The following is a 227,939-nucleotide window of genomic DNA, read 5'->3' on the forward strand; positions in this document are numbered from 1 at the left end:
ATCCACATCGAGCTCACCGGCGAGGACGTCACCGAATGCGTCGGCGGCGCCCAGGAGATCCGCGACGACCAGCTCTCCGACCGCTACGAGACCGCGTGCGACCCGCGCCTCAACACGCAGCAGTCGCTCGAACTCGCCTTCCTCGTCGCGGAGATGTTGCGCCACTAAGAAAACGCCATAGAGTGAGCGCATGAGCGCACACGATCTCTTCCTCCTCGGCGGAGTGTTCCCCGGCATCGCGCCGGCGGCGGCACTCCGCCGAGTCGTCTCCTATGCGCGGCAAGCCGAAACCTCCGGCCTCGACGGCGTCTGGACCGCCGAGCACCACTTCATCGAATACGGCGCCAGCCCCTCCGCGACCCTCATGGCCGCCCACCTCCTCGCCGCCACCGAGCGGATCCAGATCGGCACCGCCGTCGCCGTCCTCTCCAACCGCCACCCAGTGGCGCTGGGGGAGGAGGCCGCGACCTTGGAGGCGCTGGCCCCCGGCCGCTTCCGCCTCGGCGTCGGCCGCGGCGGCCCCTGGATCGACCTCGATGTGTTCGGCTCCGGCCTCGACCGTTACGAACGCGGCTTCGACGAGAGCTTGACGCTCCTGACGCGCTGGCTTTCCGGCGACGCCGAAGTCGCCCACACCGGCGAGTTCTTCGACGTCCTGCCCGTACGCGTCATGCCCCCGGGCGCCGGACGGCCCGTATGGGTCGCCGCCACCGGCGAAGGCACCGCCCGCCTCGCCGGACGCCTCGGCCTGCCCCTCCTGCTCGGCATGCACGCCCCCGACGAAGACCACGTCGCGCTCCTCGCCGCCTGGCGGCAGGAGGCCGAGACCGCAGGGTTCGATCCTGAAGCGGCCGAACACGTCTCAACGCACCTCGCGCAGGTCGCCGACGACCACGCGACGGTCGACCGGCTGCGGGCCTCCCTGACCGAGCTGCTCACCCGCGGCGTCGGCCAGTACGTCAGCCTCAAACCCGGCCGCGGCGCACGCGACCACGCCGCCTACGTCGACTGGATGATCGAACGCCACGCCGTCGGCCCCGCCGACCACGTCGCCGAACGCCTCGCCGCCTCTGCGGAGGCCACGGGCGTGCGCCGTCAGCTCCTCATGGTCGAAGGCATCGGCGACCCCGAGGCCGTGGGCGACAACATCGCCGCCCTTGGCGCGGCCTTCAGTAAGGCCGGTACTGCCCTGCCGGAGGGCTCTGCGGCGGCAGCCCCTTGAGCGGGTCGCGGCCCTTCTGCCGGAACCACTGGTTCGCCGAACCGGTGAACAGGCAGATCAGTGTCACGAGCGGCAGCGCCAGACTGAGCAGTGTCCAGATCAACCGCGTCCCGTCCGCGGGCGCGCCCGCCTGACTGCTCGCCTCGAAGCCCGTGTAGATCCCGATGAAGCCGGACACGAACGCCAGGAGCATGACCACGATCGTCGTCACCTGCGCCCACCGCCGCCCCGCGCCGATCTTCACGGCGAGGATCCCGAACAGGATCACCAGTGCGATGGTCGCGGCGATGACGAGCGTGACCACCAGCGCCAGGTCCTCGAAGCCCTGCGAGAGGTCTTCTTCGAACTCGAAATCGCTGAAGTTCACCGCCTCCGACCAGAACAACGCGGTCAGCCCGCCACCCGCACCGCAGCAGATCAGGAATGAGAACTGCAGCCACAACATCACCTGCGCGGTGGTCACCGTGCCCGGCTTGCTGCGCAAGAGCTCGGGAGGCAGGGGATTAGCGGGCGGAGTGGCGGGCGGCGTGTACATGGGCGATCCTCCGGGTGGGCGGCCCCCAAGTTTATGGCTGGGAGGCCACCGCCCTGACCGTCGAGCCGTCGCTGTCGTGGCCGACGCCTCCGCGCCACCGCCTCGCCGCCGGGGTCTGCAAGCCGATGACGGTCATCGCCTGCGCCGCGAGGCACGGTATGGCGGTGCCGAAGGTGTAGGCGGTCCAGAGGAGATCAAAGCCCTCGATCGCCGCGAGATACACGCAGAAGCCGGTCGCCCAAAGCGCGGCGCTGGCCGACAAGACGGTCGCGGTGGTGGCGGCCCATCGCCGTCGTTCCTCGATGCGGCGGGTGATCCAAACATTGAAGAGAATCACGTAGGCGAGCGACGGAACGAACACGAGCCAAACGAGGACCAGGTGTAGGGCTTCGGGGAGCAGGACGGCGATGGCCCAGAACGTATAGAACCCGAAGGTGGGGATCGTGAGCAGCGCAGGCGCGAAACCGCAGCAGACGAACGTGAAGGGCTGCAGCCAAATGCCGACCTGGGCGACAGCGACAGCTCTCGGTTTCGGGCCGGGATCGGTCGTGGCCCGTTGTCCCAAACGGTTGGCATTCACGGCGCGGGCTTCTTCACTGCTCATCGCGCTCACCGAACCAGCGGCGGCCTTCCGGGCCGAAGGCGCACCGCGGAACGACCGTCTGGATGATGAGCGACGGTGCGGCGGTGAGGAGGACGACCCAGATAAGAGCCGGCCATATCAAGGCGACGAAGACGACCGTAATGGCAGTGAAGGTGGCCAGCACGACCATGGCGATGACGACCGTGATCCGCGCCCGGCGGTCCGCCCGGCCGGCCCAGCGGGTGGTGAAGTAGGCGTGGGTGAAGATCGCAGCGAAACCGACGGCCCAGGCCAGCGGAGCCCCGTACTCGGCGACATCGTCCCAACCGAATAGCATGGCAATCCCCGAGATCGCTGCGGCAAGCGGAACCCCGAACGAGCAGTTCCCGCCGAGCATCACCAGCGCGACCTGCCAACCGGTGAGAACCCTTACGCGGGCAATGACCTTCGGCCAGCTGGGAGTGGGCACAGGCCGAACCAGGATCGGCATTTCGGCAGCGGGCGCGTCCGTCGGCGGTTGAGGTTCGGGGTCCGGGGCAGGGGGCTTGGGGTCCATGGGGGTCCGTTCGCGGGATTTAATTGAACGTGTTCAAGGTTGAACATGTTCAATTTAACTCGTGTCGGTCCTGAGTGGGAAGAGTTTAGGTCTGTGAGCTGCGTCCACCTCCTTGCGGGCAAGCAAGAACGGCCCCGCGCATGCGCGGGGCCGTTGTGTCGGTGCGGGGGTCAGTCGTTGAGAGCGTAGTGGAGGGCTTCGAAGACCGTCTCGTCCTGGTACTGGAAGCCGTGGGCTTGCAGGGCTCCCGGTTTGATCCTGGCGCCCCGGAGGATTTCGGTGGCGGCCTCTCCCGCGACGAGCTTGACCGCCCAGCCCGGGATGATCCACGGGGTCGGGCGGTGGACGACGGCCCCCAGCGCCTTGGTGAACTCGCGGTTCGTGGCCGGGGTCGGGCCGACCATGTTCACGGGGCCGCGCATCGAGTCGTCCTCAATCGCGGTGACGGCGGCGTTCACCCAGTCGCGCAACGAGATCCAGGGCAGGTACTGGCGTCCGCTGCCGAAACGGCCGCCCAGGAAGCACCTCCAGACCGGGACGAACCTGTCCAGCAAGACGCTGTCGGGGCCGAGCACATGGCCCGTCCGCAGCCGGACCACCCGTGCGCCCGCTTCCTCGGCCGGGGCGGTCGCCGACTCCCACTTCAGGGAGAGCCGTCCGAGGAAGTCCGCAGCTGCCGGGGTCGACTCGTCCACCTCGACGTCGGCGCGGTCGCCGTACCAGCCGGCGGCCGAGGCGTTGACCATGACCGGGACCTCGGCCGCCGCAACGGCTTCGGCGAGCACCTTGGTGGGGATGACGCGGCTCGTCTCGATGCGCTTCTTGTAGGCGGCGTTCCAGCGCTGGCCGCCGACGTTCACGCCGCAGAGGTTCACGACCGCGTCGACGCCGTCGAGGATCTGCGGGTCGAGGGGGCCTTTGTAGGGGTCCCAGAGGATCTCGTTCTCCTCGTCGGGGCGGTGGCGCACGAGCCGGACGAGGTCGTGCCCCTCGCCGACGCTTTCGAGGGCCTGCATCAGGGGCTTGCCGAGATAGCCGCTCGACCCGGCGATGACGATCCGCATACCGACAGCCTATGGCCTCGGCTCTCGGTACCAGTCTTGAACCTGGGTACGGAGGTTCGGGGCCTTGAGTTCGGCGTTCTGCTGGATCGCCGCGAGAGACTGGGCGGCGAGGGCCCGCCGCCATTCGAGTTCGGCGCCGCGCATGGCGGTGTCGATCGCGCACGGCGCGCGGAACACCGAGGCGGGCTCGTCGCCCCAGACGCCCTGCTGGCGGATCTCGGCGCACTGGAACGCCTCGGCGGGTCCTTCGATGGCGGACAGGACGTCCATGAGGGTGATGTCCTTGAGCCCCTTGGCAAGGCGGAAGCCGCCCTTCTTGCCTGCGGAGGACGTGAGGATGCCGGCCTTGACGAGCGGCTGCAGCTGCTTGTTGAGGTAGGCGGGCGGCAGGCCGTACCCGGCGGCGAGCCGGGCGGTGGAGACGGGCCCGTCCTCGCCCATCCAGTCCAGGAGGAGGCAGCAGTGCGCGGCCCATTCGACGCCTTCGCTGATCTTCATAACCTCGATCTTAGCTGTCCTGATTTAACGAGGGCGTCAATGCCTGTGTCCCGGTTGCGGATCTTTATCTAGACATGTAATATCTAGATATGAGTTCCGGCGAGGGCCGGAACGCCTACCGGAGGAGATCCCATGAGCACCGTCCCCGCACCCGTCGTCGCCCGCGCCGCCACTGCAGAGCGGCTCGCCCACGCCCAGCAGTCCGTCATGACCCTGCTCGCCGACTCCTCGCAGACCGGCGGGGCGCTCTCGGTCCACCGCTCGACCTTCCCCGACGGCGGCGACGGCGCGCCCTCGCACTTCCACACCGGCACCAGCGAATCGCTGTTCGTCATCTCCGGGAAGCTGCAGGTCCTCACCGGCGACGAGGTCATCGTCCTGGACGCGGGCGACTTCGTGACCATCCCGCCGGGCCTGCCGCACGCCTTCGGCGCGGTCGCCGGGCACGACGCCGACGTGCTCGCCGTCTTCACCCCCGCCGCCGACCGCTTCGACTACTACCGCCTGCTCGAGCGCGTCAACCTGGGGGAAGCGGACCCGAAGGAGATCCCGGCCTCGGGGGAGCAGTACGACAACCACTACGTGGCGAGCGAGGCCTGGCAGCGGGCCCGCGCATAGCGCGAACGGCCGCAACCTGAAGTGGTTGCGGCCGTTGGCGTCTGCGGTCTAGAGCCCCAGCCTGCCGAGGTTCAGGCGGCCGAAGCGGTTGCGCCAGGGCACGTCCGCCCGGATGCCCGCCATGACCGAGCGCTGCAGCGTGTTGTCCTGCGGCAGCTCCTCGACCGGGGTGGCCTCGGGGCGCCCGAACACGAAGCGCCACAGGTCGGAGCGGTTGCCCGCCGGGTCGCCCGGGCCCTGCAGGTCGAACAGCGCGCCGAAGCCGGGGATGTTCGACCGCTCCGGCAGCCAGTCGCGCAGCTGCGGGTCGAGCAGCCACGACTCGCACATGAACTCCATGTCCTCCGGGCCGTCGTACCGGTCGGGGAACACCGCCGGGAAGTACTCGAGGGCCCATTCGACCGAGTCGCGCACCGCGTCGAGCGTGAGCGGCCCGCCCTCGCCGCGGATGTGCATGCCCACGAACGGTTTCGGGTCGGGCCCCTCGATGCAGAACTGGAGCCGCCCGAGCTGATACAGCGCGCCGCGCACGTGGCCGGTGAACCAGTAGGCCGCATCGAGGCCCGCGCGCCCGTAGATGCGGCGGTTGAAGCGGAGCTTCTCGCCGATGTCGGCGAGGACCTTGCGCGAGAGCTCCTCGTCGATGCCGCGCTCGCGGTGGAACGCGAGCATGTCGGGGACGGCCGCGAGCAGCGGGTACAGGCCCAGCAGCGGGTGCGCCTCCGGCGGTTTGGGCCAGGTCAGCCATTTGCGCCCGCCCATGTCGGCGGCGATCGACTGGTAGAGCCGGTCGGCGGCCACGCGCGCGTCGGGGTCGAGCGCGCCGAGGGCCTTCGCGGCCTCGTCGGCGTCCTCGGTCTCGGCGCCGCACCAGTCGAGGAGGAGTTCGCGGACGTCGGCGGCGTCGGGTTCGGGGTACGCCTTCACGGCGCCGGGCTGCGGCAGGTCCTGAGTCATCGAATCTCCCGAAGAATAGTTCCGGCCCTCAAGCCGTGGAGGAATCCGAGTTGTACCAGAGAGCAGCTGCTTACACAAATGGGGATGTCCTGTAAGATCGTCGAGATGAGGACGGCGTACAGGTGTCGGGCCTATCCCAACTCCGAGCAGCAGGCCTTGCTGGCCCGCACGTTCGGGTGCGTGCGCCTGGTCTGGAACAAGACCCTGGGAGAACGGCACCGCGTCTGGCACGCTGACGGCAAGCGAACCACCTACCGTGAGACCGACGCGCAGCTGACTGATTGGAAGAAGACCGAGGACCTGGCTTTCCTGAACGAAGTCTCTTCGGTTCCGCTTCAGCAGACCCTCCGGCACCAGCACGCCGCCTTCCAGAACTTCTTCGCGGGGCGTGCCAAGTACCCGCGCTTCAAGAGCCGGTCTGCCCGCCAGAATGCGCACTTCACACGCTCTGCGTTTCGCATGAACAACGGTGAGCTGCACTTGGCTAAGACAGTTGCGCCGATGGTGCTGGTGTGGTCTTTTGACGACGTTGACCTCGCGTCGCTCAACCCGACGATGGTGGTCGTCTCCCGTGAGCCGGACGGTCGTTGGTATGTGACCTTCGCCGTCGACATCGAAGAGCCCGACGCTGAGCCGATCACCGGTGACGAGATTGGCATCGACCTTGGCATCAAGGATTTCGCCGTCACTTCCGACGGTCTGCGCATACCCAACCCTCGTCACCTTGAGCGGAAGGCTCGCAATCTTGCCCGCTATCAGCGGCGCATGGCCCGCTGCCAGAAGGGCTCGGCAAACCGACGAAAGGCGAAGGTCAAAGTAGCCAGGGCTCATCGGAAGATCCGCAACGCCCGTGCCGACTTCCTTCACAAGACCACCACTCGGATCATCCGCGAAAACGACCTGGTCGTCGTCGAAGACCTCGCGATCGAGCACCTGGTGAAGAACCGAAGCCTTTCGAAAGCGATCAGCGACGTTGCTTGGGGCGAGTTCCGGCGGATGCTCGAGTACAAAGCCGAGCGCGCAGGACGCACTCTCGCCGTGATCGACCGGTGGTACCCGTCCTCGAAGACCTGCTCGCAATGCGGGCACCTGCTCGACTGGCTCGACTTGTCCACCCGGACATGGCGATGTCCGAGCTGCCGCACCCGGCACGACCGGGATGTTAACGCGGCCAAGAACATTCTTGCGGCTGGTCGAGTCGCAGCCGGGAGAGATTCCGGCGAGGCCTGTGGAGCTGATGTCAGACGGCAAGGGTTCTCCCTTCCGCGATCGGCGATGAAACAGGAACCACCCCGGGCGCGAGCCTAGGGAACTCCCTCCCTTCGGGGAGGGAGGGAAGTCAACGGCCTATGTCACCACGCCCGGCCCCCCGGCGGCAACATCGGGTCGGTCACCCTAGTCTGGGTTCCGTGCGACGGTTGCTGACGCCTCCCTGGATCGTCCTCCACTTCTTCGCAGTGGTGTTGACGGTCGCCTTCGGGCTGCTCGGATGGTGGCAGCTCTCCCGCGCCCAGGGCGGCAACGCCATCAGCTGGGGTTACGCCTTCGAGTGGCCGCTGTTCGCGCTCTTCACCGTCGCCCTCTGGATCCGGCAGATGCGCCTGGAACTGCGCAAGGACCGCCCCGAGGAGCCGCGCCGGGGCAAGCCCGAGCCGCCGCCCATGACCTCGCCGTTCGAGCCGGGGATCATCGCGGCTCGCCGCGATGACCATGAGCTCGGCCTCAAGGCCCGACAGTCTGCAACCGATGTACAGGGGAGCCACGCATGAACGCCGCTCTGAAACGCTTCCGGATCGTCGCCTGGATCGTCGGCACGTTCCTGATCCTGCTCATGTTCGTCGCGATGCCGCTCAAGTACTTCGGCGGCAACGACACGATGGTCTCGGTCATCAGCCCGATCCACGGCCTGTGCTACATGGTCTACCTGGTCCTCGCCTTCCACCTCGCCCAGCAGGCGGGCTGGCGGTTCTGGCCGCAGACCGTGGGCCTCATGCTCGGCGGCACCGTCCCGGTCGCGTCGTTCTTCGTGGAGCGCTGGGCGCACCGCAAGATCCTCGCCGAGCACCCGCAGGCCGCCGACCCGAAGGTCCGCACCGAAGAGACCGTCTGATCAGACGAGAAAAGCCCGGCGAACACTCGGTTCGCCGGGCTTTCGTCTCTCCTAGGAGAGGTACGAGCCTTCCTTGACGGTCTCCCAGTCGAGGCTCCAGGTGGTGAAGCCGTCGCCCTGGGGCACGTCCTTGCCTGTGTTGCGAACGATCACCGGGTCGCCCCAGCGCACGAAGTTGTAGATCCACTCGCCCATCTCGTTGGAGACGTTGAGGCAGCCGTGGGAGCCGTTGGAGACGCCGAGCCGGTCGGCGGCCCAGGGCGCGCCGTGGATGAACTGGCCCGAGAAGGTCAGTCGCATCGCCCACTTGACGTCGGTCTCGTAGTCGTACAGGTCGGAGACGAACGTCGACTCCTCCTCGCGGCTCATGATGATCATGGTGCCGGAGAACGAACGGGCGTCGTTGCCGTCGATCTCCCTGGCGCCCAGGGAGATCGGAATGGTCTGCACGACCGACCCGTCGCGGTAGGCCTTCATCTGCTTCGTGTTGTCGTCCGCTTCGAGGTAGCGGGACTCCGAGTCGATGTTGAAGCTGGTCTCGGCGTCGAACTCGCCGTAGGCGCCGTCGCCGATGTCGAGGCCGCCGATGCCCAGTCGCACGGAGACGGTGGTGTTCGGCTGCCAGTACTCCTTCGGCCGGTACTCCAGGGCCCGCGGGGTGATCCAGTACCAGGAGCCCTCCTGCGCCGGCTCGGAGGTGACGAAGAGGCGCCGCTCGACCGAGGCCCGCAGGTCCTCGGGGACCTCGTGGCCGTTGAAGCGGAACGCGAGGATCGCGCCCATGCCGACCGTGGAGCCCTCGCCGGGCAGGTAGTTCTCGATGCCGATCCGGTTCCCCGGGGACGCGATCGTGGTGAACGTCGAGGTCGCGGTGGCGGTGAGGCCCGCCGCGTCGTCGGCGGTGACCGTGGCGGTGTAGGCGGTCTCCCAGGAGAGCGGGCTGGCGGGGACCCAGGTGGTCCCGTCGGGGTGCATCGCGCCCTCGACCTCGGCGCCCGCGGCGTCAGTGAGCTTGAACTCCTTGAACTCGCCGGACTCGACGGTCCAGGAGATCTCGGTGGCGGCGGTCGCGGCGGTGTCGCCGTCGGCGGGCGTGATCTGCACCTTTGCGGCACTCTGCGGCGCTTCGGAGGTCGCGTCGTCGCCGCCCCCGTCTTCGCCGATGGTGCCCGATTCCTTCGTGCAGGCCGCGGCGGCGATGCCCACCACGGCGAGGCCTCCCGCGGCGAGGGCGCCGCGGCGGGAGAGGGAGGACGGTCCGAAGCTCATGGAACCACGTTACACAGGCACGTCGACACGTCGTCTACTTCGCACTTGTGACCTTTTCGGCCACAGGTCAAGGCAACCGAAACCGGAATCGGCGGATGCTCAGGACCGGATGCTCAGATGCACGTGGTTCGTGTGGTCGGAGTTCGGCTCGCCGCCGGCGCCGGAGTAGGACTTCCAGCCCGTGCCCGGCAGCCAGATCTGGCGGTACCAGATGACGTACTGCACGCCGAGCGCGTCGGCGTTCTCCACGAACCAGGCCGCGAGGTTCTGGCCGTAGTCGTAGTCGTCGCCCCCGGCGTCGCCGCCGAAGCCGTCGGGCTGGGCCGCGAAGTCGCAGGCCCGGCCCAGGCCGTGCTCGCCGAAGGACGACTCGCGGAAGCACTTCACATACCGGGTGAACCCGACGATCTGCGCCTGTTCCAGGGCGTGGAGGGTGCGGGGGCTGAGGCAGCCCCCGGTGGTCGGGTCGTCCTCCGAGCAGCCGTAGCTGTCGCCTTCGAAGGGCTCGGCGGCGGGCGCGTCCGACGCTGAGGGTCCGACCGCGTCGTCGCCTCCGGAGGCCGCGAGCTCGCGGGCGGCCTCGTCGCGGGCGGCCTCCATCTCCTCGGTGGTGTTCTCCTGCTCCTCGATGTTGTCGGCGAGGGTCTGGCGGGTCGCCTCGATCTCCTGGAGCCGGGCGACGAGCTCGTTGAACCGGTCGGCGCGCGACTCGCCCAGGAACTGGAGCTGCTCCATGGCGGCGATGGCGGCCTGCGGGTCGCCCGAGGACAGGAGCGCGGCCGTGGACTGGAAGTCCGAGGTCGTCGACGCGACGAACGCGTACTCGTCGAGCTCGGCCCGGAGCGCGATGGACTCGGCTTCGGAGTCTTCGAGCTCCTGCTCGAGGTCGGCCTGCTGCTGCTGGAGCGAGTCGAGTTCGTCCTGCGCTTCGAGGTAGGCCGTGATGGCCTCGCTGAGCGTGTCTGAGACGTTCCCCTCCTCCTCCTGCGCGGAGGACTGCGAGGCGGGCGCGACCAGGAACACCACGCCTGCGAGCACCACGATGGGGAGGGAGAGGACGCGCTTGGCGCCGCTGAGGAGCGGTCGCGGGCCGCGCACGCGCGCGGGGGAGGAAGTACCGGCGTTCAAGGCGTGAGGGTCCTTCGGTTGCTCGGAGCCGAGTGGACGGGATGGTCGGCGTACAGCCTAGAACGGGAGGATTCCTCGGGCGCATCGGGTCATTCCGGATGACCGCTGGTAGCCGAGGCGCTACGGGCTTCGCGGCGGGCTATGGCGTGGCTAACTCGCGGGCCGTTCGCAGGCGTTCCTCCTGCTAGGATTGTTCAAATCTGAACCAGCCGTCCGGGCCGGTGTTGAGACCGAGGAAGGAGGGCCCGACATGGGCGCGGGAGACTTCGAGAGCCGCTGGCTCGCCCCCGACGTGAACGCGGTGTGGACCCGCTTCCTCCACGTCACGCACCGCCTCGAGCACCACATCGACCGGCGGCTCCAGGAGCAGCACGACATCACGCACACCCAGTACGAGATCCTGGTGCGCCTGGCCGACAGCGACGAGCGCGCCATGCGCATGAGCGACCTCGCCGAACGCATCGTCACCGCCAAGAGCGCGGTCACCTACCAGGTCAACAAGCTCTCCGAGATGGGCCTGGTCGACCGCCACAAGTGCGACCGCGACAACCGCGGCGTCTGGGTCAAGCTCACCGACGCGGGCGTCGAGCGCCTGGAGGGCGCCGCGCCGTGCATCCTCTCGCTGGTCCGCGAGCTCTTCCTCGACACCCTCAACTGCGACCAGGCCGCCGAGCTCGACAAGCTCCTCGGCACCTGGTCCGACAACCTCGACGAGCACGACCGCAACCCGATCGGCCACCCCGACCACCGGGCCCCCGACCCCGCGTAACCGCTTTCGGTGCGCCCCGCCGGTGTAAGGCTCGCAGACGGTGCGTACCGGTGTAGGGTCAGGCCGTGCCGAGCTTTCCGCGTCCTGAGACGACCGTCCCCTACCGCCTCGACGGCCTGTCCGACCTCCTCCCCGCCGCCGCGGGACTCGGCTTCGCCGTCACCGGGGTGAGCCTCGCCGCCGACGCCGTCGAGCCCGGCGACCTCTTCGCGGCCCTGCCCGGCGCCAACCGCCACGGCGCGGAGTTCTGCGCCCAGGCCGCCGAGCGCGGCGCGGTGGCCGTCCTCACCGACGAACACGGCGCCTCCCTGGTCGGCGGCCTGCTGCCCGTCCTCGTCGCCGAGGACCCGCGCACGCTCACCGGCGAGGTCGCCGCCCGCGTCTGGGGCCGCCCCTCCGAGCGCCTGAACCTCCTGGGCATCACCGGCACCAACGGCAAGACCTCCACTGCTTATCTAGTGGAGGCCGGGCTCGCGCACGCCGGGCGCACCACGGGCATCATCGGCACGGTCGAGACACGCATCGCGGGCGAGCGCATCGAGTCCGCCCGCACCACCCCCGAGGCCCCCGAACTGCAGGCGCTCCTCGCCGTCGCCCTCGAGAAGGGCGTCACCGACGTGGTCATGGAGGTCTCCAGCCACGCGCTCGTCCTCGGCCGCGTCGAAGGCTGCCGCTTCCGCGCCGCCGGGTTCACCATGTTCGGCACCGACCACCTCGACTTCCACTCCGACCTCGACGACTACTTCGAGGCGAAGGCCCGCCTCTTCGACGGCCGCGCGCAGGTGGCGATCCTCAACGCCGACGACAAGCGCGTCGCGACCCTCACCGAGCGGGGCACCCTCCAGTTCTCGCTGACCGATTCGGGCGCCGACTACGTCGCCTCCGACATCGCCACCGACGGCTTCACGCAGTCCTTCCACCTCAAGACCCCGAGCGGGGCCGGTGAAGGCCTGGTCAACATGCCCGGCCGCCACAACGTCGCCAACGCCGCGCTCGCGGTGGCCCTCCTCGAAGCGGCGGGCGTCGACACCCCGACCGCCCTCGCGGGCGTCGCCTCCTGCACCGGCGTGCCCGGCCGCATGGAGCTCGTCTCCGGCGACAACCCGGTGCGCGGCGTCGTCGACTACGCCCACAAGCCCGAGGCAATCACCGCCGTCCTCGAGGCGCTCCGCGACTCCACCCCCGGCAGGGTCATCGCGATCCTCGGCGCCGGAGGCGACCGCGACCGCTCCAAGCGCCCCCTCATGGGCGCGGCCGCCGCGCGCGCCGCCGACCTGGTCGTCGTCACCGACGACAACCCCCGCACCGAGGACCCCGCGCGCATCCGCGACGAGGTGGCGGCCGCCGTTCAGGGCGTGCCCTGCCGTAACATCCCCGGTCGGGACACCGCAGTCCGGGAGGCCGCCGCACTGGCCGCGCCCGGCGACACCATCGCCCTCCTCGGCAAGGGCCACGAGACCGCCACCGAGACCGCGACGGGATTCGTCGAGAGCGACGACCGGGTACTCCTGGCGAACGCGCTACGCGATGCGGCCAACGGTGAAACCGTCGCACCGCGTTGAAGCGTGATAGTCCCGTAAAGCGAACGCACTCACAACAGGAGGAGACCGCCGCGTGATCCCCATGAGCCTGGCCCAGGTCGCCGCCGTCACGGACGGCAAGCTCAGCGAGACGGCCGACCCTGAAGCGGTCGTCACCGGAGGCGTCGAGTTCGACTCCCGCAAGGCCGGGCCCGGCGGACTGTTCCTGGCGATCCCCGGCGACAAGGTCGACGGCCACGACTTCGCGGCCAAGGCCCACGGGCAGGGCGCGGTCGCGACCATCGCCACCCGCCCGATCGACTCGCCCGCGATCTACGTGGACGACGCCGTCGGCGCGCTCACCAAGCTCGCCAGGCACATCGCGGCGGAGTCGAACGCGACGGTCATCGGCGTCACCGGCTCCAACGGCAAGACCTCCACAAAGGACATCATCGGCCAGCTCTGCGCCGACCTCGGCCCCACGGTCGCCACCGAAGGCAACTTCAACAACGAACTGGGCCACCCGTACACGGTCTGCCGCGTCCGCCCCGAGACCGAGTACCTGGTCCTCGAACTGGCCGCGCGCGGCCTCGGGCACATCACCCAGCTGTGCGAGATCGCCCCGCCCCGGATCGGCGTCGTCCTCAACGTCGGCATCTCCCACCTCGACGGCTTCGGCTCGATCGAGACCACCGCCAAGGCCAAGAGCGAACTGCCGCACTTCCTCGACGACCACTACCGCGACCGCGCGGACACCGGGCACGTCGTCCTCAACGCCGACGACCCCCGGGTCAAGGCGATGTCGAACGGGCTCGACAGCGTCGACGTGCGGTACTTCGGCATCGACGACGCGGACGCCGACGTCACCGCCGCCGACATCGACCCGCGCGACGGCCGCCACGCCTTCACACTGGTCACCCCCGCCGGACGCGCCCGCGTCGAACTCGAACTGTGGGGCGACCACCACGTCTACAACGCGCTCGCGGCCGCCGGGGTCCTCTGGAGGCTCGGCCAGACCACCGAGAAGATCGCCGAGGGCCTGTCCCGCGCCGGTCGCCTCTCCGAGCGCCGCATGGACGTCTTCACCCGACCCGACGGCACCACCGTCATCGACGACTCGTACAACGCCAACCCGGCCTCGATGGGCGCGGCCGTCCGCGCCCTCGGGCAGCTCCCCACCGAGGGCCGCCGCATCGCGGTCCTCGGACTCATGGCCGACCTCGAAGAGCAGAGCGAGGACTGCCACCGCCGTCTCGGCGAGCAGGCCCGCGAAGCCGGCCTCGACGAGGTCATCGCCGTGGGCGACGGCACGGAACCCATCGTGGACGGTGCCGAAGGCGTCACCGCCACCCACGTACCCGATCAAGCCGCAGCCATCGCGCTGCTGCGCAGCCGGCTGCGCCCCGGCGACGCCGTCCTGGTGAAAGGCTCCCGATACCGGACCTGGGACGTCGCCGACCACCTGCGCGCCAAGGAGGACTAGAACCAGTGAGAGCCGTAATCGTCGCCGCGTTCGTGGCGTTCGCGCTCACCATGGCGCTGACACCGCTCGCGGCGAAGCTCTTCCGCCGCCTCAAGGCCGGACAGCCCATCCGCACCGACGGCCCCCAGACCCACCTCGCCAAGGCCGGCACCCCCACCATGGGCGGCGTCGTCTTCATCCTCACCACCGTCCTCGCCTACGTCTCCGGCCACCTCGTCCTCATGGCCCTGCCCGAGTCCGTCGACGGCGTCACCTTCAACCGCCCCACCGGTTTCACCGCCACCGGCATCGTCCTCATCGGACTCTTCGTGGCGTGCGGCTTCGTCGGCTTCATCGACGACTGGCTCAAGATCCGCCGCAAGCACTCCGGCGGCATCTCCGGCCGCGCCAAGGTCTTCGGCCTCACCATCGCCGCCATCGTCTTCGGCTTCATGGCCGTCTACTACACCGGCTCGATCGACTCCCGGGACATCTCCGAGACCGTCGCCACCCCCTTCATCTCCTTCACCGGCAAGGACGTCGACTTCCTCAACGTGACCAAGATCGGGATGGTCGTCGTGATCGTCCTCCTGGTCAACGCCACCGCCAACGGCGTCAACCTCACCGACGGCCTCGACGGCCTCGCCACCGGCGCGTCCATGATGGCCTTCCTCGCCTTCATGATCATCGGCTTCTGGCAGTACCGGCACTGGTGCGGCGGCGCCCAGCCCGCCGACAACCTCTGCTACGACGTGCGCGACCCCCTCGAGATCGCCCTCATCGCCGGGGCCGGCGCCGGCGCGATGTTCGGCTTCCTGTGGTGGAACACCTCGCCCGCGCAGATCTTCATGGGCGACTCCGGCTCGCTCAGCCTCGGCGCGCTCATCGCCGGACTCGCCTTCGCCTCCAAGACGATCCTGCTCCTGCCGATCATCGGCGCCCTGTTCGTCATCACCACCGCCAGCGTCATGATCCAGGTGACCAGCTTCAAGCTCACCGGCCGAAGAGTGTTCCGCATGTCGCCGATCCAGCACCACTTCGAGCTCGCCGGATGGTCCGAAGTGACCATCGTCGTCCGGTTCTGGATCATCGCGGGCATCGGCGTCGCCATCGCCCTCGGCTTCTTCTTCGCCGACTTCCTGCGGATCGCGGGGTAGCGCATGTCCGATCCCGAACCGCCGCAGACCGACAGCGCGCACCGCTCCGAACCCGTGCCGGCGCGGATCGGTGCGAACGTGCTCGTCGCCGGGGCCCGAGTCGCCGGGGCCGCCTGCGCCGACGTCCTCCTCGACCGGGGCGCGAACGTCGTCGTCTACGACCGCAGCGACTCCGAGCGGATGCGGGCGCTCGCCGCCCGCGGCGCGCGCTGCGTCGTCGCCGACACGTTCGACCCCGCGCTCCTCGAAGGCGTCGACCAGGTGGTGCTCTCGCCGGGCTTCCCGCCCCACCACCCGATCGCCGAGGCCGCCGCCGCACGCGGCATCGAGACCTTCTCCGAACCCGAACTCGCCTGGCGGCTCAGGGAACCCGGGGCCGCCCGCTGGCTCGCCGTCACCGGCACCAACGGCAAGACCACCACGACGACCATGCTCGCCGCGATGCTCGAGACCGCAGGCCTGCGCACCGCCGCGCTCGGCAACATCGGCGTCCCGCTCGTGCACGCCGCCAACGGCCCCTTCGACGTCATCGCCGTCGAGCTCTCCAGCTACCAGCTCCACTGGTCCGCCGAGCTCGCGCCGACCGCCGGGGCCGTCCTCAACCTCGCCCCCGACCACCTCGACTGGCACGGCAGCTTCGACGCCTACGCCGAGGCGAAGTCCGCCGTCTGGCGCGGCGGCCAAGCGGTCGTCAACCTCGACGACCCGTCCGTGGTCGCCCTCGCCAAGCACACCGATGCCGAGGTCACCGGGTTCACCCTCAACCACCCCGAACGCGGCCAGTTCGGCGTGGCCCTGGGCTTCCTCGTCGACTACACCGGCCCCGAGCCGGTCCAGATCTGCTCGGTCGACGACGTGCACCCGGCCGGGTGGCACAACGTCGCCAACGCCCTCGCGGCCGCCGCGCTCGCCCGCCAGGTCGGCGTCACCCACGCCGACATCGGCGACGCCCTGCGCAAGTACACGCCCGAGCCGCACCGCAACGTCACCCTCGTCGAGCACGGCGGCGTCACCTGGGTCGACGACTCCAAGGCCACCAACCCGCACGCCGCCGCCGCCGCGCTCGCCTCCTACGACTCCATCGTGTGGGTCGCGGGCGGCCAGCTCAAAGGCGTCGACGTCGACGGCCTCGTCGCCCAGTACGCCCCCAAGATGCGCGGGGCCGTCCTCATCGGACAGGACCGCGCGCTCATCGCCGAAGCGCTGGCGCGACACGCCCCGGGCCTCCCCGTGGTCGTGCTCGACGGCCGGGACGATGCGGTGATGACCGAAGTCGCCTCGCACGCCGCCGCGATGGCCGAGCCGGGGGACACGGTGCTCCTGTCCCCGGCCGGGGCCTCGTACGACATGTTCACCTCCTACGCGCACCGCGGCGACGCGTTCGCCGCGGCCGCCCGGGCCCTGATCGAGGGTGAGGCCGGGTGAGGAGCGGGTTCACCGAGTTGCTGCGCGGCCTGCTCGACCGGCCGCTCGCCTCGTACTACCTGCTGCTCTCCTCTTCAGCGCTGCTGCTCACCATCGGGCTCGTGATGGTCTTCTCGGCCACCATGGTCGAGTCCTACGAGGCCACGGGGAACGCGTTCGCCGTGATCCTCCAGCAGGTCGTGTGGGCCGTCGTCGGCCTCGTCTGCTTCTGGGTCGCCCAGCGCCTCCCCTCGCGCACCTACCGCGCGGTCTCCCGGCCGCTCCTGGTCGTGGCGATCCTGCTCGGCCTCGTCCTGGTCGTCATGTCGATCCGCCAGAAGCAGCAGGAGGCCGCGGGCGGCGAGTCCACCGGCGGCCTCGCCACCGACCAGCTGTGGATCGACCTGGGGCCCTTCCAGTTCCAGCCCGCAGAGATCGCCAAGTTCGCGCTGCTGCTGTGGGCCGCGGACTCGCTGGTGCGGCTCGGCCCGCGCATCGCGTCGTGGCGCGAGCTGGCGATCCCGATGTTCCCGATCGCGGGGCTCCTGCTCATCATCATCGGCTACGCCGACCTCGGCACGATGCTCATCATCCTGGCGATGTTCCTGGGCCTCTTGTGGGCTTCGGGCGTGCCGCTGCGCATCCTCGGCGTGCTCGTCGCGATCGGCCTGCTCGGCTCGGCCGTCCTCATCGCGTTCGAGGGCTACCGGATGCAGCGCATCATCTCGTTCTCGCGGCCCGAGGACTTCGCCGACACCTGGGGCTACCAGGCCATCCAGGGCTACTACGCGATCGCGGACGGCGGCTGGTTCGGCGTCGGCCTCGGCGAGAGCCGCCAGAAGTGGGACTGGCTCCCCAACGGCCACAACGACTTCATCTTCGCGCTCATCGCGGAGGAGCTGGGCGTCATCGGCTGCCTGGTGATCCTCGCGCTGTTCGCCGTGCTCGTCTACACGGGCTTCCGGATCGCGCGCCGCTCGGACGACCCGTTCCGGGCGCTCGTCGCCGCGGGTGTCACGATCTGGATCGCGGGCCAGGCCTTCATCAACATCGGCGGCGTCCTCGGCCTCATCCCCATGACCGGGGTGCCGCTGCCGTTCATCTCCGACGGCGGCACGGCCCTGGTCGTGATCCTCGCGGCGGTCGGGATGCTCGCCGGGTTCGCACGTGCCGAACCCGACGCCGCCACGGCGCTGCGGGCCCGCAACCCCTCGCGTCTCGTACGCTTGCTGTGGGCCCCCCTGCCGCCCGCACCCCGCTCGGAGTCCGACCCCGAGCCCACCAAGAAGAAGAAAACTACGACCAGAAAGACATGACGTTGCCTCAGCTTCGATCGGTCGTCCTCGCCGGCGGCGGCACCGGCGGCCACATCTACCCGCTCCTGGCCTACGCCGACTGCCTGCGCCGGCACGACCCGCACATCCGCGTCACCTGCCTCGGCACCGAGAAGGGCCTGGAGAACGACCTCATCCCCAAAGCGGGCTACGACCTGCGCAACGTCCCGGCCCACCAGCTGCCGCGCAAGATCAACCTCGACCTGCTGCTCACCGCGCCGAGGATGCTCAAGGCCATGAAGGCCACCCGCGACATCATGGACGAGGTCCAGGCCGACGTCGTGGTCGGCTTCGGCGGCTACGTCGCCGTCCCCGCCTACCTCGCCGCGTGGCGCCGCAAGACCCCCATGGTCATCTTCGAGTTCAACGACCCGCCCGGGGTCGCCAACAAGATGGCGCTCAAGTTCAGCGACAACCTCGCGCTCGGCTTCCCGCACCTGCCGCAGGCCTCGCCGATCCTCGCCGACGGCACGATCACCGGCGTCCCGCTGCGGCCCGAGATCGCCCACCTCGACCGCACCGCGATGCGCGCCCAGGCCTGCCAGTACTTCGGGCTCGACCCGCGCCGCCCCGTCCTGTTCGTGTACGGCGGCTCGCAGGGCGCGGCCTCCATCAACAACGCCGTCTCCGGTGCGGCCCAAGCGCTCACGCACCGCGGCGTCCAGGTCCTCCACATCACCGGCGCGCGCCGCGAGGAGCCGATCCACATCCCCGAGGGCCTGCCCGTCCCGTACCGGACGCTCCCGTACCTCGACCGCATGGACCTCGGCTACGCCGCCGCCGACATGGTGCTCGCCCGCGGCGGCTCGATGACCGTCGCGGAGGTCTCCGCGCTCGGCGTCCCCACCGTCTTCGTCCCCATGCCCTGGGGCAACAAGGAGCAGTACCGCAACGCGGGCCCCGTCGTGGACGCGGGCGGCGCGATGTTCTGCGACGACGAGAACCTCAACCCCTCCTGGATCGAGGCGAACCTCATCCCGGTCATCACCGACCCGCACCGGGTCGCCGCGATGTCCCGGGCCTCGGCCGCGTTCGGCAGCCGCACCGGCGACGAGGCGCTGCGCAACTACACATTGAAAGTCCTGGAGCAGGCATGAGCGACGACCCCAACGACCTGACGAGCCCCATCGACGAGGGCGTCACCGCCGAGGACCTGGGCCGGGTCCTGTTCATCGGCGTCGGCGGCGTCGGCATGAACGGCCTCACCCGCCTCTACGCGACGCGCGGCCTGCCGGTCTCCGGCTCGGAGTGGAAGGACTGGCCGAGCCTGCCCGAGCTCGAACGCCTCGGAGTCACGATCTACCGCGAGCACCTGACCTCCAACCTCGACGGGATCGACACCGTCGTCCGCTCGACCGCGCACAACGACGAGCACCTCGAGGTCGCCGAGGCCCGCAAGCGCGGCATCCGCGTCTACCACCGCTCCGAGGCCCTGGCCGCCGCCATGACCGGCCGCCGCTCGATCGTCGTCACCGGCACCCACGGCAAGACCACGACGACCGCGATCATCACGCAGATGCTCGCGCACGCCGGGCTCGACCCGTCCTATGTGAACGGCGGCGAGAACATCGGCGCCCACACCGGCGCCCACGGGAACGGCGAGTACTTCGTCGCCGAAGCCGACGAGTCCGACCGCTCGTTCCTGCGCTTCCGCCCCGAGATCGGCATCGTCACCAACATCGACGTCGACCACCTGAACACCTACGGCGACATGGACTCGCTCACCGAGGCCTTCGAGCGCTTCTGCCGCAACACCGACAAGGACGGCCTGCTCGTCCTGTGCGCCGACAACCCCGGCACGCTCGCGCTCGCGAAGAAGTTCCGCGGCGAGGGCCGCACGGTCGCCACGTACGGCTACAGCGACGGCGCCGACATCCAGCTCGGCGAGGTCGAGTCCGGCAAGGACGGCGTCGACTACACGGTCCTGTACCAGAACCAGGTGCTCGGCCGCTTCCACCTGCCCATGCCCGGCAGGCACATCGCGCTCAACTCGGCGGCCGCGATCGCCGTCGGACTCTACGTGGGCCTCGAACCGGAGCAGGTCGCCGCGGGGATAGCCGCGTTCGGCGGCGTCAAGCGCCGCTTCGAGAAGCGCGGCGAGAAGGACGGCTACGCGGTCTTCGACGAGTACGCGTACCACCCGACCGCGATGACCGAGGCCATCAAGACCCTCAAAGAGGTCGCCGCGCCCGGCAAGCTCGTCGTGGTCTTCCAGCCCTACCGCGTCTACCGCACCATCGCCATGCGCGACGACATCGCCGAGGCGCTCTCCTTGGCGGACAAGGCCGTCGTGATGGAGATCTTCGGCCCCGGCGAGGACATCCCCGAAGGCGAAGGCGGCCAGGCGCTCCTGGACGCCGTCGCCCTTCCCGAGGGGGACAAGGTCTTCGTGCCCGAATGGGACGACGTGCCGGCCGCCGTGAAGGCCCTCGCGGGCGAAGGCGACGTCGTCGTCACCATGGGCGCCCCGCCCGTCCAGCTCATGCCGGACGACCTCCTGCGCTAGCGCAAAACGAAAGGGCCGCACCCGAAAGGGTGCGGCCCCGACCAGCGTGCCCTAGTCCCAGGCGGCGCCGTTGCGCCAGTAGCCCATGAACGCGCCGCACTCCTTGGGGAGGCCGAGCTCCTTGCGGACGGTGAAGCGGAGGGTCTTGACGACGCCGGTCTCGGCGGCGATCCACACGTAGGCGTCGCTCTGCGCGACCTCCTGCGGGGCCTCCCAGATCATCTCGTCGTCGTTCTCGTCGAACTGACCGCTCTTGGCGAAGTCCATCGCGCGGGCCGCTTCGGTGACGGCCGGGACGAGCCGGTCGCCCCAGACCGCGCCGCCGCGGGGGAGCCACACGACCTCGACGTCCTCGGGGGCGTCGAGGTCGAGCACGTCGGCCTCCTCGGGGACTTCGATGAACGCCTTGCCGCGCGCGGTGATCGGGAGGTCTTCGAGGATCGCGGCGATCGCGGGGGCCGCGGTCTCGTCCCCGGCGATGAGGATCTCGGCGCCCTCGGGGGCGTGGAAGTCGACGCCGCCGTGCGGGCCGTCCCAGCGCGCGTCGGGGCCGAGCAGCAGGATCTCGTCGCCGACTGCCGCGTCGCGCAGCCACCGCAGGGCCGGGCCGCACTCGTCCTCGCTGTGCGCCTCGTGGACGACCATGTCGACGTCGACCTCGCCGAGGGCGTGGCGCACCGCGCGCACGGTGTAGGTGCGGACGCCGCACTGCTCCTCTTCGGGGAGGGCGCGCAGCTCGGAGTACCAGCGCTCGCTCGTGGGCATCTTCTCGAAGCCGCACGCGGCGGCCGGGAAGATGAGTTTGAACCGCTGGTCGTAGCCGTTGTCGGCGAAGTGCGCGAGCGTCTCGCCCGCGAACGTGACGCGGATGAACGAGGGGCTGAGCCGTTGCAGCGCCTGCACTCTCACAGGGAACAGCTCGAACGGCCGGACGGTGGGCTCGGTCTGTTCCTCGGTCTGCGTCGCCACGCGGCACTCCTCTTCTCGGCTAAGGTTTGCCTAACCTTATCCGAAGGGCCGGGCGAGCCGCCACCGCCGAACGGCCGGGACGTGGAATCATCGACCCATGCGCGGCCCTGAGCACACATCCGAAGCCGGCCCCTGGCGGCTCGTCCACGTGGTGCGCCGCAAGCTCCCCAACCGGCGCTTGAGATGGATCTCCGTCAGCGTGCTCGCCGTCCTGCTGCTCGCCTTCGTGATCGTCTGGACCACACCGCTGTTCGAAGTGAAGCGGATCGAGGTCACCGGCACCGCCGTGCTCACCCCCGAGGAGGTCGCCGCGCTCGGCCGCGACGCCGTCGGCGACTCGGTGCTCGGCGCCGACCTCGACGGCATCGCCGACGCCGTCGCTGCTCTCGCCCCCGTCAAATCCGTCGAGGTCACCCGCGCCTGGCCGGACGCCGTGAGCGTCGCCGTCACCGAACGCGAGCCATATATGGCCGTTCCGGTGGGTGACGAGACTTTTCTCATGGTGGATTCCGAAGGTGTGGTATTCGACGAGACCGACACTGCTCCCGGAACAATTTGGAGGGTCGAGCTCGACGACCCGGGACCGGACGACCTCGCCACCGTCGAGACCCTCGCAGTGCTGCAGGCACTCCCGCGCCACCTCGCCGACGAGGTCGAACACGTGGCAGCGCCGTCGCCTGCGGGCATCACCCTGTATCTCGAAGATGGACGGACGCTCCGGTGGGGCGACGGTTCGGAAAGCGAGCAGAAAGCCGAGGTCGCCGATCGATTGTTGGCCGGGGGGTACGAACATGTCGATGTCAGCGCACCAGATGCCCCCACTGTGAGTTAGCGTTAAGGGGGGAGCGGGTGTGCGCGCACATCCGTTTGCCGTACCCAGGGCCGAAGGGGAAGGAAGGCAGCAGCGATGACACCACCGCACAACTACCTCGCCGTCATCAAAGTCGTTGGAGTCGGAGGCGGCGGCGTCAATGCTGTCAACCGGATGATCGAGGCGGGCCTCAAGGGCGTCGAGTTCATCGCCATCAACACCGATGCGCAGGCGCTCTTGATGAGTGACGCCGACGTCAAGCTCGACGTCGGCCGCGAACTGACCCGCGGCCTCGGCGCGGGCGCCAACCCCGAAGTCGGGGCGAAGGCCTGCGAGGACCACCGCGACGAGATCGAGGAAGTCCTCAAGGGAGCGGACATGGTGTTCGTGACCTGCGGCGAGGGCGGCGGCACCGGCACCGGCGGCGCGCCCGTCATCGCCAACATCGCCCGCAAGCTCGGCGCGCTCACCATCGGCGTCGTCACCCGGCCCTTCGCCTTCGAAGGCAAGCGCCGCCAGACCCAGGCCGTCTCGGGGATAGACGATCTGCGCAACGAGTGCGACACGCTCATCGTCATCCCCAACGACCGGCTGCTCCACCTCGGCGACCGCTCCATCTCCATGATGGACGCGTTCCGCCTCGCCGACCAGGTGCTGCTCTCCGGTGTCCAGGGCATCACCGACCTCATCACCACGCCCGGCCTCATCAACCTCGACTTCGCCGACGTCAAGAGCGTCATGAGCGGAGCCGGATCCGCGCTCATGGGCATCGGCTCGGCCCGCGGCGAGAACCGCGCCGTCGAGGCCGCCCGCGCCGCGATCGAGTCGCCGCTGCTGGAGCAGAGCATGGAAGGCGCCCGCGGCGTCCTCCTCTCCATCGCGGGCGGATCCGACCTCGGCCTGTTCGAGATCAACGACGCCGCCGAGCTCGTCTCCGACTGCGCCCACACCGACGCCAACATCATCTTCGGCGCGGTCATCGACGACGCCCTCGGCGAAGAGGCCCGCGTGACCGTCATCGCCGCGGGGTTCGACGTCGAGGACGAGGCCGAATTCGAACTGGCCCAACCGAGCCGCATCTCCGCCCTGCCCGAGCAGAAGCCCGAGCCGGTGCGCGAGACCAAGCCCGAGCCCGAGCGCGAGTCGAGCAACGGCAAGGTCCTGTTCGACGACGTCGACGTCCCCGCCTTCCTCAAAGACGGCTTCTAGCGGCGACGGACCGTCGGGACGAAGCGTCTCGGCGGCCGTCGCGCGCCGGAGCAATGAAACCCGACTGCTAGGACCTTCGCTCTTGACCACCCAGTCACGCCGAGACCGGTTGCGGGACAACCTCGACCGGACGCGCGAGACCATCGCGGCCGCCTGCGCCGACGCGGGCCGCACCCCCGGCTCGGTCCGCCTCATCGCCGTCACCAAGACCTTCCCCGCCGCGGACGCCGCCCTCCTCGTCGGTCTCGGCCAGACCGACCTCGGCGAGAACCGCGACCAGGAGGCCGCTCCCAAAGCCGCCGAACTCGCCGCCGCGGGCCTGGAACCGGTGTGGCACTTCGTAGGCCAGCTCCAACGCAACAAGGCCAAGTCCGTCGCCGCGTACGCCCGCTGGGTCCACTCCGTCGACCGCGCCCCCCTCGCGAACGCCCTCTCCAATGCCGCCGCCGCCCACGGCCGCAACCTGAACGCACTCATTCAGGTGAGCCTCGACGGCGACACCTCCCGCGGCGGCGCGCCCGTCCCCGGACTCGAAGCCCTCGCCGAGGCCGTCAGCGCCGCCCCCGCGCTCACCCTCAAAGGCGTCATGGCCGTGGCCCCCCTCGGCTGGGACCCCGCCGAAGCCTTTGCCCTGCTTGCCGAGTGCTCCAAGACAATCCAGCGCGTGGACCCCGCCGCGACCGAGGTCTCCGCCGGCATGAGCGGCGACTACCGGGAGGCGATCCGAGCAGGGGCCACAATGGTCAGACTGGGCAGAAACGTGCTCGGCGAACGTGAACCGATGGCGTAAGGTGTGGGGCAGCAGTGGCACGATGCCGTACGACGACGATTGACTAGTCGGGCAAAAACACATCCGTGTAAGGAGTCGGCGCTAGGATGAGACCGCGTACCTGACTCAACAGGGGCGGCCCGAGGAGGGAGCACGATCGATGGGCGCGATGCGGAAGGCAGGCATCTGGCTCGGCCTCATCGAGGACGAGGACGATCGCGGCTACAACAGCGGCTACGAAGAGACCGACGAGTTCGCCGAGGAGCAGCAGCAGGCGGCGGCCCCCCAGCGCGTGCGGGGCGCGCAGCGCACCACCGGCCGGGTCGGCCGGGCCGCGTCCGACGAGCGCCCCGTCCGCCAGCTCAACCGCGGCTCCGGCTCGGTGACCCCGCTCTCCCGCGAGACCGGCCGCGACACCGGCGCCCGGGAGTTCAGCCCCCGGGAGACCCTGACGCGCGACAACCTCGCGCTGGCCGAGCCCGCCACGGTGCGGCCGGTCCCCGCCGAGGACGACGCGCACGCGAACTACCGGATCACGACGCTGCACCCGACCACGTACAACGAGGCGCGGACGATCGGCGAGCGGTACCGCGACGGCACCCCCGTCATCATGAACCTCTCCGAGATGGAGGAGGCCGACGCCAAGCGCCTGGTCGACTTCGCGGCGGGGCTCATCTTCGGCACCCGGGGCTCGTTCGAGCGGGTGACGAACCGCGTGTTCTTGCTCTCGCCTCCTCATGTTCAGGTGACGGCGGAGGACAAGGCCAAGATCGCCGAGGGCGGGTTCTTCAACCAGACCTGATCCGAGGGATACACTGCGAACCGTGAACCTGGCACTGCAGCTGATCTATCTGGCGCTCTTCGCGTTCTACCTCTTCCTCCTGGCCCGTCTGGTGTGCAGCGTCGTGGTGCAGTTCTCCCGCCGCTGGGAGCCCGGACCGAAGTCCGCGGCCCTGCTGGAGACGGTCTACAGCGTGACGGACCCTCCCCTGAAGGGGTTGAGGAAGGTGATTCCGCCTCTCAGGCTTGGTACTGTATCGATTGATCTGGCGTTCCTCGCGCTGCTGTTGATCACGTGGATCCTGATGGACTTCGTCGTCGGGCGAAACATCTCCTAGCAGCGCTTGGCGGGGGTGCGAGACACGGTTATCGTGTCGAGTGGCCTTGTGCGCCAGGCGAACAGCTGAGAAGGAGTTTCGAATGCCGCTGACCCCAGCCGACGTTCACAACGTCACGTTCAAGAAACCCATGCTCGGGAAGCGCGGATACGACGAGGACGAGGTCGACGGTTTCCTCGATGAGGTCGAGCGGGAGCTCGCACGCCTCAGCGATGAGAACGGCGAACTTCGCGCACAGCTCGAGAGTCTCCGCGCCGGTGCTCCCCCCGGGGCAGCCGACCACGCCGAGATGGCCGCCGCGCTCGACCGAGTGCAGCGGGAGAAGCACGCCATGGAGCAGCAGCTCCAGGAGCTCGACGCCGAGCTGCACGGTATGCACCAGGAGATGGTGGCCGCGCAGCAGCAGGCGCAGCAGCTCCAGCAGGAACTGGCCCAGCGCGGCCCGCAGCAGGAGGCCTCGGCCCCCGCGGGCGGCGGCGAGCAGGAGGCCCTGCGCCTGCTGATGGTCGCCCAGCGCACCGCCGACGAGCACCTGGAGGACTCCCGCCGGGAGGCCGACACCGTGCTCGGCGAGGCGCAGCGCGAGGCCCAGTCGATGGTCTCCGAGGCGCAGCGCGAGGCGCAGACGATGGTCTCGCAGGCGCAGCGCGAGTCGAAGGCGATGATGGCCGAGGCCCAGCGCGAGTCGAAGGCCCTCCTGACCGACGCCCAGCGCGAGTCCGAGACCATGGTCTCCGAGTCCCGCGCCGCCGCCGAGGACCTGGTGGGACAGGCCCGCGACAAGGCCGAGCGCATGGAGATGGAAGCCGAGCAGGAACGCCAGAAGGTCATCGGCCAGCTGGAGGACTCCCGTTCGTCGCTGCTGAAGAACATCGAGGAGCTGAAGACGTTCGAGCGCGAGTACCGCACTCGTCTGAAGCTGTACCTCGAGAGCCAGCTGCGCGACCTCAACGGCCAGCAGGGCCGCACCGAGGACGAGGGCTTCGAGGAGGCCCCGCAGCAGACGCCCCCGAGCGAGCGCACCGGTGCCAGGTCCGCGTTCGTGATGCAGGGCGGGCGCGGGTAACCCTTCCCGCTCCTCCCCGGGACACCCTCCTCCGGTACGGCTCACCAGGCGCGCAGATTCGTCGCGCCGGGCCATAACCTGAACGGGGATCGCCTCGTTAGTCATGGTTGAGCGGGTGAGGGCGCGGTTGCACCGCCGCCCTCACCGCCGCACCATGCTTCAACGATGCCGCGGTCCCCGCCGGGGGCCGCGTTGGACCGCGCGAGGGCCCCGCTACCTTGCGCAGGGGAGGAATCGACGTGATCGTCAGCAGCCTGCTGATCCTCGTCACCGCGGCGGTCTTGCTGGTTATTGGCATGATCACCGGGAACAACCAGTTGCTGGTCTCGTCCATCGCGGCGAGCCTGGCCGCAGGCATAGCCCTGTACGTCGGGATCCGCGGCCGCGCCGCCCGGCGACCCCGCGTCGCCTCGCGCCGCGCCGACCTCGACCGGTCGCCGCGCAGGCGCCGCGACGACGACGACACCCAGCAGTTCCGCCGGATCGGGGCGGACGACACCCCGACCACGGAGATGCCGCTCCTCGAAGGCAAGGTCTTCGAGCCCACGGACTACGCGGTGGACCGGGACCCCGAACTGCGGTTCGAGGACGTCCCGCCGCGCCAGCCCCCGAACCGCCACCGCGCCCCGGAGTCCACGGCCGACGAGCCGACCGAGCAGCGGATGACGAGCGTCGAGTCGGCGGCCCTCATGCGCCTGGACACGGAGGTCGCGGTCGTCGACGGCCGCCCCCGATTCCACCACTCGGCGTGCGCGCACCTGACGGGGCGCGACCACGAGCCGCTGGCCGTCTCGGAGGCGCTCGAGCTCGGTTTCACGCCGTGCGCGATGTGCGAGCCGGTCTCGCGACTGCTGCTGGTCCCCACGGCGGGCCGCTGACAGGCGGCCTCCTCCCGGCAAAGGATTGCCTCTTCACACACGGCTTCCGACTCCCGCGCGTGGTGACGCGCAGTCCGGACACAAGTTCTCGAAGTAATTGACCTACTTGCAGGACTTGCGTATCCTGTGTGCTCAACTGCGCGGCAGGACCCCGCCTCGGCGGGGCCTGGCGCGCAGTGTCCTCGTTTCGACGAGGCCGTCACGAGTACGCGATTTCGGGAGCCGCTATGCCGAACACCCGATGCGGGCCGCAGCCGCGGCGCCGCCGTGCTCTGACGCGACCGGAACCCGAGCCGACATACCCCTCCAGAGGCGCGTCATGACTCCAGCGAAGAAGACCCAGAAGCAGGCCGCGAAGAAGACGGTGAAGAAGGCCGCCGTGAAGAAGACGGCGGTGAAGAAGGCCGCCGCGAAACCGCCGGCGGCGAGCGCGGCGAAGCCGGCCGCCAAGAAGGCCGCCGCGAAGAAGGCCGCACCGCCCGCTCCGGCAGCGGCGGCGGTGGAGACCGCCGAGGAGGCCGAGGCGCAGCAGCTGCGGACCGAGAGCGAGCAGGCCGAGCTGCGTGCGGCCCTCAAGGAGCGGCTGGACGAGCTGGTGGAGGAGCAGCGGCGCTACAGCGACTCGATCGCGGTCGCCCAGCGCGAGCGGTTGAGCGACACCGCCGGGGACGACCAGGTCGACTCCGGTTCGAAGACCGTCGAGCACGAGCACGAGGTGGCCGTGGCCGATTCGCTGTCGGAGCGGATCCGGCAGGTCAGCCACGCGCTCGAGCGGCTCGACGAGGGCTCCTACGGCTTCTGTGAGAAGTGCGGTAAACCGATCCCGGCGGCGCGGCTGGCCGCGTTCCCGTCGGCTACCCTCGACGTCGGTTGCAAACAGCTGGAGGAGCGACGCTGAGCGAGGACACGCAGCCCGAGGCCGGGAACGGCTCGGGGCCCGACGAGAAGACCCCCACCCCTGAGAAGCCCCGGCGCCGTCCCGGGCTGATGGTCGCGGCGCTGCTGATCGCGGCGTTCGCGATCGGCCTGGACCAGTGGACGAAGAACCTGGCCGAGGCCAACCTGGACCCGGCCGATCCGGTGCGGATCCTGGGCGGTCTCGTCTACCTGGACCTGACCTGGAACTCGGGGGCGGCGTTCAGCCTCGGCACCGACTACACGTGGATCTTCACGACCATCGCCTCGGCGGTGGTGGTGTTCCTCATCGTGCTGTCGACGCGGATCGTGTACCCGGTGTGGGCGATCGCGATCGGGCTGGTCATGGGCGGCGCGGCGGGCAACCTCCTCGACCGGTACTTCCGGGACCCGGGCTTCCCGAACGGGCACGTCGTGGACTTCATCAGCGTGTTCAAGCCGGACGCGCAGGCGTTCCCGATCTTCAACATCGCCGACTCGGCGCTGTGCTGCGGCGTGGTGCTCATCGTGCTGCTCGAGCTGACCGGGCGCGGGTTCTCTCCCGAGTCCCGCAAGACCGAGCAGCAGAAGGAGGCGGCGGCTTGAGCGGTGTCGCTGCGCGCCAGACCCGTTCCATGCCGGTTCCCGAGGGCTTCGAGGGCGAGCGGATCGACCAGGTCGTCTCGCGCCTCCTCGGCCTGTCCAGGACCGTCGCGGCCGAGCTCGTGACGGCCGGGGACGTGACCGTTGACGGCGCTCCGTGCCAGACGAAGTCCGAGCGGGTGAGCGCCGGGGCGTGGCTCGAGGTCGTGCTCCCGCCGCCGCCGGAGGACCTGCTGGTCCGCTCGGTCGAGCCGGTCGAGGGTCTCGACATCGTGTTCGACGACGACGACATCGTGGTGGTCATGAAGCCGGTCGGGGTCGCGGCGCACCCGAGCCCGGGCTGGACCGGCCCCACGGTCACCGGCGGTCTCGCGGCCGCCGGGTACCGGATCTCCAGCCACGGTCCCGACGAGCGGCAGGGGATCGTGCACCGCCTCGACGTGGGCACGTCCGGCCTGATGGTGGTCGCCAAGAGCGAGGCCGCGTACTCCGAGCTCAAGCGCGCCTTCAAGGAGCGCCGGGTCTCGAAGCGGTACCGCGCTGTGGCCCAAGGGCATCCGGACCCGCTGTCGGGGACGATCGACGCGCCGATCGGGCGGCACCCGAGGCACGACTACCGCTGGGCGGTCGTCGCGGACGGCAAGCCGAGCGTCACGCACTACGACACGATCGAGGTCTTCCCCGGGGCGTCCCTCATGGACATCGGGTTGGAGACCGGTCGGACGCACCAGATCCGGGTGCACTTCTCGGCGCTGGGGCATCCGCTCGTGGGCGACGCGACGTACGGCGCGGACCCGACGATGGCGGAGCGGCTGGGCCTGACCCGGCAGTGGCTGCACGCGTACCGCCTGGAGTTCGCGCACCCGACGACGGGACGCACGGTCACCTTCACGAGTGAATACCCGGACGACCTGGAATTGGCACTGGCGCGGTTGCGGGACGACTCCTAGGGAGCCATTAGACTGGGCTTCTGAGACACTGTGCTCAGGAACGTCTCCGCCCGCGGCACCGTCGCTCCGGGCGTAACGCACGCCTCACCCCCGGGCCCGGCGGCCCGCGATTCGCAACGGGCCTTGAGGGATCGTCGTGATCTAATAGTCGCGGGTGGTAATGGTTTCCGGTCGGGGCGGCGACGCTCCAGTCGGCTTGCGAGCAGCTGCGAGTCCGCGGCTTGGTCCGCCCGAGAGGAGGTTGTGGGTGAACACGCCCGAAGCTTGGAACAACGACCGGTCAGACGGCTCCCGTTGGCAGAAGCTCCTGGGTCGCGGTCGCGGTCGCGCCGGTGGCGCGCAGCAGACCCCGACGCCCCCGCCGCGCGAGTCCTATCCGCCGTCGCCGCCGGTGGGGCCCCCGCCGGGGCAGCCGCACTACTCGGTGCCCACCGCGGGCCGCCGTCCTCCTCCCGTCGCCACGCAGACGCCGCCGAGCGCCGCGCAGCTGGCCCGCCCGCCCCAGCAGGGCCTCCCGCCGCAGCCGCGCCGCCAGCAGGCCGTCGAGCCGAGCCCGGTCGCGCTGCAGCGCCTGCGCCGCGACCTGGGCCGCAGCCGCGTCATCGCGTTCATCAACCCCAAAGGCGGCGTGCACAAGACGACCGCGACCGTCCTCTCCGCGGCCGCGATGGGCACGGCCCGCAACGGCGGCGTGATCGCCTGGGACGACAACGAACTGCGCGGCACCCTGGGCCTGCGGGCCGGGTCGGCGCGGCACGGCCGCACGATCCGCCACCTCGTGGAGCACCTCGACCAGGTCGAGGCCGCCGGGGTGCACCTGCCCGAACACCTGGACGAGTTCCTGCGGCACTCCTCGGACGGCTCGTTCGACGTGCTCGCGGGCGACGAGGACCCGAAGCTCCAGCGCCGCCTCGACCCGACCACGGTGCTGCGGGTGCTCGACATCCTCACGCGCACGCACGGGATCGTCTGCATCGACACGGGCAACAACGTCGAGTCCCCGAACTGGCGCACTGTGGTCTCCTCGGTCGACCGGCTCGTGGTCACGACGGTGCCGCGCGAGGACGCCGCGTTCTCGGCGGACTGGATGCTCGACCACCTCGAGGAGGGCGGCTACGGGCACCTCGTGAAGAACGCGGTCACGCTCCTGTCGATGCCGACCCCGAACCCGGGCCCGCTGCTGAACGACCTGCAGCGGCACTTCTCGCAGCGCACGCGCGCGTGCGCGGTGGTCCCGTACGACCCGTCGCTCGAGCCGGGCGCGAAGATCGAGTTCTCGGCGCTGCGGCCCGAGACGCGCGCGGCCTGGTTCGAGGCGGCCGCGACCATTGTCGACGGTTTGTGACCGAGGCGTTCCGCAGCGTCCGCCCCGCACATCCCTGACGGGTGCGGGCGGTGCTGTGGCAGGATTCCAGGCGTGACTGACGACGCCGAACGCACCGTGAACCTCCGTCCGGACGCCAGTGCGAGCGGCGAGGGCGCGCTCGTCGCCCCGAACCGGGCCGAGGAGACCCTGGTCGGCGCCCCCGGGGCGGCGCACGTCTACGGCAAGCCCGCCCGTTCGCAGCGGACCGTCGGCCGCGACCTCGCCTCGGCCGGGTTCCTCGCGGTCGTCCTCACCGTGCTCGGCCTCCCGGCCGCGATGCTGTGGCAGATCGTGTCCCCGCGCGTGGAGTTCGTGGTCCTCGACGGCGGCTGGGCCTCCGTCGAGTCCTACCCGAGCGGCTATGTCGAGGGCGACCTGGTGTTCGCCGCGATCGGGCTGGGCCTCGGGATCTTCGCGGCGGTCCTGGCGTGGACGGCGATGCGCGGCAGCCGCGGCCCGATCCAGCTCCTCGGCCTGGTCATCGGCTCGGTCGGCTGCCAGGTCGTGGCGTGGAAGATCGGCGCGAAGGAGTGGCAGCACTTCTGGGACTCGGTCGAGAACGCCCCCGCCGGGGCCCACATGTGGCGGCCGCCGTCGGTGCTGTTCACCGAGCTGGACCCCGCCGCGGCGTGGGCGGCGCTGAAGGTCGGCAACTTCACAACGGCCCTGGACGCGCTCCAGCTCGGGGCCCTGGCGGTCATGGCCCTCGCCGCTACCTTCACTTACACCGTCTGCGCGGGCTGGTCACGTCGGCCCAGCCTTCGAACGGACGCTCCCGAATAGCGGTATGCCTTTTGACCTGGAAAGCCGGGCAACTACGCTTGGACCGTGCTCAGACGCATCGACCTTTCAGGAGAAGTACCCGGTTACTCGGCCCGCGCCCTGCGCGAGCTGATGCCGCGCGCCGCCTTCGACGTCAACGAAGCCCTGCGCTCGGTCCAGCCGCTGATCGACGACATCAGGCATCGCGGGACCGCCGCGGTCGTGGAGATCGTCGAGCGCTTCGACCATGTGCGTCTCGAGCAGCTGCGGGTCCCCGACGCCGCGATCAAGACCGCCGTCGAGGAGCTCGACCCGGAGCTGCGCCGCGCCTACCAGACCTCGATCGACCGGGTGCGCGCCGCGCACGAGGCCCAGCGCCTCCCCGAGGTCGTCACCGAGGTTGCGCCGGGCGGCACCGTCACCGAGCGGTACCTGCCCGTGGGCCGCGTCGGCCTGTACGCGCCCGGCGGCCTCGCCGTGCTCGCCTCCTCCGTGATCATGAACGCCGTCCCGGCCCAGATCGCCGGGGTCGGCTCGATCGCGCTCGCGTCCCCCGCCCAGAAGAACAACAACGGCCTGCCCGACCAGGGCATCCTCGCCGTCGCCGGGATGCTCGGCATCGAGGAGGTGTACGCCGTGGGCGGCCCGGCCGCGATCGGCATGTTCGCGTACGGCACCGATGAGTGCGCGCCCGTGGACATGATCACGGGCCCGGGGAACATCTACGTCACCGCCGCGAAGCGCGCCGTGCGCGGCCTCGTCGGCATCGACGCCGAGGCCGGGACCACCGAGATCGCCGTGATCGCGGACGCGACCGCCGACCCGGCGCACGTCGCCGTCGACCTCATCAGCCAGGCCGAGCACGACCCGGCCGCCGCCTCGGTGCTCATCACCGACTCGGCCGATCTTGCGGACGCCGTCGACGCCGAGCTCGAGCGCCGCGTCCCCGAGACCCGCCACTCCGGGCGCATCATGACCGCGCTCAAGGGGGAGCAGTCGGGGACGATCCTCGTCGCCGACGTCGACGAGGCCGTGGCCGTCGCCGACGCCTACGCCGCCGAGCACCTGGAGATCCAGACCGCGGACGCCCGCGAGGTGGCGCTGCGCATCCGCAACGCCGGGGCGATCTTCGTCGGCGCGTACTCGCCGGTGTCCCTCGGCGACTACTGCGCCGGGTCGAACCACGTGCTGCCCACGGGCGGGTGCGCCCGCCACTCGGCCGGGCTCAACGTGCACACGTTCCTGCGCGGGGTCCACATCATCGACTACACGCGCGAAGCGCTCGAAGCCGTCGCCGACGACGTCGTGAACTTCGCGAACTCCGAGGACCTGCCCTCGCACGGTGAAGCGGTGTCAGTGAGGTTCGAGCGTTGAGCGAGATCGAGAACCTGCTCCGCGAGGACCTGCGCGGGCAGTCGCCGTACGGCGCGCCGCAGCTCGAAGTCCCGGTGCAGTTGAACACCAACGAGAACGCGTTCGCCATCCCCGAGGACGTGGCCGCCGTGGTGGCCGAGTTCATCGGGCGCGAACTGCGCGGCCTCAACCGCTACCCCGACCGCGACGCCTTCGCGCTCCGCACCGACCTCGCGGCCTACCTGGGCCACGGCCTCACCGCCGACCACGTGTGGGCCGCCAACGGCTCCAACGAGATCCTGCAGCAGCTGCTCCAGGCCTTCGGCGGACCGGGCCGCACCGTGCTCGGCTTCATGCCCTCGTACTCGATGCACCCGCTGCTCGCCCGCGGCACCGGCACCGCCTTCACCGACGCCGGACGCGAAGCCGACTACACGATCAGCCCGCAGTACGTGCGCGACGCGATCGCGAAGCACGACCCGGACCTGGTCTTCCTCGTCTCGCCGAACAACCCGACCGGGACCGCGCTCGAACCCGACGTCATCGACGCCGCCTACGAAGCGGCCCGCGGCATCGTCGTCATCGACGAGGCCTACGCCGAGTTCGCCCGCGACCCGCGCTCGACCGCGCTGGGCCGCTTGGAAGGACGCAAGCGACTCGTCGTCACCCGGACCCTCAGCAAGGCGTTCGCGTTCGCCGGGGCCCGCGTCGGCTACCTCGCCGCCGACCCCGAACTCGTCGAGAAGCTGCTGCTGGTGCGCCTGCCGTACCACCTGTCGAGCATCACCCAGGCCGCCGCGCGCGGCGCGCTCGCGTGCGCCGCCCAGCTCCAGGCCGAAGTGGACGAACTCAAGCACCAGCGCGACCGCATCGTGAAGAACCTGCGCGCCAAGGGACTCCCCGTCGCCGACTCCGACGCGAACTTCGTGCTCGTCGGCGGCCTCCGCGACGCCGCGGCCGTCTGGAAGCTGATCCTCGACCAAGGCGTGCTCATCCGCGACGTCGGCCTCCCCGGCCGCCTCCGGATCACCGCCGGGACCGAGGACGAGACCACCGCGCTGCTCGACGCCTTCGAAACGGCGATCGAGCAGCGACCCGAAATGTTCGACCTGCAGGAGCAACAACCGTGAGCCGCACCGCGCACATCGTCCGCACCACCGGCGAGACCAGCGTCGACGTCTACGTCGACCTCGACGGCACCGAGAAGACCGTCGACATCTCGACCGGCGTCGGCTTCTACGACCACATGCTCCACCAGCTCGGCAAGCACGGCGGCTTCGACCTCAAGATCGCCGTCAAGGGCGACCTCCACATCGACTCCCACCACACCATGGAGGACACCGCGATCGCCCTCGGCCAGGCCTTCGCCGAGGCCCTCGGCGACAAGGCCGGCGTGGTCCGCTTCGCCGACGCCTCCGTCCCGCTCGACGAGGTGCTCGCGCGCGCCGTCGTCGACCTCTCGGGCCGCCCGTACATGGTCCACGAGGAGCCGCTCGACATCGCCCCGATGATCAACACCGACTACCCCACCTCGATGACCCGCCACATCCTCGAGTCCTTCGCCTACCACGCCCGGATCTGCCTGCACGTCACCGTGCTCCGCGCCTCCAACCCCGGCCAGAAGCCCGACGCGCACCACGTCATCGAGGCCCAGTTCAAGGCCCTCGCGCGGGCCCTGAAGTACGCCACCCGCATCGACGGCACCGACATCCCCTCCACCAAGGGCGTCCTGTGAGCTACGCGGGGCCGCTCCTGCTCATGGCGCTCGCCGGGATCCTCCTCGGCGGGGCGTGGAGCCTGCGCAAGAACGCGAAGTTCGCCGCCGCGATCGTCGTCGGGGTGCTCGCGCTGGCCGCGTTCGGCGGCGGCCTGTACCTGATCTACGGCTAGGGGAGTACTCATGGCGAAACCCAGTGTGGCCCTGTTCGACTACGGCTCAGGCAATCTCAGGTCCGCGTTCCGCGCCCTGGAGCGCGCCGGGGCCGACGTCGAGCTCACCAGCGACCTCGACAAGGCCCGCCGCGCCGCCGGGCTCTTCGTGCCCGGCGTGGGCGCCTACGCCGCCTGCATGGAGGGCATCCTCAAGCACGGCGTCGACACCGTCATCCGCGAACGCGTCGCCGCCGGGGCTCCGGTCCTCGGCGTGTGCGTCGGCGAGCAGGTGATGTTCGAGGAAGGCGTCGAGCACGGCGTCGAGACCCGCGGCGTCGGCGTCCTCGAAGGCCGCGTCGAACTCCTCGACGCGCCCCGCATCCCGCACATGGGCTGGAACACCGTGGAAGCGGCCGAGGGCATGCGCCTGTTCGCCGGGATCGGCCCGGAGGAGCGCTTCTACTTCGTGCACTCCTACGCGGCGAAGACCGTGCCGCCGGGGGCGCTGGCGGCGATCGCGGTGCACGGCGAGCCGTTCGTGGCCGCCGTCGAGCGCGGCAGCCTGGCCGCGACCCAGTTCCACCCCGAGAAGTCCGGCGACGCCGGGTACGCGCTGCTGTCCAACTGGATCAAGGACCTTGCTTTCTGAAAGGCAAATGATGACCGAACTTCAGCTTCTTCCCGCCGTCGACGTGACCGGCGGCAAGGCCGTCCAGCTCGTCCAGGGCGTCGCCGGTTCCGGCAAGGCCTACGGCGACCCGATCGAGGCCGCCCTCGAATGGCAGCGCCAGGGCTCGGAGTGGCTGCACCTGGTCGACCTCGACGCGGCCTTCGGGCGCGGCACGAACCACGCGCTGCTCGCCGAGGTCGTCTCCAAAGTGGACATGAAGGTGGAGATCTCGGGCGGCATCCGCGACGACGAGACCCTCAAGCGCGCCTTGGACTCCGGGGCCCGCCGCGTCAACATCGGCACCGCCGCCCTCGAGAACCCGGAGTGGTGCGACCGCATCTGCGGCGAGTACGGCGACCGCGTCGCCATCGGCCTCGACGTCAAGGGCGGCCGCCTGGCCGCGCGCGGCTGGACCCGCGAGGGCGGCGAGCTCTTCGAGACCCTGGAGCGCCTCGAGCGCGCCGGGTGCGAGCGGTACGTCGTCACCGACGTGAACAGCGACGGGATGCTCTCGGGCCCGAACCTGGACCTGCTGCGCTCGGTCTGCGAGGCCACCGACAAGCCGGTGATCGCCTCCGGCGGCGTCTCCTCGCTCGACGACCTGCGCGCCCTGGCGGGCCTCACCGGCATCGGCGTCGAGGGCGCCATCGTGGGAACGGCGCTGTACGAGCGTAACTTCACGGTCGCTGAGGCGTTGAACCTGTTGAAGGGACTGTAACCACCGAGGAGGCGCGCATGGCATTGGTCGAACGGGTACCTGAGACCGGGCCGTGGGCGCAGCTCTACGGCTACTCGCGCGCGGTCGCGGTGGGGCCGTTGGTGGTCACGAGCGCCTGCACCGCCGACGTCGAGGCCCGCCCGCACCTGCGCGGCGACGCCGCCGGGCAGGCCCGCGAGGCCTTCCGGACCGCCCTGGACGCGATGGTCCACGCCGGCGCGGGCGTCTCCGACGTCGTGCGCTCCCGCCTCTACGTGACCGACCCGGCCCACGCCGACCCGGTGGGCCGGGTCCACGGCGAGTTCTTCGGCGTCGTCAAGCCCACGGCCACCGTGGTGATCGTGACGGGCCTGTTCCACCCCGGCCAGATCGTGGCCGTCGAACTCGAGGCCTTCCGGGCCTGGCGGGACATCGACTGAGCGCCGCGGGGCGCGCTCGGCGCGCCGACGGTGTCGTACCCCTCCGGGATGATGGAATTCGGGGGGTCCCCGGGTGCCCGATTTGCGAAGACACGCCTGAAGACGTGACATCACGTAGCGGTTCTCCGATGCTGTGCGCCTGAACGATCGTTCAGTAGTATGGGAACCGAGTCGCACCCTGACTCGCCCGTACTCGCCAAAAGTGAGGTGTCACCGTGGACGCTGAGTCGATCGCCGAAGGCCGGGAGCGCTGGGCCAAGCGCTACGCGTCGGCCGCCAAGCGCGAAGCCGACTTCACCACCCTCTCGGGGCTGGAGACCGAGCCGGTCTACGGCCCGCCCGAAGGCGTCGCCGACCCCCGCATGGAACGCATCGGCTGGCCCGGCGAGTTCCCCTTCACCCGCGGGCTCTATCCCACCGGCTACCGCGGCCGCCCCTGGACCATCCGCCAGTTCGCGGGCTTCGGCAACGCCGAGCAGACCAACGCCCGCTACAAGATGCTCCTCAAAGCGGGCGGCGGCGGCCTCTCCGTCGCGTTCGACATGCCCACCCTCATGGGCCGCGACTCCGACGAGCCCGCCTCCCTCGGCGAGGTCGGCCACTGCGGCGTCGCCATCGACTCCACCGCCGACATGGACCGCCTCTTCGCCGGGATCGACCTCAGCGGCGTCACCACCTCCATGACCATCTCCGGTCCCGCGATCCCCATCTTCTGCATGTACCTCGCCGCCGCCGAACGCCAGGGCGTCGACATCTCCACACTGGACGGCACGCTCCAGACGGACATCCACAAGGAGTACATCGCCCAGAAGGAATGGCTGTTCCCGCCCGAACCGCACCTGCGCCTCATCGGCGACCTCATGGAGTACTGCTCCCAGAACATCCCGCGCTACAAGCCGCTCTCGGTCTCCGGCTACCACATCCGCGAGGCCGGATCGACCGCAGCGCAGGAACTCGCGTTCACCCTCGCCGACGGATTCTCCTATGTGGAACTGGGCCTCTCGCGCGGCCTCGACGTCGACCGCTTCGCCCCCGGTCTCTCGTTCTTCTTCGACGCGCACATCGACTTCTTCGAGGAGATCGCCAAGTTCCGCGCCGCCCGCCGCATCTGGGCCCGCTGGCTCCGCGACGTCTACGGCGCCAAGACCGACCGCGCCCAGTGGCTCCGCTTCCACACCCAGACCGCGGGCGTCTCCCTCACCGCCCAGCAGCCCTACAACAACGTCGTGCGCACCGCCGTCGAAGCCCTCGCCGCGATCATGGGCGGCACGAACTCCCTGCACACCAACGCACTCGACGAGACCCTCGCCCTCCCCACCGACCAGTCCGCCGAGATCGCCCTGCGCACCCAGTCGGTGCTGCGCGACGAGACCGGCGTCCTCAACGTCGCCGACCCGCTCGGCGGCTCCTGGTACGTCGAGGCCCTCACCGACAAGATCGAGGCCGAGGCCGAGAAGATCTTCCTCCAGATCCTCGCCCTGGGCGGCGAAGCTGGCGAGGACCCGGCCGCGGTCGCCGTCGAAGCCGCTGGGCGCCATGCGATCGGCCCCGTCACCTCCGGCATCCTCCAAGGCATCGAGGACGGCTGGTTCAACGCCGAGATCGCCGAGGCCGCCTTCACCTACCAGCAGCAGCTCGAGGACGGCACGAAGCACATCGTCGGCGTCACCGAGCTCCACGACACCGTCACCCCCGACCTGGAGATCCTCCGGATCTCCGGCGACGTCGAGATCGAGCAGAACGCCGTGCTCGGCCGCCGCCGCGCCGACAGGGACAACGCCGCGGTCGACCGCGCGCTGGTCGACATCGTCACGGCCGCAAAGGGAACGGCGAACCTCATCGAGCCGATCCTGGCCGCCGCCCGCGCCGAGGCGACCCTGGGGGAGATCTGCGGGGCGCTGCGCGAGGAGTGGGGCGAGTACCGCGAGACGACGGGCCTCTGACGGTTCCCATTGCGGGCCAAGGATTTTCTGATTCCGGTGACGTCAGGCACGATTCTCGGTTTCGGCATCCCGTCCCCGGGGTACCCGAAGCGCCTGTAACCCTGATATCTGGGGTCAGTGTCCCTTGTAATCCCTTATAACCGTTGTCATCCAGAATTCACTGCTAATCATTGCCTTTGGCCCGCAATCAGACTTACAATGAGAAGCGTCAAGGCCCCGAACGGGCGACATGCTTCCAACCGATGTCCAGCCGGACTGGAGGGCGATCGCATGGCAGACAAACGAAATGGCAAGCGCAAGGGTTCGGACGAGTACGGCCACCTGGCGCCGCTGTTCCGGGAGCTGGCCTCCCTCGACGAGGCCGACCCCCGCAGAGCGGAAGTCAGGGAGCGGCTGGTCACCGGGCATCTACCCCTGGCGGAGCACATCGCGCAGCGGTTCGCGGGGAAGGGCATCGCGAAGGACGACCTCGTGCAGGTCGCCTCCGTCGGCCTCATCCACGCGGTCGACCGCTTCGACCCCGACCAGGGGGCGGATTTCCTCTCATACGCGGTCCCCACGGTGATGGGCGAGGTCCGGCGGCACTTCCGCGACACGAGCTGGCCGATGCGCGTCCCGCGCCGCCTGCAGGAACTGCGGATCGCGTTGAACCAGGCGGGCGGCGAGCTGTCGCAGCGCCTGGGGCGCCCGCCCACGGACGAGGAGATGGCCGAGCACCTGGACATCACCGTCGCCGAGGTGCAGGAGGGCTACGAGGCGCGGCAGGCCTACCGGGCGGTCTCGCTCGACGAGCCGCCGTTCGCCGACGGGGAGCGCACGACGCTCGCCGAATCGGTGGGCGAGGAGGACGTCGCGCTCGAGCTCGTCGAGAACCACGAGTCGCTGGTGCCGCTGATCCAGGAGCTCCCGAAGCGGGAGCGGAAGATCCTGGCGCTGCGGTACTACGGCGACATGACGCAGACGCAGATCGCCGAGGAGGTGGGCATCTCGCAGATGCACGTCTCCCGGCTCCTCCACCGGACCCTGGAGGATCTGCGCGACGGCTTGGACCGGTCGTCCTCCTAGGGGCGGCGGTCCAGCGAGTGGAGCACCACGCCGGAGCGGCGGGCCGAAAGGCCCGCCGCTCCGGTCTCGTCCTGCGGTCCCCGCGCGCGTGTCGCGGCGGCACGCGGCTCAGACGTCGCGGTGGCTCAGCGTGTCCCGGATCTTGTCGATGAAGCCGATCCCGGGCCCGAGGATGAGGTTGGCCGGGGGCTTGTCGGGCGCGTGCGGGTGGGGCCGGGTGGGCGCGAACTCCTTGGCGGCCAGCACCTTGTGGCCGAGGTCCTGCAGCTCCTCCTCGTCGCAGACCTCGCGCAGGCGCGGGAGGAGGTCGCGCTCCTCTTCCTCCATGTGGTGCCGCACGTCGTCGATCATCTTCTTGACGAGCGCCTCGAACTGCGGGCTCTCCGGCCCGAGCCCTTCGAGCTGCTTGAGCACCTCTTCGGCCTCGGCGTGCTCCTCGATCTCGTGGTCGGCGATCTCGTCGCCCTTGCGCAGCCGCTCGCGCGCGACGGGGTACACGAACTGCTCCTCGGCCACCTCGTGTCTGACGAGCTCGGCGATGACGTGGTCGACGAGTTCCTTGCGGCCGTAAGCGTGCCCGGTGTGGCTCTCCAGCTCGGTGAAGGTGGCCTCGAACTGGCGGTGGTCCTTGATGATGACATCGATCAGGTCGGTGTCGCCCTCGATGTTCGGCATCGGTCCTCCTGTGTGATCGGTCGGACTGAGGGCGTACCCGCGCCCTGCCCGGCGAAACCCGGACGAAAGCCCCGCCGAGGCCGGTAATACGTGACATGCCACTTGCTCGGGCCAGCGGTGGTACGTGACATGCCACCTCGCCCGGCCCCGGACGCGGAGCGCCGCCGCGGCTGTGTGCCGCGGCGGCGCTTCCACCCCCTGTGGTCTTGCGTCCCTGGGGCTCCCGGTCGGACCGGGGTCAGGCCTTGATCGAACTCAGGACGTCGCCGGCGGCCGTCTCCGGCATGCGGTTGGCGATGTCCGCGAGCGTGATGATCCCGACGAGGCGGTGGTTGTCGATCACCGGCAGCCTCGAGATGTGGTGCTCCTTCATCTTGGCCATCGTGATGTCGACGTCCTCGTTCGCGTCGGCGAGGATCAGGTGGCCCTGCGGCAGCTGGTCGACCGTGTAGGTCTCCGCGTCGTGGCCCTTCGCCATGACATGCAGGACCAGGTCCCTGTCGGTGACCATGCCGTGGAGCTTGTCGTCGTCCGCGCCGCAGATGGGCATCGAGCCGACGTCCATCTCGGCCATCATCCGGGCCGCGTTGGCGGCCGTGTCGTTGCTTTTGACGCAGGTGCACCCGGTGTGCATGAGGTCGCGTGCGGTTGCCATGCTGCTCGTCTCCATTCGTTGAGCCGTTGACACGAGTATCGTTCGCGTCGCTGTCAGATGCGGCGTTTTCCGAGTTCTCAGGCCACGAGCCGCTGCGTAGCCCGAACGATCGCGGCCGCGTCGATCCCGGCCGCCGCCAGCTGCTCGGCGGGCCCGGCCGAACCGGGCATGCCGCGCACCGCCAGCTTGTGGAAGCGCACGTCGGGGATCTGCCCGGCCACGGCGTCGAGGACGGCGTCCCCGAGCCCCCCGACCGGCCAGTGGTCCTCCACCGTGAGCACGCGGCCCGTGTCCGCGGCGGCCTGGCGGATCGCCGCCGCATCGAGCGGCTTGACCGAGTACGCGTCGATGACGCGCACCGGGATGCCCTCGTCCGCGAGCCGCTCCGCCGCGCCGAGACTCTCCGACACGGTGACCCCCGCCGCGACGATCACCGCCCTGTCATGCGCCGAACCCACCAGGGTCCGGCTGCCGCCCACCGGGAACAACTCGTCGCCCCGGTAGATCACCGGCGTCTCCGCGCGCGTGGTCCGCAGATAGCTGATGCCCGGCAGGTCCGCCATCGTCGCCGTCAGGTGCGCGCACTGGTTCGCGTCGCACGGGTACAGCACGACGCTGCGCCACAGCGCCCGGAACATCGCCAGGTCCTCCAAACCCATCTGGCTCGGCCCGTCCGCACCGATCGACACCCCCGCGTGCGAACCCACCACGCGCAGGTCCGCGCCGCCGATCGCGGCCATCCGCAGGAAGTCGTGCGCGCGCGTCAGGAACGCCGCGAACGTCGACGCGTACGGGATCCAGCCCTGCGACTGCAGGCCCACCGCCGCGCCGATCATCTGCTGCTCGGCGATGTAGCACTCGAAGAAGCGGTTCGGGAACGCCTTCTTGAACGCCGCCGTACGCGTCGAATCGGCCACCTCGCCGTCGACCACCACCACGTCAGGGTTCGCGTCCCCCAGCGCCTCCAGCGCCGCACCGAAACCGTCACGGGTCGCCGCCATGGTCCCCACCGAGAACGACGGCCGCTCCAGCGGCCGCGACGGCGCCGACCGCCTCGGCTCCGCAGACCGCGGCGGATTCACGCGCACACGCGCCTCCCGCACGCCCCCGAGCTCCACCACCGCCTTCTCCGACTCGTCGAGCGGCTTCCCGTGCAGCCCCTCCTTGTCCTCGGCCGCCGCGACCCCCTTGCCCTTGCGGGTCTTCGCGAGGATCGCCGTCGGCCGGTCGCTGCCCTCGGCCTCCGCGTACGCCCGGTCGATCGCCTCCGGATCGTGCCCGTCGACCTCCACCGTGTGCCAGCCGAACCCGCCGATCTGCGCCGCGTACGCCCCCGTGTCCCAGCCGTAACGGGTCGGACCCGTCTGGCCCAGCCGGTTCACGTCCACGATCGCGCACAGGTTCCCCAACCCGAAATCGGCGGCCGCCGCGAACGCCTCCCACATGGAGCCCTCCGCGATCTCCCCGTCGCCGCACAGCACCCACACGCGCGCGGGCGAACCCGACAGCCGCGCACCGAGCGCCATCCCGACCCCGATCGGCAGCCCCTGCCCGAGCGACCCCGTCGCCACGTCCACCCACGGCAGACGCGGCGTCGGATGCCCCTCCAGATCCGAACCGAGCTTCCGGTACGTCAGCAGGTGCTCCTCGTCGATCACGCCCGCCGCGTGCAGCATCGCGTACAGCAGCGGCGACGCGTGCCCCTTCGAGAACACCAGCCGGTCGTTCCCCGGCAGGTGCGGATGCTCGAAGTCGTAGTGCAGATGCCCCGCCAGCAGCCCCGCCATCAGATCCGCCGCCGACATCGACGACGTTGGATGGCCCGAACCCGCCCGGGCCGACGCGCGCACCGCGTCCACTCGCAACTGCTGCCCCAGCTCGGCGATATCACTGCTCCGGGCCTCGACGACGCTCACGGCTCCTCCTGGTGTCAGCTCCCTGGAAGCCAGGACTACCCGCGTCCACAAGGCCGAAACCGGGTGTCGCCGCGGCCCTCCCGGGTACCCCGAACCCGCGGGTCCGCATGGACTCCGCGGCGCGCCGCACCGCCTGAGGATGCCCATAGGCGGGCGGGCGGCGCGCTCGAACGAGCGAAGGGGGAGCAACGATGAACTCGCACTCGATGTCCACCACCGGCCACCACTGGTGGGAGGCCGAGCGCCGCCGCACCACCGCCGTCCAGGACGGCGCGGCGGGCGTGGGCCTCGTGTTCGTGGTCGTCGGCGTGCTCGGGTTCCTGCCGGGCGTCACCACGGACTTCTCCAGCATGACCTTCTCAGGGTCCGACTCGGGGGCCGAGCTCCTCGGCATCTTCCAAGTCTCCGTGCTGCACAACCTCGTCCACCTCGTCTTCGGCGTCCTCGGCCTCTTCATGGCCTGGACCGTCAAGACCGCCCGCTGGTACCTCATCGGCGGCGGCGTCGTGTACCTGCTGCTCGGCATGTACGGCTTCCCCGTCGGCGACCACCACGCGGGCAACTTCCTGCCCGCCAACACCGCCGACGACTGGCTGCACCTGGGCCTCGGCATCGGCATGATCGTCCTCGGCCTGTTCCTGCACTCCAAGCTCCCCAGGAAGAGCGAGGCGCGCGGCGAAGGCGACTTCGGCGAGACCAACCGCGGCGCGGCCCGCTGACCGCACGCCGACGGACGGCGCCGCGGGATGGATTCCCGCAGCGCCGCCCGACCGTGCCGTTCACTTCAAGGGGACCCGGGCCCGGCGCGGCGCCCTCTACGAACCGCCCCGGCGGATCTCCCCGCCAGCCTCACTGGCCGACAATGGCTACCCTCCCCGCCGCCGAAGTATGCGCACCGCCCCGACCAGGCGCACCCCAGGTTTTCGGGCCACCCGGGCGGGGAACCCAACAGCGACACACCTGGCCGAAACCGGACACCGCGGAGGTGAGGGACCATGCCGCAGCGGCAGTGGACCAAGAAGGAAGAACGCCAGTACAAGCACATCCGCGACCAAGCGGAAGAACGGGGCATGGGGCACGACCGCGCCGAGGAGATGGCAGCGCGCACCGTCAACAAGGAACGCGCCCGCAAGGGCGAGACCAAGACGGCCAGCCGCACCTCCACCAAGGACATGTCCTCCTCCAAGCGCGGCGGGCAGCGGTCCCACTCGGGACCCAAGGGCCGCACCAAGGAGCAGCTCTACCAGGAAGCCCGCAAGAAGAACATCGAAGGCCGATCCAAGATGAACAAGGCCGAGCTCCAACGCGCCGTCGACCGGCGCTCCTGAGCCCGGCGGAGAGAGGTGAGGACATGGAGGTCCGACACGACCCCGAGGCCCAGGCCATCCGCGCCGCCGAGCGCGAGCACGCCGAACGGGCCGATACCGACCACGGCGTCCGTGATCGCATCCGTCGCGGCAGAGGCCGCCACGAATGGGACGAGCAGGACCGCTCAGTCGGCGAGATCGTCGGCGACCTGACGTCCCAGGTGGCGCACCTGGCACGCGTCGAAGCCCAACTGGCCGCCCGCGAGATCGGCGACAAGGCCAAGCGGGGCGCCGTCGGCGGCGGGATGTTCGCCGTCGCGGGCGTCGTCGCCGTCTACGGCGGGGCGGCGCTGGCCCTCGCGGCGGGCATCGCGCTCGCACTGGTGTGGCCGGCGTGGCTCGCCGCGATCGTGACGGGCCTGGCGCTCTTCGCACTCGCGGGGATCTTCGCGCTGGTGGGCCGCGCCAAGCTGCGCTCGGCCCTGCCGCCGGTCCCCGACGAGACGATGGAGCACGCCCGGGAGGACGTCCGGGCCCTGCGAGGGAGGATGGAGCGATGACCGGTTGGACGGTGCCGCCGAGTGCGGCCATCCCGCCCGGCGCCGGGCTCGCGCCGCCCCCGGCGGTGGGGATGCCCTACCTGCCGGAGGCCGAGCGGCCCGAGGAGGAGGAGAACCTCGTGCGGCAGCGCGAGTGGGCCCTCCAGGACGCCGAGGCGGACCAGCACAAGTCCACAGCGGACTTGGAGAAGGACGCCGAGCGGACCCGCGAGCGGGTCAACGACTCGGTGCTCGAGCTGCGGGCGAAGCTCGGGCTCGATCCCGATGCGGCGCACGCGCACGGGCCGTTCGCGCCGGTGCGGCGCCACCCGTTGACGGTGGCGATCGCGGCGGCGGGCGCGACGACGGCCGCGGTCGTCGGGGTGCACGTCTACCGCGACCAGCGCCGGTCCTCGAAGGCCGCGCGCGACGCGGCGCGCGAGGCGGTCAAGGCGACCGAGCGGCGCCGCAAGGCGACGCGCAAGGCCGCGCGCAAGCGCTGGGCTGCGGCGAAGCACGCCCTCGGCTCGGCCGCTGTGGCCGTGCAGAAGCGGCGCAAGAAGGCCATGCGGCGCCTCACGCACTGAGGCAAGGCGATGCGGCGCCTCGCACGTCACTGAGGCATCCGCGACAGCGGCGAACCGGCGGGCCATGGCCCGCCGGTTCGCCTTTGCCTTGGTCCGCTTGTGCCAGGTCGGGCCGGTCCGCCTGTGCCCGGGTCGCCTGTGCCTGGGTCGGGCGGGTCCGCCTGTGCCTGGTTCGCCTTGCCTGGGTCCGCTTGTGCCCGGGGTCGCCTGTGCCTGTGCCCGGGTCGGGCCGGTCCGCCTGTGCCCGGGTCGGGGGAAACGTGAGCGGAGGGTCTCCGCAAAACGGACATCGATGGGCCCCCGGTATCAACCCTGACACATGGGTACGACATGTGGTCGCTGCCTGCGCGTTCGCGCCGCGGCCGGATCGGCCGCGGCGCGAACGTCGGTTCGCGGGTCAGCCGGGCATGGTCTCACCGCCGAGCGCGGCGAGGACCTCGCCGGTGATGTACGAGGACATGCGGTTGGCGGCGAGGAACACGAACGCGGGCGCGAGCTCGTCGGGCTCGGCCGGGCGGCCGAGCGGGACGTTCGACCCGAAGCCCTCCACGGTGTCCTCCGGCAGCGTGGAGGGGATCAGCGGCGTCCACACCGGGCCGGGCGCGACGCAGTTGACGCGGATCCCCCTGGGTGCGAGCGCCTGCGCCATCGAGTAGGTCCAGGCGATGACCGCGCCCTTGGTCGCGGAGTAGTCGATGAGCGTCTTGTTGCCGCGCAGCCCGTTCACGGAGGCGCAGTTGACGATCGCGTCGCCGTCGCCCATGTGCGGCAGGGCCGCCCGGGTGACGCGGTGGAAGCTGTGCATGTTGACGTCGAACGTGTGCTCCCACTGTTCGTCGTCGATGTCCTCGGGCCGGTCGACCGGCGTCTGCGTGGCGATGTTGTTCACCAGCAGGTCGAGGCCGCCGAGGGCCTTGACGGTCTGCTCGACCACGTCGCGGCAGTGCTCGCGGTCGCCGAGGTCGCCCGGAAGCAGCGTGCACTTGCGGTGCTCGGCCTCGACGAGGTCGGCGGTGTGCCGGGCGTCCTCGTGCTCCTCGAGGTAGGCGATGGCGACGTCGGCGCCCTCCTTGGCGAAGGCGATCGCGACGGCCCGGCCGATGCCGGAGTCGCCGCCGGTGACGAGGGCGCGGCGGTCCTTCAGGAGCCCGCGTCCTTCGTACCCCTCCATGGAATCCTTCGGCTTCGGGGTCATCTCCTCGGTGTACCCGGGGGGTTCCTGCTGCTGTCCCGGCTTGCCCATCGCCCGCTCCTTCCGCCGTGCCCGGCCGCCTGCCGACCGGGTCCCGGAGCTGCGAATACCCGGCCGTGAAGCCGCGTAATCCCGTACGACGTACATCATACAATGTACGAAGATGCTTCTGCGTGATCGCTCTGGGGTCTCCGTCACACTGATAGACGTCTATCCGGTTCGGGTGCGCCGGAATCGGTCGGGTATATCCGGTTCGAGGTCCCGTTCGCCGGACCGCTGCTGGTACCGAACGTGCGAATGCGTTAGGTTGTTGGGGATCCGACACCGTGCACACGCCGCCCCCATAGGGTGGAACAGCATCATGTGAGCGATCACTTTTTACTTGAGCACCTCGACGAACCCGTCGAAAACGAGTCCCCCTGAAGGAGGCGCAATGACTGGCAGCGACAACGGTGCCGTTGCTATCGGGATCGACTTCGGCACCCTGTCAGGCCGGGTCGTCGTCGCGTCGGTAGCCGACGGCCGCGAGCTGGCCAGTGCCGAGCACGTGTACGAGCACGGCGCGATCGAGGAGGCCCTCCCGGGCTCCGGCGTCCGCCTCGGCCGCAGCTGGGCGCTCCAGTCGCCCAAGGACTGGGTCGACGTGCTCCGCAACGCCGTGCCCGCGGCGATCGAGGCCGCCGGTGTGAGCCCCGACCAGGTCGTGGGCATCGCCACCGACTTCACCGCGTGCACGATCCTCCCGACCACCGCCGACGGCACGCCCCTGTGCGAGCTCGACGAGTTCCGCGACCGCCCGCACGCCTGGCCGAAGCTGTGGAAGCACCACGCCGCGCAGGGCCAGGCCGACCGCATCAACGCCGTCGCCGCCGAGCGCGGCGAGTCCTGGCTGCCGCGCTACGGCGGCAAGATCTCCTCGGAGTGGGCCTACGCCAAGGGCCTCCAGCTCCTCGAGGAGGACCGCGAGGTCTACGACCGCGCCGAGCGCTGGATCGAGGCGGCCGACTGGATCGTGTGGCAGCTGTGCGGCCAGGAGACCCGCAACTCCTGCACCGCCGGGTACAAGGGCATCGTCCAGGACGGCGAGCGCCCCTCCCGCGAGTACCTCGCCGCGCTCAACCCCGACTTCGCCGACTTCAACGCCAAGATGGAGCACCCGCTGCTTCCCCTGGGCGACAAGGCGGGCGAGCTCACCGCGCAGGCCGCCGAGTGGACGGGCCTGAACGCGGGCACCGTGATCGCCGCCGGGAACGTCGACGCGCACGTCACCGCCGCCTCCGCGAAGGCCGTCGGCCCCGGCCAGATGGTCGCCATCATGGGCACCAGCACCTGCCACGTCGTCAACGGCGAGAACCTCACCGAGGCCCCCGGCATGTGCGGCGTGGTCCGCGACGGCATCACCAAGGGCCTGTGGGGCTACGAGGCCGGTCAGTCCGGCGTGGGCGACATCTTCGCGTGGTTCACCAAGAACGGTGTCCCCGGCGAGTACACCGCCGAGGCCGACAAGCGCGGCATCTCGATCCACCAGTACCTGACCGAGCTCGCCGAGGGCCAGGCCGTCGGCCAGCACGGCCTCGTCGCGCTCGACTGGCACTCGGGGAACCGCTCCGTCCTGGTCGACCACGACCTGCACGGCGTCATCCTCGGCCTGGGCCTGCAGTCCAAGCCCGAGGACATCTACCGGGCGCTCGTCGAGGCCACCGCGTTCGGCACCCGCATGATCGTCGAGACCCTCGTCAAGGCGGGCGTCCCGATCAACGAGTTCGTCGCCGCGGGCGGCCTGCTGAAGAACAAGTGGCTCATGCAGACCTACTCGGACGTGCTGCGCATGCCGATCACGGTCCTCACCTCGCAGCAGGGCCCGGCCCTGGGCTCGGCCATCCACGCGGCCGTCGCCGCGGGCGCCTACCCGGACATCGTCGCGGCCGCCGAGGCCATGGGCAAGGTCGAGCGCAACGCCTACGTCCCCGACGAGGCCCGCGCCGACGCCTACGACGAGCTGTACGCCGTCTACGAGGAGCTGCACGACCACTTCGGCCGCGGCGGCTCCCGCGCACTGCACACGCTGCACAAGATCGCCACGGAGGCAACGAAATGACGTTCAAGACGACCGCGGCCGTCGAGGAGATGAAGGTCAAGGTCAGCGACCTGCACGCCGAGCTCCTCCGCTGGGGCCTGGTGACCTGGACGAGCGGGAACGTCTCGGGCCGCGTCCCGGGCACCGACCTCATCGTCATCAAGCCCAGCGGCGTCTCCTACGACGACATGAAGCCCGAGCTCATGGTCGTCACCGACCTGGAGGGCAACATCCTCGACGGGGACCTCGCGCCTTCTTCGGACGCTGAGAGCCACAACGTGGTCTACCAGGAGATGCCCGAGGTCGGCGGCGTGGTCCACACGCACAGCCCGTACGCGACCGCGTGGGCCGCGCGCGCCGAGCCGATCCCGTGCGTCATCACGGCGATGGCCGACGAGTTCGGCGGGGAGATCCCGCTGGGCCCGTTCGCGCGCATCGGCTCCGACGCGATCGGCAAGGGCATCGTCGAGACCCTGCGGGGGCACCGCTCCCCGGCCGTGATCATGCAGAACCACGGCGTGTTCACGATCGGCAAGGACCCGAAGTCGGCCGTGAAGGCCGCCGTCATGGCCGAGGACGTGGCCCGCACCGTCCACATCTCGCGCCAGCTCGGCGAGCCCGTCCCGATCCCGCAGGCGGACATCGACAAGCTCTACGACCGCTACCAGAACGTCTACGGCCAGCAGCCCGCCCCCAAGGAGCAGTAACACCAATGGAAACCAAAGAACTCTGGTTCGTCACCGGCAGCCAGCACCTGTACGGCCCTGAAGCCATCGAGCAGGTCGCCCAGAACTCGGCCGACATCGTCGCCGGGCTCGACGGCGCGGCCGCGATTCCCGTCAAGGTCGTCGCGAAGCCGGTGCTGACCACGCCCGAGGAGATCCGGAAGGTCCTCCTGGAGGCCAACGCCGCGGACTCGTGCATCGGCGTCATCGCGTGGATGCACACCTTCTCGCCGTCGAAGATGTGGATCTCCGGTCTCGGCGTGCTCCAGAAGCCGCTGCTGCACCTGCACACGCAGCACAACCGCGACCTGCCGTGGGCCGACATCGACATGGACTTCATGAACCTGAACCAGGCCGCCCACGGCGACCGCGAGTTCGGGTACATGCTCACCCGCATGCGCCACCGCCGCAAGACCGTCGTCGGCCACTGGGACGACGCGCAGGTCCAGGAGCGCATCGGCAACTGGTCGCGCGCCGCCCTGGGCTGGAACGAGGCCCAGAACCTCAAGCTCATCCGCTTCGGCGACAACATGCGCTACGTCGGCGTCACCGAGGGCGACAAGACCGAGGCGCAGATCAAGCTCGGCGTCGAGGTCAACACGTACGGCGTGAACGAGCTCGTCGAGCGCGTCGCGACCATCGAGGACAAGGCCGTCGACGACCTCGTCAAGGTCTACGAGGCCGACTACGACGTGGTGCCGGAGCTGCGCGCGGGCGGCGACCGCCACGAGTCGCTGCGCGACGCGGCCCGCATCGAGCTGGCCCTGCGCTCCGTCCTCGAAGAGCACGGCGCGAAGGCGTTCACGGACACCTTCGAGGACCTGGGCGCGCTCAAGCAGCTCCCGGGCATCGCGGTGCAGCGCCTCATGGCCGACGGCTACGGCTTCGGCGGCGAGGGCGACTGGAAGACCTCGATCCTGGTGCGCCTCATGAAGGTCATGGCCACGGGTCTCGAAGGCGGCACGTCCTTCATGGAGGACTACACCTACAACCTGGGCGCGGAGTCCCCGCAGATCCTCGGCGCGCACATGCTCGAGGTGTGCCCGACGATCGCCTCGGACAAGCCGAAGGCGGAGATCCACCCGCTCGGCATCGGCGGCAAGGAGGACCCGGTCCGCCTGGTCTTCACCGCCCCGCCCGGCCCGGCGATCTGCGTCGGCATGATGGACCTCGGCACGCGCCTGCGCCTGGTGGCCAACGAGGTCAACACGGTCGAGCCCGACGAGGACCTGCCGAACCTGCCGGTCGCGCGCGCCGTCTGGGAGCCCCTGCCGGACCTCCAGACCTCCGCCGAGTCCTGGCTGACCGCGGGCGGGCCGCACCACACCTCGTTCACGCAGGCGTTCGGCCGCGAGGTCCTGGAGGACTTCGCCGAGATCTCCGGCATCGAGCTGGTCGTGATCGGCGAGGGCACCAACGCCCGCGAGTTCAAGCAGGAACTGCGCTGGAACCAGGTCTACCACCACCTCGAGGGCGGCATCTAGCAAGCGCCGCAAGGCGAGCGAGGGGCGGGCCCGACGGGCCCGCCCCTCTTCCTATCCGCGCCGGCCCAGGCGCCCGCGGGTCGCGGCGATGAGGACGACCGCGACGACCGCGAACGCCGCGACCTGCACGACCTCGTACCGGAGGTCGTTCTCCACGCCCGGGAACAGCACCGGCAGCAGCGACACGTTGCAGAACGTGTGCGCGACGATCGCGACCGGCCCGCTGCCGTCGCTGCGGTTGTACAGCCACGTGAACAGGAACGCGATCGCCGTGGTGAACCCGAGGAACACCAGGTAGGGGAGGACCGTCGCGGCCAGGTCGCCCCCGGCGTGGTTGTAACCCTCGACCAGGAACAGCGGCATGTGCCACAGGCCCCACACGACGCCGAGGACGAGCGAGCCCGCGACCGGCCCGAACCGCTCCTGGAGCCGCGGCGTCGCGAAGTTCCGCCACCCGGGCTCTTCCCCGAGCGGACCGCCGACGACGAGCACGAGGACGAACGCGACCGCCCACTCGCCCAGCGCCCCGGGATCGGGCCGGAACGCCCCCGGGCCGCCTGAGAACGGGAGCGCGCACAGCATCAGCACCGCGGGCAGGCCGATCGCGGCCACCGCGTACCAGCGCAGGCCGACCCGCCAGCGGACGAGGTCGCGCAGCAGCCCGCGCACCCCGGCACGCCCGTCGGCGGCCGCGGTGACGATGAATGCAGCCGCGAACGGACCGATGAACGGCGCCGCGAACATCCACGGCACCAGCGGCAGGTCGAGTACGAAGATGAAGACCAGCTCGTACGCGAACGACGGGACGAAGGACAGGACGAAGAAGCTCAGCAGCGGCCGGGCTGCGATCAGACGGACGAGCGGGCGGGGGCGCGGCGGGGCGGCGATTTGGACCATGCGGACTCCTCGGGATCGTTGACGCGCACCAGCCTGCGCCCCGAACCCCTTGCCGCACATCGGTCCGCAGACCGATCAACGCAGTCGGGCATCCGTCTTTCGGCAGCACGGATCGCGACGACCCGGTGATCCGGTAGGCCCCGCCCAAGCAGCTCAGCGCCCGTCCGCGAGGCGATCCTTCACCCAGTCGGCGTTGAGGATCGCGTCCCACGCGATCTCCGCCGCCCCCCGCAGCGGGCCCGCCTCTCCGAGCTTCCCGGCCACGATCCGCGGCGGCTCGCTCCGGCGGAACTCCATCAGCGCCTCGGCGCAATGCGCTTCGATCACCCCGCGCCGCAGGCGGATCAGCTCCACGCCGAGCCCCGAGAGACTGATCGCCTCCGGGTCGAGCGCGTTCGCCAGCGCGCCGAGCCCCTTCCCGAGCGCGGCCGCGTTGTCGTCGAGGGCCGCGCCCGCCTCGTCGTCTCCGGCCTCGGCCCGGCGCAGGACCTCCCCGGCGAGCGCTCTGCCCGCCCCGTAGCCCGGGGCTTCCCCGAACCTGCGGATGAGCGCGTTCGCGCCCACATCGAGGCTCCAGCACCCTTGGACGCCGCACATGCACCGCAGCGGCGACCCGCTCAGCGGCATGTGCCCGAACTCCCCGGCGATGTTGTGGCCGCCGCGCTGCGCGTCTCCGGCGAGCAGCAGGGTGCCGCCGATGTCGAAGTCGATGTGGAAGTGCAGCGCGGTCCCCATGCCCCGCAACGCACCCCGCCGCGCTTCGGCGAGGCCCGCCAGCCGCGCGTCGTTGTCGATCACCGTGGTCGGCCAGTCGGGTCCGATGAGGTCGTCGAGTTCGACCTCGTCCCACCCCAGGTGCGAGATGTGGAGCCGGTGGCCGTCCCTGATCGGGCCGGAGGTGGCGAAGCCGAGGATCGCCAGCCGCGGCGTCTCGTGCCGCGCCACGGCGGCGCGGATCTGCGCGAAGACCGCAGGGGTGCGGTCGTGCTCCCCGGTCTCGAGTTCGGTGATAGCGCCGCCGAGCCCGACCGAGGCGAGCGTCCACGCGTCCTCCCGGAAGTCCACCGCGAACGCCTGCGGCCCTTCGGGATGCGGGACGAGCAAGGTCGTGGGCCGACCGCGCCCGCCGCTTTCTGCGGGGACCTCGTGGAGCAGGCGGGCCTGTTCGAGTTCGCCGACGAGCGCGGCGGCGGTGTTGCGGCCGATGCCGAGCAGCCGGGCGGCCTCGGCCCTGGTGAACGGCTCGGCGGCGTCGTGGACGGCGCGCAGCAGCCGGACCTGGTTGTGGACGCGGAGGTCGGCGCTGGTCATCGTCTGGGGCATGCAGGGATTATGCCAGCCGTCCGGAAATTTTTGTGCACGGCTTGAACATAAACCTTGACGATCGCGTCCGGGCCTTGTTATGTTCGTATCGAGAACAAAAAGCGGGCCGTCCCCGGGCCCGCCTCCTCTTCGACGGCAAGGAACCCTCGGCTGTGCCCACCGCAACGAACACCCCGGACCCGCTGGTCCTGCGCCGCGCCCGCATCGGGCTGCACGGCGCCTTCGCCACCTCCGGCTTCGTCATGGGCGCCTGGTCCGCGTCGCTGCCCGGCATCGACGCCCGCCTCGGCCTCGGCGAAGCGAAGCTCGGCACCGCGCTCCTGCTCATCCAGCTCGTCGGGCTCGGCGCGATGGTGTTCGCGGGCCGCCTCGCCGACCGCGTGACCAGCCGCAAGATGCTCCTGTGGACCGCCCCCGCGACGCAGCTCGTACTCCTCGCCCCCGCCCTCGCCCCGAACTACACGACGCTCCTCGCCTGCGCCGCGCTCTACGGGATCGGCGTCGGCTTCATCGAGGTCGGCATCAATGCCCACTCGGTCGAGCTCGAGCAGCACTACGGGCGGCCCATCATCTCCGCGTTCCACGGCCTGTGGAGCCTCGGCAGCGCTCTCGCGGGCGCGGCCACCGCCGTCGCCCTCGGCATCGGCCTGGGCGGCCAGACCGTGCTCGTCGCGGTCGCCGTCGTCGGCGCGGTCGCCATGGCCGCCTTCACCCGTCCGCTGCTGCCGCCCCCGGGTCGAGACAACTCCGGCGGCAGCAGCGGAGCCCCCGTCCGCCGCATCGGCACCGTGCTCCTCGCCGCCCTGTTCGTCCTCGGCCTCGGCGGCACGCTCATCGAGTCCGGCGCGATCGACTGGGCGAACCTCCACGCCGCCAACGTCCTCGAAGCCGACGACGCCCTCGCGCCCCTCTCCTACACCGTGTTCGCCGTCGCCATGACCGTCTTCCGGCTCCTCGGCGACCCCATCCGCGCGAAGCTCGGGCCCGGCCGGACCTTCCTGTGGGCCGGGGCCACGGCCACCGCCGGATACGCGGTCGTCCTCTTCTCTGGCACGGCCGGCGGTCTCACCCTCGCCTGGGCCGGGTGGCTCCTCGCCGGGAGCGGCATCGCGATCATCCTCCCGGTCCTGTTCAGCGCCATCGGCGAAGCCGGAGGCACGCCCTCGAACGTCGCCCTGATGTCCATGTCCGGCTCGGTCGGTCTCCTCATCGGCCCCGCCGCCATCGGCTACATCGCCGAGGCCACCAGCATCACGGCCGGGCTCCTCGTCCCCACCGTGTTCGCGGCGTTCGCCGCCTTCGCCGGGCCGCTCACCCTCCGCCGCCTCTTCAGGGAACGGGTTGCGGAGCCGAACGCCGACAAGGAGACCGTGCCGGTCGCCTGACCGGCGCGGCGCACGTCACGCCCCGGACCCGTCGCCCCCGCGGCGGGTCCGCGCGTATAGTTGCCAGCGCAGAAGGGGAGTAGCTCCCAACGCTGCGGTCGACACACTGGTTCCGCCGAACCCGGCCGCACGGCCTCGGTCCCCGGGGCGAGCGAGACCTTCGACCAAGGCCGTACGGCCGGGTCGAGGTTCGCGACTGCCCTCCTCCCGGCGTGAACACTGGGAGGATCACCCTCAATGGACGCACTGCTCATCGCCGCCGGCATCGCCTTCGGCGCCGTCTTCGTCGGCGAGATGGGGGACAAGAGCCAGCTCATGGCCCTGACGTTCGCCACGAAGTACCGGATGCGCACGGTCATCCTCGGCCTCCTCATCGCCATCGGCGCGCTCATCGGCCTCTCGGTCGGCGTCGGCGCCGCCGCCGGGAACCTCCTGCCCACCGACTGGATCCGCCTGGCCGCCGCCGTCATGTTCATCGGCTTCGGGCTCTGGGGCCTCAAACCCGAGAAGGACGGCGACGAGGAGGAGGGCCCGATCAAGGAGCGGCGCACCGGCCTCCTCACCGTCGTCACCGCCATGTTCCTCGCCGAGTTCGGCGACAAGACCATGATCATCGCCATGGGCATGGGCTCCAGCTACAACCCGTGGGGCGTGTGGATCGGCGGCACCGCCGGAATGCTCGCCGCCGACCTCCTCGCCGTGTTCGCCGGGGCCTGGGTCGCCAAGCGCATCCCCGAGAAGGTCATCCGGTACGTCTCCTCCGGACTGTTCCTCGTGATCGGCGTCCTGCTGGGCGTCGAGGCCGTGACGGCGCTCGCGGACTAAGCTGGCGCTCATGCCGAAACCGGACGCGAACGAGGACACCGCCGTCATCTACACCGACGGGGCGTGCTCCGGCAACCCCGGCCCGGGGGGCTGGGGCGTCTACTACCAGTGGGGCGAGCACGAGAAGGAGCTGTACGGCTCCGAGAAGGCCACCACGAACAACCGCATGGAGCTCATGGCCGCCATCCAGGCCCTGGAGACCCTCAAGCGCCCCATGGACGTCGTGCTCTACACCGACTCCTCGTACGTGCGCAACGGCATCACGTCCTGGATGAACGGCTGGAAGCGCAACGGCTGGATCAACTCCAAGAAGGAGCCGGTCAAGAACGCCGACCTGTGGCGCCGCCTCGACGCGGCCGCCGCCCGCCACAGCGTCGACTGGCGCTGGGTCAAGGGCCACGCGGGCGACCCCGGCAACGAACGCGCCGACCGCCTCGCCTGCAAGGGCCGCGACGAGGCCGCCGGGCGCCGCTGAGCCCGGCCTATTCCCGCCCCGATGCACTCCACACAGCGCCCGGCCCCCGCCCCGCGGCCACGATGAGAATGGAACAATCAGCACCATGAGCGACCAGGTACCGTCACGATTCTCCGGAGGCGTCGACCTCAGCACCCTCGCGGCCGCCGCCCAGCAGCAGGCCGCCCAGGCCCAGCAGGGCGGCCTCCCCGGCGGGGGCGTGCTCGCGATCGACGTCACCGACGCGACCGTCCAGACCGAGGTGCTCGAACGCTCCCTCGACGCGCTGGTCGTCGTCGCGTTCTGGGCCGACCAGGTGCCCGAGAGCCTCCAGGTGCGCGACGTATTGCAGCGCCTCGCCGCCGAGGCCGGGGGCGCGTGGGTGCTCGCGAAGGCCGACGTGCTGCAGAACCAGCAGCTGGCCGCCGCCCTCCAGCTCCAGTCGCTGCCCGCCGTCGTCGCGCTCGCGCAGGGCCGCCCGCTCGACCTGCTCCAGGGCCCGCAGTCCGAGCAGGGCCTGCGCCAGTGGATCGGCCGGGTCACCCAGGCCGCCGGGCTCGACGTGCCCCAGCCGGTGGACCCCGAGCTCGCCAACGCCGAGAACCTCATGGTCGACGGCGACCTCGACGCGGCCGAGGCCGCGTACGACAAGTACCTGAAGAACCACCCGGCGTCCGGCGAGGCCGAAGCCGGGCTCGCGCAGGTGCGGATGCTGCGCCGCGTCGGGGCCCTCCCTGACAACGCCGTGGCCATCGCCGACGCCGACCCGGACAACATCGACGCGGCCCTCGCCGCCGCCGACCTCCAGCTGCTCTCCGGGCAGGCCGAGGCCGCCTACGAGCGGCTCATCGCGCTCGTCGCCAAGAACTTCGGCGACGACCGCGAGCGCCTGCGCAAGCGCCTCGTCGAGCTGTTCACCGTCGCCGGGACCGACGACCCCGCCGTCGCCAAGGCCCGCCGCAAGCTCAGCGCCGTCCTGTTCTAACCGAAAGCGCCGCAAGACGAAACGGACCTCCGCGCCACACCGTGGTGCGGAGGTCCGGCCGTTCGGAGGACCGCCGGGCCTGGTGCCGGGGCGGCCCCCTGTGACAAGCTGGTGTGCAGTGTGGGAGGTGGGCGTTTGCCAGCGACTCGGACGAGACGCATAGCGGTCCTCGACGCGCCCTCCAACCTCGGGCTCCGCCCGCCCACCCCCAGCACCGTGCCCGGCTGCGCGAAGGCCCCCGGGGCGCTGCGCGACCACCGGCTCCTCTCGCGCCTCAACGCCGTCGACGCCGGATGCCTCACCCCGCCCCGCTTCGACGCCTCCGCGTGGCGGCCCGGCGACGGCGTCGGCCAGGCCAAGGCCATCGCCGAGTACACCCGCCGCCTCGCCGACCGCGTCGAACGCCTCTGGCAGGAGCGGCGCTTCCCACTCGTCCTCGGCGGCGACTGCTCGATCCTCCTCGGGCCCGCCCTCGCCGCCCGCCGCCGCACCGAACGCGACCGCCAGGACCGCGGCCTGGTGTTCATCGACGCGCACTCCGACTTCCGCCACCCCGGCAACTCGCAGTACGTGGGCGCGGCCGCCGCCGAGGAGCTGGCGCTCGCGACCGGCCGCGGCCAGCCCGACCTGACCGACATCGGCGGCCTGCGCCCGTACGTCGACACCGACCACCTGGTCGTGCTCGGGCTGCGCTCGGACGACCCGCACCGGGTCGAGCTCGAGGCCTCCGGCGTCGCCATGCGCACGGTCCCCGCGCTGCGCGCCAACGGGGTCGGCCGCTCCGCCGAATGGGCCTTGGACTCGCTCGGCGACGTCGCGACGTTCTGGCTCCACGTCGACACCGACGTCCTCGACCCGTCCGTGATGCCCGCCGTCGACGGCCCCGCGCCCGGCGGGATCTCGCTCGGCGAGCTGAGCCAGATCATCACCACGTGCGCCGCCGACGACCGGTGCGCCGGGCTCGACCTCACCGTGTTCGACCCCGACTACGACCCCGACGGCGAGTACGCGAAGGCCCTCGCCGACCTCCTCGTCGAAGCCCTCCAATAGGACCGGGAAGAACCCGAAACGCCTGAACCCCCGCGCCGATTCCAGTACTGCTAGTGGAAGCACCTGGAGGAGGGCCGGCATGGCATCGACGACGGCGGACGCGGCGGCACGACGCAACCGGGTGTTCGCGCTGGTCCTGGCCGCGTGCCTGCTCGTGCTCGGCGCCGTCGCGTTCACCCTGCTCAGCCGCGGCACCGGCGCCGAGCCGGTCTACATCGCCGTCGCCGGGAACGTCGACGACTCCGGCCAGGGCAGACACGTCGAGTCCGACCTCCTCCCCGGCGTGCGCATCGCCGTCGACAAGGTCAACGCCGCAGGCGGCATCGACGGCCGCCCCGTCGAACTCCTCGTCTACGCCGACGGCGACGACCCCCTGCGCGCCAAGGCCAACGCCGAGGCGATCGCCGCCGACGACCGCGTCGCCGCCGTCATCGGCCACACCAGCACCGCCGCGTCGATGGCCGCCTACCGCGCCTACGCCAACGCGGGGATCCCCGTGATCAGCCCGGTCGTCACCAGCGACGCCCTCACCGCCGACCGGCCCTGGTACTTCCAGGGGATCTTCGACGACAGCCAGCAGGGCACGTTCCTGGCCGCCTACATCGGCAGCGTCCTCGACCTCGACCGCGCCACCGTCGTGTGGGGCGACGACGGCTACGGCAGCGACGTGCGGGCCGGATTCGTCTCCGCCTACCAGGGCCAGGTCCACGACCTCCCGCTCACCCTCGACAGCGCCAATCTCAACACCGACGGGCTCAGCGACGCCACCGGGGCCGCGATCGACGCGCTCGTCGGCCGGATCGCCGCGGACCCCGACCGCGGCGCGATCGTCCTGGGCCTGCGCCCCGACGCGGCCGAGCGGACGATCTCCGGGCTGCGCGCCGCGGGCGTCACCGAACCGGTCATCGGCGGCAACAAGCTCAGCTCCGAGGCGTTCACCGCCGAGATCCACCAGGCCCTCGTCGATCAGGGCGCCACCGAGGCCGAACTCGCCGCGCCCGTCTACGCCACCGCGCCGATGCTCACCGACTCGCTCACCGGCGCCGCCCTCGAGTTCGTGCAGACCTTCGTCAGCCGCTACGGCTACGTCCCCGACTGGCCCGCCGTCACCGGCAGCGACACGGTCACCCTCATCGCCGCCGGGCTCGCCGGGACCGACCCCGCCGACGTTCCCGCCGCCCGCGAGGACCTCCGCGCCGCGTGGGAGGCCATGACCGACCCCGGGACCGCCGCCGAAGGCCTCACCGGCCCCCTCTACTTCGAGGACCGCACCCTGGTCCGCCCGGTCCGCATGGGCGTCTTCAACGGCGCCAGGCCCGTCTCCGCGCCCGTCCAGCTCGTGCCCTACGACCCGGCGTCCGGCCAGGACGTCGCCGCCGAACTCGCCGCCGGGGAGGCCGTCCGGTTCGAGCAGGAAGTTCTCATCCCCACCCAGATCGTCAGCACCGGCTTCAACGTCAACGAGATCCGCGACCTCAACACGCAGGCCGGGACGTTCGCCGCCGACATGTTCGTCTGGTTCACCTACACCGGCGGCGACGAGGTCACGGACGTCTGGTTCCCCAACGCCGCCGACAAGAACCTCGCACTCGGCGAACCCTTGGAGGCCAAGCAGGTCGGCGACACCAAGTACCGGCTCTACCACGTCGAAGGGGTCTTCGAGGCGCAGCTGGTGTTCCGGTCGTTCCCCTTCGACCGCCAGCACCTGCCGATCGTGCTCCAGCACCGCACCCTGCCCGACTCGAGCGTCGTCTACGTTCTCGACGCCACGGTCCGCTCCCAGTCCCAGGCCGAACGCCTCACCAGCGCGGGCGACTCGAGCACCACCATCGACCGCATCCCCAACTGGCAGGTCGACAGCCTCTACTTCCACGCCGAGACCGTCGGCACCACCGCGAACCTCGGCGACCCCGAGTCCGACTCGACCGGCGTCCACTACAGCCAGTTCGTCACCGACATCGAGGTCCGCCGCGACGTCGGCGGCTTCCTCGTGAAGAACCTCCTGCCGCTGTGCCTGCTCGTCTTGGCCACGTACGTGTCCCTGTTCCTCGGCTACGACGCCGTCACCTCGCGGGTGTCGATGGCGATCACCGGCATCCTCAGCTCCGCGGTGATGCTCAACTCGGTGACAAGCGTGCTCCCGGCGATCAGCTACACCGTCGCCATCGAATGGCTGTACTACCTGTTCATCCTCATCTGCGTGGGCCTCCTCGTCGTCGACCTGGTCGGCTCCTCCTGGGCCGCGAAGGGCCGCAAGCGCCGCCTGCGCTGGCTCACTGTCGGCTCCCGCATCGCCTACCCGGTGATCGTCCTGACCGCGGCCGCGACCTACTGGATCGTCTTCTCCTGAATCGAGCGCAGCCACGCGGCGCGAGCTGCACTTCCACGGAGTCGCGACCTCCGTGCTGAAACGCTCTTCTCGGTTCGGCCCAGGAGCGCCGCCGCCTCCGCGATCGAATGCTCTTCGATCGGCTGGTCTTCCTCAGGCGTCCACGCCTTTCGTACGATGTCGTAACGGGCGGCATTGGCCGGATCCGGAACCCATGCGGCGACCTGCGTCGCCGCACGCAGCTTCCTGTCGATGCTGAGGGCGTCGGGCGAGTACCAAGCCCACGTTGCAAGTTTCGCGGCCGCCGTGTTGACCACTATGATGTTCGCAACGCCATCGCGCTGGTTCTGCCGGGCGGTCCGCGCGACCCCGCAGACCTCTTGGAGCACTTCGCAGAAGAATTCGGCGAGCGCGGGGCTGGCGGTCACGAGGCTCACGAATGGCAGGCCCTTCGCGGTGAACCCGACCGAGCCGTCGCCGTCTAGCACCCCGCGAACGTAGTCGGCTCTTGAGAACGGCTGCCGTGGAGGCGCGATCGATCGCGATTTCCGGCCAGGCGGCACTCCCAGCGCTGCGAGAGCCTTGCGGGTGTCCTGGTCGTAGAAGCTGAGTGTGACGGACTCGTATGCCTTGCTGAAGTTCGTGTCCCGAGTCCGGTGCCGGATCGAGGTATAGCAAGGAATGACGGCTGCTAGCCGCGGCAGCACCGCTTCGTCGCGCGCGGCGAGTTCAAGCGTGACTTTGCCTTTGACGTCGAGACTGCCGCCATGAGTGCCGTCCGTCTGAAGTAGGCCGATGAGGTAGGCGACTTCTGGTCGCGTTATGTCGAACATGGATCAACTGTGCGGATGCGGTCCGACGATCCGAGTCACGTAAATCCTTCGTAAGAGATACAGATCTCTTCCAGGACCTCCTGGTCACCCGCAAGGGCGCGATACGGGCGGACCTGGGGGAGACGAAGGGCCGGACGGGGAACCGTCCGGCCCCTCGCCGTCTCAAGCGGTGATGAGGGGCATGACGATCTGGTCGAGGATCTCGTCGATCACGGTCGCCGTGGCGGGGCGGCCCTTCATGAGGAAATGCTGGGTGAGCAGGCTCGGCGCGAGGTTCACGATGCGGGGGCGGAGCGCGTCGGGCCGGACGGTGCCGTTCGCGATGCCCGCTTCGAAGATCTTGGCGAAGACGCGGATGCGGGGCTGCTCGATCGCCTCGCGGAGCCGCTCGTCCTCCTGCGCGTCGGCGGCGCGCAGCTCGCCGACCCAGCCGCGCATGGCCTCGCCCCCGGGGCCGGCCTGGTTCTCGGTGATGCCGCGCATGACCCGCGCCATGTCGGCCCTGACGTCGCCGGTGGGCTCGAACGACGTGTCGACCTCGGTGGCCTTGTAGCGGGCGGCGGCGCGGACGAGGTGCGCGCGGTCGGGCCAGCGCTTGTACAGGGACGCCTTGCCCGCTTTGGCGCGCGCGGCGATGGCCTCCATGCGGAGGTTGGCGTAGCCGACCTCGGCCAACTCCTCCAGGGCGGCCTCGAAGATGGCGCGTTCGAGGTCGTCGCCGCGTCGGCGGCTCGCTGTGGAATCGGTCACCGGGCATCCCTTCAGTAGTGAACGCAGCGTTCACTAAATGCTAGCTTGGCATAAGAGACGCGTCGTTCACTACACGGCGTCTCGCTCGTCTCCGGCCGCCGGGCCCTCCGACCCCCCGGCCCTCCTCCAGCAACACCCTAGGAGGCCGTCACTTGACCGCCGCAACCGCCGCAACCGCCGCACCCGCGCCGATGACCCACCGCGAAGTCCTCAGGGCGCTCTCGGGCCTGCTCATGGTCCTGTTCGCCGCGATGGTCTCGTCCACCGTGGTCTCCGTCGCGCTCCCGCAGATCGTGGGCGACCTCGAAGGGACCCAGTCCCAGTACACGTGGGTCGTCACGGCGACCCTCCTCGCCAGCACCGCCTCGACCCCGGTGTGGGGCAAGCTCGCCGACCTGTTCGACAAGAAGCGCCTGCTGCAGGTGGCGATCTGCATCTTCGCGACGGCCTCGCTCCTGTGCGGCCTGGTCGAGAACACGGGCCAGCTCATCGCGCTCCGCGCCGTCCAGGGCCTCGGCATGGGCGCGCTGCAGGTCCTCGTGCAGGTCATCATCGGCGCGATGGTCAGCCCGAAGGAACGCGGCCGCTACAACGGCTACCTCGGCGGCGTCATGGCCGTCTCCACCGTGGGCGGTCCGCTGCTCGGCGGCGCGATCACCGACGCCGACTGGCTCGGATGGCAGTGGTGCTTCTTCCTGGCCGTCCCGATCTGCGTCGTGGCGTTCGCGATGCTCTCGCGGACCCTGCACCTCGCCGAGGCCAGGCGCACCGGCGTCAAGGTGGACTACCTGGGCGCGACCCTGATCGCCGCGGGCGTCAGCCTGCTGCTCCTGTGGGTCACGTTCGTGGGCAACGACTTCGACTGGATCTCGTGGCAGACCGCCGTGATGTGCGCCGGCGCGGTGCTCCTGCTGGGCGCGGCCGTGGTCGTCGAGACGAAGGTCCGCGAGCCGGTCGTCCCGGTGCACGTCCTCAAGCGCCGCGATCCGGCGCTGGCCACGGTCGCCAGCCTCGCGGTGGGCATGGCCATGTTCGGCGGCGCGGTGTTCCTCGGACAGTACTTCCAGATCTCGCGCGGCTTCTCGCCCACGGAGGCGGGCCTGCTGACGATCCCGATGATGTTCGGCGTCATGGTCGCCTCGGCGGTGGCCGGACGGCTGGTCTCCCAGTCGGGGAGGGTCAAGCCGTACATCATCGCCGGGACGCTGGTCCTGACGGGCGGTTTCGCGATGCTCGCGACGATCGACCACACCACGAACCTGGTGTTCATGGGCGCGGGCATGTTCCTGGTCGGCACCGGTGTCGGCATGTCGATGCAGAACCTCGTGCTCGTCGTCCAGAACTCGGTGCCGCTGCGCGAGCTGGGCGCGGCCTCCGGGGCGATCACGTTCTTCCGCTCGCTGGGCGGCACGATCGGCGTCTCGGTCCTCGGCGCGGTCCTGGCGAACCAGGTCGCCGACAAGATCGCGGACGGCCTGGCGGCCTTGGGCATCGACGCGGGCGCGGGCGGCGGCAGCTCGAGCCTGAACCTGGACGCCATGCCGGAGCCGGTCGCCGAGATCGTGCGCGCCGCCTACGGGGACGCGACCGGGCACCTGTTCCTGATCTCGGCGTGCATCGCCGCCGCCGGGTTCGTCGCGGCGCTGTTCCTCAGCCCGGTCGAGCTCCGCGAGACCGTCGACCTCGCCGAGACCCCGCCGGGCGAGGAACCCGCTCTCGCGAACGGCTGACCTGCGAATCCGGGCCCGGGCAGCTTGCTCGGGCCCGTTTTCACGCCACTGGAGTTTACGCCGTACACAGCCTTGTGTATGGTGTAAACATGAGTTCGACTTCCGACCGGATCGCCGCCGTCGCAAAGGAACTGGTCACCGAAGGCGGCAGCGCCGCCGTCAGCATGCGCAAGATCGGCGACGCCCTCGGCCTGTCCCCGATGGCCGTCTACCGGCACTTCCCGAACCGCGAGGCGCTCCTCAAACGCGTCGCCGACGACATGTTCGCCGACGTCTACGACCGCCTCAGCCGCAAGGACATCCCCGCCGACACCGTCGAAGCCCTCCACGGCGCGGTCGACGACCTCGTCGACCTCGCCCTCGACCGCCCGCGCCAGTTCGCGTTCATGTTCATCGAGCCCCGCGAAGGCGCCCGCACCTTCCCCGGCGACTTCAGCGTCGGACGCTCCCGCCTCTTCGGCCTGCTCACCGGCATCATCGACGCCGGCATCGCGAACGGCACCCTCGCCCCCGCCGACTCCTGGAAAGTCGGCCTGACCCTCACCGCCAACCTCTACGGCCTCGCCGCCCTCCACCAGGGCGGCCGCATCGCCCTGGACGACAAGGGCTTCCGCGAGCTGTGCCACGACTCCCTCGAAAGGCTCCTCAATGGCATCCTCGCCTAGACACCCCGTGCCCCTGGCGATCGCCGCGGCCGCCGCGACCGCCCTCCTCTACGCGTTCGGGTTCGCCCTCGACCCCGTCCCCTGGCTCATGTGGATCGCGCCCGTCCCGCTCCTCCTCGCCGTCCCCCGCCTCGGCTTCTGGGCCGCCCTCCTCACCGCCGAACTCGCCTGGCTCGGCGGCACCGCCCGCATCTGGAACTACCTCGCCCAATCCCTCGAGATGCCCCCGGTGTTCGTGATCGTCTCCGCGCTCATGTTCACCGGCATGTACACCGCCGCCACCCTCCTCTACCGGGCCCTGATCCGCCGCGGACGCCACTGGACCGCGTTCCTCGCCATGCCCGCCGCCGTCGTCGCCGTCGAATACGTCGGCTCGGTCGTCAACGCCGAAGCGGGCGGCGAATGGTGGAGCTTCGCCTACACGCAGGCCGACCAGACCGCCGTCCTCCAGCTCGTCTCCGTCACCGGCATCTGGGGCCTGACGTTCCTCCTCCTCGCCGTCCCCACCGCCCTCGCGACCCTCCTCGCCCCGGGCGTCGAACGCAAGGGCCGCATCGGCATCGCCGCAGTCGCCGCCACCTGCCTCGCCGCCACCGTCGCCTTCGGGCTCGCCCGCCCCGCCGACCAGGGCGACACGATCCGCGCCGCCGCCCTCGCCCTCCCCACCGACGAGGACTCCATCCGCATCGGCACCGACAAGGCCGAGCGCCTGTTCGCCGACTACGAAGCCGAGATCACCCGCCTCGGCCAGGCCGACGACATCGACGTGCTCGTCCTCCCCGAGAAGACCTTCCACGTCACCGCGGAGGAATCCGGCCCCTACCTCGACCGCTGGTCCGCCCTCGCCGCCGAGTCCGGCATCGACCTCGTGCTCGGACTCGCCCTCGACCACGGCGACGACACCTTCAACGCGGCCGTGTGGGTCCCTGCCGACGGCTCCGCCATGGGGGAGTACCACAAGCAGCATCTCGTCACGGGCCTCGAGGACTGGATGACCGCCTCCGAGGCGGGTCCGACGTTCGTCGGCGAGCAGCGCTGGGCGCTGACCGTCTGCAAGGACCTCGACCACACCGCGACGATCGCCGAGTACGGCGACGGCGGCGCCGGACTCGTCCTCGCCCCCGCCCTCGACTTCACTGTGGACGGATGGTGGCACAGCCGGGTCGCCGTCACCCGCGGTGTCGAGCAGGGCTTCTCGCTCGTGCGCGCCGGGCAGATCGGCCTCATGACCGTCAGCGACGCCTCCGGTCACGTGCTCGCCGAAGACGAGCGCCTCGCCGTCGCCGACGTCCCCGCCGGCAACGTCGAGACGGTCTACGGCCGCTTCGGCAACTGGTTCCTGTTCCCCGCGTTCGCGATGCTCCTCGCCGGGATCGCCGCCGCGATCCCCGCCCGCCGCAGGCAGGACACGGCGGTGGAAGCGGACGAGCCCGCGCTGGCCTCCCGTTAGCAGGCAAGAGGAAGGGGCCCGGGCGTCATGTCCGGGCCCTTTTCGCGTCGGCTACGACTCGATGCGGCGGATCGGCCCTGGGAGGACCGCGACGAGTCGCGCGAGGTCGTCCTTGTCGGCGCCCACGGTGCTCACCTTGCGGCGGTCGCCGTTCGGGAGCTCGCGCATGATGCGTCTGCCGTCGAAGTAGACCCGTTCGCCTTTGGGTGCGCCGATGCCCTTCGTGCCGGGCCCGACGGCCATGTAGACGGTGAGCGACTTCGCCTCGGTGTCGTACCGGTAGCGCGGCCGGAACAGCGAGCGCACGCCGCCGGCCAGGAACGCGAGGCCCGCGATCGCGAACGGCCCCATGGTGGGCACGAACGGCATGAGCAGCGACAGGGCCGCGCAGACGAGCATCGCGACGCCCATGGCGAACATGACCGCCGACCACCGGCGGGCGAACCGGATCACGATGTAGCGGGAAGCGTCAGGGGCGGTTGACATCACGACTCCGGAGGGCGGGGAGCGGAAGGGAACCCCAGGATACCGGGCCGAAGCGAGCCGCAGTGGAGAGCGGGGCGGCGGACCGGGCAGGTCCGCCGCCCCGCTCGCGGCTCAGGGCGTCAGGCTTGCGGGAGCGCCGCGATGATGCGGGCGAGCTCGTTGCGGTCGACGCCGAACGTGCTGACCTTGCGGTGGGCGCCGTTGGGCAGCGCGCGCATGATCTTGCCGGTCGCGGCCTGGTAGTAGATGTTCTCGCCCTTGGGGGCGCCGTACGTGTGCGACTTGAAGCCGAGCGGCGAGTAGAGGTACATCGCGCCGTTGGAGGTGTCGAAGCGCAGGTACGGGTTCGTGGACGAGAGGATGCCCATGAGCAGGAACAGCGGGCCGAGGACGAGGTAGACGCTGACGCCGCCCGCGACGAGGACGAGCAGGGCGATGACGAACAGCAGGCTGCCGAGGACGATGAAGAGGACCCGCTGGACGGTGCTGAGCCGCGCGGTGAGGAGGTAGGGGTTCTGTTGTTGTGACATGTGTGTTCCAGTGTTCGGGGAGGATGGAACGCCAGGCTATCTCAGTAGTTGTTCCACTCGGATTCGACGCGGTCGAGGATGACCGGGTGCATGAGGGTGGACGGCTCCATGTCCATGCGGTCGCGGTCGGGCGGGAAGACCTGCGCGGCGTCCATGAGCTCCGGTGTGAGGGACTGGAACGGGCCGACCGAGGTGTCCAGGCCCAGGACGGGCGCTTCGCCGCCGGCCTGCACGAGCTGGTAGCCCCAGTCGCCGAAGCTCGGCACGGACACCCAGTACGGGGTGGGCGCGTATCCGGCGGCCTCGAGGGTGGACCCGATGGTCCAGAACGTCTTGGGCGCGAAGTACGGCGACCCGGACTGGACGACCATCCGCCCGCCCTCGCCCAGGTGGTCCGTCGCGAGGCCGTAGAACTCGACGGAGTAGAGCTTCGCGGTCTCGGTCGCGTCGGGGTCGGGCATGTCGACGATGATCGTGTCCCACGTGCCGGTCTGCTCGCGCAGCCACGTGAACGCGTCGGCGTTGACGACGTCCACCCTGGGGTCGTTCATCGCGCCGCCGTTGAGGTCGACGAGGTCGTCGAAGGTCTGCGCGAGGTCGGTGACGGCCCCGTCGAGGTCGACCAGGGTGACGGTCTCGACGTCGGGGTAGCGGAGGATCTCGCGGACGGCGAGGCCGTCGCCGCCGCCGAGGACCAGGACGTTCTCGTGCGGGCCGTTCATGGCCGGGTGCACGAGCGCCTCGTGGTACCGGTATTCGTCCACAGAGGAGAACTGGAGGTCGCCGTTCAGGTACAGCCGCAGGTCCTGCTCGCCGAACGGCGACGCCGCCTCGGTCATCACGATCTGCTGGTACTGGCTGTCCTCGCTGTACACGATCGGCGCCGCGTAGAGCGCCTGCCGCGCGTTCGCCTCGAACCGGTCCGTGTACGCGAACGCCGCCACCAGCAGCACCGCCGTCAACCCGGCCACGAGCGTGAGCAGCTGCTTCGCGGCCTTCGACAGGTCGTCCTTGAACAGCACCCACACCAGCAGCACCCCGGCCACGGCGTTGATCGCGCCCACCAGGAGCGCGCCCTGGATCTGCCCGAAGAACGGCAGCAGCACGAACGGGAACGCGAGCCCGCCGATGAGCCCGCCCAGGTAGTCCGCCGCGTTCAGGTCCGCGACCGCCGCACCCGCGGCCTGCTCCCTGATCCGCTGCAGCAGTTCCATGAGCAGCGGGATCTCCGCGCCGATCAACAGCCCGATCGCGGCCGCGACGACCACGAGCGGCAGGCTGTACAGGTCCGTCCACGAGAACGCCGCGTACAGCAGCATCACGCTGAAGCCGCCCAGCAGCGCCAGAGCGAGCTCCACGGCCGCGAACGCCAGCGCGGGCCAGCGCCGCAGCGGCTTCGCCGCGAGCGCCCCCAGGCCCATCGCGAACACCATGACCGCCAGGACGATCGACGCCTGCTTCGCGGTGTTCCCGACCAGGTAGGCGCCCAAGGTGATGAGCGCCAGTTCGTACACGAGCCCGCACGCCGACACCGCGAACGCGGTCGCGAGCAGGCCGAAGCGCGCCAGGCGGACCCGGCGCGCCGACATCACAGCTTGAGGGGCGGCCTCGGTCGTCAAGACAGCGCCATCGCGATGACCCCGCCCAAAGCGAGGTGCATCGCCGAGCTGACCCACACCGCCGGGTGCGGTTCGGCGTCGACGACGAGCGCGCCGAGCTTGCCGGGCGTGATCGCGTCCAGGATCAGGAACGCGACGGCCATCGCGCCGATCCCGATGACGCCGAACACGAACGTCGACACGACGCCCTGCACGATGTTCCCCTCGGACGCCCAGATCGCGCCGACCACGATCAATCCGACGCCGACCAGGTTGGACGAGAGCAGCAGCGCCGCGTTGCGGTTGCGCTGCGCCCAGATGAGCTCGCCGAGCTTCCCGGGCGTGAGCCAGTCGACGACGAAGAAGCCGAGGATCATCAGGGCGATGCCGATGACGCTGTAGGCGAGCGCGCCGACGACGTCGCCCCCGAACCCTCCGAACACGTCGATCTCCAGTTGCATGATGGGCTGCCTTTCCTTGTCTGGGTTGGGTTCGGGTTACTTGCCGGAGCCGGGACCGCCGCCGCGGAACGGCGACGGCGGGGACGAGGACCAACCCCACAGGATGAACACCGAGGAGTAGTGGTTGTAGCCGGAGCGGTAGTCGTGCAGCATGATCTTCGAGCCGCCGTTGTAGGGCGAGACGGCCACGATGTGCTTGGAGTACTGCAGGTAGTACGTGCCGCCGGAGGACCGCTCCTGGCGGGCCTCGGCGTCGTCGTCGATCTCGTCGGCGACCACCGACGGCGACGACGGCGACGTGTACGCCTTCCCGCCGCCCTCGTCGAGGTTCGCCGCGCGCGTGTAGTGGTCGCGGATGGTGTCCGTCGGGTTCGAGAAGTTCGTGTTCATCAGGAACACGCCACCGCAGCACAGGACGAGCACGACGATGATCGCCGTCCAGTGCTTCCAGTTCAGGCCGCGCGACGCGGGCGGCGGTGGGGGCTGCTGCGGGTTGCTCATCGGTGGTCCTCGGGTCGTCTCGACGGGGAGTCGGTTCAGCTTAAGGGCGCTGCGCCCCTAGACGGGTACCACAGTGCTCGTCGTGGTCACGACTTCGCCGTACTGCGGGTAGGTGTGGACGGTCCGCCACGACAGCGGCGCCGTCCCGGTGACCTCCAGGGCCGTGAGCGCGTCCAGGTCCTCCCCGAACACCCCCACGAGCAGGTCGGGCTCCCCGGTGCGCATGACGGCCCGGTCCCTGAGGGACCGGACCCGCTGGCGCAGTTCGGGAACCGTGAGCTTCTCGACGGCGCACTCGTACCGGTGCCGCCAGGCCCCGACGCGCTGGCTGAACGCCTCGGGCAGGTCGGGGGCGAAGTCGGACCGGTAGGCGAGGGTCTCGGCGATGAGCCCGTCGGGGGTGGCGACGACCGCCTGGTGGCTGGCGCCGAGGAGCCGCAGGGACAGGCGCAGCGGCCCGGCGTCGCGTTCGAGGAGGTCGAGGACCGGCATCGACGGGGCGTCGGGCCGGAAGGTGAGCGAGGCGGCCGAGACGTCGACGAACGGCACCTCGATATGCGCTATCAGTGCGGGCTCCTTGCGTGGGGCGGGGGAGAAGGGGTCAGACCTCGTCGCTCTGGTGGTAGATCGTGACCTGGTTGCGGTCCAGGGTAAGCCCCTTCGCCATCTCCCACTTCGCGTCGTCGCCGTAGGCCTCGAACGAGAGCTTCTGCCCGTCGGGGCCGGCATAGTCGTGGTAGCGCAGGGTGCCGGCGGGGGCGAGGCCGGTGGTGGCTTCGCTCACGTACTTCGCCTTGCCCTTCTCGTCCGACTTGAACGAGACGCCTTCGTGACTGAGTTCACGCGGGCCGGGCTGGAGGTCGGAGCCGGTGACCTCCTCCCACAGGACCATCTCGACGTCCGGGTCGGCCTCGACCGACAGCCAGCGCCTGACGCCGGTGCCGGTGTCGAGGAAGTGCTCGGCCCACTGGTAGTCGCCCTCGGAGAGGCGGAGGGTGCCGCGGACGGCGAGGGTCTTGCCGTACAGCTCGACGAGGTCGGCGGCCTTGATGCGCCGGGGGTCGCCGCGCAGGACGTCGGTGTCGGCGTCGGCGAACGGGTCGGCCGGGGCGGGGCGGGCGGCCGTGTCGTTCTTGCGGGTGTTCTTGCGCCACAGCCACCAGCCGACGAACACGGCGGCGGCGATGAGCAGGAGGATGATGACGGCTTCCATGGCGTTGGCCTTCACAGGTGGGTGCGGGATGGTTCCTTGACGTCACTCTACCGCCAAGTTGGCAATACCGGTGTTACCGCAGTGCCGCCGCAGCCGAGAAGGCAACAGCCGTGTAACAGTGCCGTCGTCTGCGAACCCTACGATCCCGGGGGCGGATCCCACGATCTAGCCTGTAGGCGGCCCACGACGAGGTGGGCCGAGTCGATTCGGACTGGAGATCGAGACGTGTTGGCGTTCATCGGCGACGAAGAGTTCCGCGAGACCCTCCCCGACCGGGAGGAACTCCTCCACGAGGCGGCCAGGCTGGCCGGATCGGACGAATCGCTCGCGAGGCTGGTCGAGCTGTACTGGAGCCTGGTCTCCGACGACGACCTCGTCGGCCGCTCCGCCCACCAGCTGCTGGAGACCACCGCCCACCACCGCCGCATGGCCGAGGTCCGCGCACCCGGCCAGGTCGCGCTCGAACTGGACTGCCCCGAGGACGCCGACGGCCCCGACGCCGCCTCCTCCACCCGGGTCGACATCGTCTGCGACGACTCCCCGTTCCTCGTGGACTCCCTCACCGGCCTGTTCAACAAGCACGGCGTCGACATCTCCGTGTTCGTGCACCCGATCGTCCCCGTCCGCCGCGACGACGACGGCGTCCTCCAGGAGGCCCCCGCCGAGGGCGGGCGCGCCGAGTCCTGGATGCACATCGAGACGCAGCGCGTCGCCGACGCGGCGTTCCTCACCGAACTCGAAGCCGACATCCTCGAAGTCCTCTCCGACGTCGACGTCTGCGTCGGCGACTGGCAGGCCATGCGCGCCAAGGCCCTCCAGATCGCCGAGGACCTCGACCGGGCCGCCACTGGCACCGCTGGTGCCTCCCCGCTCCCCGTGCCTCCCAAGACTGTGCCTCCTAAAGACATCGACGACACCGTCGAGCTCCTGCGCTGGCTCGCGGACGACAAGTTCACGTTCCTCGGGTTCCGCCAGTACCGGCTCACCGGCTCCGGCGACGACGAGGCGCTCACCCCGCTCGCCGAGACCGGCCTGGGCCTGCTCCGCAAGGCCTCGTCCGCGCCGCGCCCCCTCGCGTCGTTCAACGTCGACGCCCGCTCCCAGATCGGCGCGAAACGGCTCCTGGTCATCACCAAGTCGAACGCCCGCTCCACCGTGCACCGCACGTCCTTCATGGACTACATCGGCGTGAAGACGTTCGACGCCAACGGCGAACCCGACGGCGAACTGCGGTTCCTCGGCCTCTTCACCTCCGCCGCCTACCTCTCCAGCGTCACCGAACTGCCCGTCGTCAAACGCAAGGTGCAGGACGTCCTCGCCCGCTCCGGCGTCACCCTCTCCTCCCACTCCGGCAAAGACCTCGTCACCGCCCTCGAGACCTACCCGCGCGACGAGCTCTTCCAGGCCCGCACCGACGACCTGTACACCACCGCGATGGGCGTCCTGCGCCTCGCCGGACGCCGCCGCCTGCGCCTGTTCGCCCGCCGCGACGTCTACGGCCGCTTCTACTCCTGCCTCGTCTACCTGCCGCGCGACAGGTACAACACCGAGAACCGCACCAAGATCGAGGAGATCCTCCGGCGCCGCCTGCGCGGCTCCCAGATCGACTACGACGCCCGCGTCACCGAATCCGTCCTCGCCCGCCTCCACTTCGTCGTCCGCATCGACCCGTTCGCCGACCACCCGCCCGTCGACGTCGACGCGATCCAGGCCGAACTCGCCGACGCCACCCGCTCCTGGGACGCCGACCTCGTCCTCCAGCTCGACAACCACATCGGCGAAGGCCAGGCGAGAATGCTCGCGAAGGCGTACGCGCGCGCGTACCCGCCCGCGTACAAAGCCGAGCACTCGCCGATCGACGCCGCCAAGGACATCGCGAGGCTGGAGATGCTGCGCGAGTCCGGCGACATGGAACTGCAACTGTTCCGCCGCGGCGGCTCCGACGACGACGTCCACTTCAAGATCTACGCCTTCGACCAGCCCATCGGCCTCTCCGAAGCCCTCCCGGTGCTGCGCCACCTCGGCGTGAAGGTCTCCGAAGAACGCCCCTACCACATCGAACGCGCCGACGGCACCATCCACCTGCACGACTTCGGACTCGAACTGCCCGGCCGCGCCGCCGAATCCGTGCCGCAGCTGCGCATCCGCTTCGAGAACGCGTTCCGCGCCGCCTGGACCGGCGAGGCCGAATCCGACCGGTTCAACGAGCTCGTCATCGCCGCCGGACTCACCTGGCGCCAGGTCGTCGTCCTCCGCGCCCTCGCCAAATACATGCGCCAGTGCGGGTTCGTGTTCTCCCAGGCCTTCATATCGTCCACACTGGGCGACTTCCCGGAGATCGCCGCGAACCTCGTGCGGCTCTTCGAGGCCCGCTTCGACCCCCGCGTCGGCGCCGACCGCGAAGCCGCCGTCGCCCGCATCGACGCGTCCCTCGCCGAAGGCCTCGCCGCCGTCCCCAACCTCGACGCCGACCGGATCCTGCGCGCGTTCCTCACCCTCATCCGCTCCACCCTGCGCACCTCCTACTTCCAGCAGGCCGACTCAGGCCGCCCCAAGGACTACGTCGCGTTCAAGTTCGACGCCCGCGCCATCGACTTCCTCCCCAAACCCCGCCCCATGTTCGAAGTGTTCGTGTACTCCCCGAACTTCGAAGGCGTCCACATGCGCTACGGCCGCGTCGCCCGCGGCGGCCTGCGATGGTCGGACCGCAAGGAGGACTTCAGAACCGAGATCCTCGGCCTCGTGAAGGCCCAGGAGGTCAAGAACACCGTCATCACCCCCGTCGGCGCCAAGGGCGGCTTCGTCCTCAAACGCACCGACTTCGCCGACCGCGCCGAATTCCAGGCCGAAGGCGTCGCCCGCTACCGCGAGTTCATCTCCGCGCTCCTGGACATCACCGACAACCGCGACGCCGACAACACCGTCGTCCCCCCGCCGGGCGTCGTCCGCCACGACGGCGACGACCCCTACCTCGTCGTCGCCGCCGACAAGGGCACCGCCACCTTCTCCGACATCGCCAACGGCGTCGCCGCCGAATACGGCTTCTGGCTCGGCGACGCCTTCGCCTCCGGCGGCTCCGTCGGCTACGACCACAAGAAAATGGGCATCACCGCAAGGGGCGCATGGGAATCCGTGAAACGCCACTTCCGTGCGGAAGGCCTCGACACCCAGACGCAGGACTTCACCGCCGTCGGCATCGGCGACATGGGCGGCGACGTCTTCGGCAACGGCATGCTCCTCTCCGAGCACATCCGCCTCGTCGCCGCCTTCAACCACATGCACATCTTCATCGACCCCAACCCGGTCGCCGCCGCCTCCTATACGGAACGCCGCCGCCTCTTCGACCTGCCGCGCTCCACCTGGGCCGACTACGACCCCACCCTCATCTCCGCAGGCGGCGGCGTCTGGGAACGCTCAGCGAAATCCATCCCCGTCAGCGACGAGGTCCGCGTCGCCCTCGGCATCGACGCCGACGTCAAGGACCTCACCCCGCCCGAACTCATCCGCGCGATCCTCACCGCCCCCGTCGACCTCCTCTGGAACGGCGGCATCGGCACCTACGTCAAGGCCTCCACCCAGACCGACGCCGACGCGGGCGACAAAGCCAACGACGCCGTCCGCGTCAACGGCGAACAGCTCCGCTGCCGCGTCGTCGGCGAAGGCGGCAACCTCGGCTTCACCCAGCTCGGCCGCATCGAATACGCCCTGACCGGCGGACCCGAAGGCCACGGCGGACACATGAACACCGACTTCATCGACAACTCCGCCGGCGTCGACACCTCCGACCACGAAGTCAACATCAAGATCCTCCTCCGCTCGGCCGCGCTCACCGGCCGCGTCGACCCCGGCAACCGCGACAAGCTGTTCATGGACATGGCCGACGACGTGGCCCAGGCCGTCCTCGCCGACAACTACGGGCAGAACATGGCGCTGGCCAACGCGAAGCGCCTGGGGACGCGGCTCCTGCCCGTCCACAGCCGACTGATGAAGCACCTGGAGAAGACCGTCGGCCTCGACCGCGAGATCGAGGGCCTGCCCAGCGACAAGCAGCTGAAGGAGCGGATCGCGACCGGGGTCGCGCTCACCGAGCCCGAACTGTCCGTGCTGCTCTCGTACGTGAAGATCTGGGCGAAGCGGGCCGTGCTCGACTCGGGGCTGCCCGACGAGGACTGGACGGCGCCGGTGCTGCGCGAGTACTTCCCCGCGCCGCTGCGCGAACCGTACGCCGACCTCATGGCCGACCACCCGCTGCGGCGCGAGATCGTCGCGACCGCGGTCGTCGGCGAGGCCGTCAACCGGGCGGGCACGACGTTCCTGTTCCGCATCGCCGACGAGACCGGCGCGGACGTGGTGGACGTGATCCGCGCGTACGTGATCATCCGCGACGCGTTCGGGCTTCCGGGGCTGTGGCGGCGGATCGAGGCCCTGGACAACCAGGTGCCGCAGGCGGCGCAGATCGCGGGGATGCTCGTGATCCGGCGGCTGCTCGACCGCGGCGTGCGGTGGCTGGTGCAGCACCGGCGCGGCCAGCTCGACGTGGCGGCGGAGTCGGAGCGGCTGCGGCCGGGGCTCGCGGTGCTGCAGCCGCGGCTGCCTGAGCTGCTGCACGACTCCGAGGCGGTCGGGTTCGAGGAGTTCGCGGACCAGCTGGAGGAGCAGGGCATGCCCGCCGAGATCGCGCGCGACGCCTCCGCGCCGATCTTCGGGTTCGGGCTGGTCGACGTCGTCGAGTGCGCGCGGCTGAACGAGACTGACCTCGGCGAGACCGCCGAGGTGTACTACGGGATCGCCGCGACCGTGCACCTCGACTCGATCCTGAACGAGATCTCGGCGCTGCCGCGCACGAACCGGTGGCAGACGCTGGCGCGGTCGGCGCTGCGGTACGACCTGTACGGCGCGATGGCGGGGCTGACGGCGAGCGTGATGGCGGCGAAGCCGGGCACGGACCCCGCCGAGGCGGTCGAGTCGTGGGCCGAGCGGAACGCGGCCGAGATCGAGCGGATCCACGAGGCGACGACCGAGGCCGCGCGCTCGGACGAGAAGCTCGCGGTGCTGTCGGTGTCGCTGCGCCAGATCAGGAGCCTCGTCGAGACCGACGGCGAGTAGCGGGGGAGGACCGGGGTCCCGCGGGCGGTATCGCGGGCAGGGGCAGAGGCCCCGAGCGCCGTATTCCGGGCCCCCGGTCTACACCCTGACACAGGGGTACGACATTCTCGGGCGACCGGGTCCGGGCCGGTGCGCGGCGAGGGCGCTCCCGGATGCGGACCTCCCGCGGTCGCGGGCACCGGGCCCGATCAGGGCCGGATGACGATACCGTCGACGTTTACCGATCACGCGTCATGCAGGCCTCCCGCGGCGGCGGGGGGACCGGGTCCGATCGGGCCCGGATGGAGGCCCGGTGGGCGTTTACCGATCACGCGTTCGGCTTTCGCGCGCTAGCTGGGGCAGTGACGTGTGGGCCCCCGTGGATAATGTGGGCTCGGAGGAGAAGGAAGTACGAATGCCGAAGAGCCACACCCCCGGGGTGCCGAAACTGCTGCGCGTCCTCAACGACCAGGCCGCGCTGAAGCTCCTGCTGGAGGACGGCCCCCAGACCCGCGCCCAGCTCGCGGAGCGGACCTCGATGTCCAAGGTCACCGCCTCGCAGATGATGGAGCGCCTGCAGACGCGCGGCCTCGTCGAGGTCGTCGGCTCCAAGTCCGGCGGGCGCGGCCCGAACGCGTCGCTGTACGCGGCCGTGCCGACCTTCACGTACGTCGTCGGCGTCGAGGTCGGCCCCGTGACCACCAAGGGCGCCTGCGCCGACTTCACCGGCCGCATCGTCGGCCGCGCGGAGATCGACGTCGAGCACTCCACCGACCCGGTTGCCGTCGTCCGCCGCGTCGTCACCGACTCGGTCGCCGACGCGGGCGTCGAGATGTCGAAGGTGCAGCGGATCGTCCTGGGCACCCCCGGCGTCATCGACCCCGCCAGCGGCGACATCGGCTTCTCCTGGAACCTCCCCGCCTGGCACCGCGGCCTGCGCACCGCCCTGAACGAGGAGTTCACACCGGCGGTCGAGATCGAGAACGACGTGAACCTCGCCTGCCTCGCCGAGCAGCGCTCCGGCGGCGCCGGCGGCGCCACCGACTTCGTGTACGCCTGGTTCGGCGGCGGCCTCGGCCTCGGCGTCATCCTCAACGGGCGGCTGTACCGGGGCGCCAGCGGCGCGGCCGGCGAGATCGGCTTCCTCCCGGTACCCGGCGGCGAACTGCCGACCGGCGGCGTCGTCACCCGCCTCTCCAAAGGCTCCTACCAGCGCGTCATCGGCGGCGACGCGGTCGTCGACATCGGCGCCAAGCACGGATTCGAAGCCGCCGAACCCGACGAGGTCCTGACCGCCGCGATCAACGCGGGCCCGGAGGGCACCGCCTGCCTGGACGAGATCGCCCGCGGCATCGCCCTCGGCATCGTCGCCGTGTGCGTCCTCCTCGACCCCACGGTCGTCGTCCTCGGCGGCCCCGTCGGCTACGCGGGCGGGCTCGAACTCGCCGGACGCGTCGCCGCCCAGACCTCCCAGCTCGCCCCGGTCAACCCGAGCGTCGTCGCAGGCTCCGTCGTCGACGAACCGGTCATGCGCGGCGCGATCCTCCACGGCCTCGACGCCGTCCGCGAAAGCCTCTTCGACTGACCACCGCCCGACACGCGAAACGCCGCCCGCGACTCCACGCGGGCGGCGTCTCGTCGGTCAGGACACGTCGCGGCGCTGGAACGCCCAGGTCGCCAACACGGCGAAGCCGAGCACGATCCCGCCGAGCAGCATCCCGGCCTCGGTCGAGGTGATGACCATGACCTCCGGCGCCATCGCCGAATAGTCGTCCCAGTGCTGGAGCTCGATCCGCCCCTCGATCCACGCGATCACCCACGTGTACAGGGACAGCCGTTCCTCGAACGGCATCCGCAGGGCCATACCCGCGTACCGCACCAGCAGGTCGCCGATGATCAGGTAACCCGCGATGATGCCGCCCGAGATCGCCGTGTGCCGCCCCAGCATCGCCAGCGACGCGCCCAGTACGGTCATCCCCACCGACAGCACCGCGGCACGAGCGAACATCGGCAGGTTCTCGTCCCACCACCCGGCATCGACGTCCCCGACCTCGCCGCGCGCCGCCGCGATCACGTACAGCAGCCCGAACGCCAGCAGCATCAGCGCGAGGACCGCCGCCGCGCACACCACCGCGGCTGCACCGAGCTTCGAGCCCCACACCTTCAGCCGGTTCGGGTGCCACAGCAGCAGGTTCGCCAGGCCGCCGCTCGACCACTCAGCGCCGATCGCCGACGACGCGAGCATCATCATGATCAGCCCCGCCACGATCGCGACACCGATGAGCAGCATGGGGCCCTGGTCGGCGAACACGAACGTGTAGGTGTAGATGAGATCCTCCGCGTTCACCCCGCCCAGGGCCATCGCGCATATCTCCTCGTGCGACATGTCCTCGTAGTACGGGTCGCCCTCGACCCAGCTGTAGTCGTCCTGCTCGAAGAACTCCTCGTCCTCCAGGCACTCCTGGAACTCGTAGTTCCCCTCGTTCATGACATCGGCCTCGGCCTGCGCCGCCGCCAGCTCCTCCTCCGTCGGGCCCTTGCTCGACGTGAACCAGAAGACCGCCGCCATCACCAGCAGCCCCGCGGCCGCGATGATCCCGAAGACCAGCGACAGGCGGCGGCGCGCGAGCCGCCGCAGTTCGGCTTTGAACAGGTTCACCGCTCGGCCCCTTCCGGCTCGACCTCGATCGTCACTTCACCGGCGGCCACCGGCGCGGCCGGCGCCTGCGGCACCGCCACCGACTCCCCGATCTGCACGGTCTGCCCCGGCACCGGCGCCGTCCCGGTCAGCTCCAGGAACACCGACTCCAGGTTCTTCGTCTCGGTCCGCAGCTCCGACAGGTAGATCCCCGCGTCGGCGAGCGCCTTCGTCACCCACGCGGCCTCCGGCGCGCCCCGCACCACGAGCCGGTCCCGGTCCACGACGGCCGACACCGCCCGCCCCGAATCCAGCGCGCCCCCAGCGGCAGCGAGCGCCTCGGCCGCCTCCGGCAGCGAGGCCGCGTCCGGGAACCGGACGGTCAGGCTCGCATCGCCGTGCCCGGCGATGATCTCGGCGACATTGCCGTCCACGATGCGCCGTCCCCTCGAGACGATCGTCATCGAGTCGCACAGCTGCTGCACCTCCGACAAGAGGTGCGAGCTGACCACCACGGTCACGCCCTGCGAATGCGCCAGCCACTGCAGCAGCTCCCGCATGTGGTGGATCCCGGCCGGGTCGAGGCCGTTCGCCGGCTCGTCCAGGATCAACAGCCGCGGCTGCTTCAGCAGCGCCTGCGCGACCGCGAGGCGCTGGCGCATGCCCAGCGAGTAGCCCTTGACGGAGGACTTCGCGGCGTCGCGCAGGCCGACCTGCTCCAGGACCTCCTCGACGCGCGTCTTCGACACGCCCGCGCTCTCGGCGAGCAGCTGGAGCGTCAACCGCCCGGAGAAGTGCTTGAAGAACTGCGGGGACTCGACGACGGCGCCGATGCGCCCGACGACCTCGGGCAGGCGCTGGGGCACCTCCTCGCCGAAGATCCGCATGGTCCCGCCGTCGACGCGGATGAGACCGAGCAGGGCCCGCAGTGTCGTGGTCTTGCCGGACCCGTTGGGGCCCAGGAAGCCGTGCACCTGGCCGGCGGCGACCTCGAGGTCGAGGCCGTCCAATGCGTTGTGCGGCTGACGGAAGGACCGCTTGTAGGTCTTCCTCAGCCCCGATATCTCGATGATGGGGGGCATCTGCTCATTCCAGTTAGGACTTGCGTGGTCAGGGTCAGCGTTCGGGTCCGGCCGCACGCGGTGCGTCGCCGGGTCGGACGCCGTCGGGGAACGGCGTCCCTATGCAGACGCCGTTCGGGGCGGCGCCGTTGCACGCCCCGGCGACCCGATCCGGGACGCGGCCCCGGTGTTCGCCCGTGTGTCGTAGCACCGCCGCCGAGGCCCGCCCGCGACCGCTCGTCGGGAGCACGTGGTTTCATTGACCCGTGGCTCAGTCTGAACGCGTCCTCGACCTGTCCGGCGTCACCGTGCGACGCGGCGGCAACCAGCTCCTCGACGGCGTCGACTGGCAAGTCGACGCCGCGCAGCGCTGGGTCGTCCTCGGCCCCAACGGCGCCGGGAAGACGACGCTGCTCAACCTAGCGGCCGCCCGCAACCACCCGACCTCCGGCGTCGTCGAGATCCTCGGCGAGCGCCTCGGCCGCGTCGACGTGTTCGAACTGCGCCCCCGCATCGGCCTCACCACCACCCAGGTCGCCGACGCGATCCCGAACGACGAGAAGGCCTTCGACGTCGTCCGCACCGCCGCCTGGGGCATGATGGGCCACTGGCGCGAGGAGTACGACCCGCAGGACGACGAACGCGCCGCCTCCCTCATGCGCTGGCTCGGCGTCGCCCAGCTCGCCGACCGCCTCTTCGGCACGCTCTCCGAAGGCGAGCGCAAGCGCGTCCTCATCGCCCGCGCGCTCATGACCGACCCTGAGCTGCTGCTCCTCGACGAGCCTGCCGCGGGCCTCGACCTCGGCGCCCGCGAAGCGCTGGTCGCGACCCTCGCCGGCCTCGCCCGCGACGCGGCCGCCCCCGCGCTCGTGCTCGTCACCCACCACGTCGAGGAGATCCCGCCCGGGTTCACCCACGCGCTCGTCCTCTCCGGCGGCGGCGTCATCGCCGCAGGCCCGATCGCCGAGGCGCTCACCTCCGAGACCCTCTCCAAGGCCTTCGGACTCCCGCTCACCCTCACCGCCAACGGCAACCGCTTCACCGCCACCGCAGCCTGACCCACACCAGGTGAACCCCGCCACCCGGGCCCCGAACCGGCCCGAAAACGTCGCACCCCTAAGTCAGGGTTGAAACCGGGGGCCCGCGACACGGCCTCCAGCGGCTCGAACCCTGCCCCGCGAACCACCCCGAACGCGAATCCCACTCACCCTGACTCGCGCCGGCGCGAACCCCCGGCACCTGCGACCGCACCCCCGTTTTCCCCGCCCCGAGGCTCCCCTCACACGCGCAGCGCTCGTCGCCCCCGGCGAACCTCGGTTACGCTGACCCGGTGAGATTTCGGTGGTGGCGTGCGACGGTCGTGACGGCCGTCGCCGTTTTCGCGCTCGTCTACGTCGCCGGACTGACGCGCCTGGGCGAAGCCGAGGCCGACCAGCTCCACGCGGTCCCCGTCCTCGCCGCCGACCCCGCCGGGGAACTCGCCGCGCTCCGCGCCGACGCCCCTGTCGCAGGCGACGATCCCGCGGCGGCCCTCGACACCGCGCTCGCCGACCCCGCCCTCGCCGCCGCCCTCGTCGCCGCCGAGCCGACCGCGGACTCCGGGGAACTCGGCGCCGCCCTCGCCGAGCTCTACAGCGCCGGCGGCAGCCTCGATCCCCTCGACGTCAACGCGTTCTTCACCGGTCTCGGCGAGGACGCCACCGACTGGCTCGCCGTCCTCTACCCCTCCGTCGTCGCCGAGATGCCCGGCGCCCCCTTCGACGCCCGCATCACCGCCAACCAGCTCATCCTCCAGGCCACCACCGCCGCCTCCACCTCCTACGACAGCCCCGACAGGCCGTGGACCGACGAGGCCGAGCGTCCCGCCCGCGAAGAGCTCCAGGCCCTGGTCGGCACCGACCGCCAGTTCCTGTACCTGGACCCGTACAACAACAACGGCGACGGCTCCTGGATCGAGGTCGTCGGCGACCTCGACACCGCCGCGAACGTGGCCGTCCTCGTCCCCGGCGGCTCCGCGGTCCTCTCCAGCGAGAACTTCGAGCTCTACTACAACCGCGCGAAGTCGTTCGTCGACGCCGCCGACGGGGAGCTCGCGATCGTCGTCTGGGCCGCCGCCTCGTGGCCTTCGGGCTGGATCGAGGAGTCCTGGGCGTCCTGGTCGCAGGTCGCAGCGGAGAGCCTCGCCTCCTTCACCTTCGACCTGCGCAACCAGATCGGCGACGACAGGCCCCTCACGCTCGCCGGGCACTCGTACGGGGGCGCCGTCATCGGCTATGCCGAGACTTACGACGTCGCCGCCGACCAGGTCCTCCACATCGCCTCCGCGGGCATGGGCAACGACGTCTACAGCCCCGCCGACTACACCGAGCCCTGCCGCCCCCGCTACTCGATCACCGGTCCGGGCGATCCGATCTCGTACGTCCAGGGCATGCCGTACGTGCCGCTCCTGGGCCACGGCGCCGACCCCGACGACTTCCCCGGCAACCGCAACCTCGTCACCGGCAACCTGTCGGACGACCCGGAAGCGGTCGACGACTACGGCCTGAGCCTCGCCGACCAGGGCATCTCCGGCAAACCGGTCGAAGGCGTCCACTCCCACTCGGAGATCTTCTACCCCGAGTCCGACGCCTGGAACAACATCCTCAAGGTCCTGCTCAACCAGGCCCCCGAGCTCGCCGACGAGCAGCCCGAAGCTTACGAAGGCTGCTCGTAGCGGAACGGGCCGGGACGCGAAACGGGCGCGGCCCGCGGCCGCGCCCGTCCTCGAGAGCCCTGACTACTCGCGTTCCAGCAGGAGACCCAGGTGCTTCTCCACCACGGGGAGCACCTCCTCCACGGTGACCTCGCGGCCCAGTTCCTGCGACAGGCTCGTCACGTCGGCGTCGGTGATCGCGCACGGCGCGATCCGCTCCCAGTAGCTCATGTCCGGGTTGCAGTTCAACGCGAACCCGTGCATCGTGGTCGCCCAGCGCACGCGCACGCCGATGGCGCAGATCTTCCGCTCCGGGCCCTTCTCGTCCTCGGGCAGCCAGACGCCGGTCCTGTCGTGCATCCGCCCGCGCGCCGAGGTCACCCCGAACTCGTGGCAGACCGCCGCGATCGTGTCCTCGACGCGGCGCACATAACCGACGACGTCGACCTTGTTGCGCATCTTCATGATCGGGTAGCCCACGATCTGGCCCGGGCCGTGCCACGTGATCTGCCCGCCCCGGTCGACCGTGACCACGGGCGTGCCGTCCTGCGGCAGCGCCCACGTCTCCGTCCGCCTTCCGGCGGTGTACACACTCGGATGCTCCAGCAGCAGGACCGTGTCGCCGATCTCGTCGTCGATGCGCCGCTGCTGCAGCTCCTTCTGGTAGTCCCAGGCCTCCTGGTAGTCCACCAGGCCTCGCCGCTCGACGGTGATGCTTCCGTCTGCGACGGTGAATCCTCCGCCTGCGGCGCTCGCGGTTCCCACGGTTGCGGTCATGGATCGACACTAATCCCCGCACCGCTGCCGCGGCCACCGGACGCCGTCTGCGTCACGCTTGTTCCGGCGCCGCGTCGCACCCGTTATGCGCCAGTCCTTCTTTATGATGCTGTTACTTAATTGCCGACTAGTTGCGGCTCTGGCCGCCCCGTTAACCGCGCGTGAGCTGTCACACTACTATTTCCAGGTAATCAAGACAATCCGCTCGCCCAGCGCCACTCGAGGGTTGCACGACAACAGGGACACGAATGGAAGCAACGCAGCCGAAGACACCGATGGTCAGCATCTCCGGCGTCAACAAGCACTTCGGAGACCTGCACGCGCTCAAGGACATCGACCTGACCGTGGAGGACGGCGAAGTGGTGGTCCTCATCGGACCCTCCGGCTCCGGCAAGTCGACGCTGTGCCGCACGATCAACCGCCTCGAGACCATCGACAGCGGCGACATCACGGTGAACGGCAAGCCCCTCCCGGCCGAGGGCCGCGAACTGGCGAACCTCCGTGCCGACGTCGGCATGGTCTTCCAGCACTTCAACCTCTTCGCGCACCTCACCGTGCTGCAGAACATCACCCTCGGCCCCATCAAGGTGCGCCGCACCCCCAAGGCGAAGGCCGACGCCCGCGCCCGCCAGCTCCTCGAACGGGTCGGCCTCGCCGAGAAGGCCGACGTCTTCCCGTCCCAGCTCTCCGGCGGCCAGCAGCAGCGCGTCGCGATCGCCCGCGGCCTCGCGATGGACCCCAAGCTCATGATGTTCGACGAGCCCACGTCCGCGCTCGACCCCGAGATGATCAACGAGGTCCTCGACGTCATGCAGGACCTCGCCCGCGAGGGCATGACGATGGTCGTGGTCACCCACGAGATGGGCTTCGCCCGCCGCGCCGCCAACCGGGTCGTGTTCATGGCCGACGGCCAGATCGTCGAGACCGCCCCGCCGGACGAGTTCTTCGACGACCCGAAGACCGCCCGCGCCCAGGACTTCCTCGCGAAGGTCATGACCCACTAAGCCACCCGAAACCACCACACCATCGGGCCTTTGAAAGGACACTTCCGAATGCGTATGTTCCGCAGAACCGCCGTCGCGGCGATGGCCGCCGTGGCCATGTCGCTCGCCGCGTGCTCCGGCGAGGCCAGCCAGGACCAGGAAGAGCAGGACAAGCTCGAAGAAGAGGTCGGCTCGTACTCCATGGAGCAGGCCACCGAGATCCCCGCCGGCCTGATCGCCGACATCCAGGAGCGGGGCGTCCTCGTCGTCGGCTCCAAGTTCGACCAGCCGCTCATCGGCCAGAAGGACACCGCGACCGGCAAGATCGAGGGCTTCGACGCCGAGATGGGCCGCCTGCTCGCCCAGCGCATCTTCGGCACCGTCGACGAGGAGGGCGACGACGCCAACCTCAAGTTCGTCGAGACCACCTCGCAGAACCGCGAGACCTACATCAACGACGGCACCGTCGACGTGGTCATCGCGTCCTACTCGATGTACCCCGAGCGCCTCGAGAAGTTCGACTTCGCCGGCCCGTACTTCCAGACCGGCCAGAACGTCATGGTCGCCGCCGACAACACCGACATCAACTCGGTGGCCGACCTCGCCGGCAAGGACGTCTGCATCGCTGAGGGCTCCGGCTCGATCGACAACCTCGCCGCGGAGAACCCCGAAGCGAAGATCACGCCGCTCGCCGACTACGCCGCCTGTGCCGAAGCCCTCGAGAACGGCCAGACCGACGCCGTCAGCACCGACGAGACCATCCTCTACGGCTTCACCGTCGACAAGCCCGACGCGTTCCGCGTCCTCGACTCGGCCAACATCTTCACCGACGAGCCCTACGGCGTCGGCATGAAGCTCGGCGAGACCGACGCGCGCATGTTCGTCAACGACATGATCGAAGAGGCCACCAGCAACGGCGACTGGCAGAAGGCCTTCGACCTCACCTTCGGCGCCGCGGGCATGCCGACCCCGGCCGAGCTGCCCGCCCCGAACCGCTACTAGGTCCGCAACATTCGGTACGGCGGTGGCGGCCGCGTGAAGCGGCCGCCACCGCCCGCCTTATGGAGGAGTCCGCTTGTTCGACAATTTCGACCTCATGGTCGCGGCCCTGGGCGCGGGCGCATGGACCACCGTGTGGGTCACGCTCTCCAGCTTCGCGATCGCCCTCGTCATCGGCATGGTCCTCGTGGTCATGCACGTCAGCCCCGCCTGGCCCGCCCGCTGGGCCGCGAACGCCTACACGCAGCTGTTCCGGAACGTCCCGCTCCTGGCCGTCCTGTTCATCATGTACTTCGGCCTGCCCAAGGTCGGCGTCGTCGCCGACAACTGGGTCTGGGCCCTGCTCGGACTCGGCATGTACACCGGCGCGTTCGTCGGCGAGACCCTGCGCTCGGGCATCAACTCGATCCCGCTGGGCCAGGCCGAGGCCGCCCGCTCGATCGGCCTGACGTTCAGCCAGTCCCTGGGCACGGTGATCCTGCCCCAGGCCGTCCGCGTCGTCATCCCGCCCCTCGGCTCGCTCCTGATCGCCCTGATCAAGAACAGCGCCCTGGTGCTGGCCATCGGCGTCACCGAGCTGACCGCCCAGTCCCGCAGGCTCATCGAGGACAACGAGAGCCGCTTCGACCTGTGGGGGGTCATCATCGGAGTCACCGTCAGCTACCTGCTGATCGCCTTCGTCTTCAGCTACCTGGTGCGGCTCGTCGAACGACGCACCGCGTTCGTCCGATGAGAGCGGGTGACTCATGAGCAGACAGCACGAGAGCACGGTCCTGTTCGACGCGCTCGGCCCCAAGGGCCGCCGCAACTCGAACATCGCCTCCATCATCTCCGCGGTCGTCATCATCGGCGTCCTCGCCTACGCCGCCTCGGTCCTCGCCGCCGAAGGGTTCTTCGAGCAGTCCCGGTGGGTCAACCCCCTCGACGCGCTCGTCGTCGAGACCACCTGGATCCCCGCGATCCTCGACACCCTCACCGCGTTCGCGCTCGGCTCGATCCTGGCGCTGATCCTCGGCGTCATCTTCGGGTTCGGGCGGATCTCGCGGTTCGCGCTGACCCGCTGGGCCTCGACCGCGTACGTCCAGTTCTTCCGGGCGCTGCCGCTGATCCTCCTCATCTGGATCTCCTTCACCATCGACGGCTACTTCGGGTTCACCTCCGACGTCCTCGGCTGGTCCAGCGACGCCCGGCGCCTCACGTTCCTCGTGCTCGGCCTCGGCATCTACAACGGCGCGGTCCTCGCCGAGATCCTCCGCGCCGGCGTCGCGGCGCTGCCTCCCGGCCAGGCCATGGCCGGGTACGCGATCGGCCTGCGCCACGGGCAGGTCCAGCGCCTCGTCGTCCTGCCGCAGGTGCTGCGGAACATGCTCCCGGCGGTGCTCGCGCAGCTGGTGATCCTCCTCAAGGACACCTCGCTGGGGTACGTCATCACCTACCCGGAGCTGCTGCACTCGGCCAACATCATCGGCCGCGACTACAGCAACTCGTTCCTGCAGGCGCTCATCATCGCCGCGTTCATCTACTTCGTGCTCGCCTACGCGCTCTCGAAGCTGGTGGTCCTGGCCGAGCGCCGCCTGCGCAAGAAGACCGCGGCCCCCGCCAAAGCGGTCCAGCAGATCGAGCAGTCGGCCGCCATGGCCGAATAGCACGTCACATATCACGCGTCACGCACCATCGACGGCCCCGCCGCAATCCGCGGCGGGGCCGTCGCCGTTCCCCGACCCGCCTTGCCCCGCTCCCGACCCGGTAACACGTGACGCACTACCGCCCGACGCAGACAAGCCCCCGAACCCGGTCGATATGAGGCACAGGCACATTCGCGCCCTGCTACCCTCCTCTTGAAATCAGCAACCATTTTCAATTGGTGGGGGACCACAGCATGAAACTCGCCTTCGTCGGCAAGGGCGGCTCCGGCAAGACCACGATGGCCTCGCTGTTCGCACGCCGCGCAGCCGCACTCGGACACCCGGTCATGGCCATCGACGCCGACATCAACCAGCACCTCGCCGCCGCACTCGGCCTCGACGCCGAAGCCGCCGCGATGGGCCCCGTCCTCGGCGAGCACCTCGCCGACATCAAGGACTACCTCCGCGGGAACAACCCGCTCATCCCGTCCGCCGACCTCATGCTCAAAACCACCCCGCCCGGACCCGGCTCACGCCTGCTCACCGTCGGCGAAACCAACCCGGTCTTCGACGCGCTCTTCACCGACCACGACGGCATCCGCTTCGCCGCCACCGGCGGCTTCGTCGACGACGACCTCGGCGTCGCCTGCTACCACTCCAAAGTCGGCGCAGTCGAACTCCTCCTCAACCACCTCGTCGACGGCACCGACGAATTCGTCGTCGTCGACATGGTCGCGGGCGCCGAAGCGTTCGCATCGGGCATGTTCACCCGCTTCGACCACACCTTCCTCGTCTGCGAGCCGACCCTCCGCAGCGTCGGCGTCTACAAGCAGTACCTGGGCTACGCCGAGGACTACGACGTCCGGATCTCCGTCATCGGCAACAAGATCGACGACGATGACGACGTCGCGTTCCTGCGCGAGCACGTCGGCGACGCCCTCGCCGGATGGTGCTCGCGCTCCCGCTACGTCAAGGCCGCCGAACGCGGCAGCGTCGGCCCCGTCGACGCCCTCGAACCCGAGAACCTCGCCGTCATCGACGCCGCCCGCGAGCGGGCCGTCGCCGGCGGCAAGGACTGGGCCAAGTTCACCCGCCAAGCCCACGAATTCCACCGCAAGGCCGCGCTGGCCTGGGGGAACGACCGGGCCGGGGTGGACCTGGCCGACCAGATCGTGCCCGGTCACGTCCTGGGGGAGCACCTGCTCCGCGCGCAGGCGGTCTGACCGGAGGGCCGCACAGCGCCGTGCGGCCCGGTGGACGCTCGTGCGCCGGACTGAATTTTTCAGGACTTCTCTGCGTCGATTTCCCGACAGCGGAGGGTCACCGGCACCGAGCACAATGAACCGATTCGAACCGAGAGGAGAACGCATGTCCCTTGACGTCTCTGAAGACCTGCTCCGCAAGGCCGAGGCAGGGGAGGTCGGCGACGCCGACTTCGTCGACTGCGTGAAGCAGTCGCTGCCGTTCGCGTGGGAGCTCATCGCGAAGGTCGTCGACGACCTGAAGAACGGGGTGGTGTCGTCGAGCGGCTCGACGCAGTTCGCCGACAACACCACGCCGCCGCCGGACGAGCAGGCGCGCGGGCAGCTGCTGCGGGTGCTCGCCTCGGACTCGATGCGCGGCGCGCTCGAACGCCACTATGGCGTGAAGCTCGCGTTCCAGAACTGCCACCGGATCGCGGCGTTCCCGCTCGCGGAGGTCGACTCGGACACGTACCGCAAGTTCATCTCCCCGCGCGGGCAGCTCCTCAACCAGTCGCCGGAGCTGCGCGACTGCTGACCGGGCCACTGCGGCGCCTACGGAGAACGGGCCGACGGGATGGAGATCCCGTCGGCCCGTTCCGCGTCTACGCGGGGCGTCTGGTGATGAGGAAGTCCCGCACCAGCTCTTCGCCCTGCTTGACCAGGGGCCGGAGGATCTTCAGGCGGGAGAGGGCGACGACGCGGGCCGCGAGGGGCGCGGTCCGGCGCGCGAGCTCGCGCGACTTCTCCTGGCCGGGGGAGGCGTCGTACACCCAGTAGAGGACGACCACCATCTGGTGGAGCCACAGCATCTCCGGGAGGATGTCCGCCATGTCCTTGGGCACCTTCGTCTTCGAGCCCTCCAGGACCTCCCGGTAGAGGGCGATGTCACGGTCGCGGCTCTCCGTCGAGTCCTCCGAGAACGGGCTCATCGGGCTGGACGGATCGGCGGCGTTCCGGAAGAACTGGCCCGCGAACGCGTGGTAGGGCCCGGCGATGTCGAGCCAGGCGAGCAGGGCCGCCTCGATCCGCTCGGCGAGGGTCTCCTTGCCGTCGAGCAGGCGCGGCGTCAGCTCCGCGTGGCGGGTGGTCGCCTGCTCGTAGAAGCCCTGGATGAGGTGCTCCTTGGACTTGAAGTAGTAGTAGGCGTTGCCCACGGAGACACCGGCCTCGGCGGCGATCGCCCGCATCGTCGTCTTGTCGTAGCCGCGCTCGGCGAACATGTCGAGCGCGGTGTCGATGATGCGCTGCCGCGTCCGCTCGCCCTTCGAGGAAGGGCGGGCGGACGCGTCGGAGGACTCGGGTTCGGTGCTCACGCAGGCGATCCTACTTGGGCTCAGGCGGGGTGGATCGGGAGCTGCGGGCGCGGGTGCGGCGGCTCGAGCGTCGCGAGCGCCCGGGCGTCGACGTGCCCCCGCTTGCGGAAGCCGTTGAGCACGACCACGTTGAGGACGTGGAGGACGCCCAGCACCAGGAGCACGGCGCCGATCTTGACGGCGACGGTCTCGAACACGCCGCGGGCGTCGGCCACGGGCGTGTCGGTGCGCAGCCACAGCGCCACGAACCCGAAGTTGAGGAGGTAGAAGCCGACCTGCAGGAGCTTGTTCACGGCGCGGGCGAGCTGCTCGTCTCCGGCGAAGACGTCCTTGATGAAGTGGAAGCCGTTGGCGCCCAGGGTGCGGGCGACCCAGACGGTGAGGGGGATGGCGACGAGAAGGTAGGCGATGTAGCCGACGACTGCCGGGTCCATGGCAGTGCTCCGTTCTATCCGGGGTGGATCAGGGTTTGAATTGAACATGTTCAACTCTGATTCGAAGTTACACCCAAGACTTGAACATGTTCAAGACCAGAGGGGAAATATGGCGGAGACCACCACCGCCCCCGCCTGTAGGCTTGCCGCGTGACAGTAGCGGTGCGTGTGATCCCCTGCCTCGACGTCGACAACGGCCGAGTCGTCAAAGGCGTCAACTTCGAGAACCTGCGCGACGCGGGCGACCCCGTCGCGCTCGCCGCCGCCTACGACGCCGCCGGAGCCGACGAGCTCACCTTCCTCGACGTCAGCGCCTCCTCCGGCGACCGCGCCACCATGTACGACGTCGTCGCCCGCACCGCCGAGCAGGTCTTCATCCCGCTCACCGTCGGCGGCGGCGTCCGCACCCCCGACGACGTCGACCGGCTCCTGCGCGCCGGCGCGGACAAGGTCGGCATCAACACCGCCGCGATCGCCCGACCCGAAGTCATCTCCGAGATCGCCGAACGCTTCGGCAACCAGGTCCTCGTCCTCTCCGCCGACGTCGCCTCCGGCCGCGACACCGACTCCGGCTGGGAGGTCACCACCCACGGCGGCCAGAAACGCTCCACCGGCCTCGACGCCGTCGCCTGGTGCGCCCGCGCCGCCGAACTCGGCGCCGGCGAGATCCTCCTCAACTCGATCGACTCCGACGGCATGAAGCAGGGCTTCGACCTCGACCTCATCGCCGCCGTCCGCGCCGCCGTCGACATCCCGCTCATCGCCTCCGGCGGGGCCGGCGAAGCCGCCCACTTCCCGCCCGCCGTCGACGCCGGAGCCGACGCCGTGCTCGCCGCCTCGATCTTCCACTTCGGCGACGTCGCCATCGGCGAAGTCAAACAAGAACTCCGCGAAGCGGGCCACCCCGTCCGCTAGGCCGGTCCCGCAGCCCGCCGCGAACGCGTGCGGGCGTCGCGAGACGCGGCGCTCGATGCGAATCCGAGTCCGAGTCCGCAGACTCAACCGTTCACCACTAGCCAAACGTGAACGGAGCGTCCGGGCAAATCGGACATCGATGGGCCCCCCGGTATCAACCCTGACCTAGGGGTACGACAATCTGCCACTCCATGCCCTACAGTCCGTGACCATGCCGGACGGTGCCGCAAGGTCGAATCCCGGTTGGCGACCGCCCCAGGAGCGAGGCATGATTGCTAGCGGTTGCTTGCCGACCGGCTAGCCAGCGCACGCCACGCCTGGCGCCCGAACCCACCGACCGGAGACCCGATGACGCTGCCCACCGGCGCCGACACACCGTCGTCCCTCGACGATCAACCCGCCGACGACCGCATCCTCCGCCAAGGACTGCGGAACATCGGCGACATGATCCGCCTCGAACCCAAACCGTTCGCGGTAGGCGCCGCCGGAGCCATGGCCAACACCGCCATGACCCTCTTCCTCTCCTTCGTCGTCGGCTGGGTCGTCTCCAGCATCGCCGTCCCCGCCTACGAAAACGGCGAAGTCGCCCTCGCCGCCGTCATGACCGGCGTCGCCGCACTCCTCGGCACCTCCATCATCCGCTTCTCCACCATGTGCGCCCGCCGCATCGGCGCCGGCGTCATGATGTTCGGAGTCCAAGCCCACTGGCGCCGCCAGATCACCCGCCGCTACCTCGCCCTCCCCGTCTCCTGGCACCAGAAACACCCCACCGGCACCCTCCTCTCCAACGCCAACGCCGACGTCGAAGCCGCCACCCGCCCCCTCGCCCCCCTCCCCTTCGCCGTCGGCACCCTCTTCATGGTCGTCGTCGCCATGGGCGCCTTCCTCTGGATCGACTGGGCCATCGCCCTCGTCGCCCTCGGCATGTTCCCCGCCCTCTTCGCCCTCAACGCCCTCTTCGCCACCAAAATGGCACCCCGCGCCAAACGCGCCCAAGAACTCCGCGCCGAAGTCTCCGCCGTCGGCCACGAATCCTTCGACGGCGCCCTCGTCGTCAAAGCCATGGGCCGCGAAACCGCCGAAACCGAACGCTTCAGCGCCTCAGCCGAACAACTCCGCGACGCCATGATCGGCGTCGGCCGCCTCCGCGCCGCCTTCGAACCCGCCATCTCCGGACTCCCCGAGATCGGCGTCCTCATCGCCCTCCTCGTCGGCCTCGCCCGCTACGAAGCAGGCGCCATCGACCTCGGCCAACTCGTCACCGTCTCCTTCATGTTCTCCGTCCTCGCCTTCCCCGTCCGCGCCATCGGCTGGGTCCTCGGCGACCTCCCCGGCTCCGTCGTCGGCCGCCGCCGCGTCGACCACGTCCTCTCCGCCACCGGCGACATGACCTACGGCCACAAGACGATCCCCGAGACCACCACCCCCGCCCGGCTCGAACTCGACGCCGTCGCGTACGCCTACCCCGACGGCCACGAGGCCCTCCACGAAGTCACCTTCACCGTCGAACCCGGCACCACCGTCGCCCTCGTCGGCGCCACCGGATCCGGCAAATCCACCCTCGCCCACCTCGCCGCCCGCCTCATCGACCCCACCCGCGGCACCATCACCCTCGACCACGAGGACCTCCGCGACCTCACCCACGCCAGCCTCGCCCGCACCACCGCACTCGTCCAGCAGATCCCCTTCGTCTTCGACGACACCGTCCGCGCCAACCTCGCCCTCGACCGCCCCGGCCTCACCGACGACCACCTCTGGGACGCCCTCGTCGCCGCCGGAGCCGAAAAATTCACCACCGCCCTCGACCAAGGCCTCGACACCGAAGTCGGCGAACGCGGCACCACCCTCTCCGGCGGCCAACGCCAACGCCTCACCCTCGCCCGCGCCCTCGCCGGCAAACCGCGACTGCTCATCCTCGACGACGCCACCAGCGCCGTCGACCCCAAGATCGAATCCCAGATCCTCACCGGACTCAAAGACTCCTCCGACACCGCCAGCGTCCTCGTCGTCGCCTACCGCCGCGCCACCATCGCCCTCGCCGACGAAGTCGTCTTCCTCGAAGACGGCCGCATCACCGCCCGCGGCCCCCACCACCACCTCCTGAAAACCCACCAGCCCTACGCCGACCTCGTCACCGCCTACGAACGGGCCGAAGCCGAGCGCGAATTCGACAACGAATTCAACGGCGCCGAGCTCAACGACGAGGAGACCGCGGCATGACCACCCGAACCACGCCCGACACCGCCGCAACACAACCCGGCCCCTGGCAGACCGTCAAACGCGGCCTCCGCCTCTCACCCGAACTCCGCCGCGGCCTCGGCTTCACCGTGTTCCTCGCCGCTGTCACCTCCATCGGACGCCTCGTCGTCCCCATCGGAGCACAACAGGTCCTCGACAAAGGCCTCCTCGGCGAAGGCGGACCCGACATCGGCTACGTCGTCCTCGTCACCGTCCTCGGCGTCGCGGCCCTCCTGGTCACCACCGGCACGAACTACCTGATGAACCGCCGCCTCTTCGTCGTCTCCGAACACGCGCTGGCGTCCTTGCGGCGCAAGACGTTCCGGCACATCCACGACCTCTCGATGCTGCACCAGCAGTCCGAGCGGCGCGGCGCGCTGACCGCGCGGGTGACGACCGACATCGACCAGGTGAGCACGTTCCTGCAGCAGGGCGGCATGGTCCTGGTGACGGCCGCCGCCCAGATCGTCGTCGCGACCGTGGTCATGGCCGTCTACTCGTGGCAGCTCGCGATCGCGGTGTGGATCGTGTTCATCCCGGTCACGTGGCTCATCAAATGGCTCCAAGGTCATCTCGCGGCCGCTTACACGGACGTGCGCAAGAGCGTCTCCAAGATGCTCTCGGCCGTCGCCGAATCGGTGGTCGGCGCGGGCACGGTGCGCGCGTACGGGGTCGGGGCCCGCACCAGCGAGCGGCTCGACGCGTCGATCGACGAGCACCGCCGTGACCAGACCCGCGCGATCAGCCGCTCGGCGTTCTCGTTCGGCGCGGGGGAGCTGGTCTACCTGGGCGTCAACGTGATCGTGGTCGTGCTCGGCGCGTTCCTCGTCGCGGACGGGTCGATGACCGTGGGTGAGCTGACGGCCTTCCTGTTCCTCGTCATCCTCTTCACCCAGCCCGTCGTCATCGGCACCGAGACGCTCAACGAGGCCCAGAACGCGGTCTCCGGCTGGCGGCGGGTGCTCGACATCATCGACACCGAGCCCGACGTCGCCGACCCGGTCGACGGCATCGCCCTTCCCGAAGGGCCCCTGGGGGTCCGATTCGAAGGGGTGCGCTTCGCCTACCCGGGCGGCGAAGAGGTCCTGCACGGCATCGACGTGGAGATCCGCGCCCACTCCAAGGTCGCCGTCGTCGGCGAGACCGGCTCGGGCAAGACCACGTTCGCGAAGCTGCTGACGCGACTCATGGACCCGACCTCCGGAAACGTGATCATCGGCGGCGCCCCCCTCACGGAGGTCACCTTCGCGTCGCTGCGCGGCCGGGTGACGATGGTCCCGCAGGAGGGCTTCCTGTTCAACGGCACCCTCGCCCACAACGTGCGCTTCGCCCGGCCCGACCTCACCGACGCCGAGATCTACGTGGCCTTCGCCGAACTCGGCCTCGACGACTGGCTCGAAACCCTTCCCGCCGGCCTCGACACCGAACTGGGCGAGGGCGGCGCGAACCTGAGCGTCGGCGAGCGCCAGCTGGTGTCCCTCGTGCGCGCCTATGTCGCCGACCCCGACCTGCTGGTCCTCGACGAGGCCACGAGCGCCGTCGACCCGGCCACGGAGCTGCGCCTCTCCTCGGCCCTCGACGCCGTGACCCGGGGGCGCACCACGGTGATCATCGCCCACCGCCTCTCGACGGCCGAGACCTCGGATGAGGTCCTGGTCTTCGACGCGGGGGACCTGGTGCAGCACGGCCCGCATGCCGAATTGGCGGCCGAGGCCGGTTCTGTCTACGCGGGGCTGCACGGCTCCTGGGTGGAGCAGACCCGTTCGAGCTGAAGCGATTCCTGAACAAGCACTGCCTGAAGAAGTGCTGCTTGAAGTTGAAGCTCTGTTCCTGTTGTTGTAGCGGGGGCGGTCGGCCTGGCTAGGGCCGACCGCCGCCTCGCTGCCGCGGCCGTCTGGTGCAGGTGCCGGCGACGCGGGTGCCAACCCGCGCCTCCAGTCTTGCGGCGGTCCGATCGGCTCCCACTTACCGCCGACCTACACCAAAACTGAAGCCAGCCTCCCACAGAAAGTCAAGACACTCAAGGAATCTTTTTTACCTGTGGATAACTTCGTGAGTATTTGACATTTTGCCTGATCACATGCCTGTGGATAACTTATTGAGGATGATTCACTCGGTGATGGTGAGGACGATCTTGCCGATCGTGCGGCCCGTTTCGAGCGAGGCGTGCGCCTTGGCGACCTCGTCGAGGGGGTAGGTCTCGGAGACGGTGGGCTTGAGCTTGCCGGCTTCGACTAGGGCGGTCATCGCGTTGAGGCCGATCTGGTCGGGCTCCACGATCGAGAAGCCCGTCTTGATCCGGGCGCGCTCGGCCTCGGGGACGTCGGCCGGGCCAGGCAGGGTGATGAGGTAGCCGCCGTCGCGGACCACCGGGGCCGAGCGGGCCGTGTACTCGTCGCCGACGCCGTCGAGCACGATGTCGACCCCGCTGACCTGCTCGGCGAAGTCGCCCGCCGTGTAGTCGACGACCTCGTCCGCTCCGATCTCCTTGAGGTAGGCGTGCTTCGCGGCGCTCGCGGTCGCGATCACATACGCTCCCTTGGCTTTCGCGATCTGTACTGCGAGGTGCCCGACGCCCCCGGCGGCCGCGTGCACCAGCACCCGCTGGCCCGGCTCGACCCCGGCGACGTCGACCAGCGACTGGTACGCCGTGAGACCGGCGAGGGGGAGCGCGGCGGCCTCGCTGTGCGACAGGCCCGCGGGCTTGCGGGCGAAGTGGCGGGCCGGAGCCGTCACGTACTCGCTGTGCGCGTTCGCGAACTGCGGGAACCGGGGCATGCCGTACACCTCGTCGCCGACCTCGTAGAGCCGCACGCCGAATCCGACCGCCGCGACCGTGCCCGAGACGTCCCAGCCGAGCGTGAAATCGCCGGAGCGGCCCAGCAGGCCGCCGTAGGCGCGCGTCTTCCAGTCCACCGGGTTGAGCCCCGCGGCGTGCACCCGCACCAGGATCTCGCCGACGCCCGGCTCGGGCCGCTCGGTCTCGACGACCTTGAGCACCTCGGGTCCGCCGAGTCCGTCCTGCCTGACGGTTCGCATCGTGGCCATTGTGGATTCCTTTCGAGAGCGTTGCTTCGGTGTGGACCAGTCTGCGGGATCGGGCGGCACGCGCCTAGCGGCCCGAGGGCCATCATGTGAAAGAATCGGGCCATGACCGGTTCCCCCGCGCCCCACCGCGTCGCCGTTCTCGCGCTCGAAGGCGTCATGGCCTTCGAACTCGGTATCCCCCACCGGGTCTTCGGCGCGGCGATGCGCGACGACCTGACCCCGCGGTACGAGGTGCGCGTCTGCTCGATGGACGGCGCGCCCGTGCGCTCCGCGAGCGGCTTCACCGTCGCCGTCGACCACGGCCCCGAGGCGCTGGCCTGGGCCGACACCGTGGTGGTGGTGACGATCCAGCCCGACAGCCCGATCTGCGACGTCCAGGAGCTGCCCGAAGGGCTGGACGCCTGCTTCGAGCGGGTCCGGCCCGAGGCGCGGATCGTCTCGTTCTGCTCGGGCGCGTTCGTGCTCGCCGAACTCGGCCTGCTGGAAGGGAAGTCGGCCGCCACGCACTGGATGCTCGTCGACCGGCTCGCCCGGCGCTACCCGAACGTCACCGTCGACCCCGACGTGCTGTTCGTCGACGAGGGGCGCGTCCTCACCGCGGCGGGCGCTGGCGCGGCCGTCGACCTCTGCCTGCACCTGGTCCGCCGCGACTACGGCAGCCAGGTCGCGAACGCGGTCGCGCGCCGCTGCGTCGTGCCCCCGTGGCGCGAGGGCGGCCAGGCCCAGTTCATCGAGCGGCCCGTGCCCGAGGCGTCGGGTGTGAGCACCGCCGAGGCCCGCGAATGGGCGCTCCGGCACCTCGACCGTCCCCTGTCGATCGACGAGCTCGCGCGGCGGGCGCGCATGAGCCGCCGCTCCTTCACCCGCCGGTTCCGTGAGGAGGTCGGGCAGAGCCCGGCGCAGTGGCTCACGCTGCAGCGCGTCGAGCACGCCCGGCACCTGCTCGAATCGAGCGACCTCACGGTGGACCAGATCGCGCAGCGCGCCGGGCTGGGCACGGGCGTCTCGCTGCGCCAGCATCTGCGGGCGGTACTGGGGGTCTCGCCCTCGGTGTACCGCAAGGCGTTCCGGGCGCGCGAGGCTACAGCCGGAAGCGCAGTTCCGGCCGCTCCCAGGTGACGCGCGGCGGCGACGGCGGGACCGTCCCGGTCCATTCGGCGCCGACGCTGCGGTAGAACGCCTCCGCGGGCGGATTGGACACCACCCGGATCTCCGTGAGGCCCTCCGACCTGGCGAGGTCGAGCATGTGGCCGATCAGCATCCGGCCGATGCCCTTGCCCTGCAGGCGGTCGTCGACGAAGAGCAGGTTGAGTTCGGGGACGTCGAAGTCGTGTCTGGCGAGGGTGGCGGGGTCGACCAGCAGCGAGTAGAAGCCCATGAGGGTGTCGTCCTCGTCGACGGCGAGATAGGTGGGGTGCAGTTCCAGGTACTCGGTGCTCAGCCGGTAGCCGTCGAGGATCGGCGCGTACTCGCCGTGGTAGGCGCTGGAGGCGTGGATGAGCGTGTTGACTCGGTCGGCGTCGGCTCCGGTGGCGCGCTTGATGTGCGGGCTGCTCGCATCCATGGTCGTTGATGCTAGCCCACAACGGATTTTTACCCCTGGGGGGTATGGAGGTCAGGGGATGAGCAGGAGTTTCCCGGTGGTCTTGCGGGATTCGAGGGCCTGGTGCGCCTCGGGGGCCTCTTCGAGGCGGAAGGTCTCGCCGACGCGGACGAGAAGGTCGTCGTCCTCGATCATCTGGAAGACCTCGCCTGCGCGCCAGAGGTATTCGTCGCGGGTCGCGGTGAAGTCGTGGAGCGTGGGACGGGTGAGGACGAGTGAGCCGCCGCGGTGGAGGTCTTGCGGGTCGACGGGCGGGACGGGTCCGCTGGACTGGCCGAACAGGGCCATCACGCCGCGGCGGCGCAGCGCCGAAAGGCCCTCGCCGAACGTGGTCTTGCCGACGCCGTCGAACACGGCCGCGACGCCCTCGCCGCCGGTGAGCTCGCGGGCCTTCGCGCCGAAACCCTCGTAGCGCATGACGTGGTCGGCGCCGTTCTGCCGCGCCAGTTCCGCCTTCGCGTCCGTGGAGACGGTGCCGATGACCTTGCCGCCCTTGGACTTCACCATCTGGGTGAGGAGGAGCCCCATGCCGCCCGCGGCGGCGTGGACGATCACCGTGTCGCCCTCCTGCACCGCGTACACCGTGTTGCACAGGTAGTGCGCGGTTAGGCCCTGGAGCATGACGGCCGCGGCGGTCTCGACCGCGACCTTCTCGGGGACGGGCACGAACTCGTCGGCGTCGCCGACCACGAGGTCCGCATAGGACCCCGGGACGCTCTTCCAGGCGACCTCGTCGCCGACCGCGAAACCGGTGACGCCCGCGCCGACCGCGGCGACGTACCCGCCGCCTTCGAGGCCCGGCGTGAACGGCAGCGGCAGTCCGTAAGCGCCGGTGCGGTGGTAGACGTCGATGAAGTTGACGCCCGCCGCGGCGACCCTGACGGCGATCTGGCCCGGGCGCGGGCCCGGGTCGTCGCCCTCCAAAACCCGCATCACGCCCGGCCCGCCGGTCTGCTCGACCACGATCGCCTTCATGAGGTTTCCTTCCGCCGCAAGGTCACCTCATAAAATAGCAGCGGCATCCGGCGCTATTCGTCCGTGCTGCTGCGCTTGCCGTTGCCCACGCCGAAGCGCAGGCGGCTCTGGCCCCACCGGCTCGGCGCGGCCGTGCGGGAGTCGACCTCCTCGCCCACGAGCTTGCGGATCGCCTCGCGGAAGCCCTTGTGCCGCAGCTGGTGCCGCAGCGGGTGCGACGCCGGGTCCTGCGTGAGCTCCTTCATGAGCGCCACGCACAGCAGCAGCATGACGATGACGAACGGCAGCGCCACGATGATCGTCGCGTTCTTCAGGCCCTGCAGGCCGCCCGAGATGAGCAGGACGGCCGCGACCGCGCCGATCGTGGCGCCCCAGAACACCACGAGCGGCTTCTTCGGGGCGAGCGACCCGTGGCTCGACAGCGATCCGAGGACCAGCGACGCCGAGTCGGCGCCGGTCACGAAGTAGATCGCGACGAGCACCATGGACAGGCCCGAGAGCAGGCTGTACAGCGGCAGCGATTCGAGGAGCGCGAACAGCGAGTACTCCTCGCCCATGGCGACGGCGTCGCTGAAGTCCTCCCCGTGGTTCTGCTGCCACAGCGCCGTCCCGCCCAGGATCGCGAACCACAGCGTCGAAGCGGCCGAAGGGATGAGGAGCACGCCGACGATGAACTGGCGGATGGTGCGCCCGCGCGAGATGCGGGCGATGAACGTGCCCACGAACGGCGCCCACGACAGCCACCACGCCCAGTAGAAGATCGTCCACGTCCCCATCCATTCGGAACCGCCGAACGCGCCCGTCGCGCTGGAGATCCCGACGAGGTCGGTGAGGTAGCCGCCGATGGCGCTCGGCCACGCGTCGAGGATGAACAGGGTCGGCCCGGCGAAGAACACGAACACGACGAGGAACAGCGCCAGGACCACGTTCGTGGTCGACAGCCATTTGACGCCGCGGTGCACGCCCGAGAACGCCGAGGCGACGAACGCCGCCGTCAGCGCGATGATGACGATGAGCTCCAGCTGCGTCGAGTCGGGCACGCCGACGACGATGTCGAGCCCGACCGCGACCTGCAGCGCGCCCAGGCCGAGGCTCGCGGCCGTGCCGAAGACCGTGGCGAACACGGCCAGGAGGTCGATCGCCTTGCCCGTGACCGGGCCCCAGCGCCTGCCCGCGGTCAAGGGCGCGAACGCGTCGCTCATGTTGTTGCCGCGCTGCTTGCGGAACGTCGAGTAGCCCAGGGCGAGGCCCGCGACCGCGTAGATCGCCCACGGGTGCAGTCCCCAGTGGAAGAACGAGTAGACGAGCGAGCCCTCGGTGAGCTGGTCGTTGTAGTACGGGGACGCCGGGTCGAGCTCGAGCGGCGGGGGCGCGTCGAAGTAGTGCGCGAGGGGCTCGGCGACGCCGTAGAACATGAGGCCGATGCCCATGCCCGCGGCGAACATCATCGAGATCCACGGGAGCGTCCCGAACTCCGGCTCCTCGTCGGCGTTCGCGGCGAGCTTGATGTTGCCGTACCGGCTCGCCGCGATGTAGATCGCCAGGACCACGAAGATGTTCCCGGCGATGATGAACAGCCACGCGAAGTTCACGATGACCCAGTTCAGGGCCGCCGTCGAGCCGGTCTCGAACTGGTCGGGGAAGACCGCGCCGAAGACGATCACGGCAAGGATGACGACCGCGCTGATCCAGAACACCGGCCGGTCCACCGGGTAGGTGGCCTGCCGCTCCTCCGCCTCGACCGGCGGCAGGGGCGGCGGGGCCTCGCCGGGGTCGGTGGGCGGTGTCTCGGTCGTGGCCATCGGGCGGCTCCGTTCGTCGGTGGAGTGTCGCTCCAGTCACCATAAGTGACGAAACGCACCCGTCCGGCCGGTTCGGCGACCCCGTCCCGGTTCAGTCGCGCCGGTACACCAGGAGCGCGACCTCGCCCAGCGCGCGCGTCTCGACCAGCCGCAGCGGCCGCGCCGGGGACTGCGGGAACGCCGCCGCGTGCACGAACTTCGGCCCGCCCGCGCCGCCGAGCAGGAACGGCGCGACGGTCAGGTGCGCCTCGTCGACGAGGTCCCCGGCGAAGAACAGGGTGTGGATCGTGCCGCCGCCCTCGACGAGGAGGCGTTCGACGCCGCGTCCCGCGAGGTCGCGCAGGGCGTCCCCGAGTTCCAGGGTGTCGCCGAGGGCCACGACCTCGGCGGCCCCCGGGGCGAGGTCGCAGGCCTCCTTGCCGCGTTCGCTGGTGTAGACGACGACCGGGCCGCCCTCGCCGGCGAACAGGCGCGCGTCGGGGTCGAGGTCGCCCGACGGGGAGAGCACCACGCGCAGCGGCGACGGGGCCTTGCCCGCTTCGACGCGGGCGTCGCGGCGCTCGGGCGAGCGGACGAGCAGGCGCGGGTCGTCCGCCCGCACCGTCCCGGCGCCGACCGCGATCGCGTCCACGCCCGCGCGCACCGCGTCGACCCGGTCGAAATCCGCCGCGTTCGACAGCATCAGCCGCTTCGGGGACACGTCGTCGAGATAGCCGTCGATGCTCATCGCGGCCGAAACGATCACATAAGGGCGCTCCATAACCCCCGAGAATCCCACGATGCACTCACCGAGCGGGCCCGGGTGGCGGTCACCGCCGGGGTGCGATCACAATCAGTAGACGTGGAAGCAGGACAGACCAGCGACGACGTGATCGCGAGCATCCGGTTCAACGCGGACGGGCTCGTCCCCGCCGTCGCGCAGCAGCACGACACGGGCGAAGTCCTCATGCTCGCGTGGATGGACGCCGAGGCGCTGCGGCGCACCGTCGCCACCCGCAAGGCCACCTACTGGTCGCGCAGCCGCGGCGAGTACTGGGTCAAGGGCGAGACCTCCGGCCACCACCAGGCCGTGGTGTCGGTCGCGGTCGACTGCGACGCCGACACCGTCCTGCTCCAGGTGGACCAGACCGGGCCCGCCTGCCACACCGGCACCCGCACCTGCTTCACCGGAAGGGAGATCGCATGAGCGAAGCGAACAGCGACAACGGGGCCCCTGAGCGGCGCGCGGCCGAGCGCACCCGCGTCCTCCTCGCGGGCGTCGTCGGGGCCGCCGTCGCCGCGCTCGCCGCCTCCCGCGACTGGACGACCACCACCGACACCGGGCACGCCGGGATCACCGCCACCACCGCCCAGGCGGGCACCGACCTCGCGTCCTGGGCTCTGCCGTGCGCGCTCGCGGGCGGCGCCGCGTTCCTGGCGATGCTCGCCACCGGCAACCGCGCCCGCCGCGTCCTCGGCGTCGTCGCCGCCCTCGCCGGGCTCGCGACCGTCCTCGCCGGGGTCCTCCACCTCGACGCGGGGCCGTGGCCGATCGCGATGGGCGCCGCCGCGCTCGTCCTCGCCTTCGCCGGGGCCGCCGTCACCGCGCGCGCGGGCGGCTGGCCCGACAGCGCCTCCCGGTACGACGCGGGCGACCGCCACGGAGCGGCACCCGACGGCAACGGCGCCATAGCAGAGGACCCGGTGTCGCTGTGGAACGCCCTCGACTCCGGCGAGGACCCCTCGTCGCCTAATATCACGGCATCGGCGCAGCAGAAGGGACGATCTTAGGTGAACGTGCTGGAGCAGATCATCACCGAAGTCCGCGCCGATCTCGAACGGCGCCAGACCCAGACCCCCATCGAGGTCATCCGCGAGCGCGCCGAGGCCGCCCGCCCCGCGCTCGACGGGTACGCCGCGCTCTCCGGCGGCGGCGTCTCCGTCATCGCCGAGGTCAAGCGGGCCTCCCCGTCCAAGGGCGCCCTCGCCGACATCCCCGACCCGGCCGTGCTCGCCGCCGAGTACGCCGCGGGCGGCGCGTCCGTCATCTCGGTCCTCACCGAGCAGCACTACTTCAAAGGCAGCCTCGACGACCTCGACGCCGTCCGCGCCAAGGTCCAGATCCCGGTGCTCCGCAAGGACTTCGTGGTCTCCCCCTACCAGGTCCTCGAGGCGCGCGCCCACGGCGCCGACCTCGTGCTCCTCATCGTCGCCGCCCTCGACCAGGACACGCTCGTGTCGCTCCACGAGCGCATCGAAGGGCTCGGCATGACCGCGCTCGTCGAGGTCCACACCGAGTACGAGGCCGACCGGGCCCTGCGCGCCGGCGCGAAAGTCATTGGCGTCAACGCCCGCGACCTGACTACGCTCGACGTGGACCGCTCGGTGTTCGAGCGCATCGCCCCCGGTCTGCCCCGCGACGTCGTCAAGGTCGCCGAGTCGGGCGTCAGGGGCACCCGCGACCTCATCCGCTATGCCAGCGCCGGCGCCGACGCCGTGCTCGTCGGCGAGGGCGTCGTCAAGACGAAGAGCCCGCGCGACGCCGTCGCCGAGCTGGTCACCGCCGGATCCCACCCGGCGACGCCGCGTCCGATCTAGCGGTCGGGGCGGGACACACAGGTTGAGCCTGTGCGCGTCAGCGCGCCCGGGCAGCGAGTTGCGAAAGGGAGCGAAGAACCGTGCCTAACCCAGATGCCAGCGGCCACTGGGGCGAATTCGGGGGCCGCTTCGTCCCCGAAGCGCTCATTGCCGCCCTCGACGAGCTCGAGGCCGCCCACACCGCCGCGCTCGCGGACCCGGCGTTCATGTCCGAGCTGGACCGGCTCGGCCGCGAGTACGGGAATCTGCCGTCGCCGCTGTACTTCGCCGAGCGGCTCTCCGAGGAGGCCGGGGTGGAGGTGTGGCTCAAGCGCGAGGACTTGAACCACACGGGCGCGCACAAGATCCGGAATGTGCTCGGGCAGGCGCTGCTGACCAAGCGGATGGGCAAGACGCGCATCATCGCCGAGACCGGGGCGGGTCAGCACGGGGTCGCGTCGGCGACCGCCGCGGCCTATTTCGGGCTGGAGTGCACGGTGTACATGGGCGAGGAGGACACGCGCCGGCAGGCGTTGAACGTCGCCCGGATGCGGCTGCTCGGCGCGGAGGTCGTGCCGGTCAAGACCGGTTCGCGGACGTTGAAGGACGCGATGAACGAGGCGCTGCGCGAGTGGGTGGCGTCGGTGGACCACACGCATTACCTGATCGGCTCGGTCGGCGGGCCGCACCCGTTCCCGCAGCTGGTGCGGGACTACTGCCGCGGCATCGGGGACGAGGCGCGCGCGCAGTTCCTGGAGCGGACCGGGGGTCTGCCGGACGTCGTCGCGGCGTGCGTCGGCGGCGGTTCGAACGCGATGGGGATCTTCACGGCGTTCCTGGACGACGCGGACGTGCGGCTGTTCGGGTTCGAGGCGGGCGGCGACGGCTACGACACGGGCCGGCACGCGGCGACGATCACGGCCGGGCAGGTCGGGGTGCTCCATGGGGCACGCACGTTCGTGCTGCAGGACGAGGACGGGCAGACGATCGAGTCGCACTCGATCTCGGCCGGGCTCGACTACCCGGGCGTCGGCCCCGAGCACGCGCACCTGGCCGCGACCGGCCGGGCCGCGTACGAGCCGGTGGACGACGCGGAGGCGATGGCGGCGCTGGAGAAGCTGGCGCGCACCGAGGGCATCATCTGCGCGATCGAGTCGGCGCACGGCCTGGCGGGGGCGCTGCGGCTCGCGAAGGGCCTGAAGCCGGGCGCGAAGGTGCTGGTGAACCTCTCGGGTCGCGGCGACAAGGACATGGGCAACGTGGTCGAGTACTTCGGCTTCGCGGACGAGCAGAAGGGCGAGTAGATGCTGCACGCTGCAGACGCTTTCGCGAAGACCCGGGCCGAGGGCCGGGCGGCGCTGGTGGGGTACCTGCCCGCGGGCTACCCGACGCTGGCCGACTCGATCAAGGCCGTGGAGATCATGATCGACCACGGGGCCGACATCATCGAGCTGGGCCTGCCGTATTCGGACCCGGTGATGGACGGCCCGGCGATCCAGCGGGCGGCCGACCAGGCGCTCGCGGGCGGGTTCCGGACCCGGCAGGTGTTCGAGGTGACCGAGGCGGTCGCGGGCCGCGTCCCGATCCTGGTGATGACGTACTGGAACCTGGTGGAGCGGTACGGGGTCGGCCGGTTCGCGGCCGATTTCGCGGCGGCGGGCGGGGCGGGCCTGATCACGCCGGACCTGATCCCGGACGAGGCGGGGGAGTGGATCAAGGCTTCCGACGAGCACGGTCTGGACCGGGTGTTCCTGGTCGCGCCGTCGTCCACTGAGGAGCGGATCGCTGCGACGGTGGCGGCGTGCCGCGGGTTCGTGTACGCGCAGTCGGTCATGGGCGTCACGGGCGCCCGCGCGGCGACGTCGGCGGTCGCGCCGGCGCTGGTCGAGCGCACCCGCAAGCACACCGACCTGCCGATCGGCGTGGGCCTGGGGGTCCGCAGCGGCGACCAGGCCGCCGAGATCGGCGCGTACGGTGACGCGGTCATCGTCGGGTCGGCGATCGTCAACTGCTACCTGGACTCCGAGGACATCCCGACCGGGCACCAGAAGCTCGCCGAGCTCACCGCGGACCTCGCCGCGGGCGTGCGGCGCTAGTCTTCCAGGCAGCCCCGCGGGCGAGCGTCCGCGGGGCTTCGCCGTGCCCGGGGGCGGTTTGCGTGGTTTGCGGCGGGCGGCGGGGCCGGGGCGTGGGACCGCTCGGGGCCGTGCGGCGGGCCGCGCGCGGAACCGATAGGTTTACTCGTCGTGGACCTCGCATATATCCCGAGCCCGTCGGAGTCCGTCTGGCACCTCGGCCCCATCCCGATCCGCGCCTACGCGCTGTGCCTCATCGCGGGCATCGTCGCCGCCTGCTGGATCGCCGAGGCGCGCATGCGCGCCAGGGGCGCCCCCAAGTGGGCCGTGCTCGACCTCGCCGTGTGGGCCGTGCCGTTCGGCATCGTCGGCGCCCGCATCTACCACGTGTTCACCAGCCCCGACGCCTATTTCGGGCCTGACGGCGACCCGTGGAAGGCCCTCGCCGTGTGGGAGGGCGGCCTCGGCATCCCCGGCGCCGTCGCCCTCGGCGCGGTCGGCGTGTGGCTCGGCTGCCGCCAGCTGAAACTGCCGTTCGGGATGGTCGCCGACGCGTGCGTCCCCGGCGTCCCCGTCGGACAGGCCATCGGCCGCCTCGGCAACTGGTTCAACCAGGAGCTGTACGGCAAGCCCCTCGACGCCTGGTGGGCCATCGCCATCGACGCCGACCACCGCGTCGCCGGATACTCCCAGTACGCGTCGTTCCACCCCACGTTCCTGTACGAACTGCTGTGGAACCTCGGCGTCGCCCTCGTGCTCATCCTCGCCGACCGCAGGTGGAAGTTCGGGGCCGGGCGCGCCGTCGCCCTCTTCGTCGTCCTGTACTGGACCGGCCGGTTCTGGATCGAGGGCCTGCGCATCGACCCCGCCGAGGACTTCGCCGGGCTGCGCCTCAACCAGTGGGTGAGCATCGTCGTCGTGGCCGCCGCCCTCGCGTACCTCCTGTTCGTGCGCGGCACCCGCCAGGTGTTCGTCCTCGACGGCGGCGAGCGCGTCACCGTCGCCTGGAACTCCGCCGAGGCCGAGGCCGCCGGGTACGTCGACGGCGCCCTCCCCAAGGGCGCCGAGCCGGGCGAGATCGAATCCGCCGCGTACGAGGCCGAATCCGAGGCCGACGACGCGCCCGACCGGCCCGAGGACGACGCCGTCCCCGACGAGCCGACCGCCGAGGACGCCGCCGCCGCGGACGACCCGGCCGACGCGGGCAAGACCCGCGACGACAGCTGACCGCCGCCGATCCCCCTGGCAGGTGCAGATGCAGAACCGAAGAGCCGTAGTCGTCGGCGCCGGCGTCGCCGGGCTCGCCAGCGCGATCGTCCTGTCCCGGCTGGGCTGGAGGGTCGCGCTGCTGGAGCGGCGCGAGCGCCTCAAAGGCGACGACCTCGGCATGGTCCTGTGGGCCTCGGGCGTGCGCGCGCTGCGCGCGCTCGGGGTCGACGCCCTGTTGGACGCCTCCGGGACGCCGGTCGACCGGTTCGAGATCCGCAGCGAGGACCGGGTGTCGAGCTCGTTCGCGGCGGCGATGCTCGGCGCGGACGACGGGACGCCGTCGGTCATGGTGCACACCGCGATGCTGTACGAGGCGCTCGTGTCGCGCCTGGGCGACAGCGTCGAGGTGCATCCGGCGACGCAGGTCGACCGGATCGACATGGTGGACCTGGCGGCCGGTGACGCGTCGCGGCGCTGGGACGCGGACCTCGTGGTCGCCGCGGACGGCATCGACTCGCCGACGCGGCAGCTCATCGCCCCCGGTTCGCCCACAGTGGACGCCGGGGTGGTGTGCTTCCGCGGGCTCGTGCCCGCCCACCGCGCCCCCGAGCGGACCACGGACGCCGTCGAGATCTACGGGCCCGACCGGCGCCGGTTCGGCTACGGCGACCTCGGGCACGCGGGCGCGTGCTGGTGGGCGACGGTGCCGGGCGGGATGCGGCCGGAGTCGCCGCAGATCCAGCACGAGCTCATCAACCGGTGGTTCGCGGACTGGCCCGCGCCCGTGGGGAAGTTCATCGCCGCGACCCGGCCCTCGGAGCTGACGCAGCAGTCGGTGCGGTACGTGTGGCCGGTCCCGCCGGTCCTGCACCAGCCGGTCGGCAACGGCGGCCTGGTGCTCATCGGCGACGCCGCGCACGGAGTCGCGCCGATCCTCGCGCAGGGCGCGAGCCTCGCCCTGGAGGACGCGGTCACGCTCGGGTGGGCGCTGCGGCGCAGCCCCGAGTCGGTGCCCGCCGCGCTCGGCTCCTACGACCGGGCCCGCATGGCGCGCGTCAAACGCGTCGCGCGCCTGTCGCGGCGCGTCCACACGATCGCGTCGGGCGGGCGCGGCATGACCAAGAGCCTCCTGCGGGCCGTCCCGGACTCGTGGGTGCAGCACCAGGCGGCGTCCCTGTCGGACTGGCAGCCGCCGCGATGACCCTGATCCGCGACGCCCGGCCCGAGGACTGGCCCGCCGTGTGGGCCTTCGCCGCGCCGATCGTCGCCTCCGGCGAGCACTTCGTGTGGGAGGCCGACACCCCCGAGGAACGCCTGCGCGCCTACTGGATCGAGAAGGAAGCGCCCGCGAGCGCGATCGTCGCCGTAGTCGGGGAGGGATCGGCCGGGGACGGGACGCCCGGAGGCCGCGTCGCCGGGATCGCCGAGATCCACCCCAACCAGCCCGGCCGCGGCTCGCACATCGCCAACGCCGGGTTCATGGTCGACCCCGCCGTGCGCGGCCAGGGCCTCGGCCGCGCCCTCGGCGAGGCCGCGATCGCCCGCGCCAAGGCCGACGGGTACACCGCCATGCAGTTCAACGCCGTCGTCGCCACCAACACCCGCGCCGTCGACCTGTGGCACTCCCTCGGGTTCCGCACCCTCGCCGTCCTCCCCGCGACCTTCCGCCACCCGGTGCAGGGCTTGGTCGGCATGCACCTCATGTTCCGGGAACTGTGACCCGCGCAGCGTTTGTGTAGCATCGCAACCGCTATGAACGAACTGCGCGAGTCCATCCTCTCCGTAGGCGTGGCCGACCCCGAGACGGCCGTCAGCGTCCACGCCCTCCTCGGCTCCGACCCCGCCCTCCTCGCGAGGGCCGGCGACCTGCCCCAGAACCGGCAGGAGGCCGACACCTGGGTCAAGAACGCGTTCCTGCGGCCCGACGGGCCCTTCCTCGAGACCGCGGCGAGCGCCGTCGCCGACGTCCTCGGCGAAGCCCCCGACAAAGCCCAGAACGACGTCCTCGAAGCGATCACCACCCGCCCCCGCACCCCCTACGACCTGCGCGCCGCCACCGGACTGTCCGAAGCGGACCTCGACGTGCTCCTGCCGCGCCTCGAAGCGGCCGGGCTCGTCCGCGCCGACGCGAACCCGCTCGAACCGGACGCGCCGTTCTGGACCATGGAGCACCGCCTCGCCCGCTTCCACTACGCGATGCTCGCCGCGCACCTGCCGCGCTGGCGGCGCGGGTACATCACCGACCGGCTGTGGCGGATGACCCACGCCCGCTACGACCGGTACGTGTGCCGCCCCGAGTTCCACCGGCTCGCCCGCGAGTGGGCGCTGAACGACCCGGCGGCGGTCCAGACCACGCGCCTGTCCGTGCCCGACCCGCGCTTCCGGCAGCTGCGGACCATCGAGCTCGCCGCGTGGAACGAGGCGGGCGAGCCGATCGCGCTCGGCACCACCCGCTGGAAGTTCCAGATGGTCGAACGCCAGCTCAAACGCCTCCGCTACGTCAGGCGGCTCCTCGGTGACCCGCGGACGCGCCTGTACTGCGTCGCGTCCCGCGTCGAGGCCGCCATCAGCGCCGACCCGGACCCGGACCTGTTCGTGATCGGCCCCGCGCAGCTGCTGCGGCGCGGCGCCGGTGAGACCGCGAACCCCCAGGAAACCGCCCCCAAAGGTGACTTACACCCCGTTTCCCGGCTGGTTGGCGCGCGGACGCGGCGGGTAGGCTGAGGCATCTTTCCCCGTATCCGAAACCTTGAGGAGTGACGATGGCGGCAAGCGTGGACGCGGTAGTGGCGGGAGCCGGTGGATTCATCGGCGGGCACCTGGTGGCGAGCCTCCTCGCCGAGGGCAAGACCGTTCGCGCCGTCGACGTCAAGCCCCTCGACGAGTGGTACCAGGTCCACGGCGACACCGAGAACCTCCAGCGCGACCTCGCCGACCTCGACGCGTGCCGCGAAGCCGTCGGCGACGGCGCGGCCGAGGTCTACAACCTCGCGTGCAACATGGGCGGCATGGGCTTCATCGAGAACAACAAGGCCCTGTGCATGCTCTCGGTGCTCCCCTCCACGCACATGCTCATGGCCGCGAAGGACGCCGAGGTCGGCCGCTTCTTCTACTCCTCCTCCGCGTGCGTCTACGCCGGGTACAAGCAGACCGAGGCGAACATCGCGCCCCTGAAGGAAGAGGACGCCTACCCGGCCGACGCCGAGGACGGCTACGGCTGGGAGAAGCTGTTCTCCGAGCGCATGTGCCGCCACTTCCGCGAGGACTTCGGCCTGGAGACCCGCATCGCCCGCTACCACAACATCTACGGCCCCGAGGGCACGTGGGACGGCGGCCGCGAGAAGGCCCCCGCCGCGACCTGCCGCAAGATCGCCCTCGCCGCCCTCAAGGGCGAGAAGACCGTCGAGATCTGGGGCGACGGCGAGCAGACCCGCTCCTTCACCTACATCGACGACTGCGTCCACGGCACCAAGATGTTCACCCGCGGCGACGTCACCGAGCCCCTGAACCTCGGCTCCTCCGAGCTGACCACCATCAACAACCTGTACTACCTGGTCGCCGACATCGCCGGGATCGACATCGAGCTCAAGCACATCGACGGGCCCCTGGGCGTGCGCGGCCGCAACTCGGACAACACGCTCATCCAGAAGTACTACGGCTGGGAGCCGTCCATCTCGCTCCGCGAGGGCATGACGAAGACCTACGAGTGGGTCTACAACGAGGTCAAGGCCAAGTACAGCCTCTGATGTCCGACCCGAAGCTCCGCCGCGTCGACGTCCTCGGCGTCGGCGTCTCCACCGTCAACCAGGACATGGCGCTCGCCGAGGTCACCCGCTGGGTCGACCAGGGCGAACGCCACTACGTGTGCGTCACCGGCGTGCACGGCGTCATGGAGTCCCAGCGCGACCCCGAGCTCCTGGCCATCCACAACGCCTCCGGGCTCACCACGCCCGACGGCATGCCGATGGTGTGGGCCGGGCACAAGGCCGGCGCCGACTGGATGGACCGGGTCTACGGGCCCGACCTGATGCTCAACGTGCTCGCCCGCGCCGCCGAACGCGGCTGGACCTCGTTCCTGTACGGCGGCAAGGACGGCGTGCCCGAACTGCTCGCCGAGAAGCTCGCCGAGCGGATTCCGGGCGTCAAGTTCGCCGGCATGTACTCGCCGCCGTTCCGTCCCCTGACGGAGGAGGAGGACGAGGCGATCGTGAAGCGCATCAACGACTCCGGCGCGCAGCTGGTGTGGGTGGGGCTCTCGACGCCGAAGCAGGAGCGCTGGATGGCCGCCCACCGCGACCGCCTCAACGCCCCTGCGATGTTCGGCGTCGGCGCCGCGTTCGACTTCCACGCCGGTCTCGTCCCTCAGGCCCCGCCGTGGATGCAGCGCAACGGCCTCGAATGGTTCTACCGGCTCACGAAGGAGCCCAAGCGCCTCTGGCGCCGCTACTTCAAGAACAACCCGGCCTACCTGCGGGCCATCCGCAAACGGCCCCCGTTCCTGCGCGACTAGCCCGGCGGGCCTCCGGACCTGCGCACGACGAACTCGCCAGGGCGGCGGGCCTCCGGACACGCACACGACGAACACGCACGGCGCCGCCCGGCTCCCTCAAGGGAGCCGGGCGGCGCTGCCTTGTCGCACCCCTGTGTCAGGGTTGAGACCGGGGGCCCATCAAAGTCCGATTTGCCGGGACTCTCTGTTCACCTTTCGCACCCGCGAACGATGTCGTACCCGTGATGCAGGGTTAAGACCGGGGGCCCAACGAAGTCCGATTTGCCCAGGACCCTCCGTTCACGTTTCCGTTCCCGCCTCTCTCCCCGCCCACCTACCCCGCGCGGCACAGCGGCGCTAGGCTGTGGCGCATGGTCGACATTCCCAAAGAGATCACGCACACGGGGCACCACCCGCGCATGGCCGTCGTGTGGTCGGTCCTGTCGGCCGAGATCGAGCGATTCGCCGCCGGGACCGGAGCGACCCTCCGCATCCTCGACGTCGGCGGCGGCTCCGGCGGATTCGCCGTCCCCCTCGCCGAACTCGGCCACGACGTCACCGTCGTCGAACCCAGCGCCAACGCGCTCGCCTCCCTCCGCCAGCGCGCCGCCGACGCGGGCGTCACCGACCGCGTCCGCGCCGTCCAGGCTGACGCCGACGAGCTCCCCGACGTGGCCGAGCCGGGCACGGCCGACCTCGTGCTCTGCCACTCGGTCCTCGAGATGGTCGACTACCCCGACACCGCCCTCGACGCCCTCGGCCGCGTCTGCGCGCCAGGCGGCGCCGTGAGCATCCTCGTCGCCAACCGCATCGCCGCCGTCCTCGGCAAGGCCCTCGCCGGGCACTTCCCGACCGCGATCGACCTGCTCACCCACGTCGACGGGGTCGTCCCCGGCCGCGACACCATCAAGCGCCGCTTCGAGACCGCGACGCTCACCGCGCTCGTCGGCGGCTCTGGCCTCGTCACCGAGCAGGTCCACGGCGTCGGCGTCGTCGGCGACCTCCTTCCGGCCTCCGCCGCCAAGGGCGACTCGGGCGAGGGGCTGCGCGAGTTCGAACTCGCCACCGCCTCACGGGTCCCCTTCCGGGACATGGCCACCCACATCCACCTGCTCGCCCGCAAACCCATGCGCTGACCCACTCGCGGTCGGGCCCGGGGCACCTGGGCCCGATCGCATCGGCCCGCCGACCGAACGCCTCTACGCCGAAACGCGTAGGCGGATTTACGTCGTCGCGCCGAAGGCGATCGGGCCGCCGGACCGTAGCCTGGACGTGTGACCACGCCAACCGCCGCCCGGACCAGGATCCCGGCCCTCGCCTTCGACATCGGCCTCGCCGCGCTCCTCGGCATCCTTACGGCGGGCACGACGATCGGCGCCGCCGCGGACCACCATCCCGGGCCGCTCGCGTTCGTCCTCATCGGAGTCACGGCCGCGTTCCTCGCGGTCCGGCGCCGCTGGCCCGAGATCGCACTCGCCGGGTCACTTGCGGGCCTGTACACGTACCTGTTCCTCGGCCTGCCGGAGGGCCCGATCTACATGCTCCCGGCGGTCGCGGTCTTCGCGTTCGCGTTCGCGCGGCCGCTCAAGACCGTCCTGGCCGTCCTCGCCGGGCTCTTCGCGGTCAACACGGCGTTCCAGACGTTCGTCCTCGGCGACATCCCCGACCTGTGGGTCAACGCCAGCATCACCCTCGTGTGGCTCGGCATCGCCGCGGCCGGCGGGCGGATCGTGCGCGAGGCCCGCCATGCGCGGGCGCGGGAACGCGAGGCCGAACGCGAACGCTACCGGGCCGACGAGCGCGTCGAGATGGCCCGGGAGATCCACGACGTCGTCGGGCACAGCCTCGCCGTGGTCAGCATGAACGCCGGTGTCGCCCTGCACGTCCTGGAGAAGCGGCCGGGCGCGCCGCCGGAGGTCGTCGAGAACCTCCAGGCCATCCGGGACGCCTCGACCCGCGCACTCCAGGACCTGCGCGCCACCCTCGCGCCGCTGCGCCAGGGCCGCCAGGGCGAGCGGCGCCCCACCGGCGCGATCAGTGACATCGCGCCCCTCGTCGAGGCGATCCGCACCGGGGGGCTGGATGTGGGGTACACCGTCACCGGGGAGCCCGGCACCGTGCCGACCAATATCGCCGCCACCGCCTACCGGGTCGTCCAGGAATCGCTGACGAACGTCATCCGCCACGCCGAGGCGACCCGGGCCGAGGTCCGGATCGACTGCGACCCCAAGTGGATCCGCATCCTCGTCGAAGACGACGGCCGCGGCGGGCCGATCGACTTCGATCGGATCGGCCAGGGCGTCACGGGCATGATGGAGCGGGTCGTCACCAGTGGCGGCGTCTTCAGCGCCGCGCCCCGGCCCGGCGGCGGATTCGCCGTCAAGGCCGACATGCCCTACGTCCCCAGCACCGCCTGACCGCCATTCCCGTTCGCCAACGCCCCCAACGGAGGACTCGCATGATCGAACTCGTGATCGCCGACGACCAGAGCCTCATCAGGATGGCGCTGCGCAACCTCTTCAACAGCGAAGGCGACATCCACGTCGCCGCCGAGGCCGAGAACGGCCAGGAAGCCTGGGACCTCGTGTCGCAGCTGCGGCCCGACGTGGCCCTCCTCGACATCCGCATGCCCGGCCTCGACGGGCTCGAAGTGCTGCGCCGCATCAGCCGCGACGAGGCGCTGGCAGCGACCCGCGTCGTCATGATCACCACGTTCGAGGTCGACGACTACATCTTCGACGCGCTCTCCAACGGCGCCGCCGGATTCGTCATGAAGGACGCGCCGCCCGAGGACCTGCTGCGGGCCGTGCGGCTCGCCGCCGCCGGGGACTCGCTGCTGAGCCCGGACGTCACCCGCAAGGTCATCAACGCGTACGCCGAACGCGGCACGAGCACCGGGAAGCCGCACCCGAGCCTCGGCGGCCTCACCGAGCGCGAACTGGAGATCCTGCGGTGGGTCGCCACGGGCCTGGCGAACGACGAGATCGGCGAGCGGCTGTTCATCAGCCCCGCGACGGTCCGCACCCACGTCGGGAAGCTCCTCACGAAGCTCGCGGCGCGCGACCGTGCCGGACTGGTCGCGATCGCCTACCGGTCCGGCCTCGACATCCCGGAGGTGTGAAGGGCGACAGAGGAAGTGGAGAACGGGTAGGGAGGCGGCGCGCGCAGAGAGGAGGGTGTGCAGGGAGGAGGTTGAGGCACCACCGGGGGCGCCTGCAGGTCACCGGTGCCGGGGGCGCCGGGCGCGGAGGCGGTGGGCCGGTTCGGGCTTCAGCGTGCTGGATCACGGTAGAGCGCCCCCAGATTCGGGCGTCGGGCACCGGGTGCCAGGCGCTAGATGGTGGATCGGTGAGCTGGTGCGGGATGCGGCGCAGGAGCGGACCGCGGTGGGCCGTTCGCTGGTTCGCTCTGCGGGCGCCGGTTCACGCGAGTAACAGCGGATCGCCGCACAGGATGTTGGTCGTGCGCCCGTCGGCGTCGGCGACCTGCCAGAACAGGGCGCCGCCGGAGCACGGCGCGGATGCCGCGTCGGCTTCCTCGAGCGTCATGGCCCGCGGCGGCTCGACCGCGACCGTGTCGACCACGACGTAGAGCGCCTCGGGCAGTTCGCAGGGGACCGTCCACCAGCGGTCGCTGTCGTCGAAGCACGACCCGGTGTCAGGCATGATCGGGACGCGGCCGACCGCGTCCGGGGTGCCGAGCGCTTCGACGCACACCAGCTGCTCCACCACGAGCGAGGCGCTGTCATACGTGAAGTACCAGTCCTTCCACAGCTCGCCGAGCTGCAGCCGGGCATAGTCCGCGCCGCACAGGTCGACCGCGACCTGGATGTCGGCGAGGGACCCGTCCGGGGTCACGGTCGCCGCGGTCGTGTCGCTGGAGTCCGTGATGCGCCAGAACGCGTCAGGGCTGTCGCACCCGGTCGACAGGTCGAAGCCGAACGCGGCGAGCTGCGGCTCGTACGGCAGGCACGAAGTCGCGGGCACGTCCGGCTGGCCCGGCTGCTCCTCCTCCGCCTGGTCCTCTTCGGACGGCGCCTGCTCGGAAGTGCCCGAATCCGTCGCGGCCTCGTCGTTCCCGCCGCGCATCATGTTGACGCCGATCACGCCGAGCACGCCCGCGAGCAGCACACCCACGGCCACGACGACACCGATGATCAGGCCGGTCCGCTTGCCGCCCTGGGGAGGCGGCTGCCCGTACTGGTACTGCTGCCCGTAGCCGCCGGGCGGAGGCGGCGGAGGCTGCCCACCCGAATACTGCTGCGAGCCCTGCGGCGGCTGCCACGAGCCGCCGTACGCCGGGCCGGGGCCGCCCGGCGGCTGCTGCCATCCGGGCTGCTGCGCGCCGGGCGCCGGGGACTGCGGGTCGGGGCCGCTCTGCTGCGGCCCGGATTCGGCGGGAGGCCGCCAGCCGCCCTGCGGGGACTCCCGCGGGTCCCCTCCTTCGGGCGGTCCGCCCTGGCTGGGAGTCTGGGACATGCCATCAGAATATGAGCGCAATTCGCTTCGGATCGCGGAACGGGACGACCCGCAGGCCGCCGCGCGGCAGCCGTGCGCGAACTTGACAGCCGCAGACGCGGCGCCGCGCAGCACCGTTCACCCGCCGCCCACGCCCCGCACACCGCACGGCATGCCGCATCGGTGCATGGTGTGGCCGAACCGACACGAAACCGGCTAGCCTCGGGCCATGCCTTCGAGCCCGTACCTCACGGCGACGCGACCCGCCTACGGCACCGGCACACTCGCCGATGTCATGCCGACCGCCCTTGCGGCCCTTGGCCTCCCGACCCGAGGCGTCAACCTGCGCAGCGCCGAGCTCGACGGCGTCCGCCGCGTCGCCGTGCTCCTCCTCGACGGCTTCGGCTTCCACCTCCTCGGCCAGGCCGCCCAAGCCAGTGCCACGGTCGGCGCCATCCACCACGGCGAACTCGGCACCCTCACCCCGATTACCGCCACGGTCCCGTCCTCGACCCCGATCAGCCTCGCGTCGCTCGCGTGCGGCCTCCCGCCCGGCGAGCACGGCATCATCGGCTTCACCGTGCGCGTCCCCGACACCGGCGACCTCGTCACCCACATCCGCTGGGACGGCGCGCCCGACCCCGAGACCTGGCAGCCCGAGCCGACCTGCTTCGAGCAGGCCGCCGCCGACGGCGTCGTCTGCACCGTCGTCTCGAACGGGACGTTCCGCGACACCGGCCTGACCCGCGCCATCTACCGCGGCGCCGACTGGCTCCCCGCGATCGCCCCGCACGAGGTCGCCGAAGGCACGCTCGCCGCGCTGGCGCGCGGGGACCGGAGCCTGGTGTACGCGTACCTGCCCGACGTCGACACGGCCGGGCACTTCCACGGGATCGGCTCGCCCCAGTGGCTCGAGGCGGTCGCGGAGGTCGCGGAGGCGATCGACGGGATCCTGACCGGCCTGCCGCGGGACGCGGCGCTCATGGTGACCGCCGACCACGGGATGGTCAACATCACCGACCGGCTGCACGTGGACCGGCGGCCCGATCTGACTCACGGGGTCGCGGCGGTCGCCGGGGACGGGCGGATGCGGTACCTGTACGCCGCGCCGGGCGCGGTCGAGGACGTGCGGCAGGCGTGGGCGGCGGCCGTCGGCGACCGCGCCGAGGTGATCGACCGGGACGAGGCCGTCGAGCGCGGCTGGTTCGGCCCGAAGGTCACCGAGGCGGCGCGCGAGCGGATCGGGGACCTGGTGGTGGCGTGCCGCGACACGTTCGCGATCGTGGGCGTCGAGGGCGAGCCGCCGCACGTCGCGAGGCTCATCGGCCACCACGGTGGCTTGACCGCGGCGGAGATGGCCGTCCCGCTTTGGAGCTACCGCAACGGCTGACGGGCTGACGGTGCGGGCGGTGTCCGGTGTGGGCGGCGTGGCGCGCGAGACGCGCCCGCGTGGGCGTAGGGCGTGCCCCTTCCCACCCGCATCCGCCTTCCTGCCAACCGAAGAAATGCGATGACTGTCCCATGCGGGTGTGACATTCGGGCGTATGGGCAGGTCATGATGTCGGCGCGGTGGCGCGGTGGCGCGGTGGCGCGGTGGCGCGGTGGCGCGGTGGCGCGGTGGCGCGGTGGCGCGGTGGCGCGGTGGCGCGGTGGCGCGGTTGGGGCCGGGCTGTCGCGGCTCTGTCGGGGGTGGTTGTCGGTCCCTGTGGTTAGGCTTCGGGGGTGGCCAGCGATCTTCATCGGTTCATCGGGCCCGGGCTGTCCGATGACGGTCTGGGGATCATGCACGTCGACATGGACGCGTTCTTCGCCTCGGTGGAGATCGCGCGCGACCCGTCCCTGCGCGGGAAGCCGGTCATCGTCGCAGGGCTCGGGCCCCGCGGGGTCGTCTCCGCCGCCTCGTACGAGGCCCGCAAGTACGGAGTGCACTCGGCGCTGCCGACCGCGATCGCGCGCCGCCGCTGCCCGCACGGCGTGTTCCTCACCCCGACGACCTCCTACGGCGAGGTGTCGCGGGCGGTCATGGGGATCTTCCGCGAGTTCACCCCGCACGTCCAGCCGATCTCGGTCGACGAGGCGTTCCTCGACGTAGCGGGCGCGCGCAGGCTCATCGGGTCGCCCGTGGAGATCGCCCGCGCGATCCGCGAGCGCGTGCGGTCCGAGCACGGCATCACCTGCACCGTGGGCATCGCGTCCACGAAGTTCCTGTCCAAGCTCGCGAGCGAGGCCTCCAAGCCCGACGGACTCGGGGTGGTGCCGAAGGCGACCGAGCTGGAGTTCCTGCACCGCCTGCCGATCCGGTCGGTGTGGGGGATCGGCGAGAAGACCGCCGAGAAGCTGACGCGGCTCGGCATGCGCACGGTCGGCGACCTGGCGCGACTGGATGTCGACAGCCTCGCCGCCTCGGTCGGCAGCGCCAGCGCCGAGCACCTGTACGCGCTGTCGCGGAACATCGACCCCCGGCCGGTGCGGCCCGAGCGGGTCGAGAAGTCGATCTCCAACGAGACGACGTTCGACACCGACGCCCCTGACGGGACCGTTTGGGGCCCGGTGCTGCTGGAGCTGTCGCGCAAGGTGGCGTCGCGTGCCCGCGCGGCCGGTTGGGCCGGGCGCGGGGTCACGGTGAAGATCCGGTTCGGGGACTTCAAGACGATCACGCGTTCGCGGATGCTCGCCGCGCCCACGGACGTGGGCCGTGAACTCTATTCGGCCGCAAGGGAACTGGCGGACGCGGCCGCGACGGCGCCGGTGCGGCTGATCGGGGTGAAGCTCGACCACCTCGTGGAGGCGGCGGCCGTGGGCCGCCAGGTCGCGCTCGGCGAACCCGAGCACGGCTGGCGCGACATCGAGGCGGTCATGGACGAGGCGAGCGCGAAGTTCGGGAAGGGCGCGGTGCGCTCGGCCGCGCGCCTGGCCCGGCGGGACTCGCGTGTAGACACCCCGGAATCGGGGAACCCGGGCCGGTGAGCGCAATTGCGCCGGGGCGCCCCCGTCAGCTCGCGCATCGCGGCCAGAACGGACCGATTCAAGCACGAACTGCCTTCCGCCTCGGGCGAAAGCCTCGTAGACTTGGATGCAAGCAGTGGAGTCGCCGGCTTGGCGGCGGCTCCGTCGAGCACTAGCGCAGGAGGAGTGTCGTGCCGCTCTCCGACCACGAACAACGTCTGTTCGAGCAAATCGAGCAGTCCTTGTCCGAAGACCCGCAGTTCGCCTCTGCTGTGCGCGCCCACGACCCGGCGCACGTGACCCGGCGCAGGCTCATCCTGGCCGGCATCGTCACGGTCATCGGCATCGGCGTCGTCATCGGCTCTGTGATCGCCGGGGGCGACGTCGCGATGTTCGGCGCGCCGATCGGCGCGGTCCTCATGTTCGGCGGTCTGATCCTCGGCCTCTGGGCGCAGCGCCGCGGCTCGAACGTGAAGCTGAAGGCGGTCGACGGCAAGGCGAGCCGGTCCACCGGCGGCTCGAAGTCCCCCAAGCCCGGCGGGTTCACCTCACGCATGGAGGAGCGGTGGCGCCGCCGCCGCGACAACGGCGACATCTACTAGACGGCACAGACGCAGCGCTGCGGCACGACCGGCAGCGACGAGAACGGCCCGGCGGGTTCCCCCGCCGGGCCGTTCTCGTCTTGCGGTGTCTAGCGGCCGCGCAGCATGGCGCGGCGGGCGCCCTTCCCGGCGTTGGCGCTGGTCGGGATCGGGCCCTTCGGGATGGCCATGCCGATGCCGAGCGCGTCGAGGCGCTTGGCGATGTGGTTGGCGTCCTTGGAGTCGATGTTCTTGGGCAGCTTCATGAGGCGCTTGCGGACCTCGGTGACCGAGAAGTCGTCGCTGGAGGTCTCGCCGACGAGGAACGTGTACACCGGGGTGGACCCGACGACGCGCGAGATGCGCTTCTTCTCCTGGCCGAGGAGCTTGCGGACCTTGCCGCCGCCCTCGCCGAGGAGGACCACGCCGGCCTTGCCGACCGCGCGGTGCACCATCTGCGTCTCGGACAGGGCCGCGACGCCGGGGGTGACCTGCCAGCCGCGGATGCCGTCGATGAGCGCGTACGCCGCGCCCGGCTTGCCCACGGCCTCCTTGTTCACCACTTTGCTCGTGCGCATGTTGAGCACGATCAAGCCGGCCAGGAGCGCCACGAACAGGGCGCTGACGTACCAGAGCAGGGAGAACTTCGCGAAGACGACGAGCGCGGTGATGATCGCGAAGGGCAGCAGGATCGCGGCGGCCTCCAGCGGCAGGAACAGCTTGTCCCGCTCGTTGGTGAACTTGATCGCCATCCCGATGGTCTTCATCCGGGAGCCGAACGTCTCTTTTTCCTGCTGCTTCGCCATGTCGTCAATTCTAGTGGTCGGTGTTGCGAACTAAGCGGGGGCTGCGGGCCGCACTAATTTACGGCTCGCAAGCGTCGCCGAGCGGGCGTCGATCGCTTGTTTGTAGAGCCGCCCGGCCCGGTACGAGGAGCGCACGAGCGGGCCGCTCATGACCCCGGCGAAGCCGATCTCCTCGGCCTCGGCGGTGAGCTCCACGAACTCCTCGGGCTTGACCCAGCGGTCCACCGGGTGGTGGCGCTTGGTCGGGCGCAGGTACTGGGTGATGGTGATGAGCTCGCAGCCCGCCGCGTGCAGGTCCTTGAGCGCCTGGGAGACCTCGTCGCGGGTCTCGCCCATGCCGAGGATCAGGTTCGACTTGGTGACCAGGCCGTCCTCGCGGGCCTTGGTGATGACCTCGAGGGACCGCTCGTAGCGGAACGCGGGCCGGATGCGCTTGAAGATGCGCGGCACGGTCTCGACGTTGTGCGCGAGCACCTCCGGGCGGGAGGAGAAGACCTCGGCGAGCTGCTCGGGGACCGCGTTGAAGTCGGGGATGAGGAGCTCGACGCCGCAGCCGGGGACGGCTTCGTGGATGCGGCGGACGGTCTCGGCGTAGAGCCAGGCGCCGCCGTCGTCGAGGTCGTCGCGGGCGACGCCGGTGATCGTGGCGTACTTCAGGCCCATGGTCTGCACCGATTCGGCGACGCGGCGGGGCTCGTCGCGGTCGAGCGCGTCGGGCTTGCCGGTGTCGATCTGGCAGAAGTCGCACCGGCGCGTGCACTGGGAGCCGCCGATGAGGAACGTCGCCTCGCGGTCCTCCCAGCACTCGTAGATGTTGGGACAGCCGGCTTCTTGGCAGACCGTGTGCAGGCCTTCGCTCTTGACGAGGCCCCGCAGCTCGGTGTATTCCGGGCCGGTCTTGGCTTTGACCTTGATCCAGGAGGGTTTCTTCTCGATCGGAGTCTGGGCGTTGCGCACTTCGAGGCGCAGCATCCGGCGTCCTTCGGGCTGTACGGAAGTCACCGGCCCAGCCTACGCCGCGCATCCGCCGGACGGCAGGTGTCGCTGGGCACAGCGGCGCGCGCGGTGAAACGTAGGATGACGTTCCCGCTGGTCTAATAGGGGAGAGCCGAGCAGGGGAGCAGCAGTGGAACTCATTCACCAGGGCAAGGTCCGCGACGTCTACGCCGACGGGGACGACCTGGTCCTCGTCGCCTCCGACCGCGTCAGCGTCTACGACGTGGTCCTGCCGACGCCGGTCCCCGGCAAGGGCGCGCTCCTGACCGCGCTGAGCCTGTGGTGGTTCGAGCAGCTCGCCGACATCGTCCCCAACCACGTGGTCTGCGCCGACGACGTCCCCGCCGAGTTCGCCGGGCGGGCCGTGCGCGTCAAGCGCCTGGAGATCGTCAAGGTCGAAGCGGTCGTCCGCGGCTACCTCTCCGGCTCCGGCCTCGCCAGCTACGAGAAGGACGGCACCGTCTGCGGGATCGCGCTCCCCGCGGGCCTGGTCGACGGCTCGCGCCTGCCCGAGCCGATCTACACGCCCACGACCAAGGCCGACGTCGGCGACCACGACCTGCCGATGACCTACGAGGAGACCGCCGACCTCGTCGGCGCCGACCTCGCCGCCCGCATCCGCGACCTCACCTTCGCGCTGTACCGCCGCGGCGCCGACATCGCCCTCGCGAAGGGCATCATCATCGCCGACACCAAGTTCGAGTTCGGGATCGACGCCGAAGGCACCCTCCGCCTGGCCGACGAGGCGCTCACCTCCGACTCGTCCCGCTTCTGGGACGCCGCCGCCTGGAACCCCGGCCGCACCCAGCCGTCCTTCGACAAGCAGTACGTGCGCGACTGGGCCCGCTCCACCGGCTGGAAGCCCGACGACGCCGACGCCCCCGAGATGCCGCAGGACGTCATCGACGCCACGCTCGCCCGCTACATCGAGGCGTACGAGCTCCTCACCGGCCGCACCTGGAGCTAACGGACTCGCCGTCACCCGCGGCACCCACACCCGCACCGCCCAGCCGCCCTCGGGCGTCGGGCCCGCCTGGAAGCTGCCGCCGAGCAGCTCGGCGCGCTGCCGCAGGCCCAGCAGCCCGTGCCGGGAGCTCGGCAGCTCCAGCACCGGCCGCGACCCCGGCGCGTTCACGACGCTCACGTCCGCGCCGTCGCCGGAGTTGACCACGGTCACCGTCACCGCCGCGCCCGGCGCGTGCTTGCGGGCGTTCGTCAACCCCTCCTGGACAGTCCGGTAGATCGCGCGCTGCCCGGCCGGGTCGAGCCCGACGATCCGCTCGACCTGCAGCCGCGCGTCGATCCCCGAGCCCTGCACGAGCGCGTCCAGCGCGTCGAGGGTCGGCTGCGGCGTCAGCTCGGTCGCCCTCGAACCCGACACCCGCAGCACCTGCACCATGTGCCGCAGCTCTTCCAAGGTCGTGACGGACAGCCGCCGGATCGTCGAGGCGATCTCGCGGCTCTCGTCGTCCTGCGCTCGCACCTGCATCGCCCCGGCCTGCACCGCGATCAGGCTCACCTGGTGCGAGACGACGTCGTGCATCTCCCGCGCCAGCTGCGCCCGCTCGGCCGCCAGCGCCTGCTGGGTCAGCAGCAGCTGCTCGTGCTCGCGGGCCTCCTCGATCTCGGCGAGCCGGTCGGCCATGCCGTGACGCGCGCGCTGGCTGTACCCGAGGATCGCGGGCACCACCGCCATCGCCGTGTAGTAGAGCGCCAGCCGCATCGACGACTCGTACGGCACCAGGTGGTCGGGGAGCAGCGCCAGCGCCTCCGGGAACGTCTCCGCCCACGCCCCGAAGAACAGGTAGTAGACGCCCAGGCCCTGGAACACGAAGCAGAACGCGAGCATCAGCGTCGCGGCGACCGGCACCCATGGCTTGCGGGAGTAGCGGGTCAGCGTGTACAGCGCGATCGCCGAGGCGACCTTCTCGAACACCATGAACGCCGCCGGGAGCGTTATGAGGAACACCAGGAACGGCCAGCGCCTGCGGAAGAGCAGGGCGAGCACCCCGACGCAGGCGAACGTCGCGACCGGCTGGTTCCACAGGTCGATCACGAACGCCAGGTGGGCGATCGCGACGACCATGACCGCCGCGTCCCACCACCACTGCGGGATCTTCTCCGGCAGGCCGAGCCTCGTCACTCGCCGTCGCCTTTGAGCAGGCCCGCGTCGTGCGCCGCGAGCGCGGCCTGGACGCGGTTGGAGACCTGCAGCTTCGTGAGGATCGAGGAGACGTGGTCCTTGACGGTCCCCAGGCCGAGGAACAGCTCCGCGGAGATCTCCCCGTTCGACTTCCCTTCGGAGAGCAGGAGCAGGATCTCCTTCTCGCGCTCGGTGAGCCGGTCGATGCGGGGGTTCGCCTTCGTCTCGGCGCCGCGGTCGAGGTACCCGGCAACGACGGCGCGCGTCACCTTCGCCGAGAGGACCGCGCCTTCGGTGACGAGGGCCCGCACCTGGTAGGCGAGGTGCTCGGGTTCGGTGTCCTTGAGGAGGAAGCCCGCCGCGCCCAGGCGCAGCGCCTCGTACACGTACTCGTCGGTGTCGAAGGTCGTCAGCGCGGCGGTGACGGGCGGGTGGGAGAGGTGCCGCAGGCGCTTGAGGACGGTGAGGCCGTCGACGTCGGGCATGCGGATGTCGAGGAGCACGACGTCGGGCCGCAGGGACAGCACCCGGTCGACCGCGTCGGCGCCCGAGACCGCGTCCACGACCTCGATGTCCTCAGCGGCGCTGAGGATGTGGGTGAACCCCGAGCGGATCAGCGCCTCGTCGTCGACGATGAGCACTCGAATCACGTGCGCCTCCTGTGGCCTATTCGTTATGTGAACGCTCATCATCCCCGGAGGCGGCAACCCGCTGCAAGTCGGGTACCGGCCCATCCACATGGCGGGGTGACATTCCTGACTTTCGGAGGGTCGATTCGGGACCTTCGGCCGGACCCGGCGAAGTCCATCGGACGGTTTTTCGGAGGGACCTTCACCGGGGCGGCTCCGGCACTTCGCCGGAGGCGAACGCGCTCCCGCTGAACGAATCTGGAAGTCCCCCTGACCTGACCCACCGATTTGGAGGCACCATGTGCGGCTTCGCAGTCCGTGCCGGAGCGAGCGCCGACCCCGACGGGACCCGGTTCGCCGCCGCCCTGGAGCTCATCAGCCACCGCGGCCCCGACGAGACGGCCGTCCTCCCTGCGAGCCCGCAGGTCCTCATGGGCTTCAAGCGCCTCTCGATCATCGACGTCGAAGGCTCCCACCAGCCCATGCGCCGCGGCGACGGCGCCGACGCGGAGCGCTACTCGATCGTCTTCAACGGCGAGATCTACAACTTCGTGGAACTGCGCGACGAGCTCGTCCGCGTCCACGGCGAGACCTTCGCGACCCGCGGCGACACCGAGGTCATCCTGGCCGCCTACCGGCACTGGGGCCCCGACGTCGTCCACCGCCTCCGCGGCATGTTCGCGTTCGTCATCTACGACCGCTCCGCCGACCTGCTCTTCGCCGCCCGCGACCCGTTCGGCATCAAGCCGCTCTACTGGACCCAGTGGGACGGCGCGACCTGGCTCGCCAGCGAGAAGAAGCTCCTGCCGGGCCTCACCCACCCCGACATGATCGCCGCCGACCAGACCGCGCACTACGCGACGTTCCAGTACACGCCCGAGCCGGCGACGCTCCACCGGCACGTCCACCGGCTCGAGGCCGGGCACTTCGCGATGTTCCGCCCCGGCGCCGAACCGCGCCCGCAGCGGTACTTCGAGCCGATGTTCAAGCCCAGGCCCGTCGACGACGCCGAAGCGCTCCACGGCGAGATCCTCGCGGCCCTGCGCGACTCCGTGCGCATCCACATGCGCTCGGACGTGCCGGTCGGCGCGCTGCTGTCCAGCGGCATCGACTCGACGGCCGTGGTCGCGCTGGCCCGCGAGGTCAACCCGAACCTGCTGACGTTCACCGCGCAGTTCACCGACCCGGGCCTGTACGACGAGCTCGAAGTGGCCGCCGCCTCCGCTGCGGCCCTTGGGGTCCGGTCGATCCCCGCGCCCGTCTCGGTCGACGACGTGATCCGGGAGCTGCCGAAGATCGTGTGGCACCTGGACGACCCGGTCGCCGACCCGGCGCTCGTGCCGCTGTACTTCGTGACGAAGAAGGCCGCCGAGCACGTCACCGTCGCCCTCGGCGGCGAAGGCGCCGACGAGCTGTTCGGCGGGTACACGATCTACCACGAGCCGCACTCGCTCAAACGCCTCGAAGCGCTCCCCGACCCCGCGAAGGGCCTGCTGCGCAAGGCGTCCGCGGTCCTGCCCGACGGCGTCAAGGGCAAGAGCTTCCTCGAGCGGGGCACCGCCGAGCTGCGCGAGCGGTTCGTCGGCAACGCGAAGATCTTCACCGGTGAGGACAAGCGCCGCCTGCTGCGCCACGAGGGCCCGGACTACCGCGCCGTCACCGACCCGATCTGGGACGAGTCGGCGCACCTCGACCCGACGACCCGCATGCAGCACATGGACCTGCGCACCTGGATGAAGGGCGACATCCTCGTCAAGGCCGACCGGATGTCCATGGCGCACAGCCTGGAGCTGCGCGTGCCGTTCCTCGACCGGGCCGTGTGGGAGGTCGCCGCGCGCGTCCCCGTCGAGCACCGCCTCCAGGGCAAGCAGACAAAGGTCGCGCTGCGCCGCGCCGTGCAGGCCATCGTGCCGCCCACGATCGTCGAGCGCCCGAAGCTGGGCTTCCCGACCCCGCACCGGCAGTGGCTGGCCGGGCCCATGTTCGAGTGGGCCGACCACGTGCTCGCCACGAGCGCCTGCGGGCACCTCCTCGACCTCGAGTTCGCGCGCGGCCTGCTGCGCGCCCACCGCGCCGGGGAGGCCGACAACGCCCGCAAGGTGTGGGCCGTGATGGTCTTCTGCCTCTGGTACTCCCAGCTCGACCGCCCGCCGCTGGGCTGGGACCGCGTCCGCGCGCCCCGCACCGCCACCATCATCCTCAGGCCTCGAACAGCCCCTGGCCGACGTAGCCGCCCTCGGGCGCACCCGGTGGGAGCACGAACACCGCGCTGCCTTCGGCGGTGATGAACTCGCTCAACCGGTCAGACGCGGCCATCTTCTCCTGCGCGTCGATGAACGCCTGCGGGTCGGCCTGGAAGGACACGAACAGCAGTCCCGCGTCGTACGGGTGCTCGGCGTGCATGTGCCCGTCCAAGTGCCCGTCCGTCGCGGCGTCGGAGCTGACCGCGCCCTCGGTGAGGAACCCGTAGTCGTAGTTGTAGCCGCGCCGCACCATCGGCGCGTCGTGCACGACCGCGACGTGCGAGTCCGCCGGGACGGCGGGCAGACCGGACGCGTCGAGCGCCTCGAAGTCCGGGTGGTCGAACTCGCCGCCGCCGCTCAGCGGCACCCCTGAGTCCCGCTCGCGCCCGAACGTCAGGTTCTGGTCCTCGGCGGTGAGCATCGACCAGTCCGGCAGCCGCATCCGGATCTTGCGGAACACCAGGTACGTGCCGCCCTCGAACCATCCCGGCTCCGAGTCGACCGCCCACACGCGCTCGTCGAACGTGCTCGACCCGACCTCCGGGTTCGCGCTGCCGTCCTTGAACCCCATGAGGTTCCGGGGCGTTCCGCCGTCGGCGGGCCGCGACGAGAAGCCCTGCTGCACCCAGCCGAGCGTCCCGTACCCGACCGCGCGCTTGCGCAGCTCCAGGAACGCGCCGCTCACCACCTGCTGGTCGTCGCCGCACACCTGCAGGAGCAGGTCGCCGCCCGACCACGCCGGATTCAGCTTGTCCCCGTCGAACTCGGGCAGCTCCACCAGCTTCGACGGCTGCGCCGCCTCCAGCCCCGTCTTCGCGAACACGCCCGGGCCGAGCCCGAACGTCACCGTCAGCCGCGCCGGGTCCAGCCCGGCCGCCACCGCTTCGGCGTCGAACTGGTCGTCCCCGTCGATCTTCGCCTTCGGCGGCGCCTCGCCGGCCGCGAGCGCCGCCGCGACCGCCGACCAGTCCCGGAGCAGGGCCTGCAGGTTCGCCCTCATCGCCGCCTGGTCGAGCGTCTCGCCGGTCATCGCCTTGTCCGACAAGGCGAACGACGCGAACAGCGCATGGCCCTGCGCGGGCGTCTCGATCCCGGACTGCCGAGCCCCGAAGAACGGCTCCACGGCCCCATCGGCCCCGGCCGCCTCGCCCCCGTCGCCCTGCGACGACGCGATGCCCATGCCGACGCCCGCGCCGACCGCCGCCGCGACCGTCGCCCCCGCCAGCGCCGCACGCCGCGACACCACGGCCTCGCCGTCCCCGTTCTCCTTGGGCGGCTTGCGGAACCGCTGCCACAGACCGATGAGCACGTCGATCACGGCGAACGCGGCCAACGAGATCCCCAGCAGCGGGAAGCACCAGCCGACCCCGGCCGTGACCGCCACGACGACCGCGACCAGCGGCCACGGCAGCCTCCGCAGCGTCCCGCGCGCATACGGACGGCCCACGAGCCCGCCCTTGGGGCGGCGCTGCCACCACATCCGGTAGCCCCACGCAATCATGAGCACGACCGCGAGCATCGCCGCCGCCAGCAGCAGCTGGTTCGCCAAACCGAACAGCAGGCCCATGTGCGCGGCGATGAACACGTTCGTCGCCTGCGCCATGAACGGCCAGTCCGCGAACCGCAGCTCCTCGGCCACCTCAGGCGCGCCCGAAGCGGTGTCGACCACCATCTGGTCCTGCTCGAGCGGCAGCGACCGGTGCGTCTCGGCCACCAGGTACTGCGTGCCCCCGCCCGTGGGCAGGGTGATCTGCAAGGGGCCGTTCATGTCCGCGTCCCGCGCGGTCGCGTACACGCTGTCGAGCAGCGCCACCGCGAACGGCGACGCCGCAGCGCTCTCGTGGTGCCCGCCGTGCCCGCCGTGGTCCCCGCCGGTCGCGCCCTCCACGGTGACCGAAGGCGTGGTCCAGCTCAGCGTCTCGCGCAGCGCCGCGACGTTCTCGCCCGCGTACCGCGACCAGGTCAGGCCCGTCACCGACAGGAACAGCAGGACGAGCACCAGCCACAGCCCCACCGGGCCGTGCCACGCGAGCGTGCGCGAACGACCAGTGCCGTGGGGCTTCGGCCGCCACAGGCCGCCGTCGCGGCGCTTGCGGGCGATCCACAGGACCAGGCCGCCGAGCGCCACCACCCACAGCCAGCTCGCCGCCAGCTCCGAGTACAGGCGGCCCGGCTCGCCCAGGTGCAGGTTCCGGTGCAGCGTCGAGATCCACTCGCGCACCGGACCGGCCTGCGAGGACCCGTACGAGGTCGAATCGCCCAGCACGTCACCGGTGTACGGGTCGACGTAGACGACCGCGACCGCGCCCGACTCGCGGACGACGCCGTCGTCCACGACGACCGCCGTCGACGCGTCGTCCTCGGCGGCGGGCCGCACGGCCGTCACCGTCCAGTCCGGATGCGCCGCAGTGACGGCCTCGACCTGGTCGGCCAGGCCGATCCGCTCGCCGCCGGGATCGACCGTGCGCAGATCCGAGTAGAGCGCGTCCTCCAAGGGGTAGGACAGCGCGTAGGCCAGCCCGGTCAAAGCCGAGACCAGCAGAAAAGGGGCTATGAGAATGCCGGCGTAGAAATGCAGCCGGAGCAGCAGCTGCCTGAGGGCAGCCGAAATCTTGGGTTTGTCTGACATTGTTCGCTTTCCGAGCAGCCCCGGAGCACACGGGAACCAGGGCAGGAGTCAACGCCGAAGGCGCTGGGGGACAAAAGGACTCAGGAGAAAGCGAACAGCGGCGGACCGCGATGCGAGATCTGGGTGCGGCTCGCCGGGACCGGACGCGGCGTCTGCGTCCGCAGTATGAAGCGGCGCGGCCGGATCACCACGAGCGCGCCCGCGCCGAGGACCCGCACCACGCGCGCGAAGAACAGCGTCAGCGCGTCGAGCAGCCTCGCGAACGCGGCGTCGCCGCGCGCCAGCCACGACGCCTGCGCCAGCGCGGCCGCGATGTGCACCAGCCACATGCTCAGGCCCGCGCCGTGCGCATGGCCCTGAGCGGCGACCGCGCCGATCTCGAAGAACTCGTGCAGCCCGTACTGCGCCGCCAGGCACAGGGGCGTGAGCGCGAGGAAGCCGCGCTGGCGTCCGCCGACGCCGTACGCGGCGGCGAAGAGCAGGAAGAGGGCAGCGGCGAACTGGAGCGGGCCGGGGGCGTTCCCGCCGCTCCACAGGTGCAGCAGGAGCGAGGCGGACGCCGAGACCGCTGCGAACACGGCGGCCCGCAGCAGTCGGAACGGAGTCTGCCTCACTTGCACGCGCGTATTGTGTCACGCCGCCCGGGAACCGCGGTACCCCCGCGTCGGCTATGCGACGCGGGGGTGTCGGGTTCAGGCCCGCTTGGGGCCGTAGGTGAGCCGCCGCAGCAGCACCTCGAACGGGCCGCGCTTCCCGGCCTTGTCCAGGGCGACCGCTATGAAGACGGTGACCAGCCAGGTCCCGAACGCGAAGCCGAACGCGCCGAGGTAGCCCAGGTCCTCGCCGAGGCCGAAGCCCCAGGCGGTGAGCAGCGGGGCCATGATGATCGACTGCAGCAGATAGCAGGTGAGCGACCGCTCGCCGACCGCGGCGAGCGCCCCGGGGACGCCCCGGCGGCCGAAGCCGCGCAGCTTGTGCGCCAGGAGCGCGAAGCCGCAGATGTACCCGATCCCGGCGTAGAGCCCGCCCAGGAGCGTCAGGTAGACCGAGGCCCGCCAGATCTCCGTCGAGGGCTCCCACGCGCCGAGGCCGATGAGCGCCACGGGAAGCGAGCTGAGCACGTTCACGGCCATGCCGGAGACGAAGACCTTCTTCAGCTGCGGCAGGTGCGCTTCGGGGTGGTCGAGCCAGCCCGCGCGCTGCAGCATCATGCCCGCGACGATCAGCGGGAAGAACGAGCCCGTCAGCACGATCGCGATCATCGAGGTCGGCGAGGCGATCGCGCCCATGACCAGCTGGCCGACGTACGGCGGCAGGCCGTCGCCGCCCGGCGGCGCCGAGGTGGTGGTGTAGAAGAACGCCATGACCGGGGTGCCGACCAGCGCGACGTAGGCGGCGGAGCCCCACAGCCACTGCTTGAGCGACTTGTCGGAGAGGTGCACGAAGAACAGCGCGATGAGGCCCATCGCCCCGTACGGGGCGAGGATGTCGCCGAAGAACAGCAGCACCGCGTGCGCGAAGCCGAACGCGATGAGCCACCACGAGCGGCGGCGCAGGACCTTGCGGACGCTCTTGGCCTCCATGCCGCGCGCGAACATCCGCGAGGCCATGACGGCGATGCCGAAGCCGTACAGGACGGCGAACATCGGGCGCGAGCGCTCGGCGACGAGCAGCTGCTCCAGGAAGTACGCGACGTGGTCGGCGGCCGACTGCCCGGTGTTGTGGTTGTACTTGTCGAGGCCCATGCCCCACAAGTGGATCGGGACGTTCGCGAGGGCGATGAACAGGAGCATGAAGCCGCGCGCGATGTCGGGTGCGAGTGAGCGCTCGGCCTTGGTGATCGGGGCGGGCGCGCCGGGCGGCCCGGACGCGGTGAGGGGGGCGGTGGCGGACACGACGGTCTCCTTCGGGTCGTGTTGGGTGCTGGTTTCCGTTTCAGTCTATGAGAAACGGCCCGTTTTCACGGTAGTGCCAACCCCCGCCCGGCACTCCCGCCTGCGGTACCGACCCTTGTCGTTCCCCGGACGGACCGGCGTCGTACCAGGGGAGGATCAGGCCCGCCTGGGACCGTACGTGAGCCGCCGCAGCAGCACCTCGAACGGGCCGCGTCTCCCGGCCTTGTCGAGCGCGACCGCGACGAGGACGGTGACGAGCCAGGTGGCGGCCGCGAAGCCGAACGCGCCGAGGTAGCCCAGGTCCTCGCCGAGGCCGAAGCCCCATTCGGTCAGGAGCGGGGCCATGATGATCGACTGCAGCAGATAGCAGGTGAGGGAGCGTTCGCCAACGGCGGCGAGCGCCCCGGGGACGCCGCGGCGGCCGAAGCCGCGCAAGCGGTGCGCCAGGAGCGCGAAGCCGCAGATGTAGCCGAGTCCGGCGTACATGCCGCCCGCGATCGTCAGGTACAGGGCCGCCGTGAACACCGCGCTCGAGGGCTCCCAGACGCCGAGTGCGGTGAGCGCCACGGGAAGCGAGCTGAGCACGTTCACGGCCATGCCGGAGACGAACGCCTTCTTCAGCTGCGGCAGATGCGCTTCGGGGTGGTCGATCCACCCCGCGCGGTGGAGCATGAGCCCCGCGATGATCAGCGGGATGAACAGGGCGACGAGGACGCTCACGACCGTGAGCACCGTCGAGACGAGCGCACCGTCGATCAGATGGTCGACGTACGGCGGCCGAGTGGACTCGGCCGGGGGCTCCCCGCCCCCTCCGGAGAGGAGCGCCATGACCGGGAGCCCGATGAGCGCCAGGTAGAGCGAGCTGCCCCACAACCACTTCCTGAGCGACTTGTCGGAGAGGTGCACGAAGAACAGGGCGACCAGTCCGGCAGCTCCGTAGGGCGCCAGGATGTCGCCCACGAACAGGAGCACCGCGTGCGCGAAGCCGAACGCGACGAGCCACCACGAGCGGCGGCGCAGGACCTTCCGGACTCCCTTGGGGTCCATGCCGCGCGCGAACATCCGCGAGGCCATGACGGCGATGCCGAAGCCGTAGAGGATCGCGAACATCGGCCGCGAGCGCTCGGCGACGACCAGCTGCTCGAAGAACAGTGCGATGTGGTCGGCACCGGACTGGCCGGTGTTGTGGGCGTAGTCGTTCGCGCCCATGCCCCACAGGTGCGCCGGGACGTTGGCGAGCGCGATGAACAGCAGCATGCCGCCTCGGGCGATGTCCGGCGCGAGCGAGCGCTCGGCCCTGCCGATGGACGGCGGCGGGCCGGCCGGCCCGGTGCGCACTGCGGGGGCGGTGGTCATGGTCGGGGGACTCCTCGGCGGGTGCGTGGACCCGGCCGTCGATCGACGGCCGGGCGTTGTCCACGCTAGTGCCGGGACCCCGCGCGGCGCCCCGGTCGCCGGGACAGACTGGTCTCGTCCGGGAGAAGGAGCCCGACACCGCGGCGTCGTACCCCGGTACTACGCGCCCCAAAAAGACGGAGGGCCCCGCCGCTTCCGCGGCAGGGCCCTCCGATGCTGTTGCGTCACTTATGCCTCCGCACTTCGTGCGGAGCCCCGGCGCTTCGCGCCGGCTACGCCTTCGTGCTGAACCTTGAGTTCACTACGGCTACGCCTTCGTGAACAAAAGCGCCGCGTTGTGGCCGCCGAAGCCGAAGGCCGTGTTGAGCGCGGCGTTCAGCTCCACCTTGCGCGCCTCGTTCGCCGCGACGTCCAGGTCCAGGGCCGGGTCCGGGTTCTCCAGGTTGATGGTCGGAGGGATGACCCCTTCGACGATCGCCAGGATCGCCGCGATCGACTCGACCGCTCCCGCCCCGCCGAGCAGGTGCCCGGTCATGGACTTGGTCGCGGTCAGCACCACGTGGTCGCCGACCTCGCGCTTGACGCCCTTGACCTCGGCCATGTCGCCGACCGGAGTGGACGTCGCATGGGCGTTGACGTGGCCGATCTCCTTCGGGTCGATGCCGGCCTGCTTGATCGCCGCCGCCATCGCCCGGCCGCCGCCCCGGCACTCCGGGTCGGGCTGGACCATGTCGAAGCCGTCGGAGGTCAGGCCGGAGCCCGCGACGACCGCGTAGATCTTCGCCCCGCGCGCCTCGGCGTGGTCGCGGCGCTCCAGGATCAGCGCGCCGCCGCCCTCGCCCATGACGAACCCGTCGCGGTCGCGGTCCCAGGGCCGGGAGGCGTGCGTCGGGTCGTCGTTGCGGGTCGACATGGCCTTCATCGAGGAGAACCCGGCCATCGGCAGGCCGCCGATGACCGCCTCGGCGCCGCCTGCGATGACCACGTCGGCGCGGCCGACGCGGATCATGTCGGCGGCCCACGAGATCGCCTCAGCAGAGGTGGCGCACGCGCTGGTGGGGGCGTGCACGCCGGCGCGGGCGTGGAACTCGAGGCCGACCACGGCCGCGGGGCCGTTGGGCATGAGCATGGGCACGGTGAACGGGGAGACCTTGCGGGCGCCGCTCTCCTCCAGGATGTCGTCCTGGGCGAGGAGCGTCAGCGCCCCGCCGATGCCGGAACCGAAGACGACGCCCAGGCGTTCCTTCTCGAGGTCGTCGTTCAGCCCCGCGTCGTCCCACGCCTGCTGGGCCGCGACGAGCGCGATCTGCTCGGAGCGGTCCAGGCGGCGCAGCCGCACCCGAGGCAGGACCTCGGACGGCTCCACCGCCAGCTCGGCGGCGATACGGCACGGGAGTTCCTGCGCCCACTCGTGTTCGAGCAGGTGCACGCCCGACCGACCGGCCACGAGTGCTTCCCAGGTCGACGCCACGTCCCCGCCGAGGGGAGTGGTCGCGCCGAGCCCGGTCACGACTACCTCAGTCACATTCAGCCCTTTTCGATGAAGGAAACGGCGTCGCCGACGGTCTTCAGGTTGGCGACCTCGTCGTCGGGGATCTTGACGCCGAACTTCTCTTCGGCGGCGACGACGACCTCGACCATGGCGAGCGAGTCGACGTCCAGGTCGTCGGTGAAGGACTTGCCGTCGGCGACATCGTCGGGGTTGACGCCCGCGACCTCTTCGAGAATGTCGGACAGGCCTTCGCGGATCTCGTCACGAGACAGAGCCATGAGTTATTTCCTCTCGATAATTACGGGCAGCGGATGACTTGCCCGGCGTAGGTGAGTCCGCCGCCGAATCCGAACAGGAGGATCGGGGCGCCGGAGGCCACCTTGCCACTTTGAACCAACTTCGACAGCGCCAGCGGCACCGATGCCGCGGACGTGTTGCCGGAGTAGACGATGTCCTCGGCGATGACGCAGTCGTCGCTGAAGTCGAGGCGCTTGGCGATGCCCTGGATGATCCGCAGGTTCGCCTGGTGCGGCACGAAGGCCGCGAGCTCGTTGACCTTGAGGCCGGCCCGCTCGGCGACCTGCTCGATGAGCGGCGCGAGCTGCGTGGTGGCCCAGCGGAACACGGTCTGGCCGGCCTGCTTGATGAACGGGACGTCCTCCTCGATGCGGATGACGTCGCTCATCGACGGCTCCGAGCCCCACAGGACCGGGCTGATCGCCTGCTCCGGGTTGTCGGTGCCCTCGATGACCACCGCGCCCGCGCCGTCGCCGAAGAGGACGCACGAGGAGCGGTCCTCCCAGTCGGTGACGGCCGAGAGGCACTCGGCGCCGATCACCAGCGCGCGCTTGGCGCTGCCGACCCGGATGGCCATGTCGGCCTGGGCCAGCGCGTACTCGAAGCCCGAGCAGGCGGTGTTGACGTCGATGGCGGCCGGGGCCTTGATGCCGAGCGCGTCGGCGACGCGGCAGGCGGTGTTGGGGCAGATGTCCTTGGCGGAGACGGTGGCGACGATGACGAAGTCGACGTCGTCCGGGGTGAACCCGCCGTTGCTCATGGCCTCGCGGGCGGCCTCGATCGCGAGGTCGGCGACCTTCTGGCCGTCGGCGGCGATGCGGCGCTCCTTGATGCCGACACGCGAGACGATCCACTCGTCGTTCGTGTCGACCATTTCGGCGAGGTCGGCGTTGGTGAGGATCTTCTCCGGCTGGTAGTGCCCGACGCTGACGACGCGCGTTCCGATGACGCTCACTCGGCTCCTTCGTTCAACTCGTGTTCGGCGTCGACGCCATAGTCCGCGGCGAGCATGAGCTCGTCGGGAGTGTTGACATTGAGCCGGTCGACGCCCTTGAGAGCCCGCTTCGCGAGCCCGGTGAGGGTACCGGCGGGCGGCAGTTCGAGGACCGCCGTGACGCCCAGTTCCTCAAGCGTACTCATGCACGCGTCCCACCGGACCGGCGACGTGACCTGGGCCACGATCTGCTGCAAGGCCTGGGCGCCGCTCGCGACGGGCCGCCCGTCCTTGTTCGACAGGAGGGTCCGCACCGGGTCCTTGACCTGGATCTCGGCGGCGACGGCCTCGAGCGCCTCCTGCGCGGGGGCCATGTGCGGGGTGTGGAACGCCCCGGCGACCTTGAGCGGGATGATGCGGGCCCTCTCGGGCGGGCCCTGGGTGAGCTTCTCGATCGCGGCGACCGGTCCGGCGGCGACGATCTGCCCGGCGCCGTTGCGGTTCGCGGGCCACGCGCCCGCGTTCTCGATCGCGGCGAGCACGTCGGCCTCGACGCCGCCGAGGACGGCGGCCATCGTGGTCGGCTCGATGCTGCAGGCGGCGGCCATCTCGCGGCCGCGCACGGCGGCGAGCTTGACGGCGTCCTCGGGGGTGAGGACCCCGGCGAGGGCGAGCGCGGTGAGCTCGCCGACCGAGTGGCCCGCGACGACCGACGCGGCCGAGACGGGGAGGTACTCGGCGGCCAGCAGCCCGGCCGCCACGAGGAGCGGCTGGGTGTTGGCGGTGTCGGTGATCTCGGCCTGGTCCGCGGTGGTGCCCAGGTGCACGAGGTCGAGCCCGATGAGCTCGGACCAGGCGCGCAGGCGGGCCTCGGCCGCGGGGTCGTATTCGATCCATGACGTCAGGAACCCGGGCTTCTGCGAGCCCTGCCCGGGAGCGAGAATGGCAAGCACATTAAGACTTTCGCATTGACAACAGGTGATACGGGAGCAGCCTGGAGACTGAAAGCCGGTCCGGTTCTTGTAGGGAATCTACAACACTCGTTGTCAACTGCGCGAACGCCGGGTGCCCGATGCGTTCTCCAGGCGGCCTATGGTCAACCCCACACGGAGGACGAAGGCCTCATGCGGTTCGGTGGGGGAGAAACCGGTCACCTCCTGGATGCGGCGGAGGCGGTACCGGACCGTGTTCGGGTGGACGTAGAGCTCGCGCGCGGTGCCCTCGAGGACCCCGCCGGAGGCGATGAACGCGTCCATGGTCTCCAGCAGCTCCCCGCCCGCGCGCCGCAGCGTCAGGTAGACGCTCTCGCGCAGGGTGCGGCGCGCCTCCTCGTCGCCCGCGATGGCCCGCTCCGGGAGGAGCTGGGTCGCGGTGACGGGCCGGGGCGCGTCGGGCCAGGCCGGGGCGGCCCGGTGCCCGGCCACGGCCGCGAGCGCGGACGTGGACGCGTCGGCGAGGCCGGTCACGGTGGGGCCCACCACGACAGGGCCGTCGCCGAACTGCCCGGTGAGCTTCTCGACGATCTCCACCGGCTCCTTGACGCCGCCGAGGAGCAGCACGAGGCGGGCGCCGTGGACGCCCGCGAGGATGTCGAGGCCGAGCCTGCGGGCGGCGCGCTGGACCGAATGGAGCACGAGCGTGGCCTCGCCGCCGGGGGTCGCGCCGCAGACGACGGTGATCGTCTGCGTCTCGGACCAGCCGAGGGCGGCGGCGCGGGAGATGAGCTCGTCGGAGTTGTCGCCGCGCAGGAGCGCGTCGACGAGCATCGCCTGGAGCCGCGCGTCCCAGGCGCCGCGCGTCTCGGCGGCGCGCGCGTACACGCGGGCGGACGCGAACGCGATCTCGCGGCTGAAGCGCAGCACCGACTCGCGCAGCTGGTCCGTCTCGCCTTCGGCGGCGAGCTGGGGCACCTGCTCCTCGACCACGTCGATGACGACCTGGATGAGGGCGACGGTGTGCTGGAGGCTGATGGCGCGGGCGAGCTCGACGGGGGCGGCCTCGAAGACCATGTCGGAGGTGCCCAGGTCCTCGCCGCCGTTGCGCAGCCATTCGAGGAACTGCCGCACCCCGGCCTGCGCGACCAGGGTGACCATGGAGCGCTGCTCGGCAGGGAGGTCGCGGAACCAGGGGAGGCGTTCGTCCATCCGGGTGAGCGACTGGGTCGTCAGCGCCGAGGAGGAGCGCTCGATGTTCTGAATGGTCGTGGCCAGATCCATGCCCTATAGCCTGCCAGACGTGGCGTACGCCGCGCATGGCCGTCTGTCGGAATAGCTCGGCCGCCACTACTGTTGCGCGGAAGAGCACCAAAGAAGCCACGACAGAGAGGCGGCCCTATGGCCACGGTTGCACTGACCAAGGACAACTTCGAGGAGACCGTCACCGGTAACGGCATCGTGCTGGTGGACTGGTGGGCCGACTGGTGCGGCCCGTGCAAGATGTTCGCGCCCACGTTCGAGGCGTCGAGCGAGAAGCACCCTGACGTCGTCTTCGGGAAGATCGACACCGAGGACCAGCCGGAGCTGTCGGGCGAGGCCGGGATCCAGTCGATCCCCACGCTCATGGCGTTCCGCGACGGCATCCTCCTCTACAGCCAGCCCGGCGCGCTGCCGCCGGCCGCGCTCGAGGAGATCATCTCGAAGGTGAAGGAACTCGACATGGACGCCGTGCGCGCCGAGATCGAGAAGGAGGAGGCCGAGGCCTAGGCCGCGGACTCCGAACGGCAGGAACGAGCAGAGCGGGGCTGAAACGCACCGCATGACGAAGGGCCGCAGGCGATCGCCTGCGGCCCTTCGTCATGCGCGTACTAGGAGTCGCCGCCCGCTTCGCCCGCCTCGGCGGCGGTCGGGTCGGTGATCTGGTACTTGGCGGCCGCCTGGGCGGCCAGCTCCGGCTTGACCTCGCCGCGGGCGGCGAGCTGCTGGAGGGCGGCCACGGCGATCGACTCGGCGTCGACGTTGAAGTGGCGGCGCAGGGCCCCGCGGGTGTCGGAGTGGCCGAAGCCGTCCGTGCCCAGCGAGGTGTAGTCGCCCGGCACCCAGCGGCTGATGAGGTCCGGGACGGCCCGCATGTAGTCGCTGACGGCGATGAACGGGCCCTCGGCGTCGGCGAGCTTCTGCGTCACGTACGGGACCTGCTTCTCGGCCTCCGGGTGGCGGAGGTTGTGGCGGTCGGCCTCGATGCCGTCGCGGCTCAGCTCGGTCCAGGAGGTGACCGACCAGACGTCGGCGGCCACGCCCCAGTCCGCTTCGAGCAGCTCGGCGGCCTTCGTCGCCCAGGACATGCCCGAACCCGAGGTCAGGAGCTGTACTCGCGGGCCCGAGCCCTGGGCGGTCTGGACCTTGTGGATGCCCTTGAGGATGCCCTCGACGTCCACGTTCTCGGGCTCGGCGGGCTGCACGATCGGCTCGTTGTACACGGTCATGTAGTAGAAGACGTGCTCGCCTTCGCCGTACATGCGGCGCAGGCCGTCCTGGACGATGTGCCCGATCTCGTAGCCGTACGCAGGGTCGTAGGAGACGACCGCCGGGTTGGTGTGCGCCAGGAGCAGCGAGTGGCCGTCCTCGTGCTGCAGGCCCTCGCCGTTGAGCGTGGTGCGCCCGGCGGTGGCGCCGATGAGGAAGCCGTTCGCGAGCTGGTCCGTGGCGGCCCAGATCGCGTCGGCGGTCCGCTGGAACCCGAACATCGAGTAGAAGATGTAGAACGGGATCATCGGCTCGCCGAGCGTGTCGCCCGAGGTGCCCACGGCGGTGAACGCGGCCATCGAGCCGGCCTCGTTGATGCCCACGTGCATGAGCTGGCCCTGCTCGGACTCCTTGTAGGAGAGGAACAGGTCCCGGTCGACCGACAGGTACTGCTGGCCGTGCGTCGACCAGATCTTCGCCGTCGGGAACATCGCGTCCATGCCGAACGTGCGCGCCTCGTCGGGGATGATCGGGACCCAGCGCTTGCCGGTCTCCTTGTCCCGCATGAGGTCCTTGAGCAGGCGCACGAGGGCCATCGTGGTGGCGGCCTTCTGCTTGCCCGAGCCGCGCTTGGTCGACTTGTAGGCCTCCTCGCCGGGCAGGCCCAGCGGGATGACCGTGTTGCGGCGCTTGGGGATCGAACCGCCGAGCGCGGCGCGGCGGGCCTGCAGGTACTCGTCCTCGGCCGAACCGGCCGCGGGCTTGACGTACGGCGGCAGGTACGGGTTCGCCTCGAGCTGCGCGTCGGTGACGGGCATCTCCAGGGCGTCGCGGAAGCCCTTGAGGTCGTCGAGCGAGAGCTTCTTCATCTGGTGGGTCGCGTTGCGGCCCTCGAAGGTCGAGCCGAGCTTGTAGCCCTTGACGGTGTGCGCGAGGATCACCGTCGGCTGGCCCTCGTGGTCCATCGCGGCCTTGTACGCGGCGTAGATCTTGCGGTCGTCGTGGCCGCCGCGGCGCAGGTTCCAGATGTCGTCGTCCGACAGGGGCTGCGCCATCGCCTTGGTGCGGGTGTCGCGGCCGAAGAAGTGCTCGCGGATGAACGCGCCCGACTCGGCCTTGAAGGTCTGGAAGTCGCCGTCGGGGGTGGTGTTCATGAGGTTCACCAGCGCGCCGTCGGCGTCGGCGGCGAGCAGCGGGTCCCACTCGCGGCCCCACATGACCTTGATGACGTTCCAGCCCGCGCCGCGGAAGTACGACTCGAGCTCCTGGACGATCTTGCCGTTGCCGCGCACCGGGCCGTCGAGGCGCTGGAGGTTGCAGTTGACGACGAAGGTGAGGTTGTCGAGCTCGGCCCCGGCGGCGAACTGCAGCGCGCCGCGCGACTCGACCTCGTCCATCTCGCCGTCGCCGAGGAACGCCCAGACCTGCTGCTTCTTGGTGTCCTTGATGCCGCGGTCGTCCATGTAGCGGTTGAACAGCGCCTGGTAGATGGCGTTGATCGGGCCCAGGCCCATCGACACGGTGGGGAACTGCCAGTAGTCCGGCATGAGGCGGGGGTGCGGGTAGGACGGCAGGCCGCCCTGCGGGCGCGAGACCTCCTGGCGGAAGCCGTCGAGGTCGTCCTCGTTCAGCCGGCCTTCCACAAAGGAGCGGGCGTACATGCCGGGGGAGGCGTGGCCCTGGAAGAAGATCTGGTCGCCGCCGCCCTCGTGGTCGCGGCCGCGGAAGAAGTGGTTGTAGCCGACCTCGTAGAGGTTCGCGGCCGACGCGTACGTCGAGATGTGCCCGCCCACGCCGATGCCGGGTCGCTGCGCGCGGTGGACCGTCATGGCGGCGTTCCAGCGTACGTACGAGCGGATGCGGTGCTCGACGGCCTCGTCGCCGGGGTAGTGCGGCTCGGCCTCCACCGGGATGGTGTTCACATAGTCGGTGCTCGTGGACGCCGGGACGCCGATCTGGCGCTTGCGGGCGTGCTCGAGCAGACGCTGCATGACGTAGCGGGCACGGGTGCGCCCGCCGCCGTCGAGGAGGCCGTCCAGGGATTCCAGCCACTCGCTGGTCTCCCCAGGGTCAGTGTCCGGTCCTTGGGTCGGCAATCCGTCACTGATGGGCGGCCGGTTCTGTTCCGTGGTCACGGGCGATCCCTCGTTCTAAGACTGCGGCTTTGCAGGGTTGCTCTTCAGGCAGCAGAGTGTCTTCGTTTTCTACCATCCTCCCTTGAATCTACCGCGAGCATCGACGACCCACCCGCCTTGATGCGACCGCGCCCACACTCCCCGCGACTGTGAAACCCGCTCACCTGCGGCGCTGTGAAAGGCGTCTCGGCAAGCGAGATCACGGCCATGTGAACGTGTCCGCACAACATCGCCCGGGCCCGTTGCGAATGCGCGCGCGGACCTCTTTTCCCGCGCGTGCGCGAGCGCTGGATATGACCCGCCTCCTATGGTGTACTTCATATGCTGTCCAGAGCAGAGCCGAAAGCCCTGGCGGCCCGAACCTATGGAGGGGAAGCAGTGAACGCTCCGAGCAGCCCGGTGGACTCATCGAGCGTGGTGCAGCGACTCGGACTCGACGGCGTCGAGTCCGTCATGGAGATCGGCTTCGACACCGACGTCGACGCCGCCCTGCGCAGCGCCGTCATCGAGGCGGTCGGGGAGCTCCTCGACGAGGACTCCGACGAGATCGTGGGCGCGGTGCTCCTGTGGTGCCGCGAAGAGGACGGCGACCTGGTCGACCTCCTCCTCGACGCCCGCGACCCGCTCGCCGACGACGGCGTCGTCTGGCTCCTCACCCCCAAGGCCGGGCGGCCCGGCCACATCGAGCCCGCCGACATCGAGGAGTCGACGACCCTCGCCGGTCTCAAGTCGACGAAGACCCTGAACGCCTCCCCGGACTGGGTCGCGTCCCGGATGGTCGTCGCCCGCCGCTGAGGCGCGGGTGTCGCGGGCCCGCTTCCGGCGGGTCCGTTGGTGCGCGGCGCGGACTGGCGCTAACGTTCAGCGCGTCAGACCGTCGAAGGCCCTCCGCGGAGGGCCGCACCGCGAGGAGCGCGCATGCCGATCGAGACCGGAACCAAGGCCCCCGCCTTCACCCTGAAGGACCAGAACAACCAGGAAGTCTCCCTGTCCGACTTCCTCGGCGAGAAGAACGTCCTGCTCGTGTTCTACCCGTTCGCGTTCACCGGCGTGTGCGAGGGCGAGCTGTGCGGCATCCGCGACAACCTCGACGCCTACCAGAGCGACGACGTGCAGGTCCTCAGCGTCTCCATCGACTCCCCGTTCGCCCACAAGGTCTGGGCGCAGCGCGAGGGCTTCGAGTTCCCGCTGCTGTCCGACTTCTGGCCGCACGGCGAGGTCGCCCAGGCCTACGGCGTCTTCAACGAGGAGAAGGGCATGGCGAACCGCGGCACGTTCGTCATCGACAAGCAGGGCGTCGTCCGCTTCTCCGAGATGAACATGCCCGGCGAGGCCCGCGACCAGGGCGCCTGGCAGAAGGCCCTGTCCGAGCTGGCCTAGGACTTCCAGGAAGGGGCCGCCGGGTTCGCCCCGGCGGCCCTTTTCGCGCGTTTCCGCCGCGGTGAGGCAACCCCGGGGCCGCCCCGCCGCGTCTGCGACAGCGAAGCCTCCCCCGATTGGAGTCCGCCGTGCCGCGAACGAAAGCCGTCCTCACCGGCTTGACCGTGCTGGCCACCGCCTCCGGATGCTCCTGGTTCGCCGGTGAGCCCGAGGTCGAGCGCCTCGACTACGAGGAGTACGAGCAGCAGCTCACCGACACGTACAACGAGAGCCAGCGGCTCTCCGACGAGCTCGACGAGGCCGAGATCCGCATCGTGCAGGCCTGCCTGGAGGCCCAGGGCTTCGAGATCCACGACCCGTACGAGCTGGGCGACACCGAGCCCGGCGAGCGGGAGTCCTTCATGGACCAGCCGCCGTACGACTGGTTCCTGCCCTCGGTAGAGGACGCCCAGCGGCGCGGCTTCTGGCAGTGGACCAGCATCGAAGGCTACGAGCACGTCGAGGACGGGGACGAGCTCGACGCCGAATGGGCGGCCTACCAGGCCGAGATCGGCTGGACGACCGTCGTGTTCGAAGGCGAGGACGAGGACGACCTCCCGGAGTTCTTCAAGCAGCCCGAGGAGGAGCAGTACGCCTGGTACGTCGCCTACGGCGGCGAGACCTGGGCCGCGGCCTCGTACTCGTACCTGACCGGAGCCGAGCCCGAAGGCGGCGGGGACGACGCCGAGGGGGAGTCGGCAGGACCGCTGCCTCCCGAGGGCTGCCAGCTGGAGATGCTCGAAGCGGTCTACGCCGACGCCATCGCCGACATGGAAGAGGGCTGGACCAAGCACGACCTGCGCCCCTCGCCGCCGAACGGCGACTGGACGACGATGACCGAGCGGTACGAGGAAGGCGTCGCCGAAGCCGAGGGCGACCTCCTCGACTGCCTCGCCGAGCGCGGCCACGAGGGCTGGGAGTTCTACGACGGCGGGCTGTTCGTCCACTCCTACCTCTCGGAGGCGGGCGACGGCGAGTACCCGCTCAACTCATACCCGGACGCCGGGACCAAGTGGCCCGACCCGCCGAGCGACGTCCCCGACGCCGACGACCCGCAGGGCTGGCTCGACTTCGAGCGCGCCATGGCCGTCGACTTCGCCGAGTGCGGCGACGAGAGCGGCTACCGCGACGCCGCCGTCGACTCCTGGCAGCAGGCGCAGCTGCACTACTACCTGGACGTCGAGGGCGCGACCTTCGCCTGGCAGGAGCAGATGCGCGAGCTCATCGCGCAGGCACAGGACGCTATCGGGGAGTGACCTCCGAAGGCTCGCCCCAAGGGCTGAGGAACACGTACCGCACCATCGGGTAGCGCCCGCGCAGCCCGGCCTCGACGTCCCGGCAGGCGCGCTCGATCGCCTCGCCGGTGGCGCTGTCGCGGAAGTCCACTTTCGCCGCGACCAGGACCGAGGTCGGGCCGAGCTGGAGGGTCAGGAGCTCCTGGACGGCCGTGATGTCCTCGCCCGCTTCGAGTTCGGTCCGCACGGCCTCGCGGAACCGCGGCGGCAGGCTCTTGCCGATGAGCAGCGAGACGTTCGCCTGGCCCAGCAGCACCGCGATCACGAGCAGCAGGACGCCGATGAGGATCGAGGCGATCCCGTCGTACACCGGGCTGCCCGTGAGCTCGGTGAGCAGCAGGCCCGTGGCGGCCAGCAGCAGGCCGATGAGCGCGGCGAGGTCCTCCAGGAACACCGCCTTCACCGTCGTGTCGGGCGTGCGCCGCAGGAACCGGAGCGGGCTGACGCCCCAGTGCCGGGACTCGCGCCGCACCTGCGAGATCGTCCGCAGGAACGAGACGCCTTCGAGCACGAACGAGATCGCCAGGACCACGTAGGAGACGAGGAAGTCGCGCTCGCCGCCGCCCTGCAGCGAGTGGAAGCCGTGCGTGATGGAGAACAGGCCGCCCGCCACGAACGTGAACGCCGCCGCGAGCGCCGCCCACAGGTAGGCCGTGCTGCCGTACCCGAACGGGTGCGCCTCGTCGGCGGGCTTCGCGCTGTTGCGCAAGGCGATGTACAGCATGACCTGCGTGACGGTGTCGGCCGCCGAGTGCGCGGCCTCCGAGACCATCGCGGCCGAGCCGCCCAGGACCCCGGCGACGAGCTTCGCCAGCGCGATGCAGAGGTTCATCAGCGCGGCGACGATCACGGTCAGGACGCTCTCCGAGTTGACTTCCGCCGCTTGATCGCTCACGGCTCCGAGCCTATGCGAGGGCGGCGGCGGGCGGCGGGCACTTCGGGCGCAAGCGGATGGGCCGGGCGCATCGCGCCCGGCCCGTCAGGTTCGGTCTAGCTCTCGGCGTTCTCGTCGAGATAGCCCCACTCGCCGACGTTGTAGAACACGCGCATGGTGGTGGCCCAGTTGTCGCGGACGTTCACGACGTCCTTGTTGACCATGACCAGCTGCGGGGTCCACGCGAGCGGCAGCTGCACCGAGTTGTCGATGGAGATCTGCGCGGCCCGGTTGTTCAGCTCGGCGGCCTTGTCGCGGTCGAGGGTGGTGGCGAGCTCGGCGACGATCGCGTCGACCTCGTCGTTCTGGAACCCGGTGTGGTTTCCCTCGCCCCAGTAGTCGGCGGCGGAGGACGCGAACAGCGGGGTCTCGATCCAGGAGAACAGGATCAGGTCCCAGTCGCGGGCTTCGAGCACCGAGTTGAGCTCGCCGCCGGGGATCGGGTCGGTGGTGAGGTCGATGCCGAGCTCGCCGAGGTAGGTGATGACGAGGTCCTGGATGATCGGCTGGAACGCCTCGCCCTCGATGCCGGTGCGGAAGCGCAGCGAGACAGGTTCGCCCTCGGGGGTGAGGAGCGCGTCGCCGTCCCAGGTGTACCCGGCCTCTTCGAGGATCTGGCGGGCCGCGTCCTGGTCGCCCGAGCCGAGCCCGGAGTCGCCGATCTGGTCGGTGTGGTACTCCGAGCCGGGACGGAAGAGCACGCTGGTCATGGTCTCGGTGTCGGCGAAGGCGGTGCCGTAGGCGCGGGCGTTGATCTCGTCGGCGTCGATCGCGGTGAAGATCGCGCGGCGCAGCGGCTCGTCGGCGAGGAACGGGTTGTCGAAGTTCGCGTCGATGTGGGACCACCCGGACTGGGGCGCGACGCTGTACTTGAGCTCGGGGTCGTCGGCGATCTGGTCGAGGATCTCGGGGTCGAAGCTGGAGGGCGCGGCGCCGTCGATGGTGCCCTGCCGCAGCTCGGTGGCCATGGCGTCGGCGCCTTCGATGTACCTGAGCGTCAAGGAGTCCAGGGTCGACTGCTGCGAGCCGGTCCACTCGGGGTTCGGCACGTACTTCGCGTACTCGCCGAGCACGCCTTCGGTCATCCTGAAGGGACCGGCGCTGTAGTCGAGCGGCGGGTTCTCGGAGAAGTCGGCGACGGAGGCGGCCATGACGGCCGGGTCGGTGCGCCAGTCGGCGTGGCCGCGCGCCTCGGCGATGTGCGCGGGGTGGGTGATGACCTGGGCGGCGTACCACTCGGCGTCGAGGTAGCCGTCCTCGTAGGTGACGACGATCGTGTCGTCCTCGCCCTGTTCGATCGAGGCGACGTGCGAGCCGTACTCGGTGGCGGGGGTGCACCCGGCGCACTGGGCCTCGTCGGTGGACGTGGCCTTCCAGTGCCAGAGGAAGTCGTCGAGGCCGATCGGGGTGCCTTCGCCCCAGGTGGCCTCGGGCTTGAGGTGGTAGGCCACGGTCATCGGCGCTTCGGCGAGGAGTTCCGGTGCGGCCGAGTAGATCCCGTCGTTGTAGTGGATCTCGCCCGCCTGGTCGTAGACGAACACCGTGGGGCGCAGGGGCTGGTTGATGATCGAGGTGGAGAGGCTGGAGCCGTAGATGTCGGCCTGGCCCCAGGCCTCCCATTTGCCGCCCACGGCCCAGACGAGGTCGCCGCCTTCGGCGCGGGGCCCGGAGTTGCAGGTGACGGGGTCGGTCAGGCAGTCCTCGAAGCCGACTCCGGTGGAGGCGGCGTCGTCGTCGCCGCACGCGCTGAGGGTCAGTGCGAGGGCGGCTGCTGCGGTGGCGGCGAGGGCTCTGGTTCGCAGGCCCCGGCGTGGTTCGATCTCGGGCATAGCTGGCTCTTTCGCGGTTTTCGGGGGGAAAGACTCACAGGCGTGCATCACACCATAATGCCGTCTGAAATGGAAGTCTAGTAAAACGATAGGAATGCTAGCTTATTCGCCCGGCAAGCGGCAACATCGTCGAGTCATCCCATGTCCATCGCGTCGAAATCGTTATCAGACGCATCTATCCAACCCTTTATCTATGGGTTAGATTTTGCCTTGTCTTAACTCGCGTCGGCGGCCCGCCGACGTCCGAACCCCCGACCGCAAGGAGGCGGAAGACATGGTGGACAAGGCTTATTGGCGCAGAGGCGCAGGGCTGGCCGCGACGGTGCTGATCGGTGCGACGGCCCTCGCCGCCTGCGGCGGCGGCGAAGCCGAGGACGACGGCACCCTCTCGATGGTGGTGTGGGGCGGCGACCTCGACAAGGAGACCTACCAGGCCCGCATCGACCTCTTCGAGGCCGCGAACCCCGACACCAAGATCGAACTGCAGCTGATCCCCTCGGACCAGTACGCCCAGAAGGTCCAGACGATGATCGCGGGCGGCGACGGCCCCGACATCATGCAGGTCGCCGAGAACGTCAACTCCTACTCCTCCAAGAGCCAGCTGCTCCCGCTCGACGAGTACATCGAGTCCGCGGGCCTGAACATGGAAGAGCGCTTCGGCCCCGTCGGCTCGCTCTACACCTATGAGGACCAGACCTACGCGATCCCGGACCGCTCCGGCGCGATGATCCTGTACTACAACAAGGACCTCTTCGACGCCGCGGGCGTCGAGTACCCGACGGCCGCGTGGACCCAGGACGACGCCCAGGCCGCCATGGAGAAGCTGACCATCCCCGGCGAGCAGTGGGGCTTCTCCGGCGCGGGCTGGTGGGCCCAGTGGTGGAGCTTCGCCTACCAGAACGGCGGCCAGATCATCGACGACAGCGGTCAGCCGACCGTCAACTCGCCCGAGGTCGTCGACGCGCTCCAGTGGGCCAACGACCTCCAGTACAAGTACCACTACGCCCCCACCGCGGCCGAGTACGCCGACATGGGCCCGGACATGGGCGGCGACCCCGCCTTCGCCGCGGGCACCGTCGCCATGAACGCCACCGGCTTCTGGGGCATCGGCGGACTCCTGGAGTCCGACATCAACTGGGGCATCGCGCCGCTGTGGGGCGGCCAGGAGCAGGCGGTCTCCGCCTTCGGTTCCGGCCTGTCCATCACCCGTGACTCGGACAACCCCGAGAAGGCCTTCGAGGCGATCGACTTCCTCACCGACACCGAGGCCCAGACCGTCATCATCGACAAGGCCCAGGACGTGCCCGCCAACATCCAGGTGCAGCAGTCCGACGCGTTCCTCACGCCCGCATGGGCTCCCGAGGGCCTGAACATGGCCGCGTTCGGCGAGTCCTCCGAGTTCATCTTCCGCGCCCCCTTCATCCCGGAGTGGCAGGAGATGCAGGCGACCTTCGACGACAACCTCGGCACCTTCTGGAACGAAGGCGGCGACGCGAAGACCGAACTGGACAAGATCCAGACCCAGCTCGAATCGGTCATCGAGTAGTAGGACGCTCCGATGTCGAACGTCGTCGCAGTCGACGAAGCCCCCGGCGCCGCGCGCGAGTCGCGCGGCGCCGGGAGGCGTCGCCCCAAGATGTCCTCACGGCGCAAGAAGGAGGCCTTCTACTTCTGGCTCTTCATCTCGCCGTGGCTGATCGGGTTCGTCGGGTTCCTCCTCGGCCCCATGATCGCCTCCGTCTACATCTCGCTGACGGAGTGGGACTCGTTCACGCCGCCCGAATGGGTCGGCCTGGAGAACTACGCCAAGGCCCTCACCGAGGACCCGATCTTCTGGAAGGCCCTCGGGAACACCTTCTACTACGCCCTGATCTCCGTGCCGCTCGGCCTGGTCATCGGCGTGTGGCTGGCCAACCTGCTTAACAAGCGCGTCAAGGGCCGCAAGCTCTTCCGCACCTTCATCTACCTGCCCACCCTGGTCCCGCTCGTCGCGACCGCGATGGTCTTCAAGATGGTGCTCGCGCCCTCGGGCCCGCTGAACAACTTCCTCGGCTGGTTCGGCATCGACGGACCCTCGTGGCTCCTGGACGCCACCTGGGTCAAGCCCGCGATCATCGTCCTCTCGGCGTGGGGCGCGGGCGGCGCCACGGTGCTGCTGCTCTCGGCGATGAACGGCATCCCGCGCGAGCTCTACGAAGCCGCCGAGATCGACGGCGCCAGCCCCTGGCGGCAGTTCTGGTCCGTCACGTTCCCGCAGATCACCCCGGTGATCTTCTTCAACCTCATCATGGGCCTCGTCGGATCGTTCCAGATCTTCGGGCAGGTCTACATCCTCACCGGCGGAGGCCCTGACAACGCCAGCGAGATGATCGTGCCGATGCTGTTCAGCGAGGCGTTCGAGTTCTACCACTTCGGCTACGCGTCGGCGATCGCCTGGCTGCTCTTCGTCGTCATCATGGCGTTCACCCTGCTCGCCTTCCGCACCGCCGGCAAGTGGGTCTTCTACGAGACGGAGGTGAAGTGATGGCAGCCCTCGTGCCGACCACCACGTCCCCGAACGGCCGCAAGAAGGACACGGGCGACCACGCCCAGAAGAGGCTCTCGGTCTTCAAGGCCTCGCCCGCGGCCTACGCGGTCCTCATCGTCGTCTCCGCGATCTTCTTCGTGCCGTTCGTCCTCATGATCTCGATCGCGCTGGCGAGCGACCAGACGAGCGCGCAGAACGCGTTCACCGTGATCCCGACCGAGTTCCGGTGGCAGAACTTCACCGAGGTGTTCACCGCGACCGGGCTTCCCGTGGGGCGCTTCGTCACCAACTCGGTGTTCATCGCGACCATGTCGGCCGTCGGCCAGGTCATCTCGTCCTCGCTCGTCGGCTACGCCTTCGCGCGGTTGCGCGCGCCCGGCAAGAACGTCATGTTCATCGTCGTGCTCGCCACCATGATGATCCCCGCGCAGATCACGATGATCCCGCAGTTCCTGCTGTTCAAGGAGCTCGGCTGGGTCAACACCTACCTGCCCTTGATCATCCCGAACTTCTTCACCAACGCGTTCAACGTGTTCCTGGTGCGGCAGTTCGTCTCCCGCATCTCCAACGAGCTCGACGAAGCGGCCCAAGTGGACGGCCTCGGCTACTTCGGGGTCTACCGCCGGATCATCCTGCCGATGATGTGGCCGATCCTCACCGCGATCGCGATCTTCACGCTCACGCACGCGTGGGGCGACTTCATGGGCCCGCTCATCTACCTCAACGCCGAAGAGCAGATGCCGCTCGCGCTGGGCCTGCAGTACATGACGAGCACGAGCAACGCGATGCAGCTGCCGCCGTGGAACCTCGTCATGGTCGGGTCGATCCTGTTGACCCTGCCGATGATCGTCATCTACTACCTCGGCCAGAAGTACCTGTACGAAATGAACCTCCAAGGTGGAAGTGCTGGTGTGAAGTGACTGATCCGTCCACCGCGACCGTCCGGCTCGGACGCTCTGGGCTCGTCCTCGACGACCGCGAGGAGACGCTCCTGTGCGCGTCGCTGTTCTACTTCCGGCTTCCCCGCGAAGTCTGGGAGTCGCGGCTCGCCCAGGTGCGCGCCACCGGCTACCGCGCGATCGACGTCTACCTGCCGTGGAACTTCCACGAGACCGCCCCCGGCGTGTGGGACTTCGAGGGCCGCCGCGACGTCGGCGCGTTCCTCGACCTCGCCCACGAGGCGGGCCTGGCCGTCATCGCCCGGCCCGGCCCGTACATCTGCTCCGAATGGGACGGCGGCGCGCTGCCCGCATGGCTCGCGCTCGAAGACGGACTCCAACTGCGCCAAGCGGAACCGAAGTTCCTGGAGCAGGTCGGGCGCTGGTTCGACCAGGCCCTGCCGCTCCTGGCCTCCCGCCAGTGGGGCCGCGGCGGCAGCGTCGTGGCCGTGCAGCTGGAGAACGAGCTCGACTTCTTCGACACGCACGACCGCCACGCCTACCTCACCGCGCTGCGCGACATGGCGATCGGCCACGGCATCGACGTGCCGCTCATCGCCTGCGCGGGCCAGGGCGACCTGATCGGCGCCACCGGCGGCGTCGAGGGCATCGCCCCGGCGTTCAACTTCTACCCCGACGACCGCTCGCCGTTCATCGAGGCCGAAGTGCGCCGCTACGCCGACCTGGTGGGCGCCAAGGGGCTCCCGCTGCTCGTCACCGAGACCAACCGCATGCACACCACCCTGCGGCGGCTCCTGGCCAGCGGCGCGACCCTCGTCGCCCCCTACCTCCAGGCCTCCGGCTACGACTTCGGGTACACGCCCTCCACCGGCAACTGGGGCGACCCCGGCGGGTTCATGACCCACGACTACGACTTCGGCGGGTTCCTGTCCCCGGTGGGCGAGTCCCGGTCCGAGACGGCCGAGGCCCGCGTCCTCGCGGCCCTCGCCCGCACCCTGGGCCCGGCGCTCGCCCGCGCGACGACGACTGCCGCCGAAGGCATCAGCGTCGACGTCCCCACCAGCGACTCACCGTCGCTGCTCGTCCTCGACGGCGGCGGCACGCTCACCGGCGTCCCGAACCTCGGCGACACCGTCGGCAAGGCCGTCTTCGCTCACGAGGGCGGCGAGATCGCGGCCGAACTCGCGCCGTTCTCGTGCGCGCTGGTCCTGCGCGACCTGCCGCTCGCGGGCTTCGGCCTGCCCGGCACGCTGCGGTTCGCCTCGGCGGACCTCGTGGCCGCCGGGCCCGAGGGCCTCGAATTCGCCTCCCGCACCGCGAGCACGATCGTGCTCGAAGGCGCGGAGCCTGTCGTCGTCGACGCACCGGTCCGCGGCGGATCGATCGTCACCGAGATCATCTCGGGCGCCGACCGCTGGACCGTCGTGGTCCACCACCCCGAGGACGTTCCCGCCCCGGACGGCACCGCGGGCGTCATCCACCCGGCACTGCCCGAACCCGAGGGCCTGACCGTCGCGACCCGCCTCGACCTTGAGACCCGCACCGGCGAGACCGAGGCGTACGAGCTGCCGCCGGTGTCCGAATCGGTCGGCGTCTACCGGGGCCGCACCCACTACGCGGCTTCGGTCGTGGGACTGGGCGAACTGCTCATCGAAGGCGCGGGCGACATCGTCGACCTCGCCCTCGACGGCACCGCGCTCCCGACCTTCGCGAAGTTCGGTGCGACCGTTCGAATTCCGGTAGACGGCGCGTCGCGCCTCGACGCCACCGTGGAGACCTGGGGCCACGCGAACTTCGACGATTCGCGCCTGCCCGGCCTCGCGATCGGGGCCCTGCGCGGCCTCGGCCGCGTCTGGGCGGTCGCGTCGAGCGAGGACATCGCTTCACTGTGGACCGTCGACGGCGGCGAGCAGTGGGCGGGCGACCCCGCCCCCGTGCGGACCCTCGCGGGCTGGAGCAGCACCCGGATCGGACGCCCGGTCACGTACCGGCGCAACCTGCCCGTGGACGGCACCAGCGACTACGTGCTGCACCTCGACGGGCTCCAGACCCCGTGCGAGATCACCGTGGACGGCGAATCGAGCATCGTGAGCCCCGACAATCCCTGGGTGCACTTCGGCCCCGGCGAGGGCCGCGAGATCGCGATCACCATGCCGCACTGGCCGGTCGACGGCGGCGGGGCGACCCTGCTGCGCCTGGAGGCCGTGCGAGACTGGCAGGTCGAGGCGCAGCCCGACCACGCCCTGCTCGCGCTGTCCGAGAAGGACGGCGCCGGGACCGAGGTCGTGCTCCCGCTCGAACTCGCTGCGGGAGAGGAAGCCTGGCTCGACGTGCCCGTCCCGTCCGGCGGCCTGTCGCTGCGGTTCGAGGGCGAGCAGGTCCGCGTCAGCGCGTTCGCGCGCGGCGAGTTGCTCGGGCGCGTGTGGCTCGACGACGCGGCCCGGCCGAAGTTCACCGGCGGGGACCCCGGTCGACTGTGGATTCCGGGATCATGGAACACCGGCGCGGTGCGCCTGCTGGTCCACGGCACCGCCGGCGGCGACAGGCCGCGCCTCGCGCGCGTCACCGCCGCCGTCTCGCCGGAATGACCCCAGGGGGTGTCCGGCGGACCCGACCGCGACACCCCCGACATCGAACCAGGAGTCCACATGGCCGTCACCAGGCGCACGTCGCGCGACATCCGCAGCGAGTCGCGGCTCGACGTGCTGCACGCCCTGCTGGCGGCGGGCGAGGCGAGCCGGGGCGACCTGGCCGCCTCGACGGGCCTGAGCAACGCGACAGTGGCCACGGTGGTGAGCGACCTCCTCGAAGAGGGCATCGCCACCGAGGCCCGCCGCACCGGCGGGCGCATCGGCCGACCCACGACCACGTTGCGGCTCAACGGGAACCGCGGCCGCATCGTCGGCGTCGACGTCGCCGAGACCTACGTGCGGGCCACGGTGTTCGACGCCGCGCTCGACGAGCTGGCCTCGGCCGAAGTCGCCATCGACGAGCACCACGACGAGTACGACTACGTCATCGACGGCATCGTGCGGGCCCTCGACACCTCGCTCGACAGCGCGCACGCCACCCGCGACGACGTGCTCGGCGTCGGCATCTCGCTCCCCGGCGGCATGCAGCGCCGCGCCGAGGTCGCCGTCGTCGTCCCCAACGCGCCCTGGCTCCACGTCGACCGGCTGCGCGAGCGCATCGGCCTGCCGATGGTCGTCGACAACCCGCTCAAGGCGATGGCCACCGCCGAGCTCTGGTTCGGCGAGGGCCGCCGCCACAAGAGCATGATCACCGTCAACCTCGGCACCGGCGTCGGCGCCGGGATCGTCCTCGAAGGCACGATCCTGCGCGGCGCCCAGAACGGCGCGGGGGAGTGGGGGCACAGCCTCCTCGCCCTCGACGGCCGCAGATGCCGTTGCGGCCGTTCCGGATGCGTCGAGGCCTATGTGGGCGCGGCGGGCATCCAGCAGACGCTCGCCGCCATCGCCCCGGACCACCCGCTCGCCTCGGTCCCGATGCAGCGCGAGTTCATCGGCGCGCTCGCCGCCGCCCTCGAACCCCCGGCGCACCCGGCCCTGACCGAGACCCTGGAGCTCACCGCCCGGTACCTCGGCTCGGCGATCGCCGACCTCTGCGCGATCGTCAACCCCGAGATGATCACCCTGACCGGCTGGACCGCCTGGGCCCTCGGCGACCACCTCGTCCCGGCCGTGCGCCGCCGCGTCCTCGAGGAGGCCCCCGGCGACTCCGCCGCCGACCTCGCCATCGAGGTCTCCACCGTGCGCGGCAACTCCGTCGCCACCGGGATCGCCACGATCGCGTTGGAGCGCTTCCTCGGCGACGTGGGCCTCGTGACCACCCGGGTCCCCACCGCCATCTGAACGGGCGGCTTTCCGGCAGCACGGCTTTGCGTCAGCACTGTCGCACCGGGATGGGACACTGCGGGGCATGGAGAAGTACGACGTCAAGAAGGCCCACAAGCAGCTGTACTCGCCGCCGCGCAACGCGTTCGCCGTCGTCGAGGTCCCCGAGTTCCGGTTCCTCGCCGTCGACGGCAAGGGCGACCCGAACACCGCGGACTCCTACGCCGACGCCGTCGCGGCCCTGTACGGGACGGCGTACACGCTGAAGTTCGCCAGCAAGCGGACCCTCGGCCGGGACTTCGTCGTCGCCCCCATGGAGGGGCTGTGGCGCGCCGACGACCCGGCCGTGTTCCTCACCCGCGAGAAGAGCGCGTGGGAGTGGACCATGATGATCAGCCAGCCCGAGTGGATCACCGAGGAGATGGTCACCGCCGCCGCGGGCGAGGCCGCCGCGAAGCACCCCAACCCCGCGTTCGAGCAGCTCCGGCTCGTCACCTTCACCGAAGGCCTCAGCGTCCAGACCCTGCACATCGGCTCCTACGAGTCCGAGACGCCCGTCCTCCAGCGCCTCCACGACCACTACCTGCCGTACAACAAGCTCACCTTCAACGGCGACCACCACGAGATCTACCTCAGCGACGCCCGCCGCACCGCCCCCGCCAAGCTCAAGACGATCCTGCGCCAACCCGTCAAACCGGTGGAGTGACCTCAGCCCCTCGGGGTATCCCGAGGGCATGAGCACGCCGCTGGTCCCACCCGAGTCCTACTGGATCACCTCGACCGACCCGACCGCCTACCCGGCCGTGGAAGACCGGGTCACGACCGAGGTCGCCGTCGTCGGCGGCGGCATCGCCGGGATCTGCACCGCCTGGGAGCTCGCCCGCGCGGGCCGCTCCGTCGCCCTCCTCGAAGCGGGCCGGATCGTCGCGGGCGCCACCGGCAACACCACCGCGAAGCTCAGCGCCCAGCACGGCGCGATCTACGCGCACCTCAACGACGCCTTCGGCTCGGCGGCCGCCAGCGCCTACGCCGCCTCCCAGACCGCCGCGATCGAGCACGTCGCCGCTGTATCCGCCGAGCTCGGCATCGACTGCGACCTCGAACGCGCGCCCTCGTTCGTCTACACCGAGTCCGAGCGCGGCGTCGGTGAACTGCGCGCGGAGGCCGCGGCCGCCCGCGAGGCGGGCCTGCGCGCCGAGTTCACCACCGAGACCGGCCTGCCGTTTCCGGTCGCGGGCGCCGTCCGCGTCGAGGACCAGGCCCAGTTCCACCCCCGCAAGTTCCTGCTCGCGCTGGCGGCCGACCTCCACGAGCGGGGCGCGCGGATCTTCGAGCATTCGCGCGTGACCGGCATCGAGTCGGACGGCCGCCACGTCCTGCACCTCGCCGGCGGCGGCGAGGTCGAATGCGACCAGGTCGTGGTCGCCACGCAGTTCCCGGTGATCGACCGGGTCAAGCTCTTCGCGCGACTGTCGCCCCGCCGCGAGCTCGTCGTGGCCGCGCCGGTCCCGGCGTCGGCCGACCCCGGCGGCATGTACCTCACCGCCGACGACAACCTCCGCTCCGTGCGCACCGCCCCGTACGGCGAGGACCGGCGGCTGCTCATCGTCACGGGCGAGAAGTTCACGCCCGGCGACCCCGACACGACCGGGCGGCTCGAGCGCCTCACCGCGTGGACCGAGGACCGGTTCAAGACCGAGTCGATCGAGTACCGGTGGGCCGCACAGGACTACGCGACCTCCGACCGCGTGCCGTTCGTCGGCCCGCTGCACGGCGACGACGGCGTGTACGTCGCGTGCGGCTTCGGGGGCTGGGGGATGACGAACGGGGTCGCGGCCGCGCGCCTCATCGCGGCGACGATGGCGGGGAAGCCGCCGGAGTGGGCCGGGTTGTTCGGCCCCGGCCGGTTCCACCTGCTCCAGGAGGCGGGACGGATCGCCAAGGCCCAGTCGAAGGTCATGGGGCACTTCTTCGGCGACCGGCTGCCGCACGCCGCCCCGTCCGAGCCCGAGGACCTCGCGCCCGGCCAGGGCGCGGTGATGCGCGTCCACGGCTCGCTGCGGGCCGTCTACCGGGACGAGGATGGCGGACTGCGCGTCCTGTCCGCCAAGTGCACGCACCTCGGCTGCGTCGTGGGCTTCAACGACGCGGAGCGGACCTGGGAGTGCCCGTGCCACGGCTCGCGGTACGACACGAGCGGCGCGGTGATCCAGGGGCCCGCGCCCGACCCGCTCGAAGCGCACCCGCACCACTGAGTGACGAGCCTCATCTTGGCGTCCGCCGCGCCGCCGCGCTAGTTTCGGAAATTAGCGAAATGCCGAAGGACGGTGGACGTGCTCGACGAGTGCAAGGCCCTCTCCAATGAGACGCGCCTGCGGATCCTCAACTGGCTCAAGGAACCCGAGGCCAACTTCCCGTGCGGGGACACGGCCGACCTGGGCGTGTGCGCGGGGCTGATCCAGCAGAAGTCGGGCGCCTCCGCGTCTACGGTCTCGGCGCACCTCGCGATCCTCCAGCGCGCCGGGTTCCTCCAGGCCACCAGGCGCGGCCAGTGGATCTACTACCGCCGCGACGAGGCGCGCATCCGCGCGTTCACCGAAGACCTCCGCAACACTCTCTAGGAAGGCTCCCGTATGCCTGTCGCACTGTCGATCCTCGACCTCGCGCCGATCGCGCCGGGAAGCTCCGCGCGCGAAAGCCTCGCGGCCAGCGTCGAACTCGCCCGCGCCGCCGAGCGCAGCGGTTACCGGCGGGTCTGGTACGCCGAGCACCACAACATGCCGACCATCGCCTCCAGCGCCACGGCCGTCGTCATCGGCCACGTCGCCGAGCACACCGACTCGATCCGGCTCGGCGCGGGCGGCATCATGCTGCCCAACCACTCCCCGCTGGTGATCGCCGAGCAGTTCGGCACCCTGGAGACCCTCTTCCCCGGCCGCATCGACCTCGGCCTGGGCCGCGCGCCCGGCACCGACCGCCCGACCATGCGCGCCATCCGCCGCGACGCGACCTCCGCCGACACGTTCCCGCAGGACGTGCTCGAACTCCAGGCCTACCTCGCCGGTGAGTCCCGCGTGCCCGGCGTGCAGTCGATCCCCGTGCCGCAGAACGAGGTCCCCCTGTACCTCCTGGGCTCGTCCCTGTTCGGCGCGCAGCTCGCCGCGCAGCTCGGCCTGCCGTACGCGTTCGCGTCGCACTTCGCGCCGGACGCCCTGTTCGAGGCCGTGGCCGCCTACCGCGAGCAGTTCCAGCCCTCCGAGCAGCTCGCCGCGCCGTACGTGATCGCGGGCGTGAACGTCTTCGCCGCCGAGGACCGCGACGAGGCCGAGGCCCAGCGCGAGACCTCCTACCGCAACCGCGCCCGCGCCTTCATCAAGCGCGGCGAAGTGGGCCGCGAGTACACCGACGCCGAGATCGACGCGTTCCTCAACTCCGCTGCGGGGAGCCAGCTCTCGGCCATGACCAAGTACACGGCCACCGGCACGCCGGACGAGGTGCGCGACTACCTCGAGGACTTCGCCGACAAGGTCCGCGCCGACGAGCTGATCACCGCCCACCACGCCCAGCACGTCCCCGACCGCATCCGCTCGGTGGAGCTCACCGCGAAGGCCGTGGGCCGCGCCTAAGGGTCGCTCACTGCTTCTCGGGCCTCTGCCGCAACCGGTAGAGGCCCTTTCGCCTTGCGGGCGAACGGATACCGGCCCCTAGTCCCGGTCCAGGCCCAGCGCTCCGGCCCTGACCCCGGCCTGGAAGCGGGAGTCCGCGCCGAGCGCGGCGAGGAGTCCGGCGACCCGGCGGCGGTACGTGCGCAGTGAGACGCCGAGCCGCCGCGCGGCGGCCTCGTCGGTCGCACCCGACCCGAGCGCCGCGAGGACCGCCTTGGCGCGCGCGTCCAGGAGCGGCCGGTCGGAGCGCAGGAACGCGTCGAGGTCGGCCGCCGCCGCCCACGCGGCCTCGAACAGCGCGTACGAGCCCGCGACCAGGGCGGGCGCGGTGCTCATCGTGTACCGGCGGCCGCCGCGCCCGTCGGGCTCGGTGAGGATCATGGTCCGGGCGCCGACGAAGAACGTGCTCTGGGGGAGCGGGGCGGTCGTGATCCGCACTTCCGCGCCGTCGGCCGCCAGGTCCGCGAGGAGCCGCCGGTCGCGCTCGTCGGTGAGCACGGCGGGGCTGAACAGCTTCCGGGCCTCGCCGTCCGCCCCTTCTCGGGTCCGCCGCCGCGCGGCCTCGCGCGCGCCCGGCCACGTGTCGAGGTCGTGCGAGACGTTCACGAACTCGGCGCCGCCCGCGGTGAGCGGCTTGAGCCTCGACCACATCTCCAGGTCGCCGTGGAGCGTCAGGACCTCTGCCATGGCGTCAAGTATGCCTTGGCAGCAAGCTGCCAGCGCCTGGCCCGAAATCCCTGCCGCGCGCAGACTTCACGCCATGAGCAACGTCTTCCGCCTCGGCGGCGACCTCGAAGTGAACCGTCTCGGCTTCGGCGCGATGCGCCTGCCGTCCCAGCAGGGCATGTTCGGCCCGGCCCGCGACCCCGAGAACGGCCGCGCAGTGCTGCGCCGCGCCGTCGCGCTCGGCGCGAACCACGTCGACACCGCCGACTTCTACGTGAGCGCCGGGGGAGCCGTGCGCGCCAACGACCTCATCCGCGAAGCGCTGGATCCGTACCCCTCCGACCTGGTGATCGCCACGAAAATCGGCCCGCAGTTCCACACCGGCGGCCTCACCGAGGCCGCGGCCGCCGACATGCGCGGCCTGGTGGAGGCCGATCTCGCCGGTCTCGGGGTCGACCGGCTCGACCTGGTCTACCTGCGGGTCGGCACCATGGAGCCCGTCCCCGGGTCGATCGCCGAACGGTTCGAAGCCCTTGCGGCCCTTCGCGAAGAGGGCCTGATCCGGCACCTCGGCGTCAGCAACGTCACCGCCGCCCAGCTCGCCGAGGCCCGCGCGATCGCGCCGGTCGCGGCCGTGCAGAACCAGTACCATGCGGCCAAGCGCGACGACGCCGCCGTCCTCGCCGCCTGCGAGGCCGCAGGGATCGCGTTCGTGCCGTTCTTCCCGCTCGGCGGCGGCCACGAGCTCGACGACCCGCGCCTGGCGAAGGTCGCCGCGCGCCACGACGCCACGCCCGGCCAGATCGGCCTGGCCTGGCTCCTCGCGTCCTCTCCGGTGACCCTCGCCATCCCGGGCACCGGCGAACTCGCCCACCTCGAGGCCAACATGGCGGCCGCCGCCATCGTGCTCACGGACGAGGACCTGGAGGACCTGTCCTGACCCCCGACACGGGACAGCGGCCCCGCGCAATGCGCGGGGCCGCCGTCGTTCCGGTGGGTGCTACAGGGATCGAACCTGTGACCACCTCCTTGTAAGGGAGGTGCTCTACCGCTGAGCTAAGCACCCGGAGGGCGCGCGGAAGCGCGCCGAGCCTGAGAAAGGGTACCTGAACGGGGACTTGGGCGCACGTGGCGGGGGCCGTGGGCGTCCCGGATCGTGGGCGGGGGAGAGGCGTCGGGCACAGTCCGGAATTCACTGGAAGCTTCAAGTGTTGGGGATGCCGTGGAGAAACTACGCGTTGACATCTGGTCCGACATCGCCTGCCCGTGGTGCTACGTCGGCAAGGCCCGGTTCGACAAGGCCGTGCAGCAGCTCGAGGGCACCGTCCAGGTCGAGGTCCGGCACCGGTCCTTCGAGCTCGACCCGCACCGCGAGCCCGGCGACACCGCCCCGGTCGTCGACATGCTCGTCAAGAAGTACGGCATGAGCCCCGCGCAGGCCCAGGCCGGCGAGTACCGCCTCCAGGACCTCGCCAAGGCCGAAGGCCTCGAGTACCAGGCCGAGGGCCGCGACCACGGCAACACCTTCGACCTGCACCGGCTCCTCCACCTCGCTTCCGAGCGCGGCATCGAGGCCCAGGTCTGGAAGGCGTTCTACGCCGCCAACTTCGCCGACGAGGCCTCCATCTTCGAACGCGACCGCGTCATCGAGGTGGCCGTCGCCGCCGGGCTCGACAAGGACGAGGTCCTCGCCGTGCTCGACGACCCCGCGGCCTACCGCGACGCGGTCCGCGCCGACCAGGCCGAGGCCGCCGCGCTCGGCGCCACCGGCGTGCCCTTCTTCGTCGTCGACCAGAAGTACGGCGTCTCCGGTGCCCAGCCCGCCGAGGTGTTCGCCGAGGTCCTCGAGAAGGCTTGGGGCGAAAAGCGACCGGTGATCACCCAGATCGGCGGCGCCGACGACGTCGAGGCGTGCGGCCCCGACGGCTGCGCCGTCTGAGAGCGTTCCAGGCGTAACTGGCGAAACCTTCACGAACGGGCACCTCCGGGAATATCCTGAGGCGAATTCCGCTCGATCGAGGAGGCGATAGCCATGCCGATGGACCGCGAGACACAACTCAGGCTGGTGAAACTGCGCGACGACACCGGCGTGCTCTCGCTCTACGTCAACGCCGACCCCCGGCAGGAAGGCTCCCAGCCGCCCTGGAAGACCCGGCTCGACCAGGGCTTGAAGCAACTGCTCGAATCCGTCGACAACGGCACGCGCTCCGCGCTCGGCCGCCGCCTGGAGGAGATGAAGCTCGACATCGAGCAGCTCGTCCGCCCCGGCGCGCCCGGGATCGGCCGCGCGCTGTTCGTCGGCCTCGCCAGCGGCCAGACCTACAGCGTCGAGATGCAGACGCCCCTGACCGACCGGGTCGCCCTCGCCCCCCGCTCCCACATCGCCCCGATGTTCGGCGCCTGGGCCGAGGGCTCCCCGATCGGCATCGCCGTCGTCGACGGCAAGGGCATGCGCCTCCTCGACAGCCGGTTCGGCAAGTGCGAGGAGGTCTCCGGCCTCCACTTCGAGCTCGACACCGCCGAATGGCGCATCATGCGCGGCCCCAGCGCCTCGCACAGCGCCTGGGGCGGGCGCGACGGCGCCACGTCGAACAACCAGCACGACCTGTTCGACTACCGCATCGCCGAGCACCTGCAGAAGTTCCTCGCCGCCGCCCACTCCACACTGGAGGAGCACATGGCGACCTTCGGCTGGGAGCTGCTGGTCATCAGCGGCGAACCCGAACTCGTCGAGGCGTCCAGCAAGTCGCTCGACAACGGGTTCAAGGCCGAGGTCGTGGCCTCGCAGCTCGTGCTCAGCCAGTCCACGCCCGCGCAGATCCAGCAGTCCCTCGCACCCGAGGTCGCGGCCGCGCGGGCGGCCCGGGACGCGCGCCTCACCGCCGACTTCGCCGAGTCCCCGCGCAAGACCGTGGCGGGCTCCGAAGCCGTGCTCGACGCGCTCCAGGGCGCCCGGGTCGACCGGCTCGTCATCGAACGCGACTCCGTGTGGAGCGGCCGCCGCATCCCCGACGGCACGGTCCTGGCCGACTCGATCTCACCCGGGGAGCCCGAGCTGGCCGCGGCCATCGCGGACGCCCAGCTCGGCGAGGCGATGATCGAGATGGCGCTGGCCTCGGACGCGAAGGTCTCGATCCTCAGCGACGGCGTCGGGATCGACGAGAACGCGGGCGGGGTCGGCGCGTTCCTGCGCTGGTGAGCACCGCTTGAGCGATGAAGTTAGGTTATGCTAACCTTTCTTCGGCAGTACGATCCAGGGCCGCGGGTCTCTCACCTCCCGCGGCCCTGAGCCGTTCCCGGGGCCGGGCCGGGTTTCGGCGGCGAGTCCTTTGTGGGTCGGGTCGCAGGCGGCGGATCGAAATGCATCAGGAATTGTCGATGCGTTTATTCGAAATGGTGAAGATCTTCGATGAATTGCCTTGTGGCCCTTCGCATATTGACCGAGAAATACGCGATCGCGGCTTGCTCGCAAGGTTGTGGGAGCGCTACCCTGAACGTACGAACGCCGGACGCCGCGGACCGGCACCACTCTCCTCACCTCCCTCGGAGCCTCCCCCTGCCATGGCTACCACCGCTGAACTTCCCTCTCCGCCAACGGATGCGGAGCTCTACGACTATTTCGGGCCGCAACGCCGCTGGGTCATGGCGGTCATGTTCGCCTCCTGCCTGTTCCCCGCCGCCGCGACGGTCGCACTGGCGATCGCCAACCCTCTACTGTGGCCTTTCGGTGCTGTACTGGTGCTCAACACGGCCGCCGTCGGCCTGTCCATGCTCGACGGCATGCGCGCCCGCCGGATCACCCCGGCCGGGCACCGCCTCCTCCAGAGCGCCTACCGGCCCGAGACCCCGCCGTCGGTCGACGTGCTGCTGCCGACCTGCGGCGAGCCCGCCGAAGTCCTCGCCAACACCTACGCGCACGTCGCGGCCCTCGACTGGGACGGCCCGCTCGGCGTGCTCGTCCTCGACGAGCTCGACCGGGACGACGTGCGCGAACTCGCCGCCCGGCACGGGTTCGCGTACGTCCACCGCCCCGACCCCGGCAACGGCAAGAAGGCCGGGAACCTCAACCACGGCCTCACCCGCTCCAGTGCCGAGTTCGTGGTCGTCTTCGACGCCGACTTCTGCCCGCGCCCGGACTTCCTGCGCCACCTGATGCCCTACACCGCCGAGCCCTCCGTCGCGATCGTGCAGTCGCCGCAGGTCTTCGACACCGACCGCGCCATGGGCTGGCTCCAGCGCACCGGGGCCGCCGCGCAGGAGCAGTTCTACCGCTGGCTCCAGCCCGCCCGCGACGCCGACGACATGGCCGTCTGCTGCGGCTCCAACGCCGTCTACCGGCGCTCGGCCCTCGACCGCATCGGCGGCTTCGTCGTCCGCGACCACTCCGAGGACCTGTACACCGGCCTCACCCTCTACCGCCTCGGCCTGCGCACCGTGTACGTGCCGCTGGCCGTCGCGAAGGGACTGAGCCCCGACACGCTCGAGGCCTTCCTCAACCAGCAGTACCGCTGGTGCCTGGGCAACCTCGAACTCGCCCGCCCCGGCGTCCTGCGGGGCACCGGCCTGCCCTGGCGCGCGCAGCTCGGCTTCTGGGCCGGGATCGGCGGCTACCTCATGGGCGTGGTGAACATCTGGGCGGTGCCGCTGCCGATGCTCATCGTCCTCGCATGGCAGCCCGACCAGATCAGCCCCGTGCACCTGCTGCCGTTCCTGGTCCCCATCTGGACCTGGGTCGTGCTGCTGCCGCTGCTCCACCGCTCGCGCACCCGCCTGGAGACGCTCCGCGCGGGCCTCCTGTCGAGCTTCGCGCACCTGGTCGCGCTGCGGGACGCCCTGCGCGGCAAGGCGGCCGAGTGGGTCCCCACCGGCGCGCGCCGCCGCGCCAACCCGCTCGTGCGCACCGCCGTGACCTGGATGCTCGTGTGGACCGGCGGGACGCTCGCCGCCATGTGGGGCCTGCTCGCCTACGACGCCGCCGTCCACGGCTGGGAGCGCCTGTGGGGCGCGGCCGTGCTCATCGGCGTCCACACCTACCTCGCGGCGCCCGTGGTGGCCGCCGCCTGGGGCTCGCTGCGCCGACGCGGTCGCGCGCGCCCGGAACCGAACCACGTCGAAGGAGAACGCGATGAGCCCCGAGAGAACCCCGTCCCCGAACCGCCTGCCCTGGTCGGCGGCCCTGGCCTGGACCGGCCTGATCGCGGCCGCGGCCGTCCTCGCCTCCGGAGCACTGCCGCTTTAGGAGCATGAGCGCCCTCCTCGAAAGGGGAGGGCGTTTCGCATGGGGCCCAGGTGCATTCACGGCTTGTTCACCGGTTGGCGGTTGTCGGTTCGCGGCATTTGTCGTTCACTTACCCTCCACCCGGTTTCATCCTGAGATATAGAGGTTCCCATGACCACCATCCTCAGTAGACGAAATGTCATCGGCGCCGGCCTCGCGGCCGGCGCCGCCGCCCTCGCCTCCACCGCCCTCCCCGGTGCGGCCCAGGCAGAGGAGGCCTTCGGCGGCCCCCTCATCGGCCAGGCCCGCGGCGACCAGCTCCACGTCATGTCCTTCAACCTCCGCTACGAAGGCGGCGACCCCGCGCCGCGCACCTGGGACGAGCGCCGCCCGCTCGTCGCCACGGTCCTCAAGCGCGAGCGCCCCACGATCCTGCTCACGCAGGAGGGCCTGTACGGCCAGAACCAGGACGTCCTCGAGGACCTCAGGGACCACGACTGGATCCACCTCGGCCGCATGGGCGGCTCCAAGAGCGAGGCCACCGCGGTCTTCTGGGAGCGCAAGCGCCTCAAGGTCCTCGAGTACGACCACCTGTGGCTCTCCGACACGCCGCTCCTCATCGCCTCCAAGAACTGGGGCAACAACGTCGTCCGGATGCTCACCTGGGTCCGCTTCCAGGACCTGCGCACCGGCAGGGACTTCTACGTCGTCAACAACCACTTCGACCACCAGTCCGAGCCCGCCCGGCAGAAGGGCGCGCAGATGAACCTCGACGTCATCGCGCCCTGGACCTCCCCAGTCATCTGCGCGGGCGACTTCAACCAGGTCCCCGAGACCCCGACCTACCAGATCCTCACCGACGGCGGCCTCGTCGACACCATGCTCGCCGCCGAGGAGCCCGCCACGCCCGTCTACGCGACCTGGAACGGCTGGGACCCCGTCCCCACCGAGACCGGCCGCCGCATCGACTGGATCCTCACCACCCCCGAGGTGCGGATCCTCAGCGCCGCCGTGAACACCTACTCCAAGGACGGCCGCACGCCCTCCGACCACTGGGCCGCGCAGGCGCTCGTCGAGCTCCCGTAAACGGACTCCGGGGCGGCGGCGGCGCGGATATTTTTAGAAGGTGAACGACGCGCTGATCGCCGCCCCGCCGGGCGCCGCGGACGGGACCCACCCGCTGCTGGGTCCCGTCGAGGCGCCGTTCCTGCACGTCATGACCTACAACCTCAAGTCCGCCTCCGGCCGCGCCCCGCACTCCTGGTGGAAGCGCCGCCCCCTCGTCAAGGCCGTCCTCGAGAACGAGCTGCCCACCGTGATCTGCACCCAGGAGGGCCGCTTCCGCCAGCTCCTCGAAATCCGCGAGGACCTCGACGGCTACGACTGGGTCCACCTCGGCCGCGCTGGCGGCTCTCGCAGCGAGGCCACCGCGATCTTCTGGGACGCCGCCCGGCTCGTCCCGCTCGAATACGACCACCTCTGGCTCTCCAAGCGCCCCAACGTGATCGGCTCCCGCAACTGGGGGAGCGGCACCATCCGCATGCTCACCTGGGTGCACCTGGAGGACCGCGCCACCGGCAACCGCTTCTACGTGGTCGACAACCACTTCGACCACCGCTCCGAGAAGGCCCGCCGCAAAGGCGCGGGCATCCTCCTGCACGCCGTCTCGCGCTTCCTCGACCCCGTGATCGTCGCCGGGGACTTCAACTGCGGCCCCGACTCCGCGACCTACCGCGCGCTCACCGGCGGCGGCCTCGCCGACACCTGGGAGTACGCCGCCGAGCACGTCACCCCGAACTGGGCCACGTTCAACCGCTGGCGCCCCGAGCCCGTCGAGGGCCCGACCCGCATGGACTGGATCCTCGCCAGGTCCAGCCGGGACTGCTCCATCGAGGTCCACCGGGTCGGCGTGAACGCCTACACCGAAGGCGGCCTCACCCCGTCCGACCACTGGCCAGTGCAGGCGGTCGTCAGGCTCGTGCCCCGGCGGGGACGGCCGTCCCCGCGAGGTACTCCCTGATCTCGCTGACCGCCGCGCGACCGGCCCGGTTCGCGCCCACGGTGCTCGCAGACGGGCCGTAGCCCGCCAGGTGCACGCGCGGATCGGCTGCCACGCGCGTGCCGTCCATGACGATGCCGCCGCCCGGCCCGCGCAGCTTCAGCGGCGCGAGATGGTCGAGCGCCGCCCGGAAACCCGTGGCCCACAGAATCGTGTCGACCGGGATGAACCGCCCGTCGTCCCAGCTCAGCCCCTCCGGCGTGATCGCGGTGAACATCGGCAGCCGGTCGAGCACCCCGGACTCGCGGGCCGCGCGGATCTCCGGCGTCAGCGGCACTCCGGTCACCGAGACGACCGACTGCGGCCGCAGCCCCCGGCGCACCCGCTCGTCGACCTTGGCGACGACCTCGCGTCCCCGGTCCGGGTTGAAATCGCCTGCGCGCCACTGCGGTTCGCGCCGCGTGAGCCAGTGCGTCGACGCCGCGAGCGGGTCGATCTCCAGCAGGTGCTGGATCCCGGAGATCCCGCCGCCGACAACGGCGACCCGCCGGCCCTCGAACTCCCAGGGCCCGCGGTACTGCGCGGTGTGCAGCTGCCTCCCGCGGAACGTCTCCTGCCCGGCGTACCGGGGCCAGAACGGACGCTCCCAAGTGCCCGTGGCGTTGATGATCGCGCGGGTGGTCCAGGTGCCCTGGTCGGTGACGACCTCGAGCCGCTTGTCGGGCAGCGGCCGCACCTCGCTCACCGAGACCGGACGCCGCACCCGCAGGTCGAACTCGCGCTCGTAGTCCTCGAAGTAGCGCGAGATCACGCCGGAGACGGGCGTGGACGGCTCCGGCTCGGGCACGTCCATGCCCGGCAGCCGGTAGACGCCGTTCACTGTCGCGAACGTCAACGTCGGCCAGCGGAACTGCCACGCGCCGCCCGCGTGCGGGGCGTGGTCGAGCACCGCGAACCCGGTCTCGGGCTCGAAATGGCGCCGCAGGAAGTAGGCGGCCGAAAGCCCGGCCTGCCCGGCCCCGATGACGACGACTTCGACCTCGCGATGCACCTCTAGTGGAACGGTTCCGCCGCGCCCGCGATTCCGGGAGGTGAGTCCGCTCACGCGTCCGGAGCGGCACGCTGCCTCCTGGTTCCCTACGCCTCCGGCTTCGGGAACTGCTCCTTCATGGTGAAGGCCTTCGGGGACGGCCCGTTCTCACGCAGGTGCGTGAGGCGCTCCTCGGCGTCGGCGATCGTCGGCCGCTCGCCCTCCGGGACCCACCACATCGCCGCGTACGCGTCCGTCAGGTGCTCGAACCACTCGCGGCGGCGCTGGAGGTACGCGCGGTGCACCTCGCCGTAGACATAGGAGTTCAAGGCCTCGGGCGAGGTCCACACCGACATGTTCACGATCAGCCAGCCGTCGCCGAAGAACCGGAAGTCGGTCGCGTCCGTGCCGTCCTCGCTCACGAGCCGCCAGACGAACCCGTCCGAGGCCTCGGCCGCCGCGTTCACCTTCTCCAGCCCCGCCAGGAAGCCCCGCAGCTTCGGGGTGTGCAGCGGCGCCAGCAGCCGCGCGATGTTCACCTGCGCCAGTTCGTATCCCGCACTCATGTCCAGAAGCCTGCCAGCGCCGCGCCCCGGTCGTCAACGCCCGCAGCCGAAACCCAGTCGACTGGGTTTTCAGGCCGCGAGCGGCGCCAGGAACTCCAGGCGGTTGCCGAACGGGTCCCGCGAGTAGAAGCGCCGGTACCCGATGAAGTCCGAGTCCCAGGCGACCTGGTGCCCGGCCGCTTCGAGGCGCGCGGCGAGCGCGTCGAGATCGGCCACGAGGATCCCGGGGTGGGCCTTCACGGAGGGCACGTGGCCCGCGTCGACGCCGAGGTGGAGTTCGAGGGCGTCGGTGCGCAGCCACAGGCCGCCGCGCTTGGCGAGCTCCGGCGGCTTCTCGACCTCCGTCATGCCGAGCACGCCGACGTAGAACGTGCGGGCGGCGTCCTCCCCGGCGGGCCGGATCGCCAGTTGCACGTGGTGGACGCCGTAGCCGAACGGCGAGGCGCCGTGCTGGTCGTTCATGGTTCGCTCCTTTGCGAATCGGGTCTCAGCCGGTGACGGCCCGCGTGAGCAGGGACGCCGAGCTGACGATGAGGAGGCCGAGCACGACGCGGCGGAAGCGCTCGGCGTCGAGGCGGCTGAACAGGAGCTCGCCCGCGACGATGCCGAGCGCCACGCCGGGGGCCCCGAGGAGCAGGAGCCCGCCGAGTTCGGCGGTGAAGTGGCCGGTGAGGGCGTAGCCGACGGTCGCGGCGACGCTGGTGGACGCGAACGAGACCGCGAGGGTCGCGCGCTGGACGCGGGGTTCGAGGCCGAGGCCCTGGAAGGCGGCGACCATGGGCGGGCCGTCGATGCCGGTGGCGCCGTAGGAGGCCCCGGCGAACAGGCTGACGCCCGCGAGGGTCGCGGTGCCGCCGCGCAGGACCGCCTTGCGCCAGACGAGGACCGTGCCGAGCACGACGACTCCGGCGATGACGAGCATGAGGGCTTCGGCGGGGAGCGCGTTGAGCGCCCAGACGCCGAGCGGCACGCCGGGCACGCCGCATCCGAGGACGACCGCGAGCAGCCTGCGGTCGATCCGGCGGCGGTCCTTGACGGCGATCGCGATGCTGACCGGGGCGGCGAGCACGGCGGCGACGACCACGGCGCTGACGGGGTCGACGAGGACCGCGAGAGGCGGCACGGCGACGAGGGAGAACCCGAATCCGGCGGTGCTGCGGATCGTGGAGGCGAGGAGGAGCACGGCGAACACGCCGAGGAGGGTGAGCACGGGGGCCTTTCGGGGGTCGGACGGCGAAGGGGCGGACCGTTTCCGGTCCGCCCCCTGCTCATGCGTTCACGGCGCTACTCGGCCAGCAGTCCGCGCAGGACGTACTGGAGGATGCCGCCGTTGCGGTAGTACTCGGCCTCGCCCGGGGTGTCCAGGCGGACGACGGCCTCGAAGGTCTTCTCGGACCCGTCGGGGCTGACGGCGGTCACGGTCACGGTGGCCGGGATGCCGTCGTTGATCGCGGTGACGCCCGCGATCGAGACGGTCTCCTCGCCCGTGAGGCCGAGGCTCTGGTGCGACTCGCCCTCGGGGAACTGGAGCGGCAGGACGCCCATGCCGATGAGGTTCGAGCGGTGGATGCGCTCGTACGACTCGGCGATGACGGCCTTGACGCCCAGGAGGCGGGTGCCCTTGGCGGCCCAGTCGCGGCTGGAGCCGGTGCCGTACTCCTTGCCCGCGAAGACGACCAGCGGGGTCCCCTCGGCGGCGTAGTTCTGGCAGGCGTCGTAGATGGTCGACACGGGGCCGCCGGCCTGGGTGAAGTCGCGGGTCCAGCCGCCCTCGGTGCCCGGCGCGAGCTGGTTGCGCAGGCGGATGTTCGCGAAGGTGCCGCGGACCATGACCTCGTGGTTGCCTCGGCGGGAGCCGTACGAGTTGAAGTCCTTCGGGCTGACGCCCTGGCCCTTCAGGTACTCGCCCGCGGGCGAGTCGGCCTTGATGGATCCGGCGGGGGAGATGTGGTCGGTCGTGACCGAGTCCCCGAGCTTCGCCATGACGCGGGCGCCCGCGATGTCCTCGACGGGGGCCGGCGTGGCGGGCATGCCGTCGAAGTAGGGGGCCTTGCGCACGTAGGTCGAGGCGTCGTCCCACTCGAAGGTGTTGCCGGTCGGGATCGGCAGGGACTGCCAGGTCTCGTCGCCGTCGAAGACGGAGGCGTACTCCTTGAGGAACATGTCGCGGCCGATGTTGCCGTCGACGACCTCGCGGATGTCCTCGGCGGAGGGCCAGATGTCGCGCAGGAACACGTCCTGGCCGTCCTTGCCCTTGCCGATCGGGTCCGAGGTCAGGTTGAGGTCCATCGTCCCGGCCAGCGCGTACGCGACGACCAGCGGCGGGGACGCCAGGTAGTTCATCTTGATGTCGGGGTTGATGCGGCCCTCGAAGTTGCGGTTGCCCGAGAGGACGGCCGCGACGGCGAGGTCGCCCGCCTGGACGGCGGCCGAGGTCTCCTCGGGGAGCGGGCCGGAGTTGCCGATGCAGGTGGTGCAGCCGTAGCCGACCAGGTTGAACCCGAGCTTGTCGAGGTACGGGGAGAGCCCGGCGCGGGTGAGGTAGCCGGTGACGACCTGCGAGCCCGGCGCGAGGGAGGTCTTGACCCACGGCTTGGAGAGCAGGCCCGCCTCGACGGCGTTCTTGGCGAGGAGGCCAGCGCCGACCATGACGTACGGGTTGGAGGTGTTGGTGCACGAGGTGATCGCGGCGATCACGACGGCGCCGTGGTCGAGCTCGAACTCGCCCGTCTCGGTCTTGACGGTCTGCGGGTTGTGCGGGCGGGACCCGTTGGGCGACTGGGCGGGCGCGTCCGAGCCCGGGAAGGACTCCTCGCCCGCTTCGTCCGTCACGTAGTTGGCGACGTCGCGGCGCCACTGGTGCCCGGCCTGGTCGAGCTGGATGCGGTCCTGCGGGCGCTTGGGGCCGGCGATGGAGGGCACGACGGTGGAGAGGTCGAGCTCGAGGTACTCGGAGTACTCGGCTTCGTTCGCCGGGTCGTGCCACATGCCCTGGGCCTTGGCGTAGGCCTCGACGAGGGCGATCTGCTCCTCGGTGCGGCCGGTGAGGCGCAGGTAGTCGACGGTGCGCTCGTCGATCGGGAAGATGCCGCAGGTGGAGCCGAACTCGGGGGCCATGTTGCCGAGGGTGGAGCGGTCGGCGACGGGCACGGAGGAGACGCCTTCGCCGTAGAACTCGACGAACTTGCCGACGACGCCGTGGTCGCGGAGCATCTCGGTGATGGTGAGCACGAGGTCGGTGGCGGTGGTCCCGGCCGGGAGGTCGCCGGAGAGCTTGAAGCCGACGACGCGCGGGATGAGCATGGAGATCGGCTGGCCGAGCATGGCCGCTTCGGCCTCGATGCCGCCGACGCCCCAGCCGAGGACGCCGATGCCGTTCTCCATGGTGGTGTGGGAGTCGGTGCCGACGCAGGTGTCGGGGTAGGCGACGCCGTCGCGGGTCATGACGACGCGGGCCAGGTGCTCGATGTTGACCTGGTGGACGATGCCGGTGCCGGGCGGGACGACCTTGAACTCGTCGAAGGCGGTCTGGCCCCAGCGCAGGAACTGGTAGCGCTCGCGGTTGCGCTCGTATTCGCGTTCGACGTTGCGCTGGAAGGAGTCGGGGTTGCCGAAGAAGTCGACGATCACGGAGTGGTCGATGACCATCTCGGCGGGCGCGAGGGGGTTGATCTTGGACGGGTCGCCGCCGAGGTCGCGGACGGCCTCGCGCATGGTGGCGAGGTCGACGACGCAGGGGACGCCGGTGAAGTCCTGCATGATCACGCGGGCGGGCGTGAACTGGATCTCGGTGTTGGGCTTGGCCGAGGGGTCCCAGGAGCCGAGTGCCCGGATGTGGTCGGCGGTGATGTCCGCGCCGTCCTCGTTGCGCAGCAGGTTCTCGAGGAGGACCTTGAGGCTGTAGGGGAGGCGGTCGTGGCCTTCCACCTTGTCGATGCGGAAGATGTCGTAGTCGTGTTCGCCGACCCGCAGCGTCTCGCGGGCGCCGAAGGAGTCCGTGCTCACCATGAGAGCTCCTTGGTTTTCAGAACTGAAGATCGGTCTCAGTCTGCCGCAACCGCAAGACCAGGGAGTCGAGGTCGCCGAGAGTGGACCGCTTCTAAACAGTACGTCCGTCTTATTTAACGGGTCCAACTGTATCACCCGGTGTCGCGCGAGGGGTTCTTAGCCGAGCCTAAGGCGCTGCCCGCTCACGCGAAGCGTTGCGGGGGAAGGCTTTTGAGGAAAGGTCGCATCCGGGCCGGAACTGGGGCTTTGAAGGCCGGCGGCGGCTGGCGGTTGGTGTGCGGTGATGCTGGCCGCCGCCGGCCCGGTGCGGTGGATATAAGTCTTAATTCGGACTATACGCGGCCTGCTCACAGGGCCGTCACCGGCCCTGTGACCTCCGTCGCTACCTGCGGTTAGACCGCCAGGCGGGGTCCGGCGGCGCGCTGCTCGCCGAGCCAGGACTCCACGTCGTCCGCCGTGCGGGGCAGCCCGGCCGAGAGGTTCTCGCAGCCCGCGGCGGTGACCCGCACGTCGTCCTCGATGCGGATGCCGACGCCGCGCAGCTCCTCGGGGACCAGCTCGTCGTTGGCCTGGAAGTACAGCCCCGGCTCGACGGTGAGCACGTAGTCCTCCTGCACCGCGCCCTTGTAGTAGTGCTCGGGGCGGGAGTTCGCGCAGTCGTGCACGTCGAGGCCGAGCATGTGGCCGAAGCCGTGCAGGGTCCAGCGGCGGTAGATGAGCGAGTCCTTGTCGAGCGCCTCGTCGACCGAGCCCGGCAGGACTCCGAGGCCCTTGAGGCCCTCGGCCAGGACCCGCATGCAGGTCTGGTGGATCTCCTGGAACTCCGTGCCCGGCTTGATGACGTCCATGCCCGCCTGCTGCGAGGCGTGCACGATGTCGTACACCTCGCGCTGCAGCGGCGTGAAACCGCCGCTCACCGGCAGGGTCCGGGTGACGTCGGCGGTGTAGAGGTGGTTGTTCTCAACGCCCATGTCCATGAGGATGAGCTCGCCCGGCGTGGTCCGGCCGTCGTTGGTGATCCAGTGGAGCGTCGTCGCGTGCGAACCCGCACCCACGATCGAGTCGTAGCCGAGCCCGTTGCCCTCCAGGCGCGAACGCAGCCCGAACACGCCCTCCAGGGTCCGCTCGGGGATCGACCCGTCCGAAGGCAGGATCCGCGCCACGTCCTCGAAGCCGCGCACGGTGATGTCGATGGCGTCCTGCAGCTGCTCCAGCTCCCACGCGTCCTTGACCAGGCGCAGCTCCGAGAGCACCGCGGCCAGCTCGCCGTCGCGGGTCAGCTGCGGGCGGCCCTCGGCGTCCCGGCCCGGCTCCTCGGCCGCGAAGAACGCGTCCACTCCGGCGTCGAAGCCGCGCAGCACGCGCACCTTGCCGCGCTCGACGCCCGCCAGCTCGCTCTCGAGCCGCTCCACGTCGCGCACCTCGACGCCCAGCTCCACGCTGGTCTCCTGCAGGGAGCGCTTGCGGCCGATCCACAGCTCGCCGTACTTCGCGGAGCGGAAGAACTCGTCGGAGTCGGTGCCCTTGCGCGGGCGGCGGTACAGGACCGCGTCGTGGCCGGACCCGTTCGGGTGCAGCACGAGCACGCCCTCGGGGTCGAGGTCGCCGGTGAGCCACGCGAAGTCCGAGCCCGCGCGGAAGCGGAAGAAGGTGTCGTTCGAGCGGGTCTTCTCGGCGCCGGTGGGGACGACCACCGTCTCGCCGGGGAAGGCCGCCGAGACGGCCTCGCGGCGGCGGGCCGTGTAGGCCGCCTGCGCCGACTCGGCCACGTCCAGCTCCGTCGCGCCCCAGCCGGTGCGCATGAAGTTCAGGAACTTCTCCGGGAACTGCGGGTCGTGGGGCCGCTCGCCGGACTTCTTCTCAGCCATGACTGGTCCTTCCGAACATGAAGACTGCTGAGGTGGATGTGCCTCACCACGACCGTACTACTGGCGTGAGGAGACGATGGCGGCTAGTGGGAACGCCCGGGCCACCGCTACCCTGGAAATCGTGACCGATCGCGCCAATTCGTCGCTCAATCCTCCCGCCGGAGCGGGGGCCGGGCCCTCGCGTTCAGCCGTCACCCTCCCCGCCTCCCAGCTCGAGCAGATCCGCCGCCTCGTCGCGGTCGGCCGGGCGTCCTCGGTCGACGAGTACGTCGCCGCCGCCGTCGCCGAACGGCTCGAACGCGACCGCTCGCTCGCCGAGCTCCAGGACCTCTTCGAGCGCAAGGGCCACGCCCCCAGCGCCGAGCACCTGGCCTGGGCCCGCGAGAAGCTCGGCGTCGAGGGCAAAGAAGGAGAGGCCGGTACGTGATCGGCGGCCGCATCCTCGACGTGTCCGCCATCGTCGGCTTCGCCACCTCAATGCCCTACCCGCAGGCCGTCGTCTTCACCGCCCTCGAGCAGAACGTGGTCCTCGCGATCCCCTCCGGCGCCCTCGCCGAGGCCTGGTCGCAGGCCCGCCGCCGCGACCGCGACGCCCTCCTGGTGCTCCTCGGCCTGCCCGTCACCGTCGTCATGGACCTCGACCAGAAGTCCGCGCGCGACGTCGGCCTCATGCTGTCGCGCTCGCGCCAGCACGGCAACATCGCCGCCGGGCACGTCGCCTGGTGTGGCCTGAACCGCCCCGGCTGGCCCATCGTGACGGGCGAGCCCAAGACGCTGCTTGCATTCGACTCGAGCCTCGAGATCGACCAATTGCCTTGAGCCGCGAACCGAAGGACACTGGAGGAGTGGGCGTGACCACCGTGCAGGAGCAGACCATGAGCGATCTGGGCCAACTCGACTACCGGCCCCGCAAGTCCCGCATCGGGGCCTGGATCGGCGCGGCCGTCGCGTTCGGCGGCTTCACCGCCCTGTCCTTCACCCTCGGCGCCCAGACCTTCGAGGGCGGCGCCATCACCTGGCCCGACCAGGCCGCCATGATCGGCCTCGGCGTCATCGGCGCCGGCATCAGTCTCAGCTTCCTGCGCCTGCGCGTCCGCGCCGACGCGAAGGGCATCGAGGTGACCAACGTCGCCTCCAAGCGCTACTTCCCGTGGCAGGTCGTCACCGCGGTCAACTTCACCGACAAGATGACTTGGGCCACCGTGGAACTCGCGGACGACGACGAGATGTCGATCATGGCCCTCCAGGTCAGCGACAAAGAGCGGGCTGTGGCGGCGGTCAAACACCTGCGAGCGCTCTTGGAGCAGTCCCGCAGCTAGGTGCTAGTATTGCGTGTCGATCGCACCGAGCCGTCCTGGACGGCGAGCGGTGCCGCAAGCGGAGTCCAGCTCCCACCCGCAGCCGGGACCCCCTCACGGGGATCCGACAGGTGAACGGGTCACGTACGGCGACATGATCGCCGTGCCCTTGGAGTGGACCCTGGCCTATGCCGGGGTCTTTTCTTTTGGGGACCTCACACGCTGAGGCCTGTGCTGGGTCACGCTTGCAACGACAAGCCGCCGGGGCTCCCGCCCCGACGACCGGAACAGCCACAGGGGCGCCGATGTTGACATCGGCGAGAATCGCGAACCAAGGAGGCCCCATCAGCGATCTGCGCATTAACGACCAGATTCGGACCAAGGAAGTGCGCCTGGTCGGCCCGGCAGGGGAACAGGTCGGCATCGTGTCGATCGACAAAGCCCTGCAACTGGCCGCCGACGTCGACCTGGACCTGGTCGAAGTCGCACCCACCGCCCGTCCGCCGGTCTGCAAGCTCATGGACTACGGCAAGTACAAGTACGAGTCCGCTCAGAAGGCCCGTGCGTCGCGCCGCAACCAGCAGCAGACCGTCATCAAAGAGATGAAGCTCCGGCCGAAGATCGACAAGCACGACTACGAGACCAAAAAGGGTCACATCGTGCGGTTCCTCACGGCCGGCGACAAGGTCAAGATCACGATCATGTTCCGCGGCCGCGAGCAGTCGCGTCCCGAGCTCGGCCGGCGCCTGCTGGACAAGCTCGCGGAAGAGCTCGCCGACCTCGCGATCATCGAATCGGCCGCCAAGCAGGACGGCCGCAACATGATCATGGTCGTCGCCCCGATCCGCCCCAAGGGCGAGATCGCCAAGGGCGGCGGAGGCGGACGCAAGGGCCGCGGCGGCGACGCCGAGCAGGCCGAAGCGGCCCCGGCCGAAGCTCCGGCCGAGGCCCCCGCGGAAGCACCCGCGGAGCAGCCCACCACGGAGCCTGCCGAGCAGCAGCCCGAGGCCTGACCCCGAGCACTACGCACCGGCCGGAAGCGGGCGCCACCGCGCGCCCGCCCCCGACCGGCATTGAACACAGAGGAGAAGCACGATGCCGAAGATGAAGACCCACAGCGGTGCCAAGAAGCGGTTCAAGGTGACCGGCTCCGGCAAGCTGATGCGCCGCAGCGCCGGCAAGAACCACCTCATGGAGCACAAGAGCGGTCGCTTCAAGCGCAAGGCGCAGGGACGCACCGAGCTCGCCCCCGCCGACCAGAAGCAGGTCCGGAAGCTGCTGGGCAAGTAAGCCCGCACTCCGTTTGACTTCCCATCCGCTTTAAACGCAAGGAGACTGAACTGTGGCACGCGTCAAGCGTTCGGTGAACGCCAAGAAGAAGCGCCGCGTCGTACTCGAAGAGGCCAAGGGCTACCGCGGGCAGCGCTCGCGCCTGTACCGCAAGGCCAAGGAGCAGCTGCTCCACTCGTACACGTACTCGTACCGCGACCGCAAGAACCGCAAGCGCGAGTTCCGCAAGCTGTGGATCACCCGCATCAACGCCGCCGCGCGCGCGAACGGCATCACCTACAACCGCTTCATGCAGGGCCTGTCCCTCGCCGAGGTCGAGGTGGACCGCAAGATCCTCGCCGAGCTGGCCGTCAACGACGCGGCGGCGTTCACCGCCCTCGTCGAGGTCGCCCGCAAGGCCCTCCCCGAGGACGTCAACGCCCCGGTCGAGCAGTAAATGCATTTTGACGAACCCGGGACGGACGCGCTCACCGCGCGATCGTCCCGGGTTGTCAATGCCCGCAAGCTCCAGCGCCGCCGCGAGCGCGACAAGACCGGCCGCTTCCTCGCCGAGGGCCCGCAGGCCGTCCGCGAGGCGATCGCCGCAGGCGTCGTCGTGGACCTGTTCTACGACGCCGACGCCGACGAGCGCCACTCGGACCTGATCGACGCGGCCGTCGCCGCGGGCGCCTATGCGCACCCGTGCACCGACCAGGCCCTGGCCGCGCTGGCCGAGACCGTGACCCCGCAAGGGCTCGTCGCGGTCTGCAAGTTCCTCGACCAGCGCCTCCCCGAAGAGGCGACCCTGGTCGCGGTGCTCCACGGCATCACCGACCCCGGCAACGCCGGGACGGTCCTGCGCGCCGCCGACGCGGCCGGAGCCGACTGCGTCGTCTTCGGGTCCGACTCGGTCGACCCGTACAACGGCAAGTGCGTCCGGTCCTCCGCAGGGAGCCTGTTCCACCTGCCCGTCGTCCGCGCCGCCGACACCGGCGACGCGCTCGACCTGTTCCCGCACGCCCAGATCCTCGCCGCCGCCGCGGACGGGGAGGACCTGTACGCGCTGGACGCCTCAGGCGACCTCGCCGCGCCCACGGTGTGGCTGTTCGGGTCCGAGGCCCACGGCCTCGACGAGGCCACGGCCGCCCTCGCGCATCGCAAGGTCGGCGTCCCGATCTGGGGCAGGGCCGAGAGCCTCAACCTCGCCGTCGCCGCAGGGGTCTGCCTTTATGCGAGTGCCGCCGCGCAGCGCAAGTCGGTAGACTAGTGGCATGCCAGTCGACCACCGCGAATTTATCCAGCCCGCCGGGTGCGGGCTGTGGCGTTAGTCGACCACTTCCTCTCTGGCGGGCTGCGGCCGAGCCGCGCGCCTTTTCTAGACTCCTAAAGGTCCCGCCAGGAGAGAGAGCAATGACCACAGACAATGAGGCTGGCCTGCTCCAGCCCGAGGCCCTCGCCGGGGCCGTCAAGGACGCCGCCGCGATCATCGAGGCCGCCTCCAACCTCGAGGAACTCGCCGCCGCCAAGTCCGCCACGCTCGGCGACAAGGCACCGGTGTCCTTGGCCCGCAGGGCGATCGGTTCGATCCCGGGCAAGGAGCGCGGTGAGGCCGGGCGCAACGTCAACGCCGCCCGCACCGAGATCACCGGCCTGTTCGAGGCCCGCGAGGAGATCCTCAAGGCCGCCGAGGCCGCCCGGATCCTCCGCGAGGAGACCGTCGACGTCACGGCCCGCACGGCCCGCCGCCGCACGGGCGCGCGCCACCCGATCAACGTCCAGATGGACCGCATCGCCGACCTGTTCGTGGCCATGGGCTACGAGATCGGCGAAGGCCCCGAGGTCGAGCTCGAGTGGTTCAACTTCGACGCCCTCAACATCCACCCGGACCACCCGGCCCGGACCATGATGGACACCTTCCACATCGCCGACGGCAAGGGCGGGTACGGCTCGAACATGGTGCTGCGCACGCACACCTCGACCGTGCAGATCCACACCATGCTCACGCAGGAGCCGCCGATCTACACCGTGGCGCCCGGCCGCGTGTACCGCACCGACGAGGTCGACGCGACGCATTCGCCGGTGTTCCACCAGACCGAGGGCCTCGTGGTCGACAAGGGCATCACCATGGCCGACCTCAAGGGCACCCTCGACCACTTCGCGAAGTCGGTCTTCGGGCCCGACGCGATCACGCGCCTGCGCCCCTCGTACTTCCCGTTCACCGAGCCGAGCGCCGAGGTCGACGTCTGGTTCGCCGCGCACAAGGACGGGCCGCGCTGGATCGAGTGGGGCGGCTGCGGCATGGTCAACCCGCGCGTGCTGCGCGCCTGCGGGATCGACCCCGACGTGTACTCGGGCTTCGCGTTCGGGATGGGCGTGGAGCGCGCGCTCATGCTGCGCCACGGCATCACCGACCTGCGCGACATCATCGACGGCGACGTCCGGTTCCCCGCCGGGCTGCGAGTGGAGGAGTAGACGATGAGGATTCCCGTTTCCTGGCTCGCCGAGTACGCCGCGCTGCCCGCCGACCTGACCACGGAGGCGCTCGACGCCGCCCTGGTCGAGGCCGGGCTCGAGGTCGAAGAGGTCGACGACCTGCGCGGCCGCGTGACCGGCCCGCTCGTGGTCGGCCGCGTCGCCTCCATCGAGGAGCTGACCGAGTTCAAGAAGCCGATCCGCCACTGCTGGGTGGAGGTCGGCGAGGCCGAGCCCCGCTCGGTCATCTGCGGCGCGCGGAACTTCGCCGAAGGCGACCTCGTCGTCGTGGCGCTGCCGGGCGCGGAGCTGCCCGGCGGGTTCAAGATCGGCTCGCGCAAGACCTACGGCCGCCTCTCGGACGGCATGATCTGCTCGGCCCGCGAGCTCGGCGTCTCCGACGACCACGAGGGCATCATCGTCCTCCCCGAGGGCGAGGTCGGCGCCGACGCGCGTCCGCTCGTCGGCCTCGACGACGTGGTGTTCGAGCTGGCCATCACCCCTGACATGGGGTACTGCTTCTCCGTGCGCGGCATCGCCCGCGAGGTCGCGCACCGCCTCGGCGTCGCGTTCACGGACCCGGCCGCGAAGGCCGCCGAGCCCGCCGCGACCGCCGAGCCGCCCTACCCGGTGCGGGTCGAGACCGACGGCTGCACGCGGTTCACGCTGCGCGAGGTGCGCGACGTGGACGCGAACGCGGAGTCGCCGGAGTGGATGGCCAAGCGGCTCACCCAGGCCGGGATGCGCCCGCTGGGCCTGGCCGTGGACGTCACGAACTACCTCATGCTCGAACTGGGGCACCCGCTGCACGCGTTCGACCGCGACGCCCTCGAGGACGTCATGGTCGTGCGCCGCGCGAAGGCGGGCGAGACCCTGAAGACCCTGGACGATGTCGAACGCAAGCTCGACCCCGAGGACATGGTCATCACCGACGGGACCGGCCCGCTCTCGCTCGCGGGCGTCATGGGCGGCCAGACCTCCGAGGTCGGGCCGACCACCCGGAACGTGCTCATCGAAGCGGCGCACTGGGACCCGACCTCGATCGCGCGCACCTCGCGGCGGCACAAGCTGACCTCCGAGGCGTCCAAGCGCTACGAGCGCGGGGCCGACTCCGGGATCACGCTGCTCGCCGCCCAGCGCGCGGCCGACCTCCTCGTCGAGTACGGCGGCGGCACCCTCGTGGAGACCGTCGCGGACATCGACCACCGGGAGCCGGTCGCGCCGATCACCATCCCTGTCGACCTGCCGTCCAAGACCATCGGCGTCGACTACGACCGCGCCACTGTGGTGTCGATGCTCGAAGCGGCCGGATGCACTGTGGAGGGCGACGAGGTCCTGACCGTGACGCCCGCTTCGTGGCGTCCGGACCTGACCGACCCGGCCGACCTCGTCGAGGAGGTGGCCCGCCTGCACGGCTACGGCCACATCCCGTCGAGCATCCCGCGCGCGATCGCCGGGACCGGCCTGACGTCCTCGCAGCGCCGCCGCCGCCGCGTGGCCCGCGCCTTGGCTGACAACGGGTTCACCGAGACGTACACGTTCCCGTTCGTCTCGCGCGACCGCGCCGACGAGCTCGGCCTGGACGAGAAGGACCCGCAGCGCGAGGCCGTCGCCGTGCTCAACCCGCTCGACGACGCCGCGCCGCTGCTGCGCACGACGGTGCTCGCGAGCCTGGTGAACGCCGTGCGGCTCAACCTGGCGCGCGGCGCGAAGGACCTCGCCGTGTTCGAGGAGGGCCTGGTCTTCCAGCCCGCCGAGGGCTGGTCCGACCTCGAAGTGGTCGAGCTGCCGGTCTCCAAGCGCCCTGCGGACGAGGCCATCGCGGCCGCGATCCGCCGCCTGCCGGTGCAGCCGCGCCACGTCGCGGCCGTCCTGTGCGGGCAGGCCGTCCCGGCCGGTGTCGACGCGCCCGGACGGGCCGTGGACTGGGCCGACGCGGTCGAGGCCGCCGAGGTCGTGGCCGCGGCCGCGGGCGTGCAGCTCGAAGCCGCCCAAGGGGAGGCCGCGCCGTGGCACCCGGGCCGGTGCGCGGAGCTGCGCGTGGACGGCGTCGTCGTCGGCCACGCCGGTGAACTGCACCCGGAGGTCTGCGAGCGCCTGGGCCTGCCCCGGCGCACCGCCGCGATGGAGCTGAACCTGACGGCCCTGCCGCTGCAGGAGCTGGACCCCGCGCCCGTGATCTCGCACTTCCCGGCGACGCTCATCGACGTGGCGGTCGTGGTCGCCGAGGCCGTCCCGGCCGGGGAGGTCGAGGCGGCGCTGCGCGATGGCGCGGGCGAACTGCTCGACTCGCTGCGCCTGTTCGACGTCTACCGCGACGCGAAGCTCGGCGAGGGCAGGAAGTCCCTGGCCTTCAAGCTGGAGCTGCGCGCCGCCGACCGGACCCTCACGAACGAGGAGGGCGTGGCCGTGCGCGACGCCGCAGTGGCCGTGGCCGCCGAGCGATTCGGCGCGGCCATTCGTGAATAACTAGCGAAAACGCTTGGGGCGCAACATCGCAGGTGCGATGGGGCGCCCCATTTGTTTGTCCGAATCGGATAGTTACAGGCCGTAACGCCTGAGCCGGGGGATAGCGGATGGTCCGCGCCTTTTAAGGTACGTGGTGTGAATAACGGGAACCCCTCTCGCGTCGGCAGGCGGCGGAGGCGGACCGGCTCGCAGCAGGGCGGCTCGCCCGGCCACCGCAGAGCCGGTGCCGGCAATCCGACCTACAACGGCATGCGGCGCAAGGACGCCACGAACATCTTCTCGGTCATCAAGGTCGACCCGCACGTCTTCGACGGGCTCCTCAAGGGCAACAGGCGCCACCTCGCTGTCGCGGGCGCCGTCGGCCTCGTCGTCGCCATCGGCGTGTCGATCGTGCTCGGCAACCTCCCCGACGGCGGCGCGGGCGGCGCCGACCAGGAGGACGCCGCCTTCCTCTACGCGGGCGGCCAAGCCCTCCCCGGCGACTTCGCCGACCGGCACCCCTCGCTGGCCGAGCAGATCAACGCCGAACTCGAGACCCGCTACGGCCTCACCCCCGACCAGCTCTACGACGAGGCCGCCCGGCCCGACGGCCTCCGCGTCGTCCTCACCCTCGACAAGCAGCTGCAGGAAGCCGCCGAGCAGACCCCCGGCGAAGCCGGGGTTGTCGCCGTCGAACCCGGCACCGGCGCGGTGCGCTGCTACTACGGGGCCGAGCAGACCTCCGGCACCGACCAGATCGGCGCCTCCGCCCCGCACCCGCCGTCCTCAGTGTTCGACATGATCACCGCCGCGACCGCGCTCGAAGCGGGCGCCTCGATCGAGTCCTGGTGGAGCGACCAGGAAACCGACGTCACGCTCGCCACCGCCGTCCAGGAGTCCCGGACCGGCGCGATGGACGCCGTCGCCGAGAAGTACGGCGTCGACGCGGTCCTCGAGACCGCGAAGGGCATGGGGCTCAAGACCATCGCCGACGGCGAGGGCACGGTCTACGACCTGGCTGCGGGGGAGTACGGGGGCCTCGAAGCCGCCGACTTCGGCGCCTACCCCGTGAGCGTCGTCGACATGGCGGGCGTCTACGCCACCATCGCCGCGGGCGGCCTCCAGGCCGACACCCACTTCATCGAGCGCGTCATCGACCCCGGCGACGACGAGGTCCCGCCCGCGCAGGAGGTCGCCACCGAGCAGGCCGTCGCCGAGACCACCGCCCAGGACCTCCAGTTCCTCGGCCTCGGCGAGGCCGAGGCCATCGAGGACCGCGACTTCTTCGGCGTCGGCGCCGACTACCACGGCGAGACCACCCAGTCCTGGTTCGTCGGCGCGATACCGCAGCTGAGCGTCGCCGCCTGGGCCAACGGGGAGGCCGCCGCCGACGGCGGGGTGTCGCTGTGGCGCAACGTCATCGACACCGCCATCGAGACCAACGACTACGAGGCCGAGCAGCTGCCCGGCGCGTCCGGCGAAGGCGAGGACCTCACCGACGACATCGTCGGCGACGACGGCCAGATCGACCCCGACAGCGCCTACTGCGAGGCCAACCCCGACGCCGAGGGCTGCGGCGCCGAGTCCTCCTCGCCGAGCGCCTCCGACTCCCCCTCGCCCGACGACACCACAGAGGAGCCCGAACCCGACCCCGACCCCACCTCCTCCGAACCCGAACCGGAGCCGACGACCTCCTCGGAACCCGACGAGCCCACCACCTCCGAGTGCGCATGGCCGCCGTTCTGCTGAACCGGAAATGCTACGGTGCGTGCGCGAACACCGCCCGACGTCCTGAGGAGCCCCGATGACCTTCGACCCGTACGCCCAGCAGCAGCCCTCCCAGCCGCCGGGGATGCAGCCGCCCCCGCCACCCATGCCCGCGGCCCCCGGCTACCCGCAGCAGCAGGTCGGCGTGGAGCTCAACGGCAAGGCCGTCGCCGCCCTCGTGACCGGCGTGCTGTTCTGCACGGGCCTGCTCGGCATCATCCCGCTCGTGCTCGGCAAGAACGCCGAACGGGAGATCAACATGGGGATGGGCATCGGCCGCCCGATGGCCAAGGCCGGACGCATCCTCGGCTGGATCGGCATCGCCTTCACCCTCGTGTGGATCGCCTACTTCATCGTCGTGATCACCGCGATCATCGGCGCCGCCGACGCCGTCTCCGACTACTCCACCTACTGAGTTGACCCCCAACGGCTTCCCGCGGTCGCGGCTCCTCCTGGTCCTGTCGGTCGCGGTGCCGCTGGCGGTCCTCGGCGACGCGCTCTGGGTCCGCGCCGACCCGGAGGGGCCGCCGTGGCAGGGCCTCGACGACTGGTGGAACGGGCTCGTCGGCGGGCCCGAGAGCGGCCTGCTGTGGCACGTCGCGGACTTCTTCAACCTGCTCGGGGCCGAACTCGGGGTCGCGATCGGCGCGGTCGCCGTGATCGCCCTGCTCGCGATGCGGCGCTGGCGTTCGGCGGTCTACGCGGTCGCAGCCGTCGTCGCGACCAAGATCGTCACCGACCTCGTCAAGGCCGCGGCGGAGCGGCCGCGCCCGCTCGACATCATGGTGGACACCGGCTCCTGGGCGTTCCCGTCCGGACACAGCTCCCGCATGGCCGCCATGGTGGTCGTCGTCGGCGTCCTGTTCGTGCCCGCCCGGCACCTGCGGCGCTGGTGGCCGGTCGCGGTCCTGTCGACGCTCGCGATGATGCTCGCCCGCAACTGGCAGCACGCGCACTGGCTGACCGACACCGTCGCGGGCGCCGCCACCGGCGCGGCCGTCGCCGTCTTCACCTGGTGGGCGCTCGCGCCGCTGCTCGACCGCGAACGGGCCCTTCGGGAAAGCGCCGCGATCGGCGTCGCCGAGGACGCGAGGGCACAGGGGACTGGCTCCGAGCACTTAGGCTGAAGGCAGTTCTTCCTGAGAGGTGCCCCCGATGACCGTGCCCGACCCGTACTCCGAGCAGCAGCCCCCGGCGCAGCAGCCCGCCCCGCCGCCGCCGTACGCGCCCTACCCGCCGCAGTACCCGCCGTACGGCTACCCGTACGTGCCGCCGCGTCCGACGAACGGCATGGCGATCGCAGCCATGGTCGTCGGCATCGTCGGCGTGTGCAGCCCGCTGGGCATCCTTGCACTCATCTTCGGCAACATCGCGAAGCGCCAGATCAGGGAGACCGGCGAGCAGGGCGACGGCATGGCCACGGCCGGAGTCGTGCTCGGCTGGATCGGCGTCGCGGCGACGATCGGCTGGATCGCCTACTACATCGCGATGTTCGCGTTCTTCGGCGCGGCGGTGAACGAGATCGAGAACGGCGACTGGCAGACCGACTGGCCCACGGACGACCCGACCTGGGCGATCAGGCTGCTCGCCAGTGTCGTTTAGGGGCGCAGCCTGACATAGGTCGTGACGGTGAGGTTCGCAGCCGTCAGTACCGCGAACGCGACGGCCGCGAGCGGGAAGCCGAGGCCCCACAGGGCCAGCGCCCCGCACGCGAACGCGAACACCTTGACGGCCACGACCGCCGGCGTCGGCAGGATGAAGCGGGCCCGGGGCGCGGCGAACGCGCCCCACATCGCGATGAGCCCGCCGACGGCCGCGACCGCGACCAGGACGCGCGCCCACCAGGGCAGGTCGAGGGCGAGCGCCCACCAGCCGACGAAGGCGAACATCGCCATCTCCACGGCGAACGCCAAGAGGGCGTTGATGATCACGAGGGTGCGGACTGGTCCGGTGTAGCGGGCCCATTCGGGCTCGGGGGGCGTGTTCGAGGGCTTTTCAGTTTGGGGCACGGGTCCATGATGGCGTCCCGTACGCTCCGGCGCTGAGCCGGGTACGACCAAAGTCGGATGCCGGGATACGCAACGAGACCGATGGCACCGCGGCGCGGACATGATGTGATTGGCGCATGACAAGTCCACCGGGTCTCCTCAGCCGCGTCAGACGCGGCGACGCCATAGCGGCGGCGCTCCTGTTCACGGTGGGCGCGCTCATGATCGGCCTCGGCGGGTTCGAGCCGTACCGGGACGTGCCGCTCGCGGTGCGCTTCGTGCCGCTGGCGCTCGTGTGCCTCGGCGTGGTGATCCGGCGGGCCGCGCCCGGCTGGTGCCTGGCGGTCGGGACGCTGGGGTTCGCCGCGGAGATCGTCATCGGCCTCACGCTGGCGACGGTCGCGGTCTACACGGACAACCTGTACTCGTTCGCGCGCTACGGGCCGCGCAGGAGGGTCCGCGGCCTCGTGGCGGCGGTCGTCGGCGGCGTGGTGCTGCTGGGCGTCCTGTCGTACCTCGACGGCGCGAACCCGGGCCAGCTCATGAGCAATCTCGCGATCGCCGCGGTCGTGCTCTTGTCGCCGGTGGCCACCGGCATCATCGTGCGGCAGGCGCACGACCGCGCCAACCTCGAGCGGGAACGGGCGGAGCAGGCCGAGGGCCTCGCCGAGGTGCGCCGCCGCGAGGCGGTGCTGCGCGAGCGCACGCTCATGGCCCGCGAGCTGCACGACACGGTCGCGAACTACCTGTCGGCGATCGCGTTGCAGTCCACGGCGCTCCAGGCCCGCAAGGACCTCGACGAGGCGACGATGCGCACGTCGGTGGCCGCGATCCGCTCCAGTTCGGTGGAGGGCCTGGCGGAGCTGCGGCGGATCATCGGGCTGCTGCGCGCCGGGGACGAGGGCGAGGAGCTCGCCTCGTACCGGATCGACCAGGTGCCGGGGCTCGTCGAGCGCATCCGCGCCGTCGGGTTGAAAGTTGACTTCGAAGTCGAAGGGCCCCAGCCGAAGCTGCCGGGAGAGGTCGAGCTGACGGTGTACCGGCTGGTGCAGGAGGCGCTGACGAACGCGCTCAAGTACGGCTCTGACGCCTCGGTGGTGATCGGGTTCGAGTCCGAGCGCCTGACCGTGCGGGTCGAGAACGCGTTGAACCGTGACGCCGAGCCGGTGCCGAGCGGCGGCGCTGGCCTGGTGGGCATGACGGAACGGGTCCGGCTATTGGGAGGTAAGGTGCACGCCGGGCTGGAGGGCGACCGATGGATGGTCTGCGCGGAGATCCCCACGGGAGGCATTGCATGACAAGGGTTCTGCTCGCCGACGACCACGCGGCGGTCCGCGCCGGGCTGCGGATGCTGCTCGACAGCGCCGACGACATCGAGGTGGTCGGCGAGGCCGCCGACGGCGTCGAGGCGGTCGCGCTCGCGGGGGAGCTGCGGCCGGACGTGGTCGTGATGGACATCCGGATGCCGCGCAAGGACGGCATCGCGGCGGCGGCCGAGCTGCGCGGCGTCGCGGACGTGCTGGTGCTGACGAGCTACGGCGACGACGAGAACGTGTTCGACGCGCTCCGGGCGGGCGCGAGCGGGTTCATGCTCAAGGACGCCGACGCCGAGACTCTGGTCGAGGCGGTGCGCACGGTGGCGCGCGGAGACGGGCTGATCTCCCCGGCGGTCACGCGCGGCCTCATCGCCGAGTTCGCGCGCTCCAGGCCGGCGTACGCCCCGATCGAGGTCGACACGGCCGGGCTCGCGAACCTCACGCCGCGCGAGACCGAGGTGCTCGCGCTCATCGGCGAGGGCATGTCGAACGCGGAGATCGCGGGCGAACTCGGGATGGCCGAGGCCACGGTGAAGTCGCACGTCACGCGCGTCCTCGCGAAGCTGGGCCTGGCCAGCCGCGTACAAGCGGCCATCTTTGCTCGCGAGCAGGTCCGCTGAGCTGATGGCGGGGCGTCTGGCGGCCAGCGCTCGGCGGTCGCCCGCGAGCAGGCCCGCTGAGCTCAGACGATGTCGGGGCGGTGATCGTGTCCCAACCTCCGGTATAGGCGTGCGCCGCATGACCTGAATGCTGATACAGTACTCTGCATAGTCATTCAGCATGGAGGTTTCCAGTGACTTATCAGGTCGCCGTGGCGGGCGCCAGCGGCTACGCCGGGGGCGAGGTGCTCCGGCTGCTCGCCGACCACCCGCAGCTCGACGTCGTCGCCGCGGGCGCGCACAGCAACGCCGGTGAGTACATCACCGCAGTCCACCCCCACCTCACCGCTTACGGCGACCGACGCTTCACCCCGACCAGCCCGGAGGCCTTCGACGAGGCCGACCTGGTCATCATGACGCTGCCGCACGGCCAGTCCGCCGCGCTCGCCGCCCAGCTCCCGGCGGACCAGAAGATCGTAGACCTCGGAGCCGACCACCGGCTCGCATCGTCCGCCCAGTGGGAGGCCTACTACCCCGGCCCGCACGCCGGGACCTGGACCTACGGCCTGCCCGAGCTGCCCGGCCAGCGTGAGCAGATCACGGCCGCGACCCGGGTCGCCGCGACCGGCTGCTACGCCGTCGCCACGATCCTCGCCCTCCGGCCGCTCCTCGACGCGGGGATCGCCTCGCCCGAGGACGTGGTGGTCGTCGCCGCCTCCGGCACCTCCGGCGCGGGCAACGCCCCCAAGAAGAACCTCCTCGCCAGCGAGGTCATGGGCTCGATGAGCGCCTACAAGGTCGGCGCGCACCAGCACGTCCCCGAGATCAAGCAGGCCACCGGCGCCGCCTCGATCTCGATGACGCCGCTGCTCGCCCCGATGCCGCGCGGCATCATCTCCACGGTGACCGCGAAGGCGACCGCCGAAGTCGCGGCCGCCGACGTCCACGCGGCGCTGGTGAAGGCCTACGACGGCGAGCACTTCGTGCACGTCCTGCGCGAGGGCCAGTGGCCGACCACGGCCGCCACCTACGGCACCAACGCCGTCCAGCTCCAGGGCACCGTGGACAAGGACTCCGGCCGGATCATCGTCACCTCGGCGATCGACAACCTCGGCAAGGGCGCCGCCGCGCAGGTCGTGCAGTGCGCCAACCTCATGCTCGGCCTCCCCGAGGCCGCGGGCCTCACCGTGAACGGAGTGGCACCGTGACCGTGACGACCCCCAAAGGCTTCAAGGCGTCCGGCGTCACCGCCGGGCTCAAGGCCTCCGGCAACCCGGACATGGCGCTCGTCGTGAACGAGGGCCCGCTGCAGGTCGCCGCGGGCCGCTTCACCGGCAACCGCGTCAAGGCCGCCCCGGTCAAGTGGACCCAGCAGGTCCTCACCACCGGTCAGCTCAAGGCCGTGATCCTCAACTCCGGCGGCGCGAACGCCTGCACCGGTCCCGAGGGCTTCCAGAACACGCACGCCACCGCCGAGAAGACCGCCGAGGTCCTCGGCTGCGGCGCCGTCGAGATCGCGGTCTGCTCGACCGGGCTCATCGGCGAGCAGCTGCCGATGGACAAGATCCTCCCCGGCGTCGAGGCGGCCGCGGCCGCGCTCTCCCAGGACGGCGGCGTCCAGGCCGCGAACGCGATCATGACCACCGACACCGTGGCCAAGAACTTCGCGGTCACCACGGACGCTGGCTGGACCGTCGGCGGCATCGCCAAGGGCGCGGGCATGCTCGCCCCCGGCCTCGCCACGATGCTCGTCGTCATCACCACCGACGCCGTGGTCGACCGGCCGCTCGCGGACACCGCGCTCGGCACCGCCTGCCGCTACTCGTTCGACCGGCTCGACTCCGACGGCTCGATGTCCACCAACGACACCGTGCTCCTCCTCGCCTCCGGCGCCTCCGGCGTCGAGGCCGAGGCGGACGAGTTCATCTCCGTGCTCACCAAGGTCTGCAAGGACCTCGCGCACCAGCTCCTCACGGACGCCGAAGGCTCCACGAAGGACGTGGAGATCACCGTGTCCGGCGCGGCCACCGAGGACGACGCCGTCGAGGTCGCCCGCTGCGTCGCCCGCGACAACCTCGTCAAGACCGCCCTGTTCGGCTCCGACCCGAACTGGGGCCGCATCCTCGCCGCCGTCGGCACCTCCAAGGCGCCCTTCGACGCCGACGCGGTCGACGTGGCCGTCAACGGCGTGTGGATCTGCAAGGCCGGCGCCGCGGGCGAACCGCGCGACCTCGTCGACCTCAAGGGCCGCGAGGTGAAGATCGACATCGAGCTCCACAACGGCGCCGCGTCCGCGACCATCTGGACCAACGACCTGTCCCACGACTACGTTCACGAGAATTCGGCCTACAGCACATGAGCAGCCTGACAGACGACCTCGCACCCCACCTCCAGAAGGCCCTCGGCAAAGCCGAGACCCTGATCGAGGCCCTGCCGTGGCTCAAGCGCTTCACCGGTTCCATCGTGGTGGTCAAGTACGGCGGCAACGCCATGATCAACCCCGAGCTGCAGGCCGCGTTCGCCGCCGACATGGTGTTCCTGCACTACGTCGGCATCAAGCCCGTCGTCGTGCACGGCGGCGGCCCGCAGATCTCCTCCATGCTCGAGAAGCTGAACATCGCCTCCGAGTTCAAGGGCGGCCTGCGCGTCACCACCCCCGAGGCCGCCGACGTGGTCCGGATGGTCCTGGTCGGCCAGGTCGGCCGGGAACTGGTGGGGCTCATCAACAACCACGGGCCGTTCGCCGTCGGCATGTCCGGCGAGGACGCCCAGCTGTTCACCGCCAAGCGCCGCTGGGCCGACGTGGACGGCGAACGGGTCGACGTGGGCCGCGTCGGCGACGTCGCCTCCGTCAACACCGCCGCCGTGGACGACCTCATCGCCGCCGGGCGCATCCCCGTCGTCTCCACTGTGGCCCTCGACCACGAAGGCGTCCTCTACAACCTCAACGCCGACACCGCCGCCGCCGCGCTCGCCGAGGCCCTCGGCGCGCAGAAGCTCATCGTCCTCACCGACGTCGAAGGCCTCTACGAGAACTGGCCGGACAAGGACTCGCTCCTGCGGCAGGTCACCACGGACAAGCTCGCCGACATGCTGCCCTCGCTCCAGGCGGGCATGGTCCCCAAGATGGAGGCCTGCCTCCGCGCGGTCAAAGGCGGCGTCCCGCAGGCGCACGTCATCGACGGGCGCGTCCCCCACTCCACCCTGCTGGAGATCTTCACGACCGACGGCGTCGGCACCATGGTCCAGGAGTCGAAATGACCTACTCTGACGAGATCAAGACCCGGTTCTCCACCTTCCTCATGGGCAACTACGGGCTCCCGCCCGTGGTCCTGCGCGAAGGCGAGGGCCGCTACCTCACCGACGTGGACGGCAACACGTACCTCGACATGATCGGCGGCATCGCCGTCTCCAGCCTCGGGCACAACCACCCCGCGCTCGTCGAGGCCGTCAGCACCCAGGCCGCCCGGCTCGCCCACACCTCGAACCTCTTCCTGCACGAGAAGGAGGTCGAGCTCGCCGAGAAGCTCCTCGACCTGGCCCAGCTCGACGGCAAGGTGTTCCTCTGCAACTCCGGCACCGAGGCCAACGAGGCCGCGCTCAAGCTCGCGCTCCTCAACGGCGCCGAGACCGGCCGGACCAAGATCGTCGCCGCCGAGAACGGCTTCCACGGCCGCACCCTCGGCGCGCTCTCCATCACCGGCAAGGCCGCCATCAGGAAGCCCTTCGAGCCGCTCGGCCGCAACGCCGAGTTCGTGCCCTTCGGCGACGTCGACGCCCTGAAGGCCGCAGTGGACGACGAGACCGCCGCGGTCTTCCTGGAGCCGATCCAGGGCGAAGGCGGCGTCGTCACCGCCGCCCCCGGCTACCTCACGGCCGCAAGGGAGATCACCGCAGCCGCGGGCGCGCTCCTCGTCGTCGACGAGATCCAGTCCGGCTTCGGCCGCACCGGCGCCTGGTTCGCCCACCACGCCGAGAACGTCGAACCCGACATCATCACCCTCGCCAAGGGCCTCGGCGGCGGCGTCCCCATCGGCGCGATGCTCGCGGGGGCCGGCGTCGCCGCCGCGTTCACGCCCGGCGTCCACGGCTCCACCTTCGGCGGCAACCCGATCGCGTGCGCCGCCGCGCTGGCCGTCATCGACACCATCGAACGCGAGCACCTCTTCGAGAACGTGCTCGACCTCGGCCGCCGCCTCGACGCCCGGATCGGCGGCGACCCCAGGGCCACCGAGATCCGCGGCCAGGCCCTGTGGCGGGGCATCGCCCTCACCGAGCCCGTCGCGGGCGACGTCGTCGCCGAGCTGATCGGCCTCGGCGTCCTCGCCAACGCGCCCCGGCCCGACACGATCCGGATCGCGCCCGCGCTCACCATCACCGAGTCGGAGCTGGACGCCTTCTGCGACAAGCTCACCGCCGCCCTCGACACCGTTCTTCCGGCCCCGGGAGGTCGACCGTGACCGTAAAGCACTTCCTCAAGGACGACGACCTCACCGTCGCGCAGCAGGCCGAAGTCCTCGACCTCGCCGCGAAGATGAAGGGCGACCGCCACGGCTACCCCGCGCTCGCGGGCCCCAAGTCCGTCGCGGTCGTCTTCGAGAAGCCCTCCACCCGGACCCGCCTCTCGTTCGACATCGGCATCGCCGAGCTCGGCGGGCACTCGGTCGTCATCGACGCCCAGTCCACCCAGCTCGGCCGCGGCGAGACCGTCTCGGACACCGCCCGGGTCCTCTCGCGGTACGTCAGCGCGATCGTGATCCGCACCTTCGGCGACGACCGGATCGAGGAGCTCGCCGCCCACGCGAGCGTCCCGGTCGTCAACGCGCTCACCGACGGCTGGCACCCCTGCCAGCTCCTCGCCGACCTCCAGACCATCGCGGAGCACAAGGAGCTCAAGGGCACCAGCATCGCCTACCTCGGCGACGCCGCGTTCAACATGGGCAACTCGACCGTGATCGCCTGCTCCATGGCCGGGATGCACGTCCGCGTCGGCGCCCCCGCGGGCTACCAGCCCGCCCCCGAGGTCCTGGCCCGCGCGGCCGAGATCAACGCCGAGACCGGCGGCTCGGTGCTCGTCACCGCCGACCCGGTCGAGGCCGTCTCCGGCGCCGACGTCGTCTCCACCGACGCGTGGGTCTCGATGGGCATGGCCGACAACGAGAAGCGCATCGCCGAGCTCACCCCGTACCAGCTCAACGCCGAACTCCTCGCGCACGCCGCCCCGGACTCGATCGTCCTCCACTGCCTCCCCGCCCACCGCGGCGAGGAGATCACCGACGAGGTGATGGACGGCCCGCGCTCGCGCGTGTTCGACCAGGCCGAGAACCGCCTCCACGCCCAGAAGGCCCTCCTCGCCTGGCTCCTCAGGGAACAGCGATGAGCCCGCACCCGCCCGCCCGCCGTTCACCGGACCGGAGCGGACGCCGATGAACCAGCCGACCACCAAGGCGGCCCGCCAGGCCCGCATCGTCGAGCTGATCTCGGGCAGCCCCATCCGCTCCCAGACCGAGCTCGCGAACCTCCTCGCCGCCGACGGCATCGAGGCCACCCAGGCCACCCTCTCGCGCGACCTCGAAGAGCTCGGCGCGGTCAAGGTGCGCGGCACCGACGGCGGCTCCGCCGTCTACTCGATCTTCGCCGAAGGCGAACGGCCCCTCCGCGACACCGAGATCGCCTCCGACCGCCTCCAGCGGCTCCTGCGCGAACTCCTCGTCGGCGCCGACCACTCCGGCAACATGGCCGTCCTGCGCTGCCCGCCCGGCGCGGCCCAGTACCTCGCCAGCGCCATCGACCGCTCCGGCCTCTCCGACATCATCGGCACGATCGCCGGGGACGACACGATCGCCGTCATCGCCCGCGACGGCGTCACCGGCGCGCACGTGGCCGACCAGATGCTCCACTGGGCGGGCAAAGGCCCCGACCCCTATGCGGCCCAGGACTAACCAGCAATGACCGTGAAGCTCAGCAAGGGAGACGCCGCGTAATGGCGAAACTGTGGGGAGGCCGCTTCTCGGGCGGCCCGGCCGCCGCGCTCGAGGCCCTGAACGCCTCGATCGGCTTCGACTGGCGCCTCGCGCCGTACGACCTCAAGGCCTCGAAAGCCCATGCGCGCGTGCTCAACCGCGCGGGCCTCCTGACCGCCGACGAGCTCGAGAAGATGCTCGCCGCCCTCGACGGCCTCGGCGACGACGTCGCCTCCGGCGCGTTCACCGGCACCGTCGCCGACGAGGACGTGCACACCGCGCTCGAACGCGGCCTCGTCGAACGCCTCGGCGACCTCGGCGGCAAGCTCCGCGCCGGACGCTCGCGCAACGACCAGATCGCCACCGACCTGCGCCTGTACTGCCGCGACCACGCGCGCGGCCTCGCCGCCGACCTCACCGACCTCGTCGCGGCCCTGACCGAGCAGGCCGCGGGCCTCGTCGACGCGCCCGCGCCCGGCATGACCCACCTCCAGCACGCGCAGCCGATCACCCTCGGCCACCAGCTCCTGGCCCACGCGCAGGGCCTCCTGCGCGACCTGGACCGCCTGCGGGACTGGGACAGCCGGGCCGCGCTCTCCCCGCTCGGCTCGGGCGCGCTCTCTGGCTCGTCGCTGCCGCTCGACCCGGTCGCCGTGGCCGAGGAGCTGGGCTTCGACGGCCCCGTCGCGAACTCCCTCGACGGCGTCTCGGACCGCGACTTCGCCGCCGAACTGCTCTTCGTCTGCTCCATGGTCGGCATCCACCTCTCCCGTCTGGGGGAGGAGGTCATCCTCTGGTCGAGCCAGGAGTTCGGCTGGGTCACCCTCGACGACGCGTTCTCCACGGGCTCGTCGATCATGCCGCAGAAGAAGAACCCCGACGTCGCCGAGCTCGCGCGCGGCAAGTCCGGCCGCCTCGTCGGCAACCTGACCGGCCTGCTCGTCACCCTCAAGGGCCTGCCGTTCACGTACAACAAGGACCTGCAGGAGGACAAGGAGCCGGTCTTCGACTCGCTCGACAACCTCGCGCTCCTGCTGCCCGCCGTCACCGGGATGGTCGCGACGATGAAGTTCAACGTCGAGGTCCCGCGCGCGTCGGCCCCGACCGGGTTCAGCCTCGCCACGGAGATCGCGGACTGGCTGGTGCGCAAGGGCGTCCCGTTCCGCAGCGCCCACGAGATCGCGGGCGCCTGCGTCGCGCACTGCGAGACGCGCGGCATCGAGCTGCACGAGATCGCCGACGCCGACCTGGCGGGCATCTCCGAGCACCTCGACCCGTCCGTCAAGGCCGTGCTCGATGTGGACGGCGCGCTGGCGGGCCGCACGACCCCGGGTTCGACCGGGCCGAAGCCGGTGGCCGACCAGCTCGCGAACGTGCGCGAGCAGATCGAGGCCTGGCGCGGCTGGTCCGAGGCCAAGTAGCCCAAGCGAAAGCGGCCCGTGCATCGCACGGGCCGCTTCGTCGTTCACCCTTCGACGGGCGGTGCGATGAAGAGGAGCCCGTCGCAGTTCGCGGACGGCTCGCCGTTCCCGGTCACCGGTTCGGTGCGGCACACCCCCACGCTCACGAAGGCGATCGACGTCGTCTCGTCGGCGACGAGCGAGAACGCGTACTCGTAGGACGCGTCGCGGTGCGGCACCGCCATGCGCTCGATGTCGAGCGGCACGCCCTTGACGTCGTAGGCGACGAACTCCAGGTGCCGGGGCTGCGGCTCGACGTGCAGGCAGGGCCTGCCGTCCATGAAGAACGTGGTCCAGGCCTTGCCGCTGAAGCTGACGGTCGGCTCGACCGCGATCTCGGCCCATGCGGCGTCGCCCGCTGTCGAGTACAGCGTGCAGTAGTCCTCGGCGAGCGCCTCGGTCTCATACCCGATGGGCGCGGCGGCGGCCGGGATCCCGGCCATGAGGAGGGTGAACAGCGCCGTGAGGACCACCAGGGCGGTCCTCACGGCGTTGCGGCGGGTGCGGGGTGGGTGCATGATGGCGACTCCTGGTCGTCGAGGGGTGCGCGCCCAACCTTCGCGCTCCGTTTTCAAATATGTACAGTCCTAAATATCCGTGAAGTCCCCTCGGGCGTCAAGCTCCTTGGCGAGGCGGCGCAGCCGCACGGCGGTGAAGACGGTGAAGAAGCCCCAGATGATCGCGAAGAACCCGATGGTCACGACGAGCGCGACAGCGCCTTCGCCCGGGTTGAACAGCAGCACGATGCCCAGCACGACCCCGGCGAGGCCGGAGATGACGAACAGCCAGCGCCCGCCCGCGTCGCGGGAGAGGCCGAAGCCGCTCACGATCGAGCCGACGCCGATCACGATCGCCCAGATCGCGATCAGGTAGAGCAGCGCGAGGGCGCTGAGGCCCGGCCAGAAGAGCGCGATGAGACCGGCGATCACGCCGAGGACGCCCAGGGTGATGAGGATGCCCCGGCCGCTGGAGCGCCTGGCGCCCATGGCGATAGCGGTGATGCCGTCGACCACCGCGTACGCGCCGAACAGGATGACGAGCGCGAGCAGCGTGATCTCGGGCCAGAACACGGCCATGGCGCCGAAGACGATGGTGAAGACGCCCCGCACCAGCACCCAGCCCCAGTTCTTGGCGAGCAATTCGAGCATCGCGACCACCCCGTTCCACCTGCGATAACGCTCCTATCTCCGAGGCTAGACCGAACCCGGGGCGCTTTAGCGGTTTCCGTGGAAAAGCGGCGCGGGACGCCGATCGGGCGGAACGGGCGCCGATATTCGCTTCTTGATCGGCGGTGCGGTGCGTAGGCTGCGGGCGTGAGCGATGTGCTGTGCGGGTTCCTGTCCGATATGGAGGCTCTGGGGGAGCTGAACCACCGGGAGGCGGCCGGGTGGCTGCTGGCCGACGGGTGGAACGTCTGCGGCGCGGGGGACTGGGCGACGGTGTGGCGCTCGCCGGACGGCGGGCTGGCGGCGCGGGTGAGCCCGTTCGAACCGGCCTACGAGGTGTTCGTGCGGCTGTGCCGGGCCCTGCCGGGCAATCCGCTGCTGCCGCGGGTCGAGCTCGATTCGCCGCTCGAAGGCGGCGGGCGCATCACCGTCATGGAGTTCCTGACCCCGGCCGGGGGCGACCGCGCCGCCGAGGTCTGGAGGCGCTGGGACGCTGCGGAGCCGGGCGACCCGGTCGCGGCGGTCCGCGCCGAGGCCGAGCGCCTGCACGCCGAAGCGGCCGAGGCGGTCCCGTACTGGGGCGGCCTTGACCGCAATCCGGGCAACGTGATGGCGACGCCGTCGGGCGAGACGCGCCTGGTCGACCTCTTCTACGCCGAGGGGCTCGTCATCTACGGCGAGCTGCTGAAGGACCCGGATCGTGTGCTGGCGAGCTTCCCGCCCGAGCGGCGCAGGTACCTCGCCGAGATCGGCGCGGTCGTCCGACAGTCCACTTCGGAGGAGATCGCGGCGCTCCGAAAGGTTGCCTCGCACTCGTTGAGAAGCACTGAACCGTCCTTAACAAGATGATCATTGCCGGGCCCGCGGGGAGCGGTGAGGATTGAGGGGTGAGCCGCGCAAGCGGAACGAACCCCTAGGAACCCGGCAATGGACATCGAACATCTCGAACGGCCCTTCCCCGTCTACCTGCCGATGCCGGTCGACGACGAGCGAAGCGCGCCGCGCCTCTCGGTCGGCGCCGCGATGCGCTGCCGCCTGGCCGGGATGCGGGTGTCGCGGGCGATGTCGGTGCGGCGGTCCCTGCTCCGAGCCTCGTTGCGGCTCAAAGGCATCCGATTCGGACGGACGGTGGCGGGGCTGCTGCGTCCGCCGGTGGCCCGTGCACTGCTCGCGTTCATGTTGCGCGGGTGCTGGAACCGCTCGTTCAAGCGCGCCCTCGCGAAGCGGTCGGCTCAGGAGGCTCTGGGCGGCTGAGCCGCGAGCGGGTCCCACTCGAGGTCGACCGGGCCGCGCTCCTCCGCGATGCGCGCGAAGGCGCGGATCGCCGAGTTCTCCTTGGCCGCGGTCCAGACCAGCGCCGATTCGACGGTCGGGGCGTCGACGAGCGGCCGGTAGGTGATGCCGGGGTGCTGGTTGTACTTCGCGAACTGGGTGATGATCGGGCCGATTGCGGCGCCGTTCACGATCAGCGCCATCCCGGCCTGGAGCGTGTCCACGAGGTGCGTGCGCACGATCTCGCGTCCGGAGGGCGTGCGGCGGGGCACGAAGAAGTCGATCCAGGTGTCCTCCTGCGCGGAGGAGACGATGACCGCGTGGTCGGCCAGGTCCTCGATGCGGGTCTGGTCGCGGGCGGCGAGCGGGTGGTTCTCGGGCATGGCCATGAGCAGCGGTTCGCGCATGACCACCGGTCCGACGACGAGTTCGGGGTCGTCGACCGGCATGAGCGTGGCCACCAGGTCCACCCGGTGCTCGCGCAGCGGCCGCAGATGGTCGCCGATCTCGGACTCCAGCAGGAGCCTCGTCGTGGCGTCCTCGTGCCGCGCCTCGAACTCGCGGCCGAGGGCAACCAGGTGCCTGCCGTTCTCGGTGCCGAGGAAGCCGAGGCGCAGCTCCCCGCCGATGCCCCGTCCCGAACCGACGGCGCGGCGCACCGCTTCCTGCACGGCGTCGTGGGCGGGCCCGAGGTCCTGCCGGAACTGCCGACCGAGTTCGGTGAGGACCACGCCCCGGCTCGTCCGCTCGAACAGCGGGGCCCCGACGAGGCGTTCGACCTTCTGGATGAGCTGGGTGACGCGGGCGGGGGAGACGCGGAGGCGCTTGGCGGTACGGCCGAAGTGCAGCTCTTCGCACAGCGCGAGGAAGGCCTCGATCTCCTGTCGCTCCATGGCAGTCCGCTCCCGGCGTTCAATCCGGCTCAACGCTCGCTGAGCCTCGCTTAACGCCGATTATTCACGAACGTCTGCGCCACTCGCGATCTGGTACAGGGAAGGCCCCGGCGCGCAGCGCCGGGGCCTCTGGTTTCCTCTGCGGGTCTAGCGGGTCAGGGCCGGTTCGCGCTCGACCGGCTTCGGGTCGGACTCGGGTTCGACGGTCACGTGCGGGAGGGCCTTGTCGAGCCACTTGGGGATCCACCAGGCGCCGCGGCCCATGACCTTCATGATCGCGGGGACGAGGAGGCAGCGGATCACGAACGCGTCGATGAAGATCGCGACGGCCATGCTGATGCCGAACTGCTGGAGGAGGCGCGCGTCGTCCAGGATGAACGAGCCGAACACCGCCATCATGATCGCCGCGGCGGCGGTGACCACGCCGCCGGTGGAGGCGAGGCCGCGGCGGACCGCCTCGGTCGCGTCGCCGGTGCGCCGCCACTCCTCCTGCATGCGGGACATGAGGAACACCTCGTAGTCCATCGAGAGCCCGAAGATGATCGCGAACGACATGACGGGCACGAACGCCTCGACCGGGCCCGCCGGGATGCCGAACATGCCCTCCTGGAAGATCCAGGCGACCACGCCGAGGCTCGCACCGATCGTCATCAGGTTGAGGATCGCGGCCTTGACCGGGATGAGGACCGAGCGGAACACGACCATCAGCAGCAGGAGCGAGAGCCCGACGACGAACAGCAGGAACAGCGGGGCCTTCTCGATCATGATGTCGCTGAAGTCGATCGCGGCGGCCGTGGAGCCGCCGACGAGCTGGGTGCCCTCGACGTCGCTCAGCACGTCGTCGCGCAGTTCGTGGACGAGGTCCACCGTGGCCTGGTCGGCCGGACCGGCCGTGCCCACAACAGTCGACAGCCACAGGTCCTCGCCGATCGCGAACGGCGGGGAGGCCATCGCGACCGAGTCGAGCCCGTCCATGGCCTCGAACGCGGCGTTCGCCTCGGCCTCGGTGCCGTCGGTGACGACCATGAGCGGGCCGTTGAAGCCCTCGCCGAACCCGCCCGAGAGCAGGTCGTACGCCTCGCGGCTGGTCGTGCCCTCGGCGTCCGTCCCGGCGTCGGCGAAGCCGAGGCGCAGGCCCAGCAGCGGCGACGCCAGAGCGACGAGCCCGGCGGTGACCACGACGATCGCGAGCCACGCCCGCTTCTCCACGAACCGCGACCAGCCGATCCAGCGCGACCCCGGAGTGCGCGCGGACTTCGCGGCCCGCTTGCGCACCGACTTCTCGATCCGCTTGCCGAACAGGGCGAGCAGCGCGGGCAGCAGCGTCACGGACGCGAGCATCGTGACGAGCACGGTGAGCGCCACCGCGATCGCGACCGCCTGGAGCGAGCCCAGGCCGAGCGCGAACAGGCCCATGAGCGCCACGATGACGACCGACCCGGCGAACAGGACCGAGCGCCCAGCGGTGTCGAGCGCCGTGGCGGCGGCGGCCTTGCGGCTCGCGCCGTTGCGGAGCTCGGACCGGAAGCGGGCGAAGATGATGAGCGCGTAGTCGACGCCGACGCCGACGCCGACGAGGAACATGATGGGCGTCAGGAACGTCGGCAGCGTGACGACATGGGACACGAGCATCGACAGGCAGAACGCGGTGCCCACGGCGAACACCGCGGTGATGAGCGGCAGGCTCGCCGCGAGCAGCGACCCGAACATGAGCACGAGGATGACCAGGGCCGCGAGCATGCCGATGCCCTCGGCCGCGCCGCCGCCGCCTTCCCCGGCCTCGCGGATCACGTCGCCGCCCAGCGCGAACGCGAGCCCGTCGCCGGAGGCCTCCTCGGCCTTCGGGATCAGGTCGGCCGCCTCGGCGGCGGTGCCGTCCCAGCTCAACGTCGCGTAGCCGACGGTGCCGTCCTCGCTGATCGAGCCGTACTCGGCGAAGGGGTCGTTCACGCCGGTCACGCCCGGCTCGTCGGCGAGGTCGGCGAGGAAGGCCTCGACGGCGGCCTGCTCGGCCGCGACGTCGTCGGCGCCGAAGACCACCTGCACGGTGGACTCGTTCGCATCGGGAGCGCGCTCGTCGAGGAGGTCGGAGAGCTCCTGCGACTCGGTGCCGGGCATCGCGTTGTCGTCTTCGAACGCGGATCCGACCGCGCTGGAGGCGCCGATCGCGGCGCCGAACACGAGGACCCAGAGGAGGAGTGCGATCAGCGGGCGGCGCTGCGTCCAACCGGACAGCCGCGCGAGCGCCGAGGGCTTCGAGGCAAGGTGTGTTTCCATACCGACCACTGTCGCGGTCGGGACCGCTCGGCTGCATCGGCTCAGCAGCGGAGATCTGCCTACGTCCCAGGGATTAGCCGCGGCGCGGAACGTACGTTGAGAGTCGCACTACTCGCCGTCGGTCCAGGTCGGGCGCACCAGGCCCGACTCGTACGCGGTCACCACCAGCTGCGCCCGGTCCCGCGCGGAGAGCTTCGACATGATGCGGCTGACGTGCGTCTTCGCGGTGGCGGGGGACAGGAACAGGGTCCCGGCGATCTCGTCGTTGCTCATCCCGGTGGCCACGAGCTTGAGGACCTCGGTCTCCCGCTCGGTGAGCGCGTTCAGCTTCGCGCTCGGCTCGGGCCGGGCGATCCGGCCCGCGAACTCGCCGATGAGCCGCCGCGTCACCTTCGGCGAGATCAGCGCTTCCCCGGCCGCGACCACGCGGATCGCGTGGATCAGCTCGTCGGGGTCGGTGTCCTTCACGAGGAACCCGCTCGCGCCCGCGCGCAGCGCCCGGTACACGTAGTCGTCCTCGTCGAACGTCGTGAGGATCACGACCTTGACGCCGTCGAGCTTCGCGTCGCGGCCGATCCGCTCTGTCGCCTCCAGGCCGTCCATATTGGGCATGCGGATGTCCATGAGCGCCACGTCGGGACGGTGCCGCCGCGCCAGCTCCAGCGCCTCGGCCCCGTCGCTCGCCTCCGCGACCAGCTCGATGTCCTCCTCGTCGCCGAGGATCGACGCGAACCCCGCCCGCACCAGCCGCTGGTCGTCCACCAGCATCACCCGGATCACCTGTCAACCTCCAGCGGCCACGTGGCCTCGACCGAGAAGCCGCCGTCGTCGCGCGGCCCCGCGTCGAAGGTACCGCCGAGGCTCTCGGCCCGCTCGCGCATCCCCGTCAGTCCGTTTCCGGCCCCTTTGGCGCCCTTGGCATCGCCCAGGCCGTCGTCGACCACCGCGACCGCGAGCGTCGACGTCCCCGTGACCACTTTGATCTGCACCCGCTTCGCCTTCGCGTGCCGCAGCACGTTCGTCAGCGACTCCTGCACCACCCGGTACGCCGCCGCGTCCACCGCCACCGGCAGCACCGCGCTGCCGTCCACCCGCAGATCCACCTCCAGGCCCGACGCCCGCGCCGCCGCCACCAGCGAAGGCAACTGCTCCAGGCTCGGCCCCGGCCCGGTCGGCGACTCCTCCCCGGGCTCGCGCAGCACCCCGACCATCGCCCGCAGCTCCCGCAGCGACAACTGGCTCGTGTCGGCGATGACCTGCAGGGTCTCCTCGGTCCGGTACAACGGGTCTTTGCGCAGCTTCCGCAGCGCCGCCGACGTCTGCACGTTGATGAGGGACAGGTGGTGCCCGACCGCGTCGTGCAGCTCCCGCGCGATCCGCAGCCGCTCCTCCGCCACACTGCGCAACTGCGTCTCCGCAAGGGCCACAGCGGTCTCCGCCTGCACCCGCCGGTTGTGCGCCACGACCGCGCCGATCGCCGGGACCGCGATGATCCACCCGGCGAGCATGAGCGTCTCGCTCTCGGTCATGTGCGCGAAGTTCGCCAGGACCTCCGAGATCACCACGGTCAGGAACACCAGCCCGGCGATCACCCCCGCCGCGCAGATGCGCCCCAGCGCCGCCAGCGTGTACAGGGCGACCACGAACGCCAGCAGCATCGGCCCGTCGATCGAGGACGCCGGGTAGTACACGATCGTGCAGACCATCGTGACCAACGTGACCGCCAGCGGGAACACGCTGCGGAAGAACAGGGCGACGATCGAGACGAACAGCACCGTCCACGCCAGGGGCTCGTTGAGCCCTATCGTGTCGCGCGCGCGCAGCCCCCACTGCGTGAACGTCCAGCCCAGCACGATCACGGCGTTGACGGACCCCGCGAGGAGGTCCATCCGGGAGATCGAGAAGCGGTTCAGCACGCCTCCCAGCCTAAAGAGGAGCGCCCGGCCGGAACCGGGCGCTCCGTGAAACCGCTACTTCGCGAGACCGGCGCGGCGCAGCGCCTCGGCCATCGCGCTCTGCGGGGCCGCCTGCTGCCCGCCGCGCTGACGCGGCTGCTGCCGCCCGTTCCCCTTGCCGCCCTTGCCCGCTCCGCTTTGGCCGCCCTGGCCGCGGCGCTGGCCCTGCTGGCCGCCCTGCTCGGGTTCGTCGTCGAGCCGCATCGTCAGCGCGATGCGCTGGCGCTGGAGGTCGACAGAGATCACCTTCACCTTGACGACGTCGCCGGGCTTGACGATCTCGCGCGGGTCCTCCACGTACCGGTTGGCGAGCGCCGAGATGTGCACCAGGCCGTCCTGGTGGACGCCGATGTCGACGAACGCGCCGAACGCCGCGACGTTCGTCACGGCCCCTTCGAGGAGCATCCCGGGCTTGAGGTCCGAGACCTTCTCGACGCCCTCCTTGAACGTGGCGGCCTTGAACTCCGGCCGCGGGTCGCGGCCGGGCTTCTCCAGCTCGGCGAGGATGTCGGAGACCGTGGGCACGCCGAAGCGGTCGTCCGCGAAGTCGCCGGGCTTGAGCCCGCGCAGGGTCCTCGCGTCGCCCACGAGCGCGCCGATCGGGGCGCCGGTGGCGGTGAGGATGCGCTCGACCACCGGGTACGCCTCGGGGTGCACTGCCGAGGCGTCGAGCGGGTTGTCCCCGTCGGCGACCCGGAGGAACCCGGCGGCCTGCTCGAACGCCTTGGGGCCCAAGCGGGGCACCTTCAGCAGCGCCTTGCGGTCGGCGAAGCGGCCGTGCTCGTCGCGGTAGGCCACGATGTTCGCGGCCACGCCCTCCGAGAGCCCCGACACCTGGGACAGGAGCGGCACCGACGCCGTGTTGAGGTCCACGCCGACCGCGTTCACCGCGTCCTCGACCACGGCCTCAAGGGATCTGGTGAGTTTGGACTCAGTCAGGTCGTGCTGGTACTGGCCGACGCCGATGTGCTTCGGCTCGATCTTCACCAGCTCCGCGAGCGGGTCCTGGAGCCGCCGCGCGATCGAGACGGCCCCGCGCAGGGACACGTCCATGCCCGGCAGCTCCTTCGTCGCGTACGCCGAAGCCGAGTAGATCGAGGCCCCGGCCTCGGAGACCACGATCTTCGACAGCTCCGCGACCCCGCTCATCGCCTTGATGAGGTCGGCGGCGAGCCGGTCCGTCTCGCGCGAGGCGGTGCCGTTGCCGATCGCGATGAGCTGCACGCCGTGCTTCTTGACGAGCCCGGCGAGGGTCGCCAGCGACGCGTCCCACTGGTTCTGCGGCTGGTGCGGCAGGATCGCGGTCGCGTCGAGCACCTTGCCCGTCGGGTCGACCACGGCCACCTTCACGCCGGTGCGGTACCCCGGGTCGAGGCCCATCACGGTCTTCGGCCCGGCCGGGGCCGCGAGCAGCAGGTCCTTCAGGTTCGCGGCGAAGACCTTCACGGCCTCGTCCTCCGCGAGCTGCCACAGCCGCATCCGCAGGTCGACGCCCAGCTTGACGAGGATGCGCGTGCGCCACGCCCACGAGACGGTCTTCGCCAGCCACGCGTCGGCGGGCCGCCCCGCGTCCCTGATCCCGAACTTCGCGGCGATCACGGCCTCGCAGTCGGCCCCGTCGGCCTCGGACTCGCCCGGCTCCAGCGCCAGCGACAGCGCCTCCTCCTTCTCGCCGCGCATGAGCGCGAGCACCCGGTGCGAGGGAATCGTGGTGAACGTCTCGGCGAAATCGAAGTAGTCCGAGAACTTCGCGCCCTTCTCCTCGGCCCCGTCGCGGACCTTCGAGACCAGCCGTCCCCGCTTCCACATGCGTTCGCGCAAGGAGCCGATGAGGTCGGCGTCCTCGCTGAACCGCTCGGTGAGGATCGCTCGCGCCCCGGCCAGCGCGGCGGCCGCGTCCGGCACCTCCTTCGCGGCGTCGGTGAACGCCGCCGCGGCCGTCTCGGGGTCCTGTGACGGATCACTCAAAAGAAGGTCCGCGAGCGGTTCGAGACCCGCCTCGCGGGCGATCTGGGCCTTGGTCCGGCGCTTGACCTTGAAGGGCGCGTAGAGGTCCTCGAGCCGCGCCTTGGTGTCGGCGGCGTCGATCTGCGCGGCGAGCGCTTCGGTGAGTTTGCCCTGCTCGTTGATGGATTCGAGGACCGCTTTGCGGCGGGCCTCGAGCTCGCGCAGGTAACCCAGGCGCTCTTCGAGCGCGCGCAGCTGCTCGTCGGAGAGGCCCCCGGTGGCCTCCTTGCGGTACCGGGCGATGAACGGAACGGTCGAGCCGTCGTCGAGAAGCGCGACGGCCGAGCGGACTTGATGGGCGCCGACCGAGAGTTCCTCGGCGATGCGCTGATCGATAGCTTGAGCCACGGGAGGATTCTGCCAGAGCGCTGCGACAACACGGCCCGAAGCCGGAAGGCCCGACCCCCCGGTGGACGCTCGTTCAGGCATTGGGTAAAGTTCTATCCCGTCGCCGGGGGAACGGAAAAGCCCCTGGAAATGACATGCGGACGTAGCGCAGTTGGTAGCGCGACACCTTGCCAAGGTGTAGGTCGCCGGTTCGATCCCGGTCGTCCGCTCGGAGCTCGAAAGAGCGCTATCCCGGACGATTAGCTCAGCGGGAGAGCACTCCCCTGACACGGGAGAGGTCACTGGTTCAATCCCAGTATCGTCCACCGAAGTGAAAGGCCCAGGTCGTAAGGCCCGGGTCTTCTTCACATCATGGTGGGTTGTCCGAGTGGTTAGGTAACGGCCTGCAAAGCCGTGCACACGGGTTCGAATCCCGTACCCACCTCAACTCAAACTTCCCGTCGTCTCGGACCCGCTCCGCGGGCCGTCGCCGACTCCACCCGATCCTCCGCCGGTCCGTGAACGGACCGTGGGACTCGGGGGTCTCACGAGATCCATCGTGTCATCGCGTATGCCCACCGGCCCGGAAAGCCTGTCACCCGTCCGGCGGAACAGGTTCGAGCGGGCGACCCCGAATCTCGGCATCACCTGCGAGGACCGCCGACGCGGCACCTTGTCGCTGCGGTGGCGCCGATCGGGCACGTCTCCGAGGATGCCTGTGAACGTGCACGCTCATATGCGATGAAAACGGCTCAACGAGGCTCGCGCAAGCGGTCGTCGTGACAAAGTTGCAATCATTTTAACGTTTTCGATTCGTGCAAAACGGTTCAATAGCCGCGAGGAAGTCTTGCCTCCAGTGATGTATGTCGCTACGTTTATGCAAACGTTCACAGGCCGCCGAAGGAAGTCCGCGGTGGCATCCCTCATGGAGACAAGGACACGCGATGCGACGCAAGGGAGTTGCCGCCACCGCGGCGGCGACAGTGCTGGGACTGGGGTTGGCCGGGTGCGGCGGGCCCGTTGAGGAGGAGCAGGCCTCTGAACTGGAGTGGGACGCCGAGGCCGGACAGTACGTCATCGAGGAGGACATCGCCTCCGGTGAAGTGCCGCTGAAGGTCTGGTTCGAGGAGGATTACCTCGCCGAGGCCGTCATCGCCACCTTCAAGGAGGAGTTCGAGGACGCGTACCCGGACATGGAGGTCGAGTACGAGCTCGTCGCGAAGAACGACGCCGTGGAGAAGATGTCCCTGGCCGGCGAGGCCGGGAACGGCGCCGACGTCTACATGAGCTTCTACGACCAGGTCGCGCGAGCCGTCGACGACGGCACCGCCGCGGCGATGGGGGAGTACACCGGCGTGCTCCAGGAGCGGATGAGCGGGGCCTTCACCAGCGTCGTCACCGTCGAGGACCAGATGTACGCGGTGCCTGTGACCACCGAATCGCTCGCGCTCATCTACAACACGACGCTTCTCGAGGAGCTGACCGGTTCCGATCGGCCCGCGGCGACCTGGGAGGAGATCCAAGCGCTCGCTGCGGATTATAACGATCCATCGTCGAACCGCTGGACGCTCCGCATGTCCACTTCGGAGATCTATCGCGCCTACCCGATCCTCTCCTCCGCGGGCTGGCAGGTCTACCCCGACGGCGACGTCGACGCCCCGGGCTTCGACGACCCGGCCCTCACCGGGGCGCTCGACTACTACGCGGGCCTGCGGGAGATCTACGACGTGCCCAGCGCCGACAGCACCTGGGAGACGATCGAAGAGGGGTTCGCCAAGGGCGAGACCCCGTACGTCATCACCGGCCCGTGGAGCTTCTCGCTCTTCGACACCGGGGCGGCCGAGCACGGCTTCGAGTACGGAGTGACCACGCTGCCGGGCATCGAAGGCGGCGGACCCGCCGGCTCGTTCGCCGGGATGCACGTCGCCGTCGTCTCCGGCTACTCCGAGCACCCGGCGGCGGCCAGGGTCTTCGCGAACTTCATGGCCTCCGACGCGGGCGCCGCCGCCGTCTACGGCGCCACCGGCCAGATCCCCGCCCTCGACGGCGACCTGCTCGCCGGCATCGAGGGGATCAGCGACGACCCGCACGTGGCGGGCGTCGTGGCGCAGTCCGCCAACGCCGAGCTCATTCCCCAAGTGCCCCAGTACTTCTGGGAGACCGGCAACACGATGGTCATCGACGTCTGGGACGGCCTGTCCGATGCGGCGGCCGCCCAGGAGAAGGCCGTGACCACCTACGACGAACTGCACGGGCTCTAGGGGCCGGGCACCGTGACCACCACTTCGACCTCGAAGCCGTCCGCTCCGAGACGCACCCCGCGCGTCCCGGAGCGGACGGGCCGCGAACTCGCCGCGCCGGTGCCGGGCCTCGCCTCGGCACTGGTGTGGGGCGCGGGCCAGCTGATCAACCGCCAGGCGGGCAAGGCCGCGTTCTTCTTCGCGTTCTTCGCAGGCCTGGTCGGCTGGGAGATCGCCTCCGGCAACTACTACGCCGGGATGGACTTCACGCCGCGCAGCAACGGCGGGTTCTTCATCCGCGGCCTGTGGGGCCTGTTCACCCTCGGCACCCAGCCCCGCGAGATGACCATCACCGGCCTCACCGAAGGCGACAACTCGATCGTCCTCATGGCCAACGGCCTCATCGCCCTCCTGACGCTGGCGCTGCTCGCCATCGTGTGGGGCTGGAGCGTCCGCGACGCGGTCCGGTACCGGACCGCCCTCAACACGGGCGCCCGTCCCGAGGCCTCGCGCGCCTACTTCCGGCGGCTGTGGGAAGGCGCGTTCGCCTACATCGTGCTCTCGCCCGGCATGGTGCTCCTGGTCTTCATGGCGGTCCTCCCGGTGCTCTTCGGCATCCTCGTGGCCTTCACCGACTACAACCGGGACAACCTGCCGCCCAAGCACCTCGTCAGCTGGGTCGGGTTCGAGAACTTCGCGACGATCTTCGCGGTGCCCTCGTGGACCGCGACGTTCGTCGGCATCCTGGGCTGGACCGTCGTGTGGGCCGTCCTCGCCACCGTCACGACCTACGCGGCGGGCATGCTCCAGGCCGTGCTCCTCGCCAGCCCGAGGGTCAGGTTCCCGCGCGTGTGGCGCTCGGTCTTCCTGCTGCCGTGGGCGGTCCCCGCGATCGTCTCAGCCCTGGTGTTCCGCTCCATGTTCAACGGCCAGTTCGGACCCGTCAGCCAGTGGCTCGTCGACCTCGGCCTCACCGACGAGCGCATCTACTGGTTCACCGACCCGTCCCACCCGAACCTCGCCCGCGCGGTCGCGCTCCTGGTCAACCTGTGGCTCGGCTTCCCGTTCTTCATGGCCCTCGTCGGCGGCGTCCTCGCGAACATCCCCGACAGCTACTACGAGGCCGCCCGCATCGACGGCGCCGGTCCGCTCCAGCGGTTCCGGTACATCACGCTGCCGATCGTCCAGCGGACGGTCATGCCGCTGCTCGTCCTGTCGTTCGTCCACAACTTCAACAACTTCGGCGTCATCTACTTCCTCACCGAAGGCGGACCAGACAATGTGGACTACCGGTTCGCCGGGAGCACCGACCTGCTCGTCACGTGGCTGTTCAAGCTCACGCTCGACAACCGCCTCTACAACATCGGCGCGGTCATGAGCCTGGTCATCTTCCTCATCGTCGGCGCCATCTCGGTGCTGAACCTCAACCGCACCAGAGCGATCCGGGAGCTGTGACCCATGGCCGCACCAAGGCGGGCGCGCGACCGCGCCACCACCGCGCTGCTCCACCTCCAGCTCCTCGCCGTCGCCGTGATCGTGGTCTTCCCGCTCATGTGGGTCGTCGGCTCCTCCTTCGGGCCGGGCGGGGGGCTGGCCAACGCCGGTCCCCTCCCCGAGGACGCGACGTTCGACAACTACATCGAGCTGTTCACGCGGACCGACTACGGCCGCTGGTACCTCAACTCGCTGTACGTCGCCGTCCTGAACATGGTCGGATCGGTCGCGCTCTCAGCCCTGTGCGGCTGGGTGTTCGCCCGCATCCGCTTCCGGGGCCGCAAGGCCAGCATGCTCGGCATCCTCATCCTCCAGATGTTCCCGAGCTTCCTGACCGCGATCGCGGTCTACATGCTGTTCCTCAACTTCGGGCTGCTCGACTCGCTCACCGGCCTCGCGCTGGTGAGCATCGCCGCCTCCCTGCCGTACAACACGTGGCTCATGAAGGGCTACACGGACAACCTGCCCGCGAGCCTCGACGAGGCCGCAGCCCTCGACGGCGCCGGGCGGCTCACGATCTTCCGCAAGATCGTGCTGCCGCTCATGCGCCCGATGCTCACCTTCGTGGCCATCACCAGCTTCACCGCGCCGTGGATGGACTTCATCCTGCCGCGGCTGCTGCTGCAGAGCAGTGACAAGCAGACCGTGGCGATCGGCCTGTTCCAGCTCATCACCGACCAGTACGCCAACGACTTCACCACGTTCGCCGCCGGTGCGGTGGTGCTCGCGGTGCCGATCACGATCCTCTACATCGTCCTGCAGCGCCACCTCGTCACCGGCGCCATGGCCGGGGCGGAGAAGGGATGAGTTCCAGCGGCCCCATGCGGGCCTTCACCGTCCGGGCGCGCGCCGCCCGGCGCCCCCAATCGCAAAGGAGCGACACATGAGACGCATCGTCGCGGTGGCACTCGCCGCCGCCCTGAGCTTCACGGCATTCGCCACGGCCTCCTCTCCCGCCCAGGCCGTGCGCGACGACTTCTACATGGGCGTGGACCCCGGCACCCTGATCGACGTCGAGCGGTCCGGAGTGCGGTTCTCCCACGACGGCGTGCAGGACGACGCCCTGAGCATCATGGCCGACAACGGCGCCAACCTGGTCCGGCTGCGGCTCTGGAACAACCCGTACTCGTCGTCGGGCCAGGCCTACGGCGGCGGCACCAACGACCTCGCGAAGACGATCGCGCTGGCGCAGCGCGCCAAGGCCCTCGGCATGGACGTGCTGCTCGACCTCCACTACTCGGACTTCTGGGCCGACCCGGGCAAGCAGATCAAGCCCAAGGCCTGGCAGAGCCTCTCCTACAGCCAGCTGACGGCGGCAGTGCGCGAGTACTCCCGCAGCGTCGTCTCGCAGATGGCCGCCGCGGGCGCCACTCCCGACATCGTGCAGGTCGGCAACGAGATCACCAACGGGATGCTCCAGCCGACCGGCAGCACTTCCAACTGGAGCCAGCTCGGCGGCCTGCTCAAGGCCGGGATCGCGGGCGTCCACGAAGGCGCGAGCGGCATCGAGATCGCGCTGCACCTCGACCGCGGCGGCAACAACGCCGCGTACCGGACCTGGTTCGACAACGCCCGCAACCAGGGCGTCCCGTACGACATCATCGCCATGTCCTACTACCCGTACTGGCACGGCACGATGACCCAGCTGCGCGCCAACATGAACGACGTGTCCGCGCGCTACGGCAAGGACGTGCTCATCGTGGAGACCGCCTACGCCCACACGCTGACCGACTGCGACGGGCGCGGCAACATCTTCACCAGCTCGCACGCGCAGGAGTCGGGCTACCCGGCCACGGTCGCCGGACAGACCCAGTTCCTGCGCGACGTGCGCAACGCCGTGCAGGCCGTGCCGAACGACCGCGGCCGCGGCCTGGTGTGGTGGGAGCCGGCGTGGCTCGGCAATACGAGCTGGGCGAGCCAGGCGGGCATGGCCTACATCAACGACTTCGCGGGAGAGAGCAACTCCTGGGACAACCAGGGCCTGTTCAACTGCAGCGGCGCCGCGCTGTCGACCCTCGACGTCTTCGCGGAGACTACCGGCGGCGGCGATCCGGGCACCGGCCAGAACGTGCTCGCCAACGGCGGCTTCGAGACCTCAGGCAGCCCGGCGAGCGGCTGGAGCGTCTGGGCGCAGAACAGCGCCGACACGAACGCGGTCTTCCGCGAGTCGCGCGGCAGCATCTACCAGGGCTCGAGCAAGCTCACGTTCTGGAAGTCCACCGCGTACGCCGCCTCGGCCTACCAGTCGGCGAGCGTCCCGAACGGGACGTACACGCTCACCGCCTGGGTCATGAACGGGGGCGGCCAGAGCGCCGCGCGCATGTACGCCAAGAACCACGGCGGCACCGAGCGTCAGGCCAACCTGCCGGTGACCTCGACCTGGACGCAGGTGACCATCTCCGGAATCCAGGTCACCAGCGGCCGCGTCGAGGTCGGCTTCTACACGAGCGCCAACGGCGGCAACTGGATCAACATCGACGACGTGCGCTTGGTCCGCACCGCGTGACGGCGGGCGGGGCGGCCGCGCGACGGCCGCCCCGCCTGTGCGCGCATGGACCACGTTGCGGGAAGGACCGGGCAATGGCACGGAAACGGCCGACCATCAACGACGTCGCGGCGGCCTCCGGCGTCTCGACGGGGACGGTCTCACGCGTCCTCAACGGGCACGCGAACGTCTCGCTGGCCGCCGAGCTGGCGGTGCGGCGGGCGGTGGAGGAGACCGGGTACGTCGTCAACCGCGCCGCCCGCAGCCTCAAGACCAGCCGCACCGGCTCGGTCGTGATGGTCGTGTCCGAACCGCAGGAGCGCCTGTTCGAGGACCCGAACTTCCCGGTGCTGCTGCGGGCGGCCACGCGGCGGCTCGCGGAGCGCGACATGGCGCTGGTGCTCATGGTGGTCGACGACGTCGGGCGCGAGCGCGTCGCCCGCTACCTGCGCGGCGGCCACGCCGACGGCGTCCTGCTCATCTCGGCGCACGCGGGCGACCCGCTGCTGGAGTCCATCGAACGCAGCGGCGTCCCCGCCGTGGCGTGCGGCGCGGTCCTCGGCAGCGAGAGCGTCGTCCCGTACGCGGCGGCCGACGACCGCGGCGGCGCCGAGCTCATCACCGAGTACCTCGTGGGCCTGGGGCGCCGCCGGATCGGCATGGTCACCGGTCCGCTCGACACCCCCGGCGGGACGCTGCGCCTGGAGGGCTTCACCGGCGTGCTGGGCCGCAGGGCGGCCAAGCGCATGGTGGTGCACGGCGACTACACGCAGTCCGGCGGCGAGCGCGCCATGACCGAACTCCTGGCGAACGTCCCGGCGCTCGACGCGGTCTTCGTCGCCTCCGACCTCATGGCCGCCGGTGCGCTGCGGGTGCTGCAGCGCTCGGGCCGTTCGGTGCCCGGCGACGTGGCGGTGGCCGGATTCGACGACTCCGCGATCGCCACGGCGACGAGCCCGATGCTCACCACCGTCCGCCAACCGCTCGACCGGGTCGCGGAGGAGGCCGTGCGCCTGCTCATCGCCCTGCTCGACGGCGAGCCGACCGAGTCGGTCGTGCTGCCCACCGAGCTGATCGTGCGCGGCTCGGCCTGATCTGCTCCGATCCGGCGTCGCCCCTGGGAAAAACGTTCACAAGCGGCTACCGGGACGCTTGACCAAGTATCGATTTATCCATATAATTCAATTCGTTGAAACCGCTTCCACGGAAGCCGGCGCCCTTCGACCAGCGGGGAGCCGATCCAACGGGGGCCGCCCCGGCAACGGCCTCTTCGACACCGAAAGTCCCCAGTCGGCGCCTCGGACGCGCGCGCCCGGCACGGCATCAGCCGTGCCCTCCGAACGCACCGCGTCGCGGGCGGCCGACGGACTTCCATCGCCAAACCCTCACGCAAGGAGTACCCATGTCAATGCAGCGCAGGACCTTCCTCGGCCTCGGCGCCATGACGGCCGTCGGCGCGGGCGCAGCCCTCCTGGGCGGCGGCCAGGCGTTCGCCGACCCCGCCCCCTCCACCCCGTTCGCCGTCGGCGTCCGCCGCTACAACTGGACCCGCGGCAGCCGCGCCTGCACCACTTACGTCTACTACCCGGCCACCGGGGCCGCGGGCGGCAACCCGGTCACGGACGCCCCGGTCGCCAACGGCGTCTTCCCCGTCTACAACTTCACGCACGGCTACCAGAGCAGCCCGCAGAACTCGCTGTTCATCATCCGGCGGCTGGCCGAAGCGGGGTTCATCGTCCCCGCCCCGCACTTCAACCACAACCCCAGCGACGTGGGCAACGGCGAGACCCCCAAGGACGTCTCGCAGATCATCACCAACACCCTCGCGCTCAACGCGAGCGGGCCGCTCGCCGGGCACATCCGCACCGACATCGGCGTCGGCGTCTCCGGGCACTCCTTGGGCGGCATGACCACCCACGGCCTGCTGACCCGCTGGGCCGACAGCCGCATCATCTCGGCGAACCCGCAGTCGTGCACGGACCAGGGCACCCCGTCCAGTTCGGTCAACGCCAAGGTCCTGTTCGTCCACGGCGACCGGGACGACCTGACCGGGTACAGCTCGGCCCGGCAGGCGTACAACGAGATGACCTGGCCGAAGGCGTTCCTGACCTTCGTGGGCGGCACCCACACGAGCTTCTGGAGCGACCAGCGGTTCCCGACCACGGTCGTCGACTGGGCTCGCTGGACCATGTACGGCGACACCGCCGCCCGCGACCGCCTGCCCGCCGACGCGGCAGGGTCGAACACGAGGTGGGAATCGCAGCTCGGGGACACGCCCGGCACGGGCCACTTCCGCCTGATCGCCCAGCACAGCGGCAAGCAGGCCGACATCGACGCGGTCTCCACGACCGCGGGCGCACGCCTGATCCAGTGGGCCGCGACGGGCCGCACCAACCAGGACTTCGCGTTCGCCGACACCGGCGACGGCCACTTCCGGATCAAGGCCCGCCACTCCGGCCTGGTCCTCCAGGTCGCGAGCAACAGCAGCGGGGCCGACATCACCCAGCAGCCCGAAAGCACCGCCACGACCCAGCAGTGGCGCCTCACCACCCACGGCGACGGCACCGTCAGCATCATCAACCGCTCCAGCGGCCTCGCCATGGACGTCTGGGAGAAGTCCACCGCCGACGGCGCCCGCATCTCGCAGTACACCCCGAACGGGGCCGCGAACCAGCGCTTCACCCGCCAGGCCGTCTGATCAGGGATCGCATCGTTACAACCATCCGACATGGAGTGAACATGTTCAAGGCTTCTTCTCGTCGGGCCAGGCGCCTGCGAGCCCCCGCGGCGGCGGTGATCGGCCTGGTGGCCGCGACCGCCACCATGATCACCCTCAACGCCGCCGACGCCGCGACCGTCCGCTACGAAGCGGAGAGCTCCCCGGCCACCTGCGACGGCACCATCGACTCCAACCACGCCGGATACTCCGGTGCGGGATTCTGCAACTCGAGCAACGCGGTCGGCGCGGCCAACCAGTACACGGTCAACGCCGCGGCCGCGGGCACGGCGACGCTGGCGATCCGCTACGCCCACGGCGGCACCGACACCCGCTCGGCCGACATCTCCGTCAACGGGACCACGGTCCAGGCGGCGAGCGCGTTCCCCGCCACCGGCGGGTGGACGACCTGGTCGACCAAGACCGTCACGGTCCCGGTCAACGCGGGCGCGAACACGATCCGCCTGGCCGCCTCCACCGCGGCGGGTCTGGCGAACATCGACTACATCGAACTGGAAGACGGCGCTCCGCCGCAGACCGGCGACGGCCGGTACGAGGTCGAAGAGCTGACGCGCGGCGTCACCGTGGTCCCCTCGGGCTCAGGCCGGCTCGTGTCCTGGCGGCTGCTGGGCACCGATCCGTCCAATGTGGCCTTCAATGTCTACCGCGACGGCGCCAAGCTCAACGCCAGCCCCCTGACCGGCGCGTCGAACTACCTCGACACCGGCGGTTCCGGCAGCTCCCAGTACACCGTGCGCGCCGTCGCCAACGGCACCGAAGGCGCCGCCTCCGGCGCTGAAGCGGTGTTCAACTCGAGCGGCTACCTCAACATCCCGATCCAGCGGCCCTCGGCCAGCGGCTTCACCTACGAGGCGAACGACGTCAGCGTCGGCGACCTCGACGGTGACGGCGACTACGAGTACATCGTCAAGTGGTACCCCTCCAACGCGAAGGACAACGCGCAGGCGGGGGTCACGGGCAACACCATCATCGACGCCTACCGGCTCGACGGCACCCGCCTGTGGCGCATCGACCTGGGCCGCAACATCCGCTCCGGTGCGCACTACACCCAGTTCCAGGTCTTCGACTACGACGGCGACGGCAAGGCCGAGGTCGCGATGAAGACCGCCGACGGCACCCGCGACGGCGTCGGCACCGTGATCGGCAACGCCAGCGCGGATTACCGCAACGGTGACGGCTACATCCTCTCCGGCCCGGAGTTCCTGACGGTCTTCAACGGCCAGACCGGAGCCGCGATGGACACCGTCAACTACAACCCGCCGCGCGGCAACGTCTCGAGCTGGGGCGACAACTACGGCAACCGGTCCGACCGGTTCCTCGCCGGGACCGCCTACCTCGACGGCGCGACTCCGTCGATGATCTTCGCCCGCGGCTACTACACGCGCTCGGTGATCTGGGCGGTCGACTGGAACGGCACTGACCTCACCACCCGCTGGACCTTCGACTCCAACACCGCCGGCTCCCAGTACGCGGGCCAAGGCGCGCACAGCCTCTCGATCGCCGACCTGAACGGCGACGGGAACCAGGACGTGGTCTACGGGGCCATGGCGGTCGGCTCGAACGGGCAGCCGCTGTGGAACACCAGGTTCGGCCACGGCGACGCGCTGCACGTCTCGGACTTCGTGCCGAGCCGCGCGGGCCAGGAGGTCTTCATGGTGCACGAGGCAGGGAACCAGCCCTCCTCGCACCTGAACGGCTCGAACGGCCAGATCATGTTCCAGACCGGCGCGAGCGGCGACAACGGCCGCGGCGTGGCCGCGAACGTGCTCGCCTCCAACCCGGGCGCCGAGTACTGGTCGGCGAACGTCGGCGGCCTGCTCAACGCCTCGGGCCAGAACATCGGGTCGAAGCCCGGGTCGATGAACTTCCTGTCCTGGTGGGACGGCGACGGCGAGCGCGAACTGCTCGACGGCACCCAGATCACCAACTACCCCTCCGGCACGCTCCTGAGCGGATCGGGCGTCACCTCGAACAACGGCACCAAGTCGACCCCCGCGCTGTCGGCCGACCTGTTCGGCGACTGGCGCGAAGAGGTCGTCTGGAAGACCTCGGACAGTTCGGCGCTGCGGATCTACGCGACTCCGCACCAGACGAACCTGCGCATCGCCACGCTCATGCACGACCCGCAGTACCGCGTGGCCATCGCCTGGCAGAACACGGCGTACAACCAGCCGCCGCACCCGAGCTTCTACATCGGCAGCGACAAGACCTCCTACCCCTGGCCCGACGTCCACACCCCGTGAGACCCGCGTGCCCCGGGCGCCCGTGCCGGAGGCGCCCGGGGCGCGCGCCCCGACCGATCCGGGCCGCGGTCAGCGCCGCGGCCCGACCCTCGCACGACTGGAGCATCAATGACCACTCCCGACACCGCCGACCCGTTCAAGGCCAGGCTCACCCGCCGCTCCCTGGCCGCCCTCGCCGCTGGCGCGGCCGCCGGAGGCCTGTTCGGCACCGCCACCGCCCACGCGGCCTTCACCCCCGGCACGTGGTACGTGCTGCAGAGCCGCCACTCCGGGCTGGTCTTCGACCTCTCGGCCTCCACCGCGGCCGGGGCGGTGCTCGTGCAGCAGCCCCGGACCGACGCGAACCAGCAGCAGTTCCGCTTCGTCGACGCCGGCGGCGGCTACTACAAGATCCAGGCCCGCCACTCGAACCTGGTGCTCGACGTCTCGGCCCGCAGCACCGCCAACGGCGCGGACGTCGTGCAGTACAACGACAACGGCGGGACGAACCAGCAGTGGCAGATCCTCGACGACGGCACCTACCTGCGGTTCGTCAACCGCAACTCCGGCAAGGCGCTCGACGTCTGGGAGCGGTCGACGGCCGCGGGCGCGCGCATCTCGCAGTACGACTCGAACGGCGGCACGAACCAGCAGTGGCGGGCGCTGCCGGTCGGCTCCGCGCCCGGGGACGGGACGCCGACGATCTTCATCGCCTCCGACTCCACCGCCCAGACCTACAACTCGGGCTACTACCCGCAGATGGGCTGGGGCCAGAATCTCGCGGGCTACTTCGACGCGGACACCACCGTGGCCAACCACGCCATCGGCGGGCGCTCGTCGCGCTCGTTCATCAACGAGGGCCGCCTGACCACGATCCTCAACGCGATCCGGCCCGGCGACTACCTTTTCGTCCAGTTCGGACACAACGACGCCACGGTCTCGCGTCCCGAGCGGTACACCTCGCCCGCGGACTACAAGATGTACCTGCGCGACCACTACATGGCGGGTGCGACCGCGCGCGGCGCGACCCCGGTCCTGCTCACCCCGGTCTCGCGGCGCGACTACGACTCCAGCGGCAGCTTCCGGGTCTCGTTCCCCGACTACGTGAACAAGGTCTACGAGCTCGTCGACGAGACCGGCGTCGCGATGATCGACCTCTCGGCCCGCTCGCGCACCTACCTCAACGGCATCGGACCCGAGGCAGCGAAGCGTGTGTTCCTCCACCTGGCCGCCGGTCAGTACCCGGCCTTCCCCAACGGCGTCGCCGACAACACCCACTTCCAGGAGTACGGCGCGAGCCAGATGGCCCGCATCGTCTCCGAAGGCGCGAAGGCGCTCCCGCTCCCCATCGCCGGGCACGTCAAGTAGCCCCCGGCCCGTTTCCTCCTCTCGATCGGAGCGGTCATGCAGACCTCAATCGCTCGGCTCCCGCGAAAGGCGGCCGCCCTCGTGGCGGCCGCGGCAGCGGTCCTCACCCTCCTCGTCCTCGCTCCCGTCGGCGCGAACGCCGCGCCCGACACCTCCGCCTGGTACTTCATCGAATCGCGGTCGTCGGGGCTCGTGTTCGAGATCGAAGGCGCCTCCACCGCTACCGGCGCCCGACTCATCCAGAACACCCGCACCGACGCCCAGAGCCAGCAGTTCCGGTTCATCGACGCCGGCGGCGGCTACTACCGGATCCAGGCCCGCCACTCGGGCAAAGCGCTCGACGTGTGGGGGAAGAGCCTCGCCGACGGCGCGACCATCGCGCAGTACACCGACCAGAACTCGACCAACCAGCAGTGGCAGGTCCAAGAGAGCGGCGGCTACGCGACCTTCGTCAGCCGCCTCTCCGGCAAGGCGCTCGACGTCTGGGAGCGCTCGACGACCCCCGGCTCCCGCATCAGCCAGTACACCGCCAACGGCGGCGCCAACCAGCAGTTCCGGCTCATCCCCGTGTCGGGCGGCGGCGAACCGGGCGGTCTCGACGGCTGCACGGGCACCTCGCCCATCTCCTGCCGGTACGACGTGCCGCCCGGGACCTACGACGTCACCGTGGTCCTCGGGGGCGCAACCGCGGGATCCACAGTGGTCACCGCTGAGGCCCGCCGCACGATGCTCGGCACGACGGTCACCGCCGCCGGGCAGCAGGTGACCAAGACCTTCACCGTCAACGTCCGCAACCCCGAAGGCCAGCCGACCGCGTCCACCGGCAACCCCGGCCTCAACCTGTACTTCAGCGGCTCCGCGCCGCGCCTGACCAGCGTCGCCGTGACACCGGTGCGGCAGCCGCAGCTGTTCCTCGCGGGCGACTCGACGGTCTGCGACCAGTCCACCCGCCCGTACACCGGCTGGGGCCAGCAGCTGCCGCAGTACTTCGACCAAGGCCTGTCCGTCGCGAACTACGCCGACTCGGGCGACAGCTCCGGCTCGTTCCTGTCCGACTCCCGGCTCTTCCCGACCATGCGGCCGCTCATCCGCCCCGGCGACGTGGTGCTCATTCAGTTCGGGCACAACGACAAGCAGACCAGCGCCGCGACCTTCCGCTCGAACCTCACCCGCCTGATCGACGGCGTGGAAGCCCAAGGCGGCGTCCCGGTCCTCGTCACGCCGATCGTCCGCCGCTCGTTCAACAGCGACGGGACGCTGAACAACAGCACCGCCCTGCACGTCAACGGCGTCGGCGCCGACCTGCCCCGCGAGATGCGCTCCCTGGCGCAGCAGCAGGGCGTGGACCTCATCGACCTGACCGCGCTCACGAAGCAGCTCGTCGAGCAGCTCGGCCCCGAACGTTCCAAGGCCCTCTTCCTCACCAACGAGGCGAGCGACAACACCCACACCTCCGAGCACGGCGCGGACCAGTTCGCGCAGCTCGTCCGCAACGAGCTGCGCGGCCAGGGCATCGTGCCCGCGAGCCTCTTCCGCTGACCCCCCGAAAGGAACCCTTCATGCGACCACCACGACGGAGCGCTGCGGCCGCCTCAGCGGCCCTCGTGCTCGCCGGCGCGATGGCCGGCGTCATCGGCACGGCCGACCCGGCCTCGGCGCTGTACGGCGAGGCCGAGATCAACCCGATCGAGAGCAACCTCGCCGCCAAGTTCTGGGTGGAGGCGTCCGCGAGCAGCGGCGACGAGACCGCCGCGCTCGCGGTCGACCAGGATCCGGCCACCGCGTGGTCGCCGACCGACCCCGATGCGGGCCAATGGCTCCGGCTGGACCTGGGCGGGGCCTACGGCAACCTCCGCAAAGTCCACGTCACCTTCGCGGACCCCGGCGCCGTTCATCAGTACATAGTGGAGGCATCAGCGGACGGGGAGCAGTGGGAGGTCGTCGCCGACCGGTCGGACAACGCCTCCCCGGGGGCGGGCGGCGTCGACCTGTTCTCCCTCCCCGGCACCCGGTACGTCCGAGTGACCGTCACCGGTACCTCGCCGGGCGCGGCGGTCGGCGTCAGCGAACTCGAGGTCTACAACTACCTGCGCGACGACGTGGTCCTCGGCGCGGACCTCTCCTGGATGGACGGAGCGACCCGCGAGTACTGGGTGAACCCGCTCGAGCAGGACCGCGGCGCGGGCCCGCACCTGCTGGACGTCATGCAGGACCGCGGCATGGAGTACACGCGGCTGCGGGTGTTCAACGAGCCGCGCAACGAGTCCACCGGCGATCGCAATCCGGTGCCGTACCAGGGGCCCGAGCGGACGCTCGTCTCGGCACAGGAGGTCGCCGAGCGGGGCCTCGGCCTGGGCATCGACTTCCACTACGCCGACTCGTGGGCCGACCCGGGCAAGCAGCCCAAGCCGCGGGCCTGGGCCGAACTCGCGTTCCCCGAGCTCACCGACGCCGTCTACGACTACACGTACGACTACGTGAGCCAGCTCGTCGCGCAAGGGACCGTCCCCGACAAGGTCGCGGTCGGCAACGAGATCGCCAACGGGTTCATGTGGGGCAGCGAGGCCGTCGGTGCTCCCGCGACCGAAGCGGTGCACGCGGGTGCGAACCCGCCCTACTTCCGCAACCAGGCCTCGGTCTACCAGTCCCAACCCGGCGGCGGCATCCTCTGGCAGTACCGGAACTCGGCCGACCCCGCTGAGCGCCAGCGCTACCTCGAATCCTGGGACCGGTTCACGACGCTCCTCGCGGCCGGAATCGCGGCGGTCCGCGACGCCTCGCCCGAATCCGAAGTGGAGCTCCACTCGGTGATCGGGCGCATCAGCGGCATGGGCAAGGCCGGGGAGTACTGGGACCAGCTCACCACCCGCTTGCACGCCAAGGGCCAGGACTTCGACGTGCTCGCGCTCTCCTACTACCCCGAGCACCACGGCAGCCTCGCGCAGATGGAGTCGAACCTCCACACGCTCGCGACCACCTACCCGCAGTACAAGATCGAGATCGCCGAGACCTCCTACCCGGCGAGCGGCGGCGGCACGATGCCGAACTCGACGTTCCCGCGCACCGTCCAGGGCCAGGCCGACGCGATCCAGCACGTCTTCCAGATGGTCAACGACGTCCTCGGCGACCAGGGCGCCGGGGCGCTCGTGTGGGAGCCCGCGAACTGGCAGTCGATGTTCCGCAACGTGCCGGGCACGAACGCCTCGGAGCCGAACGCCTCGATCGACGTCTACCACCGCAGTCGCGCCACACACATCGTCGAGGACACGGTCTACACGGCTGTCGAGACCGGCGGCGTCCCCGCACTGCCCGAAACCGTGCGGGTGCTGACCACTGCGGACGGTACGGAGGAGGCCGTTCCGGTCGACTGGAACGACACGCCGTCCACCGACGAGGCAGGGCGGGTCACCGTCACCGGTTCGACCCAGTACGGCCAAGTCGCGGCGGTCGTCGACGTGGTCGACGCGTTCGCCTCGCCCGCTTGCGACACCGAGATCGACCGCACGCACTACGGGCCGCTCGCGATCGCCACGGGCACGACCTGCCTCGGCGACGCGGCTCGCGTGTTCGGCCCGGTGAACGTCGCCGAAGGGGCTTCGCTCGTGACGGACGGTGCCCGGATCACCGGCCCGGTCTCCGCCACCAGCGCGTCCGTGGTGATGCTGTGCGGCACCCAGATCGCCGGCCCGGTGACACTCACCGGCGGTGCCTCCGTGACACTCGGGAATCCGTCGCTCGGCTGCGACCCGAACCAGGTCCTCGGACCGGTGACCGTCACCGGCACGATCGGTTGGAACACGATCGCAGGCAACGAGATCAGCGGCCCGCTCTCCTGCACCGGCAACGAACCGGCGCCAACCGGCGCCGGCAACGAGGTGCGGGGGCCGAAGAGCGGCCAGTGCGACGCGCTCTGAGCGGCAAAGCCCGGCGGCCCGCCACAGACGGCCGCCGGGCCTTGCGGCCTCAAGCGGTCGACTCCCGCGGGATGACCTCGCACGGCGTGGTGAACTCGCGGGGCGGAATCAGCGGGTCGTCGATGCGGGAGAGGATCAGCTCCACGGCTTTGGCGGCCTTCAACCGGTGGTCGGGGCCGACTGTCGAGAGCGACGGGATGTAGAGCGCGGACTCGGGAAGGTCGTCGAAGCCGATGACGCGGACGTCGCCGGGGACGCCCACCCCCCGGTCGTGCAGGCCGCGGATGACGCCCATGGCCGCCATGTCGTTGAGCGCCACCACGCCGTCGACGCCGAGCCCCGAGTCGGCGATCCGGTGGCCGGTGGTGCGGGCGCCGTCCCGCGAGAGGGAGTCGACGACGAAGCGCAGCCGCGGGTCCGGCCGGATCCCGCGCTCCTCGAGTGCGGTCCTGTAGCCGTTGTAGCGGCGCGTGAGCATGGTGAGCCGGTCGAGGCTGCCGCCGGTGACGACGGCGACGCGGCGGCATCCCCGGTCGAGCAGGTGCGCGGTCGCCGCGGCGGCGCCGGCCTCGTTCCCGACGGAGACGTGGTCGAACCGGCCCGTGGGGTCCTGCTCGCCGAGGACCACGATCGGCGGACTCTGGTCGGTGAGCGGCAGTCCGGGAGCGTCGGTTTCGGCGGTGGCGAGTGAGAGCAGGAGGCCGTCGAGCTGGAGCCGCTGCGACTGGGCGATGGCCGCGGCCTCGCCCACAGCGGCGGCGCCGGTCTGCTCGATGGCGACGTGGTAGCCGTGCCGCTGCGCCTCCTCGATGACCAGTGCGGCGAACATCCCGAAGTAGGCGTTGCCGACTTGCGGCACGGCGAGCCCGATGACGCCGCTGCGACCGGACCGGAGGCTCCGCGCCGCCGCGTTGATCTGGTATCCGGATTCGCGAATGGCCGCCAGGACCCGCTCGCGGGCCTCGGGGCTGACCTTGACGCGGTCGTTGATGACGTTGGAGACCGTCATCGTCGAGACTCCGGCGAGCTGCGCCACGTCGTTCATGGTGATCCTGCCGCGTTTCACCACGCCCTCCACAACTCACGCGTTCATCGGTCGCGTCCGGGCGGAAGCCCGCAGCGCCAGGGGTTCGCAAACGCGGCGGGGCCGCCGCGAACCCGAGTCTATCGAGTCGCCTCGGGGCTGCGGTGCCTGCAGTTGCACCTGGCGTGCGACGCTGCCGGGACCAGCGGCTCGGTGAACTCCCATACCCCCGTTGGACCGGAGCGCCGACTCCCGATGGCCGAGCCGACCGCGACGTTCAGCGCCGCCGCCGGTTCATTCGAGTGACTTGCGGATGCGCTGGCGGTATTCCGGCAGGGCGCGGGCGAAGCCCGCGGCGGCGACGCCGACGAGGCGGTCCGCGTGGTGGTATTCGACGAGGAAGCGGCGGCCGTCCTCGGCGACGACGCGCGACGTGTACTCCTCGCCGGTGAAGCCGACCGCCTGGAGGCGCGCGCCGTAGAGGTGCGACCAGAACGTCGGCACCGGCGTGTACGGCTCGCTCCGGCCCATCAGGGCGCGGGCCGCCTGGACGCCCTCCTCCGCCGCGTTGGCGTAGTGGCCGATCCGGAGCATCCGTCCACTGTGCAGCGGGTGCGGTCGGCGCGCGACGTCTCCGGCGGCGGCGATGCCGGGCGTCGCGAGCCCGTCGGGGCCGATGTCGACGCCGTCGGCGTGGCCGATGCCGCTGCCGCGCAGCCAGTCCGTCTCCGGTTCGGAGCCGAGCGCGGCGACGACGAGGCCCGTGGGGAGGACGGTGCCGTCGTCGAGGAGGACGCGTTCGACGCGGCCGGTCCCCGAGACGCCCGCCAGCCGCCCGGCTCGCACGTCGACGCCGTACTCGCGGTGCCTCGCCGTGACGATCCGGCTCACCTCCGCGCCGAGCGGGCCCCGCAGGGGCGCTGCGGCGACGAGCGTGACGTCGAGGCCGAGCGAGCGCAAGGTGGAGGCCGCCTCCGAGCCGATGAAGCCGCCGCCGACGACGACCGCGCCAGGGCCGCGCGAGGCGGCCTCCCGCAGTGCCCGCGCGTCCTCGACGGTGCGGACGGTGTGGACGCCGGGAAGCGCCCACGCGTCGGGAACCGCCTTGGCGCGCAGGCCGGTCGCGATCACGAGGCCGTCGAAGCCGAGGGACTCGGCCCCGAGCCGCACCCGGCGGCCCGCGACGTCGAGACCGGTGGCGGCGCGGCCGAGCAGCCAGGTCGCGCCGAGCTCGTCGGCGCCGCGCAGCAGCAGGTCGCCTTCGCGCTCCAGGTGCTCCTTCGACAGCGGGGGCCGCCGGTAGGGCCGGTGCGGCTCGGCGCCGATGACGTGGAGGTCCCCGCCGAAGCCGAGGCGGCGCAGCTCCTGCCCGGCGCTGAGCCCGGCGAGCCCGGCCCCGGCGATGACGATGCGGCGCATGGTCATGCGCTCTCGATGAAAATGGCCTGCACGGGGCAGACGAGGGCGGCCTGCTCGACCTTGGCGCGCAGGCCGTCGTCGGGCCCGGCGTCGTAGACGAGTTCGTCATCGTCGTCGAGGGCGAATGCCTCGGGTGCGGCGAAGACGCACTGCGCGTGGGTCTCGCACCGGTTCATGTCGACGCGGATCTTCACTGCCGGTCCTTTCAGGAGGGATTGAACTTGGAGTACTTCTCGAACGACCAGCGCATCGGGAACGCGTGCCCGATCTCCACGGCCCGTTCGAGTGCGAAGTCGACGAGGCGGTGCGCGCCCGGGAAGGCGGCCGCGCGGCCGGGGTCCCAGTCGGTGCGGGCCCGGCCGCTCAGGTGCAGGGCGTGCCCGTGCTCCCAGTCGAGGAACAGCAGCCCGCAGCGGGCGTCGAGTTCGAGGTTGCCGAGGGTCATGTACATCGAGTTGCCGGTGTAGTCGGGCCAGGTGAGCGTCCGCTCGCCGGTCACGGCCACGAACCCGGGGTTGCCGCCTCTATGGGAGGTGTCGACGCCCTTGCCGTCGGCGAGGGTGGTCACGAAGAAGGTGTCGGCTCCCGCGATCCACTCCCGCTGCGTGGCGGTGAGGACGTCGCCGTCCCGGGCCGCGCCCGGAGTGCTCTCCGCGAACGAGCCCTCGGGGAGGCGGGTCTGGAGGTACTTGGGGCAGTTGGCGTAGACCTGGCCGGTGCGGATCAGCAGGCCGTCGCCGACGCGGCGGGCGGTGCCGTTGACGCGCATGCGCCTGCGGGTCGCCGGTTCGATCGCGACCATGCCGAGCTCCTGCTCGGTGTCGAACCGCCCGGCGAGCGGGTCGCCGCCGCGCGGGGCCCGGTCGGTGACGACGGTGCGCTCGTCTGGCGCGGAGACGAACCCGGGCGGGCCGACGAGTGCGCTCGCCCAGACCAGGCCGTCGGCGTCGGCGGCGCCGATCGCGACGAGGCGCTGCTGGGCGAGGAAGTCGGCGGCCACGTCGGGGATCTCGGCGGTGACGTGGGCCGAGCCCCAGTTCCCGGCCCGCACTCCGGCCTTGCGCTGGACGGCGACTTCACCTGCGTGGTACACGGGGAGTCCTTTCGCGGAGAAGGGGTCCGGGCCGCCCGGCGGGCGGCCCGGTCGGCATCGGTCTAAAAGAAGCCGCAGGTCGGGGCGTCCTTGACCGGGGCCGGGGCGGTGTCGGCGCCGGACGGGGCGTAGAGCTCGAGGCGGATGCCGTCGGGGTCGGCGAAGAACACGCCGCCCGAGGACGCGCCTTCGCCGTGGGGCACGACGCCGTCGTGGAAGAGCTTGGCGCCCAACCGCTTGAGGGTCGCCTCGGTCCGCTGGACGGCCGCGATGTCGGCGGCCTCGAACGACAGGTGATGCAGGCCGGGGCGGTCCGTGGGGAACGTGCCGTCGCTCTGCTGCCACAGGGTGACCTGCAGGACGCCGTCGCTGCCGAGGAAGGCGAACCTCCGGTCGCCCTCGTCCTGCGAGCCGAACAGCTCGAACGCGAACACCTCGCGGTAGAAGTCGACCGAGCGGTCGAGGTCGCTCACGTTCAGTCCGATGTGGCCGGTCTTGGGGGCGGGGTTGCTCATGTCGTCTCCCATGGGTCTGCGGCTCCGGCGGATCGCCGAAGTTCTAACGGTTATTCCGTTAGATATGATCCTGGCATGAGGTTCTGACGATTGCAACCGGACTTGCCGTTAGAAATCTGTGAGGAATCCGACCGGCGCTGCGCCGGCTTCCGGGGAATACGACGAGGGCCGCAACAGTTGTTGCGGCCCTTCATGAACTGTCGCTCAGTGCTTGTGGCGGGCGTAGTGCCTGGCGGCGCGCGCCCGGTTGCCGCAGCCCGCGGAGCACCACTCGCGCCGGGGGTGGTCCTTGACGAAGTACAGGACGCAGCCGGGTCCGTAGCAGGCCCGCAGGTCGGCGCTCCCGGGCTCGGTGAGCAGCTCGATCGCCTGGGCGGCGATGGAAGAGAGGCTGCGCGCGGCGGCGGTCGCGCCCGGCGGGCGGCCCCGGTGCGGCCGCCCGTCGCGGACCTCCAGTGTCGGCCAGGCGGGCGCGGCTGCGACCGCGCGGTTGACCTCGGCGGCGGCGTCAACGGCGTCGTCCGTCGGCGAAGCGGCCTTCTCGCGGGTGTCCTCGCAGACGACGGCGGCCAAGCGGCGCAACGCGTCGCGGAGACTGCGGAACGCCGCGAGGTCGTCCTCGTCGGCGGGCGGCTCCGGCCCGAGGTCCGGATCGACGGCGGCCAGCCAGGCTCGCAGGTCGGCGACCGTCGCGAGGTCGTCGTGCAGCACGGAACGGGAGGCCCAGACCGTGTTCATGAGACGGACCGGCACCGGTTCGCCGGGATGCAGGAGGGCGGGCATTGTCTAACGATAACATCGCGGTCCATTCATTAGAATATGCTGCCGCGCTGCCGGGGCCCCGAGCCTCGCGGTGTTCCCCGGCCGCCCCCGGGGTATCCCCGGTCCCTTACTCCACGGACCGATCGGCAGGTGGCGACATGGCACCACGGCATCCGGGCGCCGAGCAGTGGGTGCCCGACGGCGCGGGCATCGGAGGCCTCCGCCGCGCCGCCCGCACCTGTGAAGGCTGCGACCTCTACCGCGAAGCGACCCAGACCGTCTTCGGGGAAGGCCCCGCGAACGCCCGGCTCCTCCTCGTCGGCGAGCAGCCCGGTGACGTCGAGGACCGCGAGGGCGAACCGTTCGTCGGCCCCGCCGGGAGGCTCCTCGACCAGGCCCTCGAAGCGGCCGGGATTGACCGGTCCCGGCTCTACCTCACCAACGCGGTCAAGCACTTCAAGTTCGACCGCATCGAGGCCAGCAGCCGCCGCCTCCACAAGAAGCCCACCCGCGGCGAGGCGATCGCCTGCCGCCCTTGGCTTCAGGCCGAGCTGCGCGCCGTCGCGCCGGAGCTCGTGGTCGCCCTCGGCGCCACGGCCGCGCAGTCCCTCATGGGCCCGGACTTCCGCGTCAGCACCCAGCGGGGCGAGGTCCTCCCTCTTGAACTCGACGACGAGCGGTACGAGCTCCTGGCCACCGTCCACCCCTCGTCGGTCGTCCGCCTCTCCGGAGACGACCGCGACTGTGCGTTCGCGGGCCTCGTGAGGGACCTCCGCGCCGCCGCCGACACGGTCGGCGACCGCTGACATGCCGACGGCCCCAGGGAGGCTCCCTGGGGCCGTTGGTTTCAGTGCGCTTACTCGGCGCTCTCGGACGTCGCTTCGCCCTCGATGTCCTCGTTCTCGGCCTTGGGCTCGACGCCCTTGATCGGGATTCGCTGCGCCTGCGGGGCCGGCTTGACGGCGCCCGAGACGCGAATCGTCAGGATGCCGTCGGCGACCTCGGCACTGAGCTGGTCGGCCGTGATGCCCTCGCGAAGCTGGAACTCGCGGCGGAACGAACCGCCTGCGAGGCCGCGCACGAGGTAGCGGTCGCCTTCGGCGGCTTCGCGACGGCGTCGCTCGGCCGTGATCGAAAGGCGGCGGCCTTCGAGCTCGACAGTGACGTCCTCGGGGCTGACGCCCGGGACGGCGGCGGTGACGACGAGGTCCTCGCCTTCGGTGTAGACGTCGGCGCGCAGCGTGTACTGCACCGAGCCGCGGCCGAAACCGGACCGGACGAGGCGCTCGAACTCGCGGTCGAACTGCTTGAAAGCCGCGTAAGGGTGCTGGTAGCGAACGATCATGATGGCTGTCTCCTTCCTCAGGATTAGCACTCGGTGGTGGAGAGTGCTAACGACCTATACGACGCCCGCCCCGATCCGAATATTTCTGCCGTGGCCCAGATCACGGTCAGTAGTCGCCCGCCGTCAGTCCTCGGCGTCGCGGAGCCGCAGGTCCCAGACCTGGTTCACCAGGTCGTCCTTGCCGAACATCCGCACCGGCTCCTCGCTCGTCAGCGTGAACCCCTCGGCCTCGTACAGCCGCCGGGCCGCATGCAGGAGGCTCATCGTCCACAGCGTCATCGACGCGTACCCGGTCTCGCGCGCGAACGCGACGCACTGGCGCACCAGCATCGCGCCCACGCCGTGCCCGCGCGCCGCTGGCTCGACCCACAGCAGCCGCAGCTTCGCGACCGAGCCGCCCGCGTCGACGCACACGATCGAGCCGACCGGCTCGCCGTCCAGCTCGGCGATCCACCCCGCCTCGCGCGCCGGGTCGTGCCGCTCCGCGTAGTCGGCGACGATGCGCGCGACGAGCGCCTCGTACTCCTCGTTCCACCCGAACTGCTCCCAGTAGCCCTTGGCGTGGGTGTGGAGGATCCAGCCGAGGTCCCCGGGTCGCAGCCTGCGCAGCAGCGGTGTGTCCATGAACGGCCTCCTTATCCGTCCCACGCTAGGGGCACGCGTCCCACCAGGCAAGCACCGCACCGATTTCCCATTGCGCCGACCGCCGCCCGCGCCGCAGAATGGCGCGATGGAGATCGCCATCCGCCCCAAGCTCGACCGCGCCGCTGTCGAGGCCATCGCCCGCGAGCACCTGCCCGGGCCGGTCGAGGTCGTCGGCCACGAGGAGTTCAAGGACGGCTTCTTCAACGCCGCCCACGCGCTCGAGCTCGCCGACGGCCGCCACGTCGTCGTCAAGGTCGCCCCGGACAAGGACTTGAAGCTGCTGCGCTACGAGGTGGACCTCATGGCCACCGAGATCGAGTGCTTCGAGCGCGGCCTCGCGGCGGGCGTGCCGATGCCCGCGCTCCACTACGGCGACCCCGAGGGCGGTGTGATGATCATCGACCGCCTCAAGGGCGTCACGCTCGCCAAGGCGGGCAAGGACATCCCCGAGAAGGAGCGCATCGCGCTGCGGCGCGAGATCGGGGAGCTGAGCGCCCGCTTCGCCACGGTCACCGGCGAGCGGTTCGGGTATCCGCGCAAGGACGGCCGCACCGCCGCCGACTCGTGGTCGGCGTCGTTCCAGGCCATGATCGACGACGTCCTCGCCGACATCGCCGAGAACGGCTCGCCGCTGCCGCGCCCCGCCGAGGAGATCAGGGCGCTCGTCGCCGCCGAGAAGGACCTGCTCGACGAGGTCGAGCGGCCCGCCCTCGTCCACTTCGACCTGTGGGACGGGAACATCTTCGTCGTCCAGGACGAGTCCGGGTGGCGGGTCGAAGCGTTCATCGACGGCGAGCGGGCCCTGTACGGCGACCCGATCGCCGAGGTCGTCTCGCTCGCGTTCGGCTCCGACGCGGAGCAGGCTGCGGCCGTCGAGGGCTTCCTGGGCCGAGGGATGACCCCGGGGGAGGAGCGGCGGCTCGCGCTCTACCGGGTCTACCTGATGCTCATCCTCATCGCCGAGTGCGAGGTGCGCGGCTTCGACGACGAGCAGACCGAGCACCAGCGCGGCTGGTCGACCGAGAGCCTGGTCAAGAACCTCGCGCTGCTGGAGGGCTGACCGTCCCTAGTGGGCGTGCTCGTGGTCGTCGGGGTCGGTGCGGCCCGCGTCGCGCTCCTTCGTGGCGCGCGCGAGCCCGTACGGCGGCATGTTGATGTACGAGGTGTCGTACGCGCCCGCCGGGACCTTGTAGAGCTCGTGCCACAGGCCGACGTCGCCGTTGCTCTTCACGTTGCGGTTGAACCACTTCCAGAAGCCGCGGTGGGCGTGGGCCTGCGAGTGCGCGTACCGCTCCAGGTGCTCCTCGCTGCGCCAGTACTGGACGACCATGATGACCCTGCCGCCGACCATGGTCCGCGAGTCGAGCAGGCCCAGCTCGGGGTCCTCGAGCTCGCGGAGCATCTTCGGCATCGACAGGAACACCGGCACCCACTTGTTGAACTTCCAGAACCTGTTGACGCGCATGCCGACCGTGAAGACCACGAGTTCGTCCTCGTAGTCGACCACGACGCGACCGGGCCTGACCTTCGCCACGTGCAGTCCTCCCAAGGGGTTGCGAGCATGCCTCCCCTTAGAGACTAACGAAGCGTGTTCACCTGATGTCAAGCCGCCGGTCCGATCCGGCTGGGCCGCTTCGGCATCCGCCTAGTGCGGCCACTGCCATTCGGCGACGGCGGGCAGGTCCTCGCCGTGCTGCCGCGTGTACTCGCGGGCGGCGTGGCGGGCGTCGACCATGCGCTGGCGCAGGCCCGCGGCGTTCTGGCCGAGGCCGGGGACGCGGTCGATGACGTCCATGACGAGGCGGAACCGGTCGAGGTCGTTGAGCATGACCATGTCGAACGGCGTGGTCGTGGTGCCCTCCTCCTTGTAGCCGCGCACGTGGATGTTGTCGTGGTTGGCGCGGCGGTAGGTGAGCCGGTGGATGAGCGTCGGGTAGCCGTGGAACGCGAACAGGACCGGCTTGTCGGCGGTGAAGACCGTGTCGAACTGGCGGTCGCCGAGGCCGTGCGGGTGCTCGGTGTCGGGCTGGAGCCGCATGAGGTCGACGACGTTGACCACGCGCACCCGCAGCCGGGGGAGGGCCTGGCGCAGCAGGTCGGCGGCGGCCAGGACCTCGAGCGTGGGCGCGTCCCCGGCGCAGGCGAGCACGACGTCCGGCGACTGGCCGTCGTCGGTGGATGCCCATTCCCAGATGCCCAGGCCCCGTTCGCAGTGGCGCACGGCCTCGTCCATGCTCGTGTACTGGAGCGCGGGCTGCTTCCCGGCGACCACGACGTTGACATATTGGCGGCTGCGCAGGCAGTGGTCCATCGTAGACAGGAGCGTGTTGGCGTCCGGTGGCAGGTAGACGCGCACGATGTCGGCCTTCTTGTTCATGACGTGGTCGATGAAGCCGGGGTCCTGGTGCGAGAAGCCGTTGTGGTCCTGGCGCCACACGTGGCTCGACAGGAGGTAGTTGAGCGACGCGATCGGCTGCCGCCATGGGATCGCGCTCGTGGAGTCGAGCCATTTGGCGTGCTGGTTGAACATCGAGTCGACGATGTGGATGAACGCCTCGTAGCTGGTGAACAGGCCGTGCCGCCCCGTGAGCAGGTACCCCTCGAGCCAGCCTTCGCACAGGTGCTCCGACAGGGCCTCCATGACCCGCCCGTGCGGGGCCTGGTGCTCGTCGGTCGGGTAGATCTCGGCCTCCCACTGCCGGTCGGTGACCTCGAACGCCGCGCCGAGCCGGTTGGAGGCGACCTCGTCGGGCCCGAAGAGCCGGAACCGGTCGGGGTTGGCGTTGATGACGTCGCGGATCCACTTGCCGAGGACCTTCGTGGCCTCGCCGGTGGTGCGGCCGTGGCCCTCGATCTCCTGCCCGTACCCGCGGTAGTCGGGCAGGACGAGGTCGCGCAGCAGGAGTCCGCCGTTCGCGTGCGGGTTCGCGCTCATGCGCCGCGCCCCTTCGGGGTGCAGGCCGAGCAGCTCG

At 70.6% G+C, this 227,939-nt stretch carries 213 protein-coding genes, 4 tRNA genes and 3 pseudogenes (1 of these 220 running past the window's edge); 143 read left to right on the forward strand and 77 right to left on the reverse strand.

Annotated elements, in window-relative coordinates; translation table 11 throughout:
- Both ACGGCP_RS09745 and ACGGCP_RS09750 read left to right on the forward strand, forming a co-directional pair.
- Positions 1-168: 3-deoxy-7-phosphoheptulonate synthase (locus tag ACGGCP_RS09745; protein ID WP_392965043.1), on the forward strand; the 168-nt coding region annotated here is incomplete at its 5' end.
- Between the two features lie 22 nt (positions 169-190).
- Positions 191-1,222 carry an LLM class flavin-dependent oxidoreductase gene (locus ACGGCP_RS09750; protein WP_392963611.1) on the forward strand — a complete coding sequence of 344 codons (1,032 nt, stop codon included), beginning with the start codon at positions 191-193 and terminating at the stop codon, positions 1,220-1,222.
- Here ACGGCP_RS09750 and ACGGCP_RS09755 read toward each other — a convergent pair.
- The 5 genes from ACGGCP_RS09755 to ACGGCP_RS09775 form a co-directional block, all read right to left on the reverse strand.
- Positions 1,170-1,757 carry a hypothetical protein gene (locus tag ACGGCP_RS09755; RefSeq protein ID WP_392963614.1) on the reverse strand — a complete coding sequence of 196 codons (588 nt, stop codon included), beginning with the start codon at positions 1,755-1,757 and terminating at the stop codon, positions 1,170-1,172. The genes ACGGCP_RS09750 and ACGGCP_RS09755 overlap by 53 nt on opposite strands.
- Positions 1,758-1,788: 31 nt before the next feature.
- Complete coding sequence (locus tag ACGGCP_RS09760; RefSeq protein ID WP_392963616.1) at positions 1,789-2,361, reverse strand: hypothetical protein; 573 nt, start codon at positions 2,359-2,361, stop codon at positions 1,789-1,791.
- A complete protein-coding gene (locus ACGGCP_RS09765) occupies positions 2,351-2,896 on the reverse strand; it encodes a hypothetical protein (RefSeq protein WP_392963619.1) in 546 nt (181 codons plus the stop codon). Before ACGGCP_RS09765 ends, ACGGCP_RS09760 begins: the two co-directional genes overlap by 11 nt.
- Positions 2,897-3,066: 170 nt before the next feature.
- Positions 3,067-3,960 (reverse strand): TIGR01777 family oxidoreductase, encoded by an 894-nt coding sequence (locus tag ACGGCP_RS09770; protein WP_392963622.1) that lies wholly within the window; start codon positions 3,958-3,960, stop codon positions 3,067-3,069.
- A gap of 9 nt (positions 3,961-3,969) precedes the next feature.
- Positions 3,970-4,458 (reverse strand): RrF2 family transcriptional regulator, encoded by a 489-nt coding sequence (locus ACGGCP_RS09775; RefSeq protein ID WP_392963625.1) that lies wholly within the window; start codon positions 4,456-4,458, stop codon positions 3,970-3,972.
- A 132-nt stretch (positions 4,459-4,590) separates the two neighbouring features.
- Between ACGGCP_RS09775 and ACGGCP_RS09780 the strand changes: the two genes are divergently transcribed.
- A complete protein-coding gene (locus ACGGCP_RS09780) occupies positions 4,591-5,076 on the forward strand; it encodes a cupin domain-containing protein (protein ID WP_392963628.1) in 486 nt (161 codons plus the stop codon).
- 48 nt (positions 5,077-5,124) lie between these two features.
- On the opposite strand, the gene ACGGCP_RS09785 is transcribed toward ACGGCP_RS09780, so the two are convergent.
- Positions 5,125-6,033, reverse strand: coding sequence for an acyltransferase domain-containing protein (locus tag ACGGCP_RS09785; RefSeq protein ID WP_392963631.1), 909 nt, complete (start codon positions 6,031-6,033; stop codon positions 5,125-5,127).
- 105 nt (positions 6,034-6,138) lie between these two features.
- Between ACGGCP_RS09785 and ACGGCP_RS09790 the strand changes: the two genes are divergently transcribed.
- The 3 genes from ACGGCP_RS09790 (at position 6,139) to ACGGCP_RS09800 (ending at position 8,143) form a co-directional block, all read left to right on the forward strand.
- Positions 6,139-7,341 carry an RNA-guided endonuclease InsQ/TnpB family protein gene (locus tag ACGGCP_RS09790; protein ID WP_392965045.1) on the forward strand — a complete coding sequence of 401 codons (1,203 nt, stop codon included), beginning with the start codon at positions 6,139-6,141 and terminating at the stop codon, positions 7,339-7,341.
- A 101-nt stretch (positions 7,342-7,442) separates the two neighbouring features.
- A complete protein-coding gene (locus tag ACGGCP_RS09795; protein ID WP_392963633.1) occupies positions 7,443-7,802 on the forward strand; it encodes a hypothetical protein in 360 nt (119 codons plus the stop codon).
- Positions 7,799-8,143 (forward strand): DUF3817 domain-containing protein, encoded by a 345-nt coding sequence (locus tag ACGGCP_RS09800; protein ID WP_392963636.1) that lies wholly within the window; start codon positions 7,799-7,801, stop codon positions 8,141-8,143. Before ACGGCP_RS09795 ends, ACGGCP_RS09800 begins: the two co-directional genes overlap by 4 nt.
- Positions 8,144-8,194: 51 nt before the next feature.
- On the opposite strand, the gene ACGGCP_RS09805 is transcribed toward ACGGCP_RS09800, so the two are convergent.
- Together ACGGCP_RS09805 and ACGGCP_RS09810 are read right to left on the reverse strand one after the other, a co-directional pair.
- The gene (locus ACGGCP_RS09805; RefSeq protein WP_392963639.1) at positions 8,195-9,412 is read right to left on the reverse strand and encodes an Ig-like domain-containing protein; all 1,218 of its coding nucleotides are present in this window, start codon (positions 9,410-9,412) and stop codon (positions 8,195-8,197) included.
- A gap of 99 nt (positions 9,413-9,511) precedes the next feature.
- Positions 9,512-10,540, reverse strand: coding sequence for a hypothetical protein (locus ACGGCP_RS09810; protein WP_392963642.1), 1,029 nt, complete (start codon positions 10,538-10,540; stop codon positions 9,512-9,514).
- 250 nt (positions 10,541-10,790) lie between these two features.
- Between ACGGCP_RS09810 and ACGGCP_RS09815 the strand changes: the two genes are divergently transcribed.
- The 8 genes from ACGGCP_RS09815 (at position 10,791) to murC (ending at position 20,692) form a co-directional block, all read left to right on the forward strand.
- Positions 10,791-11,309: a MarR family winged helix-turn-helix transcriptional regulator gene (locus ACGGCP_RS09815; RefSeq protein ID WP_392963645.1), complete on the forward strand. Its 519-nt coding sequence runs from the start codon at positions 10,791-10,793 to the stop codon at positions 11,307-11,309.
- Positions 11,310-11,374: 65 nt separating this feature from the next.
- Positions 11,375-12,871, forward strand: coding sequence for a UDP-N-acetylmuramoyl-L-alanyl-D-glutamate--2,6-diaminopimelate ligase (locus ACGGCP_RS09820; RefSeq protein ID WP_392963647.1), 1,497 nt, complete (start codon positions 11,375-11,377; stop codon positions 12,869-12,871).
- Between the two features lie 52 nt (positions 12,872-12,923).
- On the forward strand, positions 12,924-14,312 hold the full coding sequence (murF, locus tag ACGGCP_RS09825; RefSeq protein ID WP_392963650.1) for a UDP-N-acetylmuramoyl-tripeptide--D-alanyl-D-alanine ligase: 1,389 nt from the start codon (positions 12,924-12,926) through the stop codon (positions 14,310-14,312).
- A gap of 5 nt (positions 14,313-14,317) precedes the next feature.
- Positions 14,318-15,448, forward strand: coding sequence for a phospho-N-acetylmuramoyl-pentapeptide-transferase (gene mraY, locus ACGGCP_RS09830; RefSeq protein WP_392963653.1), 1,131 nt, complete (start codon positions 14,318-14,320; stop codon positions 15,446-15,448).
- 3 nt (positions 15,449-15,451) lie between these two features.
- Positions 15,452-16,873 (forward strand): UDP-N-acetylmuramoyl-L-alanine--D-glutamate ligase, encoded by a 1,422-nt coding sequence (gene murD, locus ACGGCP_RS09835; protein ID WP_392963656.1) that lies wholly within the window; start codon positions 15,452-15,454, stop codon positions 16,871-16,873.
- Complete coding sequence (gene ftsW, locus ACGGCP_RS09840; RefSeq protein WP_392963659.1) at positions 16,870-18,168, forward strand: putative lipid II flippase FtsW; 1,299 nt, start codon at positions 16,870-16,872, stop codon at positions 18,166-18,168. The genes murD and ftsW overlap by 4 nt, the downstream gene beginning before the upstream one ends.
- Before the next feature lie 2 nt (positions 18,169-18,170).
- The gene (locus ACGGCP_RS09845; protein ID WP_392965047.1) at positions 18,171-19,283 is read left to right on the forward strand and encodes a glycosyltransferase; all 1,113 of its coding nucleotides are present in this window, start codon (positions 18,171-18,173) and stop codon (positions 19,281-19,283) included.
- Positions 19,280-20,692 carry a UDP-N-acetylmuramate--L-alanine ligase gene (gene murC, locus ACGGCP_RS09850; protein ID WP_392963662.1) on the forward strand — a complete coding sequence of 471 codons (1,413 nt, stop codon included), beginning with the start codon at positions 19,280-19,282 and terminating at the stop codon, positions 20,690-20,692. The genes ACGGCP_RS09845 and murC overlap by 4 nt, the downstream gene beginning before the upstream one ends.
- 51 nt (positions 20,693-20,743) lie before the next feature.
- Here murC and ACGGCP_RS09855 read toward each other — a convergent pair whose 3' ends face one another.
- On the reverse strand, positions 20,744-21,661 hold the full coding sequence (locus ACGGCP_RS09855) for a siderophore-interacting protein (RefSeq protein WP_392963665.1): 918 nt from the start codon (positions 21,659-21,661) through the stop codon (positions 20,744-20,746).
- A gap of 199 nt (positions 21,662-21,860) precedes the next feature.
- On the opposite strand from ACGGCP_RS09855, the gene ACGGCP_RS09860 reads away from it, so the two are divergent.
- From ACGGCP_RS09860 to ACGGCP_RS09960, 21 genes and pseudogenes are all read left to right on the forward strand, one after another.
- Positions 21,861-22,493 carry a cell division protein FtsQ/DivIB gene (locus ACGGCP_RS09860; RefSeq protein WP_392963668.1) on the forward strand — a complete coding sequence of 211 codons (633 nt, stop codon included), beginning with the start codon at positions 21,861-21,863 and terminating at the stop codon, positions 22,491-22,493.
- A 75-nt stretch (positions 22,494-22,568) separates the two neighbouring features.
- Positions 22,569-23,514 (forward strand): annotated as a pseudogene (ftsZ, locus tag ACGGCP_RS09865) (cell division protein FtsZ); the annotation flags it as partial.
- A 249-nt stretch (positions 23,515-23,763) separates the two neighbouring features.
- Positions 23,764-24,471: a YggS family pyridoxal phosphate-dependent enzyme gene (locus tag ACGGCP_RS09870; RefSeq protein WP_392963671.1), complete on the forward strand. Its 708-nt coding sequence runs from the start codon at positions 23,764-23,766 to the stop codon at positions 24,469-24,471.
- A 139-nt stretch (positions 24,472-24,610) separates the two neighbouring features.
- On the forward strand, positions 24,611-25,252 hold the full coding sequence (locus tag ACGGCP_RS09875) for a cell division protein SepF (RefSeq protein ID WP_392963674.1): 642 nt from the start codon (positions 24,611-24,613) through the stop codon (positions 25,250-25,252).
- Positions 25,253-25,274: 22 nt separating this feature from the next.
- The gene (locus tag ACGGCP_RS09880; RefSeq protein WP_392963677.1) at positions 25,275-25,568 is read left to right on the forward strand and encodes a YggT family protein; all 294 of its coding nucleotides are present in this window, start codon (positions 25,275-25,277) and stop codon (positions 25,566-25,568) included.
- Positions 25,569-25,650: 82 nt separating this feature from the next.
- Positions 25,651-26,634 (forward strand): DivIVA domain-containing protein, encoded by a 984-nt coding sequence (locus ACGGCP_RS09885; RefSeq protein ID WP_392963680.1) that lies wholly within the window; start codon positions 25,651-25,653, stop codon positions 26,632-26,634.
- A gap of 239 nt (positions 26,635-26,873) precedes the next feature.
- Positions 26,874-27,512, forward strand: a complete 639-nt coding sequence (locus ACGGCP_RS09890; protein ID WP_392963683.1) for a hypothetical protein — start codon at positions 26,874-26,876, stop codon at positions 27,510-27,512.
- A gap of 394 nt (positions 27,513-27,906) precedes the next feature.
- Positions 27,907-28,410 (forward strand): TraR/DksA family transcriptional regulator, encoded by a 504-nt coding sequence (locus tag ACGGCP_RS09895; protein ID WP_392965050.1) that lies wholly within the window; start codon positions 27,907-27,909, stop codon positions 28,408-28,410.
- Positions 28,383-29,012: a signal peptidase II gene (gene lspA, locus ACGGCP_RS09900; protein WP_392963686.1), complete on the forward strand. Its 630-nt coding sequence runs from the start codon at positions 28,383-28,385 to the stop codon at positions 29,010-29,012. The genes ACGGCP_RS09895 and lspA overlap by 28 nt, the downstream gene beginning before the upstream one ends.
- Before the next feature lie 29 nt (positions 29,013-29,041).
- A complete protein-coding gene (locus ACGGCP_RS09905; protein WP_392965052.1) occupies positions 29,042-29,959 on the forward strand; it encodes an RluA family pseudouridine synthase in 918 nt (305 codons plus the stop codon).
- Between the two features lie 247 nt (positions 29,960-30,206).
- Positions 30,207-31,304, forward strand: coding sequence for a MinD/ParA family protein (locus ACGGCP_RS09910; RefSeq protein WP_392963689.1), 1,098 nt, complete (start codon positions 30,207-30,209; stop codon positions 31,302-31,304).
- 72 nt (positions 31,305-31,376) lie between these two features.
- Complete coding sequence (locus ACGGCP_RS09915) at positions 31,377-32,108, forward strand: hypothetical protein (protein WP_392963691.1); 732 nt, start codon at positions 31,377-31,379, stop codon at positions 32,106-32,108.
- A 45-nt stretch (positions 32,109-32,153) separates the two neighbouring features.
- Positions 32,154-33,461 carry a histidinol dehydrogenase gene (gene hisD / locus ACGGCP_RS09920; RefSeq protein ID WP_392963694.1) on the forward strand — a complete coding sequence of 436 codons (1,308 nt, stop codon included), beginning with the start codon at positions 32,154-32,156 and terminating at the stop codon, positions 33,459-33,461.
- Complete coding sequence (locus tag ACGGCP_RS09925; protein ID WP_392963697.1) at positions 33,458-34,570, forward strand: histidinol-phosphate transaminase; 1,113 nt, start codon at positions 33,458-33,460, stop codon at positions 34,568-34,570. The genes hisD and ACGGCP_RS09925 overlap by 4 nt, the downstream gene beginning before the upstream one ends.
- On the forward strand, positions 34,567-35,175 hold the full coding sequence (gene hisB, locus ACGGCP_RS09930; RefSeq protein ID WP_392963700.1) for an imidazoleglycerol-phosphate dehydratase HisB: 609 nt from the start codon (positions 34,567-34,569) through the stop codon (positions 35,173-35,175). Before ACGGCP_RS09925 ends, hisB begins: the two co-directional genes overlap by 4 nt.
- The gene (locus ACGGCP_RS09935; RefSeq protein ID WP_392963703.1) at positions 35,172-35,330 is read left to right on the forward strand and encodes a hypothetical protein; all 159 of its coding nucleotides are present in this window, start codon (positions 35,172-35,174) and stop codon (positions 35,328-35,330) included. The genes hisB and ACGGCP_RS09935 overlap by 4 nt, the downstream gene beginning before the upstream one ends.
- 10 nt (positions 35,331-35,340) lie before the next feature.
- Entirely contained in the window at positions 35,341-35,961 is a 621-nt protein-coding gene (gene hisH, locus ACGGCP_RS09940) for an imidazole glycerol phosphate synthase subunit HisH (RefSeq protein WP_392963706.1), read from the forward strand.
- A gap of 7 nt (positions 35,962-35,968) precedes the next feature.
- The gene (priA, locus tag ACGGCP_RS09945; RefSeq protein WP_392963709.1) at positions 35,969-36,700 is read left to right on the forward strand and encodes a bifunctional 1-(5-phosphoribosyl)-5-((5-phosphoribosylamino)methylideneamino)imidazole-4-carboxamide isomerase/phosphoribosylanthranilate isomerase PriA; all 732 of its coding nucleotides are present in this window, start codon (positions 35,969-35,971) and stop codon (positions 36,698-36,700) included.
- 17 nt (positions 36,701-36,717) lie between these two features.
- Positions 36,718-37,119, forward strand: a complete 402-nt coding sequence (locus tag ACGGCP_RS09950; protein ID WP_392963712.1) for a Rid family hydrolase — start codon at positions 36,718-36,720, stop codon at positions 37,117-37,119.
- Between the two features lie 215 nt (positions 37,120-37,334).
- Entirely contained in the window at positions 37,335-39,062 is a 1,728-nt protein-coding gene (locus tag ACGGCP_RS09955; RefSeq protein ID WP_392963715.1) for a methylmalonyl-CoA mutase, read from the forward strand.
- A 270-nt stretch (positions 39,063-39,332) separates the two neighbouring features.
- Positions 39,333-40,127, forward strand: coding sequence for a SigB/SigF/SigG family RNA polymerase sigma factor (locus ACGGCP_RS09960; protein WP_392963718.1), 795 nt, complete (start codon positions 39,333-39,335; stop codon positions 40,125-40,127).
- A 108-nt stretch (positions 40,128-40,235) separates the two neighbouring features.
- Here ACGGCP_RS09960 and ACGGCP_RS09965 read toward each other — a convergent pair whose 3' ends face one another.
- From ACGGCP_RS09965 to ACGGCP_RS09975, 3 genes are all read right to left on the reverse strand, one after another.
- A complete protein-coding gene (locus tag ACGGCP_RS09965) occupies positions 40,236-40,802 on the reverse strand; it encodes a hemerythrin domain-containing protein (protein ID WP_392963721.1) in 567 nt (188 codons plus the stop codon).
- Between the two features lie 238 nt (positions 40,803-41,040).
- Positions 41,041-41,457, reverse strand: a complete 417-nt coding sequence (locus ACGGCP_RS09970) for a CBS domain-containing protein (protein WP_392963724.1) — start codon at positions 41,455-41,457, stop codon at positions 41,041-41,043.
- A 77-nt stretch (positions 41,458-41,534) separates the two neighbouring features.
- Positions 41,535-43,373, reverse strand: coding sequence for a transketolase (locus tag ACGGCP_RS09975; protein WP_392963726.1), 1,839 nt, complete (start codon positions 43,371-43,373; stop codon positions 41,535-41,537).
- Between the two features lie 191 nt (positions 43,374-43,564).
- Between ACGGCP_RS09975 and ACGGCP_RS09980 the strand changes: the two genes are divergently transcribed.
- From ACGGCP_RS09980 to ACGGCP_RS09995, 4 genes are all read left to right on the forward strand, one after another.
- The gene (locus ACGGCP_RS09980; RefSeq protein WP_392963729.1) at positions 43,565-44,092 is read left to right on the forward strand and encodes a DUF4383 domain-containing protein; all 528 of its coding nucleotides are present in this window, start codon (positions 43,565-43,567) and stop codon (positions 44,090-44,092) included.
- Positions 44,093-44,368: 276 nt separating this feature from the next.
- Positions 44,369-44,701, forward strand: a complete 333-nt coding sequence (locus ACGGCP_RS09985; RefSeq protein WP_392963732.1) for a plasmid stabilization protein — start codon at positions 44,369-44,371, stop codon at positions 44,699-44,701.
- A gap of 23 nt (positions 44,702-44,724) precedes the next feature.
- Positions 44,725-45,240, forward strand: a complete 516-nt coding sequence (locus ACGGCP_RS09990) for a phage holin family protein (protein WP_392963735.1) — start codon at positions 44,725-44,727, stop codon at positions 45,238-45,240.
- Entirely contained in the window at positions 45,237-45,806 is a 570-nt protein-coding gene (locus ACGGCP_RS09995; protein ID WP_392963738.1) for a hypothetical protein, read from the forward strand. Before ACGGCP_RS09990 ends, ACGGCP_RS09995 begins: the two co-directional genes overlap by 4 nt.
- A gap of 397 nt (positions 45,807-46,203) precedes the next feature.
- Here the strand turns inward: ACGGCP_RS09995 and ACGGCP_RS10000 are convergent, their stop codons facing one another.
- Entirely contained in the window at positions 46,204-47,049 is an 846-nt protein-coding gene (locus tag ACGGCP_RS10000) for an SDR family oxidoreductase (RefSeq protein WP_392963741.1), read from the reverse strand.
- A gap of 382 nt (positions 47,050-47,431) precedes the next feature.
- Here ACGGCP_RS10000 and araB point away from each other — a divergent pair, with 382 nt between their 5' ends.
- From araB to araA, 3 genes are read left to right on the forward strand one after another with little or no spacing between them, the layout of a single operon-like run.
- Complete coding sequence (gene araB / locus ACGGCP_RS10005) at positions 47,432-49,096, forward strand: ribulokinase (RefSeq protein WP_392963743.1); 1,665 nt, start codon at positions 47,432-47,434, stop codon at positions 49,094-49,096.
- Positions 49,093-49,782 carry an L-ribulose-5-phosphate 4-epimerase gene (locus ACGGCP_RS10010; RefSeq protein ID WP_392963746.1) on the forward strand — a complete coding sequence of 230 codons (690 nt, stop codon included), beginning with the start codon at positions 49,093-49,095 and terminating at the stop codon, positions 49,780-49,782. Before araB ends, ACGGCP_RS10010 begins: the two co-directional genes overlap by 4 nt.
- 5 nt (positions 49,783-49,787) lie before the next feature.
- The gene (gene araA, locus ACGGCP_RS10015; protein ID WP_392963748.1) at positions 49,788-51,284 is read left to right on the forward strand and encodes an L-arabinose isomerase; all 1,497 of its coding nucleotides are present in this window, start codon (positions 49,788-49,790) and stop codon (positions 51,282-51,284) included.
- 51 nt (positions 51,285-51,335) lie between these two features.
- Here the strand turns inward: araA and ACGGCP_RS10020 are convergent, their stop codons facing one another.
- Positions 51,336-52,181, reverse strand: a complete 846-nt coding sequence (locus ACGGCP_RS10020; protein ID WP_392963751.1) for a CPBP family intramembrane glutamic endopeptidase — start codon at positions 52,179-52,181, stop codon at positions 51,336-51,338.
- A 153-nt stretch (positions 52,182-52,334) separates the two neighbouring features.
- A complete protein-coding gene (locus tag ACGGCP_RS10025) occupies positions 52,335-53,504 on the reverse strand; it encodes an ROK family protein (RefSeq protein WP_392963753.1) in 1,170 nt (389 codons plus the stop codon).
- Between the two features lie 152 nt (positions 53,505-53,656).
- Between ACGGCP_RS10025 and ACGGCP_RS10030 the strand changes: the two genes are divergently transcribed.
- From ACGGCP_RS10030 to ACGGCP_RS10055, 6 genes are all read left to right on the forward strand, one after another.
- Positions 53,657-54,889, forward strand: coding sequence for an MFS transporter (locus ACGGCP_RS10030; RefSeq protein ID WP_392963756.1), 1,233 nt, complete (start codon positions 53,657-53,659; stop codon positions 54,887-54,889).
- A 237-nt stretch (positions 54,890-55,126) separates the two neighbouring features.
- Positions 55,127-55,714 carry a TMEM165/GDT1 family protein gene (locus ACGGCP_RS10035; RefSeq protein ID WP_392963758.1) on the forward strand — a complete coding sequence of 196 codons (588 nt, stop codon included), beginning with the start codon at positions 55,127-55,129 and terminating at the stop codon, positions 55,712-55,714.
- A gap of 10 nt (positions 55,715-55,724) precedes the next feature.
- Entirely contained in the window at positions 55,725-56,189 is a 465-nt protein-coding gene (rnhA, locus tag ACGGCP_RS10040; RefSeq protein ID WP_392963761.1) for a ribonuclease HI, read from the forward strand.
- A gap of 85 nt (positions 56,190-56,274) precedes the next feature.
- A complete protein-coding gene (locus ACGGCP_RS10045; RefSeq protein ID WP_392963763.1) occupies positions 56,275-57,153 on the forward strand; it encodes a co-chaperone YbbN in 879 nt (292 codons plus the stop codon).
- Between the two features lie 135 nt (positions 57,154-57,288).
- Positions 57,289-58,203 (forward strand): arginase family protein, encoded by a 915-nt coding sequence (locus ACGGCP_RS10050; RefSeq protein WP_392963766.1) that lies wholly within the window; start codon positions 57,289-57,291, stop codon positions 58,201-58,203.
- Positions 58,204-58,282: 79 nt separating this feature from the next.
- Positions 58,283-60,553, forward strand: a complete 2,271-nt coding sequence (locus ACGGCP_RS10055; protein ID WP_392963769.1) for an ABC transporter substrate-binding protein — start codon at positions 58,283-58,285, stop codon at positions 60,551-60,553.
- Here the strand turns inward: ACGGCP_RS10055 and ACGGCP_RS10060 are convergent.
- Complete coding sequence (locus tag ACGGCP_RS10060; RefSeq protein ID WP_392963772.1) at positions 60,532-61,365, reverse strand: LAGLIDADG family homing endonuclease; 834 nt, start codon at positions 61,363-61,365, stop codon at positions 60,532-60,534. The two genes, ACGGCP_RS10055 and ACGGCP_RS10060, sit on opposite strands and share 22 nt — an antisense overlap.
- Positions 61,366-61,527: 162 nt before the next feature.
- A complete protein-coding gene (locus ACGGCP_RS10065; RefSeq protein WP_392963775.1) occupies positions 61,528-62,115 on the reverse strand; it encodes a TetR/AcrR family transcriptional regulator in 588 nt (195 codons plus the stop codon).
- A 191-nt stretch (positions 62,116-62,306) separates the two neighbouring features.
- Between ACGGCP_RS10065 and ACGGCP_RS10070 the strand changes: the two genes are divergently transcribed.
- The 3 genes from ACGGCP_RS10070 (at position 62,307) to ACGGCP_RS10080 (ending at position 65,960) form a co-directional block, all read left to right on the forward strand.
- Positions 62,307-63,845 (forward strand): MDR family MFS transporter, encoded by a 1,539-nt coding sequence (locus ACGGCP_RS10070; RefSeq protein ID WP_392965054.1) that lies wholly within the window; start codon positions 62,307-62,309, stop codon positions 63,843-63,845.
- 89 nt (positions 63,846-63,934) lie between these two features.
- Positions 63,935-64,510, forward strand: a complete 576-nt coding sequence (locus ACGGCP_RS10075) for a TetR/AcrR family transcriptional regulator (RefSeq protein WP_392963778.1) — start codon at positions 63,935-63,937, stop codon at positions 64,508-64,510.
- Complete coding sequence (locus ACGGCP_RS10080) at positions 64,494-65,960, forward strand: nitrilase-related carbon-nitrogen hydrolase (RefSeq protein ID WP_392963780.1); 1,467 nt, start codon at positions 64,494-64,496, stop codon at positions 65,958-65,960. The genes ACGGCP_RS10075 and ACGGCP_RS10080 overlap by 17 nt, the downstream gene beginning before the upstream one ends.
- 51 nt (positions 65,961-66,011) lie before the next feature.
- Here ACGGCP_RS10080 and ACGGCP_RS10085 read toward each other — a convergent pair whose 3' ends face one another.
- The 7 genes from ACGGCP_RS10085 to ACGGCP_RS10115 all read right to left on the reverse strand — a co-directional run bounded on the left by ACGGCP_RS10085 (position 66,012) and on the right by ACGGCP_RS10115 (position 70,749).
- Positions 66,012-66,446 carry a hypothetical protein gene (locus ACGGCP_RS10085; protein ID WP_392963781.1) on the reverse strand — a complete coding sequence of 145 codons (435 nt, stop codon included), beginning with the start codon at positions 66,444-66,446 and terminating at the stop codon, positions 66,012-66,014.
- A 119-nt stretch (positions 66,447-66,565) separates the two neighbouring features.
- Positions 66,566-66,976 (reverse strand): hypothetical protein, encoded by a 411-nt coding sequence (locus ACGGCP_RS10090; protein WP_392963784.1) that lies wholly within the window; start codon positions 66,974-66,976, stop codon positions 66,566-66,568.
- A gap of 41 nt (positions 66,977-67,017) precedes the next feature.
- A complete protein-coding gene (locus ACGGCP_RS10095) occupies positions 67,018-68,565 on the reverse strand; it encodes a polyamine aminopropyltransferase (protein WP_392965057.1) in 1,548 nt (515 codons plus the stop codon).
- Positions 68,566-68,591: 26 nt separating this feature from the next.
- Positions 68,592-69,035 carry a DUF350 domain-containing protein gene (locus tag ACGGCP_RS10100; protein ID WP_392963786.1) on the reverse strand — a complete coding sequence of 148 codons (444 nt, stop codon included), beginning with the start codon at positions 69,033-69,035 and terminating at the stop codon, positions 68,592-68,594.
- A gap of 36 nt (positions 69,036-69,071) precedes the next feature.
- Complete coding sequence (locus ACGGCP_RS10105; RefSeq protein ID WP_392963788.1) at positions 69,072-69,536, reverse strand: DUF4247 domain-containing protein; 465 nt, start codon at positions 69,534-69,536, stop codon at positions 69,072-69,074.
- A 57-nt stretch (positions 69,537-69,593) separates the two neighbouring features.
- A complete protein-coding gene (locus ACGGCP_RS10110; protein WP_392963790.1) occupies positions 69,594-70,085 on the reverse strand; it encodes a DUF2617 family protein in 492 nt (163 codons plus the stop codon).
- A 52-nt stretch (positions 70,086-70,137) separates the two neighbouring features.
- The gene (locus tag ACGGCP_RS10115) at positions 70,138-70,749 is read right to left on the reverse strand and encodes a DUF4178 domain-containing protein (protein ID WP_392963793.1); all 612 of its coding nucleotides are present in this window, start codon (positions 70,747-70,749) and stop codon (positions 70,138-70,140) included.
- 225 nt (positions 70,750-70,974) lie between these two features.
- Here ACGGCP_RS10115 and ACGGCP_RS10120 point away from each other — a divergent pair, with 225 nt between their 5' ends.
- Positions 70,975-75,855: an NAD-glutamate dehydrogenase gene (locus ACGGCP_RS10120; protein ID WP_392963795.1), complete on the forward strand. Its 4,881-nt coding sequence runs from the start codon at positions 70,975-70,977 to the stop codon at positions 75,853-75,855.
- Positions 75,856-76,249: 394 nt separating this feature from the next.
- Complete coding sequence (locus ACGGCP_RS10125) at positions 76,250-77,419, forward strand: ROK family protein (protein ID WP_392963798.1); 1,170 nt, start codon at positions 76,250-76,252, stop codon at positions 77,417-77,419.
- 57 nt (positions 77,420-77,476) lie between these two features.
- Here ACGGCP_RS10125 and ACGGCP_RS10130 read toward each other — a convergent pair whose 3' ends face one another.
- Together ACGGCP_RS10130 and ACGGCP_RS10135 are read right to left on the reverse strand one after the other, a co-directional pair.
- A complete protein-coding gene (locus tag ACGGCP_RS10130; RefSeq protein ID WP_392963801.1) occupies positions 77,477-78,493 on the reverse strand; it encodes an ABC transporter permease subunit in 1,017 nt (338 codons plus the stop codon).
- A complete protein-coding gene (locus ACGGCP_RS10135) occupies positions 78,490-79,554 on the reverse strand; it encodes an ABC transporter ATP-binding protein (protein ID WP_392963803.1) in 1,065 nt (354 codons plus the stop codon). Before ACGGCP_RS10135 ends, ACGGCP_RS10130 begins: the two co-directional genes overlap by 4 nt.
- Before the next feature lie 245 nt (positions 79,555-79,799).
- Here ACGGCP_RS10135 and ACGGCP_RS10140 point away from each other — a divergent pair, with 245 nt between their 5' ends.
- Positions 79,800-80,591: an ABC transporter ATP-binding protein gene (locus ACGGCP_RS10140; RefSeq protein ID WP_392963806.1), complete on the forward strand. Its 792-nt coding sequence runs from the start codon at positions 79,800-79,802 to the stop codon at positions 80,589-80,591.
- Between the two features lie 272 nt (positions 80,592-80,863).
- Positions 80,864-82,246 carry an alpha/beta hydrolase gene (locus tag ACGGCP_RS10145; RefSeq protein ID WP_392963809.1) on the forward strand — a complete coding sequence of 461 codons (1,383 nt, stop codon included), beginning with the start codon at positions 80,864-80,866 and terminating at the stop codon, positions 82,244-82,246.
- A gap of 63 nt (positions 82,247-82,309) precedes the next feature.
- Here ACGGCP_RS10145 and lipB read toward each other — a convergent pair whose 3' ends face one another.
- Positions 82,310-83,002 (reverse strand): lipoyl(octanoyl) transferase LipB, encoded by a 693-nt coding sequence (gene lipB / locus ACGGCP_RS10150; protein WP_392963811.1) that lies wholly within the window; start codon positions 83,000-83,002, stop codon positions 82,310-82,312.
- A 248-nt stretch (positions 83,003-83,250) separates the two neighbouring features.
- On the opposite strand from lipB, the gene ACGGCP_RS10155 reads away from it, so the two are divergent.
- The 6 genes from ACGGCP_RS10155 (at position 83,251) to ACGGCP_RS10180 (ending at position 88,388) form a co-directional block, all read left to right on the forward strand.
- Positions 83,251-84,006 carry an amino acid ABC transporter ATP-binding protein gene (locus tag ACGGCP_RS10155; RefSeq protein WP_392963813.1) on the forward strand — a complete coding sequence of 252 codons (756 nt, stop codon included), beginning with the start codon at positions 83,251-83,253 and terminating at the stop codon, positions 84,004-84,006.
- A 54-nt stretch (positions 84,007-84,060) separates the two neighbouring features.
- Positions 84,061-84,987 carry a glutamate ABC transporter substrate-binding protein gene (locus tag ACGGCP_RS10160; RefSeq protein ID WP_392963815.1) on the forward strand — a complete coding sequence of 309 codons (927 nt, stop codon included), beginning with the start codon at positions 84,061-84,063 and terminating at the stop codon, positions 84,985-84,987.
- A gap of 73 nt (positions 84,988-85,060) precedes the next feature.
- A complete protein-coding gene (locus ACGGCP_RS10165; protein WP_392963818.1) occupies positions 85,061-85,717 on the forward strand; it encodes an amino acid ABC transporter permease in 657 nt (218 codons plus the stop codon).
- Between the two features lie 13 nt (positions 85,718-85,730).
- Complete coding sequence (locus ACGGCP_RS10170; RefSeq protein WP_392963821.1) at positions 85,731-86,630, forward strand: amino acid ABC transporter permease; 900 nt, start codon at positions 85,731-85,733, stop codon at positions 86,628-86,630.
- Between the two features lie 233 nt (positions 86,631-86,863).
- A complete protein-coding gene (locus ACGGCP_RS10175) occupies positions 86,864-87,832 on the forward strand; it encodes an ATP-binding protein (protein ID WP_392963824.1) in 969 nt (322 codons plus the stop codon).
- Positions 87,833-87,977: 145 nt separating this feature from the next.
- Positions 87,978-88,388 (forward strand): SCO5389 family protein, encoded by a 411-nt coding sequence (locus ACGGCP_RS10180; protein WP_392963827.1) that lies wholly within the window; start codon positions 87,978-87,980, stop codon positions 88,386-88,388.
- Positions 88,389-88,455: 67 nt separating this feature from the next.
- Here ACGGCP_RS10180 and ACGGCP_RS10185 read toward each other — a convergent pair whose 3' ends face one another.
- On the reverse strand, positions 88,456-89,166 hold the full coding sequence (locus ACGGCP_RS10185) for a TetR family transcriptional regulator (RefSeq protein ID WP_392963831.1): 711 nt from the start codon (positions 89,164-89,166) through the stop codon (positions 88,456-88,458).
- A 20-nt stretch (positions 89,167-89,186) separates the two neighbouring features.
- On the reverse strand, positions 89,187-89,600 hold the full coding sequence (locus ACGGCP_RS10190; RefSeq protein WP_392963834.1) for a hypothetical protein: 414 nt from the start codon (positions 89,598-89,600) through the stop codon (positions 89,187-89,189).
- A gap of 150 nt (positions 89,601-89,750) precedes the next feature.
- Here ACGGCP_RS10190 and hisF point away from each other — a divergent pair, with 150 nt between their 5' ends.
- The 3 genes from hisF (at position 89,751) to ACGGCP_RS10205 (ending at position 94,525) form a co-directional block, all read left to right on the forward strand.
- Complete coding sequence (hisF, locus tag ACGGCP_RS10195) at positions 89,751-90,515, forward strand: imidazole glycerol phosphate synthase subunit HisF (RefSeq protein ID WP_392963837.1); 765 nt, start codon at positions 89,751-89,753, stop codon at positions 90,513-90,515.
- 348 nt (positions 90,516-90,863) lie between these two features.
- A complete protein-coding gene (locus ACGGCP_RS10200) occupies positions 90,864-92,735 on the forward strand; it encodes an ABC transporter ATP-binding protein (protein ID WP_392963839.1) in 1,872 nt (623 codons plus the stop codon).
- A complete protein-coding gene (locus ACGGCP_RS10205; RefSeq protein ID WP_392963842.1) occupies positions 92,732-94,525 on the forward strand; it encodes an ABC transporter ATP-binding protein in 1,794 nt (597 codons plus the stop codon). The genes ACGGCP_RS10200 and ACGGCP_RS10205 overlap by 4 nt, the downstream gene beginning before the upstream one ends.
- A gap of 337 nt (positions 94,526-94,862) precedes the next feature.
- Here the strand turns inward: ACGGCP_RS10205 and ACGGCP_RS10210 are convergent, their stop codons facing one another.
- A complete protein-coding gene (locus ACGGCP_RS10210) occupies positions 94,863-95,792 on the reverse strand; it encodes an NADP-dependent oxidoreductase (protein ID WP_392965059.1) in 930 nt (309 codons plus the stop codon).
- 111 nt (positions 95,793-95,903) lie between these two features.
- Here ACGGCP_RS10210 and ACGGCP_RS10215 point away from each other — a divergent pair, with 111 nt between their 5' ends.
- Complete coding sequence (locus tag ACGGCP_RS10215) at positions 95,904-96,920, forward strand: GlxA family transcriptional regulator (RefSeq protein ID WP_392963845.1); 1,017 nt, start codon at positions 95,904-95,906, stop codon at positions 96,918-96,920.
- Here ACGGCP_RS10215 and ACGGCP_RS10220 read toward each other — a convergent pair.
- From ACGGCP_RS10220 to ACGGCP_RS10235, 4 genes are all read right to left on the reverse strand, one after another.
- On the reverse strand, positions 96,883-97,365 hold the full coding sequence (locus tag ACGGCP_RS10220; protein ID WP_392963848.1) for a GNAT family N-acetyltransferase: 483 nt from the start codon (positions 97,363-97,365) through the stop codon (positions 96,883-96,885). The genes ACGGCP_RS10215 and ACGGCP_RS10220 overlap by 38 nt on opposite strands.
- Before the next feature lie 51 nt (positions 97,366-97,416).
- Entirely contained in the window at positions 97,417-98,379 is a 963-nt protein-coding gene (locus tag ACGGCP_RS10225) for a quinone oxidoreductase family protein (protein WP_392963851.1), read from the reverse strand.
- Positions 98,380-98,432: 53 nt separating this feature from the next.
- Positions 98,433-100,181: a BCCT family transporter gene (locus ACGGCP_RS10230; protein ID WP_392963854.1), complete on the reverse strand. Its 1,749-nt coding sequence runs from the start codon at positions 100,179-100,181 to the stop codon at positions 98,433-98,435.
- A gap of 91 nt (positions 100,182-100,272) precedes the next feature.
- Positions 100,273-100,926 (reverse strand): RibD family protein, encoded by a 654-nt coding sequence (locus tag ACGGCP_RS10235; protein ID WP_392963857.1) that lies wholly within the window; start codon positions 100,924-100,926, stop codon positions 100,273-100,275.
- Positions 100,927-101,022: 96 nt separating this feature from the next.
- On the opposite strand from ACGGCP_RS10235, the gene hisI reads away from it, so the two are divergent.
- From hisI to ACGGCP_RS10305, 14 genes are all read left to right on the forward strand, one after another.
- On the forward strand, positions 101,023-101,367 hold the full coding sequence (gene hisI, locus ACGGCP_RS10240; protein ID WP_392963860.1) for a phosphoribosyl-AMP cyclohydrolase: 345 nt from the start codon (positions 101,023-101,025) through the stop codon (positions 101,365-101,367).
- Entirely contained in the window at positions 101,364-101,951 is a 588-nt protein-coding gene (locus tag ACGGCP_RS10245; RefSeq protein ID WP_392963863.1) for a Trp biosynthesis-associated membrane protein, read from the forward strand. The genes hisI and ACGGCP_RS10245 overlap by 4 nt, the downstream gene beginning before the upstream one ends.
- A gap of 6 nt (positions 101,952-101,957) precedes the next feature.
- Positions 101,958-102,758, forward strand: coding sequence for an indole-3-glycerol phosphate synthase TrpC (gene trpC, locus ACGGCP_RS10250; protein ID WP_392965061.1), 801 nt, complete (start codon positions 101,958-101,960; stop codon positions 102,756-102,758).
- Between the two features lie 80 nt (positions 102,759-102,838).
- Entirely contained in the window at positions 102,839-104,041 is a 1,203-nt protein-coding gene (trpB, locus tag ACGGCP_RS10255; protein ID WP_392963865.1) for a tryptophan synthase subunit beta, read from the forward strand.
- A complete protein-coding gene (gene trpA / locus ACGGCP_RS10260; RefSeq protein ID WP_392963868.1) occupies positions 104,042-104,833 on the forward strand; it encodes a tryptophan synthase subunit alpha in 792 nt (263 codons plus the stop codon).
- A 150-nt stretch (positions 104,834-104,983) separates the two neighbouring features.
- On the forward strand, positions 104,984-106,039 hold the full coding sequence (gene lgt / locus ACGGCP_RS10265) for a prolipoprotein diacylglyceryl transferase (protein ID WP_392963871.1): 1,056 nt from the start codon (positions 104,984-104,986) through the stop codon (positions 106,037-106,039).
- Between the two features lie 28 nt (positions 106,040-106,067).
- On the forward strand, positions 106,068-107,222 hold the full coding sequence (locus ACGGCP_RS10270; RefSeq protein WP_392963873.1) for an FAD-dependent oxidoreductase: 1,155 nt from the start codon (positions 106,068-106,070) through the stop codon (positions 107,220-107,222).
- A complete protein-coding gene (locus ACGGCP_RS10275) occupies positions 107,219-107,740 on the forward strand; it encodes a GNAT family N-acetyltransferase (RefSeq protein ID WP_392963875.1) in 522 nt (173 codons plus the stop codon). Before ACGGCP_RS10270 ends, ACGGCP_RS10275 begins: the two co-directional genes overlap by 4 nt.
- Before the next feature lie 33 nt (positions 107,741-107,773).
- Entirely contained in the window at positions 107,774-108,745 is a 972-nt protein-coding gene (locus ACGGCP_RS10280) for a hypothetical protein (protein WP_392963877.1), read from the forward strand.
- Between the two features lie 38 nt (positions 108,746-108,783).
- On the forward strand, positions 108,784-109,767 hold the full coding sequence (locus ACGGCP_RS10285) for an NAD-dependent epimerase/dehydratase family protein (RefSeq protein WP_392963880.1): 984 nt from the start codon (positions 108,784-108,786) through the stop codon (positions 109,765-109,767).
- A complete protein-coding gene (locus tag ACGGCP_RS10290; RefSeq protein ID WP_392963883.1) occupies positions 109,767-110,531 on the forward strand; it encodes a WecB/TagA/CpsF family glycosyltransferase in 765 nt (254 codons plus the stop codon). Before ACGGCP_RS10285 ends, ACGGCP_RS10290 begins: the two co-directional genes overlap by 1 nt.
- Positions 110,532-110,881: 350 nt before the next feature.
- Positions 110,882-111,646 (forward strand): methyltransferase domain-containing protein, encoded by a 765-nt coding sequence (locus ACGGCP_RS10295; RefSeq protein ID WP_392963885.1) that lies wholly within the window; start codon positions 110,882-110,884, stop codon positions 111,644-111,646.
- Positions 111,647-111,784: 138 nt separating this feature from the next.
- Positions 111,785-112,927 carry a sensor histidine kinase gene (locus ACGGCP_RS10300; RefSeq protein ID WP_392963888.1) on the forward strand — a complete coding sequence of 381 codons (1,143 nt, stop codon included), beginning with the start codon at positions 111,785-111,787 and terminating at the stop codon, positions 112,925-112,927.
- A 41-nt stretch (positions 112,928-112,968) separates the two neighbouring features.
- Entirely contained in the window at positions 112,969-113,631 is a 663-nt protein-coding gene (locus ACGGCP_RS10305) for a response regulator (RefSeq protein ID WP_392963890.1), read from the forward strand.
- A gap of 301 nt (positions 113,632-113,932) precedes the next feature.
- Here the strand turns inward: ACGGCP_RS10305 and ACGGCP_RS10310 are convergent, their stop codons facing one another.
- Positions 113,933-114,988 carry a hypothetical protein gene (locus ACGGCP_RS10310; protein WP_392963892.1) on the reverse strand — a complete coding sequence of 352 codons (1,056 nt, stop codon included), beginning with the start codon at positions 114,986-114,988 and terminating at the stop codon, positions 113,933-113,935.
- Between the two features lie 208 nt (positions 114,989-115,196).
- Between ACGGCP_RS10310 and ACGGCP_RS10315 the strand changes: the two genes are divergently transcribed.
- The 3 genes from ACGGCP_RS10315 (at position 115,197) to ACGGCP_RS10325 (ending at position 118,515) form a co-directional block, all read left to right on the forward strand.
- Positions 115,197-116,357, forward strand: a complete 1,161-nt coding sequence (locus ACGGCP_RS10315; protein ID WP_392963894.1) for an alkaline phosphatase family protein — start codon at positions 115,197-115,199, stop codon at positions 116,355-116,357.
- Positions 116,358-116,749: 392 nt separating this feature from the next.
- The gene (dinB, locus tag ACGGCP_RS10320) at positions 116,750-117,934 is read left to right on the forward strand and encodes a DNA polymerase IV (RefSeq protein WP_392965063.1); all 1,185 of its coding nucleotides are present in this window, start codon (positions 116,750-116,752) and stop codon (positions 117,932-117,934) included.
- Between the two features lie 170 nt (positions 117,935-118,104).
- Positions 118,105-118,515 (forward strand): DUF3040 domain-containing protein, encoded by a 411-nt coding sequence (locus ACGGCP_RS10325; protein WP_392963897.1) that lies wholly within the window; start codon positions 118,105-118,107, stop codon positions 118,513-118,515.
- A gap of 89 nt (positions 118,516-118,604) precedes the next feature.
- On the opposite strand, the gene ACGGCP_RS10330 is transcribed toward ACGGCP_RS10325, so the two are convergent.
- Positions 118,605-119,300, reverse strand: coding sequence for a DUF4191 family protein (locus ACGGCP_RS10330; protein WP_392963900.1), 696 nt, complete (start codon positions 119,298-119,300; stop codon positions 118,605-118,607).
- A 30-nt stretch (positions 119,301-119,330) separates the two neighbouring features.
- Entirely contained in the window at positions 119,331-120,272 is a 942-nt protein-coding gene (gene lipA, locus ACGGCP_RS10335) for a lipoyl synthase (protein ID WP_392965066.1), read from the reverse strand.
- Between the two features lie 154 nt (positions 120,273-120,426).
- Here lipA and ACGGCP_RS10340 point away from each other — a divergent pair, with 154 nt between their 5' ends.
- Entirely contained in the window at positions 120,427-121,263 is an 837-nt protein-coding gene (locus tag ACGGCP_RS10340; protein WP_392963901.1) for a phosphoribosylaminoimidazolesuccinocarboxamide synthase, read from the forward strand.
- Between the two features lie 474 nt (positions 121,264-121,737).
- Here the strand turns inward: ACGGCP_RS10340 and ACGGCP_RS10345 are convergent.
- Positions 121,738-122,235: pseudogene (locus ACGGCP_RS10345) on the reverse strand (histidine kinase); the annotation flags it as partial.
- 19 nt (positions 122,236-122,254) lie between these two features.
- Here ACGGCP_RS10345 and ACGGCP_RS10350 point away from each other — a divergent pair.
- A complete protein-coding gene (locus ACGGCP_RS10350) occupies positions 122,255-122,455 on the forward strand; it encodes a hypothetical protein (protein WP_392963904.1) in 201 nt (66 codons plus the stop codon).
- Here the strand turns inward: ACGGCP_RS10350 and ACGGCP_RS10355 are convergent.
- The gene (locus tag ACGGCP_RS10355) at positions 122,436-123,089 is read right to left on the reverse strand and encodes a response regulator (RefSeq protein WP_392963907.1); all 654 of its coding nucleotides are present in this window, start codon (positions 123,087-123,089) and stop codon (positions 122,436-122,438) included. The two genes, ACGGCP_RS10350 and ACGGCP_RS10355, sit on opposite strands and share 20 nt — an antisense overlap.
- 278 nt (positions 123,090-123,367) lie before the next feature.
- Here ACGGCP_RS10355 and asnB point away from each other — a divergent pair, with 278 nt between their 5' ends.
- A complete protein-coding gene (gene asnB, locus ACGGCP_RS10360) occupies positions 123,368-125,353 on the forward strand; it encodes an asparagine synthase (glutamine-hydrolyzing) (RefSeq protein ID WP_392963910.1) in 1,986 nt (661 codons plus the stop codon).
- Here asnB and ACGGCP_RS10365 read toward each other — a convergent pair.
- The 9 genes and pseudogenes from ACGGCP_RS10365 to ACGGCP_RS10405 form a co-directional block, all read right to left on the reverse strand.
- The gene (locus tag ACGGCP_RS10365) at positions 125,268-127,940 is read right to left on the reverse strand and encodes a Dyp-type peroxidase (RefSeq protein WP_392963912.1); all 2,673 of its coding nucleotides are present in this window, start codon (positions 127,938-127,940) and stop codon (positions 125,268-125,270) included. The two genes, asnB and ACGGCP_RS10365, sit on opposite strands and share 86 nt — an antisense overlap.
- 80 nt (positions 127,941-128,020) lie before the next feature.
- A complete protein-coding gene (locus tag ACGGCP_RS10370; RefSeq protein WP_392963915.1) occupies positions 128,021-128,560 on the reverse strand; it encodes a hypothetical protein in 540 nt (179 codons plus the stop codon).
- Between the two features lie 72 nt (positions 128,561-128,632).
- Positions 128,633-129,835 carry a DUF418 domain-containing protein gene (locus ACGGCP_RS10375; RefSeq protein WP_392963917.1) on the reverse strand — a complete coding sequence of 401 codons (1,203 nt, stop codon included), beginning with the start codon at positions 129,833-129,835 and terminating at the stop codon, positions 128,633-128,635.
- Between the two features lie 156 nt (positions 129,836-129,991).
- On the reverse strand, positions 129,992-131,191 hold the full coding sequence (locus ACGGCP_RS10380; protein WP_392963920.1) for a DUF418 domain-containing protein: 1,200 nt from the start codon (positions 131,189-131,191) through the stop codon (positions 129,992-129,994).
- A 307-nt stretch (positions 131,192-131,498) separates the two neighbouring features.
- The gene (gene fabF, locus ACGGCP_RS10385) at positions 131,499-132,722 is read right to left on the reverse strand and encodes a beta-ketoacyl-ACP synthase II (RefSeq protein ID WP_392965069.1); all 1,224 of its coding nucleotides are present in this window, start codon (positions 132,720-132,722) and stop codon (positions 131,499-131,501) included.
- Positions 132,719-132,955: an acyl carrier protein gene (locus ACGGCP_RS10390; protein ID WP_363528385.1), complete on the reverse strand. Its 237-nt coding sequence runs from the start codon at positions 132,953-132,955 to the stop codon at positions 132,719-132,721. The genes fabF and ACGGCP_RS10390 overlap by 4 nt, the downstream gene beginning before the upstream one ends.
- Positions 132,956-132,981: 26 nt before the next feature.
- A complete protein-coding gene (locus ACGGCP_RS10395; protein WP_392963922.1) occupies positions 132,982-133,935 on the reverse strand; it encodes a beta-ketoacyl-ACP synthase III in 954 nt (317 codons plus the stop codon).
- Positions 133,936-133,976: 41 nt separating this feature from the next.
- Positions 133,977-134,867: pseudogene (locus ACGGCP_RS10400) on the reverse strand (ACP S-malonyltransferase); the annotation flags it as partial.
- A gap of 93 nt (positions 134,868-134,960) precedes the next feature.
- A complete protein-coding gene (locus ACGGCP_RS10405) occupies positions 134,961-136,130 on the reverse strand; it encodes a PucR family transcriptional regulator (protein ID WP_392963925.1) in 1,170 nt (389 codons plus the stop codon).
- 117 nt (positions 136,131-136,247) lie between these two features.
- Here ACGGCP_RS10405 and trxA point away from each other — a divergent pair, with 117 nt between their 5' ends.
- Entirely contained in the window at positions 136,248-136,616 is a 369-nt protein-coding gene (gene trxA / locus ACGGCP_RS10410; RefSeq protein WP_392963928.1) for a thioredoxin, read from the forward strand.
- 101 nt (positions 136,617-136,717) lie between these two features.
- Here the strand turns inward: trxA and aceE are convergent, their stop codons facing one another.
- Complete coding sequence (aceE, locus tag ACGGCP_RS10415; RefSeq protein ID WP_392963930.1) at positions 136,718-139,450, reverse strand: pyruvate dehydrogenase (acetyl-transferring), homodimeric type; 2,733 nt, start codon at positions 139,448-139,450, stop codon at positions 136,718-136,720.
- A 378-nt stretch (positions 139,451-139,828) separates the two neighbouring features.
- Here aceE and ACGGCP_RS10420 point away from each other — a divergent pair, with 378 nt between their 5' ends.
- The 3 genes from ACGGCP_RS10420 (at position 139,829) to ACGGCP_RS10430 (ending at position 142,125) form a co-directional block, all read left to right on the forward strand.
- On the forward strand, positions 139,829-140,245 hold the full coding sequence (locus tag ACGGCP_RS10420; RefSeq protein ID WP_270124607.1) for a DUF3052 domain-containing protein: 417 nt from the start codon (positions 139,829-139,831) through the stop codon (positions 140,243-140,245).
- A 123-nt stretch (positions 140,246-140,368) separates the two neighbouring features.
- Positions 140,369-140,830, forward strand: a complete 462-nt coding sequence (locus ACGGCP_RS10425; protein WP_392963934.1) for a peroxiredoxin — start codon at positions 140,369-140,371, stop codon at positions 140,828-140,830.
- A 128-nt stretch (positions 140,831-140,958) separates the two neighbouring features.
- The gene (locus tag ACGGCP_RS10430) at positions 140,959-142,125 is read left to right on the forward strand and encodes a hypothetical protein (protein WP_392963937.1); all 1,167 of its coding nucleotides are present in this window, start codon (positions 140,959-140,961) and stop codon (positions 142,123-142,125) included.
- Here ACGGCP_RS10430 and ACGGCP_RS10435 read toward each other — a convergent pair.
- Together ACGGCP_RS10435 and ACGGCP_RS10440 are read right to left on the reverse strand one after the other, a co-directional pair.
- Positions 142,112-143,059, reverse strand: coding sequence for a cation diffusion facilitator family transporter (locus ACGGCP_RS10435; protein WP_392963940.1), 948 nt, complete (start codon positions 143,057-143,059; stop codon positions 142,112-142,114). The two genes, ACGGCP_RS10430 and ACGGCP_RS10435, sit on opposite strands and share 14 nt — an antisense overlap.
- Positions 143,060-143,154: 95 nt before the next feature.
- The gene (locus ACGGCP_RS10440) at positions 143,155-144,927 is read right to left on the reverse strand and encodes an ABC transporter substrate-binding protein (RefSeq protein WP_392963942.1); all 1,773 of its coding nucleotides are present in this window, start codon (positions 144,925-144,927) and stop codon (positions 143,155-143,157) included.
- A gap of 274 nt (positions 144,928-145,201) precedes the next feature.
- On the opposite strand from ACGGCP_RS10440, the gene ACGGCP_RS10445 reads away from it, so the two are divergent.
- The 9 genes from ACGGCP_RS10445 to ACGGCP_RS10485 all read left to right on the forward strand — a co-directional run bounded on the left by ACGGCP_RS10445 (position 145,202) and on the right by ACGGCP_RS10485 (position 155,833).
- The gene (locus tag ACGGCP_RS10445) at positions 145,202-146,473 is read left to right on the forward strand and encodes an ABC transporter substrate-binding protein (protein WP_392963945.1); all 1,272 of its coding nucleotides are present in this window, start codon (positions 145,202-145,204) and stop codon (positions 146,471-146,473) included.
- A 90-nt stretch (positions 146,474-146,563) separates the two neighbouring features.
- Positions 146,564-147,451 carry a carbohydrate ABC transporter permease gene (locus ACGGCP_RS10450; RefSeq protein ID WP_392965073.1) on the forward strand — a complete coding sequence of 296 codons (888 nt, stop codon included), beginning with the start codon at positions 146,564-146,566 and terminating at the stop codon, positions 147,449-147,451.
- Positions 147,451-148,374, forward strand: coding sequence for a carbohydrate ABC transporter permease (locus ACGGCP_RS10455; protein ID WP_392963948.1), 924 nt, complete (start codon positions 147,451-147,453; stop codon positions 148,372-148,374). Before ACGGCP_RS10450 ends, ACGGCP_RS10455 begins: the two co-directional genes overlap by 1 nt.
- Positions 148,371-150,941: a beta-galactosidase gene (locus tag ACGGCP_RS10460; protein ID WP_392963950.1), complete on the forward strand. Its 2,571-nt coding sequence runs from the start codon at positions 148,371-148,373 to the stop codon at positions 150,939-150,941. Before ACGGCP_RS10455 ends, ACGGCP_RS10460 begins: the two co-directional genes overlap by 4 nt.
- A gap of 60 nt (positions 150,942-151,001) precedes the next feature.
- Positions 151,002-152,225 carry an ROK family protein gene (locus ACGGCP_RS10465; protein ID WP_392963952.1) on the forward strand — a complete coding sequence of 408 codons (1,224 nt, stop codon included), beginning with the start codon at positions 151,002-151,004 and terminating at the stop codon, positions 152,223-152,225.
- Positions 152,226-152,292: 67 nt separating this feature from the next.
- On the forward strand, positions 152,293-152,913 hold the full coding sequence (locus ACGGCP_RS10470) for a GyrI-like domain-containing protein (protein ID WP_392963954.1): 621 nt from the start codon (positions 152,293-152,295) through the stop codon (positions 152,911-152,913).
- A 28-nt stretch (positions 152,914-152,941) separates the two neighbouring features.
- Positions 152,942-154,462 carry an FAD-dependent oxidoreductase gene (locus tag ACGGCP_RS10475; RefSeq protein WP_392963956.1) on the forward strand — a complete coding sequence of 507 codons (1,521 nt, stop codon included), beginning with the start codon at positions 152,942-152,944 and terminating at the stop codon, positions 154,460-154,462.
- A gap of 72 nt (positions 154,463-154,534) precedes the next feature.
- Positions 154,535-154,828, forward strand: coding sequence for an ArsR/SmtB family transcription factor (locus ACGGCP_RS10480; protein ID WP_392963958.1), 294 nt, complete (start codon positions 154,535-154,537; stop codon positions 154,826-154,828).
- A 12-nt stretch (positions 154,829-154,840) separates the two neighbouring features.
- Positions 154,841-155,833 (forward strand): LLM class flavin-dependent oxidoreductase, encoded by a 993-nt coding sequence (locus ACGGCP_RS10485; RefSeq protein ID WP_392963960.1) that lies wholly within the window; start codon positions 154,841-154,843, stop codon positions 155,831-155,833.
- 78 nt (positions 155,834-155,911) lie between these two features.
- On the opposite strand, the gene ACGGCP_RS10490 is transcribed toward ACGGCP_RS10485, so the two are convergent.
- Positions 155,912-156,559: a DNA-binding response regulator gene (locus ACGGCP_RS10490; RefSeq protein ID WP_392963962.1), complete on the reverse strand. Its 648-nt coding sequence runs from the start codon at positions 156,557-156,559 to the stop codon at positions 155,912-155,914.
- 73 nt (positions 156,560-156,632) lie between these two features.
- On the opposite strand from ACGGCP_RS10490, the gene ACGGCP_RS10495 reads away from it, so the two are divergent.
- Positions 156,633-157,478, forward strand: coding sequence for an oxidoreductase (locus ACGGCP_RS10495; protein WP_392963964.1), 846 nt, complete (start codon positions 156,633-156,635; stop codon positions 157,476-157,478).
- 54 nt (positions 157,479-157,532) lie between these two features.
- On the opposite strand, the gene ACGGCP_RS10500 is transcribed toward ACGGCP_RS10495, so the two are convergent.
- Positions 157,533-157,604, reverse strand: a tRNA-Val gene (locus ACGGCP_RS10500).
- Between the two features lie 156 nt (positions 157,605-157,760).
- Between ACGGCP_RS10500 and ACGGCP_RS10505 the strand changes: the two genes are divergently transcribed.
- From ACGGCP_RS10505 to ACGGCP_RS10525, 5 genes are all read left to right on the forward strand, one after another.
- A complete protein-coding gene (locus ACGGCP_RS10505; RefSeq protein WP_392963965.1) occupies positions 157,761-158,477 on the forward strand; it encodes a DsbA family oxidoreductase in 717 nt (238 codons plus the stop codon).
- A 93-nt stretch (positions 158,478-158,570) separates the two neighbouring features.
- Positions 158,571-159,737, forward strand: coding sequence for a VLRF1 family aeRF1-type release factor (locus ACGGCP_RS10510; protein WP_392963966.1), 1,167 nt, complete (start codon positions 158,571-158,573; stop codon positions 159,735-159,737).
- Between the two features lie 362 nt (positions 159,738-160,099).
- Positions 160,100-161,785, forward strand: a complete 1,686-nt coding sequence (locus ACGGCP_RS10515) for a glycosyltransferase family 2 protein (protein WP_392963968.1) — start codon at positions 160,100-160,102, stop codon at positions 161,783-161,785.
- Positions 161,786-161,927: 142 nt separating this feature from the next.
- Positions 161,928-162,842 carry an endonuclease/exonuclease/phosphatase family protein gene (locus ACGGCP_RS10520; RefSeq protein WP_392963971.1) on the forward strand — a complete coding sequence of 305 codons (915 nt, stop codon included), beginning with the start codon at positions 161,928-161,930 and terminating at the stop codon, positions 162,840-162,842.
- 40 nt (positions 162,843-162,882) lie between these two features.
- Complete coding sequence (locus ACGGCP_RS10525) at positions 162,883-163,776, forward strand: endonuclease/exonuclease/phosphatase family protein (RefSeq protein ID WP_392963973.1); 894 nt, start codon at positions 162,883-162,885, stop codon at positions 163,774-163,776.
- Here ACGGCP_RS10525 and ACGGCP_RS10530 read toward each other — a convergent pair.
- The 6 genes from ACGGCP_RS10530 to ACGGCP_RS10555 all read right to left on the reverse strand — a co-directional run bounded on the left by ACGGCP_RS10530 (position 163,727) and on the right by ACGGCP_RS10555 (position 171,227).
- Complete coding sequence (locus ACGGCP_RS10530; protein WP_392963976.1) at positions 163,727-164,806, reverse strand: NAD(P)-binding domain-containing protein; 1,080 nt, start codon at positions 164,804-164,806, stop codon at positions 163,727-163,729. The genes ACGGCP_RS10525 and ACGGCP_RS10530 overlap by 50 nt on opposite strands.
- 86 nt (positions 164,807-164,892) lie before the next feature.
- Positions 164,893-165,351, reverse strand: a complete 459-nt coding sequence (locus ACGGCP_RS10535; RefSeq protein WP_392963979.1) for a DUF3291 domain-containing protein — start codon at positions 165,349-165,351, stop codon at positions 164,893-164,895.
- Positions 165,352-165,420: 69 nt separating this feature from the next.
- On the reverse strand, positions 165,421-165,813 hold the full coding sequence (locus ACGGCP_RS10540) for a VOC family protein (protein WP_392963982.1): 393 nt from the start codon (positions 165,811-165,813) through the stop codon (positions 165,421-165,423).
- A gap of 25 nt (positions 165,814-165,838) precedes the next feature.
- On the reverse strand, positions 165,839-166,561 hold the full coding sequence (locus ACGGCP_RS10545; RefSeq protein WP_392963984.1) for a TSUP family transporter: 723 nt from the start codon (positions 166,559-166,561) through the stop codon (positions 165,839-165,841).
- Between the two features lie 74 nt (positions 166,562-166,635).
- On the reverse strand, positions 166,636-169,356 hold the full coding sequence (gene acnA / locus ACGGCP_RS10550; RefSeq protein ID WP_392965076.1) for an aconitate hydratase AcnA: 2,721 nt from the start codon (positions 169,354-169,356) through the stop codon (positions 166,636-166,638).
- 395 nt (positions 169,357-169,751) lie between these two features.
- Positions 169,752-171,227: an aminopeptidase P family protein gene (locus ACGGCP_RS10555; protein WP_392963987.1), complete on the reverse strand. Its 1,476-nt coding sequence runs from the start codon at positions 171,225-171,227 to the stop codon at positions 169,752-169,754.
- A 121-nt stretch (positions 171,228-171,348) separates the two neighbouring features.
- Here ACGGCP_RS10555 and ACGGCP_RS10560 point away from each other — a divergent pair, with 121 nt between their 5' ends.
- From ACGGCP_RS10560 to ACGGCP_RS10620, 13 genes are all read left to right on the forward strand, one after another.
- A complete protein-coding gene (locus tag ACGGCP_RS10560) occupies positions 171,349-171,654 on the forward strand; it encodes a type II toxin-antitoxin system ParD family antitoxin (RefSeq protein ID WP_392963990.1) in 306 nt (101 codons plus the stop codon).
- Entirely contained in the window at positions 171,651-172,046 is a 396-nt protein-coding gene (locus tag ACGGCP_RS10565) for a hypothetical protein (RefSeq protein WP_112140276.1), read from the forward strand. Before ACGGCP_RS10560 ends, ACGGCP_RS10565 begins: the two co-directional genes overlap by 4 nt.
- Positions 172,047-172,078: 32 nt before the next feature.
- Complete coding sequence (locus tag ACGGCP_RS10570; protein WP_392963994.1) at positions 172,079-172,546, forward strand: PH domain-containing protein; 468 nt, start codon at positions 172,079-172,081, stop codon at positions 172,544-172,546.
- A 338-nt stretch (positions 172,547-172,884) separates the two neighbouring features.
- Positions 172,885-173,538: a translation initiation factor IF-3 gene (infC, locus tag ACGGCP_RS10575; protein ID WP_392965078.1), complete on the forward strand. Its 654-nt coding sequence runs from the start codon at positions 172,885-172,887 to the stop codon at positions 173,536-173,538.
- An 82-nt stretch (positions 173,539-173,620) separates the two neighbouring features.
- Positions 173,621-173,815: a 50S ribosomal protein L35 gene (rpmI, locus tag ACGGCP_RS10580; RefSeq protein WP_208494136.1), complete on the forward strand. Its 195-nt coding sequence runs from the start codon at positions 173,621-173,623 to the stop codon at positions 173,813-173,815.
- Positions 173,816-173,867: 52 nt separating this feature from the next.
- Positions 173,868-174,251 (forward strand): 50S ribosomal protein L20, encoded by a 384-nt coding sequence (rplT, locus tag ACGGCP_RS10585; RefSeq protein ID WP_208494137.1) that lies wholly within the window; start codon positions 173,868-173,870, stop codon positions 174,249-174,251.
- Complete coding sequence (locus ACGGCP_RS10590) at positions 174,252-175,061, forward strand: TrmH family RNA methyltransferase (RefSeq protein WP_392963997.1); 810 nt, start codon at positions 174,252-174,254, stop codon at positions 175,059-175,061.
- A gap of 143 nt (positions 175,062-175,204) precedes the next feature.
- A complete protein-coding gene (gene pheS, locus ACGGCP_RS10595) occupies positions 175,205-176,266 on the forward strand; it encodes a phenylalanine--tRNA ligase subunit alpha (RefSeq protein ID WP_392963999.1) in 1,062 nt (353 codons plus the stop codon).
- Between the two features lie 3 nt (positions 176,267-176,269).
- Positions 176,270-178,735: a phenylalanine--tRNA ligase subunit beta gene (pheT, locus tag ACGGCP_RS10600; RefSeq protein ID WP_392964002.1), complete on the forward strand. Its 2,466-nt coding sequence runs from the start codon at positions 176,270-176,272 to the stop codon at positions 178,733-178,735.
- A 135-nt stretch (positions 178,736-178,870) separates the two neighbouring features.
- Positions 178,871-180,463: a penicillin-binding transpeptidase domain-containing protein gene (locus tag ACGGCP_RS10605; RefSeq protein WP_392964005.1), complete on the forward strand. Its 1,593-nt coding sequence runs from the start codon at positions 178,871-178,873 to the stop codon at positions 180,461-180,463.
- Positions 180,464-180,518: 55 nt separating this feature from the next.
- On the forward strand, positions 180,519-180,896 hold the full coding sequence (locus tag ACGGCP_RS10610; protein ID WP_392964008.1) for a DUF4190 domain-containing protein: 378 nt from the start codon (positions 180,519-180,521) through the stop codon (positions 180,894-180,896).
- A 1-nt stretch (position 180,897) separates the two neighbouring features.
- A complete protein-coding gene (locus ACGGCP_RS10615) occupies positions 180,898-181,608 on the forward strand; it encodes a phosphatase PAP2 family protein (protein WP_392964010.1) in 711 nt (236 codons plus the stop codon).
- Positions 181,609-181,636: 28 nt separating this feature from the next.
- Entirely contained in the window at positions 181,637-182,083 is a 447-nt protein-coding gene (locus ACGGCP_RS10620) for a DUF4190 domain-containing protein (RefSeq protein ID WP_392964013.1), read from the forward strand.
- Here the strand turns inward: ACGGCP_RS10620 and ACGGCP_RS10625 are convergent.
- Positions 182,080-182,490, reverse strand: coding sequence for a YrdB family protein (locus ACGGCP_RS10625; RefSeq protein WP_392964014.1), 411 nt, complete (start codon positions 182,488-182,490; stop codon positions 182,080-182,082). The two genes, ACGGCP_RS10620 and ACGGCP_RS10625, sit on opposite strands and share 4 nt — an antisense overlap.
- A gap of 116 nt (positions 182,491-182,606) precedes the next feature.
- Between ACGGCP_RS10625 and ACGGCP_RS10630 the strand changes: the two genes are divergently transcribed.
- The 9 genes from ACGGCP_RS10630 (at position 182,607) to argH (ending at position 191,768) form a co-directional block, all read left to right on the forward strand.
- A complete protein-coding gene (locus ACGGCP_RS10630; RefSeq protein WP_392964017.1) occupies positions 182,607-183,767 on the forward strand; it encodes a sensor histidine kinase in 1,161 nt (386 codons plus the stop codon).
- Positions 183,764-184,405 (forward strand): response regulator, encoded by a 642-nt coding sequence (locus tag ACGGCP_RS10635; RefSeq protein ID WP_392964018.1) that lies wholly within the window; start codon positions 183,764-183,766, stop codon positions 184,403-184,405. Before ACGGCP_RS10630 ends, ACGGCP_RS10635 begins: the two co-directional genes overlap by 4 nt.
- A 173-nt stretch (positions 184,406-184,578) precedes the next feature.
- Positions 184,579-185,592 (forward strand): N-acetyl-gamma-glutamyl-phosphate reductase, encoded by a 1,014-nt coding sequence (gene argC, locus ACGGCP_RS10640; RefSeq protein ID WP_392964021.1) that lies wholly within the window; start codon positions 184,579-184,581, stop codon positions 185,590-185,592.
- Positions 185,589-186,743 carry a bifunctional glutamate N-acetyltransferase/amino-acid acetyltransferase ArgJ gene (gene argJ / locus ACGGCP_RS10645; RefSeq protein ID WP_392964024.1) on the forward strand — a complete coding sequence of 385 codons (1,155 nt, stop codon included), beginning with the start codon at positions 185,589-185,591 and terminating at the stop codon, positions 186,741-186,743. Before argC ends, argJ begins: the two co-directional genes overlap by 4 nt.
- Positions 186,740-187,645 carry an acetylglutamate kinase gene (argB, locus tag ACGGCP_RS10650; protein ID WP_392964026.1) on the forward strand — a complete coding sequence of 302 codons (906 nt, stop codon included), beginning with the start codon at positions 186,740-186,742 and terminating at the stop codon, positions 187,643-187,645. Before argJ ends, argB begins: the two co-directional genes overlap by 4 nt.
- Positions 187,642-188,844: an acetylornithine transaminase gene (locus tag ACGGCP_RS10655; RefSeq protein ID WP_392964029.1), complete on the forward strand. Its 1,203-nt coding sequence runs from the start codon at positions 187,642-187,644 to the stop codon at positions 188,842-188,844. The genes argB and ACGGCP_RS10655 overlap by 4 nt, the downstream gene beginning before the upstream one ends.
- Complete coding sequence (gene argF, locus ACGGCP_RS10660) at positions 188,841-189,764, forward strand: ornithine carbamoyltransferase (protein WP_392964032.1); 924 nt, start codon at positions 188,841-188,843, stop codon at positions 189,762-189,764. The genes ACGGCP_RS10655 and argF overlap by 4 nt, the downstream gene beginning before the upstream one ends.
- 46 nt (positions 189,765-189,810) lie before the next feature.
- On the forward strand, positions 189,811-190,326 hold the full coding sequence (locus tag ACGGCP_RS10665; RefSeq protein WP_392964035.1) for an arginine repressor: 516 nt from the start codon (positions 189,811-189,813) through the stop codon (positions 190,324-190,326).
- Positions 190,327-190,367: 41 nt separating this feature from the next.
- The gene (gene argH / locus ACGGCP_RS10670) at positions 190,368-191,768 is read left to right on the forward strand and encodes an argininosuccinate lyase (protein ID WP_392964037.1); all 1,401 of its coding nucleotides are present in this window, start codon (positions 190,368-190,370) and stop codon (positions 191,766-191,768) included.
- A gap of 44 nt (positions 191,769-191,812) precedes the next feature.
- On the opposite strand, the gene ACGGCP_RS10675 is transcribed toward argH, so the two are convergent.
- A complete protein-coding gene (locus ACGGCP_RS10675) occupies positions 191,813-192,325 on the reverse strand; it encodes a hypothetical protein (RefSeq protein WP_392964040.1) in 513 nt (170 codons plus the stop codon).
- A gap of 69 nt (positions 192,326-192,394) precedes the next feature.
- Positions 192,395-192,955, reverse strand: a complete 561-nt coding sequence (locus tag ACGGCP_RS10680) for an HdeD family acid-resistance protein (RefSeq protein WP_392964041.1) — start codon at positions 192,953-192,955, stop codon at positions 192,395-192,397.
- Positions 192,956-193,120: 165 nt separating this feature from the next.
- Here ACGGCP_RS10680 and ACGGCP_RS10685 point away from each other — a divergent pair, with 165 nt between their 5' ends.
- Both ACGGCP_RS10685 and ACGGCP_RS10690 read left to right on the forward strand, forming a co-directional pair.
- The gene (locus ACGGCP_RS10685) at positions 193,121-193,822 is read left to right on the forward strand and encodes a hypothetical protein (RefSeq protein ID WP_392964043.1); all 702 of its coding nucleotides are present in this window, start codon (positions 193,121-193,123) and stop codon (positions 193,820-193,822) included.
- A 78-nt stretch (positions 193,823-193,900) separates the two neighbouring features.
- Complete coding sequence (locus ACGGCP_RS10690; protein ID WP_392964045.1) at positions 193,901-194,227, forward strand: hypothetical protein; 327 nt, start codon at positions 193,901-193,903, stop codon at positions 194,225-194,227.
- On the opposite strand, the gene ACGGCP_RS10695 is transcribed toward ACGGCP_RS10690, so the two are convergent.
- The 5 genes from ACGGCP_RS10695 to ACGGCP_RS10715 all read right to left on the reverse strand — a co-directional run bounded on the left by ACGGCP_RS10695 (position 194,206) and on the right by ACGGCP_RS10715 (position 201,725).
- The gene (locus ACGGCP_RS10695; protein WP_392964047.1) at positions 194,206-195,138 is read right to left on the reverse strand and encodes a LysR substrate-binding domain-containing protein; all 933 of its coding nucleotides are present in this window, start codon (positions 195,136-195,138) and stop codon (positions 194,206-194,208) included. The genes ACGGCP_RS10690 and ACGGCP_RS10695 overlap by 22 nt on opposite strands.
- Before the next feature lie 147 nt (positions 195,139-195,285).
- Positions 195,286-197,415: an MMPL family transporter gene (locus tag ACGGCP_RS10700; RefSeq protein ID WP_392964050.1), complete on the reverse strand. Its 2,130-nt coding sequence runs from the start codon at positions 197,413-197,415 to the stop codon at positions 195,286-195,288.
- Positions 197,416-197,523: 108 nt separating this feature from the next.
- The gene (locus ACGGCP_RS10705) at positions 197,524-198,195 is read right to left on the reverse strand and encodes a response regulator (RefSeq protein ID WP_392964053.1); all 672 of its coding nucleotides are present in this window, start codon (positions 198,193-198,195) and stop codon (positions 197,524-197,526) included.
- On the reverse strand, positions 198,192-199,331 hold the full coding sequence (locus ACGGCP_RS10710) for a sensor histidine kinase (RefSeq protein WP_392964056.1): 1,140 nt from the start codon (positions 199,329-199,331) through the stop codon (positions 198,192-198,194). The genes ACGGCP_RS10705 and ACGGCP_RS10710 overlap by 4 nt, the downstream gene beginning before the upstream one ends.
- A 54-nt stretch (positions 199,332-199,385) precedes the next feature.
- Positions 199,386-201,725, reverse strand: coding sequence for a Tex family protein (locus tag ACGGCP_RS10715; RefSeq protein ID WP_392964059.1), 2,340 nt, complete (start codon positions 201,723-201,725; stop codon positions 199,386-199,388).
- Between the two features lie 136 nt (positions 201,726-201,861).
- Between ACGGCP_RS10715 and ACGGCP_RS10720 the strand changes: the two genes are divergently transcribed.
- The 13 genes from ACGGCP_RS10720 (at position 201,862) to ACGGCP_RS10780 (ending at position 218,164) form a co-directional block, all read left to right on the forward strand.
- Positions 201,862-201,934: transfer RNA gene (locus tag ACGGCP_RS10720), tRNA-Gly, on the forward strand.
- A gap of 24 nt (positions 201,935-201,958) precedes the next feature.
- Positions 201,959-202,030: transfer RNA gene (locus tag ACGGCP_RS10725), tRNA-Val, on the forward strand.
- Positions 202,031-202,078: 48 nt separating this feature from the next.
- A tRNA-Cys gene (locus ACGGCP_RS10730) sits at positions 202,079-202,149 on the forward strand.
- Positions 202,150-202,648: 499 nt separating this feature from the next.
- A complete protein-coding gene (locus ACGGCP_RS10735; RefSeq protein WP_392964061.1) occupies positions 202,649-203,965 on the forward strand; it encodes an extracellular solute-binding protein in 1,317 nt (438 codons plus the stop codon).
- Between the two features lie 12 nt (positions 203,966-203,977).
- The gene (locus ACGGCP_RS10740; RefSeq protein WP_392964064.1) at positions 203,978-205,399 is read left to right on the forward strand and encodes a carbohydrate ABC transporter permease; all 1,422 of its coding nucleotides are present in this window, start codon (positions 203,978-203,980) and stop codon (positions 205,397-205,399) included.
- Between the two features lie 3 nt (positions 205,400-205,402).
- Positions 205,403-206,245: a sugar ABC transporter permease gene (locus ACGGCP_RS10745; protein WP_392964066.1), complete on the forward strand. Its 843-nt coding sequence runs from the start codon at positions 205,403-205,405 to the stop codon at positions 206,243-206,245.
- A gap of 76 nt (positions 206,246-206,321) precedes the next feature.
- The gene (locus tag ACGGCP_RS10750) at positions 206,322-207,944 is read left to right on the forward strand and encodes an arabinogalactan endo-beta-1,4-galactanase (protein ID WP_392964068.1); all 1,623 of its coding nucleotides are present in this window, start codon (positions 206,322-206,324) and stop codon (positions 207,942-207,944) included.
- A 74-nt stretch (positions 207,945-208,018) separates the two neighbouring features.
- On the forward strand, positions 208,019-209,017 hold the full coding sequence (locus ACGGCP_RS10755) for a LacI family DNA-binding transcriptional regulator (RefSeq protein WP_392964071.1): 999 nt from the start codon (positions 208,019-208,021) through the stop codon (positions 209,015-209,017).
- 314 nt (positions 209,018-209,331) lie between these two features.
- Positions 209,332-210,621, forward strand: coding sequence for an RICIN domain-containing protein (locus ACGGCP_RS10760; protein ID WP_392964073.1), 1,290 nt, complete (start codon positions 209,332-209,334; stop codon positions 210,619-210,621).
- A gap of 41 nt (positions 210,622-210,662) precedes the next feature.
- Entirely contained in the window at positions 210,663-212,903 is a 2,241-nt protein-coding gene (locus ACGGCP_RS10765; protein ID WP_392964075.1) for a carbohydrate-binding protein, read from the forward strand.
- Positions 212,904-213,011: 108 nt separating this feature from the next.
- Positions 213,012-214,250, forward strand: coding sequence for an RICIN domain-containing protein (locus ACGGCP_RS10770; protein WP_392964077.1), 1,239 nt, complete (start codon positions 213,012-213,014; stop codon positions 214,248-214,250).
- Positions 214,251-214,286: 36 nt separating this feature from the next.
- Positions 214,287-215,789 carry an RICIN domain-containing protein gene (locus tag ACGGCP_RS10775; RefSeq protein WP_392964080.1) on the forward strand — a complete coding sequence of 501 codons (1,503 nt, stop codon included), beginning with the start codon at positions 214,287-214,289 and terminating at the stop codon, positions 215,787-215,789.
- 20 nt (positions 215,790-215,809) lie between these two features.
- Positions 215,810-218,164 carry a glycosyl hydrolase 53 family protein gene (locus ACGGCP_RS10780; RefSeq protein ID WP_392964082.1) on the forward strand — a complete coding sequence of 785 codons (2,355 nt, stop codon included), beginning with the start codon at positions 215,810-215,812 and terminating at the stop codon, positions 218,162-218,164.
- Between the two features lie 49 nt (positions 218,165-218,213).
- Here the strand turns inward: ACGGCP_RS10780 and ACGGCP_RS10785 are convergent, their stop codons facing one another.
- The 6 genes from ACGGCP_RS10785 to ACGGCP_RS10810 all read right to left on the reverse strand — a co-directional run bounded on the left by ACGGCP_RS10785 (position 218,214) and on the right by ACGGCP_RS10810 (position 222,998).
- Entirely contained in the window at positions 218,214-219,230 is a 1,017-nt protein-coding gene (locus tag ACGGCP_RS10785) for a LacI family DNA-binding transcriptional regulator (protein ID WP_392964085.1), read from the reverse strand.
- Between the two features lie 252 nt (positions 219,231-219,482).
- Positions 219,483-220,613 carry an NAD(P)/FAD-dependent oxidoreductase gene (locus ACGGCP_RS10790; protein WP_392964087.1) on the reverse strand — a complete coding sequence of 377 codons (1,131 nt, stop codon included), beginning with the start codon at positions 220,611-220,613 and terminating at the stop codon, positions 219,483-219,485.
- Positions 220,610-220,801: a ferredoxin gene (locus ACGGCP_RS10795; RefSeq protein WP_392964090.1), complete on the reverse strand. Its 192-nt coding sequence runs from the start codon at positions 220,799-220,801 to the stop codon at positions 220,610-220,612. Before ACGGCP_RS10795 ends, ACGGCP_RS10790 begins: the two co-directional genes overlap by 4 nt.
- Before the next feature lie 11 nt (positions 220,802-220,812).
- Positions 220,813-221,700, reverse strand: a complete 888-nt coding sequence (locus ACGGCP_RS10800; RefSeq protein ID WP_392964093.1) for a pyridoxamine 5'-phosphate oxidase family protein — start codon at positions 221,698-221,700, stop codon at positions 220,813-220,815.
- Positions 221,701-221,762: 62 nt separating this feature from the next.
- On the reverse strand, positions 221,763-222,215 hold the full coding sequence (locus ACGGCP_RS10805) for a VOC family protein (protein WP_392964096.1): 453 nt from the start codon (positions 222,213-222,215) through the stop codon (positions 221,763-221,765).
- A 204-nt stretch (positions 222,216-222,419) separates the two neighbouring features.
- Positions 222,420-222,998 (reverse strand): CGNR zinc finger domain-containing protein, encoded by a 579-nt coding sequence (locus ACGGCP_RS10810; protein ID WP_392964099.1) that lies wholly within the window; start codon positions 222,996-222,998, stop codon positions 222,420-222,422.
- Between the two features lie 137 nt (positions 222,999-223,135).
- Between ACGGCP_RS10810 and ACGGCP_RS10815 the strand changes: the two genes are divergently transcribed.
- Positions 223,136-223,783 carry a UdgX family uracil-DNA binding protein gene (locus ACGGCP_RS10815; protein WP_392964102.1) on the forward strand — a complete coding sequence of 216 codons (648 nt, stop codon included), beginning with the start codon at positions 223,136-223,138 and terminating at the stop codon, positions 223,781-223,783.
- A 50-nt stretch (positions 223,784-223,833) separates the two neighbouring features.
- Here ACGGCP_RS10815 and ACGGCP_RS10820 read toward each other — a convergent pair whose 3' ends face one another.
- Together ACGGCP_RS10820 and ACGGCP_RS10825 are read right to left on the reverse strand one after the other, a co-directional pair.
- Positions 223,834-224,322 carry an Hsp20/alpha crystallin family protein gene (locus tag ACGGCP_RS10820; RefSeq protein ID WP_392964104.1) on the reverse strand — a complete coding sequence of 163 codons (489 nt, stop codon included), beginning with the start codon at positions 224,320-224,322 and terminating at the stop codon, positions 223,834-223,836.
- A 123-nt stretch (positions 224,323-224,445) separates the two neighbouring features.
- Complete coding sequence (locus ACGGCP_RS10825) at positions 224,446-224,946, reverse strand: GNAT family N-acetyltransferase (protein ID WP_392964107.1); 501 nt, start codon at positions 224,944-224,946, stop codon at positions 224,446-224,448.
- Between the two features lie 106 nt (positions 224,947-225,052).
- Between ACGGCP_RS10825 and ACGGCP_RS10830 the strand changes: the two genes are divergently transcribed.
- The gene (locus ACGGCP_RS10830) at positions 225,053-226,027 is read left to right on the forward strand and encodes a phosphotransferase family protein (protein WP_392964110.1); all 975 of its coding nucleotides are present in this window, start codon (positions 225,053-225,055) and stop codon (positions 226,025-226,027) included.
- 6 nt (positions 226,028-226,033) lie between these two features.
- Here the strand turns inward: ACGGCP_RS10830 and ACGGCP_RS10835 are convergent, their stop codons facing one another.
- Both ACGGCP_RS10835 and ACGGCP_RS10840 read right to left on the reverse strand, forming a co-directional pair.
- On the reverse strand, positions 226,034-226,501 hold the full coding sequence (locus ACGGCP_RS10835; RefSeq protein WP_392964113.1) for a DUF4188 domain-containing protein: 468 nt from the start codon (positions 226,499-226,501) through the stop codon (positions 226,034-226,036).
- 111 nt (positions 226,502-226,612) lie between these two features.
- Positions 226,613-227,939, reverse strand: partial view of a phosphoketolase gene (locus ACGGCP_RS10840; protein ID WP_392964116.1) — the 3' portion only. It continues 1,058 nt past the right edge of the window; only the last 1,327 of its 2,385 coding nucleotides appear in the window; the start codon falls outside the window, past its right edge; its stop codon occupies positions 226,613-226,615.

Origin of the sequence: Glycomyces sp. NPDC048151 (genome assembly GCF_043202775.1) — a bacterium.
Lineage (GTDB): Bacteria > Actinomycetota > Actinomycetes > Mycobacteriales > Micromonosporaceae > Glycomyces.

Excerpts from the sequence above, each read along its gene's own strand:
- ACGGCP_RS10010 (WP_392963746.1), top strand. The coding sequence starts at position 49,093 with ATGACGTTCAAGACGACCGCGGCCGTCGAGGAGATGAAGGTCAAGGTC.
- ACGGCP_RS10380 (WP_392963920.1), bottom strand. The coding sequence starts at position 131,191 with ATGACCACCGCCCCCGCAGTGCGCACCGGGCCGGCCGGCCCGCCGCCG.
- ACGGCP_RS10695 (WP_392964047.1), bottom strand. The coding sequence starts at position 195,138 with ATGGAGCGACAGGAGATCGAGGCCTTCCTCGCGCTGTGCGAAGAGCTG.
- ACGGCP_RS10285 (WP_392963880.1), top strand. The coding sequence starts at position 108,784 with ATGGCGGCAAGCGTGGACGCGGTAGTGGCGGGAGCCGGTGGATTCATC.
- ACGGCP_RS10310 (WP_392963892.1), bottom strand. The coding sequence starts at position 114,988 with ATGTCCCAGACTCCCAGCCAGGGCGGACCGCCCGAAGGAGGGGACCCG.
- ACGGCP_RS10270 (WP_392963873.1), top strand. The coding sequence starts at position 106,068 with ATGCAGAACCGAAGAGCCGTAGTCGTCGGCGCCGGCGTCGCCGGGCTC.
- ACGGCP_RS10735 (WP_392964061.1), top strand. The coding sequence starts at position 202,649 with ATGCGACGCAAGGGAGTTGCCGCCACCGCGGCGGCGACAGTGCTGGGA.
- ACGGCP_RS10290 (WP_392963883.1), top strand. The coding sequence starts at position 109,767 with ATGTCCGACCCGAAGCTCCGCCGCGTCGACGTCCTCGGCGTCGGCGTC.
- ACGGCP_RS09785 (WP_392963631.1), bottom strand. The coding sequence starts at position 6,033 with ATGACTCAGGACCTGCCGCAGCCCGGCGCCGTGAAGGCGTACCCCGAA.
- ACGGCP_RS10470 (WP_392963954.1), top strand. The coding sequence starts at position 152,293 with ATGGAGAAGTACGACGTCAAGAAGGCCCACAAGCAGCTGTACTCGCCG.
- ACGGCP_RS10820 (WP_392964104.1), bottom strand. The coding sequence starts at position 224,322 with ATGATCGTTCGCTACCAGCACCCTTACGCGGCTTTCAAGCAGTTCGAC.
- rpmI (WP_208494136.1), top strand. The coding sequence starts at position 173,621 with ATGCCGAAGATGAAGACCCACAGCGGTGCCAAGAAGCGGTTCAAGGTG.
- ACGGCP_RS09965 (WP_392963721.1), bottom strand. The coding sequence starts at position 40,802 with ATGCCGAACATCGAGGGCGACACCGACCTGATCGATGTCATCATCAAG.
- ACGGCP_RS10515 (WP_392963968.1), top strand. The coding sequence starts at position 160,100 with ATGGCTACCACCGCTGAACTTCCCTCTCCGCCAACGGATGCGGAGCTC.
- ACGGCP_RS09985 (WP_392963732.1), top strand. The coding sequence starts at position 44,369 with ATGCCGCAGCGGCAGTGGACCAAGAAGGAAGAACGCCAGTACAAGCAC.
- ACGGCP_RS10465 (WP_392963952.1), top strand. The coding sequence starts at position 151,002 with ATGGCCGTCACCAGGCGCACGTCGCGCGACATCCGCAGCGAGTCGCGG.
- ACGGCP_RS09755 (WP_392963614.1), bottom strand. The coding sequence starts at position 1,757 with ATGTACACGCCGCCCGCCACTCCGCCCGCTAATCCCCTGCCTCCCGAG.
- ACGGCP_RS10445 (WP_392963945.1), top strand. The coding sequence starts at position 145,202 with ATGGTGGACAAGGCTTATTGGCGCAGAGGCGCAGGGCTGGCCGCGACG.
- ACGGCP_RS10305 (WP_392963890.1), top strand. The coding sequence starts at position 112,969 with ATGATCGAACTCGTGATCGCCGACGACCAGAGCCTCATCAGGATGGCG.
- ACGGCP_RS10510 (WP_392963966.1), top strand. The coding sequence starts at position 158,571 with ATGCCGATGGACCGCGAGACACAACTCAGGCTGGTGAAACTGCGCGAC.
- ACGGCP_RS10085 (WP_392963781.1), bottom strand. The coding sequence starts at position 66,446 with ATGTCAACCGCCCCTGACGCTTCCCGCTACATCGTGATCCGGTTCGCC.
- ACGGCP_RS10825 (WP_392964107.1), bottom strand. The coding sequence starts at position 224,946 with ATGGACACACCGCTGCTGCGCAGGCTGCGACCCGGGGACCTCGGCTGG.
- ACGGCP_RS10475 (WP_392963956.1), top strand. The coding sequence starts at position 152,942 with ATGAGCACGCCGCTGGTCCCACCCGAGTCCTACTGGATCACCTCGACC.
- ACGGCP_RS09780 (WP_392963628.1), top strand. The coding sequence starts at position 4,591 with ATGAGCACCGTCCCCGCACCCGTCGTCGCCCGCGCCGCCACTGCAGAG.
- ACGGCP_RS10490 (WP_392963962.1), bottom strand. The coding sequence starts at position 156,559 with ATGGCAGAGGTCCTGACGCTCCACGGCGACCTGGAGATGTGGTCGAGG.
- ACGGCP_RS10170 (WP_392963821.1), top strand. The coding sequence starts at position 85,731 with ATGAGCAGACAGCACGAGAGCACGGTCCTGTTCGACGCGCTCGGCCCC.
- ACGGCP_RS10455 (WP_392963948.1), top strand. The coding sequence starts at position 147,451 with ATGGCAGCCCTCGTGCCGACCACCACGTCCCCGAACGGCCGCAAGAAG.
- ACGGCP_RS10365 (WP_392963912.1), bottom strand. The coding sequence starts at position 127,940 with ATGTCAGACAAACCCAAGATTTCGGCTGCCCTCAGGCAGCTGCTGCTC.
- ACGGCP_RS10675 (WP_392964040.1), bottom strand. The coding sequence starts at position 192,325 with ATGCACCCACCCCGCACCCGCCGCAACGCCGTGAGGACCGCCCTGGTG.
- ACGGCP_RS10620 (WP_392964013.1), top strand. The coding sequence starts at position 181,637 with ATGACCGTGCCCGACCCGTACTCCGAGCAGCAGCCCCCGGCGCAGCAG.
- lipB (WP_392963811.1), bottom strand. The coding sequence starts at position 83,002 with ATGACCGCAACCGTGGGAACCGCGAGCGCCGCAGGCGGAGGATTCACC.
- ACGGCP_RS10350 (WP_392963904.1), top strand. The coding sequence starts at position 122,255 with ATGAGGAACACCAGGAACGGCCAGCGCCTGCGGAAGAGCAGGGCGAGC.
- dinB (WP_392965063.1), top strand. The coding sequence starts at position 116,750 with ATGCACGTCGACATGGACGCGTTCTTCGCCTCGGTGGAGATCGCGCGC.
- ACGGCP_RS09905 (WP_392965052.1), top strand. The coding sequence starts at position 29,042 with ATGCCGGTTCCCGAGGGCTTCGAGGGCGAGCGGATCGACCAGGTCGTC.
- ACGGCP_RS10610 (WP_392964008.1), top strand. The coding sequence starts at position 180,519 with ATGACCTTCGACCCGTACGCCCAGCAGCAGCCCTCCCAGCCGCCGGGG.
- ACGGCP_RS09815 (WP_392963645.1), top strand. The coding sequence starts at position 10,791 with ATGGGCGCGGGAGACTTCGAGAGCCGCTGGCTCGCCCCCGACGTGAAC.
- ACGGCP_RS10790 (WP_392964087.1), bottom strand. The coding sequence starts at position 220,613 with ATGACCATGCGCCGCATCGTCATCGCCGGGGCCGGGCTCGCCGGGCTC.
- ACGGCP_RS10765 (WP_392964075.1), top strand. The coding sequence starts at position 210,663 with ATGTTCAAGGCTTCTTCTCGTCGGGCCAGGCGCCTGCGAGCCCCCGCG.
- ACGGCP_RS09750 (WP_392963611.1), top strand. The coding sequence starts at position 191 with ATGAGCGCACACGATCTCTTCCTCCTCGGCGGAGTGTTCCCCGGCATC.
- pheT (WP_392964002.1), top strand. The coding sequence starts at position 176,270 with ATGAGGATTCCCGTTTCCTGGCTCGCCGAGTACGCCGCGCTGCCCGCC.
- ACGGCP_RS10200 (WP_392963839.1), top strand. The coding sequence starts at position 90,864 with ATGACGCTGCCCACCGGCGCCGACACACCGTCGTCCCTCGACGATCAA.
- ACGGCP_RS10485 (WP_392963960.1), top strand. The coding sequence starts at position 154,841 with ATGCCTGTCGCACTGTCGATCCTCGACCTCGCGCCGATCGCGCCGGGA.
- trpA (WP_392963868.1), top strand. The coding sequence starts at position 104,042 with ATGCTGCACGCTGCAGACGCTTTCGCGAAGACCCGGGCCGAGGGCCGG.
- ACGGCP_RS10175 (WP_392963824.1), top strand. The coding sequence starts at position 86,864 with ATGAAACTCGCCTTCGTCGGCAAGGGCGGCTCCGGCAAGACCACGATG.
- ACGGCP_RS09760 (WP_392963616.1), bottom strand. The coding sequence starts at position 2,361 with ATGAGCAGTGAAGAAGCCCGCGCCGTGAATGCCAACCGTTTGGGACAA.
- ACGGCP_RS10180 (WP_392963827.1), top strand. The coding sequence starts at position 87,978 with ATGTCCCTTGACGTCTCTGAAGACCTGCTCCGCAAGGCCGAGGCAGGG.
- ACGGCP_RS10760 (WP_392964073.1), top strand. The coding sequence starts at position 209,332 with ATGCAGCGCAGGACCTTCCTCGGCCTCGGCGCCATGACGGCCGTCGGC.
- ACGGCP_RS10225 (WP_392963851.1), bottom strand. The coding sequence starts at position 98,379 with ATGAAGGCGATCGTGGTCGAGCAGACCGGCGGGCCGGGCGTGATGCGG.
- ACGGCP_RS10750 (WP_392964068.1), top strand. The coding sequence starts at position 206,322 with ATGAGACGCATCGTCGCGGTGGCACTCGCCGCCGCCCTGAGCTTCACG.
- hisH (WP_392963706.1), top strand. The coding sequence starts at position 35,341 with ATGGCGAAACCCAGTGTGGCCCTGTTCGACTACGGCTCAGGCAATCTC.
- ACGGCP_RS10230 (WP_392963854.1), bottom strand. The coding sequence starts at position 100,181 with ATGGCCACGACCGAGACACCGCCCACCGACCCCGGCGAGGCCCCGCCG.
- ACGGCP_RS10155 (WP_392963813.1), top strand. The coding sequence starts at position 83,251 with ATGGAAGCAACGCAGCCGAAGACACCGATGGTCAGCATCTCCGGCGTC.
- ACGGCP_RS10160 (WP_392963815.1), top strand. The coding sequence starts at position 84,061 with ATGTTCCGCAGAACCGCCGTCGCGGCGATGGCCGCCGTGGCCATGTCG.
- ACGGCP_RS10745 (WP_392964066.1), top strand. The coding sequence starts at position 205,403 with ATGGCCGCACCAAGGCGGGCGCGCGACCGCGCCACCACCGCGCTGCTC.
- ACGGCP_RS10520 (WP_392963971.1), top strand. The coding sequence starts at position 161,928 with ATGACCACCATCCTCAGTAGACGAAATGTCATCGGCGCCGGCCTCGCG.
- araB (WP_392963743.1), top strand. The coding sequence starts at position 47,432 with ATGACTGGCAGCGACAACGGTGCCGTTGCTATCGGGATCGACTTCGGC.
- lipA (WP_392965066.1), bottom strand. The coding sequence starts at position 120,272 with ATGCTGCGCCTCGAAGTGCGCAACGCCCAGACTCCGATCGAGAAGAAA.
- ACGGCP_RS09770 (WP_392963622.1), bottom strand. The coding sequence starts at position 3,960 with ATGCGGATCGTCATCGCCGGGTCGAGCGGCTATCTCGGCAAGCCCCTG.
- ACGGCP_RS10700 (WP_392964050.1), bottom strand. The coding sequence starts at position 197,415 with ATGGAAACACACCTTGCCTCGAAGCCCTCGGCGCTCGCGCGGCTGTCC.
- ACGGCP_RS09885 (WP_392963680.1), top strand. The coding sequence starts at position 25,651 with ATGCCGCTGACCCCAGCCGACGTTCACAACGTCACGTTCAAGAAACCC.
- ACGGCP_RS10210 (WP_392965059.1), bottom strand. The coding sequence starts at position 95,792 with ATGCGAACCGTCAGGCAGGACGGACTCGGCGGACCCGAGGTGCTCAAG.
- ACGGCP_RS10280 (WP_392963877.1), top strand. The coding sequence starts at position 107,774 with ATGAACGAACTGCGCGAGTCCATCCTCTCCGTAGGCGTGGCCGACCCC.
- ACGGCP_RS10780 (WP_392964082.1), top strand. The coding sequence starts at position 215,810 with ATGCGACCACCACGACGGAGCGCTGCGGCCGCCTCAGCGGCCCTCGTG.
- murC (WP_392963662.1), top strand. The coding sequence starts at position 19,280 with ATGAGCGACGACCCCAACGACCTGACGAGCCCCATCGACGAGGGCGTC.
- ACGGCP_RS10425 (WP_392963934.1), top strand. The coding sequence starts at position 140,369 with ATGCCGATCGAGACCGGAACCAAGGCCCCCGCCTTCACCCTGAAGGAC.
- ACGGCP_RS09790 (WP_392965045.1), top strand. The coding sequence starts at position 6,139 with ATGAGGACGGCGTACAGGTGTCGGGCCTATCCCAACTCCGAGCAGCAG.
- ACGGCP_RS10805 (WP_392964096.1), bottom strand. The coding sequence starts at position 222,215 with ATGAGCAACCCCGCCCCCAAGACCGGCCACATCGGACTGAACGTGAGC.
- ACGGCP_RS10115 (WP_392963793.1), bottom strand. The coding sequence starts at position 70,749 with ATGGAAGCCGTCATCATCCTCCTGCTCATCGCCGCCGCCGTGTTCGTC.
- ACGGCP_RS10045 (WP_392963763.1), top strand. The coding sequence starts at position 56,275 with ATGAGCGACCAGGTACCGTCACGATTCTCCGGAGGCGTCGACCTCAGC.
- pheS (WP_392963999.1), top strand. The coding sequence starts at position 175,205 with ATGACCACAGACAATGAGGCTGGCCTGCTCCAGCCCGAGGCCCTCGCC.
- ACGGCP_RS10535 (WP_392963979.1), bottom strand. The coding sequence starts at position 165,351 with ATGAGTGCGGGATACGAACTGGCGCAGGTGAACATCGCGCGGCTGCTG.
- ACGGCP_RS09800 (WP_392963636.1), top strand. The coding sequence starts at position 7,799 with ATGAACGCCGCTCTGAAACGCTTCCGGATCGTCGCCTGGATCGTCGGC.
- ACGGCP_RS10080 (WP_392963780.1), top strand. The coding sequence starts at position 64,494 with ATGGCATCCTCGCCTAGACACCCCGTGCCCCTGGCGATCGCCGCGGCC.
- ACGGCP_RS10245 (WP_392963863.1), top strand. The coding sequence starts at position 101,364 with ATGAGCGAAGCGAACAGCGACAACGGGGCCCCTGAGCGGCGCGCGGCC.
- ACGGCP_RS10025 (WP_392963753.1), bottom strand. The coding sequence starts at position 53,504 with ATGCCCCAGACGATGACCAGCGCCGACCTCCGCGTCCACAACCAGGTC.
- ACGGCP_RS10315 (WP_392963894.1), top strand. The coding sequence starts at position 115,197 with ATGCCTTCGAGCCCGTACCTCACGGCGACGCGACCCGCCTACGGCACC.
- ACGGCP_RS10495 (WP_392963964.1), top strand. The coding sequence starts at position 156,633 with ATGAGCAACGTCTTCCGCCTCGGCGGCGACCTCGAAGTGAACCGTCTC.
- ACGGCP_RS09950 (WP_392963712.1), top strand. The coding sequence starts at position 36,718 with ATGGCATTGGTCGAACGGGTACCTGAGACCGGGCCGTGGGCGCAGCTC.
- ACGGCP_RS10190 (WP_392963834.1), bottom strand. The coding sequence starts at position 89,600 with ATGGACCCGGCAGTCGTCGGCTACATCGCCTACCTTCTCGTCGCCATC.
- trxA (WP_392963928.1), top strand. The coding sequence starts at position 136,248 with ATGGCCACGGTTGCACTGACCAAGGACAACTTCGAGGAGACCGTCACC.
- ACGGCP_RS10330 (WP_392963900.1), bottom strand. The coding sequence starts at position 119,300 with ATGGCGAAGCAGCAGGAAAAAGAGACGTTCGGCTCCCGGATGAAGACC.
- ACGGCP_RS09765 (WP_392963619.1), bottom strand. The coding sequence starts at position 2,896 with ATGGACCCCAAGCCCCCTGCCCCGGACCCCGAACCTCAACCGCCGACG.
- ACGGCP_RS10555 (WP_392963987.1), bottom strand. The coding sequence starts at position 171,227 with ATGGCTGAGAAGAAGTCCGGCGAGCGGCCCCACGACCCGCAGTTCCCG.
- argB (WP_392964026.1), top strand. The coding sequence starts at position 186,740 with ATGAGCAGCCTGACAGACGACCTCGCACCCCACCTCCAGAAGGCCCTC.
- ACGGCP_RS10100 (WP_392963786.1), bottom strand. The coding sequence starts at position 69,035 with ATGCAACTGGAGATCGACGTGTTCGGAGGGTTCGGGGGCGACGTCGTC.
- ACGGCP_RS10815 (WP_392964102.1), top strand. The coding sequence starts at position 223,136 with ATGGCACCACGGCATCCGGGCGCCGAGCAGTGGGTGCCCGACGGCGCG.
- rnhA (WP_392963761.1), top strand. The coding sequence starts at position 55,725 with ATGCCGAAACCGGACGCGAACGAGGACACCGCCGTCATCTACACCGAC.
- ACGGCP_RS10655 (WP_392964029.1), top strand. The coding sequence starts at position 187,642 with ATGACCTACTCTGACGAGATCAAGACCCGGTTCTCCACCTTCCTCATG.
- ACGGCP_RS09970 (WP_392963724.1), bottom strand. The coding sequence starts at position 41,457 with ATGGCAACCGCACGCGACCTCATGCACACCGGGTGCACCTGCGTCAAA.
- ACGGCP_RS10775 (WP_392964080.1), top strand. The coding sequence starts at position 214,287 with ATGCAGACCTCAATCGCTCGGCTCCCGCGAAAGGCGGCCGCCCTCGTG.
- ACGGCP_RS10405 (WP_392963925.1), bottom strand. The coding sequence starts at position 136,130 with ATGGATCTGGCCACGACCATTCAGAACATCGAGCGCTCCTCCTCGGCG.
- argH (WP_392964037.1), top strand. The coding sequence starts at position 190,368 with ATGGCGAAACTGTGGGGAGGCCGCTTCTCGGGCGGCCCGGCCGCCGCG.
- ACGGCP_RS09990 (WP_392963735.1), top strand. The coding sequence starts at position 44,725 with ATGGAGGTCCGACACGACCCCGAGGCCCAGGCCATCCGCGCCGCCGAG.
- ACGGCP_RS10665 (WP_392964035.1), top strand. The coding sequence starts at position 189,811 with ATGAACCAGCCGACCACCAAGGCGGCCCGCCAGGCCCGCATCGTCGAG.
- ACGGCP_RS10095 (WP_392965057.1), bottom strand. The coding sequence starts at position 68,565 with ATGTCGGCGCGCCGGGTCCGCCTGGCGCGCTTCGGCCTGCTCGCGACC.
- ACGGCP_RS09875 (WP_392963674.1), top strand. The coding sequence starts at position 24,611 with ATGGGCGCGATGCGGAAGGCAGGCATCTGGCTCGGCCTCATCGAGGAC.
- ACGGCP_RS10075 (WP_392963778.1), top strand. The coding sequence starts at position 63,935 with ATGAGTTCGACTTCCGACCGGATCGCCGCCGTCGCAAAGGAACTGGTC.
- ACGGCP_RS10635 (WP_392964018.1), top strand. The coding sequence starts at position 183,764 with ATGACAAGGGTTCTGCTCGCCGACGACCACGCGGCGGTCCGCGCCGGG.
- ACGGCP_RS10125 (WP_392963798.1), top strand. The coding sequence starts at position 76,250 with ATGCCGAAGAGCCACACCCCCGGGGTGCCGAAACTGCTGCGCGTCCTC.
- ACGGCP_RS10090 (WP_392963784.1), bottom strand. The coding sequence starts at position 66,976 with ATGTCACAACAACAGAACCCCTACCTCCTCACCGCGCGGCTCAGCACC.
- priA (WP_392963709.1), top strand. The coding sequence starts at position 35,969 with ATGATGACCGAACTTCAGCTTCTTCCCGCCGTCGACGTGACCGGCGGC.
- ACGGCP_RS09980 (WP_392963729.1), top strand. The coding sequence starts at position 43,565 with ATGAACTCGCACTCGATGTCCACCACCGGCCACCACTGGTGGGAGGCC.
- araA (WP_392963748.1), top strand. The coding sequence starts at position 49,788 with ATGGAAACCAAAGAACTCTGGTTCGTCACCGGCAGCCAGCACCTGTAC.
- ACGGCP_RS09775 (WP_392963625.1), bottom strand. The coding sequence starts at position 4,458 with ATGAAGATCAGCGAAGGCGTCGAATGGGCCGCGCACTGCTGCCTCCTC.
- ACGGCP_RS10830 (WP_392964110.1), top strand. The coding sequence starts at position 225,053 with ATGGAGATCGCCATCCGCCCCAAGCTCGACCGCGCCGCTGTCGAGGCC.
- ACGGCP_RS10215 (WP_392963845.1), top strand. The coding sequence starts at position 95,904 with ATGACCGGTTCCCCCGCGCCCCACCGCGTCGCCGTTCTCGCGCTCGAA.
- ACGGCP_RS10000 (WP_392963741.1), bottom strand. The coding sequence starts at position 47,049 with ATGGGCAAGCCGGGACAGCAGCAGGAACCCCCCGGGTACACCGAGGAG.
- ACGGCP_RS10590 (WP_392963997.1), top strand. The coding sequence starts at position 174,252 with ATGCATTTTGACGAACCCGGGACGGACGCGCTCACCGCGCGATCGTCC.
- ACGGCP_RS10220 (WP_392963848.1), bottom strand. The coding sequence starts at position 97,365 with ATGGATGCGAGCAGCCCGCACATCAAGCGCGCCACCGGAGCCGACGCC.
- ACGGCP_RS10755 (WP_392964071.1), top strand. The coding sequence starts at position 208,019 with ATGGCACGGAAACGGCCGACCATCAACGACGTCGCGGCGGCCTCCGGC.
- ACGGCP_RS10035 (WP_392963758.1), top strand. The coding sequence starts at position 55,127 with ATGGACGCACTGCTCATCGCCGCCGGCATCGCCTTCGGCGCCGTCTTC.
- ACGGCP_RS10630 (WP_392964017.1), top strand. The coding sequence starts at position 182,607 with ATGACAAGTCCACCGGGTCTCCTCAGCCGCGTCAGACGCGGCGACGCC.
- ACGGCP_RS10105 (WP_392963788.1), bottom strand. The coding sequence starts at position 69,536 with ATGAGCAACCCGCAGCAGCCCCCACCGCCGCCCGCGTCGCGCGGCCTG.
- ACGGCP_RS10020 (WP_392963751.1), bottom strand. The coding sequence starts at position 52,181 with ATGGTCCAAATCGCCGCCCCGCCGCGCCCCCGCCCGCTCGTCCGTCTG.
- ACGGCP_RS10440 (WP_392963942.1), bottom strand. The coding sequence starts at position 144,927 with ATGCCCGAGATCGAACCACGCCGGGGCCTGCGAACCAGAGCCCTCGCC.
- ACGGCP_RS10055 (WP_392963769.1), top strand. The coding sequence starts at position 58,283 with ATGGCATCGACGACGGCGGACGCGGCGGCACGACGCAACCGGGTGTTC.
- ACGGCP_RS10070 (WP_392965054.1), top strand. The coding sequence starts at position 62,307 with ATGACCCACCGCGAAGTCCTCAGGGCGCTCTCGGGCCTGCTCATGGTC.
- ACGGCP_RS10770 (WP_392964077.1), top strand. The coding sequence starts at position 213,012 with ATGACCACTCCCGACACCGCCGACCCGTTCAAGGCCAGGCTCACCCGC.
- ACGGCP_RS10810 (WP_392964099.1), bottom strand. The coding sequence starts at position 222,998 with ATGCCCGCCCTCCTGCATCCCGGCGAACCGGTGCCGGTCCGTCTCATG.
- ACGGCP_RS09805 (WP_392963639.1), bottom strand. The coding sequence starts at position 9,412 with ATGAGCTTCGGACCGTCCTCCCTCTCCCGCCGCGGCGCCCTCGCCGCG.
- ACGGCP_RS10690 (WP_392964045.1), top strand. The coding sequence starts at position 193,901 with ATGGACATCGAACATCTCGAACGGCCCTTCCCCGTCTACCTGCCGATG.
- murD (WP_392963656.1), top strand. The coding sequence starts at position 15,452 with ATGTCCGATCCCGAACCGCCGCAGACCGACAGCGCGCACCGCTCCGAA.
- ACGGCP_RS10275 (WP_392963875.1), top strand. The coding sequence starts at position 107,219 with ATGACCCTGATCCGCGACGCCCGGCCCGAGGACTGGCCCGCCGTGTGG.
- ACGGCP_RS09995 (WP_392963738.1), top strand. The coding sequence starts at position 45,237 with ATGACCGGTTGGACGGTGCCGCCGAGTGCGGCCATCCCGCCCGGCGCC.
- ACGGCP_RS10680 (WP_392964041.1), bottom strand. The coding sequence starts at position 192,955 with ATGCTCGAATTGCTCGCCAAGAACTGGGGCTGGGTGCTGGTGCGGGGC.
- ACGGCP_RS10135 (WP_392963803.1), bottom strand. The coding sequence starts at position 79,554 with ATGCCCCCCATCATCGAGATATCGGGGCTGAGGAAGACCTACAAGCGG.
- ACGGCP_RS09960 (WP_392963718.1), top strand. The coding sequence starts at position 39,333 with ATGGCAGACAAACGAAATGGCAAGCGCAAGGGTTCGGACGAGTACGGC.
- ACGGCP_RS10060 (WP_392963772.1), bottom strand. The coding sequence starts at position 61,365 with ATGTTCGACATAACGCGACCAGAAGTCGCCTACCTCATCGGCCTACTT.
- ACGGCP_RS10540 (WP_392963982.1), bottom strand. The coding sequence starts at position 165,813 with ATGAACGACCAGCACGGCGCCTCGCCGTTCGGCTACGGCGTCCACCAC.
- ACGGCP_RS10295 (WP_392963885.1), top strand. The coding sequence starts at position 110,882 with ATGGTCGACATTCCCAAAGAGATCACGCACACGGGGCACCACCCGCGC.
- asnB (WP_392963910.1), top strand. The coding sequence starts at position 123,368 with ATGTGCGGCTTCGCAGTCCGTGCCGGAGCGAGCGCCGACCCCGACGGG.
- ACGGCP_RS10450 (WP_392965073.1), top strand. The coding sequence starts at position 146,564 with ATGTCCTCACGGCGCAAGAAGGAGGCCTTCTACTTCTGGCTCTTCATC.
- ACGGCP_RS10205 (WP_392963842.1), top strand. The coding sequence starts at position 92,732 with ATGACCACCCGAACCACGCCCGACACCGCCGCAACACAACCCGGCCCC.